Raw genomic sequence first — 185,505 nt, forward strand, 5'->3', positions numbered from 1 at the left:
GGTCCAGATTGTTCATCAGATTGACCGCCGTCGGCCTTGAAGCACGCAGAGTGATCAGTGCCTGCTCAAGCTGTTCACGCGGCAGCCCACGTTCTGCCAACAGGGCCAACAGCAGGCTGGCGGACAGGCCGATCAGCGGTGCGCCCCGCACCCGCAAGGTATGAATATGATCAACCAGTTCCTCTACGCTGTCGCAGGTTCGCCACTGTTTTTCCTGCGGCAAAGCCTGCTGATCGAGGATCCAAAGTCGGTTGTCACGCAGGGTCAAACTGGTGGTGTTAAGCGCTTGCATCGGCGGTTAATTCCTTGTTGCGTAGTTATTGCATCTGGAAAGCTATTCTGCCAACATGACTTCCAGATGTATAGACGTCCAAATGCTTTTACGTCTAAAAAATAATAATCGATGTGTCAGAGAGACAGGAAAGAGGGGTTGGGAATGTCGCATTATCGTACGTTTACTGCTGCCGATGCCGTTGAGTATGCTCGCCAATACGGGCAGTTAGCCGATCCGCAGGCGCTGGTGAGCGCTGACGAGATTGGTGACGGCAATCTGAACCTGGTGTTCAAGATCCGCGATCGTGACGGTGTGAGCAGGGTGATCGTTAAACAGGCGCTGCCGTATGTACGCTGCGTGGGCGAATCCTGGCCACTGACCCTGGATCGGGCACGGATCGAAGCGGAAACTCTGTTGATCCACGGCGGTTTTTGCCCAAGACATACGGTAAAAGTGTTGCATCATGATCCCGAGTTGGCGGTGATGGTGCAGGAAGATCTTTCCGACCACCATATCTGGCGCAGTGAATTGCTCAAGGGCCACTATTACCCGCTGGCGGCCGGGCAATTGGCGGAATATTTGGCGCAGACCCTGTTCCATACCTCCGACTTTTATCAGACGGCACAGGCAAAAAAGGCCGAAGTTAGTCGCTTCACCAACCCTGAACTGTGCCAGATCACCGAAGATCTTTTCTTTACCGATCCCTATATCGATCATGAGCGTAATCAGTTTGACCCGGTGCTGCTGCCCCAGGTGCTAGAGCTGCGTAGCGATTCCGCGTTGAAACTGGCGGTGGCTGGACTGAAACATCGCTTTCTGAGCAAGGCGGAAGCGTTGCTGCACGGCGATATCCACAGCGGCTCAATTTTTGTTGCGGAAGGCAAGTTGAAGGCGATAGACGCCGAGTTTGGTTTCTATGGGCCGATCGGGTTTGACGTCGGCAGCGCCTTGGGCAATCTGTTGTTGAACTACTGCGGTCTGCCGGGACTGTTAGGGCCGCGTGACGCCGCCGCCGGGCGAGAACAACGCCTGCAGGATGTGCGCGAACTCTGGCTGATTTTTGCCGATCGCTTCCTGGCGCTGTGCCACCAATACACTCGTGAGCCGGCGCTGGCGGTGCCAGGTTACGCCGAGCAGTTCCTGCAGCAGGTGTGGACGGATGCGGTAGGTTATTGTGGCAGCGAACTGATTCGCCGCACTATCGGTCTGGCACACGTGGCCGATCTGGACAGTATTAGCGATGCCGAGATGCGTGCAGAATGCCAGCGCCACGCATTGAGCCTTGGCCGAGCGCTGATCGTTAATGCGTCGCAGATCGAACATATCGATGCACTGCTGGCGCGCATTCGCCAAAACGGCTAGCAGCCTGACGGATACGGCGAGGAAGGGTGCTCATGGATCTGTCGTAACAACCAACAGGCGGGGCGAGCCCCGCCGTTGGGTTGCCTTACCGTTCGGGTTCGTAAGCCAAAATGGCTGCAACCTCCGTGTCCCCCAGTTTGATGCGCAATTCACACAGTGAACCGCGAGTGATCCACATCAGCGCGATAAGCGTTATGCAGATAATCATCAGCCTAAGAACGACCCGTTCCTGCTGCATTTTTGACCTCCTTATCCTTGCCTTCCGGCGGGTAAGAGGCTAACCTGACGTTGCTTAGACGTTCAGAGTGGCCTCGGGTTGATGTATCGACTCGGGGCCTTTCTCTTTCTATCCTCGACTAAACTCAAGCTCCGGACAGAAAGATCCAGAGCACCCACCGGCAGTCTATCCGATAATCCCCAGGGTTAAATTAGCCGTTCTGGTAACGTTGCGAACGGCTGCGCATTTCTCAGTGGAAATAAAAAAGGGGCGATGATTATCGCCCCTGAGTGCACGTGTTTATTGCCGTTACGCGGCTTCGGTATGCTTCTGGCGCTTATCCTGCTTTAGCGGCTTTTCCGGCTTGCTGGCCGCCAGCGCATCCGGCTCGAAATCATCCACGTTGATGGAACGCAGACGGCTCTCTTCGGCTTTCACCAGGATCTTCGCTTCATCGGCGCTGATTTTGCCTTCTTCCAGCGCCCGTTGTGCCAAACGATCCAGTCGGGTGAATGGCAGGTTTTTACCACTCTCCTTACACAGACGCAGGTGAATCGGCTCTGCGGCAATCACGTCCGCCAATGCGGCTTCCAACAGGCCTACCGGGTTATGCTCGCTCGGCGTCAGATACTGACCGCGCCCCAGACGGCTACGTGTGGCAGACGGCTGTTGGAGGATCTTGGCCAATTGGTGATCCAGACGGTCAGAAGGTGCAGTATGCACGCGGCCGAACGGGAAGATCACGAAGCGCATCGCACCGGCGATAAAACGGTTCGGGAAGTTGCGCAGCAGATCGTCCAACGCTTGTTCCGCCTGGTGCAGACTGTCCTGCACGCCCCAGTGGACCAGCGGTAAATCTTCTTTCTGACGGCCTTCATCTTCAAAACGTTTCAGCGTAGCGGAAGCCAGGTACATTTGGCTGAGAATATCCCCGAGACGAGCGGAGATACGCTCGCGGCGCTTCAGGCTGCCGCCCAGCACCCCCATAGAAACGTCCGACAGCAGCGCCAGGTTAGCGCTCAGGCGGTTCAACTGCTGATAATAGCGACGAGTCGCGTCTTTGGTCGGTGTACCACTGGTGCGGCCGTTGGTCAGGCCCAGCCAGAAGCTGCGCACCTTGTTGCTGCCTACATGGCCCAGATGGCCGAACAGCGATTTATCGAAGGCGCTCAGGTCGTTATTTTGCGCTGCCGCCATTTCATCCAGTACATAAGGATGGCAACGGATAGCGCCCTGACCGAAGATCATCATGGTACGGGTCAGGATATTCGCGCCTTCCACCGTGATGGCGATAGGCGCGCCCTGATAGGCACGGGCCAGGAAGTTGGATTTGCCCAGCATGATGCCTTTACCGCCGGCAATATCCATTGCATCGATGATTGCCTGCTGGCCTCTGTGGGTACAGTGGTATTTCACGATGGCCGACAGCACCGCCGGTTTCTCGCCCAGCATCAGGCCGCTGGTGATAAGCGTAGCCGCGGCATCCATCACATAGGTGTTACCGGCGATACGCGCCAGTGGCTCTTCGATGCCTTCCATTTTGCCGATCGAGATTTTGAACTGACGGCGGATATGGGCGTAAGCGCCAATGCCCAATGCCATGGATTTTACGCTACCGGTGGAGTTGGAAGGCAAGGTGATGCCACGGCCTACCGACAGACATTCAACCAGCATGCGCCAGCCCTGACCGGCCATTTTTGGCCCGCCAATGATGTAATCGATAGGTACGAACACGTCGTTACCGCGGGTAGGGCCGTTTTGGAACGGCACGTTCAGCGGGAAGTGACGGTTACCGATTTCAACGCCCGGAGTGCTGGTTGGGATCAGCGCACAGGTGATGCCCGGTGATTCGTTATTGCCCAGCAGGTGGTTCGGGTCATAAAGTTTGAACGCCAGGCCCAGCACGGTCGCCACCGGTGCCAGCGTGATGTAGCGCTTGTTCCAGGTCAGGCGCATGCCCAACACCTGCTCGCCTTGCCACTCACCCATGCAGACGGTACCGACATCCGGAATAGCGCCGGCATCGGAACCCGCTTCCGGACTGGTCAGGGCGAAACAAGGGATCTCGTCGCCGCGCGCCAGGCCCGGCAAGTAATGATTTTTCTGCTCGTCAGTCCCGTAATGCTGCAGCAGTTCGCCCGGACCGAGGGAGTTGGGCACGCCAACGGTGATCGCCAGGATACCAGAAACGCCAGCCAGTTTTTGCAGCACGCGAGCCTGAGCATAAGGAGAGAAGTCCAGGCCGCCGTACTCTTTCTTGATGATCATCGCGAAGAAGCGGTGTTCTTTCAGGTACGCCCACAGTTCCGGCGGCAAATCGGCCAGTTCGTGGGTGATCTGGAAGTCGTTGGCCATGCGGCAAGCTTCTTCCACCGGGCCGTCAATAAACGCCTGCTCTTCGGCGGTCAGCTGCGGTTTCGGGTAATTATGCAGCTTGTTCCAGTCCGGCGTCCCGCGGAACAGATCGCCTTCCCACCAGGTGGTACCGGCTTCGATCGCTTCCTTTTCGGTGGTGGACATAGGCGGCATTACCTTGCGGAACGCACGCAGCGCCGGTGCAGACAGCATCGAACGGCGCAGTGACGTGATGTTCAGCGGCAGCAGGATAATCGCCAGCGGCAGCAGCATCCAGAAGGTCCAAAGACCGATGGCGCCCATGGCGGCGGTGTATGCCAGCAGGATAAGGCTACTGAGGGTGAGGTTCACTCGGTGATAGAACACCACACCAATGAGTGCCAGTAAAACAACAATACTAAGAACCATCATAAGAAGCTCCAAAGTGGCAAGAGGTCTGACCTGTTGTGTGTATGTAATAGGTTTTAGTACAAGCCCATATTTTTATCAATGCATTTACAGTTTAATTACAACTTAAGTCACAATCTGACCGCACCAATCATCAAAAACCTCAGCGGCACCTCAACGAAGGCGCTGTTTGACTCAGAGTGCTTCTCGGTTTTTCCCCGATCCGGTACACTGCGGGGCGGAAGATTGACGATAACAAGAGGTTCCTCATGTACCACGACCTTATTCGCAGTGAACTGAACGAAGCGGCCGATACCCTGGCGAAATTTATCAATGACGATGCCAATATCGACGCCATTCAACGCGCGGCAGTGCTGCTGGCCGATTCCTTCAAAGCCGGTGGGAAAGTCATTTCCTGCGGTAACGGTGGCTCCCACTGTGACGCCATGCACTTTGCCGAAGAGCTGACCGGCCGCTACCGTGAAAACCGCCCAGGCTATCCGGCGATTGCCATTTCCGACGTTAGCCACCTGTCTTGCGTCAGCAACGACTTCGGCTACGAGTATGTGTTTTCACGCTATGTGGAAGCGGTAGGCCGTGAAGGCGACGTACTGTTGGGCATTTCCACCTCAGGCAACTCCGGCAACATCATTAAAGCTATCGAAGCGGCGCGTGCCAAAGGGATGAAAGTGATCACCCTGACCGGCAAAGACGGCGGCAAAATGGCCGGTTCCGCAGACGTGGAAATCCGCGTGCCGCACTTCGGTTACGCCGATCGCATCCAGGAAATTCATATCAAAGCGATCCACATCTTGATTCAGCTGATCGAAAAAGAGATGGTTAAGGCTTAACGGCTTTAGGGGGCGCACTGCCCCCGCTAATATTGTATTGGGGTGCGCGTGCTGCGCTCCAATAGACGGCGTCAGGGTGGTTAAGGAGTGGCAAGCGATGTGTGAACTGCTCGGGATGAGCGCAAACGTACCGACCGATATTTGCTTTAGCTTTACCGGGCTGGTTCAGCGCGGTGGCCGTACCGGGCCACATAAAGATGGTTGGGGCATTACCTTCTATGAAGGGAACGGTTGCCGCACGTTTAAAGATCCCCAGCCGAGTTTCGACTCGCCGATCGCCCGTCTGGTGCAAGAATATCCGATTAAGTCCTGTGCGGTGGTTTCGCATATCCGCCAGGCTAATCGCGGTGAAGTGGCGCTGGAGAATACCCACCCTTTTACCCGTGAGCTGTGGGGCCGTAACTGGACCTACGCGCACAATGGCCAATTGAAAGGTTATCGCCAGTTGGAAACCGGCAACTTCCGCCCGGTCGGCCAGACTGACAGCGAATATGCTTTCTGCTGGTTGCTGCACCAGCTTTCCCTGAAATACCCTCGTACCCCGAGCCGTTGGCCGCCGGTATTCCGCTATATCGCGCTGTTGGCGGATCAACTGCGTCAGAAAGGGGTATTCAACATGCTGCTGTCGGACGGGCGCTTTGTGATGGCGTACTGTTCCACCAATTTGTATTGGATCACGCGTCGTGCGCCATTCGGCAAAGCGACGTTACTCGATCAGGACGTGGAGATTGATTTCCAGCAGCAGACCACACCCAACGATGTGGTCACGGTGATTGCCACCCAACCGCTGACGGCGAATGAAACCTGGCACAAGATTGCGCCAGGCGAATTCGCGTTATTTCACTTCGGTGAGCGGCTTGGCCTGAGCGAAGGGATTGGTGCTGACAGCGGGAGCCGTGGTTGACGCATACTGCGTCATCTGGCTGCTGCTCATCAACGGTTGGCCCAGCACGTACTGACCGTTGGATACCCCCACCATTGGCGGTTGATGGTTTTTGACGAAGTAGTCATAACCCGGCTTCAACTGGCGCCAAAAAGCGATGTAGTTAGACGAACTGTGTCGCTTCAGGTTTTGATCGGTCATGCGGAACGGGTAGATACTGATATCAATCCGGCTCTGACCATAAGCGAACGCGGCTTCGACATAACGATAAATCTCATCCATATAGGTGTTGGTCATCGCGTAACACCCAATTGATTTGCATTCACCGTGGATCATCAGATAAGCGCCGGAATACCCCTGTGATTTATCGTAATCATTAGGGAAGCCGATATTTATTGCCCGATAATACTTACTGTCGGGTTTCAGATGGCGCGAGTCGACGCTATAAAAGCCTTCCGGACTTTTAAAGTCACCTTCACGACGTTTCGGGCCCAGGCCGCCGGAGAAATTGCAGATAGGGAAAGAGTTCACCAGGCGGAATTCATTGCCCATTTTGGCATACAACTCCAGCGTGCGTTCTTCTTTGAATATCTGAATATAAACCGGTGAACCCACTAATTGCTGCTTAACCACCGGCGCCTCGGGAACCTGCTCGCTGGCGCTGCAGGCCGTGATCATCGGCATAGAAAAAAGCATCGCAAACAACAACGCGATTTTGCTCATTATTATTCCTGCTTATATTTATCTGCTGGCTCAATGTAGACATGGCCAACATGCCACTGATTATTGTTTTACGGTCTTAAAACACCGTCAGATTACCAGCGTGTTCTTTTTTAGCAATATGCGATGTGTATAAAAAAACTACAAACTTCGATAAAAGTGAATCGACAGGCAGATTTTAACGATTAGTGGTGTAAAACAGCGAAAATTTAATTGCGTTTGCTTGACTCAGGTCACTGCCCAGCGCAGAAAAATGTTGTGAAAAATGTTAATATCCCGGCTCGAATTAATCTGCTGTTACGTCCGCAGAATGAGGTGTTGAGCTTACTTCTCGGGGGGATTGAATCACCCCTGCGGCAACAAAGTATTAACAGCGTTTTTAGCGCGCAAAAATGGATCCAGGAGTTATCAACGGAATGTTCGCGACCCCATTTTGTCAGTGCGAAAGATTTCATGTTGAGCGTGATGCCGTTGCGCTTAACCCAGAGGCTGCTAATGCAGTCTCATCATCCAGGTATCGTCAGCACCAGCCTCTGGGGCCGGTAAGACGTGTGAAACTAACCAACATCGTATAAATCTTATGATTAAAATCAGAAAAGGGTTAGATCTGCCCATTGCCGGAACACCGGTTCAGGCAATTCATGACGGCCCAATCATTCAGCATGTCGCCCTGCTTGGGGAAGAATACGTCGGAATGCGCCCGTCCATGCTGGTGCAGGAAGGCGATAGCGTTAAGAAAGGTCAGGCGCTGTTCGAAGATAAAAAGACCCCCGGCGTATTCTTCACTGCGCCAGCCAGCGGCCGCATCGTAGCCATCAACCGTGGTGAACGGCGCGTTTTGCAGTCGGTGGTGATCGCCATCGAAAATGGCGGTGACGAACAGCTGGAGTTTGCCCATTACCCGATGGCGGAACTGGCCATGTTGCCGCGCGAGCAGGTCGAAAGCGAACTGATCGCCAGCGGCTTGTGGACGGCGTTGCGCACCCGCCCTTTCAGCAAAACCCCTGTACCGGGAACGACGCCGCGTGCCATTTTCGTTACCGCCATGGACAGCCAGCCGCTGGCTGCCGATCCGTTGGTGATCATTACCGAACAGCTGGCGGCATTTAACGCCGGGTTATCGGTATTGGCACGCTTGACCGACGGTAAAGTCCACGTCTGTCACGCATCAGGTGCGAACCTGGGCAAGCAGCCGGATGCACAGGTGACCTATAACGAGTTTGCTGGCCCGCATCCTGCCGGGTTGGTGGGTACCCATATCCACTTCCTCGAACCGGTCAGTTTGAAAAAAACCGTCTGGCATATCGGTTATCAGGACGTGATTGCTATAGGGACGTTGTTCACTACCGGCAAGCTCGATACCGATCGGGTGGTGGCGCTGGCCGGCCCGCAGGTGGAACAGCCGCAGCTGCTGCGTACCCGCCTGGGGGCCAGCCTCGATGAACTGACCGCCGGCCGTCTTAAAGCCGGTGAAAACCGGGTGATTTCAGGCTCGGTGCTGAGCGGTACCCACGTCGCCGGCCCTAACGCCTATCTTGGCCGTTTCCACTCGCAGGTTTCCGTGCTGGAAGAAGGGCGTGATAAACAGCTGTTCGGCTGGATCGCGCCGTCGCCGGATAAATTCTCTATCACCCGCACCACGCTGGGCCATTTCCTGAAAAACAAGCTGTTCGCCTTCTCGACCACCACCCACGGTGGCGAACGCGCCATGGTACCGATCGGCAACTATGAGCGGGTGATGCCGCTGGACATTCTGCCGACGCTGCTGCTGCGTGACCTGCTGGCGGGTGACAGCGACAGTGCACAGGCGCTGGGCTGTCTGGAGCTGGATGAAGAAGATCTGGCGCTTTGCACCTTCGTCTGCCCCGGCAAGTATGAATACGCTCCGGTGCTGCGCGACGTGCTGACCAAGATTGAGCAGGAAGGATAACCGATGGGCCTGAAGAACTTTTTTGACAAAATCGAGCATCACTTCACTCCGGGCGGCAAGCTGGAAAAGTGGTACCCGCTGTTTGAAGCCACGACGACGGTGTTTTACACCCCGGGTTTGGTGACACGCGGCGCTTCGCACGTGCGCGACGCCATCGATCTGAAACGCATGATGATCCTGGTATGGCTGGCCGTTTTCCCGGCGATGTTCTGGGGTATGTACAACGTTGGCCAACAGGCCATTCCGGCGCTGCATCACCTCTACAGCGGCGATCAGCTGCAACAGGTATTGGCGGGCGACTGGCACTACCGGCTGGCGCAATGGTTGGGGGCTTCTCTGGCGGCGGACGCCGGCTGGGTCAGCAAAATGGTGCTGGGTGCCTGCTACTTCCTGCCGATATACGCCGTGGTGTTTCTGGTCGGCGGATTTTGGGAAGTGCTGTTCGCTATCATTCGCAAGCACGAGATTAACGAAGGTTTCTTCGTCACCTCGATTCTGTTTGCGCTGATTGTGCCGCCCACGCTGCCGCTGTGGCAGGCCGCGCTGGGGATTACCTTCGGCGTAGTAGTGGCGAAAGAGATTTTCGGCGGCACCGGGCGCAACTTCCTTAACCCGGCATTGGCGGGGCGCGCTTTCCTGTTCTTCGCTTATCCGGCGCAGATTTCCGGTGACCTGGTGTGGACCTCCGCCGACGGTTTCTCCGGCGCAACGCCGCTGGCGCAATGGAGCGCGGGTGGGGCGCACAGTCTGAGCAACGTCGCTACCGGCCAGTCAATCAGCTGGATGGACGCGTTTCTCGGCAACATTCCCGGCTCCGTCGGCGAAGTTTCCACACTGATGATCCTGCTTGGCGGGGCGATAATCCTGTTCGGTCGTGTGGCATCCTGGCGCATCGTCGCCGGCGTGATGCTGGGCATGATGGCTACCGCCTTCCTGTTTAATTCCATCGGTTCTACTACTAACCCGCTGTTCGCCATGCCGTGGTACTGGCACCTGGTGTTAGGTGGTTTCGCCTTCGGCATGATCTTTATGGCCACCGATCCGGTTTCCGCCTCGTTCACCAATAAGGGGAAATGGTGGTACGGCATCCTGATTGGCGTGATGTGCGTGCTGATCCGGGTGGTCAATCCGGCCTATCCGGAAGGCATGATGCTGGCGATCCTGTTCGCCAACCTGTTCGCGCCGCTGTTCGATTATCTGGTGGTGCAGGCCAACATCAAGCGGAGAAAAGCCCGTGGCGAATGAATCTAAAAACGACAGCATCGGTAAAACGCTGCTGGTGGTACTGCTGTTGTGCCTGGTGTGTTCTGTGGTGGTGGCGGGTTCCGCCGTCGGCCTGAAGTCCAAACAGCAGGAACAAAAGCTGCTCGACAAGCAGCGCAATATCCTCGACGTGGCCGGCCTGCTGCAACCGAAAATGGAGGGCGAGCAGGTCAAAACGCTGTTCACCCAACGCATCGAACCCCGGTTGCTGGATTTAAACAGCGGTGAGTTTGTTACCGGCAAGGCCGCGGCGTTCGATCTGGCTGCGGCATTGCGTGACGACAGCAAAAGTGCGGCGTTGCCGGCGGCTGACGATCCGGCGGGCATCAAACGCCGCAGTAACCAGGCGGAAATCTATCTGGTGCGTGACGACAGCGGCGCGGTGAACAAAATTGTGCTGCCGGTTTACGGCACGGGCCTGTGGTCAATGATGTACGCCTTTGTTGCGCTGGATAATGACGGTAACACGGTGAAAGGCATTACTTACTACCAGCAAGGGGAAACCCCGGGCCTGGGTGGTGAGGTTGAGAATGCCAGCTGGCGCCAGCAGTGGGTCGGTAAAAAGCTGTTTGACGATAACGGGCAACCGGCGATCCGCGTAGTGAAAGGCGGGGCGCGTCAGGGAGATGAACACGGGGTGGACGGCTTGTCCGGCGCCACGCTGACCTCCAACGGCGTGCAGCATACTTTTGACTTCTGGTTGGGCGAGCACGGCTTTGGCCCGTTCCTGAAAAAAGTTCGTGAAGGAGCGCTGAAAAATGGCTGATTCCAAAGAGATTAAACGGGTCCTTTTAGGGCCTCTGTTCGACAACAACCCGATTGCCCTGCAGGTGTTGGGCGTCTGCTCCGCGCTGGCGGTGACCACCAAGCTGGAAACGGCGGTGGTGATGACCATCGCGGTGACGCTGGTTACGGCGTTTTCCAGCTTCTTTATTTCGTTGATCCGTCACCATATTCCGAACAGCGTGCGCATTATCGTGCAGATGGCGATTATCGCCTCGCTGGTGATCGTGGTCGATCAGCTGCTGCGCGCCTATGCGTTCGAGATTTCCAAGCAGCTGTCGGTGTTCGTTGGCCTGATCATCACCAACTGTATCGTGATGGGGCGCGCCGAAGCCTATGCCATGAAGTCGCCGCCCATCGAGAGTTTCATGGACGGTATCGGCAATGGGCTGGGGTACGGGGTAATCCTGGTGCTGGTTGGCTTCCTGCGTGAGCTGTTCGGTTCCGGCAAGCTGTTCGGCATCCCGGTGCTGGAAACGGTACAGAACGGCGGTTGGTATCAGCCAAACGGTTTGTTCCTGTTGGCACCGAGCGCGTTCTTTATCATCGGCCTGCTGATATGGGCGCTCCGCACCCTGAAACCAGCGCAGATCGAAAAGGAGTAATGGCCGATGGAACATTATATCAGCCTGTTTGTACGCGCAGTGTTCGTAGAGAACATGGCGTTGGCGTTCTTCCTGGGGATGTGTACCTTCCTGGCGGTATCGAAGAAGGTCTCGACCGCCTTTGGTTTGGGGATTGCGGTTACCCTGGTGCTCGGCATCTCCGTGCCGGTGAACAACCTGGTCTACAACCTGATCCTGCGTGATGGCGCGCTGGTGGAAGGCGTTGATCTGAGCTTCCTCAACTTCATCACCTTTATCGGCGTGATTGCTGCGCTGGTGCAGATTCTGGAGATGATCCTCGATCGCTTCTTCCCATCGCTGTACAACGCACTCGGCATTTTCCTGCCGCTGATCACCGTGAACTGCGCCATCTTCGGCGGTGTGTCCTTCATGGTGCAACGTGACTACAACTTCGCCGAGTCGGTGGTGTACGGCTTCGGTTCCGGCACGGGCTGGATGTTGGCGATAGTCGCGATGGCGGGGATCCGCGAAAAACTCAAGTATGCCAATGTCCCCGCAGGGTTGCGCGGCCTGGGCATTACCTTTATCACCACCGGGCTGATGGCGTTGGGCTTTATGTCCTTCTCCGGTGTTCAGTTGTAAAGGCGGGAAGAATTTATGGAAATTATTTTAGGCGTCGCGATGTTTACCGCCATCGTTATGGTGCTGGTACTGCTGATCTTGTTCGCCAAATCGAAGCTGGTGAACACCGGCGATATTGCGGTGGAAGTGAATGGCGATTTGGACAAAAGCTTTACCGCTCCGGCGGGCGACAAGCTGCTGAATATGCTCTCCAGCCAGGGGATCTTCGTTTCGTCCGCCTGTGGCGGCGGCGGTTCTTGCGGGCAATGCCGGGTGGTGATCAAAGAGGGCGGCGGCGATATCCTGCCGACTGAACTGTCGCATATCAACAAGCGTGAAGCGAAAGAGGGTTGCCGCCTGGCCTGTCAGGTGAACGTGAAGCAAAACCTGAAAATCGAGCTGCCGGAAGAAATCTTTGGCGTGAAGAAGTGGGAGTGCGAAGTTATCTCCAACGATAACAAAGCCACCTTTATCAAAGAGCTGAAGCTGAAAATTCCTGACGGTGAAGACGTGCCGTTCCGTGCCGGTGGTTTTATTCAGATCGAGGCGCCGGCGCACGACATCAGCTATGCCGATTTCGATGTGCCGGAGGAGTACCGCGGCGACTGGGACAAATTCAACCTGTTCCGCTATCGCTCAGTGGTGAATGACACCACGGTGCGCGCTTATTCCATGGCGAACTATCCGGATGAAAAGGGCATTATCATGCTCAACGTGCGTATCGCTACGCCACCGCCGCGCGATCCTGACGTGCCGCCGGGCATTATGTCTTCCTATATCTGGTCGCTGAAGGCCGGTGACAAGGTGACCATCTCCGGGCCATTCGGCGAGTTCTTTGCCAAGGATACCGACGCCGAAATGATCTTTATCGGCGGTGGTGCCGGCATGGCACCGATGCGTTCACACATCTTTGACCAGCTCAATCGCCTGAAGTCCAAGCGCAAAATCACCTTCTGGTACGGCGCGCGTTCGCTGCGTGAGATGTTCTACGAGGACGATTTCAATCGGTTGCAGGAAGAGAATGAAAACTTTACCTGGCACGTGGCGCTTTCCGATCCGCAGCCAGAGGATAACTGGACGGGTTACACCGGCTTTATCCATAATGTTCTGTTGGAAAACTATCTGCGCAACCACCCGGCGCCGGAAGACTGCGAATTCTACATGTGCGGTCCGCCAATGATGAACGCGGCGGTGATCAAGATGCTGAAAGATCTGGGCGTCGAAGACGAAAATATCATGCTGGATGACTTTGGTGGCTAAATGCGCGTAGGGGCAATGAAGGGCTGGATGACGACGGTGGTGCTGAGCGCCACCCTGTTATTGACCGGTTGCGGGCCGGAGCAGGTGAATCTCGAGGGTAAAACCATGGGGACCTCCTATTCGATCCGCTACGTCACCGGCGACGACACGCCGTCCGCCGGCAAGATACAGGCAGAGATCGACAAGCGGTTGGAGTTGGTGAACGACCAAATGTCCACCTATCGTCCTGGCTCGGAACTGAGCCGCTTCAACGCCAGTCGCGCAGTGGATAAACCCTTCCCGGTGTCGGCCGCGACGGCAGAAGTGGTGCTGGAGGCGCTACGTATCAACCGCGTTACTGACGGCGCGCTGGACGTGACCGTCGGGCCGTTGGTTAACCTGTGGGGCTTTGGGCCTGAAGGGCGGCCGGACAAGGTGCCGAGCGCCGCCGCACTGGAGCAGCGCCGCGCATGGACTGGCATCGACAAGCTGTCGGTACAGGGCAACGCGTTGGTCAAACGCATTCCGGAGCTGTATGTCGATCTTTCCTCGATCGCCAAGGGCTACGGGGTGGATGTGATTGCCGAGTACCTGCAGTCGCAGCAGGTGAAAAACTACATGGTCGATATTGGCGGTGAGGTGCGCACTCGCGGCCACAACGGTGAGAATAAACCGTGGCGTATCGCCATTGAGCGGCCGACCGCCGGCATGGAGCAGAAAGCGCAATTGGTGATCCAACCCGGTGAGATGTCGATAGCTACCTCGGGGGATTACCGTAACTATTTCGAACAGGATGGCGTGCGGTATTCGCATACTATAGATCCGATCACCGGCCGGCCGATCCATCACCACCTGGTGTCGGTCACGGTGTTGAGCCCAACCTGCATGGCGGCAGACGGTTTGTCGACCGGATTAAACGTACTGGGGCCGGAACGCGGCATGGCATTGGCGAACCTGATGGGGATCCCGGTGTTCATGATTGTGAAAACTGCCACCGGTTTTGAAGAGCGCTACTCTGAGGCGTTTAAACCCTATTTGAACAAGCACTCGTGAGGTCGCTATGTTGACGGTATTTGTCGCCACCTTCGTGTTGTTTCTGCTGATTGTCGGCGGTATGTCCCTGGGCTACGTGTTTAAACGTAAAAGCCTGCAGGGCAGCTGCGGCGGCATTACGGCGCTGGGGATGGATAAGGTCTGCGACTGTCCGGAACCTTGCGATGCGCGTAAAAAACGCCTGGAGAAAGAGGCGTTGCGCCAGCAGCAGCTGGAAAAGCACCGGATTATCTGACTACAAGGGGCGCATGCAGCGCCCCTTTTTCTATCGGTTATTTGGCCTGGCGAAAGTTTTTCGCATCGGCCGGTGAGTTGACCATCACCCCGTCTACCCCAAGCGCCAGCGCCTGCTGGTAGTCTGCCGGGGTGTTGATACCAAACAGAATGATGTGCGCTGGGCCTTGCGAACGGAAGCAGTCGATCGATTCTTTATCCCAGGTCAGAAACGCCTTGGAGCGCCCCTCGCCCAAGGTAAATTTCTCCACCACTTCCACTTCCCGTTTCAGTTCCAACCCGTACCAGCGTGGCTTCTGGTTATCCGGCTTCAGTTCGCACAGGTGCGACAGGCTGATATTCGCCAGCAGGTCGCGGGTTTCATCGCGGGTTTCGAAACGCTTGATAGTCGGCGGTAGCGCCTGCAAATATTTGGCATCGGTGGAGTAAACGCGGGTGCGGTTCAGGCTGTCGGTTTTTTCCAGGGTTGCCAGCAAGGTTTTACCGAACTGGGCCGGATTGGCATCCGGTGACTTGATGTCCAGATAGAAATTGACCTTGGGGAAGTCGTTGAGTATTTCATCCAGCCGAGGAATGCCAATGCCTTTCCCCCGGAACGGGTGCGTTTCCCCTTTGGCGAATGACCAGCCGGCGTCAACTTTCGCCAGTTGTTCGGCGGTGTAAGCGGAGACCAGGCCCTGTTGGTTGGTCAGCGCTTTCAGGTCTGAGGGACGGTATAGCACGATAACGCCGTCTTTGGATTCCTGCAGCGTGATCCAAATGGCGTCCGCGCCGTTTTTCAGTGCGGTTTCAATTGCGACGCGAGTGTTTTCAGGTGCGTCGGCAGTGCCACCGCGGTGCGCAATAATGGCAGGGGCTGCGCTCGCGGCAAGGGATATCAGGGATAATGCTGAAGCGAATAAATAGACCGATAATGCTTTCATGTAGGGCACCTTCCTGTGCAAGGTTTATTGTTATCAATAACTGAGGCGATTAATTTGCCACAGCGTACTATTCAAAAATTACGCTTTTTTAACAAGTCGAAGATAATTGGGTGAATCCCTGTTTTATCCGAGCTGATCCGAGTTTTGCCGAGGCTTGAGCTTTCCATTATTGGCTGTATACTTATACAGTGTTATTGGAGGGGCGATGCGTAAAATCATTCATGTCGATATGGACTGCTTCTTCGCGGCGGTAGAAATGCGCGACGATCCCAGCCTGCGCGATATTCCGTTGGCGATTGGCGGCAGCGCCGACCGGCGTGGGGTGATCAGCACCGCCAACTATCCTGCACGTCGCTATGGCGTACACAGTGCCATGTCGACGGCGATGGCGCTCAAGCTTTGCCCGCACCTTAAGCTGCTGCCCGGCCGCATGGCGGCGTACAAGGAAGCCTCGCTGCATATCCGTGAAATTTTTGCCCGCTACACCCCGTTGATCGAACCGCTGTCTCTGGATGAAGCCTATCTGGACGTCACTGACTGCAGCCAGTGCAACGGCTCGGCGACGCTGATCGCCGAACAAATCCGCCAGGCGATAGCCGATGAACTGAACCTCACCGCGTCTGCCGGTGTCGCGCCCATCAAATTCCTCGCCAAAATCGCCTCGGAGCTGAATAAGCCGAACGGCCAATACGTCATTACCCCGGCGCAGGTTCCCGCGTTTTTACAGCAACTGCCGTTGAGTAAAATCCCGGGCGTGGGAAAAGTGACCGCCAAACGGTTGGAAGAAGTGGGATTGATCACCTGCGCTGACGTGCAGCAGTACGATCTGGCGGCGTTGTTAAAGCGCTTTGGCAAATTTGGCCGCGTTCTTTGGGAACGCTGTCAGGGCATCGATCTGCGTGAGGTTTCGCCAGAGCGGCTGCGCAAGTCGGTGGGGGTAGAACGCACGCTGGCGGAGGACATTCATGCCTGGGAAGAGTGCGAAGCGCTGATCGTCGACAAACTGTATCCGGAACTGGAAATGCGCTTACGCAAGGTAAAACCGGATCTGCATATCGCCCGCCAAGGCGTAAAGCTGAAGTTTCAGGATTTCCAGCAAACAACCCAGGAACACGTTTGGCCAGTACTGAATAAAGACGATTTGATCAATGTAGCGCGTCAGGCATGGAGCGAAAGGCGTGAAGGGCGTGGGGTGCGGCTGGTAGGCTTGCACGTGACGCTGCTGGATCCGCAGCTAGAGCGCCAGCTGTTGCTGCCGTGGGAATAACAAGGGCGCAATGCAATATTGCACCCTTGCTTGCACAGCACGGTATTTTTTAGGGTTCAGTACACCGAACCCGGCAAATTACGCGCGCTCTGGGATAGCCTTCAGCAGTGCCGTCAGCAGTTTCCAGTACAGGCCCACGCTTTCGATATGCACCTGCTCATCCGGCGAATGTGGCCCGGTGATGGTCGGCCCAATCGACACCATATCCATATTCGGGTACGGCTTTTTAAACAGGCCGCATTCCAGCCCCGCGTGGATCACCATGATGTTTGGCGTCTTGTTGAACAGATCCTGATAGATCTCGCGTACCAAATGCATGACCGGTGAGTCAGCGTCCGGTTGCCAGCCAGGGTAGCCGCCTTTCGGGGCCACGTTGGCGTTGGCCAACTGGCCCAGCGCGGTCAGCATGCCGACCACGTAATCTTTACCGCTGTCGATCAACGAACGGATCAGGCAGATGATTTCTGCTTCGCTGTCGCTGGTGGTCACTACGCCCACGTTCAGTGAGGTTTCCACCACGCCTTTCACCGCGTCGCTCATGCGGATCACACCGTTTGGCGTGCCGTTGAGCAGTGCCAGGAAACGCTGTTGGCTGTCTGCGGTCATGGCCTGAGACGTGCTGGTGGTTGGCTCCAGCAGAACGGTGATGTTCTTCTCTTTAGCGGACAGCTCATTTTGCAGGGTGGCCAGGAACGCCTGGCTCAGTGCTTTGAGCTCATCGGCCTTAGCTGCCGGTACGGCAACCACGGCAGAAGCTTCACGCGGGATGGCGTTGCGCAGGGTGCCGCCGTTCAGGTCCAGCACACGCAGATTCAACGCCGCGGCATTATCGAACAGGAAGCGTGCCAGCAGTTTGTTGGCGTTGCCCAGGCCGACGTGAATATCCGCGCCGGAGTGGCCGCCTTTCAGGCCCTTGATCGTCAGCTTCAGGGTCTGGTAACCGGCCGGTACGGCTTCACGCTGCAGCGGCAGGGTGGTGATGAAATCAATACCACCGGCGCAACCCATGTAGATCTCACCTTCTTCTTCGGAATCGGTGTTGATCAGGATATCGGCCTGCAGCCAGTTAGCCTGCAGCCCGAATGCACCGTCCATGCCGGCTTCTTCGGTCATGGTCAGCAGCACTTCCAGCGGACCGTGCTCGACGCTGTCGTCTGCCAGCACAGCCAGCGCGGAGGCCATGCCGATGCCGTTGTCGGCGCCCAGCGTGGTGCCGCGCGCTTTGATCCACTCACCGTCGATATACGGCTGAATCGGATCCTTGGTGAAGTCGTGCACGGTGTCGTTATTCTTCTGCGGCACCATGTCCAGGTGCGCCTGCAGGGCAACCGGCTTGCGGTTTTCCATGCCTTTGGTGGCCGGCTTGCGCAGCAGGATATTGCCTACCTGGTCACGCTCGGCGTGCAGGTTTTTCTCTTTGGCCCATTCGAGGATGTGCTGCGCCAGCGCTTCTTCATGATAAGAAGGATGTGGAATAGAGCAGATTTTGGCAAAAATATCCCACAGCGGCTGTGGCGAAAGTTGAGACAATTCAGACACAATAAGTCTCCTGTAACGGCATTCACGGCATAGCGGGAATACCGCTCGGTTAGGGTTAGGGGCATCTGTGCGGTTTTGGCACGATCTCCAGAGAATATCACTTTCTACCGGGCGGTGCCCGTCCCGAATTGTGCTGTTTAAGCGCTTGATCACACTAGTTTGCTGCGCTGCAGTTCATTTTTTCAGCATCAATCACCAGAGGAAATACTTATGATTTCCACGGTACAACTGGTATTCGGCGCGCCCAGTCTCTATAATCTCGCGCAACCTTTTTTCCCCTGATTACTGAATAAGCCACACCCTGGCTGGCTGGGACACCATTCTATGAGCGAAAAATACGTTGTTACCTGGGACATGCTGCAAATGCAAGCGCGCAAACTGGCTCACCGCCTGCTGCCCGTAGACCAATGGACAGGCATTATTGCCGTAAGCCGCGGCGGCCTGGTGCCGGCAGCCTTACTGGCGCGTGAACTGGGTATTCGCCATGTGGATACCGTGTGCATTTCCAGCTATGACCATGACAACCAACGCGAAATGAAAGTGCTCAAGCGCGCTGAAGGCGACGGTGAAGGCTTTATCGTCATCGACGATCTGGTGGATACCGGTGGTACTGCAAAAGCGATCCGCGAGATGTACCCGAAAGCGCATTTCGTCACCATCTTCGCCAAGCCGGCAGGTCGCCCGCTGGTTGACGATTATGTGGTTGATATCCCACAGGATACCTGGATCGAACAGCCATGGGACATGGCGGTGACCTTCGTGCCACCGATCGGCGGTCGTTAAGTTCGACAGGCTGTTCCATTAAAACGCCCGGTTTCGCCGGGCGTTTTCGTTATTTTGGTTTATCGCCCCAGAGTTAGGTACACTACCTCCAGTTGATTAGGCTGTTTGCGGCCTATAGCCAGATTTACGGAGGCTGTTGTTACCATGGCACAAGCCAACCTTTCTGAAATTCTGTTCAAACCCTCATTTAAACATCCTGAGACCTCGACGCTGGTGATGCGCGCGCGCAACAAAGTCAGCGCCGATCTGCATTCCACGCTGGAAGGCAACACCGTCAGCAACTGGTATCGCATGCTTAACCCGCTGTTGTGGGCCTGGCGCGGCGTTGATCCGATCGAAATCAACGAAGTGCTGGCGCGCATCGCAGTCGCCGATGTGGAGCACACCAACGACAAATGGCTGGATACCGTGGTCGGTTACCGTAACGGCAACTGGATTTACGAATGGGTTCACCAGGGCATGCGCTGGCAACAGAGCGCGTTGGAACAGCAGGATCCTTTGATCGGCGGTCAGCACTGGCTCAACGCCGCCAATTTTTACAGCATCGCCGGCTACCCGCACCTGAAAGGGGACGAACTGGCCGAGCAGGCCGAAGCGCTCTCCTGTCGGGCTTACGAAGAAGCCGCGCTGTTGCTGCCTTATCAGTTGAAAGAGCTGGAGTTCCGCATTGAGGGCGGCAGCAGCATCAATGGTTTCCTGCACCTGCCGGAAAAGGGCGAGGCCCCGTTCCCGACGGTGTTGATGTGCGGCAGCCTGGACACGCTGCAAACTGACTACCACCGCCTGTTCCGCGATTATCTGGCACCGCACGGCATCGCCATGCTGACCATCGATATGCCTTCCATCGGCTCTTCATACAAGTGGAAGCTGACGCAAGATTCCAGCTTCCTGCATCAGCAGGTGCTGATCCAGCTGGCCTCGGTGCCGTGGGTCGATCATCAGCGCGTCACCGCGTTTGGCTTCCGTTTTGGTGCCAACGTGGCGGTACGTCTGGCCTATCTGGAGCCACAGCGGCTGCGTGGCGTGGCTTGTCTGGGGCCGGTGGTGCATCGCCTGCTGTGCGACAGCAAAACGCAACAGCATGTGCCGGACATGTACATGGATGTGCTGGCCAGCCGGATGGGGATGGCCAACGCGTCGGATAACGTGCTGAAGGTGGAATTGAATAGCTATTCGCTGAAAACCCAAGGGCTGTTGGGCCGCCGTTGCCCGACGCCAATGCTGGCCGGTTACTGGGATCAGGATCCGCTCAGCCCGAAAGAAGAAGCGCAGCTGATCGCATCATCCTCGCTGGACGGCAAACTGATCGCCATACCGCGCGCCCCTGTCTACAGCAGTTTCCACAAGGCGTTGCTGCAAATGACCCACTGGATGAAAGATAAAATGCGTTAATTAGTTGCTAAATTTTAACAGTTTGTTAAAAAGAGTGGTCTACATTGAGGAGGTTAAAGAATGACGTTACCGAGTGGTCACCCTAAAAGCCGACTAATGAAACGTTTCGCCAGCTTGGGGCCGTACCTGCGTGAAGGGCAGTGTGAGAACGACCGTTTTTTCTTTGATTGTTTAGCCGTGTGCGTCAATGTTAAGCCCGCTCCAGAGAAGCGCGAGTTCTGGGGTTGGTGGATCGAACTGCATGCCGAAGATACGCGTTTCACCTACGCCTATCAGTTTGGCCTGTTTGATAAAGATGGGCACTGGACGCCGGAAAAGATTAAAGATGCTGAAGTGAAAACCAAGTTGGAAACCACCCTGCGTGATTTCCACCGTCGTCTGGGCGAGCTGCTGACCACCATGGAACTGACGCTTGAACCGGCCGAGAATTTCAAAGAGAAACTGATTAAACTTTCCGCCTGACCCCGTTAGACCACAAGTATTCTGCTGATTTCGCGTTGTGCCTGTTGGCATAACGCGTCTCTCCTGCTACAAAGTCCTTTGCACTCTTATTCTCATCATACACGGCAGAAATACTATGAACGGCAGCCAGACACTGGTTGTGAAATTGGGCACCAGCGTGTTGACCGGCGGATCGCTGCGTCTTAACCGTGCTCACATTGTCGAACTGGTACGCCAGTGCGCACAACAGCATGCAGCGGGTCACCGCATCGTTATCGTCACCTCCGGCGCGATTGCCGCCGGGCGCGAACATTTGGGTTACCCCGAACTCCCCGCCACCATCGCCTCCAAGCAGCTGCTGGCGGCGGTCGGGCAGAGCCGGCTGATCCAACTGTGGGAGCAACTGTTTTCCATTTACGGCATCCACGTCGGGCAGATGTTGCTGACGCGCGCCGATCTGGAAGACCGCGAACGCTTCCTCAACGCGCGTGACACCATGACCGCGCTGCTGGACAACCGTATCGTGCCGGTAATCAATGAGAACGACGCGGTAGCGACCGCAGAAATCAAGGTGGGCGACAACGACAACCTGTCGGCGCTGGCGGCGATCCTGGCCGGGGCCGACAAATTGCTGTTGCTGACCGATCAGCAAGGCTTGTACACCGCCGATCCACGTAATAACCCGCAGGCGGAACTGATCCGTGAAGTGCACGGCATCGACGATGCGCTGCGTGCCATCGCCGGCGACAGCGTTTCCGGCCTGGGCACCGGCGGCATGGGTACCAAGCTGCAAGCTGCCGACGTGGCTTGTCGCGCCGGCATCGACGTGATCATTGCCGCTGGCAGCAAGCCGGGCGTGGTGGCGGACGTTATTGAAGGTAAACCGGTGGGCACGCGTTTCCACGCGCTGGAAACCCCGTTGGAAAACCGCAAACGCTGGATCTTTGGCGCACCGCCGGCTGGTGAGATCACCGTTGACGACGGCGCGGTCGATGCGATTATGGCGCGCGGCAGTTCGCTGCTGCCGAAGGGCATTCGCGAAGTGAAAGGTGATTTCTCCCGCGGTGAAGTGATCCGCATCCGCAATCTGGCGGGGCGCGATTTGGCCCACGGCGTCAGCCGCTATAACAGCGACGCGATGCGTATGATTGCCGGTCATCACTCGCAGGAAATCAGCGAAATTCTCGGTTATGAATACGGCCCGGTGGCAGTGCACCGCGACGATATGATAGTCAGTTAAGGAGTGAGCATGCTAGAGCAAATGGGGAAAGCCGCCAAACAGGCTTCCTGGCAACTGGCGGTGCTGAGCACGGCGAAGAAAAACCAGGTGTTGTCGGTCATCGCCGACCGGTTGGAAGCCGAAAGCGAAGTGATTTTGCAGGCTAACGAGCAGGATATGGCGCAGGCACGCGCCAGCGGGATGAGCGAAGCGCTGCTCGATCGCCTGCTACTGACCCCGGCGCGACTGGCGGCGATCGCCAACGATGTGCGCCAGGTGTGTCGTTTAAACGACCCGGTCGGCCACGTGTTGGACGGTAGCCTGCTGGACAGCGGGCTGAAACTGGAACGCCGTCGCGTGCCGTTGGGCGTGATTGGCGTGATTTATGAAGCACGGCCAAACGTCACCATCGACGTTGCCAGCCTGTGCCTGAAAACCGGCAACGCGGTGATCCTGCGTGGCGGTAAAGAAACCCACCATACCAATCAGGCGACGGTGAAAGTGATCCAGCAGGCGCTGGAACAGTGCGGCCTACCGGCGGCGGCGGTACAGGCTATCGACAGCCCGGATCGCGCGTTGGTGAATGAACTGCTGCGCCTGGATCGCTACGTCGATATGCTGATCCCTCGTGGTGGCGCGGGGCTGCACAAGCTGTGTCGTGAACAGTCGACCATCCCGGTGATCACTGGCGGTATCGGCGTTTGCCACACCTACGTTGATGACAGCGTTGATTTCGACAAGGCGCTGACGGTGATAGAGAACGCCAAAATTCAGCGCCCAAGCGCCTGTAACTCGCTGGAAACGCTGCTGGTGAACCGCAGCATCGCCGCAGAGTTCCTGCCGGCGCTGAGTGCCAGAATGGCGGCGGTGGGGGTTACCCTGCACGCGGCGGAGAATGCCATGCCGCTGCTGCAAGACGGCCCGGCAACGGTGGTGGCGGTGGCGGCAGAAGATTATGACGACGAATGGCTGTCGTTGGATCTGAACGTGGCGCTGGTGGACGATATCGATCAGGCCATCGACCATATCCGTACCCACGGCACCAGCCACTCCGACGCGATCCTCACCCGTTCACTGAGCAGCGCCGAGCACTTTGTGCGTGCGGTGGACTCCAGTGCGGTATATGTGAATGCCAGCACCCGCTTCACCGACGGCGGCCAGTTCGGTCTGGGTGCAGAAGTGGCGGTCAGCACGCAGAAACTGCATGCCCGCGGTCCAATGGGCCTGGACGCTCTGACCACCTACAAGTGGATCGGCTACGGCGACGATTTGGTTCGCAGTTAACGTTTAGTATGGCGTTGAGATTTCATGTAGGGGCGCAGCATGCTGCGCCCTTTTTGTATGCTGGGTCATACCAGAACTGGCATTGTTGCAGGCCTCAGCGAAACCTACTCTGACAGTCGGCTTGGTGCCAGGAGCGGACCTTTCTAAAGCAATTGTGTGTCAACAAAGTGGGCGCAGGTCAGTGACACTCTTCAATAGCTATGGAGTGCCTAATTTGCTCATCGCGCCCGGATATGTACTGATAAGCGCATTCGTAATGCGAAGGTCGTAGGTTCGATTACAAAGAATGAAATCGCTCGCCGTTTTCAACCTTGGCGATAAACGACTGCGGGCGTCCCAGCGCTTCGGCCAGTTTGGCCTGAGTGATGCCTTTTTCCATACGTGATACCCACACCAGCGCAAGAAAAGTGAGCTGCGGGTGGGTGCATAACAGGGCAGCGAATCTAACGCCGATTCAACCAAGGCAGCATACGCACCAGCGCATTGTCCTTAACGATATAGTGATGGAACAGCGCTGCGGCGGCATGCAGCCCGATCAGCCAATAGCCGAAAGCCGCCAGCGTCTTATGCCAGCCGATAATCGTCCGCGCTTGCGGCCGGTCGGCAATCTCGGCGAAGGGCATCGGCAAGCCGAATAAAAACCACTCTTTCCCCCCCAAATAGCGGGAATAGACGCCCAGAATCGGCAACGTCAGCAGCAGCAGGTAAATCAGGCTGTGTACCAGATGGGCTACGCCAGTTTGCCATTTTGCCGGTTTCGGCTCGATAGCGGGGCTGGTGTGGCGCCAGCGTAGAAGCAAGCGGGCGATCATCAGAACAAATACCGTCACTCCGCAACTGAAATGGGTCACCACCAGCACGTACCACACCAGGGTGCCCGGTACGGCAAGCCCTCTCAGCTCAATCGTCGTGCAGGTCACGACCAGCAGGATCGCCACCAGCCAGTGCAGACGGATCTGCATCGGCATATAAGAGTTCTGCACCGGGTTACCTTTTGATGTTAAATCACAGTGTTGATGAGAGTAACCAAATGTTACAGGAGAGGAAAGCGCCGGATGAGAATTTCATCCGGCGGATTGCCGGTGTGGCACCCAACGCGGGTGCCACACTTTTCACTCAGTTGATCTTGGCCTTGGCAAAGTCGCTGCCGTTAACGTCAACCACATAGCCGCTGACGTTGCTGCGGGTGGCGTAGAACACCTTGCCGTTAGCCAGCGGCAGCAGCGGAGCCTGCTGGGCAAAAATCACCTGTGCCTGCTGATAAAGCTTGGCACGTTCGGCCGGGACGCTAACCTTAATCGCCTGCTGGATCAGCTTGTCGTAGCTGCTGTCGCACCAGCGTGCCGCGTTGGCACCGGTTTGCACGCCGGCGCAGTTGAGCAGGGTAGCGAAGTTGTCCGGGTCGCCGTTATCCGACATCCAGCCATACAGCGCGCTCTGCTGTTCCCCTTTGCGCAACCCGGCCAGATACTGGCCCCATTCCCAGGTGACGATTTTGGCTTTTACGCCCACTTTCGCCCAGTCGTTTTGGATCATCTGAGCGATGCGGCGTGAATTCGGGTTGTAAGGGCGGGCTACCGGCATCGACCAGATATCGGTCTCAAACCCTTTCTCCAGCCCGGCCTGCTTGAGCAGTTCACGCGCTTTTTCCGGGTTGTAAGCGTATTCGGGCAGTTTGTCGTTATAGCCCAGCATGCCCGGCGGCAGTATCGAATAGGCCGGCGTGCCGCTGTCTTTGAATACCGCCGCAACGATGGCCTTTTTGTCCACCGCATAGCTCAGAGCCTGGCGTACCAACACGTTGTCGAACGGCTTCTTCTGGGTGTTGAACGCCAGATAGCCGACGTTCAGGCCGTCGATGTTGTGCAGCTGCAGGTTTTTGTCGCTCTTGATGGCGTCAAACTGCTCCGCCAGCGGGGCAGGGATAATCTGACACTCGTTGGTTTTCAGCTTGGCCAGCCGGGTTTCCGGGTTTGGCGTAATGGAGAAAATCAGGTGTTTGCTGGCCACTTCGCCCTGCCAGTAATGCGGGTTGGCGATGTAGCGGATCAGCGAGTCCTGTTTGTACTGCTGCAGCGCGAACGGACCGGTGCCGATCGGCCAGTTATCGACATATTCCGGGGTGCCTTTTTTCAGCATGGCATCGGCATATTCGGCGGAAAGGATCGAGGCGAAGTCCATCGTCCAGTCGGCGAGGAACGCGGCGTTAGGCTGGCTCAGCGTAAAGCGCACGTGGTCATTATCCACCGCCTCCACTTTGGTGATCAGCTTGTCCAGCCCGGTGTCGGTGAAGTACTCGTAGTTGCCGCCGGACACCTTGTGATACGGATGATTGGGGTCCTTTTGACGCATCACGGTGAACACCACGTCCTCGGCGTTGAAGTCGCGCGTCGGGGTGAAGTATTTGTTGCTGTTGAACTTCACGCCCTTGCGCAGCGTAAAGGTGTAGGTTTTGCCATCCGGGCTGATGGTCCACTCGGTCGCCAGTGAGGGCGCCGGGGTTTTATCGCTTTCACGCAGCGTCAGCAGGCGGTTGTACAGCACCTGCGAGGTGGCGATAAAGGTGGTGCCGGAGCTGGAAAGCTGCGGGTTGAACGATTCGGGCGAGGCTACGGTGCAGTAGACCAGGGTATCCGTGGCGGCCAGTACGCTGCCCGTGGTCAACAGGCCGGTTCCTGCCAACAACAGACCCGCAGTGCTTTGTTTTAAACGCATAAAATGGATGGCTCCCTCAGGTTGATTGAGGACACTGCCGCCGCGGTGGCATTCAGGCAGCCCTCAATTTAAATATAAGTGATTGATCGCGAATATGGGAACTGAGGAATGACGATTGTTCGACGGTCGCAGACGGGCCGGGCGTCAAGATAGCCGATGAAATTGTATGCTTAGGTAAATAACCCCGGTTTTTCGGTTGTCTGACAAAAATGTTATCGACGAGTCACTTTGGGGTCAGCAACCCCCACTTAGAATCACCTCACCAGGCAGAACCTGGTCTGGTCAATCTAATGAGGTGGTTATATGAAAGCGATTAAATATGTCATGGCGGCGTTTATCCTGGCGGTGGTGTCCACCAGCAGCTTTGCGGCCAACAGCGTCAGTTCCGAGCAGGGGCTGACTAAACTCGGCGTGGTCTCCGCCAGCGGAGCACTGACGCTCTCAGGTCTGGAAAAGCAATTGGCGAAGAAAGCCGATCAGGCCGGGGCCAGTTCATACCGCATTATTTCCGCCAGCGGAGGCAATAAACTGCACGGCGTAGCGGTAATTTACCAATAATGGCAGGTGCATGCCGTTAGACCGGGGCGGTACTTGTTTTTACCGCCCCAGAAGGTTTCTGTTTTGTTGGTTTGTAGCCCTCATCCTCCGTCACTTAACCCTCGGTCATTCCTCAAGCGCACTCTCCCCGTCAATTAAGTTTGCAGCATGAACAGGTTGTTCTATATTCATGAAAATGATAATAAGTGTTATTATCATTTTCATTTGTAACCAAACCGAAACATCTTCAGTGCGTTGCCCTGGCCTTGGAAAAGGTGGCTGCGCCGTCTCGCTTTACGTGCGCCAGGGAGGTCAAGCACGCCAACCACAACACAATAATAAGGATCACGCCGGGCAGCCCTTGGGCTGGTCATCCAACCGTGTCCGCCATTTACCTCGCTTTTGGCCGTTATCGGCGGCAGCGGGGTTTTCGCTTCCGTTGTTTCAACATTTGTTTATGGCTTATCAAAGGTAGGTAACATGTCGGAAACTGTTTTGGCTACTGAATGGCTGCCGCTGACACCGGCGCAGTTAGACTTCTGGGACGAATTTACCTTGCATCCCGGACAGCCTTTTTCCACCGTCGCTCACGTCACCGAACTACGCGGCGCGGTAGATGAAGAGGCGCTGTGTCGGGCTATCACTCAGACGATGGCGGAAACGCAGGCGTTTGCATTGCGTTTTCGCGGCGGCACTGGCGAGAGTTTGCCGCAGCAGCGTTACGATCCCCAGGCAATACCGCAACTTAATCGCCTAGATCTTCAGGCACAGCCCGATCCCTACCAGACCGCGATGCGGCTGATGCAGGCGGATGTCGATCAACCACTGGATCTATGCAGCCAGCCGGTGGCCGCGGTGTGGTTGATCAGGCTGGGGCCTTCGCGTTTTATTTGGTACATGCGCGCCCATCATATTGTGATTGATGGCTTTGGCATGGCGTTGGTTGAACATCGTTGTGCCGCGCTGTATGCGCATTTCCTCGACGACGGCGCGGCAGGGCACGCATTGGGCGAGATTCGTGCTTTTCAGCACCATGAACTGGCCTATGCGGCTTCTGAACGCTGCGCTAAAGACCGGTATTTTTGGCAGCGGTATTTGCCACCGTCGCAGACCTTGCCAACGGTGCGCAAAGGCGGCAGGGAATATGGCGTGAAATCCCTGAGTACCAGCACGCCGTTGCCGGAGGAGATCCCGCAGCGGTTGCGTTGGCTGTCGGAACGTAGTGGTATCGGTTGGCCCGATCTGTTGCTTTCCCTGTCCGCCGCCTGGCTGTTCTTTACCTTGCCGCCGTTGCCGCATGATAAGGGCGATTCGCGCACCATGTGGATGCCGGTGATGAACCGCCGCAGCAGCCAGGCCACCAATACGCCGGCGCTGGCGGTCAATACGCTGCCGCTTTTGGTATCGCTGCGTGCGGAAGAGACTTTGGGCCATTTTCTGTCGGGCATGGCGAAGATGCTGCGTGAGCTGCGCAGCCACGCAGGTTACCGTCTGCGGCACATTGCCGCAGATCGCGGTGTGACGTCGGCCTCTCGTTTGTTTATCTCGCCGTTTATCAACGTCCAGCCGTTTGATCCCGCCGGTTTCAGCGGCTGCACCTGTACGCGACGGGTACTGGCAGGAGGATCTGGCGACGGCGCTAACCTGACCTTCCGCGGGCGCACCGATGCTGGCGATCTGCACCTGGATATCGATGTTTACGTGCAGCAGTTTGCCTGCGATGGGATCGAAGACTACGGGCGTGACCTGCAGGCGTTTTTATTGCGTGCGTTGCGGGAAGAAGCACTGGAGACGGCGCTCGGCGAACTGGTGGCGGTGCCCGCCTGATGGCCGAAAGGTCAGCGTAATGGTTGGGGCCATACTCGACCCGATATAAGTTTGAATGAGGTGATAGGGGGCTGCATGCAGCCCCTTTTAGTTTGAACCGTTTAACGTGCCAACAACGCCGCCACTTCCCGCGCATTTTTGCAGGGGATTAACAGCGTTGGCGGCAGTTGGGTGCCAAAGGCCTGGTTAAGCTGCGCCGCCACCTGGCGAATGTGCGGCAGCTTCAACCCCATGCTGATAAAGGCCGTTTCTTCTCCCCATTCCGGGCGCGGCGTTGCGCCGATGGCCTGTAAATAGATCGACAGGATCTTGCCGCTGTGCGCCGGTGGCGCACTCGGCAGCGGTGCCGCACAGGCATTCAGGCCCGGAGCGGCACGATCGGCGCTGAAGGCTGCGCGGATGCGGTGACGGTCGGTCTTGCCGTTACCCGACAGCGGCAGCAACTCGGTATGAATAAAGCGTGTCGGGATATGGGTACAAGGAAGGTAGCCGGTCGAAAAAGCGCGGATCGCCGCCAGCGACAGCGGTTTGCCGTCGAGGGTGAGGTACATCGCCCCGAGCGTCGCTTCGCCATTGTCACCGCCAGGGTAATCCACTACCACGATATCGACAATAGCCTCGTGTCCGCGCAACACATCTTCAATTTCCGGCAGCGAAACGCGCACGCCACGGATTTTCACGTAGCCGTTCACCCGGCTGGCGAACAGGATATTGCCGTCCGGACGATAGTACCCTTGATCGCCGGTACGGAAGGCCCGCAGCGGTTGCCCGTCGGGCCCATCCAGCGTAACGAAATCATGTTGTTTTAAATCGCCGTCCTCCAGATACCCCAGCGCCAGATTCACCCCGGAGGTGTGGATGCGGCCGACCACGCCGGTCGGGCAGTGGGTACCGTCGTCATGGCAGATAAAGTATTGGTTAGCCGGCAGCGGCTGACCATAAGGCACGGTGCCGGTGTCCTGCGGCGCTAGCGGGTGCCAGATGCTCCAGATGGTGGTTTCGGTCGGGCCACCGAGTGAGAACAGGCTGATGTCCGGACGCAGACCGCGCAATTGCTGCACCGTCGCCGGTTTGATGTAATCGCCCCCCTGAGCCACCAATCGCAGTGAACGCAGGCTGTCGTCGGTTTTACAGGTAAGCAGCATTTCCAGAATGGCGGGGACCGAACACCACAGGCTGACGCCATGGCGCTCAACCAACTGGTTCCAACTGATGGCGTCCTTTTCCTGATGTGGTGCCGGTAACACCAGCGTGGCACCGGCGCTGAGCGAGCCGAACAGATCAAACATCGACATATCGTGGTGTGGCGGCGTGACCGAAATCATCACGTCGTCGGCGGTGACCGCCCAGCGCTGCAGGGTCTGGCCGATAACGTTGGCGGTGGCGCGGTTATTGAGCACCACGCATTTCGGTTTGCCAGTGGTACCGGAGGTATACAGATAATAACTGGCTTCGGTGCTGACGCTGCGCTCGGTCAGCGTCTGGCTGTCCGGCCGCTTGGCGGCGCCCGCCGTCGGGTCAAGCAGTTCCTCTGGCGTAACCCCGAACGAGGTGTCCAGCTCACCCTTGTGTACCACCAGATCCGGCCGGCAGTTGGTCAGCAGATAGGCGGTACGTTCCGGCGGTGAGTTGATGTCGATCGGCACCCAGATAATGCCCAACAGCGCACAGGCGAGTGAAATGGTTACATGCTCCGGGCTGCGCGCCAGATACAAGGCCAGCACGCTGCCTGGCTTCAGGCCACGCTGTTGCAGATTTGCCATCACTGCGCTAACCCGTTGGCCCAACTCCGGGTACGTCAGGCTTAGTTGGTCGCAGATCAACGCGGGGCGCGGCTGCGGATCGTTAAACAACCTGTCGGCCAACTGCGCAAGATAAGAGTAAGCGCTGAATGACGTCTCGCTGTGGTTATGGCGGTAATGTTGGTAATCGATAAATTGCGCGGGGGGAATTTCCACATCGCCGTCCCGGCACATCAACATTACCCGACGTTGCAATGCGTCCAGCATTGCCTGCACTTGCTCGCCATCCAACGCTTGCTCGGCGTAGTCGACGCACAGCAGCAGGTTCTTGTCGGCGTCCTGCATCAGGCGGATATCGATCGCCACCTGCGGCGTCTGGGTCACGCCGTCATGGTAGCGAACCGGCGCGTTGCCAGGCAGCGTCTCCCACCCCAGGCAGTTGGTGAGGATCACCGGCAGCGCCGGGGAGCCCTGGCTGAGGTTTAGCAACTGCCGCGCCAGGTCAACGCCGGAAAATGCCAGATGGTCGAGCGCCCCTAGCACGTCGTCCTGCAAGGCCTGGGCGCGGCTGATAAAGGTGCCCCCCAGGCGGGAATAGCGTACCGCCACAAAGGTAGAGGCGTTGCTGAGCGCACCATTTGCCGCAGGAAACGCCACCGGCACGCCGACGCAGAGTTCGCCGTCGGTGGTCCACTGCGCCAGCGTATCGAGGATCAGAGCCGAAAGGCTGCTGTTGCGCAGCAGGGCATGGGCGGAACCCAGGCGCGAGAACTGTTTTAGAACCTCGCGCGGCAAAGTCAGGTTGGCGCGGCGATAGCGAGAGGATTTGATATTGGCCAGCGGGGTGCGCCACGGCAACGCCGACGGCGTGGTGACGTCCTGTAGCTTGGCTTGCCAGTAGGCGGCATCAATCTGACGCTGTTCCGCCGTGGCTGCAGCCGGTGGGCTTGGCGGCACGACAGGCGGCAGCGGGGCGTCGTCGAACAGCCGGGCGATGACGGTGGAGATACCCTGGCCGTCGAGGATCAGCGCGTCGAAGCTGGTGAAAATCACGGTGTCGTAGGGGTTGCCGGTGGCGTCCTGCGTCTCCGAGAACTGAATGGCGGCAATACGCCACAACGGCTGCGCGGGATCGTGGCGCTGATGCGAATATTGCTCGCGCAAGTCAGCCAATTGGCGTTGCGCTGCCTGATGGTCGAGCGCACGCAGATCGTGCCGATCCAGATTCAGCGTGGCCTCTGCCCGCACGTGTTGGGTGAAACGCTGGGTATCGATGCAAGTGCGCAGCGCCGCATAGTGCTGCACCAGTTCGCTCAATCGGCTTTCCAGGCGGGCCAAATCCAGTCCCAGACCGCGATATTCGCGAAAGTCGTGCATCGCTACGCCGCCGAGCGGCCATTGTTCGCTGCGCCCGAGCAGGTAAGCCTGCTGCAGTGCGCTTAATGGTGTCTCCATGGTATTTCCCTATTGATTGTCACTAACCCACGAAATAGAAAGCAGGGCGCATGAGACCACGCGCCCGGATCGGTATCAGGCTTTGGGTGCCAGCACCTGCAATAACAGTTGAGCGCCCTCGGCGGCATTGGGGGCTCGCTCGCAGATCACTGCGGCAAGAGCGGCCGGAGTCGGGTTCGCCTCTATATCCTTCGGCGCCAGCGCCACCGGCAGGTATTTGTTAAGTACCGCCAATAGGGCCATCAGAGCGTCCTGCGGCAGTTGCAGGGTACGGATATCGTCATCGTCACCCAGCATGGCGTCCGGCGCGACCCGCGCCAGCAGCCGGTGCAGCAGTTGGCGAACCGGCATCTGACGTGCCTGGCCCGCTGGGGAGCATTGCGCCAACCATTGCGAAAGTGGCTGATTAAAGCTGTCCGGCCGGTTGGCGGCCCGTTTCAGCAAGGCGCCGTAAGTGGCGAACAGCTGCGGTAACAGCCGATCAGGGAAGGCGTCCAGGCGGACGTCCCAGTTGATCAGAATGCCGCCGTTGGCGTGTGCCACCTGCGCGTCCAGCGCCACCTGCGGCCCCTGGGAAATTACCCACTCCAGCGGGCCAAAGGTACGAGTGACGTTGTCAGAAAACAACGCTTTGCCACGGATGCCAAACCCGGCGGTAAACACGACGGGTGAAGGCTGCATGCTGCCTTGCAGGCGCGACAAATCGCGCATCACGCTGACGCCGGGGTAATCGGCGTGAGCTATTAACTCCGCCAACTGGGCCATCAGGCGGCGGCTGAAAGCCGGCAAGTTTTCAGCCGGGTTCAGCTCCACGCCCAGCAGCACCAGGTTAGAGAAGTCGCCAATGATCGTGGCGAGGTTGGCTTCATCCCGGTGGAACAGCGGCACGTTGAGCCTGAAGCGCGACATGTTCCAGCCATGGCCGACGGTAACGGCAAACAGCGCCAGAAACAGGGATGACAGCGTGATGCCGTGCGCTCTGGCGGCATCTTCCAGCGCTTTGGTTTCGCTCGCGCTCAGGTGCAGCGCCAGCCGATCGCTGCGGCAAATATCCGGCGTGCGCAACAGGTGTGGTGCCGGCGGCAGCTGAGGCAGGCGTTCACGCCACCAGGCCTGAGCGCGAGTGCGACGTGCCTGCTGCGCGGTATCGGCATAGTGACGATCCAGATAGTCAAAGTAGGGTACGCCATTGTCGGCGGGGGATGCCGGACATTGGTGATAAAACCGCGCCAAATCCTCCATCAACACGCGGAAACCCATGGCATCGCCGGCGATCATATCCAGATCAACATGCAGCCTGCTGTGGCCGCCCGGCAGCAGGCTGAGGCTGATATCGCAGGGGATACCTTGTTCCAGCGGCAGTTTTTGGCTGCTTTTTTGCTGCCGTTTGGCTGTGAGCCGGTGGCTCGCTTCGGGGGTATCGAACTGGCTGAAATCGTCCAGATGCAGGCCATGCTCAGGGCCGCAGGGGCTGATGGTCTGCTGGCCATCGGCCGTGATGCACAGGCGCAACATAGGGTGATGCAGGTAAAGGGCGGCAACGGCCTGTCTCAGTCGTTCGACGTCCAGGTCGCAGCAGTTAAATTCCGCATACAGGTGGGCGGATACGCCCCCCAGCGGCGCTTCGGATTGCCGACCTACCCAGTAGGCGGCCTGCATCGTGGTCAACGCTTTCATCGGGTTTCCATCAGTATTGAGAGACTGTAAGAATATATTGCAATGTTAATGGGAATGAAAATTATTACTATTTTTATTTGTTGGTATAAAACGTAAGGGTAATGTGGAAAGGGGAGGTTCGCGCTCGCTTATAGAAAATATTAATACCGATATAATTATGTTTTATATTCATTTTAATTGAAATTATTGGTTTTAAAGAACCCACAATAACTGCGTTTTATCGTTCAGCACTTTACCCGCTGTGCATCCTGTTTATTTGTTTAGTTGATAATGATTTGCATTAAAAAATGTAAAACATTATCATTATTAACATTTCTTTACGTTTCCAGACAAAAAATCTGCGTCCGCCCCCGGTTTATCTGGGGTGGGGCGGCTGTCTGCGGCAGGGATATGCAATAGCAAGGTCAGGAAGGCCGCAATGCCATTGTCAGTGTGAGAATCAGCGTCGTTACCTATGTGAAATAAAACATATTTTTGTGCATCTGGGATGAAAGGAGAATACATCTATGAGCAAGCATTCAGCGGCTCAAAGGCATAAAATCGTAGGAAACAAGGAAAAAGCAGGCTTGCAGGCCATTGGGGCATTTTCCTCACTCTTTCTGGGTCTTTGTTCTTTATCTGTGGGCAGCGTTAACGCCGCCGCAGTGGACGAAAAGGTGCAGGAAGCCGCCGACAGCAAACGTAACGATAATTGGCAGGACTCCGAAAGCCTGCTGGTGACCGGCGAAAAGATAAAGCGCAGCATTTTCGACACCGGCTCCAGCGTGCAGGTGTTCGACAGTGAGCGGATCGCCGCTATGCCCAATGCGTTGCAGATCCCCGATTTATTACGCATGACGGCCAACGTCATGGATGTCGGCATCGGTAACGATCTGCCCACCGTGCGCGGTATCGACGGTTCCGGCCCGAACACCGGCGCCAACGCCTTCCTCAGCGGCACCCGTCCGCGCCTCAATTTGTCTCTGGATGGTCGCTCCCTGACCTATAACGAGCAGGCCTATGGCCCGCAGTCGCTGTGGGATCTGGATCGCGTCGAAGTGTTCCTCGGCCCGCAGAGCTATATTCAGGGGCGTAACGCCATTGCCGGTGCGATCGTGATGGCCAGTAAGGATCCCACTTTCGATTGGGAGAGTGCCTTCAAGGGCGGTGCGGGCAACCAGCACTCTTCGCAATTGTCCGCTATGGTTTCAGGCCCGCTGGTGGAAGATCAACTGGCGTTCCGCGTCAGCGTCGATCGCCAGCGTCGCCGCAGCGATGTCGATCTTCCTGCTTATGAGCCGGTGGGCGATCCGCGTGAGGTTGAAGCCACTACCGCTCGTGCCAAACTGTTGTTCAATCCGGCAGGCCTGCGCGAGCTGACCACCAAGCTGACCTTTAACCACTTTGGCAGTACCTCGCCGCAAAACGAGAGCCTCAACCCGCTGGTTCACCCGACCAGCCTGCGCCACGATCCGCGCCGAGCGGTGTTTAAAAGCAACACCAACAGCGGCGTTTGGGATCTGTCCTGGGAGCAATCCGACAGCCTGACGCTGGAAAACCGCGTTATTTATACCGACTTCAATATTAACCGTCCTACGGCTTATGCCTTGCCGTACGCCGATATCGGCGGAAAAGAGGTGCACGTGGAGCCGGTGGCGCGTTTTGGTGGGCCAGACAGCCGCCTGCGCGGGCTGGCAGGGCTGCGTTATTTCCACTCCAAGCAGGATGAGTTCGTTAACATTTTCGGCGGTTCGACCTTCAAGGATAAAACCGACACCAACTCGGCCTTTGCCGAGCTGACCTACGCCATCACGCCGAAGGTGGATATCACCGCCGCCAGCCGTTTGGAGCGCGAGCACCGTCAGCGTACCGGCGGCAGCAAGGCCGTGCGTATCGATTTCGATGAAACCTACGACGTATTCCTGCCGAAGCTGGATCTGGCCTGGAAACCGACGGATACCCAGACCTACGGCGCCAAGGTGGCGCGCGGCTATAACGCCGGTGGCGCAGGCATCACCATCGGCACGCCGGTAGTCAATTACACCTATGGTTCGGAATATGTCTGGAACTATGAGTTGTACACCCGTCACCACCTGAAAGATGCCAACGTCATCCTGACCAGCAACATCTTCTACAACGACTACAAGGACATGCAGCTGCCGTATTCCCTGGGGCCGAACTCCTCGGTGATCCGCAATGCCGACAAGGTAGAAACCTACGGCGCGGAAATGGGGGCGACCTGGCAGCCGCGTTGGGACTTCGAACTGTTCACGAACGTCGGTCTGCTGAAGACCAAGATCAAGAAGTTCTCGGGCAGCGGCGTAGATGGGCATGAACTGGCGCGTGCGCCGGCTTATACCGCCAACATGGGCGCCAAGTACCAGTTGATGGCCGGGTTGGAACTGAGCGGCAACGTGGCGTTCTCGGACTCCTACTACTCGCAGTACGACAACGACTCTCGCGGGCGCATCGGATCTTACTGGTCGGCGAATACTCAACTGGCGTACACCTTCGCCTATGGCCGCGCCACCCTGTATGCGCAGAACCTGTTTGACTCGGAACGTCGCGTGATGGTCAGCGGCAACGACGTCTACACCGCGACTCAGCAGCGTCCACGCATGATCGGTGCGGCGCTGGAACTGACATTCTGATGCGATAGCAATCGGTCTGCAGCAGGGGCGTATTCACGCCTTGGATTGTTGGCGCTTGCGCGAGTTTGTCAGCGATCTGTGGTGGATACGCCCCTGTTTATGACCCGCGTTCCCCCCGAGGTTCCGGTATGGCCGGGCACAAGGAGATAGAGCAGTGAGCGGTTATTTTGACAATATTCTCAGCGATGACGAGGCCCAGCGTCTGGACCTGGCGTTTCAGACGCTGGGCGAGCGGGCGGCGGATGCCTCACAGCCATTGAGCGAAGCGGAAGAACTGGCGTGGTTCATGCACCAGCAGCGCGGCGACGGCGGCTGTCAGCAGGCGATGGCCTGGCGACTGGGCGGCGAGCCGGATATCGGCAGACTGGCCAGCGCGCTGGAAGCCCTGACCCGGCTGATGCCGGAACTGGACGTTCGTTACGATTTCGACGATGAGCAAGGCTTACGCAAACTGCGCGGCAACGCAACGCTGAACCCGGTGAGCATACAGCCTGTCGCGGACGCACAGCAGGCGGTAAGCCGTCTGTTGCAGGCGCAGGCGACGCCTCTTGAGTTGGCAAGCGAAGCACCAGTTCGTTTTCTGTTGTTTACCGGTGCCTGTTCGGTGCTGGGCGTCGTTGCCCACGATATTTTGGCTGAAAGTCTGTCGTGTCGACAATTATTGACGATGCTGTCGGCGCTGTATAATCGCCATGATCCCCTGCCAGTCCCGGACACTCTGCCGCCGGTTGCACTGAATACGCCATTGCCGGAAGCGACGGAGCTGGTTCTGCCGTGGCCACGCCATGCGACAGCGCTGCGGGACTACCGACAATTGGCAGCACAGGACGAGCGTCTGGCGCAGGCCGGGGTACGTATAGCGACCCGCGTGGCGCGCAAGATTTTGCCCGTAACCGATAACCCAACCACCTTACTGGCGGCGATCGCCGTTCGCTTTGGCCGCTTTATCGCCGCTCAGTCCGGCGGGCAACCGGTGCAGTTGTGCGTGCCGCTCGACGACGCACAACAGGCAAATGGCATGGACGGCTGGCAGGGCGCCAGCCGATTGAAACGCCTGACCTTGCAGCCTGCGGATCAGGAGGCGGAAAGCCGACTGCTGGCGCAGCAAACGGCGGAAGCGCCCAACCCAGAATTGGCTCAGCTTCTGGTGAGCTGGCTGGCGGATCCTTCGGTGGCGCTGCAGTTGGATGGGGTTAACGCTGAACGCCTGCTGTTACCGCCGCTGCATACGCCTTTTGAACTGATGCTGGCTTTGAGCCTGCCCGAGCCGGACTCGGTGGTGTTGGAGCTAGTGGCGGATCCGCGCCTGACCCCGCATGTCGCGCCGTTCCTGCTGGAGCAGTTCGTCGCTTATCTCGCCGGACGGACGATCACGACAGCCCTGCTGCCTGCCGCTGAGCAACCGTTGGCCCAGCCCGAAGCTGTCCTGGCGGGAGAGGATGCACAACAACAAGAAAATGATGAAATCGCTCAATTGATCCTGGCGGAATTCCGCGATGCCCTGGTGGCGCCGGACATGACCGTCGATGAAGATTTCTTCGATCGCGGCGGGCATTCGCTGGTCGCGACCCGCGTCATCGGTCGCTTGTTAAGCCTGCACCGTATCGAACTCAACATTAACGACCTGTTCAGTCACGCCACGGCCCGAGGACTGTCGGCCTACGCCAAACGTCAGGCTGTTACGGCACCGGCGGTACAAGCGCCCAATACGCAGCAGCGGGATGAGGTGGTCCAGGCACCGCTGTCGCTGGCCCAGCACTCCCTGTGGAAAGTGTACGAGGCCTTCGGTCACGACGAGATTTTCAATCTGCCTTTCGCCATCAATTTCCTCGATCCGGTGGATGAAATGGCCCTGCGTCAGGCGTTTGTCGACGTCATGACGCGCCACAGCGTATTGCGTTCACTGTTTATCGAACATCAGGGGGAGGTTCGCCAACAGGTCGTGCCTGCGGCTGAACTGCTCGATTACGAGTGGTTCCACTTCTCTCATGAAACACCGGCCGGTAACGCCAGCGAACTGTTGGCCAAGGCCGGCGACCACCGCTTTGATCTGACCCGCGAGCTGCCGCTGCGCGCTACCTTCCTGCGTGACGCGGCAACCGGCCGGCAACTGCTTTCGCTGCTGTTCCACCATGTGGTGCTGGATGAATGGTCGCTGAACCTGATGATGGACGAGCTGGGCATCGCCTACAGCCACCGTGTGGCTGGGCAGAAGCCGCAGTGGAAAGGTGAAGTGCCGCAGTTTTATGCCTTTGCCCGGCAGCAGCAGGCCGGCGGCGTCGCACAGCAACACCTGGACTATTGGCTCGATAACCTGCGCGATGCGCCGGTCGGTCAGCCGCTGTTCCAGCAGGAACCTTCGCACCATCCTGCAGTCCCGGCCGATGCAGACGTCAACGGCGGATGGCTGGAATTTGACGTCGCACCAACGGTGGCTGAGGGGTTGTACGCGCAGGCCAGGAAGAACAACGCCTCACTGTTCAACGTGGTCTACGCCGGTATCACTACGGCGCTGCGCCTGTTGGGCGGTCCGACGGATCTGCTGGTGGGGACTTCCACCTCCGGCCGTAACGACGCCGAGTTCTTTGACACCATCGGCTACTTCACCACGGTGGTGGTGCACCGGGTGCGCTTCGCCGACCAGTTGACGGTCGCTGGGCTGATTGACCAGGTGAAAAACACCATCAACGGTTCTATGCCTTACACCGATATTCCTATCGATCTGGTGGAAGAAGGGCTGTTTGGCGCTCATGCCGACCGCAAGAACCACATGTTCGAAGTGTTCATTCAGATCCACAGCCGTATCAAGCTGAACGGGGCATTTACCCTGCAGGACGGCAGCACGGTGGCCTATCGTCAGGTGGAGCCGGAGAAAACCGAATCGCTGCTCGGTTTGCAGTTTGAAGTGATGGAAGAAAACCTCGACGGCGTGAAATCCCTGCGCGTGATGATGACCTACCGTACCGATCATTACACCGCGCAACAGGCGGGGTTGATCGCTTCAACTATTCAGCACGTTTTCTCTCACTTTGCCCAACAGGCCGGCGGGGACATGCCACTGTCGGCCTTGCCGCCGGCGCCACAGCAATAACGTTGTTCACCCTAACTGACTTTATTACTTTCATGGAGATAAACGGATGTCTGGAACAATAGGAACACCCCGCGCTTTACTGTCGCTGTTGATTGCAACGTCGTTGGTGGTGGCCGGTGCGGCGCAGGCCCGTGACGCAGGGATCACTCAGCAGGATATCAAGCGCCAGCCGTTGTCGTCGGCGCTGGTGGAAATGGCCTACAGCCCAAGCCAGAAGTCGCTGTTCGTCAGCGCACCGGACTGGAAGGAAGAGGCGAAATCCCGCGTGTTGCGTCTGGATCCGACCACGTTGGCGGTGCAGGCGGAGATCCCTCTGCAGGTGAAGGGGTTCGGCGTAGCCCTGGATGATGCCGGCCACCGGCTGTATCTGACTCAAGGGTTCAATGGCTCGGTCGGCGTGGTGGATACCACCACCAACCGTGCGCTGGACAGCATTCCAGTGACCGAAAAAACGATGCTGGAGCAGACCTACAAGGAGGCCGGTATCAGCGGCAAGCGCCTGGAGTTCCTGCTCAAGGAGCTTAAGCGCTTCAAGATCACCGAAGACTACCAGTACCGCATCCGCGAAATGAAGTATGACGCGCAGAGCGGTCGCCTGTTCTTGCCGGGGTTGGGTTTTGGGGTAGATAGCGTGCTGTTTGTGGTCAACACCCGGACTCAAAAGCTGGAGAAAATGATCCCCGGTTTCGGCTACAACGCGGTGGGCATCACTCTGGATGAGAAAGGACGGCGCGTATTTGTCTCTAACATGCAGGGGCAACTGATTACCCTGAATGCCGATACCCTGGCGATCACCTCCACCAAAGAGATTCAAGCGGATCAGCTGCTGAACCTGGTGTACGACGGGAAGAATAACCGTCTGTTAGGGGTGGATCAGGGGATCGACCGCGACAACTACCGCAACACCCATCTTGAGCGCGACTACGTGAAGCGCAGCAGCGGTCACCGGGTGTTTGCGCTGGATGCGGACAGCGGCAAAGTGTTGGCCAGCGAACTGACCGATGAAGTGCCAATTGGCCTGCTGTTGGACGATCGCAACCAGCGTGTGTACGTCGCCAACCGCAAAGGGATCCGCGTCGATCATGGCGCAGGTACGTTGACGGTGTTTGATTCAAAAAGCCTCAAGCGCCTGCAAACCGTAGAACTGCCGCCGCACCCTAACAGCCTGGCGCTGGACACCAGCAACAACGTGTTGTTCGTGACGGTGAAGAATGACGGAGCCAGCACCAAAGCCGGCAAACCGGAAAGCGTTGTCCGTATTCAACTGCCAAAAAACTGAGTGTGATCCCGCTGCGTCAGTGAAGGCTGACGCAGCGTATTCTTGGCATAAGTCTTCTTGTCCGCAGTGAATCCATACTCACCAATGTTGTTATTAATTAACGGCATACTCATTTCGCTGCCGCCTCTTCTGAGGCGGTTGTGTACCATGACGTCTGGGGCGCAGAACGCCACTGACGGCCCGCATGGCCCCTTGATGTGAGCCAATCCCACATAAACACAAGGTAATAAAAACTGGTCTTGTTCCGATTATTTGATTATAAACACCGCCGTTAGGGACAATGTTCTCATCTGAATTGGAGTAGTTATGTTGGCTAAAGTTAATCGGTTGTTCGCCGGTGCGCTCCTGGCGCTATTGCTTCCTGCTGTCGCCGTGGCGGCGGATTACCGTGCTGGCGAGCAATATTCTCGCCTGGATAAACCGGTGGCGTCAGCCCCTGCGGTGGTGGAGTTTTTCTCTTTTTATTGCGGCCCTTGTTATCAGTTTGCCGAAACCTACCATGTGGCCAGCACCGTCAGCCAGGCGCTGCCTGAGGGCACCAAGCTGACCAAATATCATGTCGGCCTGATGGGCAAATTGGGCAATGAGCTGACTGAAGCCTGGTCGATCGCGATGGTGATGGGCATCGAGGATAAAATCGAAGGCCTGCTGTTCGACGAGCTGCAAAAAAAGCGCGCCATCAACAGTGAAGAGGATATTCAGCGGGTGTTTGCCGCCGCCGGCGTAGATGCCGCGGCCTATGAAAATGCGCGCCATAGCCTGTTGGTGAAGGGCTTGATTGCCAAGCAGAATGAAGCGGTGAAAGTGCTGGACGTACGGGCAACCCCATCGTTTTATGTCTCCGGCAAGTACAAAATCGATAATGCCGGAATGGCGAGCCAAAGCGTTGACGGCTATGCAAAAGAATACGCGGCCGTGGTGCGTTATCTGCTGGATAGCCAGCCTTAATCCTCCCGATTTTCCCGTTTTTATCAACCCGGCTACGGCCGGGTTTTTCATGTCTGGAGCCATAAGGCGCAATTTGTGATCCCAGCGCCAGATCCCACTGTCGGCATTGCTTGTATGTTACTGGATTGTTATGTTGATTTTCTGTTCATTGCCGCTTGCGGTTCGAACGCGTCCATCGCTGATGTGTGAAGGGGGGATCCATGGCAATTTCCGTACCGGTCAGGGAGGTTGGCTTCGAAGAGTGGTTGGCGAAAATCAACTCCGCCTGCGGCCGGTTCTGCGCCCGAACTCTGGGGCCGGGATTTAGCGGCGCGATGCAGGAGTTTCGTGCCCATGCGTTACGTATGAGCGTGGTGGATGCGACGCAAACCCGCCTGTATCGAACCCAAAAAGAAATTAACCGCAGCGACGGCTCGCATTTTTTCACGGTCTTTCAACTGCGCGGCAGTTCATTGATGGAGCAGGGTGACCGACAGGCAGTCTTGTCCGCCGGTGACGTCACGCTGATCGACGCTTCACGTACCAGCAGTTTTACCTTTCAACAGGACTCCCGCCAAATCTCATTACTGATGCCGCGCAGCTATTTTGAACGGTCGGCACGTTTTAGCGATCTGCAATTCGCACGACGGCTGGATGGGCAAAGCAGCATGGCGCGCCTCAGTCGGCAACTGGTCTTGGGCTGCATGCAGGACGCGCAGATGAGCGCACCGGAGAGCGAGGCGATACTCAGTGCCGTGGCAACTCTGTTGCGCCCGGCGCTGGTGGAACCTGAAGTGGGAGCGGAGGTTTTCCCGCAGGCTTTCACCCGTACGCTGGCGTTTATCGATACGCATATCCAGTCGCCGCAGTTGCGGCCTGAGTGGATCGCCGCTGAACTGGGTGTTTCGGTACGCAGCCTGTACCGGATGTTTGCCCGTCAGGGACTGGTGGTGGCGCAATATATCAAGCACCGCCGTCTTGATTTGTGCGCTCAGGCGCTACGCACGGCGCCTGAGCGGCAAAAGTTGGTCACTATCGGCCATGACTGGGGTTTTGCCGATCACAGCCATTTCTCCACCGCCTTCAAAAGCCGTTTTGGCGTTTCGCCCAGCGAATACCGCAAGCAGTATCAGTAGCGCCCTTAAGGCGCTACTCAGATTATTGACAAAGGGGGATAAAAGCGTGGTTTTTCCCCCTTTGAGTTATCAGCCGAAAATCAATAATTTGATTTTCCTGATCTATTTTCAAAACCTTTAGCGCCTGCTGACAAACATTTTATGTTTATCAGCAGTATCAGTAGCGCTCTGAAGGGCGCTACTGGCCATTAAGGCGCGGTTCAGTAACGAATGCACACCGATTTGGATTCGGTATAAGCATCCAGCCAGTCCGGGCCGAAATCACGGCCGCTACCCGATTGTTTGAAGCCGCCGAAAGGCATGTTGGCGTCGATCAGCGTATGGGTGTTGACCCACACCGTGCCAGCCTGAATTCGTGGCGTGAAGGCCATCGCCGCTTGCAGGCTGGTGGTCCACAGGCTGGCGGTCAGGCCGTAGTCGGTGTCGTTGGCTTTGCGCAACGCTTCTTCAGCATCCGCCACGCGGATCAGATTGACCACCGGGCCAAACACTTCTTCGCGCGTCAGGTTCAGCTTGTCGTCCGGGTTAATTACCAGCGTCGGCGGAATATAGAACCCTTGCGAGTCCGGCCCGGTCGCGCCGCTGATCAACTCAGCGTGCTTGGATCTGGCATCGTCCAGATAGGCCGCCACTTTATTGCGGTGGTCGCTGGAGACCAGTGGGTTGATCTGCGCACTGGCATCCATGCCCGGTCCAACGGACAGGGATTTCACCGCCTGCTCGAACCCGGCCACCAAAGTGTCGTAGATTGGCGCTTCAATATAAATCCGCGAGCTGGCGGCGCACACCTGCCCCTGGTTCAGGAAGCTGCCCGCCATCAGGCCTTCGATAACCTGCTGCGGGTCGGCATCTTTCAGCACGATGGCCGGGTTTTTACCGCCCAGTTCCAGCGTCACGCGTGTCAGCCGGTCCGCCGCTGCGCGGGCGATGCCTTTGCCGACCGGCGTGGAGCCGGTGAAGCTCACTTTGGCGATCAGCGGGTGTTCGGTCAGCGCTTTGCCGCAGCCGGTACCTTTACCCGTCACCACGTTGAATACCCCCGGTGGAATGCCGGCTTCGGTCGCCAGTTCAGCCATGCGCAGCAGGGTGAGCGGCGTGGTCTCCGAGGGTTTGATCACGATGGAACAACCTGCGGCCAGCGCCGGCATCACTTTCCACATACCGATCATCAGCGGGAAGTTCCACGGCACAATGCCGGCCACCACGCCAATCGGCTCTTTACGGGTATACACCTGATATTTGGCCCCCGGCGGCATGGGGATCGACACGTCCAGGGTTTGGCCGGTGATCTTGGTAGTCAGCCCGGCGGTGTAGCGCATCCAGTTCAGCGTGCAGCCTACCTCGAACATGCGGGCAATATTGATCGACTTGCCCTGTTCCAGCGTTTCCAACTGGGCCAGTTCTTCGGTGTGTTGTTCAACCAAATCGGCATAGCGCAATAAAATACGCTCGCGCTCGGCAGGTAAACGTTGCGCCCAGACCCCAGAGGTAAACGCCTGATGAGCCGATTGTACGGCGCGTGCGACGTCTTGCGCGTTGGCGTCGGCGGTGGAAGAGATTTGTTGTCCATTGGCGGGGTTATACACCGCCAGCCGGCCTTCGGCGGTGGAACCACACCATTGGCCGTCGATATACAGCCCATGATGACGATCGAGAAAACGCGAAACGCTGTCCATCACTGCTACGTTATTGTCAGGCATACGCCCTCCTGTCAGACAAAAAAGGTCGCTATCGTTAACCTTAAAAGTCTATAGCAGGCAGAGAAAGAGGGCTTTTGTCTGTCTGACATTCGGTTTGTCGTGCGTGACAGAGTAGAGAAAACGGCTGAGGGGATCAGCCGTTAATGCGGCGAACTAGGAGCTGAGGGTAGCCAAACGAGTGGCGAAGCCGAGGAATAGCAGGCCGATCAGGCCATTACCCAGTTTTGCCAGGCCTTTCTTATGGTTAAAGAAATGCGCCAGCATCGCGCCGGAGAAGATCAGCGTGGTCATGTAGATAAAACTGACCGATTCGAGGATCAGCGCCAGAATGGTGAACGACAGGCCGGTGTGCGCATAGTTGAAGTCGATAAACTGCACGAAGAACGACACGTAGAACAGGATCGCTTTCGGGTTGGTCAGGCTGAGCGTCAGCGATTTGCGCAGGATGCTGTGGCCGCCTTCAATCTGTTGTTGCTGCGCCGTATTTTTCTGGATAAAGGTGGCGTAGAGAATTTTCGCACCGAGGAACAGCAGGTAAATTGCGCCGAGAAAACGCACCAGGGTAAACAGGAACGGCGTGGTACGGATCAGTGAAGCCACGCCAATATAGGCGCAGAAAATCAGGATCGCATCGCCGATAAACACGCCCAGCGCGGCGGTATAACCGGCACGTACGCCACGTGTCACACCGGTCTTCAGTACGTACAGCGTATTCGGGCCTGGCAGAATGATGATAAATACCACCCCGGCCAGATAGGTCCAAAGATTCAGGACGCCAAAACTCTCTAACACAATAACCTCTCCATGCGCGGAACTGACAGCCAATAACACTGGCTACACCCGTAGCCGGGCGCGATCCTAACGCCGCAGCGGCGGGTTGGCAACGTATTAAACTTCATGTTGTTTGCCGTATTTTGCTACAGGTCGGCGCCAGTCAATACTGCATCGAGCGGCGCCAATTGAAGGGATTTTAGGGTTTACGCGCCAGCAGCGTGGCAAAGCGCAGCGAAATGCGGTTACCGGCGGCGTCGGTTTTGTGCAGTTGGCCGACATCCTCGTTGTACTTCAGGATTTCCCAGTCGGCGTAATACTCCTTAAGCTCGCCCGGTTTAAAGGTGAAGGGGAAGGGCAGACTGCAAGGGTAATCCGGAGTATCCATCGCGGCGACAATCAGGTTGTAACCGCCGTTCAGGGTGCTGTCCTGCATGTTTTTTACCAGCCCTGGAATTCGCTCGCGGCTGAGGAACATAAACACCACGGTGGAAAGAATAAAGTCGTAATCGCCGTTGAAGGTGTGAGCATTGAGGTCTTGCACGCTGGCGCGAATGTGCGTCAGTCCTTCGCTATCGATGATGCTATTGAGGTTGTCGATCGACGGGCCATGTTTGTCCCAGGCGGTGACGTCAAAGCCTTTCAGATTGAGATAGAGCGAGTTGCGCCCGCCGCCGCAGCCCAGATCCAGCGCTTTGCCGGGTTTTATGCGCTGCACGGCTTCGATCACCTCGGAATGGGTGCGCGTCAGTTGGTGCTTTTTGTGGTAGTAATCTTCCGGTGAACAGTAGAAAGCCAGTTGGCAGGTCATATCATCGGAAAATGAAACGATGCGGTGCCATTGCTGTGGTTCGATAAACGGCGGCTGGCTCTCAGGGCTGAACTGCCAGGTTTCGGTAGTTTCGCCCTCTTCGGTCATCAACGCAAAGGTCAGGGTGCCGCTCAGCAGCGTGAGTTTGGCCCAGGTGCCGCTTTGGGTGTTGTGCTTTTGCTGGAAACTCTCCGGCAGCGTCACGCTGTTCCATACCGGCAGGGTTTTATAACAAAGCAGCTCATTCATGCGTCTCTCCTTAAATTTTGCGTTGCCCCAGTGTGGGCGAATAAAATGATTTTATATGTTGCATATAAAATACATGTTTATCGGTTCGTTGAAAATGCCCGCGATCATGAAAGGTGTGATTAGAAGTGTGCAAGGCAAGATGCTTAACCCCACGGTCATTCCTTTAAGGTGTATTTCCTGGCAGACGCCTGCTCTCAGCTCCGAATCAACACATTTAGACTGGATCGGGGTCCGCTGCTGGGCTAACGTCACTGCAGTGTATGTCAAAACGATCAGGGAAAAGATGCCAATTCGCCGTTTTATCAACCCGATGACCTTGCGTCCGTTGAGCCTGGCCGCGCTGCTGGTGCTGGCCGGTTGTACCACGAAAACCACCACGACTTCACCGGTGCAGCGCCCGGCTGACGTCAAAGCTCAACTGGTGCGCTTGATGCCGGCTAACACCGCCGATCGCCAGGGCTGGGCCACCGATATCACCGCCGCTTTTGCCGCACAGGGTATCGAGCCCAGCGACCAAAACCTGTGTTCAGTGCTGGCGGTAACCGAGCAGGAGTCGACCTTCCAGGCCAATCCGCCGGTGCCGGGGCTGCCCAAAATCGCCTGGAAAGAGATCGACCGCCGCGCTGATCAGTTACATATTCCCAACTTTCTGGTGCATACCGCTTTGCTGATCAAATCATCGAACGGCAAGAGCTACAGCGAGCGTTTGGATAAGGTGCGCACCGAAAAAGACCTGAGCGATATCTTTGACGATATGATTGATTCGGTGCCGATGGGGCAAAAGCTGTTTGGCAGCCTGAACCCGGTGCATACCGCCGGGCCGATGCAGGTCAGCATCGCCTTTGCCGAAGCGCATGCCAAAGGTTATCCGTATCCGATCGACGGCTCGATCCGCCGTGAAGTGTTCAGCCGCCGCGGCGGCATGTATTTCGGCATTGCCCACCTGTTGGGTTACCCGGCTGACTACAGCCAGCCGATCTACCGTTTCGCCGACTTCAATGCCGGTTGGTACGCCAGCCGCAACGCCGCTTTCCAAAGTGCGGTCAGCCGCACGACGGGCATTCCGTTGGCACTGGATGGCGACTTGATTAACTACGGCACCGACAAACCTGGCACCACCGAGCTGGCGGTGCGTACCCTCGGCAAGCGGCTCAATATGAGCGACTCGGCAATTCGCCGGGCGCTGGAGAAGGGTGACCTGCCCGAATTTGCCGATACCGACCTGTATGAGCGGGTGTATGCGCTGGCAGAGAAAACCACCGGCAAGAAACTGCCGCGGGAAATGCTGCCAGGCATTCAGTTGGAAAGCCCGAAAATTACCCGTAAGCTGACCACCGCCTGGTTTGCCAAACGGGTGGATGAGCGGCGCCAACGCTGCATGACGCGCGCTTCGGCAGGTTAAACCTGCGGCAACACCCGCTGCTGCAAAGTTTACAGCGGCAGGTGGTGCAAGGTCTGGAGGGATCCGCCGCGCATTGAGCTACGGCGGATGTTGACGCGGTTAAGCGCGACGCGGGTTGGTCAAGCCGAAGTTAAAGTTATTGCAGCGGTTGCAGAATTCCTTCATCACCGGCGGGGTGTCCATCATCGGCACCTTAACTTCGATAAAGGCCAGCCGATCCTGACGCGAGGCGTGTTCCAGCGCCAATTCCAACTGGTGGGTAGTTTCTACCGCCACGCTGAACGGCTTCGCCTGGGTATTGAACACCGCCGGCAGTTTGGCGTAGTCCCAGGGGCCGATATCGTTGTACGACGAGTTCTCGCCAAGAATATAACGTTCGATGGTGTAACCATCATTGTTAATCAAGAAGATAATCGGCTTCTGGTCGTAGCGCAGCAGGGTGGAAACTTCCTGAGCGGTCAGTTGGAAAGAACCGTCGCCAATGAACAGCAGATGCCGGCGGTCTGGTGCGGCCATCATGGTCCCCAGCAGCGCCGGCAGGGTATAGCCAATCGAGCCCCAGATCGGTTGATTGACCACCTGAACACCGTCCGGCATACGCATGCCGCCAATCGCCGCGCCCGAGGTGCCATTCTCCACCACAATTACGTCATCGGCGCGAATAAAGCGTTGTATGCGTTGCCATAAATAAGCCTGATCGATAGGGGCATCGCTGGGCGTTGCCAACCGATGCCGCGCTTCAGGCAGGGGCGTCGGCGGGTGGCCTGTTACCTCTTCACCCAGTGCCAGCAGCGCCTGCAACAGGTCGGTGGTCGCCACTGCCGGATAAGAGGTGGTGCCCAGCTTCACGGAGAACGGCTGAATATCAATTTGCGCGTCAGCCGGGATCTGGTGCGAAAAATACCCGGTTGTCGAGTCCACCAGGCGAACGCCAAAGCTCAGCACGCAGTCGGCGTGCGCCATATGTTCATAGAGTTCGGGGCGCGAAAGGTTGCCGCTGTAACCGCCCATCCAACCCGGCGTGGTTTCCGGAATGATGCATTTGGCCGTCGGCATATTGGTGAGGGGAATGGCAAATTTATGTGCGACCTCGATCACTAATTGCTGCAGTTGAAAGCGATCCACCATTTGGTCGACCAGAATAATCGATTTCTTTGCCTGTTTTATTCGCGCCAGCAATGCCATGGCCGCCAACTGGACATTATATTGGTCGCTGGCTGGCAATTGCGGCGCGACCATTGCCTGAGTGATTTCAATTTCCACATCACAAATATCAGAAGGTAACTGTAAATAAACCGGTTTCTTTTCCGTCCAGGCACGGGAAATAACGCGAGGGATCTCCATCGCCGCATTTTCTGGCGTGATCAACGCTTGGGCGACGGTGAATTGTTTAAAACAGTTCATGACGTTATCAAAATTGCCGTCCGCCAGCGTGTGGTGCAGCAGCTCATGATTTTTCATTGCGTGCAGCGGCGGGGTACCGGCCAGACAGACAACCGGTGCGGACTCGGCGTAAGCCCCGGCAATGCCGGACAGCGCGGCCAGATCGCCGACGCCGTAGGTGGTGATCAGTGCCCCGGCCCCTTTTAACCGTGCATAACCGTCGGCCGCGTAGGACGCATTCAGCTCATTGCAGTTGCCAATAAATTCAATATTGCTGTCGTGCTCGATCAATTCCAGCAGCGCCAGATTATAGTCGCCGGGTACGCCATAAATACGATCGATGTTCAGGGTGCGGAGCTGTTGCAGGATGAATGCCCCGATAGTAATTTTCATGTGTTTCTCCGGATTTTTTATCTTTCTTTTATCAGGCAGAGAGCAGCAAATAACTTGCTGGCGATGTTGTGCTATGAGCAATTCAATAAACGTTCAGCCCTTGCAGACCGGGTCATGCTCGTTAGCTTTAACAATTATTTAAACTATCGGCTTGTTCAAGTTGAGTGGGGCGCATGAGAGGGTAGCTTGTTGTATTTGCGGGTTTACGTTGGGGGTGATGGGGATTAACCGCAGCGATGTTGTGGGTGGTATTTTTCACCTAATGTAATAGATATGTGAAATATGGCGACTGTGGCCGGAACATGGCGCGCGGGATGATCATCGGTACTTTTGCTTGCCGCTAAAAATGACGGTGGGAAGTCATCCGTTTTTGCCGTTGCAGGTCTCTAAAACAGCGTTGTAACTGCAAATTTACAGTCGTGTCGCCTGACAGGGCCTTGAGGTTATTGAGATTGCCGCAAAATGGGGGGAGAGAACCCACGAAAAGCGTGACGGCGATTACAGTTGCTCTTTGGGCGGCAGTAAAGATTTCGCTACGTTCAGAGCAGGAAAGAAGTTCTCTGGCAGGCTGGTGAGCCGCCGGGTTTTACTTCGGCAGCGGCATTATTGCGGAGTATTCCGACAGACGGTGCATAGGGAGCGCAGTAGCCTGAGCGCCCGGAGTCGACCCGCCGGGCGCGCTTCCCTTTACCTGCGGCTAAACTTAACCAAGTGACAACGAGGTAGGAGAAAGCAGTTGGATAAATAAGATACAGCTTGATCTTGATGGGTCGATCGGTAAGAATCGCCGGCCTTATTTTTTACAGGAGTTTGATGATGTTTTTTAAACGGACAATTTTGGCTTGCTCAGTGGCGCTGCTATTTCCTGCACTACCTTCTTACGCTGAGGTTGGTGCAGAAAATGGCAGCGCGGCGCAGGCTGAAAAACCGGGGTTGTGGCAGCGTTTCACCGATAACGTGGCGGAAACCTGGAACAACTCGCCGAATAAAGACATTTATCTGCCGGCCATCACCTGGCATAACCGCTGGACTTACGACGACGAACATATCGATAAGTACAACGAGCGCCCCTGGGGCGCCGGCTATGGTATTTCGCGTTACGACAGCGACGGTGACTGGCACGGTATCTATCTGATGGCATTCAAAGATTCATTCAATAAGTGGGAGCCGATCGGCGGTTACGCTTATGAGAAGATCTGGCGTCCTTTGGACGACAAGGACTTCCGTCTGGGTCTGGGCTTCACCGCCAGTGTTACTGCGCGAGATAACTGGAATTACATTCCTATCCCGGCCCCGCTGCCTTTGGCTTCTATCGGTTATAAGCGCCTGACCTTCCAGGCCACTTATATTCCTGGCACCTATAATAACGGCAACGTGTTCTTCGCCTGGCTGCGTTGGCAGTTCTGATCCCCAGCGGGTCGCCCAGTTTGGCGGCCCATAGCGCCTAGCTGTACATTCCTTGCTCAAAAAATTACCTGAATTCTGAAAAAACGCCGTATTGCCGGCTAAAAGGAACTTGTCGCCGTAGGTGACGTCCCAAGAGGTGACCCGGCGCATTGCGCTGATTGCACACGATTCGCCCATCCGCTTTGTCCTGTTGCCAATGGCAAGGGGGGATGCTGAAAAGATGGCGAGATAAACAGGAGCTTTACCCCATGAACACCAAGCATCGTTTACTGCTGGCGCTGACATTGACTTCCGCCATGACTTGCGGCGCCGCTCAGGCAGCCGGCCTGATGGATTCCCTCAGCAGCGCGGCCGGTGAACTGAGTAAATCGGGTGGCAGCACCAGTGGCACTTCACTGTCTTCCCTGACCGGTTTACTGAACGGTGGCGACAAAGCGCTGAGCTCCAGCAGCATGACCAACGCGGCCGGCATCTTGCAGTACTGCGTGAAAAATAACGTCCTGTCGGCCAACGGCACCGAAGCGGTGAAAGACCAACTGCTGAGCAAATTGGGCATCACCAGCACGGAGAACGCTAAAAGCCAGGACTACCAGCAAGGGCTGGGCGGTCTGCTGAAAACCGGCGAAGGCAAGAGTCTGGATCTGAACAGCCTGGGCACTTCGCAAATCACTGAAAAAGTGAAGCAAAAAGCCTGTGATTTGGTCCTGAAACAGGGCGCGTCCTTTATTTCCTGATAGCTTGAACGGCGGTATGCTCCGGCTGCCGCCGTTTTTAACTTTCCCCGCCGTATTTCAAACGGGCCGGCTATCTGCGACGTGAAATAGACCGGGAGTGGTAAGAGAAAAAATGAAAAAAATTCTGATGGTTTCCCTGCTGGCAGGGATGGCGATATTACAGGGCTGCAGCATGAAATCTAACGATGCGCCACCGCCGCCGCAGGTAAAACCAATTGGCATGGCGAACCCGGCGGACGTGTATTGCACCAAGATCGGCGGCAAGCTGAACGCCAAGCAAAATGCTGACGGCCAGTATTCCACCTGTACCTTGCCGAACGGTCAGGAAATCGAAAGCTGGGAATTATTCCGCCGCGATCATCCGGTGAAGAAATAAGCCTCGCGATTAAAACTCGCGGTCGCTGATCGGCTGGTATTGCACACTGCCGTCCGTTTGCAGTTTCAGCGACAGCCGCCAATCCTGATGACGACTCAGGGTGAAAGGTTTGGAGCGGAAGTTACAGCCGGTTTTGATGTTTTTAATTTTCATCACGTATTCCCCGGCCGGGTTGGTTTTGATATTAAAACTGCCGGCTGCGGGAATAAAAACTTCCGCCAAACGCTGTGGCGCACCCGGCGTCTCCAGTTTGACCAACACCGCAAAATTGTTGTTTTGATTATCCAGCGTCAGTTGTTGCAGTGGGTTGGCGGCTTTGCCTTCCGGCTGATGCAGGTAGCCAGCCGAAAGAGGCCAGGGTTGCCCGGCATTGTCATGCAGCGGGCCACCACACTGTTCGCGTGCTTCGCGCATCGGCATTTCACGCTGGATGGCCCGGTTGTAATCTGTGGTAGCCGTCGCGACAAACTCATCGTCATTTTGATCGGCTCGCAGATAGCGTTTGGCGCTGAAAACCCCTGCGGCAATCAGCATAAAGAAGATAAAAATCGTCAGGCGGCTCCTGAAAATGCCCCCAAACAGCCTGCCCGGCAATTGAAATAGCCACTTCGCAATTTTTGACAGCATCCTTTTCCCTTAGCGCCCAAGCCGTTACGTTCTGCGGTAACCTTGCTCGCCTCAGTATAGCCAAATCACTTGGGGTGAGGTAATAACCCCGTAAAATTCCTGAGTTTTAACCCATCCCTTCTTCCAGCAGCAACAGCAGTAAAAAACCGACAAAAAACATCGCGGTGGCGAGCGGGGTATCTTTACCTCCTTCATGCGCCTCAACCAGCAACTCCTCCGTGACCAGATAGAGCAAGGCAATCAGGCCGAAGGCCAGAAACGCGGTTAGCCAGAATGCCCCCAGCATGGCAATCGGCGCACCCAGCATACCGCCTAGTGGCAACAGCAGAGCCAGGCCGCCAATCGCCAGCATGGCTTTTATCCGTCGGCCGAAAAAATCACGTAAATCGCCCACGATCGACAGCCCCAGAAACAGCACTTCCAACGTTAGCGCGAGCGTCAATAACAGGCCCGCTTTTGCACCGGCAGCGAAGGCGATGCCCAGCACCAGGCCATCGATAAAAATATCCACGCCGACGGTTGCCACAAAGCCCACCGGCCCCTGAGCCCGTTCGCCCAAACGCCTGACCAGCAGCATCATCAGCACACCTGCGGCACCACCGAGCAGCACTGCCCAGGGCGATTGTTGCTTGAGGTCGGGCAGAATTTCGGTCGCGGCCGCGGCAAAGACGATACCAGCGGTAAAGTGATGAATGATGCGCATGGCGGCATCGCCAGGGCGGCGGTACAGCGCGATGGCGGCGCCAATGACGGTTGCTGCGGCGGGGAATAAGGTATAAAGCACGGCTGAGGTCATCAATAGTCCTTTATTTGAGACGTAAAGTTTCAGTCTAGCCCAGCGCTGCCCTTTCGTAGCGTTGCATAAAAATTTGTACGTTTATGCACGTTTGTGTACATTTGTGATCACTTGTTCGCCATCGAGAAGCCGAATGTCCAAAATGTTGCCCAATCAGCGCCACGACGCGATCCTCGCTACCTTGCAGCAGCAGGGGCGAGTGCTGGCGGTTGAAATGGCGGAACGCCTGAACACCACCGAAGCCACCATTCGGCGCGATCTGCGCCAGTTGGCGGCACAAAACCTGTGTAAACGCATTTATGGCGGTGCGCTGGCACCCACGCCGGCAACCGGCCCTATCAGCGCAAGGCTGCAATTGAGCGGTGACGAGAAGCAGGCACTGGCGCTGGCTGCGCTGGCATTGGTCAAGGAAGGGCAGGTTATTTTCCTCGATGCCGGCAGTACCCACCTTTATTTGGCCGAGCTGTTGCCGCGCGATTTGCGGCTGACGGTGGTGACTAACGCATTGACTATTGCCGGCAAAATGCTGGAACAGCCGGGGATCCGCACGATTTTAATCGGCGGCGAGCTGGATGCCGACATTGGTGGCTGTGTGGACGCCAAGGCGGTACAGGAAATCGACGATTTTTACTTCGACCTCGCTTTCGTCGGCATTTGTGCTTATGACCCGGGCTGCGGTTTCTCGGCGCTGAATTATCAGGATGCCCAGTTCAAGAAGCGTCTGCTGGCGCGGTCAGGCAACTTGGCGGTGCTATGTACCGGTGACAAACTCAACACCTATGCCCCCTACAGCTTTCTGCCCGCCCATCGGGTCGATTATTTAGTCACGCCGCCTGGCCGTCATCCGCAGCTCGAACAGCAGATCACGCACAGTGGCGGCAAAGTATTGTACAGCGATTAACCCATTGGAGACTGAGATGAAAATAGCCCATGTTGCACTCTGGACCCGCGATATTGATGCCCAGGTGACGTTCTGGCAGCGGTACTTTGACGGCGTTGCCGGGGAACAATACGTTAGCCGGAACCGTCCGGGGTTTGTTTCCCGCTTTGTCAGCCTTGCGGCCGGGCCAACGCTGGAGATCATGAGTTTGCCGGATCTGCTGTCAGCGGAGCAGGCCAGTGAACGTGTGGGTTGGGCGCATATTGCTTTGTCGGTGGGAGAGGAAAGCCGTGTCGATCAGTTGGCGCAGCGCGCGCAGCAGGAGGGGATCCTGCAGGCGGCGCCACGCTGGACAGGGGACGGTTTTTATGAGGCGATCATCCGTGATCCGGACGGTAACGCCATCGAAATCACCGCCTGATCACTCCTCTTCGATGCTGGCGAACTGCTGCCCCAAATAGTCGAGCAACAGCCGCACCGCAGGCAGCAGGCCGCGGCGTGACGGGTAAACCGCATGCACCACGCCGCCCTGCGGTTGCCAACCCGGTAGCAACTGCACCAACTCACCGCGCAGCATATCGTCACGCATCATCATTGACGGCAATTGCACGATGCCTGCACCGGCAATCGCCGCAGTTCGCAGCATCAGCATATCGTCCGTCACCAGCCGTGGCCTGTGTTCCCACTCCATTTTTTCTCCCTGCGGCCCGGTCAACTGCCACAGGTGCTGTGCGCGTGCCGGACCGAGATCCAGGGTGGGGTATTTATGCAGCTCTTCCGGTTTTTCCACTGGGCCCAGGGTTCGAACCAGCGCCGGGCTGGCGGCGATGCACCAGGTACGCTGCGCCAAAATTTTCAGTACCAGATCGCTGTCTTCCAGCGGCGGCGGCCGCACGCGGATGGCCAGATCCAGGCCTTCACCCACCACATCTACCCGGCGATTAGTCGCTTCCAGATGCACCGTGACCTTCGGGTAATCGGCCATAAAGGCCGCCACCATGCTACCGACCCGGGTGTGCAGAATGGCCACCGGGCAAGTCATGCGCACCGTGCCACAGGGTTCGGCGCGGGTTTGTTCGATAGCTTGCTGTGCGGCATCGGCTTCTACCAGCATGGCCTTGCAGTGCGCATAGTAATTCAGACCGACGTCGGTGACGGAAAACCGTCGCGTCGAGCGTTGGATCAGGCGTACGCCCAGGCGTTCTTCCAGTAGCGCTATGCGTCGACTCAGTTTGGACTTGGGGATACCCAGCGCCCGGCCGGCGGGGGCGAAGCCCTGATGGTCGACTACGCTGGCGAAATAAAACAGATCGTTCAAATCGGTGAACATTGCCTGCCCTTACCATCGTTCTATATGTAGAACACTGAGTGTACATCTTGCCTACTACTGCGGCAAACGCCGCAGGATTAAACTTCTGACATCAACTTAAGGTCGTGAGACCTGAAACAGGAGTTCAAGATGAAAAAGATCCTCGGTATTTACAACAGCCCTGAAGCCCACTGGGTCGGCAACGGTTTCCTGGTGAATTCGCTGTTCTCCTATAACGATTTGGGGGCAGAAATGAGCCCGTTCCTGCTGTTGGATCATGCTGCGCCAACCAAGTTCCGCTCTGCCTCCGGCACCCGCGGCGTGGGTCAGCATCCGCATCGCGGGTTTGAAACGGTCACCATCGTCTACCAAGGCGAAGTGGAGCACCGTGATTCCACCGGCAGCGGCGGGGTGATTGGCCCCGGTGACGTACAGTGGATGACCGCCGCCTCGGGTATTTTGCACGAAGAGTTCCATTCACGGGATTTCTCGCGCAACGGCGGCACCATGGAAATGGTTCAGCTGTGGGTAAACCTGCCGGCCAAGGACAAAATGGCTGAGCCGGGTTATCAGACGCTGCTGAATGCGGATATCCCGGTGGTTCCACTGGCGGACGGCGCAGGCCAGGTGCGGGTGATTGCCGGTAACTTCGGCGGCCACGCCGGTCCTGCGCGCACTTTTAGCCCGCTTAATGTCTGGGACATGAAGCTGAATGCCGGTCACACCACCACGTTGACGGTGGAAGAAGGGCATACGCTGGCGCTGGTGATACTGCATGGCGCGATTCATGTAAACGGTGAGGAAGTGGTGCGCGAAACCCAAATGGTCAGGTTTGACCGTGCAGGGGATTCAATCACCCTCGAAGCCAACAATGATGTCAGCTTGCTGGTACTGAGCGGCGAGCCGATCGATGAGCCTATCGTCGGTTATGGCCCGTTCGTGATGAACAGCGACGCGGAAATCCAGCAGGCTTTCCGTGACTTCAACGGCGGCAAGTTCGGCAGCATGACGGCAGAGAAGCACGCCGGCTAAGCCCTCACCGCACACCTTAGAGCCGATCCGGAAAAACACCTCCGGATCCGGTTCTACACTTAGGTTACCTCTGCACTTTGGCCTCTTGGCCAAGGCAACCTTTAACCGCAATAATCAACACCCCACAGGAGTAAACCATGACTGCAAATTACAAACGCCTCGATAAGGATCAGGCTGCCGTTTTGCTGGTGGATCATCAGGCAGGGCTGCTTTCACTGGTACGCGATATCGATCCCGATCGTTTTAAAAACAACGTACTGGCACTGGGTGATTTAGCGAAGTATTTTAACCTGCCGACTATTTTGACCACCAGCTTCGAAGACGGCCCCAACGGCCCGCTGGTCCCTGAACTCAAAGCTCAATTCCCCGATGCACCCTTTATTCCACGCCCTGGGCAGATAAATGCCTGGGATAACGACGACTTCGTCAAGGCAGTGAAAGCCACCGGTCGCAAACAGTTGATTATCGCCGGTGTCGTCACCGAAGTGTGCGTGGCCTTCCCGGCGTTGTCTGCCCTGAACGAAGGTTTCGAAGTGTTCGTAGTCACCGATGCTTCCGGCACCTTCAACGAGCTGACGCGTCAATCGGCCTGGAGCCGTATGGAAGCCGAAGGCGCGCAACTGATGACCTGGTTTGGCGTCGCTTGTGAGCTGCACCGTGACTGGCGCAACGATGTCGAAGGGCTGGGGGCCTTGTTCTCCAACCACATTCCCGATTACCGCAACCTGATGACCAGCTACAGCACGCTGACCAAAGGCAAGTAATCAAAATAGAAAGAAAAGCCAAACGACCTTTACACAATCCTTAAGCTTTCATCACGTTAGCGGTGGGATGTAAGCAAAGATCATCGGGATGCAAAGGTCGTGAAAAGCGGCTTTCTCATCGGCCGGGGGCGGGGTAGGTTAGGCCCAATCCCGGCAAATGAGATCGACAACATGAAAAATGCAATCAAAGTACTGACGCTTCCTGTGCTGGCTACCGTGACGCTGTTCAGCGTTAGCGCACTTTCCGCTCCGGCTCCGGTAGAAAAAAACGTCCCCCCTGCAGAACAGCAGTTCCGCTTACCTCCTTTCCCTGGTGGGCATATGCCTAAACCGGGCTTCTGCCACGGCGGTGAGCTGTTCTGTGCGACTTCCGCCAGCGATAATCCCACTGAAACCATCAATAAGCTGACTTCGGTGATCCCCGCCGGTAACGCCAAGCATTACGAAGTACGAATCTCGGTAGTGGCATTGCCGGATACGCCACCTGCGTCCCCAGCGCCGTAAGCGGCCCCGCTGGTTCTGAAGGGGAATGCGCGTTAGTCTGGGGTAAACCTCAGGAGGCAGGATGAATCCGTCAACGCTCCCCCCTTATCTCCAGCCCGGTGACCGGGTGCTGTTATTCGATGGCGAATGTAATTTGTGTCACGGGCTGGTGAGATTTTTGATTCGTGCCGATCGACAGGGCAAGATCCTGTTGGCCACGGTGCAATCCGAAGAAGGTCAGGCAATTCTGAATTGGCTGGCCTTGCCCACCGATCGTTTTGACTCCATCGTCTATCTTGAACCGGGCCGACATTGGTTGCGTTCGGCGGCGTTTTTTCAGGCGTTGCGTCAGCTTGGCTGGCCATTTCGCCTGTTGGCGCTGGCGCGCTTTTTGCCGCAGCGGCTGGCGGATAGGTTTTACAATGCAGTGGCGAGCAATCGCTATAGGTTATTTGGCCGCAATGCTGGCACGTCGTTGCCTGGAGAGGTTTTGCCGGGGCGTTATCTGCGCCATCGTCGTGAGCAATCTCGCTGAGCTTTACGCTTCTTTACCCTTTAATCGATTGAATTATCATCATTCCGCCCCAATATAGTGGAACGTTCAGCTAAAAAGGAGCGCGTATGGGGATCAGTGAAGAAGAGTACATCCGCCGTTTGAGTCAGGAGAAAAATGCGGTGGGAAATACGGCAAAATGGGTGGCGATTGTCTCCGCTATTTATTTCGCCCTTATGGTGTTTTACGGCCACCCGATCGGCGTGCTGACCATGTCCGGGCTAATTTTTATTGTCTCAACCACCACCTGGTTGAAGAAGCGCCAAAAGGTTAAGTCCTACCGTCGGGCGCTGGCGAAGATCAATGATGAACCGCCGGTTCAGCAGCCCTGATACTCACTGCGCGTAATGCTGTAAACCAGGCTTGGCGTATCGCCGGGCACGTCATCCAGAGTATCGACCAAACGTAACCCCGCTTTTTCCAGCACGCGGCATGAGGCCAGATTTTTTTCGCGCACGATAGCCGAAATTTCTGTCAACCGCAGATGCTTGAAACCATACTCCAGCGAGGCCTGCGCCAACTCAGTGGCCAACCCGCTGCCCCAAACCTGCGTATCAAAACGATAGCCCAAGTTCACCGTCCGCTGTGCCCCTAGCGGCCGCCAGGACAACCCGCCAAAGCCAATGACCCACTCCGGCTGCTCACGCAGTGCAATTGCCCAGGATCCATAGCCGTGTTGCGCCCAATTTTCGATCCGCCCCGTCAGCGCCAATCGTGCCTGTTCTTCGCTGGCGATGGGGCCTGCGGGATTAAATCGCTGGGTGTCGGGATCGCCAAAAATGGCGTAAAAACGCGGCAAATCGTCGGCCACCGGCGGACGCATCAACAGGCGAGTGCTTGCATAGGGGGCGATAGGGTTCATCTTCGGCATAGCTTGCGTAACCTGCTGTGATTGGACAGGTTTAACTGTAGACCAGCGGTGCGGAAGAAGAAACAGAAACCCCCTCTCCGGGTGGAAAGGGGGGAAGGATCAGATAAACGAATCGTCGTCGCTGTAGTCGTCGTCGGCGAAATCGGTGTTATCGTCGTTTTGATAATCCGCGTTCTGGAAGCCGTTATCTTGGTTGAGGAAGCGGCTATCACCGCCGTTGTTAAAGGTATCGAGATTGTTGGACGCGTCGAAATTATTCATCGCGCTGTCATCCACCGGTGTTGCCGGCGTTTCATCGATAATATTAACAATTTCCTGTGGTTGTGAATGGCGGAACATACCGGTCAACATGTCGGCCAGCACCACACCGCCCGCCACGCCGGCGGCAGTCTGCAATGCCCCGCCGAGGAACCCGCCGGCACGTGAAGGTGCTGCCTGCTGCGGTTGGCTGTAGGCTGGTTGCTGCTGTTGAGCATAGCCCGCCTGCGGCTGGTTGTTCCATGCCGCGTTATTCTGCTGTTGCGCCTGATACCGCTCGCGCGGGCTTGGCGCGTTGCGATTACCGCCACCAAACAGCCCGGCCAGAAAGCCGCCGCTGCTTTGTTGGTTGGCGTTATTTTGCTGTTGCTGGGCAATCTGGCTCTCCAGATCCTTCACCCGCTGGTCGAGCTGCTTCAGCGCCGCTTCCTGAATGATCATCGCCTGAGCCATGTAATAAGGCGCGGAAGGCTGTTCACGGATGTGTTGGTTGATTTGCTGCTCTGCCTGGAGATCCCTCTGGCCCGTCTTGGTCTCGGCTTCTTTCAAGCGGCCAAACAGACCATCGATAAGACGTTGTTCTTCGGATTGCATAGGATTACCTCTAGGAGATGAATAACGATACTGGATGATAGATATCATCGGTAACTGTCACCCTAGCGCGTTTAGATGAACCAATAAATAAATGGCAGGTAAACCTGTTTATGAATTTGTTACCCGTTACGTCAGAGGGATCAGCATCACCAGTTTCAGACCGCTATTTTCCGATGGATTAAACGTCAGTTGACGATAGCGCAACTCCCCGTGTTGCACATGAGAGAAGGTACGCTCGCCCCCCTCGCGTGCCAGTACGTCATGCTGTTTCCACCAGTGATGGAAGGCTTCGCTGTTGTGCGTCATGTTGCGCACGAAAGCGCGCATCTCTTCGGTATTTTGATGGTGGCTGGTTTCGGCACGAAACTCGGCGACCACGCGGCGTGCCCGTTCCTCCCAGTCGCTGACCAGCGTTTTGGCTAACGGGTGGAAAAACATAAAGTGCAGCAGATTGGGCGTAGCGGCTTGGCCCAGCCAACCACAGAACAGGTTTTCCGCCGCCGGGTTCCAGGCGACGACATTCCAGGTGATATCCAGCAGGTAGCAAGGCACCGTCACCTGGTTAACGCTTTGCAGCACCGCGCTGTTGTCGGCTTCGTGAGGCTGTTCCTGTTCGGGGTCTGCGACTCGCGCCAGGGTAAACAGGTAGTGGCGCTCGGCATGCCCTAACCGCAGTGCTTTGGCGATACGCGCCAGCGTATGCGGCGAGATGGATACCTCGCGGCCTTGCTCGATCCAGGTATACCAGGTGGCGCTGATACCGCTGATTTGCGCCAGCTCTTCACGGCGCAGTCCACTGGTGCGGCGGCGTGGTGCGGTGGGTAAACCCAGCATTTCCGGCGTGATGCGTTCACGGTGCGCACGCAGGAAAGCGCCGAGGGCTTTGGGGCCGGATAAGGCTTCAGATTGCATAGGCTGGTACCTGCTCATACTAGGATAAATGCTCATATTGTACCCGTATATTAAGCTGATTATAGTAATAAAAAAGCCATCCGGCACCGGCGCAAGCCAGACAAAAAAGGAAGCACATATGAGCAACAGCAACAGCCATAAAAATGCGGTCGACCGTCAATTTGGTGAGCAGGCCAACGCCTATCTGACCAGCGCAGTTCATGCACAGGGGAAGGATCTGCAGCGACTGGCTCAGTTGCTGGAGCCTTATCCCGATGCCAGGCTGCTGGATCTGGGGTGTGGGGCCGGGCATGCCAGCTTTACCGCCGCAGCGAAAGTGGCTCAGGTTGTGGCCTACGATTTGTCGGCGCAAATGCTGGCGGTAGTGAGCCAGGCCGCGGTAGAGAAAGGTTTCAATAATATTCAGGTGCAGCAGGGCATCGCGGAATCACTGCCGTTTGAGGACGCCAGCTTCGATCTGGTGATTAGCCGCTATTCGGCCCACCATTGGCATGATGTCGGCCAGGCGCTGCGCGAAGTGCGCCGGGTGTTGAAACCGGGCGGCAGAGCGATCTTTATGGATGTGGTCTCACCGGGGCATCCGCTGCTGGATATCTATCTGCAAACCGTTGAGGTGCTGCGTGACACTTCGCATGTCCGCAATTATGCGCCGGGTGAATGGTTGGGGTTACTGACTGAATCAGGGCTGCTGGTACGGGAAGTGACGTCGGACAGGTTATATCTGGAATTCAGCAGTTGGGTAGCGCGTATGCGTACGCCGGAGCATTTCATTACCGCGATCCGAGCGTTGCAACAGGGGGTTTCTGAAGAGGTGCTGCAGCATTTTGCCATTCAGCCGGACGGCTCATTCACCAGCGATATTATGATGTTTGAGGCGGTCAGAGGGTAAATAATTTCAGGGCAGCCTATATACCCTCTATCTTTACGATTACCGCGTGATTAGCGATAACCGGAAGTCCATTGGATATAGCGGCTGCCCTGACAGAACATTACCGGGTATAAATTACTTCTTGTCTTCCAACAGGCAGCGATAAATCAGGCCGCCGATAGCACCACCAACTAATGGCACCAGCCAGAATACCCAAAGCTGTTGCAATGCCCAGGTTCCCTGGAATATTGCTACACCGGTACTGCGTGCCGGGTTAACAGAAGTATTGGTTACCGGAATACTGATCAGGTGGATCAGCGTTAATGTCAAACCGATGGCCAGCGGAGCAAATCCTGCCGGTGCACGCTTATCGGTCACGCCATGAATAACGATCAGGAAGAATGCGGTCAATACCAATTCAATAACAATCGCGGATTGCAGAGAATAACCGCCCGGTGAGTGTTCACCGTAACCGTTGGAAGCAAAGCCGCCGCCGGTAGGATCAAAACCTGCTTTGCCGCTGGCGATCAAATACAACACCGCCGCTGCAGCAATCCCGCCAATCACTTGAGCAATCACGTAGGGAATAACGTCTTTCGCGGCGAAGCGACCGCCGGCAAATAAACCTACGGTAACGGCCGGGTTAAAGTGCCCGCCAGAAATATGGCCAACGGCATAAGCCATAGTGACTACAGTCAGACCAAAAGCGAGTGCGACACCAAGAAAACCAATACCCAGTTGTGGGAATGCAGCTGCTAATACTGCGCTACCACAACCACCGAACACCAACCAAAATGTGCCAAAAAATTCGGCAAAAAGTCGCTTTGACATAGATTCCATCCCACGGAAAATACTAACGGGCGTTAGCACTAAAAACTATAGAACACCTTTTTAAATTAATGCAGGTTTCTATAAGTAATTTCTTAATGCACCTTGAGTAACAGCGGGTATTAAATCCCCGGGAATTAATTTTGTCTATGCGACTTCATCCCTATTCTTAGGTTTTTCGTGCGTTTGCTGTTTTTTTTATCGCTGTTATAAGAATTTACCCTAAGCTTAGCTGGTATAGGTATTTTTAGCGGAAAATAGCTATGGTTAAATTTGATTTTCTATCTGTTTTTTCCATTCGAATTGTCTGCGTTAATTGCTAATTCCTATTTGCCATATTTAATTGTTGCTGCAATTCATAGCATTAGGTCTGTTTGTCATCAGGCTGTCATGTAAGACTAATACCTTAGCAAGCTGCCAACTCTACCCCCATAACACTGAGCCAACATCATGAAAATAAAATCAGTTTCGCTGTTAATCAGCGCGTTGTTCCCCCTGTTTTCTTATGCTGCCACCGACGTTGAAGTGGCGCGTTATATTGTCAGTTTTCCGGGGGGCGAGCATGTGAGTTATCAGGGAGCATTCGCCAAGAATTTCCCGCAAGGATTACCGGTGGGTATCGGATCGGGCCTGGTATTCAATGGGCGTGAGGGTAAGGACTTGCTGTTAACGACGTTGACCGATCGCGGCCCGAATGCCGACGCGCCTGCGGTAGGCGATCAGGAAGCAAAAATCTTCGCTAATCCGCAGTTTGTGCCGTTGCTGATGGACATTCGCGTTGGCGACGGCAAGGCGGTCGCCAGCAACTTGCGCCCGCTGCATGACCAGCAAGGCCCTATCAGCGGATTACCGCTACCGGCGGGGTTGATTGGTTCAACCAATGAAGTGGCGCTGAGCGACACGCTGAAAACGTTGGAAAGCGATCGACGTGGGCTGGATACCGAAGGCATCACGCCGGACGGTAAAGGCGGCTATTGGCTGTGTGATGAATATGGTCCATTCCTGATCCATATCGACAATCAGGGCAAGATCCTCGCCAAATACGGCCCGACCCCGGAGCAGGGGGAGCAAGCAGTGGCCAGCGGGTTACCGAATATCATCAAGTGGCGCCAGCCGAACCGGGGCTTCGAAGGGATCACCCGTTTGCCGGACGGACGCATTCTGGCTGCGGTGCAGAGTACGCTCGACGTCGACGGCAAGAGTAAAAACAAGGCGCAGTTTACGCGCTTGGTCAGTTTTGATCCGGCCAGCGGCAAAACGGCCATGTATGGCTATCCGATCGATATCGACAGCTATAAAAAAGCCAAAGACGCCAAGGTGGGTGACATCGTGGCGGTGGACAACCAACATATCCTGCTGGTTGAGCAGGGCAGCGATAAAGACAAGCAGATGATCAATAAGATCTATCTGGTCGATCTCAGCCAGGCGAGCGATCTGACGGCTTTCGACGGTAAAGGAAAGGCGCTGGAGTTTGACGATGCCAAAGATCTCGCCAAGCGCGGCGTGAAGCTGGCGCAGAAACGTGAAGTGGTGGATCTGCGTAAATTGGGTTGGCAACAGGAGAAGGTAGAGGGCCTGTCGCTAATTGACGAACGCACCCTGGCGGTGATTAACGATAACGATTTTGGCCTGCAGGCCAAGCTGGTGGACGCACAGCCCAAGGCCAAGAAAATCGGCGATTATCAGCTGGATAAACAGGGCAGCCTGAGCCTGGACGGCAAAGCGGTATCCACCCGTATCGAGCTGCAACCGCTGGAGAAACCGGAATCGCTTAGCGAGCTGTGGGTGCTGACGCTACCGCAACCGCTGAAGTAAATAAGGCAACAGGGGGCGACGTCTCAATAGCGCGCTGCCCCCTGTTTTCTGGTTTATCAGTGAACGCCGCCGGCCTGCGGCGTTCTGCCGCGTGAAATACTCTCCCACACCGCGACGGCCACCATAATCAGCGTGGTCAGGCCATTCACCATCAGTAAATCGGTGAGGTAGGCTATCGGCGCCAATACCGCCAAAGCGATCAATCCCACCAGGTGCGAAAGCGGGAACCGACGATACACCAACCGCTTGTAAAGTGCGTTGGCGAGCAGGTAAATCGCCGGGCCCAGCAGCAGCACTGCTGCCGTCACATTGTCGATATGGCCGTCAGGGTGGGCGATCACCAGTTCATTGGCAACGGCACAGACGATGATCGCGCCAACCAGCACCACGTGTACGTAATGGAAGTTAGCGCCCAGTTGGCCGGGGTTTTCCGCCTGGCTGATAGCATGGCTGCCGGCTTTGCTGCTGGTATCAAAATAGACCCACCACATCGCCAGGCTGCCGAGAAACGCCACCAGTGAGGCAATCAGCACCGGTGCGCTCCAGGACTCCATTTCGCTGAGGGTCGAACCGGTAATCAGAATGGTTTCCCCCAACGCTACGATCACGAATAGTTGGCAGCGTTCCGCCAGATGATGGCCTTCGATAGTCCATTCGCTGCTGCTGTCGGAGCGACCCAGCACCGGTAAGCGGAAACCGAACATCGGCGAAACGTATTCGCACAATACTGCCAGCGCCCACAGCAACAGTCGGTTATGACCTTCCGCCAGGCCGCCAAGGATCCAGAACACCGCTGAAATACACATCCAGCCAAAAATACGGCGGAAGTTTTGTTTCAGTGGATGGCCGGCGGGCAGCAGGTTCAGCACCACGCACGATCGGCCCACCTGGATCGCCACGTAAAACAGCGCAAAAGTCAGCCCCCGTTCGCCAAAGGCCTGTGGCAGAGCAGAAGAAGCGAACAGGCCCAACAACATAATGCCAAACAGCAGAATACGGATAGGACGGGTATCCGGGTTAAACCAGTTGGTGACCCAGGCAGTGTATTGCCAGGCCAGCCAAACGGCGAACCACAGCAGCAGCGTTTCCACCGCGCCGGTCAGCGTCAGATGGTGCAGCAGGTAGTGGGAAAGCTGGGTAACGGCAAAAACGTAAATCAGATCGAACAGCAGTTCCGAAAACGAAACCGAAGCACCATGACCATCACGAACACGCAGTAAGGTTTGCGACATAGGGAGTCCTTCCATAATGATAACCTTCAGAAATAGCGTAGTTCAGTCGCGGTTGCGGGGAGAAGAATCTTAAAAGAGGCGGTTTTTATATTCCCTGGCCAAACAGACTTTAAATTGTCATCTGTCAGGGGTAGAGTGACGGTATAGACCCGCTTTGTCCTGCCAGAGACATACCTGCACGTACTTCCTCCTTATTTTCATCACAATGATTGATGTTCTTTACATTGGATTACGTCTGCTTTCATTGCCTGGTAGATAATTAACTCCACTGATACGAGAAAATAAACAAAAACATCTGGAGTTCATTATGAAACTATTACCTGGCATCGCAGCAGTTCTTTTGGCAGCCGCTTCATTCTCTTCCTTTGCAGCGCCGCTGTCATCGGTAAAACAGATCAATACAGAGCAGGCCAGCGGTATGCAAAGCCTTGGCGTAGTGTCGGTTTCCGGCGTTAGCGGTTCTCCGGGCGATGCGGTTCACGCACTGAAAGAAAAAGCTCAGGCGGACGGCGCCAGCAGCATTCGTATTATCGGGCTGGACACCCCGGGGGATTCCAGCAACTGGCGCGGTAATGCAGAAATATATCGTTAATCGTCTGCAGTAAATAAAATTCGGCTACTGTAACAGGTGGCCGATAAAATAAACGGGTGTGGATAATAATCTGACCGGTAATGCAATTACTTGATTACCCGATGATGATGTCCACACCCTTTTTTATCTGCGCTCGGTTGCATTTTATTACAACTGTGTCGGCGGTTTTAGGAAACATGTTAATGAATACTTAAGGAATTGGGGTCAGATTGGTGACTACTCAACCTAAGGAGGCCCCAATGTTAAACGCGACACGGCTGCAACTGAAAAACCACTTTTCCTACCTCCAGCAGTTTATGGCTTCGCCGCGCACCATTGGTACGCTGGCACCTTCTTCCCCCTGGCTATGTCAGGCGATGTTGAATCAGGTTGAATGGACCGGGGCGCTGTCGATCGCCGAACTGGGCGCGGCGGACGGCGTGCTGACCAAGCGGATATTAGGCCGGATGCGTGCAGATGCTTCGCTCGAGGCCTTTGAAATCCAATCTCATTTTGTTCATCAGCTGCGGAAAATTGACGATCGTCGTCTGCAGGTGATGGATCGCTCGGCTGAAGAGATGGCCGGCGATTATGACGTGGTGTTCTCTTGCCTGCCGTTGCTGTCGATCCCGCTAAAAATCAGCATGCGTATTTTGCAGCAGGCACAGCAGCGTTTGCTCGCGCGCAACGGAACCTTGGTGCTGTTTCAGTACAGCCACCTGTCGGAAAAGCTGCTGTCCCGCTATTTTCACTGGAAGCGGCTGCGGGTGGTGCGCAACTTCCCGCCAGCGTTGGTTTACATCTGCACGCCGCGTTAGCCCAGTTTTTTTTCCATCACCACCACTTCGCCATCATATTGCCGTCGGCGTTCGATGGTCTGCCAGCCCCAACCCGCATACAGCGCCTCGGATTTATCGGTGATCAGGTGCAATACGGGGTGATTGCGTTGGCGTGCCAACAACACGATGGCCGCCTCCAGCCGTTGCGCAATGCCCTGGCGACGGTGATCCGGGTGGACGAATACGCCGGCCAGCCAGGGAGAAAGGTCCATCCGATGATGATCGTCGCTCGGCCACAGGCTGGCCATGCCCAGCGGGCGTTCGTCCTCGATCGCCAGCAGGGTGGTGTAATCTTCGCTCGGCTGCGCGCACTGGGCAAAGCGTTGGCGCGTGCGTTCCAGTGAACCGCCGCGTTGCGAACCCCATTGACCAAACGCCCATGCGGCGCAAACGTCGCTGAACTGTGGGCACTCCGCCAATGGAATAATACGTTGGGTCATCTCGGTACCTCCTGAATTATCTGCAATCTGGCTTGCCACAGATCGCATTATCGACCGATTTTTTAACTTTATAAAACGGCATTTACAGCGATTTTTCACGTATCAGCGCCGAAATAGCGTGATTCAGCGGATTTAACCGATCCGCCAAGCGTTGTGATTGAAAGTGTTAATGAGAGTGATTATCATGCGCGCATATTTTACCGATCCGGCTTACCCATGCGCAATTCCCTCATGTTACTGCTGTTTTCCTTGCTGCTTGGCGTTTTTAACGTTCAGGCGAAAATGGTCACCGACATCACTGGTCGCCAGGTTGAGGTGCCGGATAATCCGCAGCGCATCGTGGTAGGCGAAAGCCGCATGCTGTATACCCTGGCGTTGCTGGAGCCGGGTAACCCTGCGCAACGTATTGTCGGCTGGCCGGAAGACATGGCGCGTTTCGATGCGCAAAGCTGGCAGCTGTATACGCAGAAATTTCCTCAGATCAAAGCCATACCCTCTATCAGCAAGGGCAACTTCCGCCAGGTTAACATTGAAAATCTGATCCAGTTGAAACCGGATCTGGTGATCCTTGCCCGCTATGCGAAGGAGGAGGGCGACAGCGATTTGCTGCTAACGGCGCTGAGTAAGGCGGGTATTGCCGTTATCTACGTCGATTTACGGGTCGACCTGCTGCATAACACCGTACCCAGCGTTCGACTGCTGGGTGAGGTGCTCAACCGTCAGCAGCGTGCGGAGCAGTTTATCGACTTCTACCAGCAGCATATGGCGGTGATCCAGCAGCGTCTGGCCAGCTATCGGGGGCCAAAGCCCAAGGTCATGCTGCATTTGCACCTCGGGCGGCGTGAAACCTGCTGCACCACCGCGGCTCATGGCAATCTCGGCGATCTGCTGGCCTTTGCCGGCGGCGACAATATCGCCAGCGCCAGTATCAAAGGGGTTTATGGCGAACTGAACCCCGAAACCATTCTGACCGCCAATCCTGATATTTACATTGCCACCGGCATGGCAGGTCCACAGGGTAAGCGCTTTTCCGATTTGCGTCTGGGGCCGCTGGTTACCCAGCAGGAAGCGGATGAAAGCTTCCGTCAGATCATGCAAAAACAGCCGATGCTCGCCAACCTGAAAGCGATAAAAAATCATCAGGCCTGGAGTATCTGGCACAACTTCTATCTCAGCCCGTACCACGTCGTGGCGGTCGAAATGTTCGCCAAAGCGTTTTACCCGGATCTGTTTGCTGACATCAACCCGCAACAGACCTTTAAGCAACTCTATCAACAATTTTTGCCGTTACCTTTTTCAGGGACCTATTGGAGTCAGTTACAAAATGAATAATACCCAGCGCGGCTGGTGGTGCGCACTGCCTCTGGCGGCCTGTGCTTCTGCTCCGGCGATCGGCGCCGACAAAACCGCCGAAAAAGAACCAGGGGAAACGCTGGTGGTGGTCGGCCAGGCCTCTGCGAAGGGCGTGCAAAGTTATCAGCCGCTGACCAGTGTGACCGGCACCCGAACCGAGACCAGCCTGCTGAACGTGCCGCAGGCAATCGACGTGGTGCCGCAGCAGGTGATTACCGATCAGGCGGTCAGCAGCCTGGATGAAGCGCTGTATAACGTCAGTGGCATTACCCAGGCGAACACCTTGGGCGGTACCCAGGACGCGGTGATGAAGCGCGGTTTTGGTGATAACCGCGACGGCTCCATTTTGCGTGACGGCGTGCGTTCGGTGCAGGCGCGTAATTTTACCCCGACCACTGAGCGGGTTGAGGTGCTGAAAGGCCCGGCTTCGATGCTTTACGGCATGGGGGAACCGGGCGGGATGATCAACATGATCACCAAAAAGCCGCAGCTGCAGCAGCACACCCATGTGGAAGGCTGGGGCAGCAGCTTCAAGGGCGGCGGCGGTCAGTTGGACGTCACCGGTCCGCTTGGTACCTCCGGGTTCGCCTACCGGATGATTGTCGATCACGATGAAACCGATTACTGGCGTAACTTTGGCCGTAACCGCCAAACGGTGATTGCGCCGTCGCTGATGTGGTACGGCGAGAGCACCACGGTACGCGTTGCCTACGAACATATGGAATATCTGGTGCCGTTCGACCGCGGCACCATCATTGATTCGCGCACCGGCAAACCGGTAAATACGCCGCGCGACCGCCGCTTCGACGAAAGTTATAACGCCACGCGGGGCGATCAGGACAGCGTCACCCTACAGGTTGATCAGGTGCTGAATGAAAGCTGGAAAAGCTCTCTGACCTACGCCTATAGCCGTAACAGTTACAGTGACAATCAGGCGCGCGCGCTGGCTTTGGATCCTGAAACTGGCGTGCTGTCGCGCCAGGCCGACTCCACCGCCCATGCTGTCAGCCATGCCAACGCGGTACAGCTGACGCTCAACGGTGACGTTGACTGGGGCAGCATCAACCACCAGATGCTGTTTGGCTTTGATTTTGAAGATAACCGTACCTACCGCGGCGATATGATCCGTGGCAAGAAGAACAGCGATTTCAATATCTATGATCCGGTGTATGGCCTGATGCCAACCTCGAACGCCGTCAGTGCCAAAGACAGCGATCAGCGTGAAAACCTCACCAGCTACGGCTGGTTTATGCAGGATTCCGTTCAATTGACCGATAAATGGTTGGTGATGGGCGGGCTGCGTTATGACGCTTTTGACGTTTTTGCCGGTAAAGGGCGTCCGTTTGTCACCAACACCGACAGCTCCGACGGCAAATTAGTGCCGCGCGCCGGGGTGGTCTACAAACTGACGCCCTATGTGTCGCTATACAGCAGTTACACCGAGTCCTTCAAGCCAAACTCGTCCATTGCCAGCCAGATTGGCTCATTGCCGCCGGAACAGGGTAAGGCCTGGGAAGTCGGCAGCAAGGTCGAATTGCCCAACGGCGTTACCGGGACCCTGGCGTTGTTCGACATCACCAAGCGTAACGTGATGGTCAGCGAACTGGTGGATGGTGAAACCGTCACCCGAACCGCCGGACGCGTACGCTCGCAGGGCGTGGAGTTGGATGTTGCCGGCAACATCACTGATTCGTTAAGCATGATCGGCTCTTACGCATACACCGACGCGCGTGTGGTTGATGACCCGGACAACAAGGGTAAGGAGATGACCAACGTGGCGCGCCATACCGCCTCGCTGTTCCTGACGCAGGATCTGGGCTCCCCGGGGCTGTATAGCGGCGACAACGTACGCATTGGCGCAGGGGCGCGTTATGTTGGCCGTCGTCCAGGCGACGCCGCCAACAGTTTCAGTCTTGATAATTACACCGTTGCCGATGCCTTCGCCGCTTACACCATGCCGGTGCAGGGTTATCGGGTGAAGTGGCAATTGAACGTGAAGAATCTGTTCGATAAAACCTATTACCCTTCCAGCGGCGGCAATTTGCGCGTGGCGGTAGGGGAACCGCGAGAAGTGGTGCTGCGCGCCAGTGTCGACTTCTGATTTTTCGTACAGGAATACGTCCCGGCGAGCAGGTATCTGCCGTCGGGGAAATCTGGTTAAATAGCCGGCCCCGTTGTTAAGGAGAACCCGATGAGCCTGCAAATCCGTTTGGCGCAGCCGCAGGATATCGCTCAACTGATAGCCGTTGAGCGCTCGGCGGCGCAGCTGTTTCATCAACAACCGGCCTGGCGTTTTATCGCTGAAGGTCCGGTGATGAGCGCAGAGCAGCATGCTGATTTTATTCAGCGACAGCATGAATGGCTGGCGGAAGGTGCGGCGGGGGAGGTCGCCGGCTTTATCGCCGTCGTGCCGCAACAGCAGGATTGGCATATCGCCGAACTGTCTGTGGCTGCCAACTGGCAACGTCAGGGCATCGGGCGCCACCTGCTCGTTGAGGTTGCGGCGCAGGCCGCGTTGTCGGGCGCGCAGCGCCTGACGCTAACTACTTTTATTGACGTGCCCTGGAATGCGCCTTATTACCGGCGTCTGGGGTTCAGTCCGATAGCCGCCGAACGGCTCAGCTCGTCGTTGAGGGCAAGGTTGGCGGAAGAGGTGGCGCAGGGTTTTGCCGCAGGCAGCCGCTGTGCCATGGAATTTACACTATCGTAAATATTGAAATACAGGCTGATGGCGGTATGATGCAGCAACTACGCCATCGCACGATCTGCACGCTGGATTCTGGCGTGCTAACGCATTCAAGTCACCGTATAAGGGACAACCCGTAATGACACAAACCATTTTCATGGTGGGCGCGCGCGGCGCCGGTAAAACCACGGTGGGCAGTGCACTGGCGTTGGCGCTGGGCTATCAATTCACCGATACCGATCTGTTTATGCAACAGACCACGCAAATGAGCGTGGCGGAAATGGTCGCAAATGAAGGCTGGCTGGGATTTCGCCGCCGTGAAAGCATTGCTCTGCAAACCGTCACCCAACCGTCAACTGTAGTTGCCACCGGCGGCGGCGCGATCCTGGCGGAAGAGAACCGTCAATTTATGCGTCAGCACGGCACCGTCATTTATCTGCGCTCACCGGCCGAGGTGTTGGCGCAGCGGCTGGAAGAGTACCCGCAAGACGCGCAACGCCCCACGTTGACCGGTCGTCCGATCGCTGAGGAGATGCTGGAAGTGCTGGCCGCACGCGAGGCCTTGTATCAGGAGACCGCACACTACGTGATGGACGGCACCGGTAACCCACAGCAGGTGGTTGAAAAGATCCTCGCCGTACTGCAATTGGAAACGGTAAAGTAATCCCCTCTGACATTTTCGGGCACCGCGCTGCGTGCCCGATCTCTTCGTATCTTCCCTTGGTTTTTGCCTTCGCCGCAGATTGCGCTTGCTTTTATAAATGATGAATGACATATATAAAATAATGATGACCATCATCTATTTTGATAAATGCAACGTAATCGTGAGGTTTTACCATGAAATACACCACCTTTGGCCGCAATACCGGCCTGCGCGTTTCTGAACTGGCATTAGGAACCGGCAACTTTGGCACCGGCTGGGGCTACGGTTCGGAAAAAGAACAGGCCAAACAGGTTTTCGATCGTTATGTCGACGCCGGCGGCAACTTTATCGACACGGCTGATACTTACCAATTCGGCCAGTCAGAACAGATGGTAGGGGATTTTATCGCCGCCGAACGCGACCGTTTCGTGGTCGCCACTAAATACACCTTGGGTGCAGCGCCGGACGCGGGTATTGCCTATACCGGCAACAGCCGCAAAAACATGATTGCCTCGGTAGAGAACAGCCTGAAGCGGCTGAAAACCGATCGTATCGATCTGCTGTGGGCGCATTTTTCCGACAACCTGACGCCGCTTGAAGAGATCGTTCGCAGTTTTGACGATCTGATCCGCGCCGGCAAGATCCAATATGCCGGGTTGTCCAACTTCCCAGCCTGGCGCATTGCCCGTGCAGATACGCTGGCAGAATTGCGTGGCTGGGCGCGCATTGCAGGTATACAGGTGGAATACAGCCTGGTAGAGCGGACCGCAGAACGTGAATTGCTGCCGATGGCCGAAGCGCTGGGGATGGCCGCCACCCTGTGGTCGCCGCTGGGCGGTGGTTTGTTGACCGGGAAGTATCGCCATAGCGATGCTGGTCGATTGAGTGAGTTGGGGCGCCTGGTGCATCGCGAAAAAGACACCGCGTTGCTGGATGAAGTGCTGGCGATTGCGCAAGAACACCAGGCCCTGCCGACCCACGTTGCTATCGCCTGGCTGCGCAACAGGGCCGCGCATTCCAGCACCAGTCTGATCCCTATTCTGGGTTCGCGCACGCTGGACCAGTTAGAGGATACGCTGGCGGCGCTTGATTTGACGTTGGACGAGCAGCAGATGGCGCGTCTGGATCGGGTCAGCGCGATTGAACCGGGCACGCCTCATCGGCAGATTGCCGACACGCTGGCGCGTGCGCAGGGCGGTGACAGTTCCCGCTTTGCCGCGCCGCGTACCCCGCGCGCCTGACTCTTTGGATGAAAGGCATCATCTATTGAGCGCTGTCGGTGGATAGCCTAAGATGATGCCTGATTGATAAGGAGAAAACGCCATGGCACGGGTTTCAAAGCAGCAGATGGAGCGCAATCGCGAGGCGATTGAGCAGGTGTCTTCACAGCTTTTTCGCGAACGCGGCCTGAATGGCGTCAGCGTTAACGATCTGATGGCGGCCGTGGGGCTGACGCACGGTGGCTTCTATGGCCATTTTGCTTCCAAGGACGAACTGGCGGCGGTGGCCAGCCGCAGGGCGGTAGAGGAATCCGCTCAGCGCTGGGAAACCGCCAGCCGTCAGCCCGACCAGCACAATTTACAGACTCTGGTTGACGCTTATCTGAACGTCAGGCACCGCGACTGCCCGGGCGAAGGTTGCATGGTTGCCGCTCTGGCCGGTGACGTGGCGCGCGAAGAGGCGGATAAACCCGTGCATCAGGCTTACCTGAGCGGTGTGAAAGCCATGTTGGCGCGGCTGGAGTCGCTTTCGCCAGATGAACAACAACCCCAACGACAACAGCAGGCGCTGGTGCAGATGGCGATGCTGGTGGGGGCACTGACGTTGGCAAGGGCAACGCAGGGCGATGCGCTGTCAGAACAGTTTCTTAACGCGACGCGTCAGGCGCTGTTACCGACTGAGGCTGACTAAAATACAGCCCCGGCGTGGTGCCAAAACGCTGACGGAAGGCGGCAATATAGGCGCTGACATTGTCATAACCGTATTCACCGGCGATGCGACCGACCGATTCACCACGCGATAACGGCTCCAGCGAGCGAATCACCCGTGCTTGCTGGCGCCAACGGGCGAAGGTCACACCGGTTTCGCTAATAAAACGGCGACTGAGGGTGCGTACGCTCACCCCGGCCCAGGCGGCCCAGTCACTTTGGGTACGCGCGCTGGCGGGTTCATTCAGCAGGGCGCGGGCGATTTTCAACAGCCTGGCGTCCTGCGGTAGCGGTAACTGCAGCGGTACGCTCTCTTCCACAGAAATCTCATCCAACAAGACCCGCAATAGGCGTTGTTGCGCCGGATCCAGCTCTTGTCCCGCAAAAGGAGCAATACGTTCCATTAACGCCTGAATCAATGCGGAGGCAGGGCTCAGATGCGGCTGCGCCGGCAGCGTCGCACAGTAGGACTCCGGCAGATACAGACTCCAGCCGATGACGTTGCCGCATGCCAGTGCCTGGTGCGCACAGTTGGGTGGCAGCCAGCCGATACTGCCGGCGGTCATTGCCCATTGGCGCTCCCGGGTTTCCAACGCCATCATGCCGTGGGTCAACAGGTAGATCTGTCCGCTGGCATGCTGGTGCCAGGGCGTCAGGTGTTTTTTCTCATGCCAAAGTCGCTGGCTCTGCAGGATCATAATGATTGGCCGATTTGCAGTATTAAAAGTCCAAGTGCGGTTATTATGCCATGCTCTGTTCGTTTTATGATCTCCGCGTCATTCAATTCTGGAGATCGACCATGACCCCGAAAACCTCCACAGCCCTGGTGCTCGATGCCTTGCAAAAGGTTGTCGCCGCCCCGCAACATCAGCCGACGCTGATCGCTGAGCTTTTCAGTGCGGATTACCGTCAACAGGTGGACGGCAAGACGCTGGACTACATGCAGTTTGTGCAACATATGGCGTTGCTCAAGCAGTTGACTCGCAGCATGACGCTGGAGATGGTCGCCATTGCCGGGCAGGACGATTCGGTGTTGACGCATCATAGGGTGCGGGTGGAAAAGCGCGATGGCAGCCTTAGTCTGGTTAAGGTGCTGGCGCATTTCACCGTACGTGACGGCAAAATCTGCGCCTGCGATGAACTGACGCAACTGATGGAGGGCGATCACGCCGATCGCGATCTGGGGTCACGCATGTCGGTATAAATCGCGCTGCTATACTTAATCCTGTGGAATCACACGGGAGATCAACATGCGCGAAAATAACCGACCAGGCTATCCGAGAACCGCCCGAGTGGTCGCCGTTGACCGGGGCGATCCCAGCTTGCATATGCACCGTTTCGAGGTGCGCACCGACGATATAGAACCCAACACGCTGCTCAGCGAGCATGCAACCGAGCAGGAAGCGTTGGATGCCAAGCACCGCTATGAGGACCCTGCGTTGGAAGACTAATCGTTATCCCTCAGAAACCGGCGTAAAGCCGGTTTCTTGTTTTTCCCGCTATAGCCTCTGTTTTCCAGTCTTTTATTGATCATCATTTGTGTGATTTTTATCGCGCTCATTGGGTGTTTCACTTCTGGGAAAAGAGATGTCCAATTCCGAGTTACAGGCGTTGTTTCAACGCCATATGCTGATGTTGTTGCAGCAGGCGTAGTCGTCTCAACCGCCTTAAACGTTATCCCAAAGACGCGTTTCGTTTTGCCTACGCTGCCGGGCGACACTTTCTATAACGGTGTGGTGGAATTAACTGTGCCGATCGATTTCAGTCTGCATAACGCTCGCTTCTGATTCTGGGGTGGCAAAGCGTATTTTGTTTGCTCAGGTGAATGGCGTTTTCAGCAGCTTGTGCTGATATTTCCCCCAGCTTAAGTAGATGTGCAAATTAATTTCCCTCATGACTTTGGCGATCTGTCCGCTATTTTATTTTCAAAAGCATCATTCTCTTTAATTTTCCGCAGCGTAAAAAATAAACTGCTTGACGATAAGTTGTGCGAGTTTTAGTTTCTAATTATCGAACAGGAACTAAGTTCCATATAGTGGAACAAGGCGTGCCATGACAACCCTGGAAAATGCCGCAGCGGTATTAAAGTTATTTTCACAACAACGAATGATGCACGGGCAACCCGGTATTTCATTCAGCGATGTGGTGAACCAACTGGCGCTGCCGAAAAGTACCGTATCGCGCCTGCTGCAGACCATGGAAACACAGGGCATGCTGGAGCGCGATCCCGACAGCAAGCTGTATAAAATCGGTCGTTTGCTGTTATCGGTTTCCAGCCACTATCTGTCGACGCCGCTGGTGGACAGCGTGGCGGCCAGCATGGTGCAGCTCAGTCAACTGACTTGCTGCACGGGTTATGTTTCGGTGCTCGAGGGGCAGGAGATCATGGTGATGCGTATGTTCCCGGGCCGTCACTTCCTCCAGGTAGTGACGCCGGCGGGCAGCCGTTCACCGGCGGCGGAAACGTCGGTGGGCAGGGCAATTTTAGCGCGTGCTAGCGATGAACAGGCTATTGCGCGCTATGCTGCGGGTTACCACGTGGCTTCGCCCAACGCCCCGCAATCGCCGGATGCGTTGTTGAGCAAGCTGGCGCAAATTCGGCGGCAGGGTTGGTCCCTGGCGCGTAACGAAACCTTGCAGGGGATCAGTTCGCTGGCGACGGCGGTGACCAATAAACACCGCAATGAGACGGTGGGGCTCTGTTTATCCTTTGCCACCCAAGCGGACGAACAACCGTTTTCTCCTGCCGTATTAGAAGCGTTGATGACGGTATCTCGGCAATTAGCGGAAAAGTTCGGTGATGATTATTGGCAACAGATCAAATAACGCATCGAAATAGTTCTGCTAGCACGGAGTAATTAATGAAAGCCAACACCAGGGAATTCGTTAGTTATTTCACTTAAGGTTACGGGTCAAAAAATTATTAATTCAAATCGTAGTTCCAAATACCGGAACTACGACGGCAGCTTGACGCCGAAAAATGACCTTTGCCATGCGCCAGCGAATATTCAGGGAAATTGACTCTATGAAATCCAATACCACCATAAATCCGTTGAAAGATATCGGTACGCTGCTGGTGATGGTGATTCTGTCCATCGTTGGGGCGATCATCGGTGTGCAGCTAATCACTACGTTGGGCGTGACCCCCAATACGTCGATCATCGGGGCGCTATTCGCGATGCTATTGGCGCGCATTCCGCTGCAAATGTTCCAGCGTTATCGATCGGTACATACGCAAAACCTGGCGCAAACGGTGATTTCCTCCGCCACCTTTGGCGCTGCCAATTCATTGCTGATGCCCATTGCCGTGCCTTATGTGATGGGGCAGCCGCAGCTGATCCTGCCGATGTTTTGCGGTGTGGCCGTGGCAATGTTGCTTGACGCCTACCTGCTGTATCGCATGTTTGACACCAAAATCTTTCCTGCCGCCAACGCCTGGCCGCCAGGCGTTGCGGCGGCGGAAGCCATCAAGGCTGGCGATCGGGGGGGCAAACAGGCCTGGTTGCTGGTGGTGGGCGTGGCGGTGGGGATCGCCGGGTCGATGCTTAAAATCCCGATGGCGGCCTTCGGCACCGCATTTATCGGCAATATTTGGGCTTTGGGGATGTTTGGCGTCGGCCTGCTGCTGCGCGCCTACGCAGAACCTATGGCGGGTTTCGACATCAATGCGCATTTTATTCCTCATGGGGTAATGGTTGGCGCCGGATTGGTGGCGTTGATCCAGGTGGTGCAGGTGATCCGTAGCAAAAGCGTCGACGCCGCCGGTTACAGTCAGGCAGATAGCGAAGTCAGCAAGGCGCTGGGGCTGGGAGCCGTTGGCTATATCGTTATCGCTGCGTTGCTGGCGTTGGCCGGCGGGCTGTATAGCGAGATGTCGCTGACCATGCTGGTGTTGTTTGTGATTTACGCTGCATTTGCTGCCTTTGTGCATGAGTTGATCGTCGGTATCGCCGCCATGCACTCTGGCTGGTTCCCGGCCTTTGCGGTGGCGCTAATCACCCTGATCATCGGCATTTTGATTGGTTTTCCGCCGGTGGCACTGTGCGTGCTGACCGGGTTTACCGCCGCCACTGGCCCGGCGTTTGCCGATATGGGGTTTGATCTGAAAGCCGGCTTTATTCTGCGCGGCTACGGCAAAGATTTGCAGCAGGAGCTGTTGGGGCGTCGCATTCAACTGTTTGCCGCCTTGATCGCCTTTGTTATTGCCATCCCGGTGGTGTACTTCGCTTACAGCAGCTACTTCCTGCAGGACCTGATCCCACCGGTAGCGCGGGTGTACGCCAAAACCATCGAGGCGGGCGCGCAGCCGGGCATTGCCTTCAGCTTGCTGATCTGGGCCATTCCCGGGGCCATCGTGCAGCTGATTGGCGGGCCCAAACGCCAGCTCGGCGTGCTGTTAGCTACGGGCCTGCTGATCAACAACGCGTTGGCGGGGTGGGCGGTGCTCCTTGGCATTGCGCTGCGCATCCTGATTATCCGTCGCTGGGGCGACAAGGGCCGCACGCCGATGGAAATCATGGCGGCCGGTTTTATTGCCGGTGACGCGTTGTACAACTTTTTCAATTCGATTTTTTCCAGCAAAGGGAAATAACCCCCCGGTTAAATTGTGAGGTCAGCCGATTATGAGTTTGCAACAAACGCTGCAGGTTTTTGAATTAATAGATAATGCCTATGTGAGCGGTCAGGACGTCGTCGATCTGTTTGCGTCTTATCCCGGCATCCGGGCCAGTACGTTGCGTGCCAGCGGACCGAAAGGCGCCACCGATTTCGTGCGAATCGATATCCCCGGCAGCGCCGGTAAAAACCAGGGTGGGGATGCGCCAACCCTGGGCATTGTCGGCCGGTTGGGCGGCATCGGTGCGCGGCCTACGCGCATCGGCTTGGTGTCCGACGGCGACGGGGCAATTGCCGCGATTGCCAGCGCGTTGAAGCTGGCAGAAATGCAGCGCAAAGGGGACGTGTTGCCGGGGGATGTCATTATCACTACCCATATTTGCCCTGACGCGCCAACCCGCCCGCACGATCCGGTCGATTTTATGGATTCGCCGATCGACGACGTGACGATGAACGACAATGAAGTGGTGGCGGAAGCCGATGCAATCTTGTCTATCGACACCACCAAAGGCAACCGCATCATCAATCACAAAGGTTACGCGCTGTCGCCGACGGTGAAAGAAGGCTACATCCTGCGGGTGGCGGAAGACTTGCTGCGGATTATGGAGATGACCAGCGGTCGTCCGGCGGTGACGTTCCCGATCACCACGCAGGACATAACGCCGTACGGCAATGGGGTGCATCACCTGAACAGCATCCTGCAACCTTCCACCGCGACTTCTGCGCCGGTGGTTGGCGTAGCGATCTGTACCGAGTCGGTGGTGCCGGGCTGCGGTACCGGTGCCAGCCATGAAGTGGATATTGCGCTGACCGTGAAGTTCGCGGTGGAAGTGGCGAAAGAGTTCGGGCGCGGTACCTGCCAGTTTTACCAGGCCGATGAATACGCGCAGCTTCTGGCGTTGTACGGCAGCCTCAGCCACCTGCAAAAAAGGAAATAACCGGATGAATGCCTCATTTGCCACGCTGACTATCGGCCAGGCGCCGCGTAACGACATCATGCCGCTGCTGTCGGCCTTTCTGCCCGCGGATCAGGTGAGGCATGTCGGGCTGTTGGATGGACTGAGCTTCGGCCAGATTGACCAAGGCTACGCTCCTATGGCCGGTGAGAAGGTGCTGGTTTCACGCTTGTTGGACGGTACGCAGGTGAGGCTGGGCGCCTCGCGGGTCGAAAAGGGATTGCAGCAGAAAATCCGTGAGCTGGAAGCCGAGGGCTGTGAAGTGATCCTGCTGCTATGCACCGGAGAATTTGGCCGACTGCACGCCGAACGCGCGCTGTTGCTGGAGCCGGATCGCATTATTCCGCCGCTGATTTCCGCCATTGTCAGCCAGCATCGGGTCGGCATTGTGGTGCCGGTAGCGGAGCAAATCAGCCAGCAAGCAGGCAAATGGCAACGTCTGGCGACGCCGCCCTGTTTCGCCGTGGCCAGTCCCTATCTGGCGGACGACGCGGTGCTGGAACGGGCGGCAAGTGAGTTGCAGCGACAAGGGGCGCAGGTGGTGGTGCTGGATTGCATCGGCTATCACCGCCAGCATCGCGATTTCCTGCAGGCGCGGCTTGAAATACCGGTGCTGCTGTCCAACGTGCTGGTCGCCAAGTTGGCGGCTGAGCTAATTAACTGATTTAATATAGAATAAATCCTTAGCCTGGCGAATGACAGCGGCTGTCTGGCGCGTTTTTATCAGCGGATCCAGAGTGGCAGGCTGAGGAGCCATTGCCCGGCAGAATTTTACTCTGCGTCGCGATCGCATTTCGCGTGAAAAACCAGTGACAGATCAACCACAATCCCCCAATATGGATTTCCCATAAAGTTGATTACGCGGGTGCCAGTCTATGCTGAAAGTGAACGAGTATTTTGCCGGAAAAGTGAAGTCTATCGGTTTCGATAGTAGCAGCATCGGCCTTACCAGCGTCGGTGTGATGGAAGAGGGTGAGTACACCTTCACCACCGCCCAGCCGGAAGAAATGACCGTGATTACCGGGGCGTTGAAAGTCCTGCTGCCGGGCTCGCCGGACTGGCAGGTATTTATGCCGGGTGAGAAGTTCTTCGTACCGGGCCACAGTGAGTTCAACCTGCAGGTTGCCGATGCAACCGCTTATCTGTGCCGTTATTTGAGCAAGTAATCCATACCCTTCTTACTTGAAGCTGCTGCGTTGTTGGCTGCATGCGCTCACCCCAGTCACTTACTTGAGTAAGCTCCTGGGGATTCCCGCACTTGCCGCCTAGCTGCAACTCCAATTAATTTGGGTATGCTATCTGTGTTGCGAAGCTACTCATGTGGAACAAAGGCGCAGCGATTTGCGCCTTTGTGTACTTAACGCTGCGCTTCGCCACCCAGAGCTTCGATGGTGTTTTTGATTAACGCCGCCAATTCGCTGGTCATCAGGATGAAATCGGCATCAAAACGCTGGGCGAAGTCGTCACGATCGATATCGTCATTCTGCTCACGCAGCGTATCGGCGAACTTCAGACGCTTCAACGAGCCGTCATCCGCCAGCACCAGCTGAATGCGCTCTTGCCAGTCCACTGCCAGCTTGGTTACCAGTTTGCCGGCTTCAATATGTACCGCAATTTCATCGCTGATCAGGTTCTGCTTCTTGCAGCGGATCACGCCGCCGTCTTCCAGAATCGCTTTCAGTTCCGCCTCGTCCTGAATAATAAAGCCGGCCGGCAGTTCACCTGAACGCACCCATTCGGTCAGCGTCAGCTCGATCGGGCTTTCCATGGTCAATGGCACTACCGGCAGAGAGCCCAGGCTTTTGCGCAGCAGCGCCAGGGTATCTTCCGCGCGCTTGGCGCTGGCGGCGTCAACCATGATCAGATCGTTAACGGTGTCGATCCACATAAAGGTTTGGTTAAAACGGCTAAAGGCGCGCGGCAGCAGGCTGTGCAGCACTTCGTCTTTCAGCGCGTCTTTTTCGGTTTTCTTCAGTTTACGGTGCTGTTCGCCTTCGAGGCGTTCAATTTTGGCCTGCAGCTCTTGCTTGATGACCGGCGACGGCAGGATTTTTTCTTCCTTACGTGCGCAGATGACGATCTGGCCGTTAACCGCATGCGTCAATGCGTCGCTGTGGGAGCCCATCGGGGAGACCCAGCCGGTTTTCGCCATGTCCTGGCTGCCGCACGGGGTGAAAGCAAAAGCGCTGAGCTGTTTTTCCATTTCATCCGCGTTTAGCGCAACTTCGCGGCTCAAACGGTAAACCATCAAATTCTTAAACCACAGCATAATGTTATCCCTGGCTGGGCGTGCACCTGGCACGCTTATTCATCAAAAGCAGGGCGGCATAATAACGAATCAGAGGCGAAAAATCGCCTCATTCCCTCCGAATTGCGTCGCCGTCCGCGTTTGAACGTCGTGCTCGTTGCAGCGCTAACGCCAGTTGCCGCTGGCTGAAAGGCTTACGCAGCAGTTCAACGTTTGGCAGATTTTCTTCGTGCTGACGGCGGATGTCCTGGCCGCTGATCAGCAGGGCGGTAAGCTGTGGGTTAATCTCTCGCGCCAGCCCAATCACCTGTACGCCGTCCAGTTCGCCCGGCAGCATCAGGTCGCTGATCAGTATGTCTATATCCGGCGTCTGGCGCAGCAGCGCCAAAGCTTCCTGACTGTCCGCGCTGTCCAGCGTCAGGTAGCCGAGCTGGTGCAAGTGTTCGCACAGCGTATGGCGAACGTCATTTTCATCTTCCAGTACCAGCACCAGATTATCCGTGTTCTTGCATTCTTCGAGCTGCGGGGCGGGAACTTCCTCTATCGCCGCCGTAGGCGCTCGTGGGAGCTGCAGGCGCACCAACGTGCCTTTGCCCGGCGCGGTTTCAATCTGTACCCGTCCACCGGACTGGCGGACAAAGCCGTAAACCATCGACAGCCCCAGGCCACTGCCGCTGCCTACCGCCTTGGTGGTGAAGAAGGGTTCGAACACCTGAGCCTTCACCTCTTCCGACATGCCGCAGCCGGTATCAATCACTTCCAGCGCCACCATGTCCTGCTTTTTGCCGCCGCTGCGCACCACCCGTTGGTTGTAGATGCGAATATTCACCACGCCGCTGCGGCCTTCCATCGCATCCCGCGCGTTGACCACCAGGTTGATGAGCGCGTTCTCCAACTGATTGGCATCGATCCAGGCAGGCCAGCCAGGACGCTGTGCCTCGATGCTCAGTGAGAGCGTGCTGGGCAGTGAATGGCGCAACAGCTCCTGCAAATTTTCCACCAGCGATTGCAGCGTGATGGCCTGCGGGTGCAGCGCCTGTTTTCGGGAAAACGCCAACAGCCGCTGGGTAAGCTGTGCGCCGCGTTCGGCGGCCTTCAGCGCCCGAATAATGCGCTGTTCGGTCTGTGCGTCCTGCGTTTGTTGAGTGGTCAGTTCCAGGCTGCCGATAATCACCGCCAGCAGGTTGTTGAAATCATGCGCCAGGCCGCCGGTGAGCTGGCCGACCGCCTTCATTTTCTGGCTGTGCAGCAGCGCTTCTTCCAGCGCTTTGCGCTCGGTGCGTTCCAGCACCACGTTGACTACGCCACGGTTCGGTACCGGACTGAAGCGTAGCTCTACGGTACGACCATCGCTCAGGCGCAGTTCCTGCGGCTGTGGCAGTTCGCTAGACAGGTTGGCCAGCACCGCTTCCCAACGTTGACCCGCCGGTGGCGTAACCTGTTGCAGTAGCTCGCGGTAGTGCAAGCCGCGGTGCAGCTGGTGTTCGTTGAGCCCCAGCAGCAAGGGGTATTGCGGGTTCCACACCACCAGTTGACCGTCGTTATCAAACAGCGCAAAACCGTCGCGCATCGCCAGAAAGGTGGTTTCCAACTGGGTGCTTTTTTCTTTCAGCAGGCGGGAGGTCTGCTCCAGCGAGGCGGTGTTACGGGCAAAGACGTTAAATGCCCGAGCCAGCTCGCCCAGTTCGTCGCGGCGTTGCAGCGCCGGTACGCTGACGTCACGTTCGCCGCGCGCCAGCCTCGTCATGGCTCCGGCGATCGCCGTCAGGTTGGAACCGAGATTGCGGTAGATATACAGTCCGGCGAAGCCGGTAATCACCAGTGCCAGCAACGCGAACAGGCCGATAAACCAGCTTATGGAACTGAGCTCATGATGGGTTTGGTGGGTGCGCAGCTCCGACTCGTTGGCCACCTTTTGCACGTAAAGGTTGATATCGTCGTTGAGCATCGCGACTAACGCTTTGATATGGTAGGTGTAATAGGCCAGGGCCAGGTCGCTTTGCTCCAGTTCCAGCGTTTCGGGCAGCAGGCGCTGTTCGCTGAGCCGAAACTGCCGCATTTTCTCGTCTACCAAGACATCCGGGCTGTGTTGCGGCCAGTAGGCCATAACGTTGTCGATCTGCTGGGCTGCGGCCTTGGGAGTAGGGGTCTGTATGGCGATCGCCAGCAAGCGGTCGATCTGGCTAAGCAGCGGCTGCGAGGGCTGGTTGAGGTTATTGCGCTGATTGAGGGTGGCGATATGCCGCAGCGTGCTCTGCGACTGATACAGCCCGCTGAGCAGGATATTGCGCTGCAGATGCCGTTGGTGTCCCAGATCCAGCATGCGCGTTACGCTGCTTTCCAGCGCGTTGCTGCGGCTGATGATGCGCTTGACCAGCGCCGGTTCGCTGTGGGCCAACGGGGCGTCGGCCAGCCGGCTGAGCGAGGTTTGCAGCACCAGTTGCGTTTGTTTCAGCCGGGCGGATTCGCTCTGGTATTCCAGCGCACCCACCACTTGCGAGAGCCGAATAGCCGCGGTCGCCACGTTGGAGGTATCCCGGCTCAGCGCCATGCTGCCGTTCATTTCTGCCAGGGTTTGCGCCTGCATCTGTTCCTGCAGCTTGCCCGCATGGTAGAAACCGAAGATCGCCACGCCGCTGACCATCAGCGTCACCGCCACCACCAGCAGATTGAACATCAACAGGCGCCCACGCGCGCCGGCAAGGAAAGGCAGTCTGCGCATTGAATCCCCCGTAACTGACTGTTCGCAGTATAAATCCCCGTCCCATTAACAATATGACAAAGATGAACGGGCGCTGACATTTTGCATTTATTTATGCGTGGTTAACTGCATGCCATCCGAACCGCAACCTGAGGTATGACGATGAGCGCGACCCCGATTCTGGAAATGCACAACATCGCCAAGAGTTTTGGTCAGTTCTATGCGCTGAAAGGCGTCAACCTGACGGTGTATCGCGGTGAGATCCACGCGCTAATGGGTGAAAACGGCGCGGGTAAAAGTACCTTAATGAAAATATTGGCCGGCGCTTATATCGCCAGCAGCGGGGAAATTTTTATCGATGGGCAGCCGTTCGCCATCAAGGGGCCAAAAGATGCCCTGGCGGCAGGCATCACGCTGATTTACCAGGAAATGAACTTGGCTCCGAATCTGACGGTGGCGGAAAACATTTTTCTGGGCAGCGAGATCCAGCGTGGCGGCCTGGTGAAGCGCGGGCAGATGTTGCTGGAAGCGCAGAAGGTGATCGATCGTTTGGGGGCGCAGTTCAGCGCCGGCGATCGCGTGATGAAATTAACCATCGCCGAGCAGCAACAGGTGGAAATCGCGCGTGCGCTGCACCGTAACAGCCGCATTCTGGTGATGGACGAACCTACAGCGGCGCTTTCTTCACGCGAAACGCATCGACTGTTCGAGCTGATCAAACGGCTGCGCGATGAAGGCATGGCAATCATTTATATCAGCCACCGCATGGCGGAGGTGTACGAGCTGTCGGATCGCGTCAGCGTGCTGCGCGACGGTCAGTATGTTGGCAGCCTGATGCGCGACAAGCTGTCCGCCAGCGAGTTGGTGCGCATGATGGTGGGCCGCCCGCTGAGCGACTTGTTCAATAAGGAACAGGGCATCCCGGTGGGGGAACCTCGCCTGACGCTGCACGGCCTGACTGACGGCAAAAAGGTGAAGCCGGTCAGCCTTCAGGTCCGCGCCGGTGAAATTGTCGGCCTTGCCGGGCTGGTGGGCGCCGGTCGTTCCGAACTGGCGCAGCTGATTTTCGGCGTGCGCAAGTCCAGTGGCGGTACGGTGGAAGTCGACGGCAAGCCGGCCAGTATCCACTCGCCGCGCGATGCCATTGCTCTGGGCATCGGCTTCCTCACCGAAAACCGCAAGGAGCAGGGGTTGTTTCTCGATCTGGCCGCGCATGAAAACATCGTGATGGCGACGCTGGAACGTGACGGGCGCTATGGCCTGCTCAATCGCCGCAAGGCGCAGCGTATTTCCAGTGACGCTATCGGCCTGCTGAATATCCGCGTGCCACATGCTCAGGTGCGGGCTGGCGGCCTGTCCGGCGGTAATCAGCAAAAGCTGCTGATTTCACGCTGGGTAGCCATTGGCCCACGGATCCTGATCCTCGATGAACCGACACGCGGTGTGGACGTGGGGGCCAAGAGCGAGATCTATCGCATCATGAGCCAGATGGCACAGCAGGGCGTGGCGATCCTGATGATTTCCAGTGAATTGCCTGAGGTGGTCGGCATGAGCGACCGGGTTTACGTGATGCACGAAGGCAGCATTGTCGGGGAACTGGGCGGCGGTGAGATCAGCCAGGAAAACATCATGACGCTGGCCACCGGCGTTGACACCACCCAACCGCAGGCGACTACCGCATGAATAATTCCATCCCTACGCTCAAGGAGCCGACCATGACTTCGAATCCATTGCCGCCAGGCGCAAAAAATCCGACGCTGAAACGGGCACTGTTGGGCGATATGATGCAAACCGTCGGTATCTTGCCGATATTGATCCTGATCGTCGCGGTTTTCGGCTTTGTTGCCCCGAATTTCTTTACCGATGCCAACCTGCTGAATATCGCCCGGCAGGCGTCGATCAACATCGTGTTGGCGGCGGGCATGACCTTTATCATCCTGACCGGCGGCATCGATCTTTCGGTCGGTTCGATGCTGGGCACTACCGCGGTGGTAGCGATGGCGGTGTCACTGATGCCTGGCATGGCTGGAATGTCGATCCCGCTGGCGCTGTTGGCCGGTTTGGGCATGGGGCTGTTTAATGGTTTTCTGGTGGCCTACGCTGGCCTGCCGCCGTTTATCGTCACCCTCGGTACCTACACCGCACTGCGCGGTGCCGCTTATCTGTTGGCGGACGGCACCACCATCATCAATTCCAATATCAGTTTTGAATGGATCGGCAACGCCTACCTGGGGCCTATCCCCTGGTTGGTGATTATCGCCTTTGCGGTGATTGCCGTGTGCTGGTTCATTCTGCGCCGCACCACGCTGGGGGTTCATATCTACGCGGTAGGCGGCAACATGCAGGCGGCGCGCCTGACCGGGATCAAGGTCGGTGCCGTGCTGCTGTTCGTCTATGGCATGAGCGGCCTGCTGTCCGGGTTGGGTGGGGTGATGAGCGCCTCCCGGCTTTACAGCGCCAACGGCAACCTCGGTATGGGCTATGAGCTGGATGCGATCGCCGCAGTCATTCTTGGCGGCACCAGCTTCGTCGGCGGCATCGGTACCATTACCGGCACGCTGGTAGGGGCGTTGATTATCGCCACCCTGAACAACGGCATGACGTTAATGGGCGTTTCTTATTTTTGGCAGTTGGTGATCAAAGGGGCGGTGATCATCATCGCGGTGTTAATCGACAAGTACCGCACTCGCAATTATCAACACTGATCTACCCGTCCTCTTTCAAGCCGCAGCGTTGTGACTTGCACTCGCTGCCACTGGAAATCCATAGGGCAAGGTTGAGTGAGAAAGAAAGGTTGGTTGGCGCCCACCGGGGCAGTTTTTTCGTATCTCAGAAAATAATGAGGAAAACACTATGCGTTTCAAACCATTGATTACCGCTTTGCTGGTTACCGCCGCGCTCGGCAGTGCTTCGTTGGTGCAGGCGAAAGAGTTGAAATCGATAGGGGTGACGGTGGGCGATCTGGCCAACCCGTTCTTTGTGCAGATCACCAAAGGTGCGGAACTGAAAGCGCGCGAACTGGCCGGTGACAAGGTTAACGTGACGCTGGTGTCGAGCGGTTACGATCTCGGTCAACAGGTGGCGCAGATCGATAACTTTATCGCCGCCAAGGTCGATATGATCATCCTGAACGCCGCAGATTCCAAGGGTATCGGCCCGGCGGTGAAACGCGCCAAGGACGCCGGCATCGTGGTGGTGGCGGTTGACGTAGCGGCCGAAGGTGCCGATGCCACCATCACCTCGGACAACACCCAGGCCGGCGCCATGGCCTGTAAATACATCAGCGATCGCCTGAAAGAGAAAGGCAACGTGGTGATCATCAACGGCCCACCGGTGTCCGCGGTACAGAACCGGGTAGAAGGCTGCATGACCGAACTGAAGAAACACCCGGAGATCAAGCTGCTGTCCTATAACCAGAACGCCAAGGGCAGCCGCGAAGGCGGACTGGAGATCATGACCGCGCTGTTGGCGGCCAATCCGAAGATCGACGGCGTATTCGCGATTAACGATCCTACGGCGATCGGTGCCGATCTGGCCGCCAAGCAGGCGCAGCGCAGCGAGTTCTTCATCGTTGGCGTAGACGGATCGCCGGATGGCGAAGAGGCGCTCAAGCGCGGCAACTCGCTGTTTGTGGCAACCCCTGCACAGGATCCGCAGGTGATGGCGGCCAAGGCGGTCGAGATCGGTTACGAAATTCTGCAGGGTAAACCCGCACCAACCGGGCCGGTGCTGATCCCGGTCACCATGATCGATAAAAACAATATCGGCAGCTACAAAGGCTGGACGGTGAAATAACCTGCTATCGGCGGGGTCTGCTACGCCAGGCCCCTCATTTCATCCCCACTTTCGGAGGCGATATGAACCGTTCCGCCGTGAACCAGATTCTGCAACAAACCCAGCATTTTTTTGCCCGCTTCGACGTCCATCTGCCACCCTTTGCGCACTTTAGCCCAACCGTTTGGCGTCAGCTCGATCGTCAGCCGTGGCAGGAGGTATTCGACCTGAAGCTGGGTTGGGACGTCACGGCGTTCGGCGGCGAGGATTTTGCTCACAAGGGGCTGACGCTGTTCACGTTGCGAAACGGTTCGCCCGGCGGTCAACCTTATGCCAAATGCTATGCGGAGAAAATCATGCATTGCCGCGAAGCACAGGTGACGCCGATGCATTTCCACTGGCGCAAGCGGGAAGACATCATCAATCGCGGTGGTGGCAACCTGATCGTCGAGCTGCATAACGCCGATCCGCAGGAAGGGCTGGCCGACAGCCCGGTGAGCGTGACCCTGGACGGTTGCCGACAGACTCACGCCGCCGGTTCACGCCTGCGGCTGGCGCCGGGGGAAAGCATCTGCCTGACGCCGGGCATCTATCACAGCTTTTGGGGCGAGGAAGGTTTCGGCGACGTGTTGGTGGGTGAGGTTTCGACGGTGAATGACGACGACAACGATAACCGTTTCCTGACGCCGCTCAGCCGCTTTAGCCAAATCGAAGAGGATCAGCCGCCCCAGTGGTTGCTGTGTAACGAATACTTGCGCTTTATTGATTAAGGAGATGCACCATGGCATTGATTTCACTGGCACAGGGGTTAGCGCACGCGCGTCAACACGGCTATGCGCTGGGTGCGTTCAACGTGCTCGACAGCCATTTCCTGCGCGCGTTGTTTGCCGCGGCGCAGGCCGCGCGATCGCCCTTTATCATCAATATTGCCGAAGTCCACTTTAAGTACGTGTCGCTGGAGTCTTTGGTCGCGGCGATCAAAAGTGAGGCGGCGCAGCACGACATTCCGGTGGTGTTGAACCTCGATCACGGTCTGCATTTTGAGGCGGTGGTGCAGGCATTGCGTCTCGGATTCAGCTCGGTAATGTTTGACGGTTCCGGCCTGAGTTATGAAGAAAATGTGCGTCAAACGCAGGAAGTGGTGCGCATGTGTCATGCGGTGGGCGTCTCGGTGGAGGCCGAACTGGGTGCCGTCGGCGGTGACGAAGGCGGTGCTCTGTATGGCGAGGCCGACAGCAATAAATTTACCGACCCACGGCGGGCGCGCGAGTTTGTCGAATTGACCGACATCGATGCACTGGCGGTGGCGATCGGCAACGCGCACGGCAAATACAAGGGCGAACCTAAGCTCGATTTCGAACGTCTGGCGGCTATCCAGCAGCAGGCTGGCATTCCTTTGGTGCTGCACGGCGGTTCCGGCATCAGCGATGCAGACTTCAAGCGGGCCATCGGCCTGGGCATTCACAAAATCAACTTCTATACCGGCATGTCGCAAGCGGCGCTGGGGGCGATTGAACAGCGGATGACGCAGCGTCACGCGATTTATGATGAGTTTGCCGAAGTGCTGTTGGCGGTGGAGCGCTCGATCAGCGAAGTGGTGCAGCAGCAGATGCATATTTTCGGCAGCGCCGGGCGGTTGTGATGAGCCGGCGTGGCATTGTTTCTGCCGGTAACATGCTGGTGGATCATGTCCATCAAATTGCGCATTGGCCTCAGCCGGGCTGGCTGGTGGAGATTGAACATAGCCAGCGTGCCACCGGCGGTGCGCCGCTTAATGTATTGCTGACGCTGGCGCGTATGGAAACCGGGTTGCCGCTGGCGGCGCTGGGGCTGATCGGCTGCGATGCCGATGGTGACTATATTTTGCAAATGCTGGCGCAGTACCAAGTCGACAGCGGCCGGGTGCGTCGCAGCGAAACGGCGATGACCTCGATGTCGCAGGTGATGACCGAGCCGGGTGGACAGCGGACCTTTTTCCATGCGCCGGGCGCGAATCGGTTGTTGGACCTCGGCGATTTTGACGCGCTGCACAGCAATCATAAAATTTTCCACCTGGGCTATCTGCTGCTGCTCGACAGCCTGGATTGTCCGGACGAGGAATTCGGCACCCGTAGCGCACGCCTGCTGGCGCAAATGCAGCAGCGCGGTTACCAGACTTCGTTGGATCTGGTGTCGCGCCAGGGCGATCCACGCTATCGGCCTTTGGTGTTGCCGGCGCTGCGCTGGCTGGACTATCTGGTGATCAACGAGCTGGAAGCCGGTGAATTTACCGGACTGGCGCTGCGTACGGCTAATGGCTCGTTACAGCAGTCACTGATGGCGCAGGCCGCAGAACAATTATTGCAGGCCGGTGTGCGGCGGCGGGTGGTGATCCATTGCCCGGAAGGGGCCTACGGGCTGGAGAGCGGTGGCGAAGCGCGTTGGCAACCCTCGTGGCAGGTGAGGGAAACTGAAATCGTCGGCAGCGTCGGTGCCGGTGATGCGTTCTGCGCCGGCGTGCTGTATGCCAGCCATGAAGACTGGCCTTTGGTGGAGACACTGCAGCTGGCGCATGCCTGTGCGCGTTTCAATCTGCTGTGCGCCAATGCTGTCGACGGTGCTCGGCCGCTGCCGGAGCTGCAGGATTTTATCAGGCGGCAGCCACCGGCTGGCTGACGTCGGCGGCAAAGACGTAACCCAGCCCGCGAATGGTGCGGATCAGTTCGGGCTGATGCGGATTGATTTCGATCTTGCGGCGCAGCCGCATGATCAGCACGTCGATAGTGCGATCGAAGACCTCCAGCGTTTCGCCGTGGGTCAGCTCCAGCAGGCGATCGCGGGTCAGTACTTTACGCGCATGTTGTACCAGCGCCAGCAACAAGCCGTATTCGCCCTGAGTCAGATCGACAGCCTGGCGCTGAGGGTTGTGCAGCGTGCAGCGGTTGGTGTCCAGACACCAGCCGTTGAACTGCCAGCCTTCCGCTCTGGTCTGGCCGACAGCGGCAGGTTCCAACGCCAGCGCACCGGTACGGCGCAAAACCGCCTTGGCGCGAGCGACCACTACGCGTGGATTAAAGGGTTTGGCGATATAATCGTCGGCGCCCATTTCCAGGCCGACCACCACGTCGGACTCGGCGCCGAGACCGGTCAGCATCACCACCGGCAGATCCGGACGCAGGCGGTGGATCTGCTGTAACACCAGCAGGCCGTTGGTGTCCGGCAGGATCAGATCCAGCAGCACCAGCGCAATATCCGGCTGCTGGCTGAGTAGCGTCAGCGCCTCGCTGCCCCGGTGGCAGGCATGTACGGTAAACACGTGCTCATTGAGCACGTCACAAAGCAGATCACAGATAGCGGGATCGTCGTCGACGATCAATATGGCAGGTTTCATCGCTGCTCTCCGAATTTTATGATGCGTAAAAATGTTATCAATAGGTTAACTGATAAAATCCAGTGTACCCGATGGCTAATTAATAAGCGGCAGCCGGTGCGGTTCTGATGCGGAAATTGCCATCGCCGTCACACTCGGCGTTAATGGGGTGATCCCGAAAGCCGGTTACATTAGGCTGTAGCAACGTTGTTGTGCATTGAGGAGAAAAATCGTGCGCATTGGTATCGACCTGGGTGGCACCAAAATTGAAGTGATCGCGTTGGCCAACGACGGACGGGAACTGTTCCGCCATCGTATTGCCACGCCGCGCCATGACTATCAGCAAACGCTGGAGGCCATCACCGGTCTGGTGAAACTGGCGGAAGAAAATACTGGGCAGCAGGGATCGGTCGGGGTAGGCATTCCCGGTACGCTGTCGCCTTATACCGGCTTGGTAAAAAACGCCAACTCGGTGTGGCTCAACGGCCAGCCTCTGGACAAAGACCTGTCGGCGATGCTGGCGCGTGAAGTCCGTATCGCCAACGACGCCAACTGCCTGGCGGTTTCGGAGGCTACCGACGGCGCGGCCGCCGGCAAACAAACGGTGTTTGCGGTGATTATTGGCACCGGCTGCGGCGCAGGGGTGGCGATCAACGGCCAGGCGCATTCGGGCGGTAACGGCATCTCTGGCGAATGGGGGCATAACCCGCTGCCGTGGCTGGACGATGACGAACTGCGTTTTCGTGCAGAGGTTCCCTGCTACTGTGGCAAGCAGGGCTGTATCGAGACCTTTATCTCCGGCACCGGCTTTGCCACCGATTATTCGCGCCTGAGCGGTAATCCGCTAAAGGGGCATGAGATCATGGCGCTGGTGGCGCAGGGAGATACCCTGGCGGAGCAAGCCATTAGCCGCTATGAGCTGCGGTTGGCCAAATCGCTGGCGCACGTGATCAATATTTTTGATCCGGACGTGGTGGTGTTGGGCGGCGGTATGAGCAATGTGGACCGTCTTTATCAGCGTGTGCCGCAGTTGGTGAAATCCTGGGTTTTCGGTGGCGAGTGTGAAACCCCGATCCGTAAAGCCGTTCACGGTGACTCCAGCGGCGTACGCGGTGCAGCCTGGCTGTGGCCGCAAGTGTAACCGTTGCAAAAAAGCGCGGGCCTGCTCGCGCTTTAATCCATTCACCGTATAAAAACCAGATGCGCTCTATGCTTTAGCTAACTTAGCTGATGAATGAGGCGTCTGCTGCTGGATACCCATGCGCTAATCTGGTGTTTGTCAGCGCGGCCAGCATTTGGGAGATTTCGATCGCATGCTGCTCGCCCAGGCGCAGGCCGAAGGGCTGACGCTGGTTTCCGCCGTACGGCATTCGGGTGTTTGACGCCCGTCGCTAAACCTATCTTGCCTCGCTTTCGCTGCGCACCCGTTCGATATGAATGGTCAGAAACATCATCTCTTCCCGCGTGAGTTGATGCTGATAGTTTTTTTCGATGTGCTGATTGATCTTGCCTGCGCAGGCAAAGGAGTCAGGGTACTTTTCTTTCACCACCAGATAGAGTGAGTCGTCATCGCTGTCGACGTAGTTTTTACCCAGCAGACGCTGGGCGAAGAACTTCAGGTGAGTGATAAAGCGGTGATAGCTCAGGGCTTCTTCGTTGTAGTCAAAACGGAAATGGTATTTGACGATATTCAGGATTTCCTGCATGACGCGAGTGATATGCAGGGTGTTGTGCATTTCATCGTTCAACTGGGCGTTGACCAGGTGCAGGGCGATAAACCCGGCTTCGTCCTCCGGCAGCGTGGTGCCCAGCCGTTCGGCGATCAGCGTCAGTGCCTCCAGCCCGACGGCAAATTCGGCTGGGTAGAGCTTCTTGATTTCCCACAGCAGCACGTTTTTGATGTCCAGCCCCTGGGCATGGCGCTGCAGCGCAAAGTGGATGTGATCGGTCAGCGTGATATAAACGATGTTATGCAGCTTGCCCGGCAAGCGCTGGCGGGCGAGGGTGATGATTTTGTCGGCCGTGGTCACGCAGGCCAGGGGGATCTCCGACAGCAGCGTTTTAAAGCGCTCAGCCATTTCGCTGCCGTTAAGGGTGAAGACCTTCTCGATCAGGTTTTCGTCCAGCAGATCGCCAGCCTTCTTTTTAAAGCCGATACCTTTTCCCATAACCACCGTCTCTTCCTGACGGTCGTCCAGCGTAATCACCACGTTATTATTAAGTATTTTTGCGATCTTCATGGTTTTTCCCGGATGTTTCAGCATGCTGAAAACGAAAAAACCTGACGTCCAGGAGCGATCCCGTGCGTCAGGTTTTGCCTGTATATTTACAGTAACAATCCTGTTATCGATAGCATCATAAACCTTGTCAGCGGCGGCTCAATGTTTTTGACCGGGGAGTGACGCCACGGTCACATTTCCGAGCTCAGGGTAACGTTATTCCAGCCGGAACTGCGGCTCCAGCCGGCTGATACCGAGGCCGTTCACCTTTTTCACCTTAATCTGCACTGGAATACGATCTTTCATGGCTTCAACGTGGCTGATCACGCCGATGGTTTTGCCGGAGGCGTTCAGGCTGTCCAGTGCGTCCAGCGCGGTGTCCAGAGTTTCCGCATCCAGCGTACCGAAGCCCTCGTCAAGGAACAACGAATCGATACTGGTCTTGTGGCTGACCAGATCGGACAGCGCCAGCGCCAGCGCAAGGCTCACCAGGAAGCTTTCACCGCCGGACAGGGTTCGAGTGTCGCGCAGTGCGTCCGCCTGCCAGGTGTCCACCACCTGCAATTCCAGTGCATCACTGGTTTTGCGCTGCAGCAGATAGCGGCCGTGCAACCGGCCCAACTGGTTATTGGCCAGGTACACCAGATGATCGAGCGTCAGTCCTTGGGCAAACTTACGGAATTTATCCCCCTCTTTGGAGCCGATGAGCTGATTGAGGTAGCTCCAGTCGTCGTATTGTTGCTGACTTTGGCTGATTTGCTCAAACAGCGACTGCTGATTGAGACGGCGCGCGGCATCACTTTCCAACTGGTTGCGCACTTCACCCTGTCGGAGCTGCAGAGTTTTGAGCTGCTGCGCCAGCGCGGCCAGATCCTGGCCCAGAGTTTGGGGATCGGCCTGGCTTTCATCCAGCCCTTCCGGACGCTGTTGGCGTTGCTGTTCCAGATTGGCTACGGCCTGGGTCAGCAGGGCGCTGGCTTCAACCTGTCGTTGCTGCAGCTGCTCTTTGCGCCGTTGCAATTGTTGGCGCTGATCGTCATTCAACAGGGCAGCGTTGAAGGCCGCTTCGTCGTCGAATTCGCTGGTGGACAACGCTTGCAGCCAATCTTGCTCCGCCTGTTGCAGCCGTTCGGCCAGGTGCAACAGCTGTTGCTGCAACCCGGTAAGTTGCCCGCCAAGACGATCGCGTTGTTCCTGCGCCTTCTGCCAGTGCTCTGCGGCCAGTTGTATAGCCTGTTCGCAGGCCGTCTGCCGGGCACGCAGCTGTTCACGCACCTGCACGATTTGCTGTTCGCCAAACAGCGCCAGCCGCTGCGTACGTTGTTCGCCCAGAGCTTGCTCTGCTTCTTGACGCTGTTGCTGCAGGCGTTGCTGCTGAGATTGGGCCTCGGCGTGGCTTTTTTCCAGCAGTTTGAAACGCTCGTCCAGCAGTGCCTTTTCTTGCTGCGCCTGTTGCTGCTGTGTCTGCAGTGCGGCCAACCGGTCTTTAGCCTGCTGTACCGCCTGGGCTGCCTGCTCGTGTTGCAGCAGACTGGCCTGAGCCTGACGCTCCTCATTGTCGCAATCGCTTAACCACTGGCTAAGGCGAGCGGTGTCCTGCAGATCAAAATCAAACGCCAGAGGCGTGCTGAGGGTTTGCCATTGCTGACGATGAGCGGCCAGCTGTTGTTCATCTTGGCCGATAAGATGTTGCTGGCGCTGCAGTTGCTCTTTCAGGCTTTCGCAGCGGGTGCGCAGCTCGGTGCCCTGGGTGTACAAAGCCTCGGTTTTGACGCGCATATCGGCCAGACGCAGTGCTGTCTCAGAGGGTTTTACCGCCTGATACTGTTCGATGGCCGGATGCTCGGAAGATCCGCACAGTGGACAAGGTTCGCCGGTTTGCAGGCGAGCGCGTTCCGCCTCCAGGCTGACGATGCGTTGCTCCAGCTCAAGGGCTTTCTCTACGTCCGTCTGATGTGCTTTTTGCTGTTTGTACTGCTGGCGTGTTTCTTCAAGCTGCTTTTCAAGCTCGCTGAGCTGGGTCTGACGGGCCGTGAACTCCTTGCGTTGTTGTTCCAGACGTTCGCTGACCTGGCCAAACAGCGAGGAGAGGGTAAATAATTGCTGGCGCACCGGACGCAGCTCGGCCAGTTCGGTCTGACGTTGGCGCAGCGCTGTTAGGGGGGCTTGGGCTTCCAGCGCATTTTGCTGCTGTTGCTGCGCTGCCAGTGCGGCAGTGAGGCCGTTAAGCTGCTCCTGCTGCTGTCCGGCCTGGGCGGTGAGCCGGGCTCGTAAAACCTCAAGTTGTTCCAACTCCGCTTGTTGCTGAGCGTACTGTTGCGTGGCGGCATCGCAGGCCTGTTGCAGTTCTGTCTGCGTTTTTTGCAACTGGGTTATCTGGTGGTCGAGCGGGACGATCTGCTCGTCGATCAGCCGTTGTTGGATCTGCTGGTGTTCGACATGCGCCTGCAGTTGAGCACGTGCTTGTTCCACTGCCTGCTGCAACGGGGTCATCTGGGCAAGCTGTTGCTCCTGTTGCTGCGTCAACTGGGCAATCTGCTGTTGTAGCGCCTGTTGATCGCTGCGGCAGCGGTTGCGTTCGTTGAGCAGTGGGCGCAGTTTCTCTGCCGGCTCGCTGCGCGCCAACTGCTGAAGTTGCGGTTCTGCTTCAGCCTGCTCCTGTTGTACGGCGCTCAACTGACGCTGGTATTCCTGCTGTTTCTGTTGCGTCTGTTGCCATTGCTGTAGCCAGTTTAACGCCCGTTGCTGACGCTGGGTCTGTTCGCTGAGGGCATTTTCCTGCGAACTGAGCTCCACGAGCTGGCTTTCCAGCTGTTGGCGCTGTTCTTCGTTCAGCAACTCAATGCCGCTGGCGCGCTGATGCAACGCGTCCAGATCGGTTTTGGCCTGTTTGTGCTGCTCGAAAACGCGCTCGGAAAGCTGGCCGTAAATCTCGGTGCCGGTCAACTCTTCCAGCAGTTCGGCCCGATCATTGGCATCGGCATTCAGGAAGGCAGCGAACTGCCCCTGAGACAGCATCATCGATTTGGTAAAACGACCGAAATCCAGTCCGGTGATCGCAGCGGTAAGATCCAGCTTGTCGCGGACTTTATCGGCCAGGATTTTGCCGTCATCGCGCATCGCCAGCTCCACCTTCGGCGCCTGCAGGTTGCCGTCCGGGGAGTTTTTGGCACGGCGCTGGCTCCAGAACGCGCGGTAACCGACACCTTTAACCTCAAACTCGACCTCCGCCAGCGACTCGGCGGTGTGGCGGGTCATCAGCTCATTTTGGCTTGGCGTGACATTCAGGCGCGGCGTCTGGTGGTACAGTGCCAAACAGATGGCGTCCAGCAGGGTGGTTTTACCCGCGCCGGTGGGGCCGGTGATGGCAAATAATCCGTTGCTGGCGAAGGGCTCGGCGGTGAAGTCTATCTTCCATTCCCCCTGCAGCGAATTGAGGTTTTTTAATCTCAGGCTGAGGATTTTCATTGGTTCGGCTCCTGATCCTGGTGCCGTACGGCTTCGACCACCTGTTGGAACATCTGACTCATTCGCTGTTTGCGCGCTTCGGCCATCTCGGGTTCCTGCGCCAGCCGCCGCTCAAAGACCTCGGTGACGCTTAGTTCGTTGAGTGTTTCTTTGTCTTGTTGTTCAATGGCCTGGCGACGCTGCTCCTTACTGCGGCGCAGCAGCACGACCTCTACTGGTAGTTGATCGGCCAGCAGCTGAATGCGACGCTGAATGTCGCTAAGGTAATCCTGGGTCGCCACTTCGATATCCAGCCATACCGGTAATTCACCCTGATAATCGGCGAACAGCCGTAATTTCTGCTCGATCTGCGCCAAATCTCCCTTAATGAGCTGCATCGGTTGGAAGCTTGGGATCTCCAACGCGCTGACCTGTTGCAGGGCACCCGCCGCGAAATCCACCATAAACACGCTTTTGGCCTTGCCCAACTCGTCAAAACTGAGCGGGATAGGGGAGCCGCTGTAGCGAATATGTTCAGATTTGGCGACGTTTTGCGCGCGATGAATATGCCCCAGCGCGATGTAATCGGCCGGCGGGAACGCCTGTGCGGGGAAGGCATCCAGCGTACCAATATAGATGTCGCGCACCGAGTCGGACGTGGTGACGCCGACGGTGGTCAGATGGCCGGTAGCGACGATGGGCAGCGGCAAGCCCAGGGCATCACGGCGCGCACAGGCGGCCTGGTACAGGGTGTGATAGTGGTCGGCGATAGACTCTTGCAGCGCCTGCTGTTTTTGCACCCCGGACTCACCGGCGCGGCTGGTGAGCAGATCGCGCGGGCGCAGAAAAGGAATGGCGCACAATACCGCACCCGGTTGGCCGTCGCGTTGATTCAGCACCAGCACCTGTTGTTCGATTTCGCTCTGCGCATTGGCGATCACGGTGGTATTCAGGCAGGAAAGTAATTCACGCGATTCATTTAAGGTGGCCACGGAGTCGTGATTGCCGCCCAACACCACCAACTGGCAGCCGGTACGCTGCAGTTCCACCACGAAGCGGTTATACAGCTCGCGGGCGTAGCTTGGCGGCGAGCCGGTATCGAACAGATCCCCGGCGACGATCAGCGCATCCACCTGGTGTTGTTCGATCTGTTCGATCAGCCAGCGCAGAAATGCCTGATGCTCGGCGGCGCGGCTTTTGGTGAAAAAGTACTGGCCAAGATGCCAGTCAGAGGTGTGGATCAGGCGCATGACACTCCCGGGACGATAGGGTAATGGCGGTGATTATAAAGGGCGTTGCGGCGGCTGTCGTGACGCAATCATTATGACAACTGAATGATTTTTCTTTGACGTTGGAAATAATCGCTATGCTTACTGCCTATAACAGCCCGCTTTTTTCATAAAAGTGTCACAAAACTGACGCATAATGGCGCCCGCAATCAACTGTGATCGCTAACACATTGGCAGGATTGACGATGGCAAGACGCATACTGGTGGTGGAAGACGAAGCGCCGATCCGTGAGATGGTGTGCTTTGTGTTGGAACAGAATGGTTACCAACCGTTGGAAGCTGAGGATTATGACAGCGCCGTGACGCGCCTGTCTGAGCCGTTCCCTGATTTAGTGTTGCTCGACTGGATGTTACCCGGGGGATCGGGCATTCAGTTTATTAAACATATGAAACGTGAAGCGCTGACCCGCGATATTCCGGTGATGATGTTGACCGCGCGCGGTGAAGAAGAAGACCGGGTGCGCGGCCTGGAAGTCGGGGCGGACGATTACATCACCAAACCCTTCTCACCGAAGGAACTGGTGGCGCGCATCAAGGCGGTAATGCGCCGTATTTCACCGATGGCGGTGGAAGAAGTGATTGAAATGCAAGGGCTGAGCCTGGACCCTTCCTCACACCGCGTGATGGCTAACGAACAAGCGCTGGATATGGGGCCGACCGAGTTCAAGCTGTTGCACTTCTTTATGACCCATCCTGAACGCGTTTATAGCCGTGAGCAGTTGCTTAATCACGTCTGGGGCACTAACGTTTATGTGGAAGACCGCACCGTTGACGTGCACATCCGTCGGCTCCGTAAGGCGTTAGAGACCAGTGGTCATGACAAAATGGTTCAAACCGTTCGGGGCACCGGCTACCGATTCTCAACGCGCTACTGATCGCGCCGCGCTGGAGAATATGCCGTGTTAGAACGTCTATCCTGGAAGAGGCTGGCCCTGGAGCTGGCCCTTTTCTGCCTGCCTGCCTTACTGTTGGGGCTGATTTTCGGTTATCTGCCCTGGCTGCTGCTGGCCTCCGTGCTGGCGGCGTTGGTATGGAATTTCTACAATCAACTCAAACTTTCCCACTGGCTGTGGGTTGACCGCAGCATGACGCCGCCGCCTGGCCGCTGGAGCTGGGAACCGCTGTTTTACGGCTTGTATCAGATGCAGCAACGGAACCGTCGTCGGCGCCGTGAGCTGGCGCTGTTGATCAAACGCTTCCGTAGCGGAGCGGAATCGCTGCCCGATGCGGTAGTGATGACTACCGTCGAAGGCAATATCTTTTGGTGCAACGGGCTGGCGCAGCATTTGCTGGGTTTCCGCTGGCCGGAAGACAATGGCCAGCACATTCTCAACCTGTTGCGTTATCCGGAGTTCAGTCACTATCTGCAACAGCAGGAGTTCTCCCGCCCTTTGACGCTGCAACTGAATAACGAGCATTACGTCGAGTTTCGTGTGATGCCCTACTCCGAAGGGCAATTATTGATGGTAGCCCGCGATGTGACCCAGATGCGTCAACTGGAAGGGGCTCGGCGCAACTTCTTCGCTAACGTCAGCCACGAGCTGCGCACGCCGCTGACGGTATTGCAGGGTTACCTGGAAATGATGAGCGACGAAGAGCTGGATGGTTCGCTGCGCGGTAAGGCGTTGGGCACCATGCAGGAGCAGACTCGCCGCATGGACGGACTGGTCAAGCAACTGCTGACGCTGTCGCGCATCGAGGCGGCGCCTAACGTTGAAATGAACGAGCGGGTTGATATCCCCCTGATGTTGCGGGTGTTACAACGTGAGGCGCAATCGCTGAGCGGCGGCAACCACGAGATCACCTTCCGGGTGAATGAGCAGTTGAAAGTGTTCGGTAACGATGACCAACTTCGCAGTGCGGTGTCGAATCTGGTGTATAACGCCGTCAATCATACGCCGAAAGGCACCAATATTGAGGTCAGCTGGCAGCAGACGCCAAGCGGCGCGCAGTTTCAGGTCAGTGATAATGGGCCGGGTATCGCGGCCGAACATATTCCCCGTTTGACCGAACGCTTCTACCGCGTTGACAAAGCCCGTTCACGCCAGACCGGCGGCAGCGGGTTGGGGTTGGCGATCGTCAAGCATGCGCTCAGTCACCACGATGCGCGGCTGGAGATCCTTAGCGAGCAGGGCATCGGCACCCGATTTATCTTTACCTTGCCTAACCGGTTGATTGTTCCCGCAGCTTTGTCAGAGAATGCGGTGAAAAATTAACGCGAGAGGCTGGCATGATCCGAATCACCCGAGGGCTGTTGCTTTGCCTGGCGCTGTTGGCAAGCCGAAGCGCGCTGGCACAGCCGGATGGCATGCTGTCCGGCAACCTGTCTAGCGTCGGCTCCGATACGCTGGCGAACCTGATGGCGCTGTGGGCGCAGGACTTCAGCCAGCATTATCCCAACGTTAATCTGCAAATCCAGGCCGCCGGTTCCTCCACGGCGCCAACCGCATTGGCGGCTGGTGCAGCGCAGCTTGGCCCGATGAGCCGCCCGATGAAGGCCGCGGAAGTCTCTGCATTCGAGCATCGTTACGGTTATGCGCCGTTGGCGGTACCGGTCGCGGTCGATGCGCTGGTGGTGCTGGTGCATCAGGACAATCCGCTGCGCGGTCTTAATCTGCAGCAGCTCGACCGAATTTTCTCCGCGACTCTGCGCTGTGGCGAAAGCCAGCCTTTGACGAGATGGGGGGAACTGGGGCTGACCGGTGATTGGCAACAGCGTGCGCTGCAACGTTTTGGACGTAATTCGGCCTCCGGCACCTACGGCTATTTCAAACTGCGTGCGCTGTGCGGCGGCGATTTTATGCCGCGCGTCAATGAGCTGCCGGGCTCGGCTTCAGTCGTGCAGGCGGTGGCCGGTTCGCTGAACAGTATCGGCTATGCCAGCATCGGTTTTCGCGCCAGCGGCGTACGGCTGTTGCCGCTAGCGGAGACCGGCCAAAACTATGTAACGCCAAATGACGCCAATGTGCGTAACGGCAGCTATCCGTTGTCGCGCTATCTGTATATTTACATTAATAAAGCGCCCAACCAGCCGCTGGAGCCGCTGACGGCGGCATTTCTCGATCGCGTGCTGTCGGACACCGGGCAAAATCTGGTCAATCACGACGGCTATCTGCCACTGCCGCCGCAGACTCTGCAGAAAACCCGCCTGGCGCTGGGCCTGCAATAAGCCTGCCTCTGGGCACCTTGAGTGCCCAACATGAATTTCTTTCATCCCCTGTGAAAATTCTTCCGTTGCCGCCCGTCAGTCGACGTGACAGCATGCTGATTATAAGTCATCTAGACGTCTGGAAGTCTATTTAATGGCCCGGCGTAATAGTTCACACTGTAAATCACTGAGGCAAAGGCCCGAGCTTTTGCCGGCTAGCGGGAGTCATATTATGTGCGATTGCAATTCTGCCTTTCACGCTGACGTTGTCGGCAGTCTGTTACGCCCTGCGGCGCTGAAAACCGCTCGCCAACAGTTTCTGCAGGGCGAGATTGATGCCCTTCAGTTACGGGAAGTTGAAGACCAACAGATCCGTCTGGCGGTGGCAAAACAGAAAGATCTCGGTTTGGCAGTCGTGACGGATGGAGAATTCCGTCGAGCGTGGTGGCACTTCGACTTTTTGGAAGGGCTGGACGGCGTGGAAGGTTATGACGCGGAGCAGGGGATCCAGTTTAACGGCGTACAAACGCGGGCGCGCAGTATCAAGGTGGTCGGCAAATTGGGCTTCAACCCGCAACATCCGATGCTGGAGGACTTTCGTTTTCTGAAGGCCATCGCCGGTGATGCGGTGCCGAAGATGACCATTCCAAGCCCGAGCGTGCTGCACTTTCGCGGTGGGCGTAAGGCCATCGACAGCCAGGTTTACCCGGATCTGAACGGCTATTTTGACGATCTGGCGCAGACCTACCGCGAGGCGATCAAGGCGTTTTATGATGCCGGTTGCCGCTATCTGCAACTGGATGACACCGTGTGGGCCTACCTGTGCTCTGACGATCAACGGCGGCAGATCCGCGAGCGTGGAGAGGATCCGGATCTTCTGGCGCGCATTTACGCGGATGTGCTGAATGCGGCGATCGCCGACAAGCCGGAGGATCTGATCATCGGGTTGCACGTTTGCCGCGGTAATTTCCGCTCCACCTGGATCTCCGAGGGCGGCTATGAACCTGTGGCGGAGATCCTGTTTGGTCAGGTGAATATCGACGCTTTCTTCCTGGAATACGACAATGAGCGTTCCGGTGGTTTCGAGCCGCTGCGTTTTATCAAGCCGGGCAAACAGCAGGTGGTGCTGGGCCTGATTACCACCAAAAACGGGGAACTGGAAAACCCTGAGCAGGTGAAACAAAGGCTTGAAGAGGCGGCGCAGTTTGTCGACCGTCGACAGCTTTGCCTCAGCACCCAGTGCGGTTTCGCTTCGACTGAAGAGGGCAACAGCCTGAGTGAGCAGCAGCAGTGGAATAAACTGCAAAGCGTGGTGAATATTGCCGAGCAGGTTTGGTAGGGCAAAAAATCGGTTCAGACCGCGCGGAAACTGGTGGTTTATTGGCGGTTTCGCGCGGTCATGAGGCACCTTCTTCACGTTTTGTGAATGCGTTGCTCAAAAATGATACAAATCATGTATTGTATATTTATTGATAGCCCCTATGATCAACTGGTGTCGAAAGATAATCTGGTCGATAGCTCTGCTTTTTGTCATGCGACTTGCCTTTCAACGCTATAAACGTTTAACTTAGCCTCCGTTGTCGGACTAAACCTCCATTTATAACTCCTAAAACTCTGCCCATCATCATGAGTGGTCACTTTCGAATAAGGACAAAACGCCGGACGTTATGCGTTTTCTGCTCTTATTGGTCTCGCGATGAAATGGCAAGCCGGCAACCGGATGGGGCTTAACGCTACCTCCATATCGGGCATTTTTTTTCATTTGAACAGGCAACACGACATCGTATGAGTCATCGTTTAACGTCAAAAGATATTATCGCATTGGGTTTTATGACCTTTGCCTTATTCGTCGGCGCCGGGAATATCATTTTCCCGCCGATGGTCGGTTTACAGTCCGGTGAACACGTCTGGACCGCAGCTATCGGCTTTCTGATCACCGCCGTCGGTCTGCCGGTGATGACCGTGATCGCCCTGGCGCGCGTCGGTGGCGGCATTGACGCCCTGAGCTCGCCGATTGGCCGTCGCGCCGGTCTGTTGCTGGCTACCGTCTGCTATCTGGCCGTAGGCCCGCTGTTCGCCACGCCGCGTACCGCGACCGTCTCCTTTGAAGTGGGCATTGCACCGCTGACCGGTGATGGCGCCATGCCGCTGTTTATTTACAGCCTGGTGTACTTCGCGTTGGTGATCGGCATCTCGCTGTATCCGGGCCGCCTGCTCGATACCGTGGGTCACGTGCTGGCACCGTTGAAAATTGTTGCTCTGGGCGCGCTCGGCATCGCCGCGCTGGTTTGGCCGGCAGGTACGCCTATCCCGGCGACCGACATTTATCAGAACGTTCCTTTCTCTTCCGGCTTCGTCAACGGCTATCTGACCATGGATACGCTGGGCGCGCTGGTATTCGGCATCGTCATCGTTAATGCTGCGCGTTCCCGCGGCGTCAAAGATGCCGGTTTGCTGACGCGTTACACCATCCTGGCCGGGCTGATTGCCGGTGTGGGCCTGACGCTGGTTTATCTGAGCCTGTTTAAACTGGGCTCCGGCAGCGGCGTGTTGGTACCCGACGCGACCAACGGCGCGGTGATCCTGCATGCTTACGTGCAAAACACCTTCGGTGGGCTGGGCAGCTTCTTCCTGGCGGCGCTGATTTTCATCGCCTGTATGGTGACTGCGGTTGGCCTGACCTGCGCTTGCGCCGAGTTCTTTGCCCAATATCTGCCGTTCTCCTACAAGACGCTGGTGTTTATTCTGGGGCTGTTCTCGATGGTGGTGTCCAACCTGGGCCTGAGCCATCTGATCCAAATCTCCATTCCGGTGCTGACCGCGATTTACCCGCCGTGCATCGTGCTGGTGGTGCTGAGCTTCACCCTGCGTTGGTGGAACAGCGCGCCGCGTATTATCGCGCCGGTGATGTTAGTCAGCCTGTTGTTTGGTATCCTTGACGCGGTGAAAGCGTCCGCCTTCCAGCAAGTGTTGCCGGATTGGACCAATCACCTGCCGCTGGCAGAACAGGGTCTGGCATGGTTGTCGCCTTCGCTGTTGATGCTGGTGCTGGTCGCGATTTATGACCGGGTTTGTACGCGTTCCGAAGTGACCGCGCACTCCTAATCCCCCGGCTAAATTTTGGGCCACGGACTTGTCCGTGGCTTTTTTACGTTTAAAAAACACGGGTTATTTTCATGCAACAACAGTCACCCACCGCTCCCACGCCCAATAAGCTAAAACGCGGTCTCAGCACCCGTCACATTCGCTTTATGGCTTTGGGTTCGGCTATCGGCACCGGCCTGTTCTACGGTTCGGCGGACGCGATTAAAATGGCCGGCCCTAGCGTTTTGCTGGCGTACCTGATCGGCGGCATCGTCGCTTTTATCATCATGCGTGCGCTGGGCGAGATGTCGGTCAACAACCCGCAGGCCAGTTCGTTCTCGCGTTATGCACAGGACTACCTGGGCCCGATGGCCGGATATATCACCGGTTGGACCTACTGTTTTGAAATCCTGATCGTTGCGATTGCCGACGTGACCGCTTTCGGCATCTATATGGGCGTGTGGTTCCCCGAGGTGCCGCACTGGATTTGGGTGCTGAGCGTGGTGCTGGTGATAGGCGCCATCAACCTGATGAGCGTGAAGGTGTTCGGCGAGCTGGAGTTTTGGTTCTCCTTCTTTAAAGTCGCCACCATCATCATCATGATTGCCGCCGGTATCGGTATCATCATCTGGGGGATTGGCAACGGTGGGCAGCCGACCGGCATCCATAACCTGTGGTCTAACGGCGGCTTCTTCAGCAACGGCTTTATCGGCATGATCCTGTCGCTACAGTTGGTGATGTTCGCCTACGGCGGTATCGAGATTATCGGTATCACTGCCGGTGAAGCCAAGGACCCGAAAACCTCCATTCCCAAGGCCATCAACTCGGTACCGTGGCGTATCCTGGTGTTCTACGTCGGTACGCTGTTTGTCATTATGTCTATCTACCCGTGGAATCAGGTGGGTACCAACGGCAGTCCGTTCGTGCTGACTTTCCAGCATATGGGCATTACCGTGGCGGCGGGCATCCTTAACTTTGTGGTGATCACCGCGTCGCTGTCGGCGATTAACAGCGATGTGTTTGGCGTTGGCCGCATGCTGCACGGCATGGCCGAGCAGGGCCATGCGCCGAAGATGTTCAGCAAGGTGTCCAAACGCGGGATCCCGTGGGTCACAGTGGTGGTGATGATGCTGGCGCTGTTGCTGGCGGTGTATCTCAACTACATCATGCCGGAAAACGTGTTCCTGGTGATTGCTTCACTGGCGACCTTCGCCACTGTGTGGGTGTGGATCATGATCCTGTTCTCGCAGATTGCCTTCCGTCGCAGTCTGAGCAAAGAGCAGGTGAAAGGCCTGGCGTTCCCACTGCGCGGCGGGGTGTTTACCTCGGTGGTGGCGATCATCTTCCTGGTGTTTATCATCGGTCTGATTGGTTACTTCCCAACGACTCGCGTATCGCTGTACGCCGGGCTGGTGTGGGTGGCGGTGCTGCTGGCGGGATATTACTTCAAGGTCAACCGCCAGAAGAAGCTGGCGACGCTGGCGCAGCAACAGGATTGAAGATGAAAACACCGGCCATGAGCCGGTGTTTTTTTAATGCTTTTCCTCAGGTTCGTCGTCACCGGAGGCGCGCGCTTCGATACGCAGGCTGCTGTCGCTCAGCCTTTCCTCTTTCCCCTCGCCGGCACAGCGTGCCAGCACTTCGCGAATATCCTGCATGTTGCTGCTCAGGGCGCTAAGCGACGGTTGCAGAGTACGGCTCATGCGGCTTTCATCCAGCGAAGCGCTGTGCAAACAGCCGATGAACAACAGCGTGGCCAGCAGGGTAAACAGCCGATGTTTTACCTGTTTCAGCAATGGCATCTCTTCTTTCCGGTGGCTGGGTGAGCGTATTAACACCGCTTTAGGTGAGCGAGAAAAGAGGCTGGAGATATCTGCTGGCAATTGGCGGAGAATAATTACCAGCAGAAACAGTTACGTCAGCCTGCGTCAGGAAATGTCTGCCGCCTGTCGCAGGGGGTTCAGCATGCTGCGCATGTCGTTACCGGTCGGCGTTTGATGCACCCGCAAATCGAATTCGTTAATCACCGCCAGGATATGGTCAAAGATATCCGACTGAATGCTCTCGTATTCAGCCCAAACCGTGGTGTTGGTGAAAGCGTAAATCTCCAGCGGTAAACCTTCTGGCAGCGGTGCCAACTGGCGCACCATCAGCGTCATATTCTGGTGAATGCCGGGGTGAGCGCGCAGATAGGCCACCAGGTAAGCGCGCAGCGTGCCAAGGTTGGTCAGGCGGCGGCCGTTGAGCGGTGAACTGAGATCTACGCCAGTCTGCTGATTATGCTGGCTCAGCTCCTGCGTTTTATCGTTCAGGTAGCGTTGCAGCAGCGGGTTACGGTTCAGGCGCTGTTGTTCTTCTCCCGACAGGAAATGCACGCTGGTGGTGTCGATATTGATACTGCGCTTGATGCGACGGCCACCGGATTCCGACATGGAGCGCCAGTTTTTGAAGGAGTCGGAGATTAGCGCGTAAGTCGGGATGGTGGTCACGGTATTGTCCCAGTTGCGCACTTTCACCGTGGTCAGGCCAATGTCGGTCACCGCGCCATCGGCGCCGTATTTCGGCATTTCCAGCCAGTCGCCGATGCTCAGCATGTCGTTAGCGGAAAGCTGGATGCCGGCCACCAGGCCGAGGATCGGGTCCTTAAAGACCAGCATCAGCACCGCAGTCATCGCCCCCAGGCCGCTGAGCAGCAGCAAGGGTGATTTTCCCATCAGCAGTGAAACGATCATGATGCCGATCAGGATCGCCGCGACCAGCTTCAGGCCCTGGAAAATACCGCGCAGCGGCAACTGATTGGAGATCGGGCTTTGGCGCAGCATTGCCAGCAGCGTGTCCAGTAAGGAAAACAGCGACAGCAGGGCGAAGCCCATGATCCACACCTGAGCGGCGGTGACAATAATCGCCTGGGTCTCACTGCCGGCGTGCAGCCACAGCACCGCCTGCAGATTAATGATCACCCCTTGCAGCAACAGTGCCATGCGCTGGAACAGCTTGTACTGGGTGATCGCCTGCTGCCAGACACGCTGCGACCGTTGGCCACGGCGTTGGATTGCTGCCAACACCACGCGGTGCAACACCAGGTGGATCACTACCGAAATCAGGACGATCAGTCCCAGCACCATCAACAGGGACATGACTCCGCTAAATTCCAGCCCGAATTTTTCCAGCCACAGGGTTATCTGTTGTTGCATTGCCGCTCCTTTAAAAAATGCGCAAAAAATATCCAATACACTCAAAAGACGTTAGCCTAATGGTTACGGGTCATAATGTGCGGCTGTTTACCCTTTTTTACATAGGGTTAGCGCTGACTGCTTATCTCCACCCCCCGGCTCCTCCCCGAGTTTACCGGCCAGAGATGAGGGGGACTGACACTCAACGTGGCATTGTTCGTGGCATTGAATAACGTCGTCGATTTCGTTTTGTACAGCTGGAGGAAAGTCATGCTTAACGCCTGGCATCAACCGGTCCCGCCTTTTGTGGTGAAGAAGGGACAACGCCTGGATATCACGCTGTGGTTACAGGGCAATGAACTGCCTGAACAGGTTTTTTTACGCGCCGAGCCGGACAATGAAGAATGGCTGCTGATCATGAAAGGGCAGCAGGTTGGCGGGTTGCAGCGGTACCAGGCCAGCCTGACCCTGAATGAGGGCGAGGCAACCCGCCGTTACTGCTTCAAGCTGGTCTGGGCCGACCGCCAGCAATGGTTCGGTCCACAGGGAGAGTCTCAGACGCCGCCGGGACAATTGACGCAATTTGCCGTCGACGTGCCCGACAGCAGCCCGCAATGGGTGGCCGACCAGATTTTCTATCAAATCTTTCCCGATCGCTTTGCCAGCAGCGGCGGCGAACACGGCATTCAGAGCGGCAGCTATCGTCACCATGCCGCCGGCTGCGATGTCGTTCGCTGTGACTGGCAGCAGCCGCTGGAGGACCGACACGCCGCGTCCACCTTCTATGGCGGCGACCTGGACGGCATTAGCCAAAAATTGCCTTACCTGCAGCAATTGGGCGTGACGGCGCTCTATCTGAACCCGATCTTTACCGCACCCAGCGTGCATAAATACGATACCGAAGACTATTATCAGGTCGATCCCTATTTGGGCGGCAACGTCGCCTTGCAACGTTTGCGAGTGAGCACTCACAAGGTGGGGATGAAACTGGTACTCGACGGGGTATTTAACCATACCGGCGATTCCCACCCGTGGTTTGATCGTCACCAGCAAGGCGACAGCGGCGCTTGCCACCACCCGGATTCTCCCTATCGTGGCTGGTTTAATTTCTACCCGGATGGCCGTGCGCTTGACTGGAAGGGCAACGCCAGCCTGCCGAAGCTCAACTTTGCCGAACCCCAGGTGGCGGAGGCGATTTATCGCGGTGAGGGCAGCGTAGTGCGCCATTGGTTACGCCCGCCCTACAGCATTGACGGCTGGCGGCTGGACGTGGTGCATATGCTGGGTGAAAACGGCGGGGCCACCGGCAACCTGCGGCATCTGGCAGGCATTTATCACGCGGTTAAGCAGGAAAATCCGCAGGCCTATGTACTGGGCGAGCATTTTGGCGATGCGCGGCGCTGGCTGCATGCCGGCGTTGAAGATGCGGCGATGAACTACATGGGCTTTGCCCTGCCGGTGAGGGGGTTCCTCGCCGGATTGGACGTCGCGCATCACCCGGTGCGGATGTCGGCGGCGGAGTGTGCACAATGGATGGACGGCTACCGGGCAGGCTTGCCGCATGGCCGCCAGTTGATCCAGTTCAATCAACTCGACAGCCACGATACCGCGCGCTTTCTGACGCTATTGCAGGGCAACCGGGCGCGGATGCAGATGGCGGCAGTGTGGCTGATGAGTTGGATCGGTGTGCCCTGTTTATATTATGGCGATGAAATTGGCCTGGATGGCGCCAACGATCCGTTTTGTCGTAAACCCTTCCCGTGGGATGAGAGCCACTGGGATCGGCCCCTGCTGGCTTTGTTCCAGCGAATGGCGGCGCTACGCAAACAGAGCCTGGCGCTGCGTCGCGGTGGCTGTCAGGTGCTGCACGCGGTCGGAGAGACCTTGGTATTTGTGCGTCTCTATCAACAAGAACAGGTGTTGGTGGCATTGCAGCGTGCTGGCAGCGGTGCAGTGACGTTGCCGTACACGCCGTTGCTGGCCGCAGGCCAATGGCAGCGGCTGGAAGGAAAGGGCGAAATGGAAGAAACGCAGAATGCGATGGCGCTGCAGCTGGGTGAAGAGTCCGTGACCCTGTGGCGGCGGCTGGGTTAAGGCAGGAAGGGCCGATATTCTGCAATGCTGTTCACTTAAGCCTGACGGGCATTTTTTATTCGGTCCCTGAAGGCTCAGTGCAGGCAGAATTGCCGTCAATATCCCGCATTTCTCTGCCACCGCAATGAACGGCAATGGGAGGGGCCGTAGGCGCGGCCCCTCCACCCGCGCCCTCGCTTAACACCCTCTGTCCGCTGCGCGGATACCCTCGCTGCACCCGCGTTGTCGGGCGGGTCGGCTACGACAAACCTCCCTGTTAGTCTCGCCTCAACCGGCCTTCCCTGGCCGGTTGCCCCTGACAACGCCGCCTTGCTCGGTCGGAGCTTAAGAGCCTCATGGAGCTTTACCCGTTTATCGACCGAAAAAATATTGAACAGGCCTAAAAAACACCTTAAGTGAACGACATTACGGTATCCCGGCCCTTAATTCAGTGAGTGGGCGTTCACACGCCCAATGAGCCGATCAATATCCCACGGCAGAACCGGCTGGGCGGCGAACGTCATTGGCACCGTACAGGTAGCCTTCGCGCACCTTGCCGGACACTGCCGAATCGTTGCCGGAGTTGGCCGGGCTGACTCCCGCGGCACCCGGCAGGCCCACCAGAATCAGCTCGGCCGCGCCCCACGGCGTTTGCTCAACCATCTTGTAACCCATACCGGCAAGGATTTTAAGCGTATCGGCAGAAACGCCGCGCTGCTCGTAGTAAACCTCATCCGGCAACCACTGATGGTGGATACGTGGCGCATCTACCGCCTCTTGCGGCGCCATGCCGTGGTCAATCACGTTGAGCGCGGTCTGCAGGGTGATGGTGATGATGCGGGAGCCGCCCGGCGAGCCGAGTACCATAAAGATTTTATTGTCTTTGGTCACCAGCGTCGGGCTCATCGATGATAGTGGGCGCTTACCGGGGGCAATGCTGTTGGCGGTACCCTGCACCAGGCCATAGAGGTTTTTCTCGCCGACCTTGACGGTGAAGTCATCCATTTCATCATTGAGGAAGAAGCCGGTGCCCGGTGCGATCACCACCGCGCCAAAGCGGCCGTTAACGGTATAGGTGGTAGAGACGGCGTTGCCATCATGATCGACAATCGAGTAATGGGTGGTTTCCGGCTTCTCGTGGGGTTCCATGCCGGGCTGTACGTTTTCCGACGGTGTAGCTTTGTCAGCGACGATTTTCTTGCGGATTTCTTCGGCATAGCTCTTGCTGACCAGCCTGTCGATCGGATTCTTGATGAACTCCGGGTCGCCAAGGTAGGTGTTGCGGTCCATATAGGCGTGGCGCATCGCTTCGGTCATGGTATGGATTGCCGCTGCCGAATTGAAGCCCATGCTTTTCAGGTCATAACCCTCAACCACGTTGAGGATTTCGCACAGCGTCACGCCGCCTGAGCTGGGTGGGGGCGCCGATACAAATTTATAGCCGCGATAGCTACAGGTGATCGGCGGGGTTTCGGTCACTTTGTAGTTGGCGAAATCGGCCGCGGTCAGGATACCGCCGCCTTGTTTGGCTGCCGCCTCTACCGCTTGGGGGATTTTGCCTTTGTAGAAGGCGTCTGGCCCCTCTTTGGCGATAGCGGTCAGGGTGTTGGCCAAATCGCTTTGCACCAGGCGATCGCCCGGCTGCAGTGGCGTGCCGTCAGCGCGCAGGAAGATTTTGGCGGATTCCGGATCTTGCTTAAAGCGCGCGACGGTCGTATCGAGAATATCGGTGTCGGCACGGGTCAAGATAAAGCCCTCGCGCGCCAGTTTGATGGCCGGCGCCATGACCTGTTCGCGGCTCAGCTTGCCGTATTTAACGCGCGCAGTTTCCATTCCCAGTACCGTACCCGGCACGCCCGCCGCCAGATAGCCATACAGGCTGGCACCTTTCTTCACGTTGCCCTCGGCATCCAGATACATGTTGGCATTGGCCGCCGCCGGCGCGGTTTCACGGAAATTGATAAAGGTATCGGTGCCGTCAGCCAGGTGCACCGTCATAAAGCCCCCGCCGCCGATGTTGCCGCAGCACGGGTTGACCACCGCTTGCGCGTAACCCACAGCCACGGCTGCGTCTATGGCATTACCGCCCAGTTTCAGGATATCGACGCCGACCTGAGAGGCCAGATGTTGCGATGTTACCACCATGCCGTTTTTGGCTTCGACCGCCGGATTGGATGCGGCATACAGGCTGCTGCTGACCAGCAGCGCCGCCATGGTCAGCGGCTTGCTCCATTTCTGTAAAAACATAGTTATTCCTACCCTGTCAGTTTTCTTATTGTGTTTGGCTTGCCACCGGTGTCGTGCAAAGAGTGGGCCAGCGTTATTGATACTAGCTGCTGATAGGGATACGCGCGGAAAACCGCCGGGGAAATGTGAGCGGAAACAAGGAAATGAAGCACGATAACTGGGCAGTACGCCCTAATTTGGCGCAAAAAAAACCGGCCACAAGGGCCGGTTGATACGCTAACGGGCTGAAATTACAGCTTGGAAGCGTTTTCGGACAGGTATTTAGCTACGCCGTCTGGAGAAGCGCCCATACCTGCTTTGCCTTTTTCCCATTGAGCCGGGCACACTTCGCCGTGCTGCTCGTGGAATTGCAATGCGTCAACGGTACGGATCATTTCGTCGATGTTACGGCCGATTGGCAGGTCGTTAACAACCTGAGCGCGAACCACGCCGTCTTTGTCGATCAGGAAAGAACCACGCAGGGCAACGCCTGCTTCTGGGTGCTCGATGCCGTAAGCTTTCTGAATTTCACGCTTAATGTCAGCAACCATTGCGTATTTCACTTCCCCGATGCCGCCATTTTCGACTGGGGTTTTACGCCATGCGTTGTGGACAAATTCTGAGTCGAATGAAACGCCAACCACTTCAACGCCACGCTTCTGGAACTCTTCATAGCGGTGATCGAAAGCGATCAGCTCAGAAGGACATACGAAGGTGAAGTCCATCGGCCAGAAGAACAGGACGGCCGGTTTGCCGTTCAGGTGCTTCTTGAAGTTGAAGTTTTCAACGATTTCGCCATTGCCGAGTACGGCAGCTGCGGTGAAGTCAGGGGCTTGACGAGTTACCAGGACCATAATTACTCCTGTAATAGGTGTTAAGGGGTTGATGTAAAAACAAGGGCCAGTATAGGGGCCACGACTGGGTGAATAAAGGGTAAAAGACCAATCAATGAGATAGCTTTTACCTATCAAAGTCGTTGATTAAATTTAGCGAGCTTTAAAAATAACCTTTTCCCGTAAAAGGGCAAGGCTTAAAAAGCAATTTCTTGTAAAGCGTCGCATTTTCAATGGGTTTGGTTTGACCTTACAGCTTTTTCTCTTTTGCCTGCTGCATCATCTGTGGGTAAAACTGCCAGAACTGTGTTTCAAGCTGATGATAATTGCGCTCTACGTCGGCGAAAGAGCCCGCCAGCGCCGCCAGGCGTGGACGACGGCTGGCCATGCCCGCCAGCACGTTGCCGATAAACGGCAGTTCGGCGTAGCGCTCCAGCCAGCGTTCCGGCCAGAGATAACCGTTCAAATTCTGAAAGCGCGCCGGCGTCAGTGGCAAATGCGGCACGATCTGGCTGCGGGCTTGCTGGGTAAAGCCGTGCAGGCTGAGGGACGGTTCCAGTTGCTGCCAGTGGCGAGCCAGAAAGTGATCCCATACCACGTCGAGCGTGATTGGCGCTACGCGCCGGTGTTCTGCAGAGAAATAGTCGCGGCAGGCTTTGACCTGCGGCAGGCTGTCGGTCAATACGTCGACGCGGCGGTGCATCATAATGCCGGCCACCACCTCGGGATCGTACTCGCCTGCGGGGTTGCCGCGCACGAAGTCGGCCAACAGATTGCCCAGTAACGAGCTTTCCGCAAGCTGGGCCAAATGGAGATGAGCGAGAAAATTCATCCGGCAACTATACCTGAAGTCATGCAAATCCTCCTTATTTCTTGCCGCTGACCGCCCACAGCTTTAGACTAGGCCGCCTGTTTTTTATGACCAACATACCCGTCGCCTTTCAAGCCGCAGTGTTGTTGGCTGCACTTGCCCACTCCGGTCACTTACTCAAGTAAGCTCCCGGAGATGGGCAAGCTGGCCGCCTAACTGCAACTTGAAATGCATAGGGTATATACAATTGAAGAAGTGAATACCCATGCGCGTCGCCGATTTTTCATTTGAACTTCCCGAGTCCCTGATTGCCCGCTATCCCCAATCTGAGCGTAGCGGTTGCCGCTTGCTGCAGTTGGACGGGCCGAGCGGGGCGCTGACGCACGGCGTATTCACCGATCTGCTGGATAATCTGGAAGCCGGCGATCTGTTGGTGTTCAACAATACCCGGGTGATCCCGGCCCGCATGTTTGGCCGCAAGGTCAGCGGCGGCAAGATTGAAGTTCTGGTCGAGCGCGTGCTGGATGACCATCGTGTGCTGGCGCATGTTCGCGCGTCGAAGGCCCCTAAGCCGGGCGCCGACCTGCTGCTGGGCGACGATGAAAGCATCGCCGCCACCATGGTGGCGCGTCACGATACGCTGTTCGAACTGCGTTTCAACGATGAGCGCGACGTGTTCACTATCCTCAATGCCGTCGGCCACATGCCTCTGCCACCTTATATCGATCGCCCGGACGAAGACGCTGACCGCGAGCTTTATCAGACGGTCTACAGCGAGAAGCCGGGTGCCGTCGCTGCGCCTACCGCCGGGCTGCACTTCGATGAGCCGCTGCTGGCCGCGCTGCGCGAGAAGGGCATCGAGATGGCCTTTGTCACGCTGCATGTGGGCGCCGGCACCTTCCAACCGGTGCGGGTGGAAACCATCGAAGAACACGTCATGCACGCCGAATATGCGGAAGTGCCGCAGGACGTGGTTGACGCGGTATTGGCCTGTAAAGCTCGCGGCAAGCGCGTGGTGGCGGTAGGCACGACCTCGGTGCGTTCCCTGGAAAGCGCCGCAAACGCCAGCAAGGAGGCGTTAATTGCCCCGTTCTTCGGCGACACCAGCATCTTTATCTTCCCCGGCTACCATTATCAGGTGGTTGACGCGCTGGTGACCAATTTCCACCTGCCGGAGTCCACGCTGATTATGCTGGTTTCCGCCTTTGCCGGTTATAAAAACACCATGAATGCTTATCAGCAGGCGGTGGCCGAGCAGTACCGATTCTTCAGCTATGGCGATGCGATGTTCATCAGCCGTAACCCGCAGGCGGAGCAAGAGTCCGTCGGCGCCTGATTTTCTGGGCTGCGCATCTGGCGCGGCCCTGTTTTAACGACATCAGACTGTTTCTCTGATGCTGGAGGCTTTGTGAAGTACGAATTAGACACTACCGATGGCCGCGCTCGCCGTGGCCGCCTGATCTTTGACCGCGGCGTGGTGGAAACCCCGGCCTTTATGCCTGTCGGCACTTACGGCACGGTAAAAGGCATGACGCCGGAAGAAGTGAAAGAGACTGGCGCGCAGATCCTGCTGGGCAACACCTTCCACCTGTGGCTGCGCCCAGGCCAGGAAATCATGAAGCTGCATGGCGATCTGCATGATTTCATGCAGTGGCATGGCCCGATCCTCACCGATTCCGGCGGCTTCCAGGTGTTCAGCCTGGGAGCAATGCGCAAGATTAAAGAGGAAGGCGTTCATTTCCGTAACCCGATCAACGGCGACAAGGTGTTCCTCAGCCCGGAAAAATCGATGGAAATCCAGTATGACCTGGGTTCCGACATCGTGATGATTTTCGACGAATGTACGCCGTACCCGGCAGATTGGGACTACGCCAAGCGTTCGATGGAAATGTCACTGCGCTGGGCGCAGCGCAGCCGCCAGCGTTTTGACGAACTGAATAATAAAAATGCGTTATTCGGCATTATTCAGGGCGGTGTTTACGAAGATTTACGTGATGTTTCAGTAAAAGGGCTGGTGGATATCGGTTTTGATGGTTACGCTGTGGGCGGCCTGGCGGTCGGTGAGCCAAAAGAGGATATGCACCGCATTCTTGAACATGTTTGCCCGCAAATTCCGGAAGATAAGCCGCGTTACCTGATGGGCGTCGGCAAGCCGGAAGACCTGGTTGAAGGCGTGCGTCGCGGTATCGATATGTTCGACTGCGTGATGCCAACGCGTAATGCCCGTAACGGCCATCTGTTCGTGACTGACGGTGTGGTAAAAATCCGTAATGCCAAGCACAAGGATGATACTTCTCCGCTGGATAAAGACTGTGATTGCTATACGTGTCGCAATTACAGCCGCGCCTACTTGCATCATCTCGATCGTTGCAACGAAATACTGGGTGCCCGATTGAACACCATTCATAACCTGCGTCACTACCAACGCCTGATGGCGGGTTTACGCGAGGCCATTGAACAGGGTAAATTAGAGCTGTTTGTTGCGGATTTCTACGGTCGGATCGGTAAACCGATTCCACCTTTAAACGCTTGAATTAATAATTGATAACTTAATGAGGGAATTTCAATGAGCTTTTTCATTTCTGACGCCGTCGCATCCGCAGGGGCTCCGGCTCAGGGAAGCCCGTACTCTCTGATCATTATGCTGGTGGTGTTCGGTCTGATTTTCTATTTCATGATCCTGCGCCCACAGCAGAAACGCGCTAAAGAGCACAAGAAGCTGATGGACTCGATCGGCAAGGGTGATGAAGTGCTGACCACCGGTGGCCTGATTGGCCGCGTGACCAAAGTGGCTGACACCGGCATTATCGCCATTGCGCTGAACGACACCACGGAAGTGATGATCAAGCGTGACTTCGTGGCGGCCGTTCTGCCGAAAGGTACCATGAAGGCCCTGTAATTTTGTTTTCCCGAAGGGAATTGCCGTGCTAAACCGTTATCCTTTGTGGAAGTATCTGATGCTGATCGTGGTGATCTTCATCGGTCTGCTTTACGCGCTTCCCAACATCTATGGTGAGGATCCGGCTGTACAAATCACTGGCGCGCGCGGTGTCGCCGCCAGTGAAACTACACTGGACCAAGTCCGTACCGTATTAGAAAAAGACAAGATTACGAGCAAGTCGATTGCGCTGGAAAATGGCGCCATTCTGGCTCGCTTTAGCAATCCTGATATTCAGCTGCGTGCCCGTGAAGCCCTGATGGCGGAACTGGGTGACAAGTTCGTGGTTGCGCTGAACCTGGCGCCGGCCACACCAGCCTGGTTGGCCATGCTGGGCGCCGAACCGATGAAACTCGGTCTGGACCTGCGCGGTGGCGTGCACTTCCTGATGGAAGTCGACATGGACACTGCCCTGAGCAAGCTGCAGGAACAGACCATGGATACCCTGCGCAGCGAGCTGCGTGAAAAGGGCATTCCTTATGCGTCTATCCGCAAGCTGGACAACAACGGCGTGGAAGTACGTTTCCGTGACGATGCTGCCCGCGATCAGGCCATCAGCTACCTCAGTCCGCGTCAGCGCGACATGGTGTTCTCTGCCAACGGCAGCAACACCCTGAAAGCCAACCTGACGGATGCCCGTCTGAGCGAAGCGCGCGAATACGCGGTACAGCAGAACATCACTATCCTGCGTAACCGCGTTAACCAGCTCGGCGTTGCCGAACCGCTGGTGCAGCGTCAGGGCTCCGACCGCATCGTGGTCGAGCTGCCTGGCATTCAGGATACCGCTCGCGCCAAAGAGATCCTCGGCGCTACCGCTACGCTGGAATTCCGCCTGGTTAACACCAATGCGGACGTCACGGCTGCGGCAAATGGCCGTGTCCCAGGCGACTCAGAAGTGAAAGACACCCGTGAAGGCCAGCCTGTCGTGCTGTACAAGCGTGTGATCCTGACCGGTGACCATATCACCGACTCCACTTCCAGCACCGACGAATATAACCAACCGCAGGTGAACATCTCGCTGGACAGTGCCGGCGGCACTGCGATGTCCAACTTCACCAAGGACAATATCGGCAAGCCGATGGCGACCCTGTTTGTGGAGTACAAGGACAGCGGCAAGAAAGACGCCAATGGCCGTGCGATTCTGGTGAAACAGGAAGAAGTGATCAACGTGGCGAACATTCAGTCACGTCTGGGCAACAGCTTCCGTATTACCGGTATCGGCAACCCGAACGAAGCACGTCAGCTTTCGCTGCTGCTGCGTGCCGGTGCGCTGATTGCGCCAATCCAGATTGTGGAAGAGCGTACAATCGGCCCGACCCTGGGACAACAGAACATCACCCAAGGTCTGGAAGCCTGCTTGTGGGGCTTGGTGGCATCCATCGTGTTTATGGTGGTTTGGTACCGTAAGTTCGGCATGATCGCCACCACGGCACTGGTCGCCAACCTGGTGCTGATTGTCGGCGTGATGTCCCTGCTGCCGGGGGCGACGCTGACCATGCCGGGGATTGCCGGTATCGTGCTGACGCTGGCGGTGGCGGTCGACGCCAACGTACTGATTAACGAACGTATCAAGGAAGAGCTGAAGAACGGACGTTCCGTTCAGCAGGCGATCCATGAGGGCTATAAAGGCGCGTTCTCCAGTATCGTTGACGCCAACATCACCACCCTGATCACCGCGATCATTCTGTACGCAGTAGGTACCGGTTCGATCAAGGGCTTTGCGATTACCACCGCAATCGGTGTGGCGACGTCCATGTTCACCGCGATTGTCGGTACCCGTGCCATCGTCAACCTGCTTTACGGCGGCAAACGCATTAACAAGCTGTCTATCTGAGGAGTGCGTTGTGGCACAGGATTATACTGTTGAACAACTCAACTACGGCCGTAGAGTCTATGACTTTATGCGCTGGGATTACGTGGCCTTCGGCATCTCGCTGGTGCTGCTGATCGCGTCAATCGCCGTTATGTCGGTACGCGGTTTTAACTGGGGTCTGGATTTCACCGGCGGTACGGTGATTGAAATCAGCCTGGAAAAACCGGCCAACCTCGATCTGATGCGCGATACGCTGGAAAAAGCCGGGTTCCAGGACCCGGTTATTCAGAACTTTGGCAGCAGCCGTGACGTGATGGTGCGTATGCCACCGGCGACCGGTACCGCTGGCCAGGAACTGGGTAACAAAGTGATCGGCGTGATCAACGATTCGGTCGACAAAAACGCTAGCGTAAAACGCATAGAGTTCGTCGGCCCGAGCGTGGGGACCGAACTGGCGCAAAACGGCGGCATGGCGCTGCTGGTGGCGTTGATCAGTATCCTGATCTACGTCGGTTTCCGCTTCGAATGGCGTTTGGCGCTGGGGGCGGTTATCGCGCTGGCACACGACGTGGTCATCACCTTGGGCGTGCTGTCGCTGTTCCATATCGAGATTGACCTGACCATCGTCGCTTCATTGATGTCGGTTATCGGTTACTCGTTGAACGACAGCATCGTGGTTTCCGACCGTATTCGTGAGAACTTCCGCAAGATCCGCCGCGGGACGCCTTACGAAATCATGAACGTGTCGCTGACCCAGACGCTGAGCCGTACTTTGATGACCTCCGGTACCACCCTGATGGTGGTGCTGATGCTGTACATCTTCGGCGGCGCGATGCTGCACGGCTTCTCTCTGGCTATGTTGATCGGTGTGTCTATCGGTACCGTATCCTCCATCTACGTGGCGTCCGCGCTGGCGTTGAAGCTGGGTATGAAACGTGAACACATGCTGCAGCAGAAAGTGGAGAAAGAGGGCGCAGATCAGCCTTCTCTCTTGCCGTAATCTGTCGGTGAGTTGAAATACGATGCCGGTCCGGTTTATCCCGACCGGCATTTTTTTGCCTGAAAATCGCTAATCCAGACTGGTTAGCGTTAGTCGGTTAAGCGTGTTCACCAGTTCTGCCAGGCTACCCGCCTGCATTTTTTCCATCACTCTGGCCCGATGCACTTCGACGGTGCGTACCGCGATAAAGTGATGTTCGGCGATCTGTTTGTTGGTCATTCCTGCGGCTACCGCACGGGCAATATCGCGTTCGCGCGGTGTCAGCGCGCCGAAAAGCTGTTGCCGTTGGCGTTGCTCAACCTGACGTTGCGAATGGATAATGCCGCGCTCCAGTGCTTCAATCAGCGGCGCGGCGGCGATCGGTTTTTGTAGAAAATCGACGGCTCCCAGCTTCATTTCCTCCACGGCCATGGCTATATCGCCGTGACCGGTGACGATCACCACTGCCAGCGTACTGTTTTGCCGCCGCAGCTGTTGATGAACCTGTTGCCCGTCAATCCCCGGCATCCGGATATCCAGCATGACGACGCCGCATTGATAGGGATCGATGCTGTCGATGAATTTTTGACTGTCGTGCCAGGTTTGTACCCGATAATTCAGCCCTTCGAGTAAAAAGCGGCAGGCGTCGGTAACGGCAAAATCATCATCAACCAGATGTATCAGCGCCATGGCTGGGATCCTTTTGAATGACAGGGAAGTGCAGAATCACGCGCAGCCCCTGTCGTTGTGGGGAAGCTAAGTAATTTTCCAGCGTCAGCTCTGCGCCTTGGCCCTTCAACAGCCGCTGGCAGATCACCAACCCTAACCCGAGACCTTCCTGTTTGGTACTGCGGAAGGGCACGAACGGCAGTGCCAGTTGTTCGTCGCTGAGCCCGCCGCCATCGTCTTCAACGATCAACCGGTGCTGATGTGCGTCGGCTTCGTGGCGCAGCGTGATTTGTTGGGCACCCGCCTGCAGGCTGTTGCTCAACAGATTGGTGAGCACTTGCTCTAATAACGTCGCCTGGCTGTACAGCTGGCTCTGCGACGGGATGTTAATGGTTAATCGGCACTGCGGATGCTGTTGTTTTATTTGCATCAATTGGATTACGTGTTCCACCAGCGGGCGCAGTAACAGCCATTGTGCATTTTCGTCATGGGGTGTTTTGCTGGCCCAGCGTCGCAAGTTAACGATACTCTCCGCACCACGCTGCGCCTGCTGGCCAATCTGTTCGAGGATTGGCAGCAGTTCATGTTGGTTGTCGCTGCGCTCCAGACGGATACGACACCCTTCCGCATAGTGGCGGATCGCCGCCAGCGGTTGGTTAAGCTCATGGGCAAAACCGGAGGCCATTTCGCCCAGGGCGCTGAGGCGCTGCGCCCGGGCCAGAGCAGTTTCTCTGGCACGTAGCGTCTGGTGCATTTGTTCGAGTTGGCGCCCGCGGCGGCGTACCAGATAACCTACCCACAGATGATTGGCGCCGAGCAATACCATCACCCCGAAAATTCCACTGAGCAGCAGCCAATGCTGCTGTGCCCAAAGGTACAGTTCCTGCCAGAGAGAACGCTGCGTCGGGTGGATATTCAGATCCTGCAGCAGCTGATTAACCTGACGTGATGACGCCGGGGCTCCCCAAACCGGCAAACCGGGGGTGTTCATCTGCAGCAACTGGCGAGTTAATTCGTCTGCCAACCGGTCCGGCACGTGGTTTAAGGCGGCAAAGGACCAGTTAGGGTACAGTTCGGTGCTGGTCAGGCAGCGCTGGTCGCTTTGCTTCGCCAGCAGTGCGCGATAATCACCGGCCTGCAGTAATCCTTCCGCCTGCATTTTTTCCAACAGGCAAACCGGCACAATCACCGCATCCAATGCCCGATCGCGCAATTGATACAGTAGAGCATCCGCCGGGTAACCGCTGAAGTGCAGCTGAAGATCTTTCTCCGGGTTCAGCCCCGCGGAAAGCAGTTCTTTGTAACCCAGCAGGTAGCCGCCAAAAGCATCGGTAGCGACGGCACCAACGTTCTTTCCGGTCAGTTGGCGGGGCGTGGTTATTGGACTGTCGCTGCGCACCAGTATGACGCTGCCGACGACGTTGCTTGAGCCCTGCAGAGGGGGTTGGGCTGAACGCAGTGAAACCAGCCAGCGCAGTGGATAGCGGTTATCCAGTTGAACGTATTGAGCCGGGTTGGTGAGCAGAAAATCGACGCGCTCGCTGCGGACGGCCTCTTTCATACCGCTGAGGCTCACTGGCGACAGTTGGAAATGGTCTGCGGGAAACTGGCGGTTAAGATGATCGACCAACGGCTGCCATTGGACCAGCGCATGGGCATCGCCACGCAGCGCCAGCACCGCTATCGTCCATTGTTCCGCCCAGGCTGAGCTCAACCAACTGCCCAGCAACAGAAGTAGCGCTGCTCTTTTCACATCATCTCCGCTTTTATGATCCCCATCACCGGTCTGAATTGTCCTGGATCAAGCCGTCGACGGTAATGTGGTAAACCACAATATTGGCGACCGGTTGCCCTTTTTACACTCCCTTGTATCAGTTCCCCGGCAGGTACTTATTGGGAGAAATCAATGGACAGTGGGAAACGTCAGTTTTTACAACGGCTAGGTGCGCTCACCGCCGGCGCTGCGCTGGTGCCGCTGGCGCAGTCAGGTTGGCAGTTACAGCCGGCCCGTCGCGAAGGCAACGGTGAAAAACGCATGGCGATGCTGATTGATTTGCGTCGCTGCATTGGCTGTCAGGCATGCACGGTCAGTTGCGCGGTGGAAAACCAACTGCCTCAGGGGCAATTTCGCACCAGTGTACTGCAATATCAGGTCACCCTGGAGGGCCAGGCATCGACCACCAACGTGCTGTTGCCACGGCTGTGCAATCACTGCGATAACCCGCCCTGCGTGCCGGTTTGCCCGGTACAGGCCACTTTCCAGCGGCAGGACGGCATTGTGGTAGTCGATAACACCCGTTGCGTTGGCTGTGCCTATTGCGTACAGGCCTGCCCTTATGAGGCGCGCTTTATCAACAATGAAACTCAAACCGCGGACAAATGCACGTTCTGCGTGCATCGGCTGGATGCCGGACTGCTACCGGCCTGTGTCGAATCCTGTGTCGGAGGCGCACGGATGATTGGCGATCTTAACGATCGTCAGGGAGTGTTGAGGCGCACTTTGGAACAGCACCAGCCTCAGCTCAAGGTACTCAAGCCCGAGCAGGGCACGCATCCGCAGGTTTTCTATCTGGGGCTGGATGAGGCTTTCGTCAGCCATGTCCGGGGGCAACCGGCGTTGTGGCAGGAGGTGCACGCATGATCCGCGAAATCATGGCCCGTCCGCAGGAGATCGCCTGGCTGCCCTGGGCGGTGCAGTATTTCTTCTTCATCGGTTTGGCCTGCGGCAGCGTCGTTATTGCCGTCTGGCTGCGCTGGCGTGAACCCAACAAAACGGTCCGGCTGGAACTGGCCGCCGTCTCGTTGGCAGTCGTGAGCGGCACCGTGGCGCCATTGGCTCTGAGTGCCGATCTGCACCAACCTGCCCGTATCTGGCATTTTTACGCGCACTTTACGCCCTGGTCGTGGATGTCGCTCGGCTCGCTGTTCTTGCCGCTGTTTACCCTGCTAGTGATGGGCTATTTCGCGCTGCTGATGCGTAGCCGGTTGAGAGCGGAAACCTTGCCATTCTGGGCGCGTTGGTTACAGATATTCCCGGCCTGGCGCGAGGAAAAATGGCTACGTTGGGTGGCGCTGGCCACCTTGCTTTCGGCAGCCAGCATCTTGCTCTACACCGGGCGCGAGGTATCCGTCCTCAGGGCGCAGCCGCTGTGGTACAGCCTGTGGTTGCCCTGGTTGCTGTTGCTTACCGCTGTGCAGGCCGTTCCGCCGCTGTTGGCCTGCTGGTTGCGGTACGAACCGCAATGGCAGCCACGTCTGGCTGGCTATCAGGCAGTGAGTTTGCTGTTGCTGTGCTTCTCTTGCCTTGGCTGGTGGCTGGATGGCAGCACGTCCTCTGCCGCGTTGCATCGCTTGGCAAGTCAAGGCGTGGTTTGGCGTTTGGCCGGCATCGCCGTTGTCGTCTCGATCTTGTTGTTGTTGGCGCTGGCCTGGCGAGTTCGCAGCCAAGCGCTGGGGGCAAAAGGGTTGCTGGGCCAGTGCATGGTCGCGCTGTTGCTCTGCTGGGGTGTGCGTTGGCTGCTGCTGATGCAAACCCAGACGCTGCCTAAGTTCAACGTATTAACCAATCCCTATGTGCTACCGCTCGGCAGCGAAGGGCTGTTGGCGATTCTGGGCACTTTGGGGTTGTGGATAGCGTTAATTATTGGGATCCGTGAATTACAGCATCAGTTGATGGAGAAAAAACATTATGGCTAAGTCAACGCGGCGTCAGTGGTTAAAAGGCGGCCTGGCCCTGGGCGGGTTGACGCTGTTCGGCGCCAGCTACAGCGAGATGGTGCAGAAGGTGTTTACCGGGCTGCGCGACGGCAGCAGCGGTAAATTGACGCTGGACAGGATCAGCGCCAACGCCTTGCCGACCGAAGGGCGTCGGCACCCCGATGGCTGGCAGGCCAACCCACAGCAGGCAGTATCGATGACCCAGTGTTTTGGCTGTTGGACGCTATGCGGGGTGCGGGCCAGGGTGGATCGCCAGAACCACCAGATCTTGCGGATCGCCGGTAATCCTTACCATCCGCTATCTCACGATCGTCACTTTCCCTACGCTTTGCCGGTGGCGGACGCGCTCAACCGTCTGGGGGGCGATGAGGGCCTTGAACAACGCTCGACGGCCTGCGCCAGGGGCGCGACCTTGCTGGAGGGATTAACCAGCCCTTACCGCGTGCTGGAGCCGATGAAGCGGGTAGGGCCGCGCGGCAGCGGGCAGTGGCAACGCATCAGCTTTGAACAGCTGATTCAGGAAGTGGTGGAGGGCGGCGATCTGTTTGGCGAAGGGCCGATCGAGGGGCTGCGGGCTATCCGCGATCTCGACACGCCGCTCGATCCGGCTCAGCCTTCGTTGGGCCCCAAGGCCAATCAACTGTTGGTCACCAATGCCGGCGATGAAGGCCGGGACGCGTTCATCAAACGTTTCGCGCAAAACGCCTTCGGGACACGTAACTTCGGTCATCATGGCGCCTATTGTGGATTGGCCTATCGTGCCGGTTCCGGGGCTTTAATGGGCGATTTGGAAACCAATGCCCACGTCAAACCGGACTGGGATAATTTGCGCTTTGGCCTGTTTCTCGGCACTTCACCGGCGCAGTCCGGCAACCCGTTCAAGCGCCAGGGGCGCCAACTGGCCAATGCCCGCATGCGCGACGAGTTTCGTTACGTGGTCGTGGCTCCGGCATTGCCGTTGACCACGACCCTGGCCAACGATCACAACCGTTGGGTGCCGGTGTTGCCCGGTACAGACTCTGCGTTGGTCATGGGGATGATCCGCTGGATTATCGAGCAGGAACGTTATAACGCAGACTATCTGGCGTTGCCAGGCGAGGTGGCAATGCAGGCCGCCGGTGAAAAAAGCTGGACCAATGCCACGCATCTGGTAGTCACCGATGAAGATCACCCCTTGTGCGGACAGTTTTTGCGTCAGGCACATCTGGACGGCAGCACGCCAGGAGAGTCAGAGAGTTCGCCTTTGGTATGGGATGAGCAGCGCGGTCAGCCGGTAGCGGCCAACCTGGCGCTGCAGGGGCCGTTGCGGGTGGATCAGCCATTACAGTTGGCCGACGGTTCGCAGGTTCGGGTGTGTTCGAGCTTCCTGTGTCTGCAACAGGCGGCTGAGCGCTTTACGCTGGCTGAATACAGCGCGCGCTGCGGCGTCAGTGCCGAGACCATTGCCGCACTGGCCAAAGAGTTTACCTCTTACCAACGGCAAGCGGCGGTGATTGCCCACGGCGGCATGATGAGCGGCAACGGCTTTTATAACAGTTGGGCGGTGATGATGCTCAACGCGCTGATCGGCAACCTGAACCTTAAGGGCGGTGTTTCGGTAGGCGGCGGCAAATTCAAAGAGTTTGCCGACGGGCCACGCTATAACCTCAAGACGTTTCCCGGCATGGTGAAACCGAAAGGATTGGTGCTATCACGCAGCAAGCAGGCGTATGAACAATCCGACGAATATCGCCGCAAGCTCGAGCAAGGAGAAAAACCTTACCCGGCGCGCGGGCCTTGGTACCCGTTCGTGGCGGGCCAGTTCACCGAACAGTTGGCACCGGCGCTGATGGGATATCCCTACCCGCTAAAAGCCTGGATCAGCCATATGGGCAACCCGCTGTATGGCGTCGCCGGTCTGCGTGAGGTGGTTGAGCGTCGGCTGAAGGACCCGCGGCAGCTACCGCTGTTTATTGCGATCGATGCTTTTATTAACGAAACCAGCGCGCTGGCGGACTATATCGTCCCGGATACGCATAACTTCGAGAGTTGGGGCTTTACCGCCCCCTGGTCCGGTGTGATGGTGCGGGCGAGCACTGCACGTTGGCCGGTGGTGCCGTCACGTACGGCGAAAACGGCCGATGGGCAGCCGGTGGCGCTGGAGAGCTTTGTCATTGCGCTGTCTAAAGCTCTGGGGTTACCGGGCTTTGGCGACGGCGCATTGCAGGATCCACAGGGTAACCGCTTCGGGCTCCACAATGCCGAAGATTATTATCTGCGGGCGGCGGCCAACGTGGCCTTTGCCGGTGAACCGCTGCCCGAGGCAGCGGAAAGCGAGCTGCGATTGACCGGGGTCGATCGCCTGCAACCGGCGTTGGATAGCGTGTTGAAAGCGGATGAGCGACTGCGTGTGGGCTATCTGCTGGCGCGCGGTGGGCGTTTTGCGCCTTATGAGCAGGCCTGGCGTGGCGATGAAACCGGCCCGCAGTGGAAAAAGGGATTGAATATCTGGAATGAAGAGGTGGCCCGCCACCGCCATGCGATGACCGGAGAACGCTATAGCGGCTGTCCGACCTATTACCCGCCGCGTTTTGCCGACGGCTCTGATGTCGGGGAGCACTATCCGCCAGAGGCATGGCCGTTCCGTTTGATGTCGTTCAAATCGCATCTGATGAGCAGCTCTACGGCATCGATCGATCGCTTGCGTGCGGTGAAACCGGTCAATCTGGTGGCGCTGAATCCGGCCGATGCGCGACGCTATGCGCTGCGGCATGGCGATCGGGTCAGGTTGCAGACTCCGGGAGGCAGCGTCGAAGCCCAGATCAGCCTGCTGGATGGTGTGATGCCTGGCGTAATTGCTATTGAGCATGGTTATGGCCATCGTGAGATGGGCGCGCGGACGCACACACTGGATGGTCAACCGTTGGCCGCGGATGCACGCATTGCCGCCGGCATTAATCTCAACGACCTCGGTTTGCCCGATCCGACCCGCGAAATCAGCAATAGCTGGCTGGATTGGGTCAGCGGCGCGGCGGTGCGCCAGGGGTTGCCGGCAAGGCTGCAGCGGTTGAGCTAAGCGGTAGGCCCACGCTCGGTCAAGGCCGGGAGTGGGCATTCAAAAGCTTAGTGCTGAGGGACGGCGGCCGTAGTGGGCTCTACGCTGTGCAGTCGCACATAGCCTAATTGCTCTGGCGTCAGGCCGCTGAAACGCAGCTCAAAGCTGTATTCTGTTTTTGGCAGCAGCGAGTCCGCGGTGGCGATAGGTTGTGAAAGCGCATCGGCCGTCAGCGGTTTACCGGTGGCCGCATCTAGCTGGCCCCATTCCACTACCGCCTTGAACGCAGGCAAGGAGGCTTGTGACAAGGTGCGAACGTGCAACAAGGCCTGGGCGCCGTTAGCCTCGGTTTTTACGTGGCTAAGTGACACGCTCAGTTCGCCGAGATTGCTGTGCAGACGGGCGGCATTATTGGCAGCAGGCACCAGATAGACGCCGCTGGTGGAGTTCTGATTCAGCTGGTTTTGCTGTTCCAGCGCCGTGGCCTGATTGGTCAGGATGGTGAGTTTCTGATTCAGTTCAACCACCTGGTTACGCAGCTTCGGCACTTCGCGAGTTTGTGCGCATCCGGCCAGCAGAACCAGTGCGCTGAGCAGGCAAATTTTGGGGTAACGGGTTGTCATGGCGGGTATTTCCTATTCAACATCTCCTGATATCAGCTTAGCCCGCCTGGTGGGGAAAGTCATGTTCGTCGCCTTTTGGGGCGCTATTTCGAAGAGGGGCTCGCAACAAATAACCGGCGGCCTTTGTTGTGACCGCACTTCGGGGTAAACTGTTCTTAACTATGAAAACGTTTATCAGGACGTGTTATGCATTGCCCTTTCTGCGCCGCCGTTGATACCAAAGTCATTGATTCTCGCCTGGTGGGTGATGGTTCGCAGGTGCGCCGTCGCCGCCAATGTCTGGTTTGTAATGAACGTTTCACCACCTTTGAAGTGGCTGAACTGGTGATGCCGCGGGTCATAAAAAGCGATGAAGTTCGCGAGCCCTTCAACGAAGACAAACTGCGTCGCGGCATGCTGAAAGCGTTGGAAAAGCGCCCGGTCAGCTCCGATGACGTGGAAAACGCGATTAACCACATTAAATCCCAACTGCGCGCCACCGGCGAGCGTGAAGTGCCGACTAAACTGGTGGGCAACCTGGTGATGGATGCGCTGAAAAAGCTGGATAAAGTGGCCTATATTCGCTTTGCCTCGGTTTATCGCAGCTTTGAAGATATCCGCGAATTCGGCGAAGAGATCGCCCGTCTGCAGGACTAAGGGAGCTTTGATGCATAACGACGAATTGTATATGGCGCGCGCCTTCGAACTGGCGCGGCTGGGGCGTTTTACTACGGCACCTAACCCTAACGTCGGCTGCGTGATTGTGCGCGATGGCGAAATCGTCGGCGAAGGCTACCATTTGCGCGCCGGTGAACCCCATGCGGAAGTGCATGCGTTGCGCATGGCGGGCGAAAAAGCCCGTGGTGCCACGGCTTACGTCACGTTGGAGCCGTGTAGCCACCATGGCCGCACGCCGCCTTGTGCCGATGCATTGGTCGCCGCCGGCATTACCCGTGTGGTTGCGGCGATGCAAGATCCTAATCCGCAGGTCGCCGGTCGTGGTCTGTATAAGCTGCAGCAGGCCGGGCTGGACGTACGCCACGGTGTGATGCTGGCCGAAGCCGAGGCGGTGAATCTTGGCTTCCTCAAGCGCATGCGCACCGGCTTCCCATATGTACAACTGAAGCTGGGTGCCTCGCTGGATGGGCGCACGGCAATGGCCTCTGGCGAAAGCCAATGGATCACCTCTGAGCAGGCGCGTCAGGACGTGCAGCGGTTGCGGGCGCAAAGCGCCGCGATTCTCAGCACCAGCGCTACGGTGCTGGCTGATGATCCGTCACTGACGGTTCGTTGGGATGAGCTGGACGCCGAAACTCAAAGCATTTATCTGCGTGAAAACCTGCGCCAGCCGTTGCGCATTATCCTCGACAGCCAAAATCGCGTCACGCCTCAGCATCGGGTGGTTAATCAGCCGGGTGCAACCTGGTTGGCACGCCTGCAGGCGGACGCTCAAACCTGGCCGCAGGACGTCGAGCAACTGACGTTTCCGGCGCACGGCGGCGGAGTCGATCTGGTGGTGATGATGATGCAACTGGCGAAACGCCAGGTGAACTCGATCTGGGTAGAGGCCGGTGCACAGCTCGCCGGTGCCTTGCTGCAGGCGGGGCTGGTCGATGAGCTCATTTTGTACATCGCGCCAAAACTGTTGGGCGATAATGGCCGCGGTCTGTGTCAACTGCCGGGCCTTGAGCGTCTGGCCGATGCGCCGGAGTTTGTTTTCAGCGAAGTACGGCAAATTGGCCCCGATTTGCGGCTGCGGTTGAAGGCAAAATACTGAATTTAATGCCCGCGAGCCGGGGCGGTCAGCGTTTTACAAAACCGCCCGCGCAGGCAGATAAAGAATGTGATAGAATCCGCCCCCCTGCGGGGTATTGAACCCATTTTTAAGGAAAGCCCATGAAAGTTATCGAAGGTGTTGTTGCTACTCCAAATGCCCGTGTGGCGATCGCAATTGCACGTTTTAACAATTTCATCAACGACAGCCTGCTGCAAGGTGCTATCGATGCACTCAAGCGCATTGGCCAGGTTGCTGACGACAACATCACCGTTGTCTGGGTCCCGGGCGCTTACGAGCTGCCGCTGACTGCACGCGTGCTGGCTAACACCGGCAAATACGATGCGGTTATTGCACTGGGCACCGTTATCCGTGGGGGCACCGCGCACTTCGAATATGTCGCGGGCGAAGCCAGCTCCGGCCTGGGCAGTGTTTCTCTGAACACTGAAATCCCGGTTGCCTTTGGCGTGCTGACAACCGAGAGCATCGAACAGGCTATCGAACGTGCCGGCACCAAAGCGGGCAACAAGGGTGCTGAAGCTGCTCTGACCGCACTTGAAATGATTAATGTTATCAAAGCTATTAAAGCCTGAATTTAGTTAAGGGGAATTCCGTGAAACCTGCTGCTCGTCGCCGCGCTCGTGAGTGCGCTGTTCAAGCGCTTTACTCTTGGCAGTTGTCTAAAAATGACATTGCCGATGTTGAACACCAGTTCCTGACGGAGCAAGATGTCAAAGATGTGGACATCGCCTATTTTCGGGAGCTGCTGTCCGGCGTGGCGGTGAATGCAGGTCTGCTGGATGGCCTGATGGCACCTTACCTGTCGCGTCAGCTCGAAGAGCTGGGCCAGGTGGAAAGAGCCGTTCTGCGCATTGCGCTGTTTGAGCTGAAAATGCGTGAGGACGTGCCGTACAAGGTTGCTATCAATGAAGCGATCGAGCTGGCGAAAACCTTCGGCGCTGAAGACAGCCACAAGTTTGTGAATGGCGTGCTGGATAAAGCAGCACCAAGCATCCGCAAGAAAAAATAAAAAATTAAGGCCGGTATCCCCGGCCTTAATTTCTTCTATTGGAACATCGACCATGGCATGTGGCGAATTTGACCTCATTGCCCGCTATTTTGACCGGTTTAAGAGTCTGCGCCGGGACGTACAGTTGGGCATTGGAGATGACTGCGCACTCCTGACAGTGGCAGAAAAACAGCTTTTGGCCGTCAGTACCGATACCCTGGTTTCGGGCGTTCACTTCCTGCCGGACATCGATCCGGCCGATCTCGGTTACAAAGCGTTGGCAGTTAACCTGAGCGATCTGGCGGCTATGGGCGCGGATCCAGCCTGGCTTTCACTGGCATTAACCCTGCCGGAAGTGAATGAGCCCTGGTTGAAGGCGTTCAGCGACAGTCTATTCGAACAACTTAATTATTACGGCATGCAGTTGATTGGCGGCGATACCACGCGCGGCCCATTGAGCATGACGTTGACGATCCACGGTCTGATCCCGGCCGGCCGGGCGTTGACCCGTGGCGGCGCACGTATTGGCGATTGGATCTACACCACCGGTACGCTGGGTGACAGTGCCGCCGGGTTGGCTGTTTTGCAGGATCGCCTGCAGGTGGCGGACGCTGACGCTCGCGATTACCTGATTGGGCGCCATCTGCGGCCCCAGCCGCGGGTGCTGCAAGGGCAGGCGCTGCGCGATCTGGCCAGCTCGGCGATTGATATTTCGGACGGTCTGATTTCCGATCTGAAGCACGTATTGAAAGCCTCCGAGTGCGGTGCGCGCATCAATTTGGATGAGCTGCCGCTGTCGCAGGCGCTAAGCAGCCACACCGATGCTGAACAGGCGTTACGCTGGGCGTTGACCGGCGGAGAGGATTACGAGCTGTGCTTCACCGTACCGGAGATCAATCGCGGCGCGTTGGAAGTGGCGTTGAGCCATTTGGGCGCGGATTACACCTGCATTGGTCAGATTGGCCCGCTTTCGGAAGGCATCAAGTTCTATCGCAACGATGAAGCGGTTGAGCTGCCATGGCACGGTTTCGATCATTTCAGCGAAGGGCAGGCGTAACATGGATGAAGCAACACGTCGCTTGCGGATGAGCAATCCGTGGCACCTGTTGGCAACCGGCTTCGGCAGCGGTTTGTCACCGGTGGTACCGGGCACCATGGGGTCGCTGGCGGCAATCCCGTTCTGGTTGTTGTTGATCCAACTGCCGTGGCAACTCTATTCGCTGCTGGTGATGTTCAGCATCTGCATCGGCGTTTATTTGTGCCACCAGACGGCCAAAGATATGAAGGTCCATGATCACGGCAGCATCGTCTGGGACGAATTTGTCGGGATGTGGATCACGCTGATGGCGTTGCCGGTCAACGACTGGCAATGGGTTGCCGCAGGCTTTGTGATTTTCCGCATTCTGGATATGTGGAAGCCGTGGCCGATCCGTTGGTTCGATCGCAACGTGCACGGTGGCATGGGGATTATGATCGACGACATCGTCGCCGGGGTGATTTCCGCCGGTATCATCTACCTGATTGGTCATCACTGGCCTGCCGGGCTGTTCTGATGACAAGGGCGCAGTTCATCATGCTGCGCCCTTGATACTCACTGTACTATTCAAATCCTGTCACATGATGCGGCACATAAGCCGTTTCCAGCTCGGCTATCTCTTCCGGTGTTAATTCAAGATCGACGGCAGCGACCGCGTCTTCCAGATGTTCATGACGTGATGCGCCGATGATTGGCGCACTGACGACCGGCTTGCTCAATAGCCATGCCAGAGCGATTTGCGCCCGAGATACGCCGCGTTCTTGCGCAATGCTTGCCACGCGTTCGGCGATGATGGCGTCAATGCCTTCGGTTTCATCGTACAAGTTTTTGCCGACCTGATCGGACACCAGCCGCGCGGTGGTTTCACCCCATGGGCGGGTCAGGCGCCCACGAGCCAGCGGGCTCCAGGGCAGTACCGCGATACCCTCGGCGGCGCACAGCGGCAGCATCTCTCGCTCTTCTTCCCGCTGGATCAGGTTGTACTGATCCTGCATGCTGACAAAACGCGTCCAGCCGTGCAGATCGGCGGTATAAAGTGCCTTGGCGAACTGCCAGGCGTACATCGAAGACGCGCCGATATAACGCGCCTTGCCGGCCTTCACCACCTCATGCAGCGCTTCCAGCGTTTCTTCCAGCGGCGTTTCATAGTCCCAACGGTGGATCTGCAACAGATCAACGTAGTCGGTGCCCAGTCGCTGCAAGCTATCGTCGATGGACTGCATGATTTTAGCGCGCGATAGCCCAGACTCGAGATTGCTCATCGGGAAATAGACTTTGGTGGCGAGCACTACTTCGTCACGGCGAGCGTAATCGCGCAGCGCCCGGCCGACGATCTCTTCGCTGCTGCCATCTGAGTAACTGTTGGCGGTATCGAAGAAGTTGATGCCGGCATCCAGCGCCTGTTTCAGCAGCGGGCGACTGCTTTCTTCCGGTAGCGTCCAGGCATGGTTGCCACGGTCGGGTTCACCGTAGGTCATGCAGCCGAGGCAGATGCGGGAAACGTTCAGGTCGGTATTGCCCAGTTTCAGATACTTCATGCTTTTCTCCCGGTATCAGCACAGAACTTTAACTGTAGCGGGTTTTCGGGCGAGGCAAATGAAAACGCCCCCGCAATGCGGAGGCGTCGGTCAAATCAGGCGCGAAAATTATTGCGCCAGCCAGACCTCAATCTTCCGCTGTATCCCTGCGGCATCCAGACCCAGATCGACACGCACCTCTTCCTGGCTGCCTTGTGAGATAAAGCTGTCCGGCAGGCCGATATTCAGTACCGGGATAGCGCGACGCTTGGCCATCAGCAACTCGTTAACACCGCTACCGGCACCGCCCATAATGGCGTTTTCTTCCAGCGTGACCAGCGCGTCATGGCTGGCTGCCAGCTCCAGCACCAGCTGTTCGTCCAGCGGTTTTACGAAGCGCATATCCACCAGCGTGGCATTGAGCGCTTCCGCCACCTGCGCAGCTTCCGGCAGCAAGGTGCCGAAGTTCAGGATCGCCAGTTTTTCACCTTCACGGCGGACAACGCCTTTGCCGATCGGCAGCGCGCTAAGAGGTTCCAGCGGCGCGCCGGTACCGGTACCGCGAGGGTAACGTACGGCGCTTGGGCCTTCGTTATAGTGATAACCGGTGTAGAGCATTTGGCGGCATTCGTTCTCATCACTTGGCGTCATGATCACCATAGTCGGGATACAGCGCATGAATGACAGATCGAACGCACCCTGGTGAGTCTGGCCGTCAGCGCCGACAATACCGCCGCGATCGATGGCAAACATCACCGGCAAATTTTGAATCGCGACGTCGTGGATCAGTTGATCGTAAGCGCGCTGCAGGAAGGTGGAGTAAATCGCCACCACCGGCTTGTAGCCGCCAATCGCCAACCCGGCAGCGAAGGTCACCGCGTGCTGTTCTGCGATCGCTACGTCAAAATATTGCTGCGGATAGTCGCGGGAGAATTGCACCATGCCCGAGCCTTCACGCATTGCCGGGGTAATCGCCATCAGTGAGCTGTCCTTGGCGGCGGTTTCGCACAGCCAATCGCCAAAGATTTTTGAATAGGTCGGCAGGCCGCCGGCGCTTTTCGGCAGGGTACCGCTGGCCGGATCGAATTTGGGTACCGCGTGGAAGCTGATCGGGTCTTTTTCTGCCGGTGCGTACCCACGGCCCTTTTTGGTCATGATATGCAGCAGTTGTGGGCCTTTCAGGTCACGCATGTTCTTCAAGGTAGCGACCAGTCCCTGAACGTCATGGCCGTCGACCGGGCCAATGTAGTTAAAGCCCAGCTCTTCGAACAGCGTGCCCGGCACGACCATGCCTTTCAGGTGTTCTTCGGTACGCTTGACCAGCTCTTTGATTGGCGGCAGGCCGGACAGCACTTTTTTACCGCCCTCACGCAGGGTGGAGTAAAGCTTGCCGGACAGCAGCTGCGCCAGATGATTGTTCAGCGCACCGACGTTTTCCGAAATCGACATTTCATTGTCGTTAAGCACCACCAGCATATCCGGATCGATGTCACCGGCGTGGTTCATGGCTTCAAATGCCATACCGGCGGTGATGGCGCCATCGCCGATAACGCAAACCGTACGGCGGTTTTTGCCTTCGCGAGCTGCAGCTACCGCCATGCCGAGACCGGCGCTGATCGAAGTCGAGGAGTGACCAACCGACAACACGTCATACTCACTTTCCGCACGCCATGGGAAAGGGTGCAGGCCATTTTTCTGGCGAATGGTGGAGATCTTGTCGCGGCGACCGGTCAAAATTTTATGCGGGTAAGCCTGATGACCCACGTCCCACACCAGATGATCGAAGGGGGTGTGGTACACATAGTGCAACGCCACCGTCAGTTCGACGGTTCCCAGCCCGGAGGCAAAGTGGCCGCTGGAACGGCTGACGCTGTCCAGCAGGTATTGCCGAAGTTCGTCACACAGTTTCGGCAGGCTCTCTTTCGGCAGCGAACGGAGTTCATCGGGATTTTCCGCTAGCGCCAGGGTCGGGTATTTGGCTATATCAAGACTCATTCGATACTCATATCAGAGGAGTTAACGTCACACGTTAATTGTCGCGTTCAATAATGAAGCTGGCTAACGCTCGCAATGGCGCTGTGTTATAAGATTGTGCTGCCAAAGTGTCTAATGCAGCTAAAGCTTCCTGATAGAGATCCCACGCTTTTGCTTTCGCGCTGTCAAGCCCGAGCAAAGCTGGATAGGTGCTCTTTCCGTGTTGCTGGTCCGCCCCCTGGCGTTTACCGATTTTTTCGGTTTCGCCGACCACGTCCAAAATATCATCCTGCACCTGAAAAGCCAGGCCTATCGCGGCGGCGTATCGGTCAAGCTGCGGCAGCGCTTTACGGCCGGGTTCACCGGCGGCCAGAGCCCCAAGGCGAACTGCTGCGCGAATTAACGCGCCGGTTTTGTGGCGATGGATCTGTTCCAACGCTTCCAGACCTATCTGCTTATCTTCGGCTTCCAGATCCAGCGATTGCCCACCGCACATGCCGGCAACGCCGCTGGCGGTGGCCAGCTCGGAAACCATCGCCAACCGATCGCGCAGCGCCACGTCGGGCATGTCGGCATCGGCCAGAATGGTGAATGCCAGCGTTTGCAATGCATCTCCGGCAAGAATGGCATTGGCCTCGCCAAATTTGATGTGGCAGGTTGGCTGACCGCGACGCAGATCGTCGTCGTCCATGGCCGGCAAGTCGTCATGGATCAGCGAGTAGGCGTGAATGCATTCTACCGCAGCTGCGGGAGCATCCAAATTATTCAGTGATACGCCAAACATCTGCCCGGTAGTGTACACCAGAAACGGACGCAGGCGTTTCCCGCCAAGCAGTGCACCGTGACGCATTGCCGCCACCATATTGCCATCGTTGAATGGCAACGGTGCGATAAAATCCAGCAGCGTGCGGTCGGCCCGCTGGCGCAAGGCCTGCAACTGGTCAGAAAAAGCGGTCTGTTGGACAGTTACGGACATGGTGATTACTCGGCATCCGGTGTGAAAGGCGTCAGCGTAGCATCATCGGCGCTGTCGTTAAGCAAAATTTGTACGCGCTGCTCCGCCTGCTGCAGCTTCTGCTGGCCCTGACGCGCCAACTGCACGCCGCGTTCGAATTCATTCAGCGCGTCTTCCAGCGGTAACTCACCCGATTCCAGACGCGTCACGATGTTTTCCAGCTCGCTGAGGGAGCTCTCAAAGCTGACGTTTTGCTCTGTACTGTCTGATTGTGCAGGTTTTTTCGGCATAATTTTCTTTTTACATCATCATGTGAACAGTGGCGCCAGAGCCTATCCTAGCGGATCTTGATTGGCAAATCATGGCGCGCATGTGTGGTTTTGTGCACCGAGGCTCACCAGATAGTGATATACTCTGCGCCGCAAATGCGATTGATAAAACATTCGGCAACCCCGTGGGTTTTATCAATCGCATATACATTGTAAATCCTTTTCCCTCGTAATTCTGACAATAAAGACCGCCATGAAGTTTATCATTAAATTGTTCCCGGAAATCACCATCAAGAGCCAATCTGTGCGCTTGCGCTTTATCAAGATCCTCTCGACCAGTATCCGTAACGTCCTGAAGCAGTATGATGAAACACTGGCGGTCGTCCGTCACTGGGATCATATCGAAGTTCGCGCCAAAGATGAAAACCAGCGGCCGGTAATTGCCGACGCGTTAACGCGCATTCCCGGCATTCATCACATTCTGGAAGTGGAAGACCGCGAATATACCGATATCCACCATATTTTCGAGCAGACGCTGGAAGCCTACCGCGAGCAACTGCAGGGGAAAACTTTCTGCGTGCGCGTAAAGCGCCGCGGCAAGCAGGACTTCAATTCGCAGGACGTTGAGCGTTACGTCGGTGGCGGTCTGAACCAGCACATTGAGAGCGCGCGCGTTAAACTGTCGCACCCGCAAGTGACGGTTAACCTGGAAATCGAAGACGACAAGCTGATGCTGGTCAAAGCCCGCCGTGAAGGCATTGGCGGTTACCCGGTGGGCACTCAGGAAGACGTGCTGTCGCTGATTTCCGGTGGTTTCGACTCGGGCGTTTCCAGCTATATGCTGATGCGCCGTGGTTGCCGCGTACATTATTGCTTCTTCAACCTGGGCGGCGCCGCGCATGAAATTGGCGTGCGGCAGGTGGCTCACTACCTGTGGAACCGTTTTGCCAGTTCGCACAAGGTGCGCTTTATCGCCATCGATTTTGAACCTGTGGTCGGCGAGATCCTCGAGAAGGTCGAAGACGGTCAAATGGGCGTGGTGCTTAAGCGCATGATGGTGCGCGCCGCTTCACAGATAGCGGAGCGTTACGGCGTGCAGGCTCTGGTGACCGGTGAGGCGCTGGGACAGGTTTCCAGCCAAACGCTGACTAACCTGCGTTTGATCGACAACGCATCCGATACGCTGATTCTGCGTCCGCTGATCTCCCACGACAAAGAGCACATCATCAAAGTGGCGCGTGAGATTGGCACCGAAGACTTCGCCAAGACTATGCCGGAATACTGCGGCGTGATCTCGAAAAGCCCGACGGTGAAGGCGGTCAAAGCCAAAATCGAAGAAGAAGAAGCCCACTTTGACTTCAGCATTCTCGATCGCGTGGTCAGCGAAGCCAAGAACGTGGACATCCGCACCATCGCCGAGCAGACGCAGGAACAGGTTACCGAAGTGGAAACCGTGGCGGCGTTTGGCGCTGACGAGGTGATTCTGGATATTCGTTCTAATGACGAGCAGGAAGACAAGCCGCTGAAGCTGGATCAGGTTGAGGTGAAACCGCTGCCGTTCTATAAACTCAGCACCCAGTTTGGCGATTTGGACCAGAGCAAAACCTACCTGCTGTACTGTGAGCGTGGCGTGATGAGCCGCTTGCAGGCGCTGTATTTGCTGGAGCAGGGCTACAGCAACGTCAAGGTTTACCGTCCGTAATCAATCCAGGGGCGGGTAAACCGCCCCTGTGATTTAATCGCGAAAGTCGTACATCCCCGGAATCAAGACCAGTTGAGCGGCAATCTCCGCCGCTTTGGCTTTCCCCAGCAGTAGATCAATCAGCTTCAGCGCAAACTCCATCGAAGTTCCCGGCCCCTGGCTGGTGAGCAGATTAACGCGCGCGTCGTATACCACACGTCGTTCCATCCATTTATCGGCCGGGATCTGTTCTTTCAGCCCCGGGAAGCCGGTCATATTGCCGACGGGGAACAGATCGTGATGTTGCAGCACCAGCGCGGGTGCGGCACAAATGGCGGCGACGATATTGCCCTGCAGATGCATCTGACGCACTTTCTCCACCAGCAGCGGGCTGTCGCGGAAACACTCGGCACCTTTCAGGCCGCCGGGCAGCACTATCGCGTCGAAGGGATCATCGACAATGGACACCAGCGCCGCATCTGCCAGCAGCTTGACGCCGCGTGAGCAGACAATGGTCAGGTCGCCATCGCCGGCTACGCTGGCTGTAGTGACTTTTATGCCCGCCCGAACCAACAGATCTATCGTGGTGACGGCTTCGATTTCTTCGCTACCAGGTGCCAGGCAGACCAGCGCCGATACGCTCATATTCATTTTCCTTTCGCTTAATCAATTCAAACAGTCGCGCGTTCTCCGGCAGAGTCACGCCGTGGCTGCGTGCGCGACGCAGCAGATAGCCTGTAATGTAGTCGATCTCGGTATGCCGCTGAGTGCGGATATCTTGCAGCATCGAAGAGACGTTGTCCGCAGTGCTCTGGATCACCTCCATCACATACTGCTGTAAGCCTTCGCAGGAGGTATGGTAACCCTCCATCGCCATCACGCCGGCGACTTCACGGCAGATGGCCTCAATTTGTTCCGGATAGCGCTGCAAATCGCCATTGCGGCAGTTATACAGGGCAGTTAGCGGGTTGATCACACAGTTGACCGCAAGTTTGCGCCAGTTCGCCGAGGCAATGTTGTTATGCCAGGCGACGTCAGGCAGTGCCTGATGCAGCACTTCCGCCAGGTGGCTGAGCGAAGTCGCCGCCGGAGATGTCGGGCCTATATGGGTGGTGCCGCCGGCAACATGGATAATAGTGCTGCCGTCATGGCGTGCCGCATGGGTGGTGGTACCCTGCAGTATCGGCTGGTTGTTCGGCGGCAGTTCGTCCTGCGTGCCCATGCCGTTATGCAGCAGCAGGATGGCGCAACGCGGGTGCAGCTTCGGCAGCAGGGCGCTAACCGCCCCAGAGACTTGCCAGGCTTTTAGCGTGACCAGCAACAGTTCGCTCTGGGCCAGATGTTCAGGATCGTTGGTGGGCAAATTACGGTTGAACGAGAGGCCTTCAGGCTCAATGACGTTCACTGCGCAAAAGGGTTGCGGTACTCGTAACCATCCCTGTACGTCATGGCCCTGCTGATAAAGCCGGGAGAGCCACAGCTGTCCGAGCGCGCCGCAACCAAGAACAGTTATTTTCATCCAGACTCCTTGGGGTAACGGGAAGAACGCCCAGTATCTATCCTATAATTATAGACTTTTCTGCTGCGCGGCGGGGCCGGCAAATTTTGTCTGAGGCGCTAAAGCGGTTATCATGCTCGGCATCGAAATCGCCTATCGCATTAGGCTCTAATTCAGGAGGAAGAAGTATGCCATCTTTCGACATTGTTTCCGAAATTGATATGCAAGAAGTACGTAACGCCGTTGAGAACGCCACGCGCGATCTTGGCACCCGTTGGGATTTCCGTAACGTGCCGGCCAGCTTTGAGCTGAACGAAAAAAACGAAAGCATCAAGGTTGCCAGCGAATCTGATTTTCAGGTGCAGCAGTTGCTCGATATTCTGCGTGAAAAACTCAGCAAGCGCAGCATTGACGGCGGCGCGCTGGAGATCCCCGAGGAGCTGACCCACAGCGGTAAAACCTACAGTGTGGAAGCCAAGCTGAAGCAGGGTATTGAAGCCGCCCAGGCGAAGAAAATCGTCAAGCTGATCAAAGACAGCAAGCTGAAAGTTCAGGTGCAAATCCAAGGGGATGAAGTACGGGTAACCGGTAAATCACGCGACGACCTGCAGGGCGTGATGGCGCTGGTGCGCGGTGCCGATCTGGGGCAGCCTTTCCAGTTCAAAAACTTCCGCGACTGATCCTTTCGCCAAGAAGAATATATTGATGGGGCCGGCTTGCCGGCCCTTAGTCTGATGACAAACACCCGAAAAACGTGGTTTTCGGATGTTTGGGGTAAATCAGAAGATATAATCCTTTGTTTTTATTAGCCCCAAGGTCAGGACTTTTAACTGCAAAGGACTTTATCAGCAATCTGGGGGCCGGCTTGCCGGCCCTTTTCTTTACAGCGAATTCACCAGCGCTTCCAACTGACCGCGGTTGGTTTGCTTGGTATCGACCTTTACGTAGGCGCTGCGCTCTTCCGGCACCACAATCGCTTCTGCTACACCCGGCTGGGCCTTCAGGCGGCTTTCCAACGCCGAGTCTTTCACTGCCAGTTCCGACAGCGTAATACGCAGGCTGCTCACGTACGGCGGTTCCTGCATGGTGCTGCTGACCATAAACCAGATGGCGGCTAAAACTGCCCCGGCGATAAAGACCAATCCCGCGCCCTGCAGGCCGTACAGAAAGCCACCCAGGCTGCCGCCAATTGCCACGCCGATAAACTGGCTGGTGGAGTAAACCCCCATGGCCGTGCCTTTATAGCCCGCCGGCGACTCTTTACTGATCAGGGAAGGCAGGATCGCTTCCATCACGTTGAACGCCATAAAGAACAACTGAACGCCGGCAATAATGCCCCAAAGATGCGCGCCAGACAGCCACAGCAGCACTTCAGCACAGAACAATACCGCCACGCAGCCCATAAACACCTGCTTCATGCGGCGCTTCTTTTCGGCATAGATGATAAACGGCACTACGGCGGCGAAAGACACCAGCATGGTGACCAGATAGACAATCCAGTGTTCGCTGGGCGCCAAACCGGCTTTTTCCATTGCTAATGGCAGTGCCACGAAGCTGGACATCAACAAGATGTGCAGGCACATGATGCCGAAATTCAGTTTCAGCAGGCGGGAATTGCTCAACACCTTGCTGAAACTGCCACGGACTATACTGGATTCGCGGTTCAGCACGTGGCTGCTGGCGGAAGGCACGACCGACAGGGTGATGACGATACCGGCCAATGCCAGCACGGCAATCATCCAGAACAGCGCATGCAGGCCAAAAGCGTGGGTGACTATCGGGCCTACCACCATGGCGATGGCGAAGGTAATACCGAAGCTGACGCCGATGAATGCCATCGCTTTGGTACGGTTCTGTTCCCGGGTCAAATCAGACAGCAGAGCCATTACCGCCGCGGCGATAGCGCCGGAACCTTGCAATGCCCGGCCGAGGATTACCCCCCAGATGGAGTCGGTGGCGGCGGCGATCACGCTACCCAGCGCGAAGATCAACAGCCCACCGACAATCAGCGGCTTGCGGCCGATGCGGTCGGAAATCAGGCCGAAGGGAATTTGGAACACCGCTTGCGCCAGGCCGTAAATGCCAATGGCGATACCGATCAGCGTTTCGCTGGCGCCGTTCAACGCCATACCGTAGGTGGTCAGTACCGGCAGCACCATAAACATGCCGAGCATGCGCAGTGAGAATACCGTTCCTAATCCCCAGGTCGCCCGTCGTTCCAGCGGGGTCATTGCATTATCGTTCATTAAAACCTCATTAAAAGCCATTCCGTCAGGTTATCGGTGATAACGCCTGATGGGATAGCTTCTGTTAAAACTGCGTCATTTTAGTGTGAAGGGCAGGGGGGGTAAATCTAATGTTGTTTAGCAGATATTACAGTTCGTCGGTTTTTCTGCGAGACAAATAAAATGGGCCGCTAAGCGGCCCATAGATAGCGGACAAAGACCTCAGTAGCTAGTAGTAATGCATTGAGTACTAATAGAAACAAAGGATTATATCTCTGCCTTGCCCCAAACATCCGAAAACCACGTTTTTCGGGTGTTTGTCATCAATTTAATGGGCCGCTAAGCGGCCCATTCACAGACGATTTGGCTTACCAGACGTAAGTCATCAAGGTTTCCGGCGAGGCCGAAGCGCTGAAGTCGATAGACATCATCACGCTGAGCGAGGTAATGGCAACAATCGAGAACACAAACAGTTTGCGTGCCCAAACGCTGTCATTTTCGGCTTTGTAACCACGCAGCGCCATCCCCAGCCACCAAACGCTCACCGCCGCAGCGACGATCAGGTATTTGTAGCCGGCGTAGCCGCCCAAAGTCAGCATCAGCGTAGCAACCATAAACGCCACGATGTAGACGGTGATGTGGTTCTTCGCCACCGAGATGCCTTTGACGACAGGCAGTACCGGAATGTTGGCCGCCTGGTAATCTTTAAAGCGGAAGATGGCAATCGCATAGGAATGCGGCATCTGCCACAGGCTAAAGATAGCCAGCAGGATCAACGCACCGGCATCGAACTCGTTGGTGACCGCACAGTAACCGATAACCGGTGGTGCAGCGCCCGACAAGCTGCCGATCAGCGTGCCATATACCGAGTGGCGTTTCATGTACAGGCTGTAGACGCCGACATAAACCACAAAGCCCATCACCGCCAGCCACATGGCCAGCGGGTTGGCGCCAATATACAGCAACGCAAAGCCCGCAATACCCAGGGCGGTAGCGTAAACCAGGCTTACACTCGGCGCGATCAGGCCTTTTACCAGCACCCGATTCTTCGTTCTCTCCATTTTCTTGTCGATGTCGCGGTCAATGTAGTTGTTAAACACACAGCCCGAAGCGACAACCAACGAGACACCCACCAGGGTGGCGAGAAACAGGGGATAGTCGATGCTTCCTTTGGAAGCCAACAGGAATCCCCCGACGACAGAAATTAAATTGCCGAAAATAATTCCTGGTTTAGTTACTTGCAGGTATTGCTTAATCATCACGTGCAGCTCGACTCTTAACTGACCATCATATTGATGTTGAGGTTGTACATAATCCAGAGTGAACCCACAACAACGATACCGATGATCATAGCGGTGAACAGCAATGCCACCAGGTTCCAGCGCTCTTCCGATGAGGTATTCATGTGCAGGAAGTAAATCAGGTGAACGACGACCTGAATCACTGCCATGCCAACAACAACCGCCAGGATGGTTGAGTGAGAGGCGGTACCGCTCATCACCATCGCAAATGGAATCACCGTCAGGATGATCGACAGAATAAAGCCGATCAGATAGGTCTTGACGCTACCGTGGCTTGCGCCGCCATGAGAAGTTTCATGGGATGAATGACTCATGACATAACCCCCAGCAGGTAAACAACGGTGAAGACGCAGATCCAGACCACGTCCAGGAAGTGCCAGAACAGGCTCAGGCACATCAAACGGGTTTTGTTGGTTGCGGTCAGGCCACGCTTGCTGACCTGAATCATCATGATGATGATCCAAACCAGACCGGTAGTTACGTGCAGACCGTGGGTCGCAACCAGCGCGAAGAAGCTGGACAGGAACGCACTGCGATCCGGGCCATAGCCTTCAACGATCAGGTGATGGAATTCGTAGATTTCCATCGCAACGAAGCCCAGACCGAACAGGAAGGTCAGGAACAGCCAGGTGTTAACGCTGCTAACCTTGCCTTTGTTCATGCCGATCATCGCCATACCGTAGGTGATGGAGCTGAACAACAGCAGGAAGGTTTCAACCAGGACAAACTTCAGATCGAAGATGTCTTTGCCAGAGGGACCGCCAGCGGTCCCGTTCACCAGTACTGCATAAGTCGCGAACAAGCTCGCAAACAAAATACAGTCGCTCATCAGATAGATCCAGAATCCGAAGACTTTGGTCTCTCCTGCGTCGTGGTGCCCATGCTCTGCATGGGCTGCGTTATGGTTAGTCAGAGTATCAGTTGACATGTTTCACGCCTGCTTTGCTGATTTGTTCATAGTGTTGGTTTTCAATGCGCTCGATCTCATCAACCTGCACATAGTAATCAACATCTTCATCGAAGCTCTTGGCAATCCAGGTCACGATCATACCTACGAAGGCAGCGATCGCCATCCACCAGATGTCCCAGATCATCGCGAAACCAAATACCAGGCTGAAGCCAGCAATAATCACACCGGCACCGGTATTCTTCGGCATATGAATCGGTTCGTATTTAGCCGGTTTCTTATAAGCTACGCCTTTTTCTTTCATGTCCCAGAATTCATCACGGTCATGAATCTGTGGCACTACGGCAAAGTTATAGAACGGCGGTGGAGACGAAGTCGACCACTCCAGCGTACGAGCACCCCATGGGTCACCGGTCAGGTCACGGTTCTGCTCACGGTCACGCACGCTGACGAACACCTGAATCACTTGGCACAGGATACCGCAGGCAATCAGAGCCGCGCCGCCAGCCGCTACCAGCAGCAGTGGGTGGAACTCTGGGTTGATGTTCTGGCTGATACGACGAGTCATACCCATAAAGCCCAGAGCATACAGCGGCATAAAGGCAACGAAGAAGCCGATGATCCAGAACCAGAACGCACGGATACCCCATTTTTCGTTCAGCGTGAAGCCGAAGGATTTAGGGAACCAGTAGGTCAGGCCCGCGAAGCAACCGAACACCACACCACCAATGATAACGTTATGGAAGTGGGCAATCAGGAACAGACTGTTGTGCAGCACGAAGTTCGCGCCCGGCACGGCCAACAGAACACCGGTCATACCACCCACGGAGAAGGTGATGATGAAGCCGATGGTCCACAGCATAGCGGAGTTGAGCTGAATGCGGCCTTGGTACATGGTGAACAGCCAGTTGAAGATTTTCACCCCGGTAGGGATGGAAATGATCATGGTGGCGATACCGAAGAAGGCGTTTACGTTCGCGCCGGACCCCATGGTAAAGAAGTGGTGCAGCCATACGATGAACGACAGAACGGTAATCGCGATGGTTGCCCATACCAGTGAGGTATAGCCGAACAGACGTTTTCTCGAGAAGGTCGCGGTGACTTCGGAGAACACACCGAACACCGGCAGAACCAGGATATACACCTCTGGGTGACCCCAGGCCCAAATCAGGTTGATGTACATCATCATGTTGCCGCCCATATCATTGGTAAAGAAATGGGTGCCCAGATAGCGATCCAGGGTCAGCAACGCGATGGTTACGGTCAGAATTGGGAAAGAAACGATGATCAGGACGTTAGTACACAGAGCCGCCCAGGTGAACACCGGCATCTTCATCAGAGGCATGCCAGGAGCACGCATCTTCAGAATGGTGGCGAAGAAGTTCACACCGGTCAACAGGGTACCAATACCGGAAATCTGCAGACTCCAGATCCAGTAGTCGACCCCGACGCCAGGACTGTATTCCTTGCCCGACAGCGGCGGATACGCCAGCCAACCTGTTTGCGCGAACTCACCAACCCCCAGAGAGATGTTGATCAGCACTACGCCCACCACGAAGAACCAGAAGCTCAGGGAGTTCAGGAACGGGAAGGCAACGTCGCGCGCACCGATTTGCAAAGGTACCACTACGTTCATCAGACCGACCACGAAAGGCATCGCCATGAAGAAGATCATGATGACGCCGTGGGCGGTGAAGATTTGGTCGTAGTGGTGCGGTGGCAGGAATCCGGCCTCGCCGGCGGACGCAAGCGCCTGCTGACTACGCATCATGATGGCATCGGCGAAACCACGCAGCAACATAACCATTGCCACGATGATGTACATGATACCAATTTTTTTATGGTCAACCGAAGTCAACCAATCGCTCCATAGCCATTTCCACTTGCCGAAATAGGTTATCAGCGCCAGCAGTGCCAGGCCCCCAATAACAATTGCAGCAACGGTGACCATGATGATCGGTTCGTGGTACGGAACCGCATCAATCGTTAATTTTCCCAACATCAGTTTATTCCTCGGCTCCGGCGTGAGCATGTTCACCCATGTCCATACCCTGGCTCATGTCCATACCTTCGTGCGCGGTAGCGCCTTTGTGCATGTCCATATCACCCATGAATTTGCCAATAGTTTCTTTGAACAAATTCGGTTTGACACTGGAGAAGTACTCGACCGGGTTGTTTTCACTCGGCTCTGCCAGTTTGTTAAAGTCGCTGGTGGCGTTTAGGTTATTCGACGATGCTTTCACCTTGGCAACCCACTGATCGAAGTCGCCTTCGGTTGGGGTGACAATGGCGGTGAATTTCATGCCGGAGAACCCGCGACCGCTGAAGCTGCTTGAAATACCGTCGTATTTGCCTGCTTCATTGCCGATCAGGTGCAGTTTGGTCTGCATCCCGGCCATCGCATAAATCTGCCCACCTAACTGAGGAATAAAGAACGAGTTCATTACCGAGTTAGAGGTGATCTTGAATTCGACTGGAACATCTTTCGGGAAGGCCAGCTCATTAACCGTCGCGATACCTTGTTCCGGGTAGATAAACAGCCATTTCCAGTCGAGCGACACTACTTCGATCGTCATCGGCTTCTTGTCAGTGACAATCGGCTTGAACGGATCCAGTTCGTGGGTAGTCTTCCAGGTAATGGTGCCCAGGATGGCGATGATAATGATAGGAATGGTCCAGACGACCGCTTCGATCTTGTTGGAATGTGACCAGTTCGGACTGTATTTGGCGTCTTTGTTGGAAGCACGGTACTTCCAGGCAAAGGCGAACGCCATAAAGATAACTGGTATCACCACGATCAACATCAATGCGATTGCAGTGATAATCAGTGTCCGTTGCTCAACACCAATTGCTCCTTTGGGATTCATCAATACCATATTGCAACCACTGAGCATTACAGTGGAGGCAATTAATGACAACATCCCAATACTTTTATTGTATTTCTTAAGTCTCATCTAACGACCTCAATTACAAAGGCTCTATTGTCGTTTCATGTGTGCGGGCATTTTACGGGAAGGTTGCAGTACTGTAAACATGCTTAAGGGAGTGTCAGCGCCTTGTTGACACTTTCTGTTAAGGGTGTCACAGATGTCACGCTACGTGACAATTTACTAATGGCAACAACGCGTTGGCGCGCTGAATCGTTCCGGGTAATTCGTATGTTAAGGAAAACTAAAGGTATGATGAATCTTTCAGGTGAAAACGCTTTTTTGAAATACGAATGAAAGGTTTATTTAATGTAAAATAATTGTGTCTTAAAGGTGAATTTAATTTTATTTCCGAGCGCCGTACTCGGATAAAAAAATAATTTGGACAGGAATTATATTTTTTAACTAAATAAATACATCACTCTGATGCGTTTTTGTCGACCGGCACGATGGCCGGTCGACTCGATCAGGCCAGTCGGGTACGACGCAGTGCCAGATAGTCCAGCAGGCTCCCCATCGCAATACCTACCAGACTCAGCGCGGCGCCCATCTGCAGTAACCGATCGGCCAGGTTCGGCAAGAGGGTCCAGTCGAGCGCATTGGTGATAAGCAGGAGCAGCCACAGGCCCAGCATGGAGCAGCCCACCGTCAGCAGGCGCAAGGCCCAGCGGTAAAACTGGCGGAATTCGGTACGCGGCATGAAGTTATCGGTGCGTTGAGTATATTCCAGCGTCTGACGGCACAGGTGCAACAGCAGAAGACCAGGCACCGCGGCAACGATCGAGAATAAATAGAACAGTGGCCAGCCGTGTGCTTCAACAAACCATCCGGCAATCGGCCCGACGTATACCCGCCCGACGGCAGATAATGCCGACAGCAGGGCAAACTGGGTGGCGGAAAATGACTTGTTGCACAGCGTCATCAGCAGCGCGACAAAGGCCGCAGTGCCCATGCCGCCGCACAGGTTTTCCAGGAAGATGGCGCTGCCCATGGTCATGATGTTTTTATCGGTGACCGCCAGTATCCAATAGCCGAGATTGGAAACCGCCTGCAGAATGCCGAACAGCATCAGGGCACGGAACAGGCTGAGGCGTTGCATCAGCACGCCGCCAAACAGCGCGCCGACGATGGTGGCGAACAGGCCGAGCGTTTTGTTGACCAGACCGACTTCACCGGCATCGAAGCCGACGCCACGGATCAGGAAGGTGGTGCTCAGGCTGCCGGCAAAGGCGTCACCCATCTTGTACATCACGATCAGCAGTAAAATCAGCCAGGCATTGTTACGCGCAAAGAAATCACGCAGCGGAGCGACTACCGCCTGCTCCATGGTGCGCGGTGCCGGAATGCTGTCGTCGGGTTCAGGCGCCAGCAGGGTGGCAACAATACCGATCAGCATCAAACCGGCCATCAACCAATAGGTCGACTGCCAGCCTAAGTAGCGGTCCGCCAGCCACAGCGCCAACCCACCGGACACCAGCATCGCCAGCCGGTAACCCAATACCGAGACGGCGGCACCGGTGCCGCGCTCTTCTGCGCTCAGCAGATCGGTTTTATAGGCGTCAAAAACAATATCCTGTGACGCAGAACAGAACGCCACCAGTACCGCCAATGCCGCCAGCCACCACAGGTGCTGTGCCGGCTGCATAAAGCCCATCGCCACAATCGACACCACCAGCAACAGCTGGCTGATCAGCAGCCAGCCGCGCCGACGCCCGAGAAAGGGCGGGGTGTAGCGATCCATAAAGGGCGACCAGAGGAATTTGAACACATAGGCCTGGCCGACCAGCGAAAAAATGCCGATGGTTTTCAGATCGATGTTTTCGACGGTCATCCAGGCTTGCAGCGTGCCGGAGGTCAGTGCCAAGGGCAGACCCGACGCGAAGCCCAGCAGCAGGAGGATGGCGGAATTACGCTGGGTGAAGATATTCAGATACTGTTTCGACATGAGTTCCCTGTCTGCACCGCCCGATGGTTCGGGCGGCACAAGGCGTTCGCGGATTAACGCGCGTTTTGCTTGATGAAGTCGTTGACGCTGGTGTCTTGCGCCATATCGGCAATAACGTCGCCCAACACGGTGTTGACCGCGTTAGTGATTTTCTCGTTGGTTGCCGTGAAGGCACCCTGAACGTTATAGGTTGAACGGTAGTTTTTCACCTGTTTGTTGCCGTTTTTGGCCTGGGCGGTAATAGAAATATCAGCCTTGGTGGTGATGTTGTAGCGCAGGTTGCCTTCGGAGACGTCTGCATACAGGTTATTGACCACGATTTGCAGATCAACTGCGCCGTCAGCGCCAATCATGTAGCCGCGTGCGCCCATTTGTTTCTCGAGCACTTCCTGCAGCAAGAAGCGCAGATCGCGTGATGGCGTCAACGTCACCAACTGGCCGTCGCGGTTCACTTTCGCCAGCGCCTGGTCCTGACGCTGATCCGCGCCGTTAATGCTGATGGTCACGCCCTGCAGGGTCGGATCCTGCTGCGGCAGGACGATCTTCGGCGTCACATTGAGGGTGTTGCTGCTGGTGGCACAGCCGGCCAGCATCAGTGCGGCCAACAGTGGAAGGCAAAGTTTTTTTAACATAGTTACTGTCTCATTCTCGATGGATTTTAAGCCGCCGCAAACTGCCAAGATTAACGAAGCGGGTTTGAGCAAGCTTTCTGTAATAATCAGAGCGGGATAGCCAACAACAAATTGTCGACATCATAGCATCGCCGCCGGCCGGAGGAAGCGCAGAACGCAATGGAGTGACAAATTTTTACCTGCCGTTGATAAAAACATGCTTTTTTGGCCGTCTCAATCAGATAAACCTCAAGCGACGGCGGATGTTGACCGTTTTTTGTCCGCAAAAAAGAGAAATTTACCTGAGGAATGGTCTAAAAGGGACGAAAGCGGCTAAGATTGAAATAGATGGGGGCGGTCCTCTGCCGGTGTAGTAAGGAGATCCTATGATTCGCGAGCAAATAGAAGCAAAGTTAAGGGCGGCGTTTGAGCCCGCGTATCTGGAAGTCGTTGATGAAAGTTATCGTCATAACGTTCCGGCGGGTTCAGAAAGCCATTTCAAGGTGGTATTGGTTAGCGATCGCTTCGTTGGCGAACGCTTCCTGACGCGGCATCGTTCGATTTACGGCGTGCTGTCAGAGGAGTTGGCGGATGGCGTACATGCGCTGGCGTTGCACACCTACACCCTGAAAGAGTGGGAAGGGTTGCAGGATACCGTGCCGGCGTCTCCGCCTTGTCGTGGGGCCGGAACCTTGGCCTGACGGCTAAATTTGTGGTATCAGTGGAACTTTGACCACGATTTGGGGTATTACTACAGACGAATTTTGGAACGGCCTGCGGGCCGTTTCTGTTTTTGACGACGACATAGCCGATGCGTAATGCAGCGAAGGCCGGGTCGGCTTCGGCGGCCTTTTGGCGATCAAATCGGTAAAAGTGTGAGTTTTAGCGCGCCGCCGCCGCCTTGCTTTCCTCGACTCGCTCCGCTTGCGCCGCTATAATGTCGCGTCTTATTTTTCCGGAATGGTTTCGGGACGCTTCTGTCATCAGGAAACTCGGTTCTGTAATGTAGCCGTCCTGGTTCTTGGAACGGAGTTGACCGAGCACTGTGATTTTTTTGAGGTAACAAGATGCAAGTTTCAGTAGAAACCACTCAAGGCCTTGGGCGCCGTCTCTCTATTACTGTACCCGCTGATACTATCAAGCAGGCTATTAAAAAAGAGCTGATCAACGCGGCAAAAAGCGTTCGTATCGATGGCTTCCGTAAAGGCCATGTACCGATGAACATCGTTGAGCAGCGTTATGGCGCTTCCGTTCGTCAAGACGTGCTGGGCGAAGCGATGCAACGCAGCTTTGTTGATGCGATCATCAAAGAAAAGATCAATCCGGCCGGCGCACCAAACTACGTGCCGGGCGAGTACAAAGAAGGTGAAGATTTCACTTTCGCGGTTGAATTCGAAGTGTATCCGGAAGTTGAGCTGAAAGGCCTGGACAGCATCGAAGTTGAGAAGCCGGTTGTTGAAGTTAACGACGCCGACGTTGACACCATGCTGGACACCCTGCGCAAGCAGCAGGCGACCTGGAAAGACAGCGATCGCGCAGCGCAAGCTGAAGACCGCGTAACCGTAGATTTCTCCGGTTCTATCGATGGCGAAGAGTTTGAAGGCGGCAAAGCCTCTGACTTCGTACTGGCTATGGGCCAGGGCCGCATGATCCCAGGCTTCGAAGAAGGTCTGGTCGGTCATAAAGCCGGTGAAGAATTCACTATCGACGTTAACTTCCCGGAAGATTACCACGCTGAAAACCTGAAGGGCAAAGCGGCTAAATTCGCTATCGTTCTGAAGAAAGTGGAAGAGCGTGAGCTGCCAGAGCTGACTGAAGAATTCATCAAACGTTTCGGCGTGGCTGATGGTTCTATCGAAGGCCTGCGTGCTGAAGTGCGTAAAAACATGGAGCGCGAGCTGAAAGGCGCAGTGCGTAACCGCATCAAGACTCAGGCAATCGACGGTCTGGTCAGCGCTAACGAAATCGACGTTCCTGCTGCGCTGATCGACGGCGAAGTTGACGTTCTGCGCCGTCAGGCTGCACAGCGTTTCGGCGGCAACGAGAAGCAAGCGCTGGAACTGCCACGCGAACTGTTCGAAGAGCAGGCTAAGCGTCGCGTAGTTGTTGGCCTGCTGCTGGGCGAAGTGATCAGCACCAACGATCTGAAAGCTGACGAAGATCGCGTTAAGACGCTGATCGAAGAAATGGCTTCCGCTTACGAAGATCCAAGTGAAGTTGTTGAGTTCTACAGCAAAAACAAAGAGCTGATGAACAACATGCGCAACGTTGCTCTGGAAGAACAAGCGGTTGAAGCCCTGCTGGCAAAAGCGAAAGTGACTGAAAAAGCCACTACCTTCAGCGAGCTGATGAACCAGACTCAACAGGCGTAATGTCTGTACGCCAGGGCGCAATCTAACGCGCCTTCGGGGCTGGCTTGCCGGTCCCGGCGTTAAAAAAGCCCGTAACCTTCGGTTGCGGGCTTTTCTTTTTGCCACGTAGCTGATTAATCTCAGGTTAAGCGTGACAATATGCACTATATTTACCCTGTTGCTCTTGGGACAGTCTGGCATGATGGTCATCGTCGACAATGCTGGCCGCGTTAAAATACGCAGTTGGGCTTGAAATTCTGTCAGCGGCCCCAATCTGTAAAATGTATATATACCCTATAGCTTTCAAGTCGCAGTCAGGCGCCCAGCTTGCTCATCCTCAGGCGCTTACTCGAGTAAGTCACTGGGGTGAGCGGCAAATCTGTCGGGAACAGATTTGAACGCTGCGACTTGAAAGATGATGGGTATGGGCTGTTTGCCAGAGTGCGCGGTATGAGAAAAACCGTCGGGTACGTGTGGCGCGGGTCGAATGCTTGAGCATAGTCATCATGACCGTTCTCAAGTAGAATCGGTGTAATAGGGTGTAACCCTGGCCGCCAAGGCAATTTCTATTAGGAGACGGTAATGTCATACAGTGGCGAACGAGATCAATTTGCACCTAACATGGCCCTGGTGCCGATGGTGGTAGAGCAGACTTCACGCGGGGAGCGTTCTTACGACATCTATTCCCGCCTGCTGAAAGAGCGCATTATTTTCCTGACCGGCCAGGTCGAAGATCACATGGCCAACCTGATTGTGGCGCAAATGCTGTTCCTCGAAGCGGAAAGCCCGGAAAAAGACATTTACCTGTACATTAACTCCCCGGGTGGCGTGATCACCGCTGGCATGTCAATCTATGACACCATGAAGTTCATCAAGCCGGACGTCAGCACCATTTGTATGGGCCAGGCGTGCTCGATGGGCTCTTTCCTGCTGACCGCAGGTGCCAAGGGCAAACGCTTCTGCTTGCCGAACTCACGCGTGATGATCCACCAGCCGCTGGGCGGTTATCAGGGCCAGGCGACGGATATTGAAATCCATGCGCGTGAAATCCTGAAGGTGAAGGCACGCATGAACGAGCTGATGGCAGAACATACCGGCCAGTCACTGGAGCAGATCGAACGCGATACCGAGCGCGATCGCTTTATGACCGCGGAAGAAGCGGTAGAATACGGTCTGGTTGACGGCATTCTGACGCACCGCAAGTAAGTACCACGCGGCTGGCGAGGTATATGTGCGAGCCGATAGGCTATAGTAATCAGAGCGGGCGCAGCTCGCTCTGGTGAGCATAATCGGCGTTCCCGGTATGCGTTTTGGGCGCACTGCCGCCGTGATATTCCTGCGGGACAAAGACTAAAGAAGAGGTTTACTGATGACAGATAAGCGCAAAGACGGTTCAGGAAAGCTGCTGTACTGCTCTTTCTGCGGCAAAAGCCAGCATGAAGTGCGTAAGCTGATTGCCGGTCCGTCAGTGTATATCTGCGATGAATGTGTTGACCTGTGTAACGACATTATTCGCGAAGAGATTAAAGAAGTTGCCCCGCATCGTGAGCGCAGTGCGCTGCCGACGCCGCACGAAATTCGCCACCACCTGGATGACTATGTCATTGGCCAGGAGCAGGCGAAAAAAGTGCTGGCGGTAGCGGTGTATAACCACTACAAACGCCTGCGTAACGGCGATACCAGCAACGGTATCGAGTTGGGCAAAAGCAACATTCTGCTGATTGGCCCGACCGGTAGCGGCAAAACTCTGCTGGCAGAAACGCTGGCGCGCTTCCTGGACGTGCCTTTCACCATGGCCGACGCCACCACGCTGACCGAAGCCGGTTATGTGGGTGAGGACGTGGAGAACATCATCCAGAAGCTGCTGCAGAAGTGCGATTACGACGTGCAGAAAGCACAACGCGGCATCGTCTACATCGATGAAATCGACAAGATTTCCCGTAAGTCAGACAATCCGTCCATCACCCGTGACGTGTCGGGTGAAGGCGTGCAGCAGGCCCTGTTGAAGCTGATCGAAGGCACCATTGCCGCGGTTCCGCCGCAGGGGGGCCGTAAGCATCCTCAGCAGGAATTCCTGCAGGTTGATACCTCGAAAATCCTGTTTATCTGCGGCGGCGCATTTGCCGGCCTGGATAAGGTGATTGGTCAGCGCGTCAATACCGGTTCCGGTATCGGCTTCGGCGCGACAGTGAAGGGTGAAGCTGAGAAAGCGACCGAAGGCGAACTGCTGCTGCAGGCTGAGCCGGAAGATCTGATCAAGTTTGGCCTGATTCCTGAGTTCATCGGTCGTCTGCCGGTCGTGGCAACCCTGAGCGAACTGAGCGAAGAAGCGCTGATCCAGATCCTGAAAGAGCCGAAAAATGCCTTAACCAAACAGTATCAGGCATTGTTCAATCTGGAAGGCGTGGAACTGGAATTCCGTGAAGAAGCGCTGAACGCCATCGCCAAGAAGGCCATGACGCGTAAAACCGGTGCACGTGGTCTGCGCTCCATTGTAGAAGGCGCGTTGCTGGACACCATGTATGACCTGCCATCCATGGACAGCGTCGATAAAGTGGTGATCGATGAATCAGTTATCGCCGGCCAGTCCAAGCCTTTGCTGATTTACGGCAAACCGGAAGCACAGGCTTCAGGCGAATAATTCGCCAGTCAAACCAGAAAGTTAATGTCAAAATGGGGGATTTTATCCCCCATTTCTTTTTCCTGCATTCTTGCCGTTGAATGTAAGAGATTCATCCCCATATACTCATTAACCAGATTTTATGAAACGTTTGATGCTTGCGTCTCATGAGATTCCCCTCAACCTGGCGGAAGTTAAACTTAAGAGAGAGCTCTATGAACCCTGAGCGTTCCGAACGCATTGAAATCCCCGTCTTGCCGTTGCGCGACGTGGTGGTTTATCCGCACATGGTGATCCCGTTATTTGTTGGCCGGGAAAAATCGATTCGGTGCCTCGAAGCAGCAATGGATCATGATAAAAAGATCATGCTGGTGGCACAGAAAGAGGCCTCAACGGATGAACCTGGCATTAATGACTTGTTCTCTGTCGGCACCGTAGCGTCGATTTTACAGATGCTAAAACTGCCAGACGGCACGGTAAAAGTGCTGGTAGAAGGCCTGCAGCGGGCACGTATTACTACGCTTTCCGACAGCGGCGAGCACTTTGCCGCCCAGGCAGAATATCTTGAGTCACCGGCGATTGACGAACGTGAACAAGAAGTCCTGGTGCGCACCGCAATCAATCAGTTTGAAGGCTACATCAAACTGAACAAAAAAATTCCACCGGAGGTGCTGACGTCATTGAACAGCATCGACGATGCTGCACGCCTGGCGGATACCATCGCCGCGCACATGCCGCTGAAACTCAGCGACAAGCAGTCGGTACTGGAGATGTTCGATATCACCGAACGTCTGGAATACCTGATGGCGATGATGGAATCGGAAATTGACCTGCTTCAGGTTGAAAAACGTATCCGTAACCGCGTCAAAAAGCAGATGGAAAAAAGTCAGCGCGAGTACTATCTGAATGAGCAGATGAAGGCGATTCAGAAAGAACTGGGCGAGATGGACGACGCGCCGGACGAGCATGAAGCGCTGAAGCGCAAGATTGAAGCGGCGAAAATGCCGAAAGACGCGCGTGAAAAAACCGAAGCGGAACTGCAAAAGCTGAAAATGATGTCACCGATGTCTGCGGAAGCGACCGTGGTTCGTGGTTACATCGACTGGATGCTGCAGGTGCCGTGGAATGCGCGCAGCAAGGTTAAAAAAGACCTGGTTAAAGCGCAAGAAGTGCTCGATATCGATCACTATGGCCTGGAGCGAGTCAAGGACCGTATTCTTGAGTATCTCGCAGTACAGAGCCGCGTAAGCAAAATCAAAGGGCCTATCCTGTGTCTGGTGGGGCCTCCTGGCGTAGGTAAAACCTCGTTGGGACAGTCGATCGCCAAAGCGACCGGTCGCCAGTACGTGCGTATGGCGCTGGGCGGCGTGCGTGACGAAGCGGAAATTCGCGGTCACCGTCGTACCTACATCGGCTCGATGCCGGGTAAACTGATCCAGAAAATGGCCAAGGTCGGGGTGAAAAACCCGCTGTTCCTGCTGGACGAAATCGACAAGATGTCTTCCGACATGCGTGGCGATCCGGCTTCTGCATTGCTTGAAGTGCTGGATCCGGAACAGAACGTGGCGTTTAACGATCACTACCTGGAAGTGGATTACGATCTGTCCGACGTGATGTTCGTTGCTACCTCGAACTCGATGAACATTCCTGCGCCGTTGCTGGACCGTATGGAAGTGATTCGCCTGTCCGGCTACACCGAGGACGAGAAGCTCAATATCGCCAAGCAGCACCTGCTGCCGAAGCAGCTTGAGCGTAACGCCCTGAAAAAAGGTGAGCTGACGGTCGACGACAGCGCCATCATTGGCATTATCCGTTATTACACCCGCGAAGCCGGGGTGCGTAGCCTGGAGCGTGAAATCTCCAAGCTGTGCCGTAAAGCGGTGAAAACGCTGCTGATGGACAAGAAGATCAAGCATATCGAGATCAACGGCGACAACCTGAAAGATTATCTGGGTGTCCAGCGTGTTGACTATGGTCGCGCCGATACCGAAAACCGTGTGGGCCAGGTCACCGGCCTGGCGTGGACGGAAGTGGGCGGCGATCTGCTGACTATTGAAACCGCGTGCGTGCCGGGCAAAGGCAAGCTGACCTACACCGGTTCTCTCGGTGAAGTGATGCAGGAATCGATTCAGGCTGCGCTGACCGTGGTCCGTGCGCGTGCAGACAAACTGGGTATCAACGCCGATTTCTACGAGAAGCGCGATATTCACGTGCACGTGCCGGAAGGCGCGACGCCGAAAGACGGCCCGAGTGCCGGTATCGCCATGTGTACCGCGCTGGTGTCTTGCCTGACCGGCAACCCGGTTCGTGCCGATGTGGCAATGACCGGTGAGATCACCTTGCGTGGTCAGGTACTGCCGATTGGTGGCTTGAAAGAGAAACTGTTGGCTGCGCATCGCGGCGGCATTAAAACCGTGCTGATCCCGTATGAGAACAAGCGCGATTTGGAAGAAATTCCGGACAATGTTATCGCCGATCTGGAGATTCATCCGGTGCAGCGAATCGATGAGGTTTTGAACCTTGCGTTGCAGAATCCGGCCTTCGGCGCACTGCCGGTAGCGGCAAAATAGTGACGAATCGCAAAAACCATTGATAAAACTTATGCTGGCAAGTCATTTCGGACTTGCCAGTCTTTTTTTGTACCGCTAAGTTAGAAAGCTGTCGGCCCGCGTTTTGTCACGCTTTCGGTGGCTTGCCAAGGTTCGATGGGATTGATATAACAGCTGCGCTGTCGCAACCGTAGGGATTTTCCGGTGCGACGATTGAATTCTAGAGGGGATGATAGAGTGAATAAGTCACAACTGATCGACAAAATTGCCGCAGGTGCTGATATTTCCAAAGCGGCAGCTGGGCGTGCTTTAGATGCAGTGATTGCATCTGTTACCGAATCCTTGAAGGAAGGGGATGACGTGGCGCTGGTTGGTTTCGGTTCTTTCACCGTGCGTGAGCGTTCTGCCCGTACTGGCCGTAACCCACAGACCGGTAAAGAGATCAAAATCGCGGCAGCCAAAGTTCCGGCCTTCCGTGCAGGGAAAGCGCTGAAAGACGCAGTAAACTGATTGTTTGCGTCTAACCGTTTAGCGTTGCAGGGTTTAGCAATAAACAATCACCTGACGCAACGGTGCTGGTAAGGTAAGATATAAGGCGCATCAGATTGATGCGCTTTTTTTATTTTTGTCGCAGGGAACGCGCCTGCACAAGGGTGTTTTTAATCCACATCACAGCGGAGTGTTGTCACACTATGATGGACAATTTACGCGCGGCAGCTAATCACGTCGTGCTCAAAATCATCCTGGGCTTGATCATTTTGTCATTTCTTTTGACAGGGGTGGTCAGCTATCAGGGGAGTGCCGGTGATTATGCAGCGAAGGTCAATGGCCAGGTGATCGAGCGTGCTCAGCTGGAACAGGCTTTCCAAAGCGAACGCAGCCGCATGCAGCAACAGTTGGGTGACCAGTTCTCCGTACTGGCGGGCAACGAAGGCTATATGCAGCAGATGCGCCATCAGGCACTGTCACAGCTGATCGACAACATGCTGCTGGACCAATATGCCAAGAAATTAGGCCTGAGCGTCAGTGACGATCAGGTGAAAGAAGCCATCCGTAAAGCGCCTTACTTCCAGACAAACGGCCAGTTCGATAACGCTAAATATCTCGATCTGATTAGCCGCATGGGTTACACCGCCGATAACTTTGCGCAGTCAATGCGTCAGCAGTTGGTTAATCAGCAGGTGATCCAGGCCTTCGGCGAGTCAGGTTTCATCCTGCCAACCGAAGCGCAAGGGATGACGTCACTGGTGCTGCAGCAGCGCGATGTGCGCCTGGCTACGCTGGATCTGAAAGCGTTGCAGGCCAAGCAGACCGTGACCGACGACGAGCTGAAAGACTACTACAGCCAGAACAAGAACAGCTTCATTGCGCCGGAGCAGGTCAAAGTAAGCTACATCCCGATGGACGCCGCCTCTATGCAGGACAAGGTGACGGTAGCCGATGCGGATATCAGCGCCTATTACGACCAGCACAAAAGCAGCTATGGCCAGCCTGAGCGTAAAAACTACAGCGTGATCCAGCTTAAAACCGAGGCGGAAGCCAATGCGGTGCTGGACGAGCTGAAAAAAGGCGGCGATTTCGCCACCCTGGCGAAAGAAAAATCCACCGACATCATCTCACGCCGTACCGGTGGCGAGCTGGGCTGGCTGGAGCCGGACACCACGGCAGACGAGCTGAAACAGGCAAACCTGACCGAAAAAGGCCAGCTTTCCGGTGCAGTGAAGTCCTCTGTGGGCTATCTGGTCGTACGTCTGAACGACATCGAGCCGGAAAAAGTGAAGCCGCTTAGCGAAGTGCGTGATGCCATCGCCAAGCAGGTTAAGCAGGAGAAGGCGGTAGACGCCTATTACGCGCTGCAGCAAAAGGTGAGTGAAGCGGCGACCAGCGATAACGAATCTCTGGCCTCAGCCGAAGAAGCCGCCGGCGTGAAAGCGACTCAGACCGATTGGTTCACCCGCGACAACATTCCGGCTGCGCTGAACTTCAAACCTGTCGTCCAGTCGATTTTCGACGGTTCACTGATTGGCGAAGGCGGCTCTCCGGGCAGCAACTCCGATGTAATCACCGTTGATGGCGACCGTGCCTTCGTGATCCGCGTTTCAGGCCACAAGCCAGAAGGCATTGAGCCGTTCGATCAGGTAAAAGATCGCGTGGCGGAATTGGTCAAGCGCAACAAAGCCGAACAGGAAGCGAAACTGCAGGGCGAAAAGCTGTTGGTTGAGCTGAAACAGGGCAAGGGCGACGAAGCGATGAAAGCGGCCGGCCTGAGCTTTGGCAGCGTGCAGAAGATGGCACGCGCGCCGGAAGACAGCCAACTGGTGCAGAGCGTGTTCGCGCTGCCGCACCCGCAGGAAGGCAAACCGGTATACGGCATGTCGCAAGACCGTCAGGACAACGTAGTGCTGATTGCACTTGATGCCGTGACGCCAGGCAGCCTGTCGGCGGAAGAAATGAAAACCTTCGTCAGCAAAATGGAAGAAGGCGCTACCGGCGTCTCCTTTGACTCGCTGCTGGCCAGCTTGCGTAAAGAAGCCAAAATCACCATGGGTGCCGCTGAGCAGCAACAGCCTCAGTAACGCGCCGCAGTTTTCTGCAACGCAATGCAATTCCAAAAGGCCGCTTTCGCGGCCTTTTCCATATCTGTTATCCGCCAATTGCTGAAGTTCATTCGCTGCGGCAAGGTGAGCTTGCTGTTAAACACAAGGAGGATACAGCATGCAACTTGCAGAAATGAAAGCGGTTAATGGATATGGTTTCAGCCTCAAAGTTTTGCTGGCCGCGGCCCTGATAGGCCTGGCCGGGCCATCGATGGCCGCTGAGGAAAAGAGCGCGACCGGTCAGCCGGTGTTATCAGCACCGGCGGTGAAAGCAGGGCAAGGCACTGAAGCCGCAGTCGGCATCGACGATGAGGCATCGGTCAGTATCAATCAGGCCGATGCCGAGCAGTTGGCCAGCGTACTGAAGGGGGTGGGTTTGAAGAAAGCGGAAAGCATCGTGCGCTACCGTGAGCAGAATGGTCCTTTTACGCAGATTGAGCAGCTTCAGGAAGTGCCGGGTATTGGGCCCGCCCTGTTTGAACGGAACCGTGCGCGGCTCAAAATGTGATATCTATCACGGCTGCATGGCAAAGTGCCCATGCAGCCCTTTTTCCTCTGCTACATTTTACAGGTCTTACCAGTTTGGCGACTTGACCAAACGGGTGAAGGAGCCATCAGTGGCTCCTTCTTTCTGTAATCACCAGGCAGGAGTGGCCGTTCCCTATGCATCAGACCTTTATCAAAGTCCGTGGTTATCATCTCGATGTTTACCAACATGTTAACAATGCACGCTATCTCGAATTTCTCGAGGAGGCGCGCTGGGATTGGCTGGAGAACCAGGAGGGCTTCCGTTGGATGACGGAAAACAACATCGCCTTTATCGTGGTTAATATCAATATTAATTACCGCACGCCGGCGGTGCTGGGAGACAAGTTGCGTATCGACAGTCAGATGGTGCAGCTTAACGGTAAAAGCGGCGTGCTGAGCCAAAAGGTGACGCAGGATGCCACGGGCGCGCCGGTCGCGGATGCGATGCTGACCTTTGTCTGCGTCGATTTGAAAACTCAGCGGGCGTTGCCGATTGAAGGGCAACTGCGCGAACACCTTCAGGTGCTCACGCTGTCGGAAGAAGGCTAAAGCAACGAGCGGCAATGTTTGCCGCCGTTATTCACTCAGACCAGGCCGGTCTTCTGTTTCAGGCTCGCCATCACTTCCGCCTTGTTGATTTGGTATTGCTTCAGGCCGTTGGCGCGCAGGTGACAGGCGGCACATTCACCGCAGCCGTCGCCTTTAATGCCGCTGTAGCAGGTCAGGGTTTCCTGCCGAACCAGATCCAACTGATGGTAGTAATCTGCCAGTGCCCAGGTCTCAGCCTTGTTCAGCCACATCAGTGGCGTTTCAAAACGGATATCGCGGGCGATGCCCAGCACTATTGCCTGGTTCAGCGCTTTGACAAATTCGTCGCGGCAGTCGGGATAACCGGAAAAATCGGTTTCGCAAACGCCGGTGATCACCGCCTCGGCTTCGACCTGGTAGGCATAAATCGCCGCCAGCGTCAGGAACAGAATATTACGGCCCGGCACGAAAGTGCTCGGCAACCCGTTGGCTTCGGTGCTGCCGTAAGCCGGAACCGGGATATTGTCACGGGTCAGGCTGCTGATCGCCAGTTCATTGAGCAGGCCAACGTCCAGCAGCTTATGTGCCTTGGCCCCAAGGGCCACCGACAGCGCTTGAGCCACCTCAATCTCGGCGCGATGGCGCTGACCGTAATCGAAGGTGACGCAGTGAACTTCGTCGTACTGTTGCAATGCCTGAATCAAGCAGGTCGTGGAATCTTGTCCACCGCTGAAAACGACAACCGCGCGTTTCATAAAATTACCTCAATTTAGTGCTGAGACCCTACCCGATGAACACTCGGGCGGTAGGATAAAAATGCGTTGCGGCAGCAATGGTAGCAGAAATAGCGGGTTACCGCTGGGCCGGGCCCATTAAGTCTGGGGAAAGCGGCTCTGTCGAGTCCAGCGGCGGCGGCAGCCAGGCCTGGCAGAAATCGAACCAGCCATGGGCGGTCAGGGTAACCCCATGAATGCGCGGCGGTGCGCTGATCTGATACTGATAGTGAAACAAGGGCGTGATGATCGCCGCCCTCATCAGCTGCTGATAATACTCTTTCAACTGCTCATAACGCGGTTGCTGTGCAGGTAACTGTTGGATCTGCTGCAGCGTCTGCTGCTGATGTCGCCAGCGATCGTCGGGCAGAATGCCGCGCCACAGCGTATCTTGCCGCAGCCAGCTTTCCAGCGTCGCCTCCGGTGACTCACCGATCAGGTTATCGGCCAGCAGCAGGTCGGCCTGTTCGATTTGTTCGGCGCTTTGCCAGCGTTTACCCGCGTAATAACGCAGTTCCAGCTCGCAGCCGTGGCGTGCTAATAGCTGCTGCAGAGCCACAGTGACCGTTTCCAGTTCTACCGGTGGCCGATACAGCAGCGTCAATTTGGCGGGGAGGGCTATCTCATCATCGACCTGATGCCGAGGGATGGCCCAGCCTGGCAGCATTTCGTGGCTGGGGGTGATGACGCTGTTTGGTACCGGCAGATTGGCCAACAGGCCAGATTGCTGGATCAACATCAGCAGTTTTTGGCCCTGGGCTTCGTTGAGCACGCCGTGTTTCAAATTGACCGCCAGATAGCACCAGCCCAGGCTCATGCTGCGTTGCACCGGCCGTGCCAGCGCCATCTCTTCCTGCTGGCCGATGGTTATGCGCACCGGGTGCTGGCAACTGGTGTAAGCCGCGTCGACCTGTAGCTCCGGGGTGATCCAATACTCGATGCTCTCAAGATAAGGATGCTGCAAATGGTAAAACGGATGCTGTTCCAGCCGTACCAAATGCGCCTCGTTTAGCGTCAGTTTGAAAGGGCCAGCGCCAATGCCTGCGGCCTCCGGGTGGGTTAGCAGGCAAGGCAATTCCGCAAGACGATGCGCCAACCAGTAGTCGGGATGCTGTAAATCAAACTGCAGACACAGCGCATGCGGCAGGCTGATGGCCTTAACGTTGGCCAGGCTGGGCCGGCTACGAAGGTGTCGTTGCAGCTTTTCCAGCGTTTGCAACAGCTGCTGGCCGGTCAGCATTTCACCGTTGTGCCAGCGTAATTGGCTGCGCAGGAAGAACTGCCAGCGCAGGCCGTCATGGCTGATTTGCCAGTGATGGGCCAGATCGGATTGCGGTTCAGGATTGCCGGTAATGAAGCGCGTCAGGCCGGCATGCAGGGTGGTAACCAAATGTTGTTCGGCGCGGCCGGTCAGGGTCAGTGGATCCAGAGATTCCAGCGTGCGGTAATAGGGGATACGCAGCGTTGGGCTGCCTGCCTGCCACTGGCCGCCGAGATGCGGGCTGAGCAACTCCTGCAAATGCTGCGGCGCCAACTGCGCCATTTCCAACGCGCCCTGGTGGTCGCCGTCATGCAGCAAGCGCTGCAAGTGGGCGGCGCGCAGCTCATCCGGGGTTTTCAAACACTGCAGGCGAGCCCGCTTGCCGCGACCGGGCTGTGACTGCCAGCTTAGCCAGCCCTGATCCTGTAGCTGTTGTACCAGCGTGCGAGCATGGCGTTCGCTGCAATAGAACAGGGCTGCGAGTTCGCCGATGGTGATGGCCACTGGCGCAGCGCCGAGCTGTTGATACAGGCGTTGATACTGGCTGAGACGATGGGTCAGGCGCATGATGGAAATCCGGAACAGTTTTCCAGAATTGTTCACTATTACTTCCGCAAATACCATCTCATACTGCAGGGACTGTAATCGCGTTCACATTCATGAGGTCTTTATGTATCGCCTGGCGGCTTTTGATATGGATGGCACATTGTTGACACCGGATCACCGGGTCGGGCCGGAAACTCTGGCGGTGCTAAAGCAACTGGTTGAACGGGAGATGGTTGTCACCTTCGCTACCGGGCGTCACTACCTGGACGCGCAGCCGATCATGGCGCAGCTGGGTCTGCAAGGCTATCTGATTACCGGCAACGGTACGCGGGTTTACGATCATCAGGGGCAACAACTTCACGCCACCGATTTGCCTGCTGACATAGCCGAAGAGGTGCTGCACACCCATTGGCATACGGTTGCCAGCATGCACGTCTTCCGTGACGAAGGCTGGATGACCGAGTTTGCGGTACCGGAAGAAATGTTGCGGGCTCATCATCTGAGCGGCTTCCGTTATCAGCTTACCGAAGTGCGTCGTTTACCGGCCTTCGGCAACAGCAAGGTGTGCTTCGTTGGACCACATGTGGAACTGCTTAAGCTACAGATTCAGCTACGAGAACAGTTTGGAGCACGCGTTGATCTCTGTTTCTCTGCCTATGAGTGCCTGGAGGTCTTGCCGTTGGGGTGTAACAAAGGCACCGCGCTGGATACGTTGAGCCGCCATCTGGGGCTGAAGATGGCGGACTGCATGGCGTTTGGCGATGCCATGAACGACAGGGAAATGCTGGCGACGGTAGGGCACGGCGTGGTGATGGGCAATGCCCTGCCGCAGCTGAAGTCTTCACTGCCACAACTACAGGTTATCGGCCATTGCGAACAGCAGGCGGTGGCTCACTATTTGCAACATTGGCTGCGTTCACCTTACCTCACCTATTCCCCCGAATTATGAGGCTTTATTGGCAGCCGGCCGGGTATGACTTACCCGGCTTTTTTTCGCCTGCCCGGTGCGATTACAAGTCTGCCAGTTGCGCCAGATACGGGGTCAGATCGCCGATATTGTTTCTCACCCATTCAGGGTTGTAGTAGGTATCCAGATAGCGCTCACCGCTGTCGCATAGCAGGGTGACGATAGAACCCTGTTCGCCATTTTCCCGCATCTGTTTTGCCAATTGCAGCGCGCCCCATACATTAGTACCGGTGGAGGCGCCCACTTTACGGCCCAGTACCGTTTCCAGCCAATGAATGGTAGCAACGCTGGCCGCGTCCGGAACGCGCAGCATGCTGTCGACCACCGACGGGATAAACGAGGGTTCGGCGCGCGGGCGGCCAATACCTTCGATCCTGCTGCCGCAACTGCCGATCAGGGTGCGATCGCGCTGGTGGAAACAATCATAGAATACCGAGTTTTCCGGATCGACGACCGTCAAGCGGGTGTCGTGCCCCTGATAGCGAATATAGCGTCCCAGCGTTGCAGATGTACCGCCGGTGCCCGCGCTCATCACGATATGTTTAGGGACAGGGAAGGGTTCACGCGCCATCTGGCGGAAGATGCTGTCGGCGATGTTGTTATTGCCGCGCCAGTCGGTGGCGCGTTCGGCGTAGGTGAACTGATCCATATAGTGGCCGTTCAGTTCTTGCGCCAACTGCTCGGAGACCGCGTAAATCTGTGCCGCGTGATCGACGAAATGGCAGCGGCCGCCGTAAAACGCAATTTGCTCAACCTTGCGGCGTGCCGTGCAGGAAGGCATCACGGCAATAAACGGCAGGCCAATCAGCCGGGCGAAGTAAGCTTCGGACACGGCGGTGCTACCTGAAGAGGCTTCGATAATCGTGGTGTTTTCGGTTATCCAGCCGTTGCACAGGCCGTACAGGAACAGCGAGCGCGCCAGCCGATGCTTCAGGCTGCCGGTCGGGTGAGTGCTTTCATCTTTCAGGTACAGGCAGATACCGGGAAATTCGGGCAGGTTCAGGCGGATCAGGTGCGTGTCGGCGGAGCGTTGGAAATCCGCTTCTATTTCACCGATAGCATATTTTACCCAAGAGTTTGTCATCGTCTGGCCTCAGAATAGGGGGCTTATTTGCTGCATAATATAGCCTGCCGCCGGGAAAAAAGGATTGCCATTTTTCCTGTTTAATCGCTTAATGAGAGAAAATTTTTCTCCTGGTTGACGATATGTTAGATAAAACAGACCGTAAGTTACTGTGCATGCTGCAACAGGACTGCACCCAGCCGCTGCAGGCGCTGGCCGATGCGGTCAATCTGACGTCGACGCCTTGCTGGAAAAGGCTGAAACGGCTGGAAGAGGAAGGCTATATCCGTGGGCGGGTCGCGCTGCTGGATAATGAAAAACTCGGGTTGGGCCTGACGGCATTTGTGCTGATCAAAACCCAGCAGCACAGCAGCGAGTGGTATCAGACGTTCGTGCAACTGACCCAGCAGATGCCGGAGGTGCTGGCATTTTACCGCATGGCGGGGGAGTACGATTACCTGATGCAGGTGGAAGTAGCTGATATGAAGAGCTACGACAGCTTTTACAAGCGTCTGGTGAACGGGGTACCTGGGCTGATCGACGTCACTTCCAGCTTCGCGATGGAAAAAATCAAATACACCACCGCCCTGCCGGTTCCTGAGTGAAAAGTTCACCAAATTGGCAAAGTAACGGTGGTATCCTACTCTGCTGAGGCAGATCGAGAGAAAAAACTATTACATCTACATCCTGGAATAAAACTGCGTGAGACTATTTACCCAAATCGGCTGGTACTTCCGCCGCGAGTGGCGCCGCTACCTGGGGGCAGTGGTGCTGTTGATCATCATTGCCATTCTGCAGCTGTTGCCACCCAAGCTGGTGGGGATCATTGTCGACGGTATTACCGAAAAACAGATGTCCAGCGGCGTGCTGATGGCATGGCTGGGGATGATGCTCGGCACCGCCGTGGTGGTCTACCTGCTGCGCTACGTATGGCGAGTGTTGCTGTTTGGCGCGTCTTATCAGCTTGCCGTCGAACTGCGTGAAAATTTCTATCGCCAGCTTAGCCGCCAGAACCCGGCTTTCTATCTGCGCCACCGTACCGGCGATCTGATGGCACGCGCCACCAATGATGTCGATCGGGTCGTTTTCGCTGCCGGTGAAGGGGTATTGACGCTGGTCGATTCGCTGGTAATGGGCTTGGCGGTGCTGGTGGTGATGAGCACCCAAATTAGCTGGCAGTTGACCCTGCTGTCGTTGATCCCTATGCCCATCATGGCGATCGTTATCAAGTATTACGGCGATCAGTTGCATCAGCGCTTTAAATCGGCGCAGGCGGCGTTCTCCAGCCTGAACGATCAGGCGCAGGAAAGCATGACCAGCATCCGCATGATCAAGGCGTTTGGTCTGGAGGATCACCAATCCAATCAATTTGCCGAAGTGGCCGCCCAAACCGGCGCCAAAAATATGCACGTAGCGCGGGTAGATGCGCGTTTTGACCCGACGATTTACATCGCTATCGGTACCGCCAATCTGTTGGCTATCGGCGGTGGCAGCTGGATGGTGGTCAATGGCTCCCTGACGCTTGGGCAACTGACCAGCTTCGTGATGTACCTCGGCCTGATGATTTGGCCGATGCTGGCGCTGGCCTGGATGTTCAACATTGTTGAACGCGGCAGTGCGGCATACGGTCGCATTCGCAGCCTGCTGGAGGAAGCGCCGGCAGTGACCGACGGTGAGTATCCATTGCCGGCGGGGCGTGGCAGCCTGGCCGTCGATATCCGATCCTTCCACTATCCTGGCAACCAGCACCCGGCGTTGCACGATGTCACGTTGAAGCTGGAACCGGGTCAGATGCTTGGCCTGTGTGGCCCGACCGGTGCCGGTAAGTCAACGTTACTGTCGTTGATCCAGCGCCAGTTTGATGTGGATGATGGCCAGATTAGCTATCAGGGATTGCCGCTGACCCAGGTGAAGATCGACGACTGGCGTTCGCGATTGTCTGTGGTGAGTCAGACGCCATTCTTGTTCTCGGACAGCGTGGCCAACAATATTGCGCTGGGGAATCCGGGCGCGACGCAGGAACAGATTGAGCGTGCGGCCCAGTTGGCCAGCGTGCATGAAGACATTATGCGCCTGCCGCAAGGCTATGAAACTGAAGTGGGTGAGCGTGGCGTGATGCTGTCCGGAGGCCAGAAACAGCGTATTTCTATTGCCCGTGCATTGTTGCTGGATGCAGAAATCTTGATCCTCGACGATGCGTTGTCGGCGGTAGATGGTCGAACCGAACACCAAATCCTGCACAATTTGCGCAGTTGGGGACAAAACCGGACGGTGATTATCAGCGCGCACCGGCTTTCGGCACTGACCGAAGCCAGCGAAATTCTGGTGATACAACACGGCGGCGTGGCTCAGCGTGGCGAACATGCGTCCCTGGCGGCCCAACCGGGCTGGTACCGCGATATGTACCGCTATCAGCAACTGGAAGCGGCGCTGGATGAGGCACCGGAAAGCGGCGAGGAGATACTGGCCAATGAATAAGATGCAAAAGCTGTGGCCGACGCTGAAACGGTTGCTGGCTTATGGATCGCCATACCGCAAACCTCTGGGGCTGGCGGTGTTGATGTTGTGGGTTGCGGCGGCAGCGGAAGTCGCCGGGCCGATCCTGATCAGTTATTTTATCGATAACTATGTGGCTAAGGGCCAGTTGCCGCTGATGATCGTCTGCGGGCTGGCGGCGGCCTATATTCTGCTGGAGCTGTTGGCGGCGGCGCTGCACTATTTTCAAGCGTTGTTGTTCAACCAGGCCGCGGTCGGGGTGGTTCAACGCCTGCGTACCGACGTGATGGACGCCGCGTTGCGTCAGCCGCTCAGCGCTTTTGATACGCAGCCGGTGGGGCAGTTGATCTCGCGAGTGACCAATGACACCGAGGTGATTAAAGATCTGTACGTCATGGTAGTGTCCACCGTATTGAAAAGCGCTGCGCTGATTGGCGCCATGCTGGTGGCGATGTTCAGCCTGGACTGGCGTATGGCGCTGGTGGCGATCTGCATCTTCCCGGCGGTGTTTGTGGTGATGGGCATTTACCAATACTACAGCATCCCGATTGTGCGCCGGGTGCGCAGCTATCTGGCAGACATCAACGACGGCTTTAACGAAGTGATCAACGGCATGGGCGTGATCCAGCAGTTCCGCCAGCAGATCCGCTTTGGTGAACGCATGAGCGCCGCCAGCCGTTCGCACTACACCGCGCGTATGCAGACTCTGCGGCTGGATGGTTTCCTGTTGCGTCCGCTGCTCAGCCTGTTTTCGGCGCTGGTGCTGTGTGGCCTGCTGATGTTGTTTGGTTTCAGCGGTGAGGGAAGCATTGGCGTGGGCGTGCTCTATGCCTTTATCAACTACCTCGGGCGTCTGAATGAGCCGTTGATTGAGCTGACGTCGCAGCAGTCGATTCTGCAGCAGGCGGTGGTGGCCGGCGAGCGTATTTTCGAACTGATGGATCGCCGTCAACAGAGCTATGGGACGGACGATCGCCCGCTCGAGAGTGGCCGCATTGATATTGAAGACCTGAGCTTTGCCTACCGGGATGACAAAAAGGTGCTGCAGCATATTTCGCTGTCGGTGCCGTCGCGGGGCTTTGTGGCGTTGGTGGGGCATACCGGCAGCGGCAAGAGCACGCTGGCCAACCTGCTGATGGGGTATTACCCGGTCAATCAGGGCGAAGTCCGTCTCGATGGTCGTCCGCTGGCCAGTCTGTCGCACCGTACGTTGCGGCAGGGGGTGGCAATGGTGCAGCAGGATCCGGTGGTGATCGCCGAATCGGTGCTGGCCAACGTTACGCTGGGCCGTAACATCAGTGAAGAGATAGTGTGGCAGGCGCTGGAAACGGTGCAATTGGCTGAGCTGGTACGCAGCTTCCCGCAGGGGATTCACACCCGGCTGGGCGAGCAGGGTAACAACCTGTCGGTGGGCCAGAAACAGCTATTGGCGATGGCCAGGGTGTTGGTGCAGGCGCCGCAGATCCTGATCCTCGACGAAGCGACCGCCAACATCGATTCAGGCACTGAGCAAGCGATTCAGCGTGCACTGCGTTTGATTCGTGAACATACCACGCTGGTGGTGATCGCTCACCGGTTGTCGACCATTGTCGATGCTGATTCCATTCTGGTTCTGCACCGGGGTCAGGCGGTCGAGCAGGGCAATCATCAGCAACTGTTGGCTCAGCAGGGGCGTTACTACCAGATGTACCAGCTGCAACTGGTGGGTGAAGAATTGGCCGCTGCCAATCGCGAAGAAACACAACCCGCATGATCTGGGGGCCGTTTTAACGGCCCCTTTCTTTTGTCGCCACGCACCACAAACAGGCACAAGCCCGTTTAAAATCCCTCTCGCTGCACTTTTTCGACGCGCTACGCACCAAATTAGTGCGCAATATTTAATCAGCCTATCAGTTGGTCGCGTGCTGTTAGTCGCTCGTCGCATGCCAGATCCCCATCCTGCCGGTTAATTTGCTGAATCCGCGTACAAAACCATTTGTGGCATAGCCTTTGCTTTATAAGTCTCGTACCGGGGTGAGTTTGGGCTTAATTCGTGGAGGGGCAATATGAAGCTGGTGACCGTGGTGATTAAACCATTCAAGCTGGAGGACGTGCGTGAAGCCCTATCCTCTGTAGGCATTCAGGGGCTGACCGTAAGCGAAGTAAAAGGCTTTGGTCGCCAGAAGGGGCACGCTGAGCTCTATCGCGGAGCCGAATACAGCGTCAACTTTTTACCTAAAGTAAAAATCGACATCGCTATCGCCGACGATCAGTTGGATGAAGTGGTTGATGTGATTAGTAAAGCGGCGTACACCGGCAAAATCGGTGACGGCAAAATTTTCGTTGCCGAATTGCAACGTGTCATTCGCATTCGCACCGGCGAAACAGACGAAGCAGCACTGTAATCACAGGCTCAGTAAAGTAATGGGGATGGATTGATAATGAAAAAACTTTTATCCATGTTGGGCCTGAGTACGGTAACCATGGTTCCTTCTTTGGCCCTGGCCGCTCCGGCGGTCGCAGACAAGGCCGACAACGCCTTCATGATGATTTGCACCGCTTTGGTGCTGTTCATGACCTTGCCGGGTGTCGCTCTGTTTTACGGTGGTTTGCTGCGCTCCAAAAACGTGCTCTCCATGCTGACCCAGGTCACCGTCACCTTCGCATTGGTGTGTGTTCTGTGGGTGCTTTATGGCTACAGTCTGGCGTTCAGCGAAGGTAATGCTTTCTTCGGTGGTTTCCAGACGGCGATGCTGAAAGGCATTGGCATTGACAGCGTCACCGGGACCTTTAGCCAGATGATCCACGTAGCGTTCCAGTGTTCATTCGCTTGTATCACCGTCGCGCTGGTGGTAGGGGGCTTTGCCGAGCGTATCCGCTTCTCGGCGGTAGTGATTTTCGCCGCTATCTGGTTCACCATTTCCTACCTGCCGATTGCCCACATGGTGTGGGGCGGTGGCTTCCTGGCCGCTGATGGCGCGTTGGACTTTGCCGGCGGCACCGTGGTGCATATCAATGCGGCAAGTGCCGGCCTGGTGGGCGCTTATCTGCTCGGCAAGCGTGCTGGTTTCGGTAAGGAAGCTTTCAAACCGCATAACCTGCCGATGGTATTTACCGGCGCTTCTATCCTGTATATCGGCTGGTTCGGCTTTAACGCCGGTTCTGCCAGCGCGGCTAACGGCATTGCGGCCCTGGCTTTCCTGAACACCGTAGTGGCAACCGCAGGCGCTATTCTTTCCTGGACTTTTGCCGAGTGGATTGTGCGCGGTAAACCTTCTCTGCTGGGGGCCTGTTCCGGCTGTATCGCCGGGCTGGTTGCCATCACGCCTGCTGCGGGTACCGTAGGGGTTGGCGGGGCGTTGATTATCGGCCTGGTCGGTGGCATTGCCGGTCTGTGGGGCGTGGTCACGCTGAAGAAATGGCTGAAAGTGGACGATACCTGCGATGTGTTCGGTGTACATGGCGTATGCGGCATCGTCGGCTGCTTGCTGACCGGCGTGTTCACCTCCGCCTCGCTGGGCGGAACCGGGTACGCAGAAGGCGTTACCATGGGACATCAGGTATGGATCCAACTGTTGAGCGTGGTGATCACGCTGGTATGGTCTGGAGTGGCCGCCTTCATTGCCTTCAAAGTGGCAGGTGCTATCGTCGGGCTGCGCGTACCGGAAGAGCAGGAGCGCGAAGGTCTGGACGTCAACAGCCATGGTGAGAGTGCCTATAACCAATAAGCCTTGAAGAAGGGCAGTGCGCTAAATAACTCGAAAAATAATGATGATGCAGAAAGGGCGATGGAGACATCGCCCTTTTTCTTTTTTAACGATATTCCCCCTTTTTAAGTAATGCACTGTTTTTATTGACCTTATATTAATTGCATTATCAAGTGCTTTTTCTATAATGGCCTTGGTTTGTACTGTTTGTTTTATTTGTTTGTATTAATACGTATTAAGTGGGAGATAACGATGAAAGGAATAGTGAATTCTGTTTACCTAGGAAAAGTGGTTCCTTTCACTCGTCCTGACAGCTTTACCGGCATATTCAAAAAAGAGGTTAATCATCTGGTTTCAGTAGGGTATGAAGGCATTGAGGGTGATGAGATCGGCGACCTGAAGGTACATGGCGGGCCCGAAAAAGCGGTACACGTTTATCCATTGGAACATTATAAAAAGTGGAAGGCAGAATTTCCCGACTGTCCCTTTTTCGAGAATGCCGGCGCATTTGGCGAGAATTTTAGCACTATCGGTTTGGATGAAAGCCAGGTCTTTGTCGGCGACATTTTTAGCATAGGGACGGCAGTAGTGGAGGTTTCACAAGGTCGATTACCCTGTTGGAAGTTAAATGACAGATTCGACATTCCCTATTTTTCGGAAATGCTACAAATTAACTACCGCACCGGTTGGTATTTCAGGGTGATTCAGCAGGGAAATGTCGGTTTGGGCGATGAAATTACCTTGATTAACAGGACCAATGATAAATGGAGTTTGCAGGAGATAATGAAAGTTATTTTTACCAAATCTCTTGATGAAGAAACCCTGACCAGTATGTTGGAATTACCCTTGGTTGCCTCTTGGCGGAAATTGTTTATGAAAAGATTGCTCACTGGGGCTGTTGAAGATTGGTCGCCAAGATTGCATGGAAAAAAGGATTAAAATGAAAGGGTACGTTGATTTTTTATCGCTGCTACGTACAAACCTATTCAAAATTGGGAAGCGGATGAGTGAAGCCAGTTTTTTTAACGCTCACTATATTTTTATTTTTATCCTGTGCAAGGCAAAGTCAATCGATCTGTCACGTTACCAGAAGAAGAACATCAAGGACTACAGCAGCTTCCAGGATTTTTTTTGCAGAGAGCTCAGCGAAGAAATAAAGAATAAAATCAATTTATTGAATTCAACGGAGCTTTGTATGCCTTGTGATGGGCGTATGGGGGCCCATGGCGAGACAAAAGAGAATACGTTACTGCAAGCCAAGGGGGTTGAGTATTCCATCTTTAGGCTGTTTGGTTTTAATAATGAAATGACGCAGGGCTACAATGGCGGCCGTTTTGCGAATATATACCTGGCGCCGGAGGATTATCACAGGGTACATATGCCGTTCGACGGTTTCTTGATTAATACTATTTATTGTCCCGGAGATTTTAAATCGGTCAGGGAGAAGAATGTAAAAAATAATAAAGAATTATATGTGGGTAATGAACGACTGATTTGTGAGTTTATGACGGAGCATGGCAGGATGTCCGTTATTTTTGTAGGCGAATTTATGGTGGGGGGGATAGTCACGGCTTGGGGAGGAAAGGTCAACTATAACCGGCTCTACACCCATGAGTCTTTTTATAATGATTGTTTGTTTTACAAGAAGGGCGAGGAGATAGGCTATTTCACTATGGGGTCAACAGTCATAGTTCTGTTTGATTCCTGCTGGGATCTCGATTTCAGTAGTGTAAATCAAGGGGATAGGGTTGAGTTTTCTGATGCTTTTGTCACCGTGATGAAAAAGTAAGCGTTAACTCTTCGCCGAACGATGAGGAAGTATTTTCATTTGAATAGGGAGTCAGAGCATGGCGAATACACATCACATGGGCAATCCCGCGTTATTGCCAGACGACCTGCCATGCCCGGTGGATGACGGTGCGGCCGATCACCTGGTCGGTATGCCGATGCCGGCCCTGCGTTTTCACTCAACGTTTGGTGAGAGGGTAGACTTGTCTATCTTGCCGGGGCGAACGGTTGTTTATGCCTATCCGAGGACCGGCGAGCCCCACGGCAATCTGCCGGCAGGTTGGGACGCTATCCCCGGAGCCCGTGGCTGCACAGCGCAAACTTTATCTTTTCAGGCCGAAAAGGAGGTGTTTACCACCTTCGGGATCAGGATCTTTGGGTTGAGCACGCAAACCACGGATTATCAGAGAGAGCTGTCTGACCGCCTCAGGCTGACTTTCCCCATCTTGAGCGATGCTGAGTTTGCATTGGTCGACGCCTTGCGTTTACCCACGATGAACGTGGAAGGCATGCGGCTGATTAAGCGTTTAACGCTGATCATCAGGGATGGCACGATTGAACATGTGTTCTATCCTGTTTTCCCCGCGAACAGAGCGGCCGCTGAGGTCATCGGGTGGCTGAAAGACCATCCGGATTTGGCACCGGGAACCCTTGACTGAGCAGGAGCCCCGCCCATTTGTGAAGGCACAAAGCAAAAATGCCAGCCAACCTGACTGGCAATTCCATTGAAGGGTGAATTGCTTAGGCTTCGCGCTGGCGGATGACGCCTTCCTGCACCGTAGTGGCAACCAGAACGCCGTCACGGGTATAAAATTGCCCGCGCACAAATCCACGGGCACCGGAAGCGGAGGTGCTTTCGACCACGTACAACAACCAGTCATCCATGCGGAAAGGGCGGTGGAACCACATTGAGTGGTCAATTGTCGCCACCTGCATGCCCGGCTCCAGGAAGCCTACGCCATGAGGCTGCAACGCCGTCGGCAGGAAGTTAAAATCTGACGCGTAACCCAGTAAATATTGGTGGATGCGCTGATCGTCCGGCATGGTGCCGTTGGCGCGGAACCAAACGTAGCGGTGCGGCTCTTCCACGCTGCCCTTCAGTGGGTTGTGGAATTTGACCGGGCGCATTTCGATCGGCTTCTGGCCGATAAACTTTTCACGCACTTTATCCGGCAGCATGTGCGACAACTTTTGGGCAATGTCCGATTCGGACATCAGTCCTTCCGGCGGCGGCACATCCGGCATGGTGTTCTGATGTTCAAACCCTTCTTCCGGGCTTTGGAAAGAGGCGGTCATATAGAAAATCGGCTTGCCATGTTGAATGGCGCTGACGCGACGGGCGCTAAAACTGTTACCGTCGCGCAGGATTTCCACGTCGTAGATAATCGGCTTGCTGCTGTCGCCTGGACGCAGAAAATAGCTGTGGAACGAGTGTACGCTTCGCTCTGCCGGAACCGTCTGTTTGGCGGCATAAAGTGCCTGACCAACCACCTGACCGCCAAATACCTGACGTAGCCCCAGATCTTCGCTTTGGCCGCGGAACAACCCTTCTTCGATTTTCTCCAGATCCAGCAGATCAAGGAGGTTTTGCAGTGCCTGGCTCATAAAGTTACTACCCTTATAATAATCATTTTGCTCAGTGTGCGGAATATCACGGTAAGACGTCAATATATTGCGTTATGGCACAGAGAAAATTGGCTGAATACTGAACATTATTAGGGGGGTAAGTGATTAATAGGCAGTGTTAAATGGATTTTTCAGTGTTTTGTGCTAACTTTAATGAGTGGGGTGGTGGAAGCCACCAACGTGTTGATAATAAAAAAGGAGACCGATCCATGAAACTCTGGCAAATCGTAGGTGGAGCTGCAGCATTAACCCTCACTCTGGCTGGCTGTGCCCAGAAGAGTGGCAATGTGCCTACTCCAACGGCGGGAAGCGCGGCGATTGCACAAACGCAGATTCAGGGCCCGGCGGTGACTGGTTCGGTTAACATTCGCCAGCGCATTGCGCTGCCGCCGGATGCGATACTGACCGTCACGCTCTCTGATGCTTCACTGGCGGACGCTCCGTCTAAAGTGATCGCCCAGCGTGCGGTACGTACCGACGGCAAGCAGGCGCCGTTTAATTTTGTATTGCCGTTCAACCCGGCTGATATTCAGCCTAATGCGCGTATTATCCTGAGCGCGGCAATCACGGTTAATGGGCAGCTGATCTTTATTACCGACACAATCCAGGAAGTGGTGAACCGTAACGGCACCCGTGCCGACCTGCTGCTGGTTCCGGTGCAAGGCATTCCGGTTCAGGCAACGCCAACGGCGATGCCGTAATCCGGTAGTCCTGAAGCAGTAAGCTATTAACAGCCTTTGCGCTCCGGCCAAAGGCTGTTTTTTTATCACCAGCGCCAGCCGTAAACCAACAGATCCACCGTGCTGTGGGCGCCAAAAACGATCCCTTCCCCAAGCAATGCCTGACGTTGGCGTTGGAAGTCCTCGCCCTGCTGCGAAATCTGCCCGTGCCGGTTAATCACCCGATGCCAGGGCAGGCTGCTGCCTTCCGGTAGGCGACGCAATACGCCGCCCACCTGACGTGCCGCACGTGGTGAACCGGCCAGACGCGCTACCTCACCGTAGGTCGTCACTTTGCCATAAGGAATGGCGGCCACGATGTGAAACACCCGCTGGCTGAATGAGGCGTCTTCTGATTCCATTTCTGTGTTCCTGCTGCGGCGAAATCTCAAGATCAAAGTGTGCCACAGCCGAGGTGGGTAAGAAAACAGCGGTTGGCCCCGGTTGGCTTGCTATTTGGCTGGCCATCACCGATAATGCCCACCGCTTCGCAGTACCAGAAGCCGTCAATGGGGGCCCTGTTGGTTCTCCCGCAACACTAACTTGTGAACTCGGTCAGATCCGGAAGGAAGCAGCCGCAGCAGGTGACGTGTGTGCCGGGATGTAGCTGGCAGGGCCTCCACCAATTTCAGCGCCGTATCATTCTTTCACTACTCTCTCGTATTTACTATCGCCGTAAAAATCTCGCTGCAGGAAAACTGCCGGCGCCGATTGCTCGCCAGCAATTCACCTCAGTGCTTCACCAGCGTAGCGAAATAGTACGCCAGCGGGATAGCCAACAGGTAAAGCCCGACCGGGACTTCACGCCATTTGCCGGCAATCACCTTGATGATGATGTAAAACAGCAGCCCACCTGCGATACCGGTGCCGAAGCTGTTGGCAATCAGCGTGATCATTACCATCATCAGCACCGGCAGGCCGTCGGTAAAGTTGGCCAAATCGACTTTGCGCAATCCACTGAACATATTCAGGCCGATCAGGATCAATGCCGGTGCGGTAGCCTCTTTCGGGATCATCAGGGCAATGGGGGTAAACAGCAGCATCAGCAAGAACATGATGGCTGCCGCCAGCGCCGTTAATCCAGTCTTGCCACCGGCTTCGGCAGCGGCTGACGATTCGATCAGCGCCGTGGCGGCTGGAATGCCGACCCAGGGCCCGAGAGCCGCTGCGATCGAGTCCACCATAAACGGCCGGTTGATGTGCGGCATGTTGCCGTGCTCGTCCAGTAACCCGGCTTCACCGCCGACGGCGAGCGTGGTGCCCATGGTGGAGAAAAACTCCGAGGCGAAAAAGACAAACAGGTAAGGCAGGAAGGCGATATTCAGTGCACCAATCATATCGACGTGGCCGAGCACAGGGGCCAATGAGTGTGGCATTGCCATCAGACTGGCTGGAAGGTGCGTGACGCCGAATGGAATACCCACCAGAGTTGCGACCAGGATCGCCCACAAAATCGCGCCCGGGATACGTCGAGCCTGCAGGCCAATGGCCAGAAACAGACCGCACAGGGCGATCAACGCACCGGGTGCCGTGAAGTCACCCAGCATCAGCGCATTGGATTTGGCATTGGCCAGTACCAGCCCGGCGTTACGGAACCCCAGCACCGCAACAAATAATCCGATAGAGGCGGTTAGCCCCAGCTTGATGGACTGCGGTACCGAGCGGGTAACCACCTCGCGCAGCCCAAGACGAGTCAGGGCAAAAAACAAAATGCCGGACCAGCAGGCGATACCCAGCCCAATCTGCCAACCTATGCCTTCGCTGCCCGCCAACGTCACGCCGACCAACACCGAACCGCCGATCCCTGGGCCAACGATAAACGGCAGATTACCGTAAAACGCCATAAGCAAGCTGCCGATCACAAACACCAGAATGGTGCCGGTGGTCACCGCGCCCTTATCCATGCCGCCGATGGCCAGCAATCCGGGGATTACCACCAACAAATAGGCCGCAGCCAGAAAACCGGTGATACCGGCCAGGCATTCGGTTTTGACATTGCTTTGCCGCGCATGCAGTTGAAAACGCCGTTGCAGCCAGCCCCCTGGTGTTGGAGCATTTACTGAATTCTCAGCCATATAGACAATCTCCGTTGCTACCCGTCGTATTTCAAGCCGCAGCGTTGTTGGCAACACTCACTTACCCCAGTAACTTACTTGAGTAAGCGCCTGAGGATGAGTGAGCGTGCCTGTCTAGCTGCAACTAGAAATCCATAGGGTATATATTGTTATTATGATTATTTTTACGCCGGGGTTTCCCAGCAGGCGATCAGTGGTTCGACAATTTGGCGCGTGGTGCCGTCGGTCAGGCCGAGATCGGTCAGGTGCGGCCCGGCGTTACACGCCAGACAGGTGCCCTCGATTGCCTTGAAAACCCGGTAGGGCGGTTCCCAATCGGCGATTTGTGCGCTCAGATCGCGCAGTTTTTTAAATTGTTGTGCCAGTTCCGCGGCAGGCAAATCTGAAAGCATGCCGGCAATCGGCATCGCCACCTGAGCCAGAATTTCCCCGTTTTGACTTAGGGCCATGCCGCCACCGCAGGCGATCAGGGCATTGGCCGCCAGCGCCATATCGGTTGCGTTACGGCCCAGAACCACCAGATTATGCGAGTCGTGTGAGTAGCTGGTGGCGATGGCACCGCGCAGTTCCCCCCAGCCTTCCAACAGTGCCAGTTGCGGGGTAGCCTGATGGCGACCATGGCGATGTTTCACCCAGATCAGGCTAAAGCCATCCGGTATCTGCACTTCGCCGTCGCGAACCTCGACGGTGGTTTCGTTCCACTGGGTAAAACGCGCGCCTTTAATGTGGCGCAGGGTGGCTTTACCGTGGCGGATCGCCGGGACTTTCAATATGAAATCTGCGGGAGTCAGTGGCGGGAGCCGCAGCGTATCGCGCGGCACCGTCACTTTCGGGTTTGCACTGAGCGGTGTCAGCATTTTTCCGTTCTGCGCCAGCAGCTTTCCTGCGACGTAGACCTGCCGCGCACTCAGTTGAGTGAGCGAATCAAAGACCACCAGATCGGCAATGCGGCCCGCGGCAATCAAGCCCAGATCGTTGCGTTGCAGGCGAATAGCGGCGTTAAGCGTCGCCATCCTCAATACGTCGGTTCCCGACATCCCCTGTTCGATCAGCATATTGAGTAACGCCACAATTCCGCCTTTTTGCAGCAGCATATCCGGCGGCACATCGTCGGTGCAGACGGTGACCTGCGAGGACAGGTGTGGCAACGTTTTTAGTGCCGCAACGATCTCGGGTAGCAGGTAAGGGTGAGATCCTCTGATCTCCAGCGTCAGTCCGGCGCGTAGTTTCTCCAGCGCATCGGCACCGGAGGTCAGCTCATGGTCGGACGTCACGCCCGCGGCCAGATAGGCCTGAAGCTGAGCGCCGCTTAGCCCACGTGCGTGACCTTCGATCAACTTGCCGCTGTTCAGCCCGGCGTTGAGGATATCCAGCATGCGTTCGCTGCCGTTCAGTACGCCGTGCATGTCCATCACCTCGGCAACCCCGCCGACTTCCGGCCAGGCCAACATGGTTTCCATTTCATGGCCGCCGAAATCAGCGCCGGACATTTCCAAACCTGGAGTGGAAGGGACGCTTGACGGTGCCGCACAGATCACCCTGAGCGGCAGACCACGGCTGGCGTCGACCGCGTAACGCACACCCTCAACGCCGAGCACGTTGGCCAGTTCGTGTGGATCCCAGAAAATGGTAGTGGTGCCTTGGGCAACGACGATTTCGGCGTATTTTTCCGGCGGCAGGTGCGAGCTTTCAACGTGTACGTGGGTGTCGATCAGGCCGGGGCTCAGATATGCGCCGGCCAAGTCTTGCGTTTGAAGGGCTTCGGTCATACTGCCACAGGGATGAACGCTGGCAATCAGTGCGCCGACGATGCCGACATCAGCGTTACGGATTTCACCGGTGGCCATATCGACCAGCGCAGCGTTTGTCAGCAGCAAATCAAAAGGAAGTTGGCCTAATGCGGCCTTCACCGCGCGTTGGCGTTCGCCCGCGCTGGTGTAATGAGTGGTCATGGTAATTACCCGGCATGATGACAGGGTTGTTACTCTAGGGGGGCGGGCAGGCTTTGCACAGATGATTTAATTTATTGCCTGATAAGAAACGTTTATGCTGTCGCAAACGTTTACTTGGTTGGCGAATGGAAACCTGACATGTCTGAACCCTGGCGCCGCTTGCCCGCGCTGTCTCTGAAGCAGATTCAATATTTCGTTACTCTGGCGCGGCTACGGCATTTTACCGATACCGCGAACCGTTTGGCGATCAGCCAACCGGCACTGAGTAGCGCGCTGCGACAGATAGAGTTGGTGCTGGGTGGAAAATTGGTGAATCGCACGGCTTCCGCGGTGACGTTGACCGAACAGGGGGCGGCAATTCTGCCGCATGCCGAGCGGCTGCTGAATGTGGCGCAGGCGTCCTTTGACGATATGCAGCGCATTATGTTGGCGGGGGGAGATGGGACCTTGCGCATCGGGTTGGTACCTTCGGTCAGCCGGCTGTTGTTTCCGGCCGTGCCACAGCTGCTGGCGGCGAACTTTCCACGGCTGAGGGTAGAATTTCACGATCAAACTAATGATTCTCTGCTGCTGCAATTAGAGAACGGCATGATTGATTTTGGTATTGGGGCGCTCGATAGTTCTGTGCCGGAGTCGTTGGAGATATATCCGCTGCAGGAAGATCCCTTTGTGGTGGTTATGCGCCGTGATGACCCTTTGGCTGAATCACATCATCTGCCGTGGCGGCAATTAGCCCGGCGTGATATTGCGGTTTTTTCCAAGGGAAATATCAGCCGGCTGGTACTGGCATTGGCAGAAAGCCACCGTCTGAATTTAATCGCACGCTACCAGGTCGATTTTCTGGAGACGTTATACGGATTGGTACGTTCGGAATTAGCGGTCGCTATTTTACCTCAGCTTTACACCACCCATTTGAAAGACGATGAATTAACCGTGGTTCAACTGCAGCAACCGATGCTTAGCCGTACCGTGGCATTAATGCGCAGTGCACACAGAAATCACCCGGCATTAATTGAGGATTGTTTCCAATTGTTATTACAGGATTTTCAACGGCGGATGAAAGTGCAGTAAGTCAATGAGATAAATACGAGAATTTGCCTGACATTGAGGCCGATAGTCTATCGGCTCAACGCATCTCGAGCCTTGATTAACGTACGAACTTCCAAACGGCCGTTGGGATTTTATCGTAGAGCTTATTCATGGTGAGCTCAGCCAGACGGTGGTCAGCTGCAGAGTAAAACAGCTCCAATTCGTCATCCGAAAGCTCATACTTATTTTTTTCAATAACGCGTTCAAGGGTGTCAATAGTGGTGCATTTACGTAAACGCATCAGATAATCAGTTTTAGTCATGATAACCTTTGGTGTTATAAACCGTAGAATAGAATAATTTAGGGATAATTATCCCCTAAGATTTCATTGTCGTACAGATGCCCTCTCCTGAGAACATTCTGAATAATCGCGCCTTGGTTTTTTGCCAGCGACGCAGATCGGAATCATTGATACCGTAACTGCTGAACAGCGTGTAGGTATCATCGAGATATTCCTCGACTAACTCCGATAAATCACTTTCGTCCATGTATTTAATTTTATAACTCATCACAAACGAAGCAATATGTTCAATCAACTCATTAAGCTGGAGGTTGACGGAAGACGTTGGGTCGTTCACCCAGCCGTGGTGGCTGTCGCCCAGCGTGGCTATGCCTTCATCATACAAATTTTCGCACAAGAATTTCAGCTGAGCAATATCGTGCCTTTTAGGCGAATACTCATCCATATCATCCCCTCCGTAAGTCTTAATTTCGGTGTTGATAACACTCTGTGAGTAAGCTGATTTACATCATGGACAGAGGTAGCTTAATGACGGTGATAAAATAAACTTCCTATATAATGAATATAAATCATTTCTCCACGTCTGGCCTGCTGTTATTACGTAAACTTACAATTCATCTGCAGTAGATGGACGGGAGTTATCAATGATGTCAAAGCACAAGCTCGATTCAGTCACGCTAAAAATCACGCTTTCGTTGATGTATTCCTCGGCGTTGATATCCAGACAGGCGTTGAAAATTGTCCATTTATAGCGGTAACTCATTGAATACTCGTGGTCGCTCAATTTATGAATATCAAGTATTTCTAATGAACCTTCACTATACCGTGCGTTTTCTGAATAAAAACTCAAGCCGCTGGTCAATGCCGGCACCAACTCTGACATTCTATCGTTAATCACTTTCTTTAGTTTTTTAACAGAAAGTGCTTCTATCATTGTGCTGTAGCTAAGAGTTACCTGCATTTAATGCCTGACCGTATAGCGATCCTATCTATTAATCTTACTCCTTTTTCATCCATACGTCGGTAAACTTTTCGTTAACCAGATGCTTTTTTACAGTAACTCAACGTTGTTTACCGGTTAATAACCCTGACGTTTCTCAGTATATCCCTGAAAGAGTTCCGCTGGTGTTCCAAAAATGGCGCTGGTCAACGCTAGTATCACTTTATTGTTACGTTCGGTTGCATTAATCACTGAGAGGGTACTTGAGTCACAGAAGTGATTGTGATGTTATATTGTAACAATAAATTCTCTCTCGTTTGGCCATGAAACTGACATCCACACCACAAGATGGCGATCTGCCGTCATTGAACTCGCTGTTCACCGCTTCCGCAGGCCTGCGCTGCGGTATTGCCGCTTTGCTGCTCGGCTTACTCTGGTTGGGCATCCATTGGGCGGTAGTGTTGCCATGATAACGCTACAAAAAGCCGTCATCGGCTATGGCGGAACGCCGTTGTTTCCCCCACTTAGCGGGCATTTCGCCGTGGGATCGCTGACCGCCGTGGTTGGTGTTAACGGCGCAGGTAAGTCTACGTTGCTGAAAACACTGGCTGGGCTTTTACCGCTGCAGGGCGGGAACTTACGTTTTAGCGGCAACAAATTACCGCGTATGGCGTATTTACCCCAACAGGCGGAACTGGATCGCCAGTTTCCGATCCTGGTGAGCGATCTGGTGGCGATGGGGAGCTGGCCGACCAGTGGGATGTTCGGTGGGTTGAATAAGCACGCGAAGCGGCAGATTAGCGAGGCGCTGGACAGGGTAAACATGACCGCTATGGCGAGCACTCCCGTCGGCGAGTTATCCGGTGGCCAACTTCAGCGGGTGTTGTTTGCCCGATTATTGGTGCAGCAGGCACCGCTTATTTTATTGGATGAACCCTTTACCGGCATCGATAGTTCCACCGTTCAGTTATTGCTTCAGGTGATCGCAGGTTTGCATCAACAACGAAAAACGGTAATTGCCGTATTGCACGATATGTCGATGGTGGCGAATCACTTCCCACAGGCGCTGTTGCTGACCGCAGAGTGTTGCCACTGGGGTAAAGCCGACAGCGTGTTGGAACATATTCCTGCGTTAAATATTGCCAGCGCTCCGCTGTGCAGCAGAGGAGGGCGCAGTGATGTTGCTTGAGACATTAATTGATCCCTTTGCTTCCTTCGGTTTTATGCGGCGTGCGCTGGTGGCCTGCTTTGCCTTGTCGATCAGCGCCGCACCTTTGGGCGTTTTTTTACTGCTACGGCGCATGAGCCTGGTGGGTGATGCACTGTCGCATGCGGTGCTGCCAGGTGCCGCGATAGGGTATTTGATTTCCGGTATGTCGCTGGTGGCGATGGGCGTGGGGGGATTTATCGCCGGGCTCGCCGTGGCCATGCTGTCCGGGCTTGTCAGTCGTCGAACGCCGTTGAAAGAGGATGCCAGTTTTGCCGGTTTCTATCTGGGATCCCTGGCGCTGGGAGTCACACTTGTCTCCTTGCGTGGCTCTAGTGTCGACTTGCTGCACGTGCTGTTCGGCTCGATCCTTGCCGTGGATACGCACGCCATTTTCATGGTCGGGGCGATAGCCAGTTTTTCACTTTTGTCGCTGGCGGCGTTGTATCGCGCTCTGGTGATTGAGTCTTTCGACGCGACCTTTTTACGCGTTAGCGCCCCGCGCTGGTTAGCACTGATCCACGGGTTATTTTTAGCGCTGGTCGTGATCAATTTGGTGGCCGGTTTCCAAATCCTCGGCACCTTGATGTCGGTAGGGCTAATGATGCTGCCTGCCGCCAGCGCACGTTTTTGGGCCCGTAATCTGCCACATACGTTGGCGGTGGCGATGGGCATCGGCATGCTATCGAGTTTGATCGGCCTGGAGTGGTCGTATTACGCCTCGTTGCCTGCCGGCCCGGCTATTGTGCTCAGTGCCAGCGTGATCTTTTTTGGGTCGATTCTGTTTGGGACGCGTGGGGGGATCTTTTCCCTGGCGCGCCGTTGAGAAGTGTCATGTGCAAGGAGAAAGTATGAAACGTTTACCTATTACGCTGGCAGTCGCTGCTCTGCTGTCCAGCCCGTTGGCGATGGCGAAAACCGTAGATGCCGTTGCCAGTTTTTCCATCCTGGGCGATATCGTCAAGCAGGTAGGGGGGGAGCACGTTAAGGTCACCACCTTGGTGGGGCCGGACGGCGATCCGCACAGCTTTGAGCCTTCGCCTAAGGACAGCAAGGTGCTGTCACAGGCCGACGTGGTGTTCGTCAGTGGTTTAGGCCTGGAAGGTTGGATCGATCGGCTGGTTAGCGCCTCGGGGTATAAAGGGCAGGTCATTACCGCATCGCAGGGAATAAATTCGCGCCAGATGGAAGACGATGGCAAAGAGATCACCGATCCTCATGCCTGGAACAGCATGAAAAATGGTGTGCAGTACGCCACAAACGTGATGAACGCGCTGATTGCCGCCGATCCTGAAGACGCCAATTATTTCCGCCAGCGCGGCGCAGAGTATATCCAACAGTTGCAAAAGCTGGATTTGTGGGCCAAAACGCAGTTTGCCGCAGTACCGCAGCAAAAGCGTAAGGTGCTGACCAGCCACGATGCTTTTGGCTACTTTGGGCAAGAATATGGCGTCACCTTCCTTGCCCCGGTCGGTTTCTCTACCGAAGCAGAGGCCAGCGCCAGCGACGTGGCCGGTTTGATCAAGCAGATCAAACAGGAAAAGGTGACCGCCTACTTTATTGAAAACCAGACCGACCCGCGCCTGGTGAAGCAGATTGCTGCGGCGACCGGGGCAAAAGCCGGTGGTGAGCTATATCCTGAGGCGTTATCCCAACCGCAGGGGCCGGCAGCGAACTACGTGCAGGCATTCAAACACAATGTCGATACCTTACTGAGCAGTATGAAATAAACCCTCATGTCCCCGTTATGATGGCGGGGACACTGATGACACTTCGGCTTTCTCCATAAAAAAAGCCCCGTTGAGCAGCAACGGGGCTTTGCGACAGATGACACTACGGAAGTTAACGCTTTTTCTTACGTCCCTGTACCGCTTTAAAACGCGGGTTGGTTTTACAGATCACATAGATGCGACCTTTGCGGCGCACGACTTTGCAATCCGGATGGCGATTCTTCGCCGAACGCAATGAACTCAAAACCTGCATGTTGATTCCCTTTTACTTCTTGCCAAGAAAACGGCCAAAACGCTGCTGGAAACGTGCAGTGCTGCCCTCTTTGGAGAACTCCTTCTGCTTGCCGGTGTAGTAAGGATGCGAAGCGGAAGAGACGTCGATAGTGACATACGGCCAGTTTTCACCGTCCAACTCAATAGTGCGATCGGTGTTAATGGTCGATCCCACCTTAAAGTAGGCATTGGCACTCAGGTCGTGGAATACCACGGTACGATAATTTGGATGGATACCTGCTTTCATGATGCACTCTCATGTAATGTTATACTATAACAATAATTATGCGCTGCACGGCAGAGCGGATCAAGTACAAAATGCATCCGCAGCGAAATTAATGAGAGTGATTTGCATTAAGCAGATGAAGCTGACTAGTCCTGATATAGGTTGACACTTTTCAGCCGGATAACGCCCGATGAACCTCATCGGGCGTTTTATATTTTAGCGACAGGTGCGGCCGCCG

170 protein-coding genes, 1 other RNA gene and 1 pseudogene (1 of these 172 only partly in view) are annotated in these 185,505 nt (G+C 56.1%); 107 read left to right on the plus strand and 65 right to left on the minus strand.

Going from position 1 to position 185,505, the window contains the following annotated elements; genetic code table 11:
- Positions 1–292 carry the 5' portion of an S-methyl-5-thioribose-1-phosphate isomerase gene (gene mtnA / locus M2407_RS20035; RefSeq protein WP_020825361.1) on the minus strand. 737 nt of this gene lie to the left of the window's left edge, so the window shows 292 of its 1,029 coding nt (coding positions 1–292); its start codon is at positions 290–292; the stop codon falls past the left edge of the window.
- Positions 293–436: 144 nt separating this feature from the next.
- Between mtnA and mtnK the strand changes: the two genes are divergently transcribed.
- On the plus strand, positions 437–1,636 hold the full coding sequence (mtnK, locus tag M2407_RS20040) for an S-methyl-5-thioribose kinase (protein ID WP_020825362.1): 1,200 nt from the start codon (positions 437–439) through the stop codon (positions 1,634–1,636).
- A gap of 85 nt (positions 1,637–1,721) precedes the next feature.
- Here the strand turns inward: mtnK and M2407_RS20045 are convergent, their stop codons facing one another.
- Together M2407_RS20045 and fadE are read right to left on the minus strand one after the other, a co-directional pair.
- Positions 1,722–1,874: a Hok/Gef family protein gene (locus tag M2407_RS20045; protein ID WP_041414251.1), complete on the minus strand. Its 153-nt coding sequence runs from the start codon at positions 1,872–1,874 to the stop codon at positions 1,722–1,724.
- A gap of 288 nt (positions 1,875–2,162) precedes the next feature.
- The gene (gene fadE, locus M2407_RS20050; RefSeq protein WP_198639687.1) at positions 2,163–4,619 is read right to left on the minus strand and encodes an acyl-CoA dehydrogenase FadE; all 2,457 of its coding nucleotides are present in this window, start codon (positions 4,617–4,619) and stop codon (positions 2,163–2,165) included.
- A gap of 245 nt (positions 4,620–4,864) precedes the next feature.
- Between fadE and lpcA the strand changes: the two genes are divergently transcribed.
- Positions 4,865–5,446: a D-sedoheptulose 7-phosphate isomerase gene (gene lpcA, locus M2407_RS20055; protein ID WP_004949058.1), complete on the plus strand. Its 582-nt coding sequence runs from the start codon at positions 4,865–4,867 to the stop codon at positions 5,444–5,446.
- Positions 5,447–5,543: 97 nt separating this feature from the next.
- Positions 5,544–6,350 carry a class II glutamine amidotransferase gene (locus M2407_RS20060; RefSeq protein WP_020825364.1) on the plus strand — a complete coding sequence of 269 codons (807 nt, stop codon included), beginning with the start codon at positions 5,544–5,546 and terminating at the stop codon, positions 6,348–6,350.
- Here the strand turns inward: M2407_RS20060 and dpaA are convergent.
- The gene (gene dpaA, locus M2407_RS20065) at positions 6,282–7,052 is read right to left on the minus strand and encodes a peptidoglycan meso-diaminopimelic acid protein amidase (protein WP_020825365.1); all 771 of its coding nucleotides are present in this window, start codon (positions 7,050–7,052) and stop codon (positions 6,282–6,284) included. The genes M2407_RS20060 and dpaA overlap by 69 nt on opposite strands.
- Before the next feature lie 577 nt (positions 7,053–7,629).
- On the opposite strand from dpaA, the gene M2407_RS20070 reads away from it, so the two are divergent.
- The 8 genes from M2407_RS20070 to nqrM are packed head-to-tail and all read left to right on the plus strand — an operon-like array spanning position 7,630 to position 14,739.
- Complete coding sequence (locus M2407_RS20070) at positions 7,630–8,979, plus strand: Na(+)-translocating NADH-quinone reductase subunit A (protein WP_048759715.1); 1,350 nt, start codon at positions 7,630–7,632, stop codon at positions 8,977–8,979.
- A gap of 3 nt (positions 8,980–8,982) precedes the next feature.
- A complete protein-coding gene (locus M2407_RS20075; protein WP_020825367.1) occupies positions 8,983–10,224 on the plus strand; it encodes an NADH:ubiquinone reductase (Na(+)-transporting) subunit B in 1,242 nt (413 codons plus the stop codon).
- Positions 10,214–11,008 carry a Na(+)-translocating NADH-quinone reductase subunit C gene (locus M2407_RS20080; protein WP_020825368.1) on the plus strand — a complete coding sequence of 265 codons (795 nt, stop codon included), beginning with the start codon at positions 10,214–10,216 and terminating at the stop codon, positions 11,006–11,008. Before M2407_RS20075 ends, M2407_RS20080 begins: the two co-directional genes overlap by 11 nt.
- The gene (locus M2407_RS20085; protein WP_020825369.1) at positions 11,001–11,630 is read left to right on the plus strand and encodes an NADH:ubiquinone reductase (Na(+)-transporting) subunit D; all 630 of its coding nucleotides are present in this window, start codon (positions 11,001–11,003) and stop codon (positions 11,628–11,630) included. The genes M2407_RS20080 and M2407_RS20085 overlap by 8 nt, the downstream gene beginning before the upstream one ends.
- A gap of 6 nt (positions 11,631–11,636) precedes the next feature.
- Positions 11,637–12,233, plus strand: coding sequence for an NADH:ubiquinone reductase (Na(+)-transporting) subunit E (nqrE, locus tag M2407_RS20090; protein ID WP_012005400.1), 597 nt, complete (start codon positions 11,637–11,639; stop codon positions 12,231–12,233).
- A gap of 15 nt (positions 12,234–12,248) precedes the next feature.
- Positions 12,249–13,472: an NADH:ubiquinone reductase (Na(+)-transporting) subunit F gene (gene nqrF, locus M2407_RS20095; protein ID WP_044548498.1), complete on the plus strand. Its 1,224-nt coding sequence runs from the start codon at positions 12,249–12,251 to the stop codon at positions 13,470–13,472.
- A complete protein-coding gene (locus M2407_RS20100; RefSeq protein WP_142815830.1) occupies positions 13,473–14,504 on the plus strand; it encodes an FAD:protein FMN transferase in 1,032 nt (343 codons plus the stop codon).
- A 7-nt stretch (positions 14,505–14,511) separates the two neighbouring features.
- A complete protein-coding gene (nqrM, locus tag M2407_RS20105) occupies positions 14,512–14,739 on the plus strand; it encodes a (Na+)-NQR maturation NqrM (RefSeq protein WP_020825372.1) in 228 nt (75 codons plus the stop codon).
- A gap of 37 nt (positions 14,740–14,776) precedes the next feature.
- On the opposite strand, the gene M2407_RS20110 is transcribed toward nqrM, so the two are convergent.
- Positions 14,777–15,661: a glycerophosphodiester phosphodiesterase family protein gene (locus tag M2407_RS20110; RefSeq protein WP_122077397.1), complete on the minus strand. Its 885-nt coding sequence runs from the start codon at positions 15,659–15,661 to the stop codon at positions 14,777–14,779.
- Between the two features lie 205 nt (positions 15,662–15,866).
- On the opposite strand from M2407_RS20110, the gene dinB reads away from it, so the two are divergent.
- Positions 15,867–16,928, plus strand: a complete 1,062-nt coding sequence (gene dinB / locus M2407_RS20115) for a DNA polymerase IV (RefSeq protein WP_046374422.1) — start codon at positions 15,867–15,869, stop codon at positions 16,926–16,928.
- 78 nt (positions 16,929–17,006) lie between these two features.
- On the opposite strand, the gene pepD is transcribed toward dinB, so the two are convergent.
- Positions 17,007–18,467 (minus strand): beta-Ala-His dipeptidase, encoded by a 1,461-nt coding sequence (gene pepD, locus M2407_RS20120; protein ID WP_046374421.1) that lies wholly within the window; start codon positions 18,465–18,467, stop codon positions 17,007–17,009.
- Positions 18,468–18,791: 324 nt separating this feature from the next.
- Here pepD and gpt point away from each other — a divergent pair, with 324 nt between their 5' ends.
- From gpt to proA, 5 genes are all read left to right on the plus strand, one after another.
- Positions 18,792–19,250, plus strand: a complete 459-nt coding sequence (gpt, locus tag M2407_RS20125; protein ID WP_044548512.1) for a xanthine phosphoribosyltransferase — start codon at positions 18,792–18,794, stop codon at positions 19,248–19,250.
- Positions 19,251–19,394: 144 nt separating this feature from the next.
- Positions 19,395–20,642 (plus strand): esterase FrsA, encoded by a 1,248-nt coding sequence (gene frsA / locus M2407_RS20130; RefSeq protein WP_044548514.1) that lies wholly within the window; start codon positions 19,395–19,397, stop codon positions 20,640–20,642.
- Between the two features lie 60 nt (positions 20,643–20,702).
- Positions 20,703–21,104, plus strand: coding sequence for a sigma factor-binding protein Crl (crl, locus tag M2407_RS20135; protein WP_041414255.1), 402 nt, complete (start codon positions 20,703–20,705; stop codon positions 21,102–21,104).
- Positions 21,105–21,219: 115 nt separating this feature from the next.
- A complete protein-coding gene (gene proB, locus M2407_RS20140) occupies positions 21,220–22,323 on the plus strand; it encodes a glutamate 5-kinase (RefSeq protein WP_020825379.1) in 1,104 nt (367 codons plus the stop codon).
- Positions 22,324–22,332: 9 nt separating this feature from the next.
- Positions 22,333–23,586, plus strand: coding sequence for a glutamate-5-semialdehyde dehydrogenase (proA, locus tag M2407_RS20145; RefSeq protein ID WP_048759703.1), 1,254 nt, complete (start codon positions 22,333–22,335; stop codon positions 23,584–23,586).
- A 292-nt stretch (positions 23,587–23,878) separates the two neighbouring features.
- Here the strand turns inward: proA and M2407_RS20150 are convergent.
- The 3 genes and pseudogenes from M2407_RS20150 to M2407_RS20160 all read right to left on the minus strand — a co-directional run.
- Positions 23,879–23,965 (minus strand): annotated as a pseudogene (locus M2407_RS20150) (helix-turn-helix domain-containing protein); the annotation flags it as partial.
- A gap of 64 nt (positions 23,966–24,029) precedes the next feature.
- Positions 24,030–24,554 carry a cytochrome b561 gene (gene cybB / locus M2407_RS20155; protein ID WP_259219484.1) on the minus strand — a complete coding sequence of 175 codons (525 nt, stop codon included), beginning with the start codon at positions 24,552–24,554 and terminating at the stop codon, positions 24,030–24,032.
- A 148-nt stretch (positions 24,555–24,702) separates the two neighbouring features.
- On the minus strand, positions 24,703–26,301 hold the full coding sequence (locus M2407_RS20160) for an ABC transporter substrate-binding protein (protein WP_259219064.1): 1,599 nt from the start codon (positions 26,299–26,301) through the stop codon (positions 24,703–24,705).
- A gap of 303 nt (positions 26,302–26,604) precedes the next feature.
- Between M2407_RS20160 and bhsA the strand changes: the two genes are divergently transcribed.
- Positions 26,605–26,859, plus strand: coding sequence for a multiple stress resistance protein BhsA (gene bhsA, locus M2407_RS20165; RefSeq protein ID WP_020825385.1), 255 nt, complete (start codon positions 26,605–26,607; stop codon positions 26,857–26,859).
- A gap of 459 nt (positions 26,860–27,318) precedes the next feature.
- Positions 27,319–28,665 (plus strand): condensation domain-containing protein, encoded by a 1,347-nt coding sequence (locus M2407_RS20170; protein WP_259219068.1) that lies wholly within the window; start codon positions 27,319–27,321, stop codon positions 28,663–28,665.
- A gap of 101 nt (positions 28,666–28,766) precedes the next feature.
- Here the strand turns inward: M2407_RS20170 and M2407_RS20175 are convergent, their stop codons facing one another.
- Together M2407_RS20175 and M2407_RS20180 are read right to left on the minus strand one after the other, a co-directional pair.
- A complete protein-coding gene (locus M2407_RS20175; RefSeq protein WP_259219069.1) occupies positions 28,767–31,862 on the minus strand; it encodes an amino acid adenylation domain-containing protein in 3,096 nt (1,031 codons plus the stop codon).
- A gap of 75 nt (positions 31,863–31,937) precedes the next feature.
- Complete coding sequence (locus M2407_RS20180; RefSeq protein WP_201895700.1) at positions 31,938–33,539, minus strand: condensation domain-containing protein; 1,602 nt, start codon at positions 33,537–33,539, stop codon at positions 31,938–31,940.
- 506 nt (positions 33,540–34,045) lie between these two features.
- On the opposite strand from M2407_RS20180, the gene M2407_RS20185 reads away from it, so the two are divergent.
- The 5 genes from M2407_RS20185 to feaR all read left to right on the plus strand — a co-directional run bounded on the left by M2407_RS20185 (position 34,046) and on the right by feaR (position 42,602).
- Positions 34,046–36,169, plus strand: coding sequence for a TonB-dependent receptor (locus tag M2407_RS20185; RefSeq protein ID WP_020825388.1), 2,124 nt, complete (start codon positions 34,046–34,048; stop codon positions 36,167–36,169).
- Positions 36,170–36,323: 154 nt separating this feature from the next.
- On the plus strand, positions 36,324–39,260 hold the full coding sequence (locus tag M2407_RS20190; RefSeq protein ID WP_259219078.1) for a condensation domain-containing protein: 2,937 nt from the start codon (positions 36,324–36,326) through the stop codon (positions 39,258–39,260).
- Between the two features lie 46 nt (positions 39,261–39,306).
- A complete protein-coding gene (locus M2407_RS20195) occupies positions 39,307–40,539 on the plus strand; it encodes a YncE family protein (protein WP_201895698.1) in 1,233 nt (410 codons plus the stop codon).
- 306 nt (positions 40,540–40,845) lie between these two features.
- On the plus strand, positions 40,846–41,487 hold the full coding sequence (locus tag M2407_RS20200) for a DsbA family protein (protein ID WP_259219088.1): 642 nt from the start codon (positions 40,846–40,848) through the stop codon (positions 41,485–41,487).
- Positions 41,488–41,687: 200 nt separating this feature from the next.
- A complete protein-coding gene (feaR, locus tag M2407_RS20205; RefSeq protein WP_020825392.1) occupies positions 41,688–42,602 on the plus strand; it encodes a transcriptional regulator FeaR in 915 nt (304 codons plus the stop codon).
- 200 nt (positions 42,603–42,802) lie between these two features.
- Here feaR and M2407_RS20210 read toward each other — a convergent pair whose 3' ends face one another.
- The 3 genes from M2407_RS20210 to tehB form a co-directional block, all read right to left on the minus strand.
- The gene (locus tag M2407_RS20210; protein ID WP_046374407.1) at positions 42,803–44,302 is read right to left on the minus strand and encodes an aldehyde dehydrogenase family protein; all 1,500 of its coding nucleotides are present in this window, start codon (positions 44,300–44,302) and stop codon (positions 42,803–42,805) included.
- Between the two features lie 153 nt (positions 44,303–44,455).
- Positions 44,456–45,094 (minus strand): leucine efflux protein LeuE, encoded by a 639-nt coding sequence (leuE, locus tag M2407_RS20215; protein WP_142815820.1) that lies wholly within the window; start codon positions 45,092–45,094, stop codon positions 44,456–44,458.
- 178 nt (positions 45,095–45,272) lie between these two features.
- Positions 45,273–46,133 carry an SAM-dependent methyltransferase TehB gene (gene tehB, locus M2407_RS20220; protein WP_259219097.1) on the minus strand — a complete coding sequence of 287 codons (861 nt, stop codon included), beginning with the start codon at positions 46,131–46,133 and terminating at the stop codon, positions 45,273–45,275.
- A 283-nt stretch (positions 46,134–46,416) separates the two neighbouring features.
- Between tehB and M2407_RS20225 the strand changes: the two genes are divergently transcribed.
- A complete protein-coding gene (locus tag M2407_RS20225; protein WP_020825396.1) occupies positions 46,417–47,535 on the plus strand; it encodes a DUF1615 domain-containing protein in 1,119 nt (372 codons plus the stop codon).
- A 99-nt stretch (positions 47,536–47,634) separates the two neighbouring features.
- Here M2407_RS20225 and M2407_RS20230 read toward each other — a convergent pair whose 3' ends face one another.
- Complete coding sequence (locus M2407_RS20230) at positions 47,635–49,311, minus strand: alpha-keto acid decarboxylase family protein (RefSeq protein ID WP_259219105.1); 1,677 nt, start codon at positions 49,309–49,311, stop codon at positions 47,635–47,637.
- A gap of 813 nt (positions 49,312–50,124) precedes the next feature.
- On the opposite strand from M2407_RS20230, the gene pagP reads away from it, so the two are divergent.
- From pagP to M2407_RS20245, 3 genes are all read left to right on the plus strand, one after another.
- Positions 50,125–50,718, plus strand: coding sequence for a lipid IV(A) palmitoyltransferase PagP (gene pagP, locus M2407_RS20235; RefSeq protein WP_170868519.1), 594 nt, complete (start codon positions 50,125–50,127; stop codon positions 50,716–50,718).
- Positions 50,719–50,966: 248 nt separating this feature from the next.
- Positions 50,967–51,452: a DUF2501 domain-containing protein gene (locus M2407_RS20240; RefSeq protein ID WP_020825399.1), complete on the plus strand. Its 486-nt coding sequence runs from the start codon at positions 50,967–50,969 to the stop codon at positions 51,450–51,452.
- A 112-nt stretch (positions 51,453–51,564) separates the two neighbouring features.
- Positions 51,565–51,828, plus strand: coding sequence for a DUF333 domain-containing protein (locus M2407_RS20245; protein WP_020825400.1), 264 nt, complete (start codon positions 51,565–51,567; stop codon positions 51,826–51,828).
- Between the two features lie 9 nt (positions 51,829–51,837).
- Here M2407_RS20245 and M2407_RS20250 read toward each other — a convergent pair whose 3' ends face one another.
- Both M2407_RS20250 and M2407_RS20255 read right to left on the minus strand, forming a co-directional pair.
- Complete coding sequence (locus M2407_RS20250) at positions 51,838–52,455, minus strand: hypothetical protein (RefSeq protein WP_020825401.1); 618 nt, start codon at positions 52,453–52,455, stop codon at positions 51,838–51,840.
- A gap of 106 nt (positions 52,456–52,561) precedes the next feature.
- Positions 52,562–53,251, minus strand: coding sequence for a ZIP family metal transporter (locus M2407_RS20255; RefSeq protein WP_020825402.1), 690 nt, complete (start codon positions 53,249–53,251; stop codon positions 52,562–52,564).
- A 133-nt stretch (positions 53,252–53,384) separates the two neighbouring features.
- Between M2407_RS20255 and M2407_RS20260 the strand changes: the two genes are divergently transcribed.
- Both M2407_RS20260 and M2407_RS20265 read left to right on the plus strand, forming a co-directional pair.
- Positions 53,385–54,152: a DeoR/GlpR family DNA-binding transcription regulator gene (locus M2407_RS20260; protein WP_130016263.1), complete on the plus strand. Its 768-nt coding sequence runs from the start codon at positions 53,385–53,387 to the stop codon at positions 54,150–54,152.
- A 16-nt stretch (positions 54,153–54,168) separates the two neighbouring features.
- Positions 54,169–54,552: a VOC family protein gene (locus M2407_RS20265; RefSeq protein ID WP_020825404.1), complete on the plus strand. Its 384-nt coding sequence runs from the start codon at positions 54,169–54,171 to the stop codon at positions 54,550–54,552.
- On the opposite strand, the gene M2407_RS20270 is transcribed toward M2407_RS20265, so the two are convergent.
- The gene (locus tag M2407_RS20270; RefSeq protein WP_020825405.1) at positions 54,553–55,461 is read right to left on the minus strand and encodes a LysR family transcriptional regulator; all 909 of its coding nucleotides are present in this window, start codon (positions 55,459–55,461) and stop codon (positions 54,553–54,555) included.
- Positions 55,462–55,590: 129 nt separating this feature from the next.
- Here M2407_RS20270 and M2407_RS20275 point away from each other — a divergent pair, with 129 nt between their 5' ends.
- The 5 genes from M2407_RS20275 to M2407_RS20295 all read left to right on the plus strand — a co-directional run bounded on the left by M2407_RS20275 (position 55,591) and on the right by M2407_RS20295 (position 58,604).
- Entirely contained in the window at positions 55,591–56,472 is an 882-nt protein-coding gene (locus M2407_RS20275; RefSeq protein WP_046374398.1) for a pirin family protein, read from the plus strand.
- 137 nt (positions 56,473–56,609) lie between these two features.
- Positions 56,610–57,236, plus strand: coding sequence for an isochorismate family cysteine hydrolase YcaC (gene ycaC / locus M2407_RS20280; RefSeq protein ID WP_115059919.1), 627 nt, complete (start codon positions 56,610–56,612; stop codon positions 57,234–57,236).
- Positions 57,237–57,407: 171 nt separating this feature from the next.
- Entirely contained in the window at positions 57,408–57,740 is a 333-nt protein-coding gene (locus tag M2407_RS20285) for a hypothetical protein (RefSeq protein WP_130016261.1), read from the plus strand.
- A gap of 61 nt (positions 57,741–57,801) precedes the next feature.
- A complete protein-coding gene (locus tag M2407_RS20290) occupies positions 57,802–58,254 on the plus strand; it encodes a thiol-disulfide oxidoreductase DCC family protein (RefSeq protein WP_122077436.1) in 453 nt (150 codons plus the stop codon).
- 86 nt (positions 58,255–58,340) lie between these two features.
- Positions 58,341–58,604: a hypothetical protein gene (locus M2407_RS20295; protein WP_046374395.1), complete on the plus strand. Its 264-nt coding sequence runs from the start codon at positions 58,341–58,343 to the stop codon at positions 58,602–58,604.
- On the opposite strand, the gene M2407_RS20300 is transcribed toward M2407_RS20295, so the two are convergent.
- The 3 genes from M2407_RS20300 to M2407_RS20310 all read right to left on the minus strand — a co-directional run bounded on the left by M2407_RS20300 (position 58,592) and on the right by M2407_RS20310 (position 60,907).
- The gene (locus M2407_RS20300) at positions 58,592–59,143 is read right to left on the minus strand and encodes a GNAT family N-acetyltransferase (RefSeq protein WP_198639691.1); all 552 of its coding nucleotides are present in this window, start codon (positions 59,141–59,143) and stop codon (positions 58,592–58,594) included. The genes M2407_RS20295 and M2407_RS20300 overlap by 13 nt on opposite strands.
- Before the next feature lie 99 nt (positions 59,144–59,242).
- Positions 59,243–59,995, minus strand: coding sequence for a DUF2076 domain-containing protein (locus M2407_RS20305; RefSeq protein ID WP_259219118.1), 753 nt, complete (start codon positions 59,993–59,995; stop codon positions 59,243–59,245).
- A gap of 126 nt (positions 59,996–60,121) precedes the next feature.
- Positions 60,122–60,907, minus strand: a complete 786-nt coding sequence (locus M2407_RS20310; RefSeq protein WP_259219119.1) for a helix-turn-helix transcriptional regulator — start codon at positions 60,905–60,907, stop codon at positions 60,122–60,124.
- A 118-nt stretch (positions 60,908–61,025) separates the two neighbouring features.
- On the opposite strand from M2407_RS20310, the gene M2407_RS20315 reads away from it, so the two are divergent.
- Positions 61,026–61,796, plus strand: a complete 771-nt coding sequence (locus M2407_RS20315) for a class I SAM-dependent methyltransferase (protein ID WP_259219120.1) — start codon at positions 61,026–61,028, stop codon at positions 61,794–61,796.
- Positions 61,797–61,910: 114 nt separating this feature from the next.
- On the opposite strand, the gene aqpZ is transcribed toward M2407_RS20315, so the two are convergent.
- Positions 61,911–62,606: an aquaporin Z gene (gene aqpZ, locus M2407_RS20320; protein ID WP_041414261.1), complete on the minus strand. Its 696-nt coding sequence runs from the start codon at positions 62,604–62,606 to the stop codon at positions 61,911–61,913.
- A gap of 447 nt (positions 62,607–63,053) precedes the next feature.
- Between aqpZ and M2407_RS20325 the strand changes: the two genes are divergently transcribed.
- Positions 63,054–64,418 carry an esterase-like activity of phytase family protein gene (locus tag M2407_RS20325; protein WP_259219125.1) on the plus strand — a complete coding sequence of 455 codons (1,365 nt, stop codon included), beginning with the start codon at positions 63,054–63,056 and terminating at the stop codon, positions 64,416–64,418.
- A 56-nt stretch (positions 64,419–64,474) separates the two neighbouring features.
- Here M2407_RS20325 and M2407_RS20330 read toward each other — a convergent pair whose 3' ends face one another.
- Positions 64,475–65,650 (minus strand): low temperature requirement protein A, encoded by a 1,176-nt coding sequence (locus tag M2407_RS20330; protein ID WP_048759661.1) that lies wholly within the window; start codon positions 65,648–65,650, stop codon positions 64,475–64,477.
- A gap of 307 nt (positions 65,651–65,957) precedes the next feature.
- Between M2407_RS20330 and M2407_RS20335 the strand changes: the two genes are divergently transcribed.
- Both M2407_RS20335 and M2407_RS20340 read left to right on the plus strand, forming a co-directional pair.
- Positions 65,958–66,242, plus strand: coding sequence for a DUF1471 domain-containing protein (locus tag M2407_RS20335; protein ID WP_020825418.1), 285 nt, complete (start codon positions 65,958–65,960; stop codon positions 66,240–66,242).
- Between the two features lie 239 nt (positions 66,243–66,481).
- On the plus strand, positions 66,482–67,039 hold the full coding sequence (locus M2407_RS20340; RefSeq protein ID WP_020825419.1) for a class I SAM-dependent methyltransferase: 558 nt from the start codon (positions 66,482–66,484) through the stop codon (positions 67,037–67,039).
- On the opposite strand, the gene M2407_RS20345 is transcribed toward M2407_RS20340, so the two are convergent.
- Positions 67,036–67,500 carry a GNAT family N-acetyltransferase gene (locus tag M2407_RS20345; RefSeq protein ID WP_020825420.1) on the minus strand — a complete coding sequence of 155 codons (465 nt, stop codon included), beginning with the start codon at positions 67,498–67,500 and terminating at the stop codon, positions 67,036–67,038. The genes M2407_RS20340 and M2407_RS20345 overlap by 4 nt on opposite strands.
- A gap of 216 nt (positions 67,501–67,716) precedes the next feature.
- Here M2407_RS20345 and M2407_RS20350 point away from each other — a divergent pair, with 216 nt between their 5' ends.
- From M2407_RS20350 to M2407_RS20375, 6 genes are all read left to right on the plus strand, one after another.
- Complete coding sequence (locus M2407_RS20350; RefSeq protein WP_020825421.1) at positions 67,717–68,832, plus strand: ABC transporter substrate-binding protein; 1,116 nt, start codon at positions 67,717–67,719, stop codon at positions 68,830–68,832.
- The gene (locus M2407_RS20355; protein WP_201895691.1) at positions 68,825–70,954 is read left to right on the plus strand and encodes a TonB-dependent siderophore receptor; all 2,130 of its coding nucleotides are present in this window, start codon (positions 68,825–68,827) and stop codon (positions 70,952–70,954) included. Before M2407_RS20350 ends, M2407_RS20355 begins: the two co-directional genes overlap by 8 nt.
- Positions 70,955–71,044: 90 nt before the next feature.
- On the plus strand, positions 71,045–71,563 hold the full coding sequence (locus tag M2407_RS20360; protein ID WP_217330870.1) for a GNAT family N-acetyltransferase: 519 nt from the start codon (positions 71,045–71,047) through the stop codon (positions 71,561–71,563).
- Positions 71,564–71,678: 115 nt separating this feature from the next.
- Entirely contained in the window at positions 71,679–72,203 is a 525-nt protein-coding gene (gene aroL, locus M2407_RS20365) for a shikimate kinase AroL (RefSeq protein ID WP_020825424.1), read from the plus strand.
- A gap of 173 nt (positions 72,204–72,376) precedes the next feature.
- Positions 72,377–73,423 (plus strand): aldo/keto reductase, encoded by a 1,047-nt coding sequence (locus M2407_RS20370; RefSeq protein ID WP_048759653.1) that lies wholly within the window; start codon positions 72,377–72,379, stop codon positions 73,421–73,423.
- 82 nt (positions 73,424–73,505) lie between these two features.
- On the plus strand, positions 73,506–74,093 hold the full coding sequence (locus tag M2407_RS20375; protein WP_259219157.1) for a TetR/AcrR family transcriptional regulator: 588 nt from the start codon (positions 73,506–73,508) through the stop codon (positions 74,091–74,093).
- Here the strand turns inward: M2407_RS20375 and M2407_RS20380 are convergent.
- Positions 74,050–74,808, minus strand: coding sequence for a helix-turn-helix domain-containing protein (locus M2407_RS20380; protein ID WP_409049657.1), 759 nt, complete (start codon positions 74,806–74,808; stop codon positions 74,050–74,052). The two genes, M2407_RS20375 and M2407_RS20380, sit on opposite strands and share 44 nt — an antisense overlap.
- Positions 74,809–74,909: 101 nt before the next feature.
- On the opposite strand from M2407_RS20380, the gene M2407_RS20385 reads away from it, so the two are divergent.
- From M2407_RS20385 to ppnP, 7 genes are all read left to right on the plus strand, one after another.
- Entirely contained in the window at positions 74,910–75,314 is a 405-nt protein-coding gene (locus tag M2407_RS20385; protein ID WP_122077452.1) for a nuclear transport factor 2 family protein, read from the plus strand.
- A gap of 46 nt (positions 75,315–75,360) precedes the next feature.
- Positions 75,361–75,561, plus strand: a complete 201-nt coding sequence (locus M2407_RS20390) for a YaiA family protein (protein ID WP_020825429.1) — start codon at positions 75,361–75,363, stop codon at positions 75,559–75,561.
- A gap of 601 nt (positions 75,562–76,162) precedes the next feature.
- Positions 76,163–76,936, plus strand: a complete 774-nt coding sequence (locus M2407_RS20395; protein ID WP_128864403.1) for an IclR family transcriptional regulator — start codon at positions 76,163–76,165, stop codon at positions 76,934–76,936.
- A 199-nt stretch (positions 76,937–77,135) separates the two neighbouring features.
- Positions 77,136–78,701 carry an OPT/YSL family transporter gene (locus M2407_RS20400; protein ID WP_187962343.1) on the plus strand — a complete coding sequence of 522 codons (1,566 nt, stop codon included), beginning with the start codon at positions 77,136–77,138 and terminating at the stop codon, positions 78,699–78,701.
- Positions 78,702–78,732: 31 nt separating this feature from the next.
- A complete protein-coding gene (locus tag M2407_RS20405; RefSeq protein WP_046374380.1) occupies positions 78,733–79,662 on the plus strand; it encodes a DUF1177 domain-containing protein in 930 nt (309 codons plus the stop codon).
- Positions 79,663–79,666: 4 nt separating this feature from the next.
- Complete coding sequence (locus tag M2407_RS20410; protein ID WP_142815806.1) at positions 79,667–80,344, plus strand: AroM family protein; 678 nt, start codon at positions 79,667–79,669, stop codon at positions 80,342–80,344.
- 211 nt (positions 80,345–80,555) lie between these two features.
- A complete protein-coding gene (gene ppnP / locus M2407_RS20415; protein ID WP_020825434.1) occupies positions 80,556–80,846 on the plus strand; it encodes a pyrimidine/purine nucleoside phosphorylase in 291 nt (96 codons plus the stop codon).
- A gap of 191 nt (positions 80,847–81,037) precedes the next feature.
- Here the strand turns inward: ppnP and rdgC are convergent, their stop codons facing one another.
- Positions 81,038–81,949 carry a recombination-associated protein RdgC gene (gene rdgC / locus M2407_RS20420; protein ID WP_020825435.1) on the minus strand — a complete coding sequence of 304 codons (912 nt, stop codon included), beginning with the start codon at positions 81,947–81,949 and terminating at the stop codon, positions 81,038–81,040.
- A gap of 88 nt (positions 81,950–82,037) precedes the next feature.
- On the minus strand, positions 82,038–84,650 hold the full coding sequence (locus M2407_RS20425; protein WP_259219171.1) for an ATP-binding protein: 2,613 nt from the start codon (positions 84,648–84,650) through the stop codon (positions 82,038–82,040).
- A 141-nt stretch (positions 84,651–84,791) separates the two neighbouring features.
- Between M2407_RS20425 and M2407_RS20430 the strand changes: the two genes are divergently transcribed.
- The 6 genes from M2407_RS20430 (at position 84,792) to M2407_RS20455 (ending at position 91,058) form a co-directional block, all read left to right on the plus strand.
- On the plus strand, positions 84,792–86,312 hold the full coding sequence (locus M2407_RS20430; protein ID WP_020825437.1) for a sugar ABC transporter ATP-binding protein: 1,521 nt from the start codon (positions 84,792–84,794) through the stop codon (positions 86,310–86,312).
- Positions 86,313–86,344: 32 nt separating this feature from the next.
- A complete protein-coding gene (locus M2407_RS20435; RefSeq protein WP_044548626.1) occupies positions 86,345–87,334 on the plus strand; it encodes an ABC transporter permease subunit in 990 nt (329 codons plus the stop codon).
- Between the two features lie 148 nt (positions 87,335–87,482).
- The gene (locus M2407_RS20440) at positions 87,483–88,424 is read left to right on the plus strand and encodes an ABC transporter substrate-binding protein (protein ID WP_048759639.1); all 942 of its coding nucleotides are present in this window, start codon (positions 87,483–87,485) and stop codon (positions 88,422–88,424) included.
- Between the two features lie 62 nt (positions 88,425–88,486).
- Complete coding sequence (locus M2407_RS20445; protein WP_020825440.1) at positions 88,487–89,173, plus strand: D-lyxose/D-mannose family sugar isomerase; 687 nt, start codon at positions 88,487–88,489, stop codon at positions 89,171–89,173.
- An 11-nt stretch (positions 89,174–89,184) separates the two neighbouring features.
- The gene (locus M2407_RS20450) at positions 89,185–90,045 is read left to right on the plus strand and encodes a ketose 1,6-bisphosphate aldolase (protein ID WP_128864405.1); all 861 of its coding nucleotides are present in this window, start codon (positions 89,185–89,187) and stop codon (positions 90,043–90,045) included.
- Positions 90,042–91,058, plus strand: coding sequence for a carbohydrate kinase family protein (locus tag M2407_RS20455; RefSeq protein ID WP_170868520.1), 1,017 nt, complete (start codon positions 90,042–90,044; stop codon positions 91,056–91,058). Before M2407_RS20450 ends, M2407_RS20455 begins: the two co-directional genes overlap by 4 nt.
- Here M2407_RS20455 and M2407_RS20460 read toward each other — a convergent pair.
- The gene (locus M2407_RS20460; RefSeq protein ID WP_046374374.1) at positions 91,033–91,773 is read right to left on the minus strand and encodes a response regulator; all 741 of its coding nucleotides are present in this window, start codon (positions 91,771–91,773) and stop codon (positions 91,033–91,035) included. The genes M2407_RS20455 and M2407_RS20460 overlap by 26 nt on opposite strands.
- Positions 91,774–91,984: 211 nt before the next feature.
- Here M2407_RS20460 and mak point away from each other — a divergent pair, with 211 nt between their 5' ends.
- The gene (mak, locus tag M2407_RS20465; protein ID WP_122077468.1) at positions 91,985–92,893 is read left to right on the plus strand and encodes a fructokinase; all 909 of its coding nucleotides are present in this window, start codon (positions 91,985–91,987) and stop codon (positions 92,891–92,893) included.
- Between the two features lie 256 nt (positions 92,894–93,149).
- Here the strand turns inward: mak and licT are convergent, their stop codons facing one another.
- From licT to sbcD, 3 genes are all read right to left on the minus strand, one after another.
- A complete protein-coding gene (gene licT, locus M2407_RS20470; protein ID WP_041415225.1) occupies positions 93,150–93,992 on the minus strand; it encodes a BglG family transcription antiterminator LicT in 843 nt (280 codons plus the stop codon).
- Between the two features lie 195 nt (positions 93,993–94,187).
- Positions 94,188–97,439, minus strand: coding sequence for an exonuclease subunit SbcC (gene sbcC / locus M2407_RS20475; protein WP_259219192.1), 3,252 nt, complete (start codon positions 97,437–97,439; stop codon positions 94,188–94,190).
- Positions 97,436–98,668, minus strand: a complete 1,233-nt coding sequence (sbcD, locus tag M2407_RS20480; protein WP_259219202.1) for an exonuclease subunit SbcD — start codon at positions 98,666–98,668, stop codon at positions 97,436–97,438. Before sbcD ends, sbcC begins: the two co-directional genes overlap by 4 nt.
- 224 nt (positions 98,669–98,892) lie before the next feature.
- On the opposite strand from sbcD, the gene phoB reads away from it, so the two are divergent.
- The 6 genes from phoB (at position 98,893) to proY (ending at position 106,438) form a co-directional block, all read left to right on the plus strand.
- The gene (gene phoB / locus M2407_RS20485) at positions 98,893–99,582 is read left to right on the plus strand and encodes a phosphate response regulator transcription factor PhoB (protein WP_020825449.1); all 690 of its coding nucleotides are present in this window, start codon (positions 98,893–98,895) and stop codon (positions 99,580–99,582) included.
- 24 nt (positions 99,583–99,606) lie between these two features.
- Entirely contained in the window at positions 99,607–100,923 is a 1,317-nt protein-coding gene (gene phoR / locus M2407_RS20490) for a phosphate regulon sensor histidine kinase PhoR (protein ID WP_020825450.1), read from the plus strand.
- A 14-nt stretch (positions 100,924–100,937) separates the two neighbouring features.
- Positions 100,938–101,876, plus strand: a complete 939-nt coding sequence (locus M2407_RS20495; RefSeq protein ID WP_130016248.1) for a PstS family phosphate ABC transporter substrate-binding protein — start codon at positions 100,938–100,940, stop codon at positions 101,874–101,876.
- A 211-nt stretch (positions 101,877–102,087) separates the two neighbouring features.
- Complete coding sequence (locus M2407_RS20500; RefSeq protein WP_115059877.1) at positions 102,088–103,194, plus strand: cobalamin-independent methionine synthase II family protein; 1,107 nt, start codon at positions 102,088–102,090, stop codon at positions 103,192–103,194.
- Positions 103,195–103,640: 446 nt separating this feature from the next.
- A complete protein-coding gene (gene brnQ, locus M2407_RS20505) occupies positions 103,641–104,960 on the plus strand; it encodes a branched-chain amino acid transport system II carrier protein (RefSeq protein WP_020825453.1) in 1,320 nt (439 codons plus the stop codon).
- Positions 104,961–105,031: 71 nt separating this feature from the next.
- On the plus strand, positions 105,032–106,438 hold the full coding sequence (proY, locus tag M2407_RS20510; protein WP_020825454.1) for a proline-specific permease ProY: 1,407 nt from the start codon (positions 105,032–105,034) through the stop codon (positions 106,436–106,438).
- A gap of 33 nt (positions 106,439–106,471) precedes the next feature.
- Here the strand turns inward: proY and M2407_RS20515 are convergent, their stop codons facing one another.
- Together M2407_RS20515 and M2407_RS20520 are read right to left on the minus strand one after the other, a co-directional pair.
- Positions 106,472–106,735 carry a hypothetical protein gene (locus tag M2407_RS20515; RefSeq protein WP_048759760.1) on the minus strand — a complete coding sequence of 88 codons (264 nt, stop codon included), beginning with the start codon at positions 106,733–106,735 and terminating at the stop codon, positions 106,472–106,474.
- Between the two features lie 132 nt (positions 106,736–106,867).
- The gene (locus M2407_RS20520) at positions 106,868–108,133 is read right to left on the minus strand and encodes a mechanosensitive ion channel family protein (RefSeq protein WP_128864409.1); all 1,266 of its coding nucleotides are present in this window, start codon (positions 108,131–108,133) and stop codon (positions 106,868–106,870) included.
- Positions 108,134–108,382: 249 nt separating this feature from the next.
- On the opposite strand from M2407_RS20520, the gene malZ reads away from it, so the two are divergent.
- Positions 108,383–110,206, plus strand: a complete 1,824-nt coding sequence (malZ, locus tag M2407_RS20525) for a maltodextrin glucosidase (protein ID WP_259219222.1) — start codon at positions 108,383–108,385, stop codon at positions 110,204–110,206.
- A 462-nt stretch (positions 110,207–110,668) separates the two neighbouring features.
- Here the strand turns inward: malZ and ggt are convergent, their stop codons facing one another.
- The 3 genes from ggt to M2407_RS20540 all read right to left on the minus strand — a co-directional run bounded on the left by ggt (position 110,669) and on the right by M2407_RS20540 (position 114,076).
- Positions 110,669–112,432 carry a gamma-glutamyltransferase gene (gene ggt, locus M2407_RS20530; RefSeq protein WP_046374366.1) on the minus strand — a complete coding sequence of 588 codons (1,764 nt, stop codon included), beginning with the start codon at positions 112,430–112,432 and terminating at the stop codon, positions 110,669–110,671.
- 230 nt (positions 112,433–112,662) lie between these two features.
- A complete protein-coding gene (locus M2407_RS20535; protein ID WP_020825459.1) occupies positions 112,663–113,265 on the minus strand; it encodes a peroxiredoxin C in 603 nt (200 codons plus the stop codon).
- Positions 113,266–113,494: 229 nt separating this feature from the next.
- The gene (locus M2407_RS20540; RefSeq protein ID WP_020825460.1) at positions 113,495–114,076 is read right to left on the minus strand and encodes an ACP phosphodiesterase; all 582 of its coding nucleotides are present in this window, start codon (positions 114,074–114,076) and stop codon (positions 113,495–113,497) included.
- Positions 114,077–114,320: 244 nt separating this feature from the next.
- Here M2407_RS20540 and queA point away from each other — a divergent pair, with 244 nt between their 5' ends.
- The 5 genes from queA to secF all read left to right on the plus strand — a co-directional run bounded on the left by queA (position 114,321) and on the right by secF (position 119,806).
- Positions 114,321–115,391 carry a tRNA preQ1(34) S-adenosylmethionine ribosyltransferase-isomerase QueA gene (gene queA, locus M2407_RS20545; protein WP_020825461.1) on the plus strand — a complete coding sequence of 357 codons (1,071 nt, stop codon included), beginning with the start codon at positions 114,321–114,323 and terminating at the stop codon, positions 115,389–115,391.
- A 72-nt stretch (positions 115,392–115,463) separates the two neighbouring features.
- On the plus strand, positions 115,464–116,588 hold the full coding sequence (gene tgt, locus M2407_RS20550) for a tRNA guanosine(34) transglycosylase Tgt (protein ID WP_020825462.1): 1,125 nt from the start codon (positions 115,464–115,466) through the stop codon (positions 116,586–116,588).
- 33 nt (positions 116,589–116,621) lie between these two features.
- The gene (yajC, locus tag M2407_RS20555) at positions 116,622–116,954 is read left to right on the plus strand and encodes a preprotein translocase subunit YajC (protein WP_004949246.1); all 333 of its coding nucleotides are present in this window, start codon (positions 116,622–116,624) and stop codon (positions 116,952–116,954) included.
- Positions 116,955–116,979: 25 nt separating this feature from the next.
- On the plus strand, positions 116,980–118,827 hold the full coding sequence (gene secD, locus M2407_RS20560) for a protein translocase subunit SecD (RefSeq protein ID WP_071844576.1): 1,848 nt from the start codon (positions 116,980–116,982) through the stop codon (positions 118,825–118,827).
- A gap of 10 nt (positions 118,828–118,837) precedes the next feature.
- On the plus strand, positions 118,838–119,806 hold the full coding sequence (gene secF / locus M2407_RS20565) for a protein translocase subunit SecF (RefSeq protein WP_020825464.1): 969 nt from the start codon (positions 118,838–118,840) through the stop codon (positions 119,804–119,806).
- A gap of 69 nt (positions 119,807–119,875) precedes the next feature.
- On the opposite strand, the gene ttrR is transcribed toward secF, so the two are convergent.
- Both ttrR and ttrS read right to left on the minus strand, forming a co-directional pair.
- A complete protein-coding gene (gene ttrR, locus M2407_RS20570) occupies positions 119,876–120,475 on the minus strand; it encodes a tetrathionate respiration response regulator TtrR (protein WP_201895678.1) in 600 nt (199 codons plus the stop codon).
- Entirely contained in the window at positions 120,453–122,207 is a 1,755-nt protein-coding gene (gene ttrS / locus M2407_RS20575) for a tetrathionate respiration histidine kinase TtrS (protein WP_259219263.1), read from the minus strand. The genes ttrR and ttrS overlap by 23 nt, the downstream gene beginning before the upstream one ends.
- Before the next feature lie 153 nt (positions 122,208–122,360).
- Between ttrS and ttrB the strand changes: the two genes are divergently transcribed.
- Genes ttrB through ttrA form a run of 3 tightly spaced genes read left to right on the plus strand, consistent with a single transcriptional unit; the run spans position 122,361 to position 127,226 of the window.
- Positions 122,361–123,095 (plus strand): tetrathionate reductase subunit TtrB, encoded by a 735-nt coding sequence (ttrB, locus tag M2407_RS20580; protein ID WP_259219266.1) that lies wholly within the window; start codon positions 122,361–122,363, stop codon positions 123,093–123,095.
- Positions 123,092–124,150, plus strand: a complete 1,059-nt coding sequence (ttrC, locus tag M2407_RS20585; protein WP_130016243.1) for a tetrathionate reductase subunit TtrC — start codon at positions 123,092–123,094, stop codon at positions 124,148–124,150. The genes ttrB and ttrC overlap by 4 nt, the downstream gene beginning before the upstream one ends.
- Positions 124,143–127,226, plus strand: a complete 3,084-nt coding sequence (gene ttrA / locus M2407_RS20590; protein ID WP_217330884.1) for a tetrathionate reductase subunit TtrA — start codon at positions 124,143–124,145, stop codon at positions 127,224–127,226. Before ttrC ends, ttrA begins: the two co-directional genes overlap by 8 nt.
- 47 nt (positions 127,227–127,273) lie before the next feature.
- Here the strand turns inward: ttrA and M2407_RS20595 are convergent, their stop codons facing one another.
- Positions 127,274–127,828: a DUF3251 domain-containing protein gene (locus M2407_RS20595; RefSeq protein ID WP_020825470.1), complete on the minus strand. Its 555-nt coding sequence runs from the start codon at positions 127,826–127,828 to the stop codon at positions 127,274–127,276.
- A 186-nt stretch (positions 127,829–128,014) separates the two neighbouring features.
- On the opposite strand from M2407_RS20595, the gene nrdR reads away from it, so the two are divergent.
- From nrdR to pgpA, 6 genes are all read left to right on the plus strand, one after another.
- Positions 128,015–128,464 carry a transcriptional regulator NrdR gene (nrdR, locus tag M2407_RS20600; protein WP_004949256.1) on the plus strand — a complete coding sequence of 150 codons (450 nt, stop codon included), beginning with the start codon at positions 128,015–128,017 and terminating at the stop codon, positions 128,462–128,464.
- A 10-nt stretch (positions 128,465–128,474) separates the two neighbouring features.
- Positions 128,475–129,584 (plus strand): bifunctional diaminohydroxyphosphoribosylaminopyrimidine deaminase/5-amino-6-(5-phosphoribosylamino)uracil reductase RibD, encoded by a 1,110-nt coding sequence (gene ribD, locus M2407_RS20605; protein WP_129982665.1) that lies wholly within the window; start codon positions 128,475–128,477, stop codon positions 129,582–129,584.
- Between the two features lie 119 nt (positions 129,585–129,703).
- Positions 129,704–130,174: a 6,7-dimethyl-8-ribityllumazine synthase gene (gene ribE / locus M2407_RS20610; RefSeq protein ID WP_012005513.1), complete on the plus strand. Its 471-nt coding sequence runs from the start codon at positions 129,704–129,706 to the stop codon at positions 130,172–130,174.
- Positions 130,175–130,194: 20 nt separating this feature from the next.
- The gene (nusB, locus tag M2407_RS20615; RefSeq protein ID WP_020825472.1) at positions 130,195–130,611 is read left to right on the plus strand and encodes a transcription antitermination factor NusB; all 417 of its coding nucleotides are present in this window, start codon (positions 130,195–130,197) and stop codon (positions 130,609–130,611) included.
- A gap of 52 nt (positions 130,612–130,663) precedes the next feature.
- Entirely contained in the window at positions 130,664–131,647 is a 984-nt protein-coding gene (gene thiL, locus M2407_RS20620; RefSeq protein WP_116691067.1) for a thiamine-phosphate kinase, read from the plus strand.
- A gap of 1 nt (position 131,648) precedes the next feature.
- On the plus strand, positions 131,649–132,143 hold the full coding sequence (pgpA, locus tag M2407_RS20625; RefSeq protein WP_041414271.1) for a phosphatidylglycerophosphatase A: 495 nt from the start codon (positions 131,649–131,651) through the stop codon (positions 132,141–132,143).
- 46 nt (positions 132,144–132,189) lie between these two features.
- On the opposite strand, the gene M2407_RS20630 is transcribed toward pgpA, so the two are convergent.
- From M2407_RS20630 to xseB, 4 genes are all read right to left on the minus strand, one after another.
- Positions 132,190–133,164 carry an aldo/keto reductase gene (locus tag M2407_RS20630; protein ID WP_115059858.1) on the minus strand — a complete coding sequence of 325 codons (975 nt, stop codon included), beginning with the start codon at positions 133,162–133,164 and terminating at the stop codon, positions 132,190–132,192.
- Positions 133,165–133,272: 108 nt separating this feature from the next.
- Positions 133,273–135,138 (minus strand): 1-deoxy-D-xylulose-5-phosphate synthase, encoded by a 1,866-nt coding sequence (gene dxs, locus M2407_RS20635; RefSeq protein WP_130016241.1) that lies wholly within the window; start codon positions 135,136–135,138, stop codon positions 133,273–133,275.
- 34 nt (positions 135,139–135,172) lie between these two features.
- Complete coding sequence (gene ispA, locus M2407_RS20640; protein ID WP_122077490.1) at positions 135,173–136,093, minus strand: (2E,6E)-farnesyl diphosphate synthase; 921 nt, start codon at positions 136,091–136,093, stop codon at positions 135,173–135,175.
- Between the two features lie 5 nt (positions 136,094–136,098).
- The gene (xseB, locus tag M2407_RS20645) at positions 136,099–136,362 is read right to left on the minus strand and encodes an exodeoxyribonuclease VII small subunit (RefSeq protein ID WP_130016240.1); all 264 of its coding nucleotides are present in this window, start codon (positions 136,360–136,362) and stop codon (positions 136,099–136,101) included.
- Between the two features lie 232 nt (positions 136,363–136,594).
- Here xseB and thiI point away from each other — a divergent pair, with 232 nt between their 5' ends.
- Positions 136,595–138,043: a tRNA uracil 4-sulfurtransferase ThiI gene (gene thiI, locus M2407_RS20650; protein WP_130016239.1), complete on the plus strand. Its 1,449-nt coding sequence runs from the start codon at positions 136,595–136,597 to the stop codon at positions 138,041–138,043.
- 33 nt (positions 138,044–138,076) lie between these two features.
- Here the strand turns inward: thiI and yajL are convergent, their stop codons facing one another.
- Both yajL and panE read right to left on the minus strand, forming a co-directional pair.
- On the minus strand, positions 138,077–138,667 hold the full coding sequence (yajL, locus tag M2407_RS20655) for a protein deglycase YajL (protein WP_020825480.1): 591 nt from the start codon (positions 138,665–138,667) through the stop codon (positions 138,077–138,079).
- Entirely contained in the window at positions 138,630–139,541 is a 912-nt protein-coding gene (panE, locus tag M2407_RS20660) for a 2-dehydropantoate 2-reductase (RefSeq protein ID WP_046374353.1), read from the minus strand. Before panE ends, yajL begins: the two co-directional genes overlap by 38 nt.
- 167 nt (positions 139,542–139,708) lie before the next feature.
- Here panE and M2407_RS20665 point away from each other — a divergent pair, with 167 nt between their 5' ends.
- A complete protein-coding gene (locus tag M2407_RS20665; RefSeq protein ID WP_020825482.1) occupies positions 139,709–140,200 on the plus strand; it encodes a YajQ family cyclic di-GMP-binding protein in 492 nt (163 codons plus the stop codon).
- Positions 140,201–140,401: 201 nt separating this feature from the next.
- Here M2407_RS20665 and M2407_RS20670 read toward each other — a convergent pair whose 3' ends face one another.
- The 8 genes from M2407_RS20670 to M2407_RS20705 all read right to left on the minus strand — a co-directional run bounded on the left by M2407_RS20670 (position 140,402) and on the right by M2407_RS20705 (position 149,457).
- Positions 140,402–141,766, minus strand: a complete 1,365-nt coding sequence (locus M2407_RS20670) for an MFS transporter (protein ID WP_128864421.1) — start codon at positions 141,764–141,766, stop codon at positions 140,402–140,404.
- Positions 141,767–142,113: 347 nt separating this feature from the next.
- Entirely contained in the window at positions 142,114–143,004 is an 891-nt protein-coding gene (gene cyoE / locus M2407_RS20675; protein ID WP_020825484.1) for a heme o synthase, read from the minus strand.
- A gap of 17 nt (positions 143,005–143,021) precedes the next feature.
- Positions 143,022–143,360 (minus strand): cytochrome o ubiquinol oxidase subunit IV, encoded by a 339-nt coding sequence (locus tag M2407_RS20680; RefSeq protein ID WP_020825485.1) that lies wholly within the window; start codon positions 143,358–143,360, stop codon positions 143,022–143,024.
- The gene (locus tag M2407_RS20685) at positions 143,357–143,974 is read right to left on the minus strand and encodes a cytochrome o ubiquinol oxidase subunit III (protein ID WP_046374351.1); all 618 of its coding nucleotides are present in this window, start codon (positions 143,972–143,974) and stop codon (positions 143,357–143,359) included. The genes M2407_RS20680 and M2407_RS20685 overlap by 4 nt, the downstream gene beginning before the upstream one ends.
- Entirely contained in the window at positions 143,964–145,955 is a 1,992-nt protein-coding gene (gene cyoB / locus M2407_RS20690) for a cytochrome o ubiquinol oxidase subunit I (protein WP_020825487.1), read from the minus strand. Before cyoB ends, M2407_RS20685 begins: the two co-directional genes overlap by 11 nt.
- Before the next feature lie 4 nt (positions 145,956–145,959).
- The gene (cyoA, locus tag M2407_RS20695; RefSeq protein WP_041414273.1) at positions 145,960–146,907 is read right to left on the minus strand and encodes a cytochrome o ubiquinol oxidase subunit II; all 948 of its coding nucleotides are present in this window, start codon (positions 146,905–146,907) and stop codon (positions 145,960–145,962) included.
- Between the two features lie 439 nt (positions 146,908–147,346).
- Positions 147,347–148,825 carry a muropeptide MFS transporter AmpG gene (gene ampG, locus M2407_RS20700; protein ID WP_046374350.1) on the minus strand — a complete coding sequence of 493 codons (1,479 nt, stop codon included), beginning with the start codon at positions 148,823–148,825 and terminating at the stop codon, positions 147,347–147,349.
- 53 nt (positions 148,826–148,878) lie between these two features.
- Positions 148,879–149,457, minus strand: coding sequence for a lipoprotein (locus M2407_RS20705; RefSeq protein WP_006319785.1), 579 nt, complete (start codon positions 149,455–149,457; stop codon positions 148,879–148,881).
- A 365-nt stretch (positions 149,458–149,822) separates the two neighbouring features.
- On the opposite strand from M2407_RS20705, the gene bolA reads away from it, so the two are divergent.
- The 9 genes from bolA (at position 149,823) to M2407_RS20750 (ending at position 160,630) form a co-directional block, all read left to right on the plus strand.
- The gene (bolA, locus tag M2407_RS20710) at positions 149,823–150,137 is read left to right on the plus strand and encodes a transcriptional regulator BolA (protein ID WP_004940361.1); all 315 of its coding nucleotides are present in this window, start codon (positions 149,823–149,825) and stop codon (positions 150,135–150,137) included.
- A 366-nt stretch (positions 150,138–150,503) separates the two neighbouring features.
- Positions 150,504–151,808 (plus strand): trigger factor, encoded by a 1,305-nt coding sequence (gene tig, locus M2407_RS20715; RefSeq protein WP_020825490.1) that lies wholly within the window; start codon positions 150,504–150,506, stop codon positions 151,806–151,808.
- Positions 151,809–152,369: 561 nt separating this feature from the next.
- Positions 152,370–152,993, plus strand: coding sequence for an ATP-dependent Clp endopeptidase proteolytic subunit ClpP (clpP, locus tag M2407_RS20720; protein ID WP_020825491.1), 624 nt, complete (start codon positions 152,370–152,372; stop codon positions 152,991–152,993).
- Positions 152,994–153,156: 163 nt separating this feature from the next.
- Positions 153,157–154,428 (plus strand): ATP-dependent protease ATP-binding subunit ClpX, encoded by a 1,272-nt coding sequence (clpX, locus tag M2407_RS20725; RefSeq protein ID WP_020825492.1) that lies wholly within the window; start codon positions 153,157–153,159, stop codon positions 154,426–154,428.
- 194 nt (positions 154,429–154,622) lie between these two features.
- The gene (gene lon / locus M2407_RS20730) at positions 154,623–156,977 is read left to right on the plus strand and encodes an endopeptidase La (RefSeq protein ID WP_020825493.1); all 2,355 of its coding nucleotides are present in this window, start codon (positions 154,623–154,625) and stop codon (positions 156,975–156,977) included.
- Between the two features lie 216 nt (positions 156,978–157,193).
- The gene (hupB, locus tag M2407_RS20735; RefSeq protein ID WP_006319790.1) at positions 157,194–157,466 is read left to right on the plus strand and encodes a nucleoid-associated protein HU-beta; all 273 of its coding nucleotides are present in this window, start codon (positions 157,194–157,196) and stop codon (positions 157,464–157,466) included.
- A 182-nt stretch (positions 157,467–157,648) separates the two neighbouring features.
- On the plus strand, positions 157,649–159,532 hold the full coding sequence (gene ppiD / locus M2407_RS20740) for a peptidylprolyl isomerase (protein ID WP_046374348.1): 1,884 nt from the start codon (positions 157,649–157,651) through the stop codon (positions 159,530–159,532).
- 139 nt (positions 159,533–159,671) lie between these two features.
- Positions 159,672–160,061, plus strand: a complete 390-nt coding sequence (locus M2407_RS20745) for a helix-hairpin-helix domain-containing protein (RefSeq protein ID WP_128864422.1) — start codon at positions 159,672–159,674, stop codon at positions 160,059–160,061.
- A gap of 155 nt (positions 160,062–160,216) precedes the next feature.
- On the plus strand, positions 160,217–160,630 hold the full coding sequence (locus M2407_RS20750; protein ID WP_020825496.1) for a thioesterase family protein: 414 nt from the start codon (positions 160,217–160,219) through the stop codon (positions 160,628–160,630).
- 35 nt (positions 160,631–160,665) lie between these two features.
- Here the strand turns inward: M2407_RS20750 and queC are convergent, their stop codons facing one another.
- Together queC and M2407_RS20760 are read right to left on the minus strand one after the other, a co-directional pair.
- Positions 160,666–161,364, minus strand: a complete 699-nt coding sequence (queC, locus tag M2407_RS20755) for a 7-cyano-7-deazaguanine synthase QueC (RefSeq protein WP_122077502.1) — start codon at positions 161,362–161,364, stop codon at positions 160,666–160,668.
- A gap of 97 nt (positions 161,365–161,461) precedes the next feature.
- Entirely contained in the window at positions 161,462–163,210 is a 1,749-nt protein-coding gene (locus tag M2407_RS20760) for an SgrR family transcriptional regulator (RefSeq protein ID WP_259219517.1), read from the minus strand.
- Between the two features lie 103 nt (positions 163,211–163,313).
- On the opposite strand from M2407_RS20760, the gene cof reads away from it, so the two are divergent.
- Positions 163,314–164,138 (plus strand): HMP-PP phosphatase, encoded by an 825-nt coding sequence (gene cof / locus M2407_RS20765; RefSeq protein ID WP_128864424.1) that lies wholly within the window; start codon positions 163,314–163,316, stop codon positions 164,136–164,138.
- 61 nt (positions 164,139–164,199) lie between these two features.
- On the opposite strand, the gene M2407_RS20770 is transcribed toward cof, so the two are convergent.
- On the minus strand, positions 164,200–165,240 hold the full coding sequence (locus tag M2407_RS20770) for a PLP-dependent cysteine synthase family protein (protein WP_020825500.1): 1,041 nt from the start codon (positions 165,238–165,240) through the stop codon (positions 164,200–164,202).
- Positions 165,241–165,362: 122 nt separating this feature from the next.
- Between M2407_RS20770 and M2407_RS20775 the strand changes: the two genes are divergently transcribed.
- From M2407_RS20775 to M2407_RS20810, 8 genes are all read left to right on the plus strand, one after another.
- Entirely contained in the window at positions 165,363–165,824 is a 462-nt protein-coding gene (locus tag M2407_RS20775) for an Lrp/AsnC family transcriptional regulator (protein ID WP_044548705.1), read from the plus strand.
- Positions 165,825–165,921: 97 nt separating this feature from the next.
- Positions 165,922–167,697 (plus strand): SmdA family multidrug ABC transporter permease/ATP-binding protein, encoded by a 1,776-nt coding sequence (locus tag M2407_RS20780; protein WP_259219417.1) that lies wholly within the window; start codon positions 165,922–165,924, stop codon positions 167,695–167,697.
- Complete coding sequence (locus M2407_RS20785; RefSeq protein ID WP_020825503.1) at positions 167,690–169,468, plus strand: SmdB family multidrug efflux ABC transporter permease/ATP-binding protein; 1,779 nt, start codon at positions 167,690–167,692, stop codon at positions 169,466–169,468. Before M2407_RS20780 ends, M2407_RS20785 begins: the two co-directional genes overlap by 8 nt.
- Positions 169,469–169,760: 292 nt before the next feature.
- A complete protein-coding gene (gene glnK / locus M2407_RS20790) occupies positions 169,761–170,099 on the plus strand; it encodes a P-II family nitrogen regulator (protein ID WP_012005549.1) in 339 nt (112 codons plus the stop codon).
- A gap of 36 nt (positions 170,100–170,135) precedes the next feature.
- Positions 170,136–171,422: an ammonium transporter AmtB gene (amtB, locus tag M2407_RS20795; RefSeq protein WP_020825504.1), complete on the plus strand. Its 1,287-nt coding sequence runs from the start codon at positions 170,136–170,138 to the stop codon at positions 171,420–171,422.
- A 231-nt stretch (positions 171,423–171,653) separates the two neighbouring features.
- Positions 171,654–172,340 (plus strand): MOSC domain-containing protein, encoded by a 687-nt coding sequence (locus tag M2407_RS20800; RefSeq protein WP_130016234.1) that lies wholly within the window; start codon positions 171,654–171,656, stop codon positions 172,338–172,340.
- Between the two features lie 64 nt (positions 172,341–172,404).
- Positions 172,405–173,190 carry an archaetidylserine decarboxylase gene (asd, locus tag M2407_RS20805; RefSeq protein WP_259219441.1) on the plus strand — a complete coding sequence of 262 codons (786 nt, stop codon included), beginning with the start codon at positions 172,405–172,407 and terminating at the stop codon, positions 173,188–173,190.
- 58 nt (positions 173,191–173,248) lie between these two features.
- On the plus strand, positions 173,249–173,848 hold the full coding sequence (locus tag M2407_RS20810; RefSeq protein ID WP_236591376.1) for a peroxiredoxin: 600 nt from the start codon (positions 173,249–173,251) through the stop codon (positions 173,846–173,848).
- Positions 173,849–173,930: 82 nt separating this feature from the next.
- Here the strand turns inward: M2407_RS20810 and tesB are convergent, their stop codons facing one another.
- Positions 173,931–174,794, minus strand: a complete 864-nt coding sequence (gene tesB / locus M2407_RS20815) for an acyl-CoA thioesterase II (RefSeq protein WP_020825508.1) — start codon at positions 174,792–174,794, stop codon at positions 173,931–173,933.
- 230 nt (positions 174,795–175,024) lie between these two features.
- Here tesB and M2407_RS20820 point away from each other — a divergent pair, with 230 nt between their 5' ends.
- Positions 175,025–175,516: a YbaY family lipoprotein gene (locus M2407_RS20820; RefSeq protein ID WP_020825509.1), complete on the plus strand. Its 492-nt coding sequence runs from the start codon at positions 175,025–175,027 to the stop codon at positions 175,514–175,516.
- Between the two features lie 65 nt (positions 175,517–175,581).
- On the opposite strand, the gene M2407_RS20825 is transcribed toward M2407_RS20820, so the two are convergent.
- Positions 175,582–175,896, minus strand: a complete 315-nt coding sequence (locus M2407_RS20825) for an MGMT family protein (protein ID WP_020825510.1) — start codon at positions 175,894–175,896, stop codon at positions 175,582–175,584.
- Positions 175,897–176,053: 157 nt separating this feature from the next.
- Here M2407_RS20825 and ffs point away from each other — a divergent pair.
- Positions 176,054–176,150: signal recognition particle sRNA small type (ffs, locus tag M2407_RS20830), an RNA gene on the plus strand.
- 115 nt (positions 176,151–176,265) lie between these two features.
- Here ffs and M2407_RS20835 read toward each other — a convergent pair.
- Positions 176,266–177,609 (minus strand): NCS2 family permease, encoded by a 1,344-nt coding sequence (locus M2407_RS20835; protein ID WP_116691057.1) that lies wholly within the window; start codon positions 177,607–177,609, stop codon positions 176,266–176,268.
- Between the two features lie 164 nt (positions 177,610–177,773).
- Positions 177,774–179,561 (minus strand): adenine deaminase, encoded by a 1,788-nt coding sequence (locus M2407_RS20840; protein WP_128864428.1) that lies wholly within the window; start codon positions 179,559–179,561, stop codon positions 177,774–177,776.
- A gap of 138 nt (positions 179,562–179,699) precedes the next feature.
- Here M2407_RS20840 and M2407_RS20845 point away from each other — a divergent pair, with 138 nt between their 5' ends.
- Complete coding sequence (locus M2407_RS20845) at positions 179,700–180,632, plus strand: LysR family transcriptional regulator (RefSeq protein ID WP_020825513.1); 933 nt, start codon at positions 179,700–179,702, stop codon at positions 180,630–180,632.
- A gap of 76 nt (positions 180,633–180,708) precedes the next feature.
- On the opposite strand, the gene M2407_RS20850 is transcribed toward M2407_RS20845, so the two are convergent.
- From M2407_RS20850 to M2407_RS20860, 3 genes are all read right to left on the minus strand, one after another.
- Positions 180,709–180,912, minus strand: a complete 204-nt coding sequence (locus tag M2407_RS20850) for an HHA domain-containing protein (RefSeq protein ID WP_020825514.1) — start codon at positions 180,910–180,912, stop codon at positions 180,709–180,711.
- Between the two features lie 55 nt (positions 180,913–180,967).
- A complete protein-coding gene (gene tomB, locus M2407_RS20855; protein ID WP_020825515.1) occupies positions 180,968–181,336 on the minus strand; it encodes an Hha toxicity modulator TomB in 369 nt (122 codons plus the stop codon).
- A 162-nt stretch (positions 181,337–181,498) separates the two neighbouring features.
- Positions 181,499–181,852 (minus strand): hypothetical protein, encoded by a 354-nt coding sequence (locus M2407_RS20860; RefSeq protein ID WP_232807758.1) that lies wholly within the window; start codon positions 181,850–181,852, stop codon positions 181,499–181,501.
- 302 nt (positions 181,853–182,154) lie between these two features.
- Here M2407_RS20860 and M2407_RS20865 point away from each other — a divergent pair, with 302 nt between their 5' ends.
- From M2407_RS20865 to M2407_RS20880, 4 genes are read left to right on the plus strand one after another with little or no spacing between them, the layout of a single operon-like run.
- The gene (locus tag M2407_RS20865; RefSeq protein WP_259219465.1) at positions 182,155–182,301 is read left to right on the plus strand and encodes a hypothetical protein; all 147 of its coding nucleotides are present in this window, start codon (positions 182,155–182,157) and stop codon (positions 182,299–182,301) included.
- On the plus strand, positions 182,298–183,020 hold the full coding sequence (locus M2407_RS20870) for a metal ABC transporter ATP-binding protein (protein WP_259219466.1): 723 nt from the start codon (positions 182,298–182,300) through the stop codon (positions 183,018–183,020). Before M2407_RS20865 ends, M2407_RS20870 begins: the two co-directional genes overlap by 4 nt.
- Positions 183,007–183,864, plus strand: coding sequence for a metal ABC transporter permease (locus M2407_RS20875; protein WP_041414279.1), 858 nt, complete (start codon positions 183,007–183,009; stop codon positions 183,862–183,864). Before M2407_RS20870 ends, M2407_RS20875 begins: the two co-directional genes overlap by 14 nt.
- Positions 183,865–183,889: 25 nt before the next feature.
- Complete coding sequence (locus tag M2407_RS20880) at positions 183,890–184,768, plus strand: metal ABC transporter substrate-binding protein (protein WP_020825520.1); 879 nt, start codon at positions 183,890–183,892, stop codon at positions 184,766–184,768.
- A 112-nt stretch (positions 184,769–184,880) separates the two neighbouring features.
- Here M2407_RS20880 and ykgO read toward each other — a convergent pair whose 3' ends face one another.
- Both ykgO and M2407_RS20890 read right to left on the minus strand, forming a co-directional pair.
- The gene (gene ykgO / locus M2407_RS20885; protein ID WP_012005563.1) at positions 184,881–185,021 is read right to left on the minus strand and encodes a type B 50S ribosomal protein L36; all 141 of its coding nucleotides are present in this window, start codon (positions 185,019–185,021) and stop codon (positions 184,881–184,883) included.
- A 12-nt stretch (positions 185,022–185,033) separates the two neighbouring features.
- Complete coding sequence (locus M2407_RS20890) at positions 185,034–185,288, minus strand: type B 50S ribosomal protein L31 (RefSeq protein ID WP_020825521.1); 255 nt, start codon at positions 185,286–185,288, stop codon at positions 185,034–185,036.
- Positions 185,289–185,505: the final 217 nt, after the last annotated feature.

The organism is Serratia sp. BIGb0234, from assembly GCF_024809915.1.
Classification (GTDB): domain Bacteria; phylum Pseudomonadota; class Gammaproteobacteria; order Enterobacterales; family Enterobacteriaceae; genus Serratia; species Serratia liquefaciens.

Excerpts from the sequence above, each read along its gene's own strand:
- M2407_RS20460 (WP_046374374.1), bottom strand. The coding sequence starts at position 91,773 with ATGAAACCTGCCATATTGATCGTCGACGACGATCCCGCTATCTGTGAT.
- M2407_RS20360 (WP_217330870.1), top strand. The coding sequence starts at position 71,045 with ATGAGCCTGCAAATCCGTTTGGCGCAGCCGCAGGATATCGCTCAACTG.
- glnK (WP_012005549.1), top strand. The coding sequence starts at position 169,761 with ATGAAGCTGGTGACCGTGGTGATTAAACCATTCAAGCTGGAGGACGTG.
- queC (WP_122077502.1), bottom strand. The coding sequence starts at position 161,364 with ATGAAACGCGCGGTTGTCGTTTTCAGCGGTGGACAAGATTCCACGACC.
- ycaC (WP_115059919.1), top strand. The coding sequence starts at position 56,610 with ATGACTGCAAATTACAAACGCCTCGATAAGGATCAGGCTGCCGTTTTG.
- cybB (WP_259219484.1), bottom strand. The coding sequence starts at position 24,554 with ATGCCGATGCAGATCCGTCTGCACTGGCTGGTGGCGATCCTGCTGGTC.
- M2407_RS20880 (WP_020825520.1), top strand. The coding sequence starts at position 183,890 with ATGAAACGTTTACCTATTACGCTGGCAGTCGCTGCTCTGCTGTCCAGC.
- ttrA (WP_217330884.1), top strand. The coding sequence starts at position 124,143 with ATGGCTAAGTCAACGCGGCGTCAGTGGTTAAAAGGCGGCCTGGCCCTG.
- proY (WP_020825454.1), top strand. The coding sequence starts at position 105,032 with ATGCAACAACAGTCACCCACCGCTCCCACGCCCAATAAGCTAAAACGC.
- lpcA (WP_004949058.1), top strand. The coding sequence starts at position 4,865 with ATGTACCACGACCTTATTCGCAGTGAACTGAACGAAGCGGCCGATACC.
- M2407_RS20370 (WP_048759653.1), top strand. The coding sequence starts at position 72,377 with ATGAAATACACCACCTTTGGCCGCAATACCGGCCTGCGCGTTTCTGAA.
- proB (WP_020825379.1), top strand. The coding sequence starts at position 21,220 with ATGAACGGCAGCCAGACACTGGTTGTGAAATTGGGCACCAGCGTGTTG.
- thiI (WP_130016239.1), top strand. The coding sequence starts at position 136,595 with ATGAAGTTTATCATTAAATTGTTCCCGGAAATCACCATCAAGAGCCAA.
- M2407_RS20665 (WP_020825482.1), top strand. The coding sequence starts at position 139,709 with ATGCCATCTTTCGACATTGTTTCCGAAATTGATATGCAAGAAGTACGT.
- sbcD (WP_259219202.1), bottom strand. The coding sequence starts at position 98,668 with ATGCGCCTGATCCACACCTCTGACTGGCATCTTGGCCAGTACTTTTTC.
- M2407_RS20680 (WP_020825485.1), bottom strand. The coding sequence starts at position 143,360 with ATGAGTCATTCATCCCATGAAACTTCTCATGGCGGCGCAAGCCACGGT.
- M2407_RS20170 (WP_259219068.1), top strand. The coding sequence starts at position 27,319 with ATGTCGGAAACTGTTTTGGCTACTGAATGGCTGCCGCTGACACCGGCG.
- M2407_RS20685 (WP_046374351.1), bottom strand. The coding sequence starts at position 143,974 with ATGTCAACTGATACTCTGACTAACCATAACGCAGCCCATGCAGAGCAT.
- licT (WP_041415225.1), bottom strand. The coding sequence starts at position 93,992 with ATGAAGATCGCAAAAATACTTAATAATAACGTGGTGATTACGCTGGAC.
- sbcC (WP_259219192.1), bottom strand. The coding sequence starts at position 97,439 with ATGAAAATCCTCAGCCTGAGATTAAAAAACCTCAATTCGCTGCAGGGG.
- M2407_RS20250 (WP_020825401.1), bottom strand. The coding sequence starts at position 52,455 with ATGCTGTCAAAAATTGCGAAGTGGCTATTTCAATTGCCGGGCAGGCTG.
- malZ (WP_259219222.1), top strand. The coding sequence starts at position 108,383 with ATGCTTAACGCCTGGCATCAACCGGTCCCGCCTTTTGTGGTGAAGAAG.
- M2407_RS20870 (WP_259219466.1), top strand. The coding sequence starts at position 182,298 with ATGATAACGCTACAAAAAGCCGTCATCGGCTATGGCGGAACGCCGTTG.
- M2407_RS20395 (WP_128864403.1), top strand. The coding sequence starts at position 76,163 with ATGACAACCCTGGAAAATGCCGCAGCGGTATTAAAGTTATTTTCACAA.
- M2407_RS20435 (WP_044548626.1), top strand. The coding sequence starts at position 86,345 with ATGACTTCGAATCCATTGCCGCCAGGCGCAAAAAATCCGACGCTGAAA.
- ggt (WP_046374366.1), bottom strand. The coding sequence starts at position 112,432 with ATGTTTTTACAGAAATGGAGCAAGCCGCTGACCATGGCGGCGCTGCTG.
- M2407_RS20160 (WP_259219064.1), bottom strand. The coding sequence starts at position 26,301 with ATGCGTTTAAAACAAAGCACTGCGGGTCTGTTGTTGGCAGGAACCGGC.
- M2407_RS20180 (WP_201895700.1), bottom strand. The coding sequence starts at position 33,539 with ATGAAAGCGTTGACCACGATGCAGGCCGCCTACTGGGTAGGTCGGCAA.
- ppnP (WP_020825434.1), top strand. The coding sequence starts at position 80,556 with ATGCTGAAAGTGAACGAGTATTTTGCCGGAAAAGTGAAGTCTATCGGT.
- M2407_RS20210 (WP_046374407.1), bottom strand. The coding sequence starts at position 44,302 with ATGCCTGACAATAACGTAGCAGTGATGGACAGCGTTTCGCGTTTTCTC.
- M2407_RS20285 (WP_130016261.1), top strand. The coding sequence starts at position 57,408 with ATGAAAAATGCAATCAAAGTACTGACGCTTCCTGTGCTGGCTACCGTG.
- M2407_RS20860 (WP_232807758.1), bottom strand. The coding sequence starts at position 181,852 with ATGCAGGTAACTCTTAGCTACAGCACAATGATAGAAGCACTTTCTGTT.
- M2407_RS20265 (WP_020825404.1), top strand. The coding sequence starts at position 54,169 with ATGAAAATAGCCCATGTTGCACTCTGGACCCGCGATATTGATGCCCAG.
- M2407_RS20535 (WP_020825459.1), bottom strand. The coding sequence starts at position 113,265 with ATGGTCCTGGTAACTCGTCAAGCCCCTGACTTCACCGCAGCTGCCGTA.
- ribE (WP_012005513.1), top strand. The coding sequence starts at position 129,704 with ATGAAAGTTATCGAAGGTGTTGTTGCTACTCCAAATGCCCGTGTGGCG.
- M2407_RS20350 (WP_020825421.1), top strand. The coding sequence starts at position 67,717 with ATGCGCAATTCCCTCATGTTACTGCTGTTTTCCTTGCTGCTTGGCGTT.
- M2407_RS20670 (WP_128864421.1), bottom strand. The coding sequence starts at position 141,766 with ATGAACGATAATGCAATGACCCCGCTGGAACGACGGGCGACCTGGGGA.
- M2407_RS20445 (WP_020825440.1), top strand. The coding sequence starts at position 88,487 with ATGAACCGTTCCGCCGTGAACCAGATTCTGCAACAAACCCAGCATTTT.
- thiL (WP_116691067.1), top strand. The coding sequence starts at position 130,664 with ATGGCATGTGGCGAATTTGACCTCATTGCCCGCTATTTTGACCGGTTT.
- ispA (WP_122077490.1), bottom strand. The coding sequence starts at position 136,093 with ATGTCCGTAACTGTCCAACAGACCGCTTTTTCTGACCAGTTGCAGGCC.
- M2407_RS20800 (WP_130016234.1), top strand. The coding sequence starts at position 171,654 with ATGAAAGGAATAGTGAATTCTGTTTACCTAGGAAAAGTGGTTCCTTTC.
- dinB (WP_046374422.1), top strand. The coding sequence starts at position 15,867 with ATGCGTAAAATCATTCATGTCGATATGGACTGCTTCTTCGCGGCGGTA.
- M2407_RS20820 (WP_020825509.1), top strand. The coding sequence starts at position 175,025 with ATGAAACTCTGGCAAATCGTAGGTGGAGCTGCAGCATTAACCCTCACT.
- M2407_RS20255 (WP_020825402.1), bottom strand. The coding sequence starts at position 53,251 with ATGACCTCAGCCGTGCTTTATACCTTATTCCCCGCCGCAGCAACCGTC.
- cof (WP_128864424.1), top strand. The coding sequence starts at position 163,314 with ATGTATCGCCTGGCGGCTTTTGATATGGATGGCACATTGTTGACACCG.
- M2407_RS20775 (WP_044548705.1), top strand. The coding sequence starts at position 165,363 with ATGTTAGATAAAACAGACCGTAAGTTACTGTGCATGCTGCAACAGGAC.
- M2407_RS20330 (WP_048759661.1), bottom strand. The coding sequence starts at position 65,650 with ATGTCGCAAACCTTACTGCGTGTTCGTGATGGTCATGGTGCTTCGGTT.
- M2407_RS20890 (WP_020825521.1), bottom strand. The coding sequence starts at position 185,288 with ATGAAAGCAGGTATCCATCCAAATTATCGTACCGTGGTATTCCACGAC.
- M2407_RS20785 (WP_020825503.1), top strand. The coding sequence starts at position 167,690 with ATGAATAAGATGCAAAAGCTGTGGCCGACGCTGAAACGGTTGCTGGCT.
- M2407_RS20355 (WP_201895691.1), top strand. The coding sequence starts at position 68,825 with ATGAATAATACCCAGCGCGGCTGGTGGTGCGCACTGCCTCTGGCGGCC.
- bhsA (WP_020825385.1), top strand. The coding sequence starts at position 26,605 with ATGAAAGCGATTAAATATGTCATGGCGGCGTTTATCCTGGCGGTGGTG.
- M2407_RS20260 (WP_130016263.1), top strand. The coding sequence starts at position 53,385 with ATGTCCAAAATGTTGCCCAATCAGCGCCACGACGCGATCCTCGCTACC.
- M2407_RS20450 (WP_128864405.1), top strand. The coding sequence starts at position 89,185 with ATGGCATTGATTTCACTGGCACAGGGGTTAGCGCACGCGCGTCAACAC.
- M2407_RS20810 (WP_236591376.1), top strand. The coding sequence starts at position 173,249 with ATGGCGAATACACATCACATGGGCAATCCCGCGTTATTGCCAGACGAC.
- M2407_RS20200 (WP_259219088.1), top strand. The coding sequence starts at position 40,846 with ATGTTGGCTAAAGTTAATCGGTTGTTCGCCGGTGCGCTCCTGGCGCTA.
- clpP (WP_020825491.1), top strand. The coding sequence starts at position 152,370 with ATGTCATACAGTGGCGAACGAGATCAATTTGCACCTAACATGGCCCTG.
- ampG (WP_046374350.1), bottom strand. The coding sequence starts at position 148,825 with ATGTCGAAACAGTATCTGAATATCTTCACCCAGCGTAATTCCGCCATC.
- M2407_RS20520 (WP_128864409.1), bottom strand. The coding sequence starts at position 108,133 with ATGCAACAACAGATAACCCTGTGGCTGGAAAAATTCGGGCTGGAATTT.
- M2407_RS20540 (WP_020825460.1), bottom strand. The coding sequence starts at position 114,076 with ATGAATTTTCTCGCTCATCTCCATTTGGCCCAGCTTGCGGAAAGCTCG.
- queA (WP_020825461.1), top strand. The coding sequence starts at position 114,321 with ATGCGCGTCGCCGATTTTTCATTTGAACTTCCCGAGTCCCTGATTGCC.
- M2407_RS20075 (WP_020825367.1), top strand. The coding sequence starts at position 8,983 with ATGGGCCTGAAGAACTTTTTTGACAAAATCGAGCATCACTTCACTCCG.
- M2407_RS20630 (WP_115059858.1), bottom strand. The coding sequence starts at position 133,164 with ATGAAGTATCTGAAACTGGGCAATACCGACCTGAACGTTTCCCGCATC.
- M2407_RS20270 (WP_020825405.1), bottom strand. The coding sequence starts at position 55,461 with ATGTTCACCGATTTGAACGATCTGTTTTATTTCGCCAGCGTAGTCGAC.
- M2407_RS20400 (WP_187962343.1), top strand. The coding sequence starts at position 77,136 with ATGAAATCCAATACCACCATAAATCCGTTGAAAGATATCGGTACGCTG.
- nqrF (WP_044548498.1), top strand. The coding sequence starts at position 12,249 with ATGGAAATTATTTTAGGCGTCGCGATGTTTACCGCCATCGTTATGGTG.
- M2407_RS20840 (WP_128864428.1), bottom strand. The coding sequence starts at position 179,561 with ATGACCACTCATTACACCAGCGCGGGCGAACGCCAACGCGCGGTGAAG.
- nrdR (WP_004949256.1), top strand. The coding sequence starts at position 128,015 with ATGCATTGCCCTTTCTGCGCCGCCGTTGATACCAAAGTCATTGATTCT.
- amtB (WP_020825504.1), top strand. The coding sequence starts at position 170,136 with ATGAAAAAACTTTTATCCATGTTGGGCCTGAGTACGGTAACCATGGTT.
- M2407_RS20290 (WP_122077436.1), top strand. The coding sequence starts at position 57,802 with ATGAATCCGTCAACGCTCCCCCCTTATCTCCAGCCCGGTGACCGGGTG.
- M2407_RS20315 (WP_259219120.1), top strand. The coding sequence starts at position 61,026 with ATGAGCAACAGCAACAGCCATAAAAATGCGGTCGACCGTCAATTTGGT.
- M2407_RS20750 (WP_020825496.1), top strand. The coding sequence starts at position 160,217 with ATGCATCAGACCTTTATCAAAGTCCGTGGTTATCATCTCGATGTTTAC.
- M2407_RS20305 (WP_259219118.1), bottom strand. The coding sequence starts at position 59,995 with ATGCAATCCGAAGAACAACGTCTTATCGATGGTCTGTTTGGCCGCTTG.
- aqpZ (WP_041414261.1), bottom strand. The coding sequence starts at position 62,606 with ATGTCAAAGCGACTTTTTGCCGAATTTTTTGGCACATTTTGGTTGGTG.
- M2407_RS20340 (WP_020825419.1), top strand. The coding sequence starts at position 66,482 with ATGTTAAACGCGACACGGCTGCAACTGAAAAACCACTTTTCCTACCTC.
- ttrB (WP_259219266.1), top strand. The coding sequence starts at position 122,361 with ATGGACAGTGGGAAACGTCAGTTTTTACAACGGCTAGGTGCGCTCACC.
- fadE (WP_198639687.1), bottom strand. The coding sequence starts at position 4,619 with ATGATGGTTCTTAGTATTGTTGTTTTACTGGCACTCATTGGTGTGGTG.
- mtnK (WP_020825362.1), top strand. The coding sequence starts at position 437 with ATGTCGCATTATCGTACGTTTACTGCTGCCGATGCCGTTGAGTATGCT.
- M2407_RS20345 (WP_020825420.1), bottom strand. The coding sequence starts at position 67,500 with ATGACCCAACGTATTATTCCATTGGCGGAGTGCCCACAGTTCAGCGAC.
- M2407_RS20380 (WP_409049657.1), bottom strand. The coding sequence starts at position 74,808 with ATGATCCTGCAGAGCCAGCGACTTTGGCATGAGAAAAAACACCTGACG.
- M2407_RS20495 (WP_130016248.1), top strand. The coding sequence starts at position 100,938 with ATGATCCGAATCACCCGAGGGCTGTTGCTTTGCCTGGCGCTGTTGGCA.
- M2407_RS20335 (WP_020825418.1), top strand. The coding sequence starts at position 65,958 with ATGAAACTATTACCTGGCATCGCAGCAGTTCTTTTGGCAGCCGCTTCA.
- M2407_RS20430 (WP_020825437.1), top strand. The coding sequence starts at position 84,792 with ATGAGCGCGACCCCGATTCTGGAAATGCACAACATCGCCAAGAGTTTT.
- dxs (WP_130016241.1), bottom strand. The coding sequence starts at position 135,138 with ATGAGTCTTGATATAGCCAAATACCCGACCCTGGCGCTAGCGGAAAAT.
- nqrE (WP_012005400.1), top strand. The coding sequence starts at position 11,637 with ATGGAACATTATATCAGCCTGTTTGTACGCGCAGTGTTCGTAGAGAAC.
- tomB (WP_020825515.1), bottom strand. The coding sequence starts at position 181,336 with ATGGATGAGTATTCGCCTAAAAGGCACGATATTGCTCAGCTGAAATTC.
- M2407_RS20770 (WP_020825500.1), bottom strand. The coding sequence starts at position 165,240 with ATGACAAACTCTTGGGTAAAATATGCTATCGGTGAAATAGAAGCGGAT.
- M2407_RS20045 (WP_041414251.1), bottom strand. The coding sequence starts at position 1,874 with ATGCAGCAGGAACGGGTCGTTCTTAGGCTGATGATTATCTGCATAACG.
- yajL (WP_020825480.1), bottom strand. The coding sequence starts at position 138,667 with ATGAGCGTATCGGCGCTGGTCTGCCTGGCACCTGGTAGCGAAGAAATC.
- M2407_RS20825 (WP_020825510.1), bottom strand. The coding sequence starts at position 175,896 with ATGGAATCAGAAGACGCCTCATTCAGCCAGCGGGTGTTTCACATCGTG.
- M2407_RS20060 (WP_020825364.1), top strand. The coding sequence starts at position 5,544 with ATGTGTGAACTGCTCGGGATGAGCGCAAACGTACCGACCGATATTTGC.
- M2407_RS20760 (WP_259219517.1), bottom strand. The coding sequence starts at position 163,210 with ATGCGCCTGACCCATCGTCTCAGCCAGTATCAACGCCTGTATCAACAG.
- M2407_RS20845 (WP_020825513.1), top strand. The coding sequence starts at position 179,700 with ATGTCTGAACCCTGGCGCCGCTTGCCCGCGCTGTCTCTGAAGCAGATT.
- M2407_RS20070 (WP_048759715.1), top strand. The coding sequence starts at position 7,630 with ATGATTAAAATCAGAAAAGGGTTAGATCTGCCCATTGCCGGAACACCG.
- rdgC (WP_020825435.1), bottom strand. The coding sequence starts at position 81,949 with ATGCTGTGGTTTAAGAATTTGATGGTTTACCGTTTGAGCCGCGAAGTT.
- ribD (WP_129982665.1), top strand. The coding sequence starts at position 128,475 with ATGCATAACGACGAATTGTATATGGCGCGCGCCTTCGAACTGGCGCGG.
- panE (WP_046374353.1), bottom strand. The coding sequence starts at position 139,541 with ATGAAAATAACTGTTCTTGGTTGCGGCGCGCTCGGACAGCTGTGGCTC.
- ttrR (WP_201895678.1), bottom strand. The coding sequence starts at position 120,475 with ATGGCGCTGATACATCTGGTTGATGATGATTTTGCCGTTACCGACGCC.
- M2407_RS20595 (WP_020825470.1), bottom strand. The coding sequence starts at position 127,828 with ATGACAACCCGTTACCCCAAAATTTGCCTGCTCAGCGCACTGGTTCTG.
- M2407_RS20390 (WP_020825429.1), top strand. The coding sequence starts at position 75,361 with ATGCGCGAAAATAACCGACCAGGCTATCCGAGAACCGCCCGAGTGGTC.
- lon (WP_020825493.1), top strand. The coding sequence starts at position 154,623 with ATGAACCCTGAGCGTTCCGAACGCATTGAAATCCCCGTCTTGCCGTTG.
- nqrM (WP_020825372.1), top strand. The coding sequence starts at position 14,512 with ATGTTGACGGTATTTGTCGCCACCTTCGTGTTGTTTCTGCTGATTGTC.
- cyoB (WP_020825487.1), bottom strand. The coding sequence starts at position 145,955 with ATGTTGGGAAAATTAACGATTGATGCGGTTCCGTACCACGAACCGATC.
- proA (WP_048759703.1), top strand. The coding sequence starts at position 22,333 with ATGCTAGAGCAAATGGGGAAAGCCGCCAAACAGGCTTCCTGGCAACTG.
- M2407_RS20425 (WP_259219171.1), bottom strand. The coding sequence starts at position 84,650 with ATGCGCAGACTGCCTTTCCTTGCCGGCGCGCGTGGGCGCCTGTTGATG.
- M2407_RS20310 (WP_259219119.1), bottom strand. The coding sequence starts at position 60,907 with ATGCAATCTGAAGCCTTATCCGGCCCCAAAGCCCTCGGCGCTTTCCTG.
- M2407_RS20440 (WP_048759639.1), top strand. The coding sequence starts at position 87,483 with ATGCGTTTCAAACCATTGATTACCGCTTTGCTGGTTACCGCCGCGCTC.
- phoB (WP_020825449.1), top strand. The coding sequence starts at position 98,893 with ATGGCAAGACGCATACTGGTGGTGGAAGACGAAGCGCCGATCCGTGAG.
- M2407_RS20110 (WP_122077397.1), bottom strand. The coding sequence starts at position 15,661 with ATGAAAGCATTATCGGTCTATTTATTCGCTTCAGCATTATCCCTGATA.
- M2407_RS20410 (WP_142815806.1), top strand. The coding sequence starts at position 79,667 with ATGAATGCCTCATTTGCCACGCTGACTATCGGCCAGGCGCCGCGTAAC.
- M2407_RS20245 (WP_020825400.1), top strand. The coding sequence starts at position 51,565 with ATGAAAAAAATTCTGATGGTTTCCCTGCTGGCAGGGATGGCGATATTA.
- gpt (WP_044548512.1), top strand. The coding sequence starts at position 18,792 with ATGAGCGAAAAATACGTTGTTACCTGGGACATGCTGCAAATGCAAGCG.
- M2407_RS20865 (WP_259219465.1), top strand. The coding sequence starts at position 182,155 with ATGAAACTGACATCCACACCACAAGATGGCGATCTGCCGTCATTGAAC.
- cyoE (WP_020825484.1), bottom strand. The coding sequence starts at position 143,004 with ATGATTAAGCAATACCTGCAAGTAACTAAACCAGGAATTATTTTCGGC.
- frsA (WP_044548514.1), top strand. The coding sequence starts at position 19,395 with ATGGCACAAGCCAACCTTTCTGAAATTCTGTTCAAACCCTCATTTAAA.
- brnQ (WP_020825453.1), top strand. The coding sequence starts at position 103,641 with ATGAGTCATCGTTTAACGTCAAAAGATATTATCGCATTGGGTTTTATG.
- M2407_RS20295 (WP_046374395.1), top strand. The coding sequence starts at position 58,341 with ATGGGGATCAGTGAAGAAGAGTACATCCGCCGTTTGAGTCAGGAGAAA.
- feaR (WP_020825392.1), top strand. The coding sequence starts at position 41,688 with ATGGCAATTTCCGTACCGGTCAGGGAGGTTGGCTTCGAAGAGTGGTTG.
- tig (WP_020825490.1), top strand. The coding sequence starts at position 150,504 with ATGCAAGTTTCAGTAGAAACCACTCAAGGCCTTGGGCGCCGTCTCTCT.
- M2407_RS20705 (WP_006319785.1), bottom strand. The coding sequence starts at position 149,457 with ATGTTAAAAAAACTTTGCCTTCCACTGTTGGCCGCACTGATGCTGGCC.
- dpaA (WP_020825365.1), bottom strand. The coding sequence starts at position 7,052 with ATGAGCAAAATCGCGTTGTTGTTTGCGATGCTTTTTTCTATGCCGATG.
- M2407_RS20185 (WP_020825388.1), top strand. The coding sequence starts at position 34,046 with ATGAGCAAGCATTCAGCGGCTCAAAGGCATAAAATCGTAGGAAACAAG.
- M2407_RS20175 (WP_259219069.1), bottom strand. The coding sequence starts at position 31,862 with ATGGAGACACCATTAAGCGCACTGCAGCAGGCTTACCTGCTCGGGCGC.
- M2407_RS20240 (WP_020825399.1), top strand. The coding sequence starts at position 50,967 with ATGAACACCAAGCATCGTTTACTGCTGGCGCTGACATTGACTTCCGCC.
- M2407_RS20300 (WP_198639691.1), bottom strand. The coding sequence starts at position 59,143 with ATGCCGAAGATGAACCCTATCGCCCCCTATGCAAGCACTCGCCTGTTG.
- yajC (WP_004949246.1), top strand. The coding sequence starts at position 116,622 with ATGAGCTTTTTCATTTCTGACGCCGTCGCATCCGCAGGGGCTCCGGCT.
- M2407_RS20500 (WP_115059877.1), top strand. The coding sequence starts at position 102,088 with ATGTGCGATTGCAATTCTGCCTTTCACGCTGACGTTGTCGGCAGTCTG.
- M2407_RS20230 (WP_259219105.1), bottom strand. The coding sequence starts at position 49,311 with ATGAAAATTACTATCGGGGCATTCATCCTGCAACAGCTCCGCACCCTG.
- ppiD (WP_046374348.1), top strand. The coding sequence starts at position 157,649 with ATGATGGACAATTTACGCGCGGCAGCTAATCACGTCGTGCTCAAAATC.
- M2407_RS20275 (WP_046374398.1), top strand. The coding sequence starts at position 55,591 with ATGAAAAAGATCCTCGGTATTTACAACAGCCCTGAAGCCCACTGGGTC.
- M2407_RS20375 (WP_259219157.1), top strand. The coding sequence starts at position 73,506 with ATGGCACGGGTTTCAAAGCAGCAGATGGAGCGCAATCGCGAGGCGATT.
- M2407_RS20385 (WP_122077452.1), top strand. The coding sequence starts at position 74,910 with ATGACCCCGAAAACCTCCACAGCCCTGGTGCTCGATGCCTTGCAAAAG.
- cyoA (WP_041414273.1), bottom strand. The coding sequence starts at position 146,907 with ATGAGACTTAAGAAATACAATAAAAGTATTGGGATGTTGTCATTAATT.
- tesB (WP_020825508.1), bottom strand. The coding sequence starts at position 174,794 with ATGAGCCAGGCACTGCAAAACCTCCTTGATCTGCTGGATCTGGAGAAA.
- pagP (WP_170868519.1), top strand. The coding sequence starts at position 50,125 with ATGATGTTTTTTAAACGGACAATTTTGGCTTGCTCAGTGGCGCTGCTA.
- bolA (WP_004940361.1), top strand. The coding sequence starts at position 149,823 with ATGATTCGCGAGCAAATAGAAGCAAAGTTAAGGGCGGCGTTTGAGCCC.
- aroL (WP_020825424.1), top strand. The coding sequence starts at position 71,679 with ATGACACAAACCATTTTCATGGTGGGCGCGCGCGGCGCCGGTAAAACC.
- M2407_RS20195 (WP_201895698.1), top strand. The coding sequence starts at position 39,307 with ATGTCTGGAACAATAGGAACACCCCGCGCTTTACTGTCGCTGTTGATT.
- pgpA (WP_041414271.1), top strand. The coding sequence starts at position 131,649 with ATGGATGAAGCAACACGTCGCTTGCGGATGAGCAATCCGTGGCACCTG.
- M2407_RS20745 (WP_128864422.1), top strand. The coding sequence starts at position 159,672 with ATGCAACTTGCAGAAATGAAAGCGGTTAATGGATATGGTTTCAGCCTC.
- ttrC (WP_130016243.1), top strand. The coding sequence starts at position 123,092 with ATGATCCGCGAAATCATGGCCCGTCCGCAGGAGATCGCCTGGCTGCCC.
- M2407_RS20850 (WP_020825514.1), bottom strand. The coding sequence starts at position 180,912 with ATGACTAAAACTGATTATCTGATGCGTTTACGTAAATGCACCACTATT.
- M2407_RS20100 (WP_142815830.1), top strand. The coding sequence starts at position 13,473 with ATGCGCGTAGGGGCAATGAAGGGCTGGATGACGACGGTGGTGCTGAGC.
- M2407_RS20325 (WP_259219125.1), top strand. The coding sequence starts at position 63,054 with ATGAAAATAAAATCAGTTTCGCTGTTAATCAGCGCGTTGTTCCCCCTG.
- ykgO (WP_012005563.1), bottom strand. The coding sequence starts at position 185,021 with ATGCAGGTTTTGAGTTCATTGCGTTCGGCGAAGAATCGCCATCCGGAT.
- M2407_RS20085 (WP_020825369.1), top strand. The coding sequence starts at position 11,001 with ATGGCTGATTCCAAAGAGATTAAACGGGTCCTTTTAGGGCCTCTGTTC.
- asd (WP_259219441.1), top strand. The coding sequence starts at position 172,405 with ATGAGTGAAGCCAGTTTTTTTAACGCTCACTATATTTTTATTTTTATC.
- M2407_RS20835 (WP_116691057.1), bottom strand. The coding sequence starts at position 177,609 with ATGGCTGAGAATTCAGTAAATGCTCCAACACCAGGGGGCTGGCTGCAA.
- clpX (WP_020825492.1), top strand. The coding sequence starts at position 153,157 with ATGACAGATAAGCGCAAAGACGGTTCAGGAAAGCTGCTGTACTGCTCT.
- crl (WP_041414255.1), top strand. The coding sequence starts at position 20,703 with ATGACGTTACCGAGTGGTCACCCTAAAAGCCGACTAATGAAACGTTTC.
- tehB (WP_259219097.1), bottom strand. The coding sequence starts at position 46,133 with ATGAATGAGCTGCTTTGTTATAAAACCCTGCCGGTATGGAACAGCGTG.
- xseB (WP_130016240.1), bottom strand. The coding sequence starts at position 136,362 with ATGCCGAAAAAACCTGCACAATCAGACAGTACAGAGCAAAACGTCAGC.
- M2407_RS20225 (WP_020825396.1), top strand. The coding sequence starts at position 46,417 with ATGCCAATTCGCCGTTTTATCAACCCGATGACCTTGCGTCCGTTGAGC.
- M2407_RS20405 (WP_046374380.1), top strand. The coding sequence starts at position 78,733 with ATGAGTTTGCAACAAACGCTGCAGGTTTTTGAATTAATAGATAATGCC.